Here is a 230686-nt window from a genome sequence, read left to right as displayed (position 1 = left end):
AACACCGCCTCGATGTAATGTCAATGGTTACAATAAAAAATCTGCGGCGCACGATTTCATCATTGTCATAGATTGCTGGGGGATTTGGGTTGACATTTTATAGGTGATGTAATATTGTATGGTACAACGACTACATAACGGAGGTTTTTGCATGCAGTTTTCGTTTCGTCTGCCGGTAGCGACACATATATTGCTTTGTATCGAGCGGTTCAAGGATGAGTACAAGATCACTTCCACCTTTTTGGCCAGCAGTGTCAATGTGAACCCGGTCATTATTCGGAAAACATTGGGGCAGCTCAAAGCCGCCGGCCTGGTGGATGTGGCAGCAGGTGTCGGTGGGGCCAAACTCACAAAAAGCCCGCAAGACATCACGTTGTGGGATGTCTTCCAGGCTGTGGAAGAGGACGAGGATCTATTTCATTTTCAGGAGAACCCCAATCCGAAGTGCCCGGTGGGCAGGAATATCCATGGGGTGCTAGGGGACAGGCTCGAAGAGGTCAGGCAGCATATGCAGGCTGATTTCAAGAAAGTTACCATTGCCGATTTATTGGCGTCTATCGAGGCGAAAGAAGCGGCAGAGTGAGAAATTATGCATGACATCTGGAATCCATGGCATGGCTGCAGGAAAATCAGTCCTGGCTGTGCCAATTGCTATATGTATACGCTGGATAAGCAAAGAGGGAAGGACGGTTCCGTCATTTATCGCACGGACAATTTTGCCTACCCTTTGCAGAAAGACCGCTATGGCAGCTATAAGGTAAAGAGCGGCGAGCTTATCCGGGTTTGCATGACTTCGGATTTTTTTCTGGAAGAGGCGGACAAATGGCGGGACGAGGCATGGGAAATCATGCGGCAGCGGCCGGATGTCATTTTCTATCTGCTGACCAAACGGCCGGAGCGGGTGGCGGACTGTCTGCCTCAAGACTTTGGCAGCGGCTGGGAGAATATCTGGTTCAATGTCACCTGCGAGAATCAAAAAATGGCTGACATCAGACTGCCGCTGCTTAAGGATTTGCCCTTCATGCACAAAGGTGTGATGTGTGCGCCCTTGATTGGTTCCGTAAGCCTGAAGCCCTATCTGGATGATGGTTTCATCGAGCAGGTTATCTGCGGCGGCGAGAATTATGAAGGGGCACGGCCCTGCAATTATGATTGGGTACTGGCTTTGCATAAGGAGTGCCAGGAAGCCAGTGTATCCTTTTCCTTCATTGAAATCGGCTCAGATTTCATTAAAGACGGCAAGCATTATCGTTTGCAAAGCAAGCAGAAACAGGCGGAGCAGGCATTTAAGGCAGGTTTGAATTTCAAGGGCAAGCCCATGCATATTGACCTGCGGTATGCTATTGGCATTCCGGTATCGTCAGAGGATTGCTATAGCGCAGCTTATGATGGCCCGCATTGCCATGCCTGCGGCAGCAGGTTGATATGCAATGGATGCAGCTATTGCGGCAAGTGCGGGAATTAACTGTACAAGTAGAAGAAGCAGAATAGGAGCAAAATAAATGATTACCATATCGGAATTAAAGACAGGCGTTATCTTTGGTGACAATAACACCTGCGAATATGTCTATATGCCCGCCAGCGAAATCGGCGTGGAAGAACCCCTATGTGTTTACGAAAACAACGGACAGCGGTCTGATGTAGAGCTGTCGGAAGCCCTGCGGCTCATCCGGGTGCGGGCCCTGCGGCAGGTAAAGCATCCGGTTTTGGGAAGCAGTTCCTGCTGATGCGCTGCGAAACCCCAAGAGCGACAAAGTTGACCATCGCAAGGTGACCTTTGTGAACCGTTATGGCATTACGCTGGCGGCGTGCCGGATGTTTTGCCCGATGATGCTCCCTGGTTTGTGAAGGATTACTACACCTATTACAAGACGGAGCGCGGCTACCATCCCCGTTCCCTGAACTCCAATGGCGGCTGGAACCAGACTACAGCACTTTCGTTCATGAATATGCCGATTCTTTCCTATGCGGATGAAATCAAGAGTGCCGTAAGGGTGCTGCATGGCGAAAAGGCCCATTCCCGTTACTTTGGCGAAGATGCCTTCAAAAAGCTGCAAGGGGACAACAAGGAGTTGGTAATCGTTCCCGGCGCGTCCCATATCGACCTTTACGATAATAAAGCCAAAATCCCCTTTGACAAGTTAGCAGCTTTCTTTCAAGCTAACTTAAAATAATCCCCAATTTCCCAATACGCCCCCTGCAAGGTTTTCGGACTGGCAGGGGGCGTATTTTGGCATCAGTTGTTAAATTTTTCCTGCAGGGCAGAAAGGAAAGCTTGGGATGCTTTGGAAAAAATCTGGTTTTTCTTCCAGGCGATTGAGGGCTCGGCAAAAATGGCAGGCTCCAGAGGGCGTGTGCAGAGATTGGTGCCCGTGGTGTTGATGAGTTCATCAAAGGAGATGGCGCAGCCCATGCCCTCTTTGACCATCAGGGTGGCATTGTAAAGCAGGGTGTAGGAACCGGCGATGTTTAGCTCGGAAAGAGGCTTTTGCAGCCAATCCAGCAGTTCATCGCCATGGGTGCTGGCCGAAAGAGTCTGCCGGGAGAAAAGCAAAGGGCGGTGCCATAAATCCTCTGAACGGATGGTATCTTGTTGCGCCAGTTCATCATCTGCGCGTAAGAGCAGTACCCAGCGGTCGCGGACAGGCAGGGGCAGTTCCTGATATTTAGCCGGGTCCAGTTTGCCGTAGACAAAGGCAAAGTCAATCAGGCCGCGGTCTAGGCGTGTCATGGTGGTGCTGCCGTCGCCGCTGACAATATGAAAGCGCAAGCCCGGATATTTCTGGCGCAGTTTTTGCGCAACGTTCATCAGCAGGCCGAAGTGGATGGACTCCCCGGCCCCGATGCGGATATCGCCGCTGATTTCTTCATTGCGCAATAGTTCTCCGGTGGTCTTGTCTACCAGCGACAGGATTTCCTCTGCCCGGCGGCGCAGCAGCTGCCCGTCTTCCGTAAGCAGGATGCGCCGTGGCTCACGGATCAGCAGCTGCTTGCCAAACTCGTCTTCCAAATCTTTTAGCTGACGGGATAACGTAGGCTGGGACAGATGCAGCTTTTCCGCTGCCCGGGAAAAGCTTTCTTCCTGCGCCACGGTAAGAAAGTATTTGAGAACCCGCAATTCCATGATATTCAACTCCTTGGTCTGAATTTGACTCTATAATACTATAAAAAATCTATTACTGTAAAGCATAGGTAATGATTATGTATAAGTATTGGTATTGCATATGTGGAGAATTTATAATGGGAATGAAAGGACGTGAACTTATGGAGAAGGAAAAAGGGATAAACAAACAGCTGCTTCTGCTTATCATGGCCACTGGTGTTTTTAGTATCCTGAATACGGAAATGGGCTTTATCGGCATTCTACCTTATATTGCCGAAAACTATCAGGTGACGGTGGTGCAGGCTGGCTGGCTCATCAGTCTCTTTGCGCTGGGCGTGGCCGTGGCGGGGCCAACGATGCCGCTACTTATGTCCCGCTTTAATCGCAAGTGGGTTATGGTCTTTATTTTGGGACTGTTTACCGTTTGCAGTACGATTGCTGTCTTTGCTGAAAATTTCTATGTGCTTTTGGCCGTACGGGTGCTGCCGGCTTTCTTCCATCCGGTCTACTGCGCTATGGCCTTTACGGTGGCGGCAGGGCTGGCAAAGACCGGTGAAGAGCCAAAGATGATCGCAAAAATCAATATGGGTGTAGCGGCTGGTATGGTGGCCGGTGTGCCCATCAGCAACTTTTTGGCGGAGCAGTTCAGTCTGGCATTCTCGATGGCGTTTTTTGCGCTGGCCACCTGGCTGGTCATGTTGGCCACGTTATATTTTATGCCTTCGATGCCGGTCAAGGAAATGCTGGGCTATGGAGAGCAGCTTGCCGTGCTGAAAAAGCCCATGGTCTGGGCATCGATTGCAGCGGTGATTTTCCTTAACGGTTCGATTTTCGGTGTATTCAATTATCTGGCGGAGTATCTGGGCGTGGTTTCCGGTATTGCACCTTCCTTAATCAGTATATTGCTGTTAGTCTATGGTCTCTGCAATGTTGGCGGCAGTATGCTGGCGGGAAATCTGCTGACTATGCGGCCGTTGATGGTGGTCAAAATCTTTCCGCTGGCAGTTGCGGTAATCTATATTGCCCTGCTGGGCGGTGGCAGCATTTGGCCGGTAATGGGACTTATCGTGGTACTCTGGGGATTACTTGGGGGCATCAATGCCAATATCAATCAGTATTGGATTGCCAGTGCCGCCCCGGAAGCCCCGGACTTTGCCAATGGCCTCTTTTTGACGGCGGCCAATATGGGCTGCGTGCTGGGGACAACGGTCAGCGGTCAGTTCATTGATGCTTTGGGGACGCAATATGTGGTGCTGGGTGGGCTGCTGTTCTGCCTGCTGGCGGGCTTGACGGTTTGGGTGCAGTGTTATCGTCAGCGCAGCAATCCGCAGCTGTTGGCTCAGACTGAGCATTGACGGATGAGGTTTTGTATGCTTGATAAGCATAATGCTGTATTTTTTATAAGTATTGGTAATTTAAAAACATAGTCGCTATAATGAACTCAAGTTAAAGAGTAAAAGATGCAAGTGATGTAAAGGAGAGATGCGAAATGATGAAGAAAATTGGCAAAAACAAAAAGATGGTTTTGGCAGCCCTGGTGGCAGGTGTGATGTCTTTTGGTCTTATGGGGAGTGATGTGACAATGGCCGCAACTCCGGCTAAAGCATTGGCAGCGGCTTCGCAGATGCAGCGTTCATCTATCAGCGAACTGAACAATGACACCCGCGTATTCAAGATTGACAAGTCAATCGAAGCCAAGAATGTGAAGTTTGAAAACCGCTTTGGTTTTGAAGTGGCTGGTCATCTGTATCTGCCGAAAGACTTTGATGCCAGCAAGCAGTACAAGGCCGTAGTGATTACCGGGCCTTTTGGTGCCGTGAAGGAGCAGTCCTCCGGTCTGTATGCACAGGAATTTGCCAAGCATGGTTATGTGGCCGTAGCCTTTGATTCCTCCACGACAGGAGAGAGCAGTGGCAGCCGTCGCAATATGGGTTCGCCGGAAATCTTTACGGAAGACTATCATGCCGCTGTGGATTTCGTTTCCAACTTGAAATTCGTGAACCCGGATCAGGTCGGTGCCATGGGCATCTGCGGTCTGTCCGGTATGGCCATCACGGCTGCCGGCAGTGACAGCCGTATCAAGGCCGTGGCAACCTCAGCTATGTATGATATGAGTGAAAGCATCAGCGACCATTATAATGGTGCTTACTACACGCCGGAGCAGCGGGAACTCGTGAAACAGCATCTGGCCAAGATGCGTGATGAAGAAGCTAAGACCGGCAAAGCCATCCGCGGAGCCCATGAGCTGGGGGTGGATGCCAGTGGTAATGTGGAGACCTTCGATACTATGTTCCCGGATAAACTGCCTGCGGATGCCAGTCCTGTCATCAAGGATTTCTTCGGCTACTATGTAGGCCGCGCCTTCCATCCGCGCGCCATCAACTCCAATAAGCTGGCCTGGGATTCGGTAACCCCGTATGGCTTCTTTGACTTCAAGCTTATGAGCAATATTGATGAGTTGGGCAAGACGCCGGTCCTGCTGATTACCGGGGATAAGGCGCATTCCAAGTATTTCTCCGACAATGTTTATGCCGCCATCAAAGGGGAGAAGGAAGAAATCGTCGTTCCTGGTGCTACCCATGTAGACCTTTATGACCAGATGGACAAGATTCCGTTTGACAAGCTGTTTGCCTTCTTTGATAAGAATCTGAAGTAAAAAGCAAGAAATGCCGCCCGGAAAATCGTGCAAGAATTTGCTGGGCGGCATTTGTATTATATGGCTTGCCTTTGAGTATACTCCAAGTGATAGAGTAAAAGAGGATAATGTGTATGGAGGAGAGAATATGAGCAAGAAAGTAGTGATCATTTCCACGAGCCTGAGAAAGAACAGCAATTCTGAGGCATTGGCCAAGGCTTTTGCTGAAGGTGCCAGGGAGGCAGGACACGAGGTGGAGCAGATTTCCCTGCGGGATAAGACCATAAACTTCTGCAAAGGATGCCTTGCCTGCCAGAAGACCATGCAGTGCGTGATCAAGGACGATGCCAATGAAATCACGGCCCAAATCGGTCAGGCAGATGTGGTGGCCTTGGCGACGCCGGTCTATTACTATGGCATGTGTGGCCAGTTAAAGACGCTCTTGGACCGGGCAAATCCCTTGTTCCCAGCGGATTATCGCTTCCGCGAAGTTTACCTGCTGGCCACGGCGGCAGAAGATGATGAAGACACGGTGGCCGGAACCCGCATCGGCGTGCAGGGCTGGGTGGACTGCTTTGACAAGGCAGAACTAAAAGAGACGCTTTTCTGTGGCGGTGTGACGGACGCAGGCGATATTGCCGGCAATGCCGCACTGGAAAAAGCCCGACAGGCTGGCAAGAATATTTGAAGTTTGTAAAATAATGCCTTGCAGCTGTATGGGCATAAGGAGGGATGGCAATGCCAAACCGGAAAATCATAAGTGTGGCCATGCTGTCGGTGCTGCTGCTGCTATCCGGCTGTACAGGTGCGCAGAAGACTGCTGCGGATACTGGCAGTAAGGTGCAGGAGGCTGTCCAACGGGAAAATAAATCTTTGGCAGAACCAAAGAAGGAGCAGGCGATGAAACTCATCATTGAAGATAAAGTTGTTCCCGTTACCTGGGAACAGAATGCTTCCACGGCGGCGTTGCAGAAACTTTTGCCGTTGACCATCAAAATGTCACCTTATGGCGGCTTTGAGCAGGTGGGCGCTATCGGTCAAAGTATTACCAGCGCAGATAAGCAGCTGACGACCCAATACGGTGATATTGTCCTCTATGCGGGGAATAAGCTGGTTATTTTCTATGGTTCCAATTCGTGGGCTTATACGCGGCTGGGACATATTGACATGCCAAAACAGGAATTGACTGCTTTATTAAACCGCGATGGCGTAACGGTGCAGCTCGCGGCCCAGTGAAAAAGGATAGGATTTTTAACAGGAAGGTAAGGAAAATGGAGGAATATAGAGAACGAACATATGATGAAGAACGGGCACTGTATGGCAAGACCGGGGTGAAGCTCATTGATTGCCGTTTTGACGGCCCTGCAGACGGGGAAAGTGCGCTCAAGGAAAGCCGCGATATTGAGGTGCAGGATTGCTTTTTCAATCTGCGCTATCCCTTTTGGCATGATGAGTCTGTGCAGATAAAAGATTCTGAGCTTACGGAACTTTGCCGTGCGGCCTTGTGGTATTCAACGGATATTCACATTGCCGATACGAAACTGCATGGCATCAAGGCCCTGCGGGAATGCGCCGATGTGACCATAGAAAACTGTGATGTGATTTCGCCGGAATTTGGCTGGTCGGTCAAAAATATCCGCATGAAAAATACCAGCGTGCAAAGCGAATACTTTATGCTGCGCAGTGAACAGCTGCATTTTGACCATGTCACGTTGCAGGGGAAATATTCGTTTCAGTATATTGAGGACGCAGAATTTACCAACTGTGAGCTGAACACCAAAGACGCTTTTTGGCATGCCAAAAATGTGACGGTCCGCAACAGCGTGATTCGCGGCGAGTATCTGGCCTGGTATTCGGAAAATCTGACGTTGGAGAACTGTACCATCATTGGCACACAGCCCTTCTGTTATTGCAAGGGGCTGAAACTCATCAATTGCCGTATGGTGGATACGGATTTGGCCTTTGAAAAATCGGAGGTTGAAGCAGAGGTTACGACCGTAGTGGACAGCATTAAAAATCCGAAATCCGGCACAATCAAGGTGGCAGGCGTTAAGGAAATCATTATGGATGATTCATCTGCCCAGGGGCGCATTATTGTGGTCGAAGAAAGTAACTGTGCTTGATAATTGATGACGAAGATTGACAAGGTTGTTTTTTGTTCTATGCTATTAAACAGAATATAGGTTGACACCTGTTGCCGCCGGGTAATGGGAAAAGCGTCATTTTCTTATCGTTAGGTCTTGGCAGATAAGAAGATGGCGCTGTTTTTGTAGGAGGGAAATTATGTTTCGGAAGATGCGAAGATTTAAGCAGCAACTGCCGGAGGCAGAATGCAGGGAAGTGTTAAAAAATACGAAACGGGGCGTGCTGTCCATGCTGGGTGACGACGGTTATCCCTATGGTATTCCCATGAATCATTGGTACTCAGAGGAGGACGGTATCCTTTATTTCCATAGTGCCAAGGAAGGACACCGGATGGACGCTATCCGGGCCTATGACAAGGTAAGCTATTGCGCGCATGATGAAGGCTGGCAAAAAAACGGTGAATGGGCGCTCAATATCCGGAGTGTGGTCGTCTTTGGACGTATGCAGCTGGTGACGGATGAGAAAAAAATTCGCCAAATCTGCAGCTCGCTGGTGCGAAAATTTACCGCTGATGAAGCGTACTTGGAACAGGAATTGAAACACGCCATGCCCCGCGTGCAATGTCTGGCGCTGATTCCGGAGCATATGACCGGAAAACTGGTCAATGAATCATGACTTTTAGTTTCCCGTATTAAGTTTTTAGTATCATTTTTTAAGAGCGTCGGCAAATTTACGCCGGACGAAGTCGATAAGACAGCGTTCGTCCGCGTAGATTTGCCGGCCTTTTTTGGTGACGATAAAACCTTTTTGGGCAAGTCCTTCAATGGGAATGGCAATCAGATCGCTATCCGGCAAAATGCCATTGCCGGTCAGAATCGACAGGGCGATGCCTTGCTGGACGATATTCCAGACGCTCGAAAGGTTGGGGGAATAATGGAGAATCTGTGGCTGGAGCTTTTGCCGGTCAAATTCAGCCAGTACACGTTTTGTCAGGATAAATTTACGACTGAGCAGCACCAATGGATATGCTGCTGCTTCGGCCAAGGTGACGCTGGGCTTATCTGCCAGCGGGTGGCTATTGGGGACACAGAGGCAGATGGGCCAGGACGATAATTTGCGCAGGGTGAGATTGGGCCGTCCTTCGGCATCGTGGACAAAGGCCAGGTCGACTTCTTCCCGCTCTACCATATCCAGCGCGGCGCCACCGGCTGGCTCTGTGATTTCCAGCTGAATTTCCGGGTGCTGCTGGAAAAATTCGCCCAAAAGCAGCGGCAGGATAATGGTGGCAATCTGCGAAGGCACGGCCAGCTGCAGGCGGTTATGGCGTTTGGCAATCTCTTTGACACTGGCTTCAAAGCGTTTGAACTGCTTCAGCATCTTTTCTACTTCATGAAACAAAGCCTGCCCGTCAGCGGTGAGCTGGATATTGCGCCCTACATGGCGGAACAGGTTCAGGCCGGTTTCCGCTTCGAGGTTCTTCATGGACTGGCTCAGCGTGGATTGGGACATATGCAGATAGGCGGCCGCTTTGGTAACATTTTCTTGACGGCAAACCTCGGCGAAGTATTGCAATTGCTGGATATTCATGGCAGTACCTCCTTTGACTAGCTTCATCATAACGGAATCAATCGGTTTTTTCAATAGATAAATCGATTATAAGTGTTTTTTATGTTGGGCGGAATACGCTATGATGAAGACAGAAAAGGTCAATGTGAAGCGGGAGGTAATGATGATGGAAAAGGCAATGAAGATCTGGGCCGAAAAAATGATGGCAAGGACGCATAAGGCAGTGAAAATTTATCAGCTGGAATCGCAAAAAAAGCAGGACATGACTCCGGCGCAGTGGAATATGCTCTATGGGAAATATCTGCTGGATATGGACGAAGTGATTTGACGGAAGGAGAACTTTATGGAAAAGAAAGCGATTCTGCTGGACGAAAAGGACAATGTGGCCACCTGCACCAGCGAAGCACAGCCGGAGGACATGGTTATCTGTCATGGCGGCGGCAGGGCCAAGGTTAGGGCTATCGAACTGATTCCCATTTGGCACAAGATTGCCTTGAAGCCGATTGCCAAGGGCGAGATGGTCTATAAGTACGGGGAAATCATCGGGGAAACTTTGCGGGATATCCCGCAGGGCGGCTGGGTATCGCATGAGAATATCCGCAGCATTCCCCGGGATTATGCCAGTGAGTATGTAATGGGCAAGGAGGGCAAATGATATGGAATTTTACGGTTACAGACGCAAAGAAGGCCGCCCCGGTATCCGCAATCATATTCTGATCCTGCCCACTTGTGCCTGCGGCAGTGAATCCTGCCGGATTGTGGCGAGCCAGGTGCGGGGCGCTGTGAATATTGTCTTTAACACCGGATGTAGTGATGTGGCGGCTAATACGGCAATGAGCCAGAAGGTGCTCACGGGTTTTGCGCTGAATCCCAACGTCTACGGCGTGGTCATCATCGGCCTGGGCTGTGAAACTGTACCCCATGCCCAGTTGCGGGAAAAGATACAGGCAAAGTGTTCCAAGCCGGTAGTTTCCTTTGGCATACAAGAAGAAGGCGGCACATTGAAGACCATTGAAAAAGCTGTGCGGGCAGCCAGGGAAATGGCAGCTGAAGCCGGGCTGCAGCAAAAAGAAAAATTCCCCATCAGCGAGCTGCTGTTGGGGATAGAATGTGGCGGCAGCGATGCTACCTCCGGCATTGCCTCCAATCCTGCGGTGGGCAATCTTAGCGACAGGCTCGTGGATTTGGGCGCGTCTGCCATGATGAGCGAGTCCATTGAGTGGATTGGCGGCGAACACGTGCTGGCCCGCCGGGGCGCCACGCCGGAAATCCATGATCAGATTATCCGGGTGTGCGAGGACTATGAAAAACATTTGCTGGCCGCAGGGCAGGATTGCCGGGCGGGCCAGCCGACACCGGGCAACAAAGCGGGCGGTTTGTCCACGATTGACGAAAAGAGCCTTGGCTGCATCCGCAAAGGCGGCACCCGTCCCATCGTGGAGGTGCTGGAACAGGCGCAGCCGCCCACGAAGCGCGGGGCTATCGTCATGGATACGGCAGGATACGATATTTCTTCTGTAACATCCATGGCGGCTGCCGGCTGTCAGGTCATCATCTTTACCACGGGCAGGGGAACGCCTACGGGCAATGCCATTGTCCCAGTGCTTAAAGTGACTGCCAATGAGCATACTTATAGTTGGATGGAAGATAATATGGACGTGGATCTATCGGGCATTATCCGTGGCGAGCAGACCATTGAGGAAAGCGGCGGGATGCTGCTGGAAAAGCTCCATGAGGTAGCAAACGGCAAACTCACCAAAGCGGAAGCCTATGGCTTTTCGGATATTGCGGTTGACCATGTGTGCAGATTCGTGTAATTGGCATAAGGGCGATGTGAATAGAAAAAATATGCTGTCAGACCTTGAAATCTGGCTGATCACGGTAGAAATGCTGCAAAAGCTCAATAAAGGCGTGCAGGGATTGGCGCTTGTCGTTTTTATGCGTGTAAACGCCACAGGGAATGACGACATCGCTGTCAAAGTCGAGCCAGGCAAATTCGCCGTTATGGTCATTTAAGAAGCCCGGTGCCAGACATACTCCTTTGTGGGCAGCAACGTTGGTCAGGGTATTGTCATGGTCGGGACTGTTGAAATAATCCACATGAATTTCGCTGATTATGCGTTGCTGCAGGGCACGCAGCATGGGCGGGGAGCCGCCGCCTACCATAAGTGTACGACCTTTTAAGTCGCTGGGCGTAACCAGCGGCTTTTTTGTCAGGGCATCATTTTTCTCGGTAATCAGGTAGATGTGACTGTCAAACAGGTGATGACAGGTCACATCCGGGACACGCTTCATCGTGTATTCCATGGCAAAGGTCACGTCCTGTTCGCCTTGCAGGAAGGATTCCTGTCCGTGCTGCCAGTCAAAACTGGGAATGACATTGACCGTAGGAAAACTGCGGCTGAATTGCGCAATGACCTGTGGCAGAAAGTAGATGGAGGAACGAATCGGCAGCTTTTAGAAGCAAAAGAAGCGATTCGCGAGGTTATTGATGGTTTTGCTAATTTGGAGTGCAATGTACCGGCGCAGATGATTTATTTCACTGAGGATGTTCATGTCATGGTCTATATGGGCGATAAGCTCACGATGGATATTCATGGCCGGGACACGTTGGAAAACCAGTTCAGCGCCTTTACCGGCGGCATCAAAGCATCGCATCATCAAAATGGTCAGCAGGTCATTGCGGTAGATGGCGATACGGCCACAGACGTGCATTACTGTCGTGCGGCCCTTGTGATGGAAGAAAACGGCCATACTGTGGTGTCGGATAACTACATCCGCTATACGGATAAGCTCGTGAAACAGGAGGGCAGCTGGCTCATTAAAGAACGTGAGCAGCATTTTGTCATTACGAAGAAACAAGCACTGTGATTTATCGTAAATAACTTATGGCCGCGAAAGGCTCGCTTAAAAAGCCGCGTGAGGCAATAAGCTATTATACAGACGGTACTGGTGCTTTGTCACGAGTACCGTTTTTTTATGGAGGAAAAATTTATGCCTATTAATGTATTTGAAGAAATGCGCAAGGGTGCAGCTTATGATATCCGGCAGGAAGATTATGTGGAGCAGGTGCATAGTGAACTCAACCGCTGTGCCAGTCTGTGTCAGGAAATCAATGCTACCGATGTAAACGACAAAGAAAGTATCTTGAAACAGGAAAAGGAGCTCCTGTCTAATACTGAATTTACGGATTCGTATTTTACGCCGCCTTTTCAGATTGATTGCGGCAACCGGGTATTTGTGGGCAAAAATGTCTTTGCCAATCATAATCTGACCATGATGTCTCTGGGCACCATTACGATTGAAGATGGGGTTATGCTAGGGCCGGAAGTGGGAATGTTTACCGTCAATCATGAACCGAAAAATATCCGTACGGTCATGACCAAGGAAATCCATATCAAGAAAAATGCCTGGATTGGTGCCAGAGTAAGCATTTTGCCCGGTGTAACCATTGGGGAAAATGCGATTGTCGGTACTGGGGCTGTGGTTACGAAAGATGTTCCCGATAATTGTATGGCTGTTGGCGTGCCGGCAAAGGTTGTTAAGAAATTAGATTAAGCTTATGAGAGGGGCAAATATATGCGTAAAGAGGTTATGATTGTCACTGGTGCCGGGCAGATTTCGATGGCTATTGCCCGTCGTATGGGCTATGGCAAGAAGATTATTCTTGGGGATAAAAACGAAAACAATGCACAGGCGGTTGCTGAAATCATGAATCAGGCAGGCTTTGATGTGGAGCCGTTTGTGATGGATATGTCTTCGCGGAATTCCATTCAGGCTATGGTGCAAAAAGCAACGGAATATGGTGAAGTGAAGTATTTGATTTGCGGAGCAGGTGTTTCGCCGTCACAGGCACCGATTGAAGTGATCTTGCAGGTTGACCTCTATGGGACGGCAGTATTGATGGAAGAAGTCGGCAAAGTTATCGCTGAGGGCGGCGCAGGTGTAATTATCTCCAGTCAGTCCGGTCATCGCCTGCCGGCGCTCACGCCGGAGCAGGACAGGGCGCTGGCGATGACGCCGACAGAGGAACTGTTGAAACTTGACTTTTTACAGCCGAAAAAGATAAAGGATACTTTGCATGCCTATCAGCTGGCCAAACGCTGTAATGAAAAGCGCACGATGTATGAAGCTGTCCGCTGGGGCGAACGTGGTGCAAGGATAAATGATATTGCGCCCGGAATTATCGTTACGCCTTTGGCCATAGATGAATTCAATGGCCCGCGTGGTGATTTTTACAAGAATATGTTTGCCCAATGCCCGGCAGGCCGTCCAGGCACTGCTGATGAAGTAGCTGATGTAGCAGAGCTTTTGATGAGCGAACGGGCGCAGTTTATCACGGGTTCAACATTTTTGGTAGATGGTGGTGCAACAGCCGCTTATTATTATGGGCCGTTGCAGCCAAAAAGAAAGTGAGTATGAAAAAGTCTCTATAATTTGATATCCTATCGAATCAAAAGGTCTTCTATGATAAACTATTAACAAGTCATAGAAGACCTTTTATTATGTCAAGCAAGAAGGAGGCGTCAATGAGAAAGTCTGATGTCTGGTATGAGCTGGCGGCCGGGAAAATGCCAAAACTGCTGGCAGATAAGCTGGAGCCTTTTGGCTTTCGCCGTGATGGAGATGCATATTTCTACGCAGAGGAGTTGCTGGCAGGCAGTTTTCATGGACCGTATGTAGAGGAGCTTTTGCAGTATGTGCAGACTGCTTATGGCGATGAACTCGAATATCTGTGGAAGGACATGGACGCGGCGGTTATCCGTTCGCATTTGTCGTAGAAATGGTATGCGCTCTTTATGAAGGTGCATCCCAGCAAAATCGGCATTGGCGGCAGCCAGCCTATCCGTATCATGGATTTGCATGGTACGGCAGAACAGGTGGCTGCCTTAGTAGATGGAGAGCGGTATTTCCCGGGCTGGCATATGAATCGGAAATACTGGTATACCATATGTCTGGATGGCAGTATACCGATGAGGGAGCTTCAGCAAAGAATTGACGAAAGCTTTGCATTGGCAAAGCCTAAGAAAGGGCGTTGATATGGAGGCCGAATAAGTTGTTTCTTGGGGGACTGGCAAATGTCTTAATCGTTGGGTTTGTTGCGCATGTTATAATGATAATAAGACATATCATTTACAAGCGAGGCGCTTTTTATGGCATCGACCACTCTGTTATGGAAGAAAAATCTTTTTATATGTTGTATTGCATCGTTTATCGTATCTGTTGGTATGAGCCAGATGGCACCAATCCTGCCGCTTTATATTGCTGAGCTTGGCGTCGACAATCCAGCGGATATTGCCCGTTGGTCGGGAATCGTTTTTGGTTGTAACTTCATCAGCTTGGCAATCTTCTCACCGATATGGGGCAGGCTTTCGGATCGTCTGGGACGAAAGCCAATGATTTTGCGTGCCTCCGGTTGGCTGGGCCTTATCATGATTGGCATGGGCTTTGCCCAATCGGTATGGCATCTGGTTCTTCTGCGCTTGCTACAAGGCTGCCTGAGTGGTTTTCAAGCTGCGGTCATTCCGTTGCTGGCGCAGGAAACACCGAAGAAACGCTCGGGATGGGCTATGGGGATGTTTTTTACCGCGCAGGTGTCGGGCGGACTCATGGGGCCGGTTTTCGGCGGCTGGCTCAGTGAAACGATTGGCTTCCGCAATGCGTTTTTCCTGATCGGTATATGCTGCCTGCTCGGATTTTTGGCGTTGACACAGATAAGCGAAACCAAACAGCCTGTGCGTGAAAAAGCCGCGGCGGTTGAGCTGCCAGCCTTCCGTGAGCTGCCACAGCATACCATTATCCTCGGTGTTTTCCTGACGACCATATTGCTGCATTTCTCCCTGTCCTGCGTGTCACCAATCCTTACGGTCTATGTGCAGGAGATCGCTGGTAACATCGACCATCTGGCTATCGTATCCGGTGCTATATTCTCTGCCGCAGGTTTTGCCAGTATGCTATTTGCGTCAAGGCTCGGCAGATTGGCTGACCGTATCGGCTCAGCGCGTATCTTGTTTGCCTGTCTGCTCCTTTCAGGTATCGTTACGATTCCGCAGGGGATGGTAAGTGCACCATGGCAGCTGGGAGTCCTGCGCTTCTTCCATGGCATAGCGATTGCGGGCCTTATGCCATCCACCAATAACCTTATCCGCCAATTGGCACTACCAGCTCTGATGGGGCGGATTTTTGGTATCAATCAGTCGGCGCAGTTCATCGGCATGTTTACGGGGGCGTTTTTCGGTGGCCAGTTGGCCGCCAGCATCGGCATCCGTAATCTTTTTTGGCTGGTAGCTGCATTGCTCTTGGGCAATGCTCTGTGGTGCCGGTTTTGCATTTATTCCCGCACAGAAAAATCGGCGCTGCAGTAAAGTTATGTGGTCACAGCGCCATGGAAGAGCGGTGTTATGGACAATAAGAAATTAGGGAGGTACATCTTTTGCGTAATTTACTGATCGGTTCGCTGCTACTGTCGCTGGCCGGCAGTATTTGGGGGGCCTGTTTGTTTGTAGCCGCCATCACCTGGGCGTTGATGTCCATACTCTTGAAACTGCTCAGCCGCTATTCGGTGTTTACGTTGACTTTTTATAGTGTATTCATCGCGTTTTTGGTGCTGAGCCCCTATGGAATATGGTGGCTGATTAACGAAGCAAATTATGAGGCTTTGGCCATGCCGCAGATATGGGGCTCGGTACTTTATGTGGGGATGATTTATCATGCAAATGGTGTCGTGCTAAAGAAGAAACGGCTTATTTCCTCTGGCGAATACTGGTCATGTTCCATCCACCATCTGACGGTTTCCGCAAAATCACAGATCATATGATTCAGAATATGCGTAATCTCTGCTTTGATATCCTTTTTCTCTGTTGAGAAATCATGTGTTTTTTCCTGGGTTAGCTCATCTGAAAAAACATGCTCAAAAATTTCCGTACATAAGGCCTTTAACAGTTCGTCCTTCGTTTCAAAAATGGAAAGTTTTGGTAAAATATCATTAAAAGTATTCAGAGATTGTTGGAAAAAGATGACGTCAGAATCAGTTTCTGTGATACACATACCAGCAGGAACCTGCAAGTTGACAACTGCTGGATATAGTAATAGAATACGAAGTGTCGAATGTTTTCTTCGACTAGATATTGTTTTTTTATTGTTGAGGAGCTTGCTGTTTGAGAAACAACACCTTGGAGATTGCAGGCTGACCGGGAGGTTGGCTTAATTGTAATCTCATACCAACCTCCCTGTATTGCAGTCATCAATCATCAGGAGGAAAAACAATGAGCAAAAATGACTATCTTATCCGTTTGGAAAAAATTGAGGAACATCGTGAAGTAGAAAACATGGTACGGGAATCCTTTTGGAATGTCTACCGTCCCGGTTGTTTGGAGCACTATGTTCTGCATTGTCTGCGAAATGACCCAGCCTTTGTACCAGCGCTAGATTTTGTCATGGAAAAGGATGGCCGATTGATCGGCCAGAACATCTTTATGCGTGCCGTTATCAAGGCTGATGATGGCAGGGAAATCCCGATTATGACGATGGGGCCTATCTGTATATGTCCGGAATGGAAAAGGCAGGGATATGGCAAGATTTTGCTGGACTTCAGCTTGCAGAAAGCTGCTGAACTGGGGTGTGGAGCCTTGTGTTTTGAAGGAAATATTGGTTTCTATGGCAAGAGCGGCTTTGACTATGCCAGTAATTTTGGCATTCGCTACCATGGCCTGCCGGAAGGGGCAGATGCATCCTTTTTCCTGTGCAGGGAACTTGTGCCGGGGTATCTGGCAGGCATTACCGGTGAATATACCACGCCGAAAGGGTATTTTGTAGATGAGGCAAAGGCTGAGGCTTTTGACAAAGATTTTCCTTTCAAAGAAAAATTGGTGCTGCCAGGGCAAATTTTTTAAACGTATGCTAGTAGAACTAGGCCCAGTGAATGAAACCGGCCCAGTGAATGAAACCGGTCCGTTGAATGAGACTGGCCCATTAACCGACCGCAGATGAACAGGGATTAGCTAGATAAAACAATGGGGCTGCTGCACAAAAGCCTTTTACCGCAATAACTAATATGCAAGAAAGATTTGCATACTGATTATTACAGGAAAAGGACTAAGTGCAGCAGCCCTATTTTGCATGAATTTCAAGATGGCGTAATCAAGATTTATTCTTGACTTGAAGTCAGCTCCAAGTGGTAAAATTGAAGCAAAAGAGAAATCATTGGCAGGAGAACATAATGAATAGAAGAACTTTTATCGTGGGAGGTTTGGGAACCTTGGGAGTATTAGCTGGCGGCGGTGCACTTTTTACCCAGCGGCCGGAATTTGGCAGGCTGCCGCAGGGGGAACGTCTGGCACGGATGGAAGCCTCACCGCATTATAGAAATGGCAAGTTCCAAAATCTTGTTCCCGTACAGGTCATGAATGAGGAGAACGGTGAAAATCGTTTTGTGGCGATGGCAAAATTCCTCTTTGGGGATAAGTCCCATTTATCGCCGAAGCAGGTAATGCTGTCAAAGAAGACGGATTTGCACAGCCTGAATCCGCATGATGATGTGGTGGTCTGGCTGGGGCACTCCAGTTTCTTTATGCAGCTGGGAGGCTATCGCATCTTAATTGACCCCGTGTTCAGTTCCTATGCGTCGCCCATCTTTTTCATCAACAAGGCATTTCCTGGCAGCAACGTCTATACCGTCGAGGATATGCCGGAGATTGATGTAATGGCGATTTCTCATGACCATTGGGATCATTTGGACTATCCGACGATTATGGCACTGAAGCCGAAGGTGAAGAACGTTGTCTGCCCGCTGGGGGTAGGGGAATATTTCGAGCAATGGGGATTTGACATGTCAATTATCCATGAGGAAGATTGGAATACGGAAATCAAACTGGCTGATGATTTCTCCGTCCATATCCTGCCCTCCCAGCATTTTTCGGGGCGTTTTCTGAGGCGCAATCCGACCCTGTGGTGCGGCATGGCTTTTGTGACACCCACGCGCAAGGTTTACTACACCGGCGATGGCGGCTATGGGGAACATTTCAAGGCCATTGGGCAAAAGTTTGGCGGTTTTGATCTGATGCTTGGCGAAAACGGCCAGTACAATATGGCCTGGCATGCGATTCATATGCTGCCAGAGGAAACGGCCCAGGCAGCATCGGATGTGGGAGCAAAATTGCTTCTGCCTGCCCACGGCGGCAAGTTTGCCCTTTCCCGTCATCCCTGGCAGGAACCTTATCGGGAACTGACTCGTTTTAGCCAGGGGCGGGGGTATAAAATGCTGACTCCGGAAATCGGGGAGGTGGCTTATCTTGACAGTGGCAGCACTCAGAACTTTGGGCCCTGGTGGGAGGACATGAAATAACAGCAAAAGAGCGTTATCGATGTTGATGACGCTCTTTTACTGCATTGAGTTTTTTATTCTTGTTTTTCAACCATCGTCTGGTCAATAGCAGAGAAAATGTTTGAGGAATGTTCCTGTTTACAGAAAGCTATTTTTCAGAGCTTCTAAAAACTTCTGAGAGGCTTTGGAAAATACCTGATTCTTTTTCCAGGCGATAAATGGCTGAGCAAAAATCTCCGGTTTCGGGGGGCGACAGCAGATGTCGCTCCCTTTTGTATTGATGATGTTTTCGAAGGCCAGAACACAGCCAAGTCCCTCCCGTACCATCAGGGAGGCGTTGTAGAGCAGGGTGTAGGAACCAGCGATATGCAGCTCTTCCGGAGGCTTGCCTAACCAGTTTAGCAGTTCATCTCCGTGGGTGCTGGGAGAGAGGGGTTGCCGTGAGATAAGCAAAGGCTGGTTATGCAAGTCAGTAGGGGAAATGGTTTCATTTTGGGCCAGTTCGTCCTGATTATTCATGAGCACTACCCACCGGTCTCGGGCTGGCAGGGAAAGTTGATGATATTTCGCCGGGTCAAGGTCACCATAGACATAACCAAAGTCGATAAGGCCCCTGTCCAGACGATGCAGGGTGGTTTCGCCATCGCCACTTATGATGTCCAGATTTAACCGAAAGCACGTGATGTTTTTTTGGGGACTGTTTACCTTGTGCAATGTGGTGGCGGTCTTTGCAATATCTTCGGCAGCGTGCTGGCGGGCAACCTCCTGACCATACGTCCGTTGCCAGTGATTAAGGCATTTCCCTTGGTTACGGCTATGCTGTATGGGGTTATGTTTGGCGGTGGCAGTGCCTGGCCGTTTATGGGGGCAGTGGTCATTCTGTGGGGGATTTTAGGCGGCATCAACGGCAATATAAACCAATATTGGATAACCAAAGCCGCTCCCGAGGCTCCAGATTTTGCCAATGGGCTCTTCCAGACAGCGGCAAATATTGGCTGCGTTCTGGGGACAACCGTTGGCGGCTGGTTTATAGAAAGCTGGGGAATAGAATTTGTAGTATTGGCTGGTCTGGGACTTTGCGGTGCAGCGGCCTTAGTTATCTGGGGGCAGTGCTTCATGATGAACAGTGCAGCCGGTATGCATATACAGGCCGAAGAGGTATAGATTGATTTGACTTGGCGTTTACGATGGAGGAGAGCGTATGAGCAAGAACGTATTAGTGATTTCTACGAGTCTGCGGAAAAACAGCAACTCAGAACAACTGGCAACAGCGTTTGCTGATGGAGCCAGAGAAGCGGGGCATAATGTAGTGGAGATTTCCCTGCGGGATAAAACCTTAGGTTTTTGCAGGGGATGTCTTGCCTGTCAGAAGACTTTGCAGTGTGTAATCAAGGATGATGCCAACGATATTGTGGAAAAGATGGGCAAGGCTGATATGTTGGTGTTTGCAACACCTATCTATTACTACGAAATGTGCGGTCAGTTAAAGACGCTTTTGGATAGAGCAAATCCGTTATTCCCAACAGATTATAACTTTCGGGAGGTCTATCTATTGGCAACCGCTGCTGATGAAGAAGCGAATGCTGTCGGTGGTGCCCGCAAAGGAATGGAAGGATGGGTGGCCTGTTTTCCAAAAGCTCAGCTTAAAGACGTATTGTTTTGTGGTGGTGTGACCGGGGCGAGAGAAATTGAGGGCAACGAAGCTTTGGTCCGAGCTAGACTGATGGGAAACAGCTAGGTATAACGATGTGTTTGCCGCTTGCTGGCAGCCAATCCAAGATAAACTGACGGAATTTCTTGCTTGCCGTTGTGGGCAGAGTGTATTTATCCGTGATAAGGTAAACACTCTGTCCTTTTTCTGTGCCTTCGCTCAGAGGGCGAAGAACGATATCCTCATGGGTATTTAGAACCGCTGCATAATCGTAGCCGATGTTGATGGCGTGATTCTGGGCCACCAGTTCCGTGATGATTGATTCATCTGCTGTTTCGCCAAGAATCTTCACTTTCAATCCTGGCAGGAGAATGTACCGGTCAATGTTATCCCGGAAACATTGATAAGCCCGGCCTTTGCTGATGATGGTTTCTCCATCCAAATCGGCATAGGATAGTTCTTGCTTGGCGGCCAGGGGATGGTTTTTATGGAGGCGGACACAGTATCGAGAAAAGAATAGCTCATCACCATGAAAACGGCTGTTGTCCAAAGGGCCTGTCACTATGGCAAAATTGCATTTCTTGGCGGCAAGGCCGTCAAGGGCAGCATCATCTGTGGTATCCACAACGCTGAGGATAATATCGGGGTGGGCCGCATGGAAGTCCAGCAGGAAATTGGCCCCCAGGTAGGCCAGGATATGGTCAAGGGCATAAATGGTAACAACGCTTTTTGACTGAGAGGCCAGGGTATTCATGCCCTCGATATAGCGATAATCATCCAAAAGACGCTGGGCATGGGGAAGCAGTGTGGTGGCATAATCCGTTGGTTCCAGACCGCGTGGTGTGCGGTTAAAAAGAACTTGACCAAGCTCTTTTTCCAACTGGCGGATGATTTTGCTGATGCCCTGACGGCTGACATATAGTTTATCAGCCGCAGCTTGAATATTGCGGCTGCGATAGGCCTCGATGAAGTATTCCAGTTGTTTTTGATTCATGGGAAACACCTCCTGGTTTTAGTTTACCGCAACAGAATGGTTGCGGCAAGTGCCGAAGCATTTGCTTGTTGACGGATTATTCGATTGTTAGAATAGCAGTAAGAGATAAGTCAGCAATCTATGTGTGAGAGGAGCTTTTAACATGAAATTGACACAGATACGTAATGCCACCAACCGTTTGGAATTTGCCGGCAAGACCTTTTTGATTGACCCATGGCTGTCACCCAAACATGTGCTGTCGTTTGTTGACATACCGGGGATGCCCTTCCATGTGCCAGATCCTGTAAAGGAGAACATGGCTATGCCCTTTTATGACCTGCCCGTGTCCGTGGAAGAAATATTGCAGGGGGTTGATTATTATGTGGTAACGCATATTCATCCGGACCACATTGATATGGCAATGGATGGCACAGTGGGGGCTCCTTTAGATAAAAATGTACCAGTCATCTGTCAAAATGAGGAAGATGCAGCTGTTTTCGAGAAATCTGGCTTTAGGAAGATTATCGTCCTTTTCTGTGAGGGGATGGATTTTGGTGCGGCAAGGCTGACGCAGGTGCCTGCTCGTCATGGAACTGTAGTTCCTTGTGGTGAAACCATGGGAATCATGTTTACCTCCCCTAAGGAGAAAACGTTCTATCTGGCTGGGGATACAGTTTGGTATCCTGAAGTGCAGGAAAATATTCGCAAGTTCAGCCCGGAGGTTATTGCCCTTAACTGTTCTGCTGCTGAATTGGTAGAAAATGGCCGTTTGATTATGAATGATGAGGATGTTTGGTCTGTGGCCATGGAAGCACCGCAGGCTAGACTTTATCTTACGCATTTGGATAATGTTGCTCATGCTACCATTACCCGTCATACGATGCGTTCCCTGCTCATGGCCCGTCATGTGGAAAATTATGATATGCCTGGCGATGGCGAAAGCCTTTGCTACTAAGCAATATTGGCTTAGGAAGGGACGTTCTGGCCCGCAAGGGTGTAGACCTGAAAAATCCTCGTATTATCTTTGCTATTGAGGCTAAGGACATTGGGGGAAACTATGCAATGCGAGACTGGATACTTGGCGGTATGCAGGTCGAGGACGCAGAGATGGTGGAACGGTTCAGGCTGATCATTCCCCAGATATTGGTGCCATATTTTTGATGAAGGTAAATGACAGCATAGAAAAGAAAGCCGGTCTTATTCTTTGTTCAATTTTTGCTCAGCAGATTGGCGTATTTTTCTATATGTGGCAAAGGGGTTCCAACGAGCATACGAACGGCCTGCTTAGAGAATATTTCCCAAAGGGCAAGGACATAACAGAAATCCCTGATGACTACATACAGAGAAAAGTTGCTATGATGAACTTGCGCCCAAGGAAATGTCTTAACTACAGAACACCATATGAGGTCCATTTTGAGAAAGTATTGCACTTAGCTTGACAATCCGCCTGACAATGAAAAATATTACTGTAGTCTTCAGCTAGTTCGTTTTGAGGGAACACCGCCATCAAAAAAATATTTATGCTTATAAGAATCCTGCAGGTGCATGTTGCGGCGTGGAATCCAAAGGAGCGTGCTTTTGGGGGTGTCAAACTTTACAGAAACCCTGCGAGTGTTGACGTATGATAGGTAAAGGTGTAAAATTCTTACTTAAAATATTGGGCTCAATTTAGGTCAGCTGGCAGAAGCGTTCGGTCATCCTCTCAACGGGGGAGGCTGCCATCAGCTGCTGTGGCATAATGCTGCCGCCTGTGGAAGCAGAGCCACCTGATTCAGTGCATACCATTCATGTAGAACCTATGGAAGATGAATATTATGTTGCGGTGAATCACAGTATGGATAAGAAACATTACATATCGTTTGTGGCAGCTGTCAAAGAGGATGGATATGAGCTAAAGAAACTCTACCCGGAAGGGGTAGCTGAGGCCAGGTTTAAGCGGAGCAATATTCGTAAGCTGTATTATTACTGCAATCAGCATGGCCTGTTTCAGGTGCCATTGACGGCAGGCAAAGGATTATGAATATTTTAGGGGAGGGCTTAGAATGAGCAGGATTGTGGTTTTGGTGGGCAGCAATCGAAAAGGCGGCAATACGGATTTACTGGCAAAGGCCTTTGCAGATGGTGCCGGTGACCGTCATGAGGTAGAGCTGATATCCGTAGCCGATTATAAGGTGGGGCCCTGTATTGGCTGTAACAGTTGTTTCCAAAAGGAAGGGAATCCCTGTTTTCAGCAGGATGATATGCAGCAGATTTATGACAAGCTCAAAGTGGCAGATATCTTGGTCATTGCTTCGCCCGTGTATTTCTATGGGGTTAGCGCTCAGTTGAAGGCGATTATCGACCGGCTGCACAATCCGCGGCGTGATGCGTTCAATATCAGGAAATTGGCGATGATTCTGGTTGGCGCCGCGACCTTGCCGGAACTATTTGATGCAATCCTCATGCAGTATAAGCTGGTCTTGAACTTCTTCAACTTAGAGGATGGCGGTACGGTGCTGGTGCGCGGTGCCAAGGAAAAAGGTGACGTTCGGCAGGGAGACAGCCTGCAGCAGGCTTTTAAGCTGGGACAGACCATTTCTTGAGATGTCAGTGGTACCATGAGGGGGATTATCCCCAGGGCAAGCCCAGGAAAAACGGTAGAAACATTATTATAGAGTGAAAGTTTGGAGGAAATATTTACGTCTAATGAACGTGAACTTATATCTAAATTTGAAACGATGATTAACACAGTCGGAACCACTCAAAGGACCAAAAGGTTATCGTTTCATCGTCCATATGATGCACGCGGCCTTCTCCGATATCCAGTGGCATCTCAATGACTGTGTAATCGAGTCAAACAAGATTGCTGTTTGCTGGAATTGTACCAGGACCCATGATGGAGAATTGACCATTGAAGCTAGCGGGGGAATGTTGATGCGCATGGTGGTGCAGGGCATGATGCCCCGCTATCAACTGGTGATGCTGCGGATGTTTAACAGGATCACTCCTATGATGATGAACAAGATGCCCAAGCCGGTGGTAAGGTCCATCTGTTCATGCCAGATAAATACCGCCACCAGCGCCGTAAGAGCTGTCCCGACGCCAGCCCATATCGCATAGGCAATGCCCAGGGGGAGCAACAGCAAGGATTTGGAAAAAATGTAGAAACAGGTTCCCATTCCCGCTATGAAAGCAACGCTGGGCATTAGTTTGGTAAAACCGCAGGAGGCTTTCAGCATAGAGGTGGAAACAATTTCCAGGGCGATAGCGATGGCGAGCAGAAGATAACCTTTTAGCATGTGTTTAAAATCCTTTCGAAAAAAATAAGGCCAGATAAGAATGCGATCTTATCTGGCCTGAATAACCCGTTCCGGTGTCTATGGACACCTTATCTGGCAAGCAGGCGATTGCTTGCCGTCCGATACGAGTATTGATTTTAGCAAATAGGCTGATGGATGTCAACCGAGATTTGATTTTTTGACATGTCAAATCAGCTGAGGCAGGAATCTTGCCTGGACCCTTGGCAGGATCTGCATAGCGATGTTAGGGAGTGGAATGAAGCGGGAAGAGAAAAGCAAAGATATTCGCGGGGGTGGCAGAAGTCCTGAGCTGGACAGCTTTGGGTGTATGCTTTATGATGTGTACATATTGATTTACCATTGGAGGCATTTGTCATGGCATATGAAGCAAAATACACGTTAAGGGTCCTGATTGATGATTGGGTGGAGGAAAAGCCTTGGGAACTGGAGGGGGAGCATGGCCTTTCCTTTTACGTCGAGACCCCGGAGAGCAAGTTCCTCTTTGACTGCGGGCATACCGGGGCGGCCTGGCGCAATGCGGAGAAGATGGGCGTAGACCTATCTGCCGTGGATTTTGTCGCCTTGAGCCACTCCCATTATGACCATGCGGGTGGGTTCCCTGCGCTGCTGGCGCACGTAAAGCCCAAGGTGCTTTATACCGGCCCGGATTTCTGGCAGGAGAAGTATTCCTATGACCGGGAGAAGGATGAATACCTGTATAAGGGCTGCGGCTTTACGGCGGACGATCTGGCTGCCTGGGGGATCGAGCAGCGCGAATGCCAGGATATGATAAGGCTGGACAATCATGCAACCCTCTTCACTGGTTTTGCGCGAACGACGGACTTTGAGCATATCCCTGAAAAATTCGTGCGTGGGGCAGCGAAGGAACCGGATTCCTTTACCGATGAGATCTGCCTGCTGCTGGAGGAGGGAAATGGCCTCTGCATGGTCGTAGGATGCTCCCATAGGGGAATTGTGAATATGGTGGCAGCTGTCAAGGAGCGGACGGGAAAGCAAGTCCTTCGTGTGGTTGGCGGCATTCATCTGGCAGGGGCCAGCGAGGCGTGTGTCAGTCAAACCGTTAAAGAGCTTAAAAGTCTTGGCGTAGCGTATTTCAATCTGTGCCATTGTTCCCTGGATGCGTGCCACAGCTCTGGTGTTTGGCCCATGTATCTTGATACTTTTGCTGCCGGCTCGGCAATCTGCAGCGGACAGGAGGAGGGGGTGCCATTGTTGGCGGCCATCCTCTATGATTCGCGCACGCATACCACGGAAAAGGCGGCCGCCTTTATCGCCGAAGGCGTGCAAAGGGCAGGCCTGCAGCCTGCTTGTTTTCATATCGATGAGGCGGATGCAGAATATATCGAAAAAGCAGACCTTATTATCCTCGGCTCGCCTACCTATATGGCTTCGGTCACCGCTAAAATGAAAACCTGGCTCGAGGAGAAAGGCTCCAAGCTGGATCTGGCCTATAAAGTGGGCGGAGCCTTTGCCACGGAGCAGTATATCCACGGTGGCGGGGAAAATGCGATCCGGGAAATGCTGACATTCATGATGGTGCAGGGCATGATGACTTATTCGGGGGGCAAGGCTTATGGCAAGCCAATCATCCATCTCGGCCCTGTGGGTATGAGCCAGGATATCGGATCCTTCAGGGATCTGTTCGTGGCCTATGGGGAGCGCATGGGGAAACTGGCAGCCTGGCTGGCCTGACGCGATATCTGCTCGTGGCAGTTCTCTGTAAGCCGGCAGGTTGACTAGTCAGATTGACTGGTCAACCTGCCGGTTGTTTTTGTGGGCTGGATTTACTTTATACCAGCAACGCGTTATAATCGAGGAACAAAGGAGGAGGAATCTATTGCGTAATCTGCTTATCGGTTCGGTACTGTTGTCACTGGCGGGCAGTATCTGGGGCGCCATGTTCATCGCCGTCCGGCTGACGACAGGGGTTATTACGCCTGTGGCCTTGGTCTGGATGCGGTATGGCGTGGCGCTTATTCCCTTGGTATTTCTCATGTACCAGCAAAAAATCTCGTGGAAGATCGAGCGCAAGGACTGGAAACTGCTCCTGCTTTCGGCCCTTACGGGAAACACTTTGTCGATTGTCACCCAGGAATCCGGCACTATGCTGACTTCTGCGCAAATGGGGTCTGTCATAACAGCAGCTACCCCGGCGTTCATGGTGGTCTTTGGCTGTCTGTTGCTCCATGAGCGGTTCAATCTCAGCCGCTTGTTGTCGGTGGTTCTGGCCACCGTTGGGGTACTGCTCATCGTGGTTGATCCCGATAATATGCGCAGCGGCAGTCTGCTGGGCGGGCTCTACCTCAGTATTGCCGCCGTTACCTGGGCTCTGATGTCCATATTGCTCAAGCTGCTGAGCCGCTATTCGGTGTTTGCCCTGACTTTTTACAGTGTGCTGATTGCCTTTTTGGCGCTGAGTCCTTATGGCCTCTGGTGGCTGGCTGCTGAAGCGGATCTTGCCGCACTGGCCCGGCCGGAGATAGGGGGCTCGGTGCTCTATGTGGGAGTGGTTTCCACGACTGCCGGCTTTGTCCTTTGGAGCAAGGGCCTTACCTATATGGATGCCTCTATCGGCGGCCTTTTCATGTTCTTCCAGCCGGTGGTGGGAACGCTGCTGGGGCATTTCCTGCTCGGCGAGGCAATCACCAGCTATTTTGCGCCAGGTTTTGCCCTTATTGCCAGCGGGGTGGTGCTGGCTATGCGGGGCGGCAACACCACCGCCGCAGAAAAGCTGGCCCTGGCAAATCCAAGACAAGGAGCTTCGCTATGAAAATATTTGTCGATGCAGATGCCTGCCCGGTGGTCAAGGAAACAGAAGAAGTGGCGGCAAAATATTCGGTGCCAGTGGTTTTGCTATGCGATACCAATCACATCCTGCAGTCTGCTTATAGCGAGGTAAAGATAATCGGCGCAGGAGCCGATGCGGTGGACTTTGCACTGGTCAATTGCTGCCGGTCTGGCGATTTGGTGGTTACGCAGGATTATGGAGTGGCAGCCATGGCTTTGGGCAAGAAGGCGTATGCTATTCACCAGAATGGCTGGCAGTATACCAATGAAAATATCGAGCGGCTGCTGATGGAACGCCATCTGGGGAAGAAGGCACGTCGTGCCTCGAGTAAAAGCCATTGGAAAGGGCCACGGAAGCGCTCCGTGGAAGATAATATACAGTATCAGGCAAAACTGGAAGGATTGCTGAAAAAGATTATGGAGGAAACCGATGGATAAACAATATGGGCGGCCGATCCCGCAGGCAGGTGAGATATGGCAGCATTTCAAACACAACGATTACAAGATTATCGCCTGCCCGGTAATCCATACCGAAACGGAGGAGCTGTACTGCGTGTATCAGGCGCTTTATGGGGACTATGGCATATTCTGCCGGCCGCTAGCCATGTTCATGAGCGAGGTGGATCATGCGAAATATCCCCAGGCAGAGCAGAAATACCGGTTTGAATGCAAATGATGCCAAGAGGTGGTGCCGATGAAGGTTTTAGCAGTAGACGATGAACAGAGCATACGGGAGCTGCTGGCGTTCCAGCTGCAAAAGCATGGCTATGAAGCATTGATGGCGGAGGATGGCCAGGAGGCGTTGGCAAAGGCGGAGGGCATGGATCTCATCCTGCTGGATCTGATGCTGCCGGGGCTTGACGGGCTGGAAGTGTGCAGGCGGCTGAAGGCTGATAAAAGGACGGCCAGGATTCCCATCATCATGCTGACGGCAAAGGCCGAGGAAATCGACAAGGTCTTGGGGCTGGAATTAGGGGCGGATGACTATGTGGTCAAGCCCTTTTCCGTCCGCGAGCTGATGGCGCGCGTGAAAGCGGTCTTGCGCCGCTCCAGTCAGGAGGGGCCGCAGGAGGAGACCTTGCAGATCGACTGCCTGCGGCTGGATTTTTCCTCCTATCAGGCCTGGCTGGCGGGGGAAGAACTCGTCTTGACGCCCAAGGAGTTTGAATTGCTGAAACTTCTGGTGACGAGCCCCGGCAGGGCCTTTTCCCGGGATGAGCTGCTGGAGCGGATCTGGGGCTATGAATACTATGGTGACACCCGCACCGTCGATGTCCATATCCGCCATCTGCGGGCGAAGCTGGGGGAAAGGCCGGGCCTTTCCGAGCGGATCGAGACAGTCCGTGGCGTAGGCTACCGCTTCGCGCGGTGTTGATGACTCTTAACAAGAATATAACAAAAGCGCAACATTTCACGGTTGCGCTTTTGTTATGCTTGGGGTAACCGAAAAAACAGAGGAGGCCCCAAGATGAAAATGAGGACAAGCAATCTGAATCTCTATTATGGCGAGCAGCAGGCTCTGTATGATGTGTCCCTGGAGATTCCCCAAAACTGTGTCGTGGCCTTGATCGGCCCATCGGGATGCGGCAAGTCGACCTTCCTGCGGACGCTGAACCGCATGAATGATCTGATCGGCGGCGTTCGTATCGATGGCAGGATCGAGCTTGATGCCGTCAATATCTATGCGGAGGATACGGATCTCGTCACCCTGCGCAAACGCGTGGGCATGGTGTTCCAGCGGCCCAATCCGTTCCCGCTGTCCATTTACGAGAATGTCATCTATGGCTGCCGTGTCCATGGGCTGAAGGATAAGAAGCGGCTGGATGAGATCGTGGAGCGCAGCCTGCGGCGGGCAGCCCTCTGGGATGAGGTGAAGGACCGCCTGCAGGCGCCGGCTATGGGGATGTCCGGCGGCCAGCAGCAGCGTCTCTGCATTGCACGCGTACTGGCCGTCGAACCGGAGGTGCTGCTGATGGATGAGCCCTGCTCGGCGCTCGATCCCATCTCGACCATGAAGATCGAAGAACTGGTCCAGGAACTCAAGCAGTCCTATACCATCGTGATGGTCACCCACAATATGCAGCAGGCGGCACGCGTTTCGGACTATACGGCATTTTTCCTGAACGGGAAGCTCATCGAGCATGATGTGACGGATACGATCTTTACCAATCCGCAGGACAGGAAGACGGAAGATTATATCACCGGGAGGTTTGGCTGATATGGAACAGACGCGGAAGGAATACATCCATGAGCTGGATATCATACAGGAAAAAGTGGCGGTGATGGGCGATAAGGCCTGCACAGAGGTGCAGCTGGCCATGGAAGCCCTGCTGGCGGGAGATGCGGAGCTGGCCTGTGAAGTGATGCAGGCAGACGATGTCCTGGATGATATGATCGTCGATATCGAGGACAGCTGCATCCTGCTGATTGCCAAGCAGCAGCCCATTGCCCACGATCTGCGTGTCATTGTGGCGGGCTTCAAGATAGCGACAGATATCGAGCGCATCGGCGACCATGCCTACGATATCGCCAAGACCGTCCAGAACGTCACGGTGCCGCTGGACAGTGAGCGGATGAAATGGGTGCAGCTGCTGGGAGCCTGCGCGGTGGAAATGGTGGCCAAGGCGATGCGGGCCTACCGGGAGCATGATGTCTGTCTGGCTGATGAGGTCCGCAGGCTGGACAAGAAGATGGACGAGGTCTTCGCGCGTGCGTTTTATGCGTTGTCCGAGTTCGTGACGACGGAGGCGGCGCGGCAGAAGCGCATCACGCAGCTGCTGTTCATCGCCCGGTTCCTCGAGCGGATCGGCGACCATGCCGTGAACATCGCCGAATGGGTCATCTACCGGGAAACGGCAGCGCGCATCCAGCAAAAGAAACCGGCTTGCCCGGCAAGCCGGGGCCAGGTCAAGCCTGGGGATTGAACGGCGGGAAATGCAGGGTGAAGGTCGTGCCCTGGCCCAAGGTGCTTTCGGCTTGGATGGAGCCATGGAAGAGCTCCGTCAGGTAATGGACCAGCGAAAGGCCGATGCCGTTGCCGCCGGTGCTGCGGGCCCGGGCCTTGTCGATACGGTAGAAGCGGTCAAAGATCCGCGGCAGATGCTCGGGGGCAATGCCGATGCCATTATCGGTGATGCGGATGGTCAGCCCTTGGGGTGTGGCCTCAAGGCCGATGCTGATCCTGCCGCCGGCCGGTGTATATTTGTTGGCGTTTTCAAGCAGATTGCGGAGAATCTGGCGGAATAACTCAGGGATGGCAGCAACCTGCAGCTCCTTCAAGGAGTCATCTTCAGCAGACGGGAACAGGACCGTCTGCTTTTTTTCTTGGAAGGAGGGGGCCAGCTGGGAGAGGACGGCGCAGATGGCCTCCTGTACGGGAACAGGCGTCAGGCAGAGATCCTGGCGCTGGCTGAGGGTTTCGAGCCGGGCCAGCTGCAGGAGGTCCTGGATCAGGCGGTTCATGCGCTGGGCCTGGTCATAGATGACCTGGGCAAAATGCTGCGTCAGCTCCGGCTGGCGGCAGTCATCCTCCAAAAGGGTTTCGGCAAAGCCGGAAATCGATGTCAGCGGTGTACTGAGCTCATGGGCGGCATTGCTGATGAACTCCGCCTGGCGTTCGTTGATTTCCTGCAGCAGGGAGATATCGTGGAAGACCGCCAGGATCTCGGAGGCATCCCTGCCGGGGAAGGGCGTCAGGAAAATCGTGAAGGTATGGCTGGCGTTTGCCGCCTGCTGGCCAGATCTGTGCACATAGGTGATGGTCTCGGGCTGCTGCCTGCGGCTTACACGCTGGGCGGTCTCGGAAAGTCCGGCACTGCCCAGCAGGTGGATGCTATGGCACTTCAGCGGCTGGCTTCCAAGGCCGAACAGTTCCTGTGCTTTGCGGTTGGTGTCGGTGATATGGCCCTGCTGGTCGATGAGCATGACCGCATTGTCCATCTGCTCCAGCACCAAGCTGAGTTTCTCGGCTTCAGCCCGTGCCCCGGCAATCCTGCGGCCGAGGTTTTCGGTCAGCAGGTTGATGGTCTGGATCAGCTGCCCGAATTCGTCCTCCGAATGCCAAGTGATGCGATGGCCGTAGTTGCCATGGGCAATGATGGCGGCATCGTGGCTTAGGCGCCTGAGCGGAGCAACCTGCCGTTTGGCCAGCCAGATGGCCAGGAGGAGGGCGATGGCAATAGACAGGAAGATGGCGGCGATCAAGGCCTGCTCCAGTGTCCGATAGGAGGCTTCGGCAGCCGCCAGGGAGTTCGAGGTGCGGATGATTCCCATGAGCCTGCCCTCGGCATATACGGGGATGGCTACATACATGCGGTTCTCGCCCAGCGTAGCACTATAACGGATAGCGGTGCCGTATTCGTGGGCGAAAGCCTGCTGGACCTCTGGGCGCTGGAAATGGTTGTCGAGGGTTGCGGCTGGTTCCGAGGTATCCGCGAGCACCGTGCCGTCCACGCGCAGGATTGTGATGCGCAGGCCTGTGTTGTTGCTGAGCTGCTGCAAGAGCGGGGGGAACTTATGGGAGTCCTGGAAATCCTGTGCCGCAAGCATCTGCTCGATGATCTGGGCATTGAGCACGAGGGCGTCCTGTTCTTTTTTCATGGTATAGGCGTGGAAATAATGGAGCAGATATAGGCCTGTGATCGTCAGCGCCGTAAGGGCCGCTAAGAGGAGTGATGCCAGGCATCTGCGGGTGATGCGGGAGTGGAACATCAGAAGTCAGCCTCCTTTTTCTGAGTTATGTCCATTCTAGCATAAAGGCTGGGGCCATATCATGTTTTTACAAAGAATTAACAAAGACACAACAATCAGAGAGGGAGAGCCTGCTAGGATAAAGGAGAACGAAGGATATGCCTTCGGGAATCGTATCAGTTGGAGGGAGAAAAAATGTTCAGCAGAATGAAACAGATGATTTCGCTAGGAATGGTGGCTATGAGCATGGCAGTCCTGCTTGCAGGCTGTGGCGGCACCCAGTCTGAGGGGGACAAGGCGGGAACAACGGCAGAGCTTGCCGGCAAGGTCACCGTTTCGGGGTCGACGGCGCTGCTGCCGCTCCTCAAGCCCGCACAGGAAGCCTTTCAGGAGAAGCACAAGCAGGTGACGGTCAATGTCGCTGGCGGCGGCTCGTTCACAGGAATGAATCAGGCCGCCGAGGGAGCGGTACAGATTGGCACCTCCGATGTGGATCTGCCTGCTGCCTATAAGGACAAGGGGCTGGTGGATCATAAGGTCGTAGTGGAACCCTTTGTCTTTATCACCGATAAAGAGAATAAGGTAGACAATCTCACCAGGCAGCAGGCCATCGGTATCTTGACGGGCCAGATCACCAATTGGAAGGAGGTCGGCGGCGAGGACCGGCCCATCACGCTGATCCATCGGGCCAAATCCTCTGGCTCCCGGGCGGCCATCAGCGAAGTGGTACTGGCGGGGCAGTCCTTTACGGATAACGCGATCATCCAGGACTCCAATGGGGCGGTACGGACAGCTGTCAGCAATACGCCGGGGGCTGTCGGCTATGTGGATGCGCCTTATGCCGATGATAGCGTGAAGGTCTTGCAGTTTGACGGCGTGGAATACTCGCCGCAGAATATCATCGAGGGGAGATATCCCATCTATGGCTATGGCCATATGTATACGAAGGGCGAGCCCGAGGGTCCGGTCAAGGCGTTCATCGACTATATCCTCAGCGATGACTTCCAGAACACGCAGGTGGAAAAACTGGGATTCATCCCTATCAATAAATTAAAAGCGCGAGGGGCGGGAGGAATTTATGGAACAGGCAGCAGCCAGTCAGATGGCGGCAAAGAAAAACGATAAGGGGCATCGGCGCAGACTGTTTTACGATACGTGCGGGCGCTGGTTCTTTGGCGCAGCTGCCTGCGTGATGTCCATCGTGATCTTTGCGATCATCTTTTTGGTGGGCAAGCAGGGACTGCAGACGTTTGCCGAGGTCAGCCCGCTGGAATTCTTCTTCTCCGGGCAGTGGGACCCGCTGTCCGGGAAGTACGGAGCACTGTTTTTCATCCTCGGCTCCTTCTTGTCGACGGCGTTGGCCATCCTTATCGGAGCGCCGCTGGGGCTCATGGGGGCGATCTTCCTGGCCAAGGTGGCACCGACGTGGCTCCAGCATATCATGCGGCCGGCGATAGATCTCTATACAGCCATCCCTTCGGTGGTCTATGGCTATGCTGGTCTGGTGGTGCTGGTGCCATGGCTGCGCGAAACCTTTGGGCAGGCGACGGGCTTTGGTTTGCTCGCAGCTTCGTTGGTATTGGCTGTCATGATCCTGCCGACGATATTATCCATCAGCACCGATGCGCTGCAGGCGGTGGATCCATCGCTGGAGGAAGCGAGTCTGGCCCTCGGGGCGACTTGGTGGCAGACTGTGCAGCATATTGTCCTGCCCGCCGCGGCACCAGGCATCCTGACCGCCGTGGTGCTGGCTATGGCCAGGGCCATCGGCGAAACCATGGCGGTGCAGATGCTGATCGGCAACACACCCCAGCTGGCGGTGTCGCTGTTTTCACCGACGGCGACCCTTACCAGCAACATCGTGGTAGAGATGGGCAATACGCTCTTCGGTTCGGTCTGGGGCAATGCGCTGTTCTTGATGGCGTTTGTCCTGCTGCTGCTTTCGCTGGCGATGATTCTTCTGGTACGGCGGTTTGGACAAAGGAGATTTGCCTGATGGATACAAGAATGCAGAATCAAGCGGCCGTGGTGGTCTTATGGCTTGCGGGCCTGTCCATCCTTGGCTTGTTGGCCGTGTTCCTTGGCTATATCCTCTATCGGGGCCTGCCGGTCTTATCGCTGGACTTTGTGCTCGGCAAATCCAGCGACATCCTGGCTGGCGGTGGCGTGGGGGCGCAGCTTTTCAACTCGTTCTACATGCTGGCACTTTCCCTGGGGCTTTCAATCCCTGTGGCGTTAGGGGCTGGCATCTATCTGGCTGAGTATGCCAAAGAAACGAAGCTGACGAAGTGCATCCGCCTGTCCGTAGAAAGCCTGGCTACGGTGCCCTCGATTGTCCTGGGCTTGTTTGGCATGATACTGTTTGTCAACGTGCTGGGGCTGGGGTTCAGCATCCTGGGCGGCGTCTTGACGCTGGTCTTGCTGAACCTGCCGCTGCTGGTCCGGGTCACGGAGGAGGCCATCCGTACGGTACCCAAATCCTACCGGGAGGCGAGTCTGGCGCTCGGAGCGACAAAGCTCCAGACCATCACGCGGGTGATCCTGCCGAAGGCGCTGCCGGGCATCCTCACGGGCATCACCCTCACGGCCGGCCGGGCTTTGGGCGAGACGGCCATCCTGATTTTCACCGCTGGCACCACGGTATCGCGCCATAGGTTTGATTTCGATGTCATGGCGGGGGGAGAAACACTGGCGGTGCATCTATGGTATCTCATGAGCACAGGCCTGGTCCCCGATCGGGATATCATTGCCGACGGAATCGGTGCCCTGCTGCTATTGATCATACTGGCGTTCAATATGGTGCTGCTGCTGTCCGTCAGATTTTGGCAGCGGCGGGCAGGCTGATGGCTGGCCGCTTTCGCGCCGGACTTATACTTCGCCATCTTCCATGATGCCCAGCTTCCGCTTCCAGTAGCGCGAATAAATGGCGCCGAGGGGATTGTGGGCCAGCAGCCGGTCTTTTACGACCAGCGTGGTGACGGGCCCCGGACAGCTGCTGTTGAAAATCGTATCGTGTCCCACGCAGAGGCCGCAGGAGATGAAAAGTTCCGTGCCTTTTTCGGCTAGGATACTGGCCTGGAACTTTGGATTGCACATGGCTTCGTGCGCCAGTTCGGGCTTGACCTGTTTGAGGTCAAGCTCTTTTTTATTGAAGCTGCAATTCTTGCAGCAGACGCTGAAGAATTCAAAGCCCTGCTGCTGGTAGTAGCGGGCGATATAGCGGGCTTCGGCATTGAGCCCGATGCAAAAGGCCATGCCTAGTTTCTTATAGCCCATGGCCTTGGCGAATTCGGCGGTTTCCTGCAGGCGCGTGATGTTGCTGTAAAAGGTGCCTTCGACATACGCCGCAGCTTTCATAATGCGGCGTTCTTCCTCGCTGTAGGCGGCAAGGATTGTTTCACGGTCAATGCCCGTGCAGTTGACCCCCTTGGTGTAGCAGGCATGTGATGGACAGTTGGCACAATCGGCTTTCATAATAAAATCCCTCCTGAAGTTAGTAAAAAGGTGTCCGGCCAATTGCCGGGCACCTTCATTATACTATATGGATGCTTTTATTTGGTACGTTTTACGTTGTCGCCATAGATGGTTTTGAATTCCTCATGCATCGAGATGGTATGCCAGCCATTCTTGACCGCGGTGGCCTTGAGCTTGCTGGCTTTTTCCAGATTGCCGAGTTCGCGTTCTGTATCGTCGCAAAGAACGAAGAAGGCCATGCTGGGGTAGCGGTTGTTCTGGAGCGTGTACTCGAGCATGCCGACATCGCCCGAAGAATTGCCAAAGGAAAGCACAGGCTGCTGGCCAATTTCGACGATATTGCTGAAGGCCTTGCTGGTCTTGCCATTCTCGCCGAGGAACTTATCGGTGCGGACAATCTTGTCTTTCGCCTTGTCGAAGGTATGCTTGTCCGGCGTCTCGCCAGGTTTCATCGCAGTAGTGGTGTAGGCGACATTGGAACCGATCATATGCCAATAGGGGATGTGCAGGACATCTTCGGCCAGGCAGCGCAGGATTTCCCGCTCGCAGGCGGAATTCAGGAAGACCGTGAAGCCGTTGGATTCCAGATAGGAAACGACCTCTACCATCGGCAGGTAGTAAGCCTCGCCGCGCTTGAGGTTCGAAAGGCCGACTTCGTTGGTGTCCATGAATTTCTTGACGTAAGCCTTGTACTCGTCCGGGGTCATGCCCATATAGGCCTTATGGGTGTATTTGGAGATCTGGGCATTGAGCTCAGCGGGAATCGGCTTCTTGTTCATGATATAGGGCTTTGCCTTTTCCGCTACGGCCTTCATTTCCGGGGAAGCCTGATAGTCCTTGTCTTCCAGGGCACGGTGCAGGAACATCATCTCCTGGAAATAATAGGGGGCTGTCTCGCAGTACAGCGTGCCATCGAGATCGAAGGTAGCGATGCGGGCTTCGGGCGGAATGTAGTTCTTGCTGGCCGGATTCACAGCATTCTCCACGAACTGTGTCAGTGCGGCGATGGTGGGAGAATTGTCATTCCAATACTTGAAGTCGGCGGCCTTCTGCACATGGATCGCTGCTACCTCGGCACGGCTGGCGGCATCCACGGCGGGAGCCGTGCTCCAGGCAGGAGCAGTCATAAGGGAAAGCGCCAGCAGCACTCTGCCGGCCAGTTTCTTGGCGTTGATCTTTTTCATAATTACATTCCATCCCTTCGTGATACGTTTACAAGGATATTCTAACGGACAGAACCAGATGAAACAATCCTGAATCCTGCAAAAATGTAGAGAAAAATGAACCAAGGGAGATTCTGTGATAAAATAGAACGCAAGGGAAACGATGATGCGGATGCGGCCGTTATCCGCTCCCATCTGAGCAGGAAGTATTGGTACACCCTATGCCTGGATGGCAGCATACCGATGGCGGAGCTGACCCGGCGGATCGATGCGAGTTTCGTCCTGTCCCAGCCGAAGAAGCGGCGCTGAGCTGGGACAAGATGTGGAGGAAGAAAGAGGAAGCGGAGGTATCGCCGGGCAGGAAGATAGAAGCAGATGCGCTTGCTTTCGAAACATTGTTTCGTAGGATTTGAAAGATGGTGGATTTCTTTGCAACAACGGCCCGAAACGCCCAAAGCCCTTGCGCAAGCCCCGGAGAAACGCATACAATAGGGACAGAAACGTTTGAGGGGGATGTTTATGGGGATGACAGAATCGGTACGATGGGAAGGGCAGAAGGAATCCTTCATGAGCCGGCGGATCGCCGCAATCATCGGCGCGCATGTGGCCATGGGCTTTTCGGTGGTGCTCATGCGGTTCAGCCTGTGCGGGAATGATCCGTTTTCCTGTATGAACCTGGGCTATGCCAGTGTATCTGGTCTCAGCTATGGGGCCTGTGTGATTATCTTCAATCTGCTGCTCATCCTGCCAGTGCTCTGGCTCGACCGCAGCTATATCCGCGTGGGGACCCTGGTCAATATGTTCCTGCTGGGGATCATCGCAGACTTCTGGTATGCGCTGCTGGCACCGTTGGCCGTGTTCAGCGAACCATCGCTGCTGCTGCGGGGACTGCTGCTGATGAGCGGCGTGCTGCTGACTTGCCTGGCCTGTTCCTTCTACATGAGCTCGCGGCTGGGTATGGGGCCTTATGATGCCATCGGCTGGATCCTGGCAGCGCGCACCAACGGCAGGATGTCCTTCCGCACGGTCCGTGTGCTCATCGATATCTGCGCCGTTACCATCGGCTTTGCCTGCGGCAGCATCGTCGGCCTCGGCACGCTGGTGCTCGCCTGCGGGACAGGTCCGCTTATCGAGTTCTTCAATAAGAAAATCAGCCAGCCATTACTCTATGGAAGGAAAATATAGGGCAATCGAGCTTGCAGGTTGCGGCGTACACATCTGCGTCTAGCGCATGCGCTTACGGCCCAGTCCTGTTGCGCAGGACCGTCGCGCCAGACAGAAAGAAGCACGACCCCGTTCGCCCCTGCGAGGCATAGAAGCAACTTGGCATGAATCGCTGCTTCTGCAACAAGTATATCGATGTATGCGAAAGCCTTCCCCTTGGGGAAGGCTTTGATTTTGATTCACATATGTTGACAAGTCAAGTTCGCTTTATTTTGACAAGTCAAATTTCTGCTTGCAATTGAGAAATGTTTTCGTTATAATGATTACATAAATGAGAATACATATCATTTACAAGAGGTGATGATGGTTGGCAAAAGACGATTTTGAACAGGTTCTTGGCATGCATGCAGCGCCGGTGCTGCTGGGAATCAAGACGGCGAATCTCTTGTCGTTCCGCAAAAGCTGCTTTGAGGATTTTGATGCCTTGCTGGCATCGTATACCACCTGCTTCCGTTGCAAGGGCATATCGGTGTTCCGGGTGTCGGAGGGCGAGGAGTATGTCTTGCTGCTCTTTTACCGGCCGGGCGTATTGTCACAGGAGCTGCGCCAGCCGGAAGCGATGAAGCTGCTGGAAGCATACGGCTACCGGCGTGAGGATACGCTGGCCGAATTGCTGGAGCACCTGCGGCTGCGCATGCGGCTGCGCAAGACTTTTCCGCATGAGATCGGCTTGTTCCTGGGCTATCCGCCGGAGGATGTAGCTGGTTTCATCGAGCATAAGGGACGTGATTACGCCTTCAGCGGCTATTGGAAAGTATATGCCAATGAGGAGCGTACGCGTGCTTTGTTCGACCGCTATACGGACTGCTCGCAGCACTTCTGCAGCGAGCTGGAGCGGGGCCGCCGCTTTGAGGAACTGGTGCGTGCGGTCTGAGGCCGCAGGCAAATGGACAAGAAAGAGGGAATTGTTACATGGCAAAGATGGCAATCATTTATTGGACGGGTACGGGAAACACGCAGGCAATGGCGGAGGCTATTGCCGAAGGGGCTGCACAGGCAGGCAGCGAGGCGAAGCTGTTCGAAGTGGAGCAGTTCGATATCAACGAGGTCGGCAGCTACGATGGTCTGCTGCTGGGCTGCCCGGCAATGGGGGATGAGGTGCTGGAGGAAGGCTGCTTCGAGCCCTTCTTCACGGAGCTGGAGCCCTTGCTGAAGGACAAGCCGGTGGCGCTGTTTGGCTCGTACGGCTGGGGCGGCGGTGCCTGGATGCAGGATTGGGCCGAGCGGACGCGCAAGGATGGTGCCAAGCTGTTCGATGATGGCCTGGCCATCGAGAATGCACCGGATGCCGACGGCATCGCAGCCTGCCAGCAGCTCGGCAAGGATTTCTCGGCGCAGTTCTGAGGGAAGAAGCTAAGGGAATCTTGTGAATAAGGAATGTGGGAAGCAGCCCGTAACGGTTTGGTTACGGGCTGCTTATTTTTGTTGACAGAGACCGCCGGGATGTCTATGCTAATAGAGGTTAGAAGATGTTTCTGCCGATTGACTCTAGGGAAAGGGATTGCTTATCATGTTGAATCGATTGTCATCCTTCAAGATAATCAGCTTGAGCTTCCTGCTGCTGATTGTTTTGGGGACGGGCTTGCTGATGCTGCCGGCTGCTACCAATGACGGCCAGGGGGCACCGCTGCTGACAGCCCTGTTCACCACCGTATCGGCTTCGTGCGTTACGGGGCTCACCGTGGAGAACACGGCCCTCTATTGGTCGCATTGGGGACAGGCGGTTATCCTGGTGCTGATCCAGATCGGCGGCCTGGGCGTCGTGACGATGGCTGTGGCCCTCACCATGGCTTCGGGGCGGCGGATAGATCTGCGTCAGCGCAGTACGATACAGGAGGCGTGGGGCTGCTCCCAGCTCGGCGGCATCGTCCGTATCCTGCGGTTTGTCCTGCGGCTGACCGTGGGTCTGGAGCTGGCAGGCGCCGCGGTGCTGGCGCCGGTTTTCTGCCGCGATTATGGGCTCGGGGAGGGGCTCTGGATGGCCTTCTTCCATTCAATCTCGGCTTTCTGCAACGCCGGCTTCGACCTCATGGGCGAGCGCGGCGGCGGCTCCTTGATGGCCTATGCGGGCGATCCCGTCGTCAATCTGGTCATCATCGGCCTCATCATCTCTGGCGGGCTGGGCTTCATCACCTGGGCGGACCTTTTTGACAAGGGCTGGCGCTGGAAGCATTATCATGTGCAGACGAAAATCATACTCTGCATGACGGTGCTGCTCATCCTGCTGCCTGCGGCCCTGCTTTTTTTTCGCGATCTGGCGGCAGAGCCTCTGTCCCAGCGGGTCCTGATGGCGCTGTTCCAGGCCGTGACCCCGCGGACGGCCGGCTTCAATACGATGGATATCGAGTCGCTGACGGAGGCCGGGCGCATCGTCCTGGTGGGCTTGATGCTCACAGGCGGTGCGCCGGGGTCGACGGCTGGCGGCGTCAAGGTCACGACGGCCTTTGTCCTCATGGCTTCGGCTGTGGCATCGCTGCGCATGAAGACGGATATCGCCTGCTTCAAGCGGCGCATCGCCCCCCAGAGCCTGCAGCAGGCAGTGACGATTTTCCTGCTGTATTTGGGCTTGTTTGCGGGCAGCACCTTTCTGATCAGTGAGATCGATGCGATCCCGGTCATCGACTGCATGGTCGAGACTTCCTCGGCACTGGGGACCGTGGGGCTTTCCATCGGGCTCACGGAGCATTTGAGCGTCGCGTCGCAGCTCATATTGATCGGGCTGATGTATTTTGGCCGTGTGGGGGCGCTGACGATGATCTATGCGCTGAACAACCAATACCGTCCGAACCGGGGACGGCTGCCAGAAGAGAAGATTACGGTAGGCTAGGAGAGTAGAGAATATGAAGAAAACGGTACTATTGATCGGACTGGGCCGCTATGGCCGCCATGTGGCCGAGAAGCTGCATGAACTGCATCACGAGATCATGGCAGTGGACAAGAGCGAGGCACGGGTGAACATGGTGCTGCCCTATGTGACGAATGCCCTGGTGGCAGACAGTACGGATGAGGAGTTCCTGCGGTCTCTGGGCATCCGCAACTTCGACTTGTGCATCGTGGCCATCGGCGATGATTTCCAGAGCTCGCTGGAGACGACTTCGCTGCTGAAAGACATGGGGGCGAAATATGTGGTGGCGCGCGCCTCGCGCGGCATCCACGAGAAGTTCCTGCTGCGCAACGGCGCCGACGAGGCGGTTTATCCGGAAAAGCAATTGGCGAGCTGGACGGCCATCCGCTATGGCTATGACCATCTGCTCGACTACTTTGAGCTCAGCGACCGCTATGCGGTCTACGAGCTGCCGATGCCGGCGGACTGGTGCAACCATACGATCGGGGAGCTCAAGATCCGTCAGAATTACCATGTGAACGTGCTGGGCATCAAGCAGCAGGGGGCGCTCAACGTCGAGATAACCCCCCAGACCCGGCTGGTGGCGGAGGATACCATCCTGGTGATCGGCCGTCATGAGGACATGCACAAGTATTTCCAGATTTAAGCATCCCTTGCCTTGGCAGCAGCATTTGCCGTATAATAGGGAGCTGTATGCAGTTATTTCGAGACAAAGGATGATGGAATCTATGGAACAGATTACAGGGCAGCCTAAAGCGCGGGCGATTGCGCTGCTGCCGATATTGGTGTTTCTGGCGCTTTATCTCGGCGCGGGGATCTGGTATGAGTATATCGAGCCGGTGGAAGGGCAGATGGGCTTCTACGTGATGTCGGTCGTCGTGGCCTTTGGCCTGGCCCTTATCGTGGCGTTTGTCCAGAACAGGCGGCGGCTCTTTATCGAGAACATCCAGCTTTGTGCCAAGAGTATCGGCGATACGAATATCACGATCATGCTGTTCATCTTCTTGATGGCCGGCGCCTTCAGCGGGATCGCCAAGGCTGCTGGCGGTGTGGAGAGCACGGCGCACCTGCTGCTGAACTTCGTACCGGGGAACTTTGCCGTGCCGGGCTTGTTCCTCATTGCCTGCCTGATCTCGATGTCGATGGGCACCAGCGTCGGCACGATTACGGTGCTGGTGCCGATTGCCGCTTCGGTGGCGCAGAATGCCGGGCTGAGCCTGCCGCTGACGGTCGGCTCGGTGGTCGGCGGCGCGATGTTTGGCGATAATCTCTCGTTCATTTCGGACACGACGATCGCGGCGACGCGGACCCAGGGCACGCGCATGCAGGACAAGTTCTATGCGAATCTCAAGCTGGCCCTGCCGGCGGCGGTGGTTACGCTCATGGTGCTCTTTGTGCTGGCCTTGTCGGGGGCACCTGCGGACCTGGGGCAGTTTGATTATTCGCTGCTGCTGGCCTTGCCGTATTTCCTCGTTCTCCTCATGGCGCTTACGGGCCGCAATGTTTTCTTGGTGTTGGGCACAGGGATCACCTTGTTCTTCGTCCTGGGCATCGCCACGGGGACGACGTCGCTGTCGAAGGCCTTCTCGGCTATGGGCACCGGTACCAATGGCATGTTCGAGACGATGATCGTCACGATACTGGCGGCCTCTATCAGCGCGATCATGCGGGATGGCGGCGGCTTCGAGGCACTCTTGGCCTTCATCCGCAAGCACTTCAAGGGGCAGCGCGGCGGGCGGCTGGGCATCGGCCTGCTCACCGTCCTGATGGATGTGGCTACGGCGAATAACACGGTGGCGATTGTCGTCGCCGGCCCGATTGCCAAGAACATCAGCGAGGAGTATGGCATCGAGGCGCGGGACAGTGCTTCCTTGCTCGATACCTGCTCCTGCATCGCCCAGGGCATCATTCCCTATGGGGCGCAGCTGCTGATTGCGTCAGCCATTGCCGGCATCACCAGCCTCAGCATCATACCGTATCTGTTGTATCCCTTCTTCCTGGCGGTCGCCGTTCTGGCGTGGATTGCCATGGGCACCAAGCGCGCATGAAGAAAGGAGCTGTGAAGAACGTGGCGAATCGATCCGCCGCTTCTTCACAGCTCCTTTTTCGTTTTTCTGTCTGCCTCTGCCGTGCCTGTCAGAAGCGATGCTGGAAGCCCAGGGAGAAACCTACGGCATTGTAGCCTGGATTGTGACTGCTGAAGCCGTTTGACATATGGGCAAACAGATAGCCCAGGCTGATGGCCATGTCATCGGTGCAGCGGTAGGTCAGGCGGGGGCCGATGCGCCAGAGGAAGTCGAAGGCGCGGCCGCCGGCAGGATGGGCCTTGCCATAGATCCGCAGGGAGCCTGATGCGTCAAGGTCGGCATAGAGCTTGCCCGAGAGGTGTTTTTCCCAGCGAAGCAGGACGGAAGGGCCGATGCCGAAGGCGTCGCTGTTTCTATGCACGTCTGGCTGGCTGTCGTCAATCATATAGCCGCTGGCGCCAGTGATGGTCACGCCGCCATAAATGGAGAGGGCATGGATGCTCTTCCATTTCTTATAGATATGCAGGTTGTAGTTGTCGATATAGCGCCGATTGAAATAGCGGTGCTGCAGATAATCAAACTGCACTTCAATCTCGTTCTTGGGCTGGCTGGCTGCCTTTGGGGGGCGGGAATCCGGAGCTGGCGCTTCTGCTGTGCTGGCTGCTGCCGGGGACGCCTTGGGCGTGTCCTGGGGGCGCGCCGTGTTTTCCGGCAGCTGCGCGGCCGGTATGGCAGGGCTGGCCTTGTCCGTGAGCTGGTATTCTCTGCTGGCTGCAGGTGCTGATGCTGCTGGTACTGCTGCTGCGTCAACGGCTGCTGCCTGTGCGGCACCGGTTCCCCAAGAGGCCGCCAGGAGCGCGCCGGCGAGAATAATCCCTGTTCGCATGTTCTGTCACATTCCTTTCGTCAAGCGTTATAGCATTCCTTCTGGACGAGCTCGCGGTAGCCCTGGAGCAGGCTCTGGGTGATCTTGCCCGGGGTGCCATTGCCGATGGTGTGTCCGTCGATGTTGACGACTGGTGTGACTTCGAGGCTGGTGCTGGTGACGAAGGCTTCCTCCGCACTTAGGGCAAATTCCGGCGTGAAGGCTTTTTCGACGACGGTATAGCCGAGCTGCGGGATGACTTCCTCCAGCAGGATGGAACGCGTGATGCCCTTGAGGATGAGATTGTCAGCGGGATGCGTCCAGATCAAGCCGTCCTTGACGATGAAGAAGTTGCTGCTTGAGCCCTCCGTGACCAGATCCGTATCCTTGCGGAACTGGATGGCGCCCTGCAGGCCCTTGTCATGTGCCGCCTGTTTGGCTAATACATTGCCCAAAAGGTTCAGGCTCTTGATATCACAGCGCAGCCAGCGCAGGTCCTCAAAAAATGTGCACGCGATGCCCTTTTCCTGCCACTGGCGGTTGGGGGCGGCCTTGCGGATGGTCATCGAGAGATTCGGGACGACCTGGTCGGGGAAGTAGTGGGTGCGCTTGGCCGTGGCGCGGGTAATCTGGAAGTAGATGACGCCGTCCTGGATGCCGCTTTTCTTGATGAGGTCATAGTGGATAGCGGTGAGCTCCTCATCCATGTAGGTGATGGGGATGCGCAGCTCGCGCAGGGAACGGCGGCAGCGGGCCAGATGGCGGTCCAGGGCAAAGCATTTGCCGTTGTAGACCAGCGTGGCCTCGTAGATGCCGTCACCGAATTGGTAGCCGCGGTCCTCCAGCTGTACTTTTGCCGTGTCAAGGGCGACGAACTCGCCGTTAAAGAAACCATATTCCATAAGAGATGCCTCCTGTTTGATATTTATAGCTCTATTATATCGGATTTGGGGACATATGACATGATTTTTTCGAAAGAATTTTCGCGGAATACTTGGTTTTTCAGTCTTCTATTGGTATAATGGGGGAAAATGATTTGTGTTGACACATTGTTCTATGGTTTACACAATGAGTCGTAGTCTTTGGAATGAAAAGGAGAAATGTGTAAATGAAACTTGTAGTGACAGTCGTTGGTAAAGACCGTGTCGGTATCATTGCGATGGTCAGCCAGATTCTTGCCGAGAACAATGTCAATATCCTGTCGATCAACCAGAATATCATGGATGGGTTCTTCAATATGATCCTGATTGCCGAGATCAGCGGCAGCAAGATCAAGCTCACGGACCTGCAGAAGACGCTCAAGGAGCGCGGGCAGGAAATCAATGTGGACATCAAGGCCCAGCATGAGGATATCTTCAACATCATGCACAATATTTGACAAGTCAGATTTGGCCGGTCAAAATGACATGTCAAGCTGACTTGTCAACGGATGGAATCGATTAGGAGGATTTTAGACACGTGATAACGATAGATGATATTTTAGAAACAAATGCCATGATTACGGAGAACAAGCTCGACGTGCGTACGATTACGATGGGCATCTCGCTCCGTGACTGCGCGCATCCGAATATCAACCAGTTCTGTGAGAACGTCTATGACAAGATTACGAAATCGGCAGAGTTCCTCGTGAAGACTGGTGAGGATATCGAGGCGGAGTATGGCATTCCTATCATTCATAAGCGCATTTCGGTAACGCCGATTTCCATTGCTGCTGATGCCTGCAAAACGGACTCGTATGTGCCGGTGGCTGAGGCTATGGACCGGGCGGCCAAGGCTGTCGGCGTCAACTTCATCGGCGGTTTCTCGGCACTGGTCGAGAAGGGCTTTACCCATGGCGACCGCGTGCTCATCAATTCGATTCCGCAGGCGCTGGCCTCGACGGATCTCGTCTGCTCGTCGGTCAACCTCGGCTCGACGAAGACGGGCATCAATATGGACTGCGTGCGCGAGATGGGTGAGGTCATCAAGCGTACGGCTGAGCTTACCCGTGATACACAGGCCTTGGGCTGTGCTAAGCTCGTTGTGTTCTGCAACGCGCCGGGAGACAATCCCTTCATGGCGGGTGCCTTCCACGGCGTCAGCGAGGCGGACAAGGTCGTGAGCGTCGGCGTCAGCGGCCCGGGCGTTGTCAAGCATGCGCTGGAAAACCTCAAGGGTGCTGACTTCACGGAAGTGGCTGAGACCATCAAGAAGACGGCGTTCAAGATCACGCGTGTCGGCCAGCTCGTTGCCCGTGAGGCATCGAAACGCCTCGGTGTGCCCTTTGGCATCATCGACCTGTCGCTGGCACCGACGCCGGCAGTCGGCGACAGCGTGGCGCGCATCATCGAGGAGATGGGCATCGAGAGTTGCGGCGCACCGGGCACGACGGCAGCACTGGCACTCCTCAATGACGCAGTCAAGAAGGGCGGCCTCATGGCCTCCTCGCATGTCGGCGGTCTCTCGGGTGCCTTCATCCCGGTCAGCGAAGACGAGGGCATGATTGCAGCCATCAAGTCGGGTAGCCTCTCCATTGAGAAGCTTGAGGCTATGACCTGTGTCTGCTCGGTTGGCCTCGATATGATTGCCATCGAGGGCGACTGCTCGGCAGCTACGATCTCGGGCATTATCGCCGATGAGGCAGCTATCGGCATGATCAACAACAAGACGACGGCTGTTCGCGTTATCCCAGTTCCGGGGGCGAAGGTCGGCGATATGGTCGAGTATGGTGGCTTGCTTGGCTACTGCCCCATCGTGCCGGTCCGCAACCAGTACAGCTCGGAGGCGTTCATCGCGCGTGGCGGCCGCATCCCGGCGCCAATCCGCAGCTTGACGAACTAAGCGGGCAATCTAAGGTAGTATCATATAAGCCTTCCTCTACTGGGGAAGGCTTATCCGTATTTTGAAGGGGAAAGCGATGCGAGTAACCAAGAAAATCAAAGAAGAGCAGCTGGCTATTCTCGAGCAGATGTATCGAGGGGCCAAGCCAGAGCTTATCTTCGGCAATGCCTTTGAGCTCTTGATTGCCGTCATCCTGTCGGCGCAGTGTACGGATAAGCGTGTCAATGTGACGACAGCGCGGCTGTTCAAGAAAGCAGCGACGCCAGAGGCAATCTTAGGACTCGGACTTGCCCAGCTTGAGGAGGAGATTCGCGACTGCGGACTTTTCCGCAACAAGGCCAAGAACATCATGGCGGCCTGCCAGATGCTCTGTGAGCAGTATGGGGGCGAGGTGCCGGCAGACTTTGCAGCGCTCCAGTCACTGCCTGGCGTCGGGCGCAAGACAGCTAATGTCGTCATGAGTGTGGCCTTCCATCAGCCGGCGATTGCAGTGGATACCCATGTGTTCCGCATTGCTAATCGCTTGAAGCTGGCGACGGGCAAGACGCCACTGGAGGTTGAAAACGGCCTCAAGAAGGCCGTCCCGATGGAGAAATGGTCCGATGCCCATCACTGGCTGATCTGGCATGGGCGCAAGATCTGCAAGGCGCGCAAGCCGCTCTGCGCCGAATGCCCGCTGGCTCCTGTCTGTCCGAGTGCTGAGGTGGCACAATGAATAAAGAACTGAATGGAAATGGGATGGTTGAGTGAAATATCGTAAGGCGACATTTAAGGATATCGAGGCAATCTATCAGCTGGTGGCTGATTATGCAGAAGAGGGCGTGATGCTGGCCCGGTCGCGCAATACGCTTTATGAGACGTTGCGTGATATGATCGTAGCCGAAGATGATGATGGCGCCATTGCCGGTGTGGGCGGCCTGCATATCATCTGGGATCGGTTGGCTGAAGTGCGTACGCTGGCCGTAGCACCGCAGAAGACGCGGCAGGGAATTGGCGCAGAAATCGTCAAGCGCCTGATTGCCGAAGGTGAACAGCTCGGTGTCGAGAAGGTGTTTACGCTTACCTACAAGCCGGGCTTTTTCCAGACGCTGGGCTTTGAGACCATCACAAAGGAAGAGCTGCCGCATAAGGTTTGGAAGGAATGCATCGATTGTCCGAAGTTCCCGAACTGCGACGAGATTGCGATGGTCAAGGTTTGATGGAATAAACGTGTAATACCAGTGGATTATGTATAGCAACATTTACAAAATGTGTTGACATTATTGCGGCAAGCTGTTATAGTATTAACCAACAAGTGAAATGCACAGACGGAGAGAAGTACATTTAGTGGATTCTGTAGAGAGCGGTGGGCTGGTGAAACACCGTGAAGACCTGAATGGAAATACACTCCTGAGCAGCAGGCTGAACTAACAGTAGGCCGCGCCGGAATGCCACCGTTATCATAGGCTAGGATATGTCAGTATCCGAAATGAGAGGCTTGCATCAGCAAGCAGGGTGGTACCACGGGTATATATGCTCGTCCCTGTAGAGGGGCGGGCTTTTTTAGTGGCAATACTTCATTTCGGAATGATTTTTCAGACAGGAATCACTAAAGATTTTGGAGGGAAACACCATGATTATTGTAATGAGCCCCAGCGCAACCAAAGAAAATATTGACAAGGTCATCAAGAAAATAGAAGCGGCCGGTCTCAAGACCCATGTGTCGACTGGTGAAGAAGTCACGATTGTCGGTGTCATCGGCGATAAGAAGAAGATTGCTAATCTTGAGATGAACATGATGGAGGGCGTCGAAAAGACCGTCCGCATCACGGAGAAGTACAAGCTCGTCAGCCGCACCTGGCATCCGGAGGACTCGGTGGTCGATGTGGCAGGCGTCAAGGTCGGCGGTGAGAATCTCGTCGTCATGGCCGGCCCCTGCTCGGTCGAGAGCATCGAGCAGCTGCGCGAGGCAGCCAAGGCCGTCAAGGCCGGCGGGGCCCAGTTCCTGCGCGGCGGCGCATTCAAGCCGCGCACGAGCCCGTATGACTTCCAGGGTCTGGCCGAGGATGGCCTCAAGATGCTGCGGGAAGTTGCTGATGAAGAAGGCCTTAAGGTCGTCACGGAAATCGTCGATAAGGATGATATTGAGCTCGTCGGCAAATATGCCGATGTTTACCAGGTCGGTGCGCGCAATATGCAGAACTTCCAGCTCCTGAAGGCACTGGGCAAGGTCAACAAGCCGGTCATGCTCAAGCGCGGTCTGTCGGCAACCATCAGCGAATGGCTCAATGCCGCCGAATACATCCTTGCTGGCGGCAATGAGAACGTCATTTTCTGCGAGCGCGGCATCCGTACCTATGAGACCTTCACGCGCAACACCCTCGACCTCAGCGCCGTGGCAGCTATCAAGGAGCTCTCCCACCTGCCCATCATCGTTGACCCGAGCCATGGCACGGGCCGCTGGCAGATGGTGCAGCCGATGGCCCGCGCCGCTGTTGCCGCTGGCTGTGACGGCCTGATCATCGAAGTGCATCCGCATCCGGAGGTCGCCCTTTCCGATGGTGACCAGAGCCTGACGCCGAAGAACTTCAACCGCTTGATGGCGGACTTGGGCAAGATCGCCGCTGTCATGGGCCGGAAATTATGAGCCGGGCGAAGATAAACCTTGCCATCATAGGCGTCGGTTTGATCGGTGGCTCACTGGGACTGTGCCTCAAGGATAAGATGGGCGAGGATATCTACATCACAGGCCTTTGCCGCACGCAAGCCTCGATGGATAATGCGATGAAGCTCGGTGCTGTCGATTATGCGACCGCAGATATCGAGGCCGTGGTCAAAGACGCCGATATTGTCTTTCTGAGCCCGCCGGTCCTGCAGATCGTGCCCATGGTGGAAAAGATCCTGCCCTATCTGAAGAAGGGGGCCATCCTCACCGATGCGGGCAGCACCAAGCAGTATATCTGGCGTCATCTGCGGGATATCCTGCCCCAGGACGTCTACTATATCGCCGGTCATCCGATGACTGGCCGCGAAAAGAGCGGCGTCACGGCGGCCAAGAAGGACCTGTTCGTCGGCAAGGCCTATGTGATCGTCGAGGACACGGGGGCGCCACAGGAGGCCCACGATAAGCTCATGAGCGTCCTGCGCCATACGGGGGCCAATTTCACGACGCTGGACATCGCGCGCCACGACCGCTGCGCGTCGGTCATCAGCCATGTGCCGCATGTGACGGCGGCGGCCCTCGTCACGCTGCTCAATCGCACAGGCGGCGACCTGGACTCGTGCATCAAGCTCATCGGCGGCGGCTTTACCGATACGACGCGCATTGCCTCCTCGAATGCCGACATGTGGGCCGATATCTGCATGACCAATGGGGAGGCCATCGTGGCCAATCTCAAAGAGCTGCAGAACATCCTCGGCGAAGTTATCACGGCCTGTGAGAATCACGACCGCCAGGCTGTACACGACTATTTTGCGGCTTCGAAACAGCGCCGCGACAGCTTGCTTGAAAATGCTACGAAGAAATTCGATCCGAACTGATAAACGAGCCTTCCTGGGGGAAGGCTTGTTTTTTATGGGCAATTATGCGTATAATTAAGGAGGAAAATAACGGAGGAAATACTATGAAAATCAAATTGGAAGAATTAGCGGCCGCCATGGCGCAGTCGGATGTGCGGCAGAGTTATGTCGACATTGCGAAGGGAAAAGTCATCGTCGTGGCTGATGATATGGACGAGGAACAGGCCTTGGAGCATGTATTCACGATTGAGGAGGATTGGGAACATTACATTCCTGTTCCTAACGTCATCGATGAGGATTTGCGTGATTTCATGCAGGGATTTGCTGACTCGCGGGAACGTGAGGATGTCAAGGCGCGCTTGCGCGAGGCACTGCAGGGCAGCGGCGCGATGACACGGTTCAACCATCAGGTGCGCCATCTGCTACTTAAGCCGGCCTGGGAAAAGTATCTGCAGGCACAGCTTATCGAGGTGGCCCGCGACTGGTGTGAGGAAAACGCCCTCGAATACGAGGCATAAAGTGAGGTGTTTCCTATGAGCGTTTTGGCGATACTTGTGGTATTGGGACTTCTTGGCGCATCACTTGTCAGTGGTGTGGTCATGACTATGCTGACTGGCATTGCCGGTGTCGTGCTTGTCGCGGCGCTGGTCTGCCTGATTATTGGTCTGGCCGTGAATGTGGCCGTGGTGCTCGTAAAGATTGCGCTGACGTATCTATTGGCCTGCGCACTGCGCTGGCTCGTGCGCAAGGGGCTCGATGTGATTGATGTGAACACCGATTGGCTGCAGAGCACAAGCACCGATCAACTGGAGAAGATAGCGACCGTGGCTGGCGGCATCATCGCCGTTTGGTACATGTTCATTCATTGAATTCATGGCAGGCAGGAATCCTTTGGGGGTTCCTGCCTGTTTTTATATGTAAAGGGAATGGATTCTAGGCAGAGTGCCTGCGCATAATTGGCATAAGTGTGCAACCTGCACATTGTGAGGGCGCAAATAGCTGCCTATAATATAACCATAACCACATAAGAGATTTGCAAAGACGCAAAGCGATTGAACGCTTGGCGTCTTTGCTTTTTTAGGAGGTGCATAGGATGGGCGTATCCATTCAGTATTTGCATAAGGCTTTTGATCTTGTCGATGGCAAGCCGAAGTACGTTTTGGAAGATGTCAATCTGGAAGTAGAAAACGGTGAGTTTATCTGTATCCTGGGGAAAAGCGGCTGCGGTAAATCGACATTCTTGAATCTGCTGGCGGGCTATCTGAAACCGGATAAGGGCAGGATTGCGGTCAATGGCGTCGATATCGATGGTCCGTCAGAGACCCGTGGCGTAGTTTTTCAGCAGCATGCACTGTTTCCTTGGTATACGGTCCGGCAGAATATCGAGTTCGGATTGAGGCTCAGGAAACAGAAAGATGCCGCAGAAGTTGCCAGCAAGTATATCCAGATGATTGGCCTTGAAATCTATGAGGGGGCCTATCCAGCAGAGCTTTCCGGCGGTATGGCGCAGCGGGTAGGTATCGCGCGTGCCCTAGCCCCGGATTCGGATGTATTGCTTATGGATGAGCCGCTAGGGGCGCTGGATGCCTTGACCCGTGAGTTGATGCGGCAGGAAATCACACGTATCTGGCAGCTCAGCAAGAAGACGATATTCTTCATCACTCATAGTGTGCCGGAGGCCGTGTACTTAGCAGATCGCGTGGTACTATTCAAGGATGGGCATATTGATGCCGATGTTCCCATTGATTTGTCGCGGCCGCGGGATATGAAAACGGCAGCATTCCAAGAATATGTGGAACAATTTGCTGAACGGTTAGCAGAATGTGAATCAGAACAGAGGGCGGTGCAGGCAGAATGAAGAGCAAGGAATATATCCCTTCCGGCGAAATGGAAATGCTTTCCTTTTTTGATGAATTGGTTATGTCCCAGTATACGCAGGAGCAGACCTATGAGGAAAACATTGTTCCGCGTAAATATACAGAGGCCAGGAAGGCTAGGGCAGACAAGTTCTATAAGGCCTTGGCATTGTTCTATTTCTTCTGCCTGTGGGAGCTGGTAAGCTATCTCAATGCCCAGAGCGGCTGGTTCAATCCGGTATTCCTGCCGTCGCCGGTCACGGTGATCGAGACAGGCTATGCGTACCTCATGAGCGGCGCGCTGGCCATGCATATCGGGATGAGCTTCTACCGGATGCTGGCGGGCTTTGTGCTGGGGGGGCCGCCTCGCTGGTGGTTGGCATCCTGATTGCCATGAGCAGGAGCTGGGACAATATCCTGTCGCCCATCATCAATATGGTGGGGCCGATCCCGGTGTTTGCCTTCTTGCCGATGTTCCTGATCTGGTTCGGCATCGGCGAGGCGTCGAAGATTGCCTTGATTGCCTATGCGACCTTTGTGCCGAGGCTGATCTACATCATCGGCGGCATCCGCGAGACCGATTCGCTTTTGATCCGTTCGGCCAAGAGCCTCGGGGCGTCGGAGTATCAGATTTTTACGAAGGTTATCTTGAATTCTGCATTGCCGAAGATCTTTGAGGGTATGAAGATGAGCCTGGCCCTTACCTTTTCAGCACTGGTGGTGGCGGAGATGATGGGCGCATCGACAGGGCTTGGCTACATCATTGTCAATGCGAAGAATTGGTTCAAGATGGCGGATATGTTTTTGGCTGCTACCCTTATCGGGTTGGAATATACGATCTTCTATGGATTCTTGTCCTTGGTGGAGAAGAGATTGTTCCGGTGGAAGAATGCTGGCAGCAGCAATGCCGTAGAGAAATAAGAAAGAGCGAGGGGATTTCATGAACAAGGTATTTTTTTTACTATAACACAATATGTTGCCGATGAGAAGAAAAGTTGGTTTACAAAGTAACACTTTTTATTTGACAGATAGAGGTATTTCTTGTATTATATAAAAATAGCATATGAAGTATAAAATATAATATATATAAGCACAACGGAGTGCATCATGCTGAGCAGGAAATGTTTCCTGGGCGTGGTGTGCTCTTTTTGCGTTTGAAAGGAAGGTTAGAATATGAGGAAAAAGATTGGTTTGCCGTTGGGATTATTGGTATTATTGGTGATTTTGCTGCTGCCGACGCCACCGGATCTGTCGACGGCCGGGCATCGCATGTTGGCTGTCCTGGTGTTTTCGGTCGTGATTTGGATGTTTGAGACGGTTTCGTATCCTGTCTCGGCGGCAATCATCATCTCCCTGATGGCCTTTTTGCTCGGCACAGCACCGAACATGATGAATCCTGACAAGGTGCTCGGCACTTCTGGGGCTCTCAAGATGGCCATGTCCGGATTCTCGAGCCCGGCGCTGGCATTAGTCGGTGCGGCGCTGTTTATCTCCGCGGCCATGATGAAGACGGGGCTTGACAAGCGTCTCGCCTTATTCATCCTGTCGAAGATCGGCGCCAAGACCAAGAATGTCTTGGCTGGCGTAATCCTGGTTGGCTTTATCCTGAGTTTTTTCGTACCGAGCACTACGGCGCGTGTCTCGTGCATGGTGCCGATAGTCATGGGCATCATTGCGGCCTTTGGTGTACCGCTCAAGAGCCGGTTCTCGGCGGTGATGATGATTGCGATTGCCCAGGCTGACAGCATCTGGAATGTGGGCATCAAGACGGCTGCGGCCCAGAACATGATTGCGTTGGAGTTTATCGAAAAGCAGCTGGGGACGACAGTCAGCTGGCTTGACTGGTTCGTGACGGCGGCGCCCTTTGCGGCCATCATGAGTGTGGTGCTCTATTTCCTGCTGCTAAAACTCGTGCCGCCTGAAATGGATGAAATCGAGGGCGGTCAGGAGACGGTCGCCCGTGAGCTCAAGGAATTAGGCCCGATGACGCTTAGCGAAAAGAAACTGATGGGCATTTCGCTGGTGCTGCTGTTTTTGTGGTCGACCGAAAAGATCCTGCATAACTTCGATACCTCGTCGACGACGATGGCAGCCATCACCCTGATGATGCTGCCGGGCATTGGCATCATGACCTGGAAAGAGGCACAGGCCAAGATCGGCTGGGGCACGCTGGTGCTCTTCGGCGTTGGCATCAGCCTGGGGTCGGCGGTGCTGTCGACCAAGGCGGCTGCGTGGATTGCCCATGTGATTGTCAATCTCTTTGGTCTTTATCATACTTCGGCCTTTATGATTATTGCGATCCTGGCGCTGTTCCTGATTGTCATCCATCTGGGCTTTGCCAGTGCTACGGCGTTGGCAGCGGCCATGATCCCCATTGTCATCTCGGTGCTGCAGGGGGCGGCAGAGCATTCGCAGCTCAATGTGGTTGGCATGACGCTTATCCTGCAGTATGTCATCTGCTTTGGTTTCATCCTGCCGGTCAATGCGCCCCAGAACATGGTGGCTTTTGGCACGGAGACCTTTGAGGCGAAGACTTTTATCAAGACAGGCATCCCTCTTACCGTGATTGCCTACAGTCTGATCATGCTGATGGCAGCAACCTACTGGAAGTGGCTCGGCATCATCCTGTGACAGGTATTTTTTTGCCATAGACAGCGCAGAATGGTATAATTATTCCTGTATATTTTTTATGATGCGGCTGAGCTGCAAACAGGAGGTGTCTTTTTTGACACAATTTGACAAACGAAACATTACCATGATGATGGATTTTTATGAAATGACCATGGCTAATGGCTATTTCCAGGATCATGATAAAGACGTACAGGTGGCCTTCGATGTTTTCTACCGTGCGAATCCCGATAAGGGCGGCTTTGCGATTTTTGCCGGTCTGGAGCAGATCATCGAGTACGTGGAGAATATGGAGTTTTCGAAGGAGGATGTCGAGTATTTCCGCCAGCAGAGAATCTTCTCGGAGGAGTTCCTGCAGTATCTGGAGAATTTCCATTTCTCGGGGGACATTTACGCACTGCCTGAGGGAACCATCATGTATCCGAATGAACCGTGCATCACGGTAGTGGCACCTCTGATTGACGCACAGCTTGTCGAGACAGCAATCCTCGCCCAGATCAACCATCAGTCCTTGATTGCGACGAAGGCGCGCCGCATCGTCAAGGCAGCCAATGGCCGTGCGGTGTCGGATTTCGGCGCCCGCCGTGCGCACAACATGGATGCAGCGACCTATGGCGCGCGGGCTGCTTATATCGGCGGCGTTGTTGGTACAGCAACGGTCTCGGCTGGCCAGATGTTCAACATCCCGATTTCGGGTACGATGGCCCATAGCTGGGTCATGTTCTATAAGGATGAGTATACGGCCTTCAAGAAATATGCCGAAACGTATCCGGATGCGACGGTGCTGCTGGTCGATACTTATGATGTCATCCATTCGGGCATCCCCAATGCCATCCGCGTGGCCCATGAGGTCTTGGAGCCGATGGGCAAGCGCCTCGTCGGTATCCGCATTGACTCGGGTGATTTGGCGTACCTTTCCAAGCGCGTGCGCAAGATGCTCGACAAAGCTGGCCTTGAGGACTGCAAGATTGTCGTCTCGAATAGCCTCGATGAGTTTACAGTTACGTCGCTCTTGAATCAGGGTGCTTGCATCGACAGCTTTGGCATTGGCGAGCGCTTGATTACGGCTAAATCCGAGCCGGTATTCGGCGCGGTCTACAAGCTGGCGGCTGTTGGCGAGAATGGTGAATTCGCACCGCGCATCAAGGTGTCGGAGAACGTCGAGAAAATCACGAATCCGGGCCTTAAAGACCTTTACCGTGTCTATGATGCCGACGGTCATGCTGTGGCTGATATGCTGGCTGTCTGCGGTGAGCCGATTGACCTTTCGCAGCCCTTCCGCTATGTGGATCCGGTCAAGCCATGGAAAAACCGTACCTTTGAGGGCTGCACGATGAAGAATCTGCGAAAGATCTATGTGCGCCAGGGCAAACGCACGGAGAAACTGCCGACTCTTGATGAGATTCGCAACTATGTCAAACAGCAGCTCGAAAATGAGATTTGGGAAGAGGAACAGCGTTTTGAGAATCCGCACCGTCATTATCTTGACATGACGCCGGCTTACTATGAGCTCAAGATGGAGCTGCTCTCAAAGACACGTGAGGAACATGCCTGAGTGATTGTTTAGGCGGAGGAGGTCATTGGATGCTTACGGGAAAGACGAAGAATCTCGGTGTGTTGGGCTGGCCGATTGCACATTCCTTGTCGCCGGTCTTGCAGAATGCAGCCATCGGCAAGGCGGGTGTTGACTATGTCTACACGGCATTGCCGGTACGGCCTGAAGACTTGCCCGCGGCTGTGGCAGGTCTCAAGGCGCTGCAGTTTCGCGGCTGGAATGTCACAATCCCGCACAAGACGGCCATCATGCCGCTGCTGGATGCTATCGATGAAGATGCGCGCATCATCGGGGCGGTCAATACCGTCGTCAATGATGATGGTCATCTGACGGGCTATAACACCGATGTGACGGGCTTTATCCAGGCACTTGTCGATGCTGGCTTTGTGCCGCAGGGCAAGACGGTGGTGCTCTTAGGCGCAGGCGGCGCTGCCCGTGCCGTGGTCTGGGGGCTTATCAAGGCAGGGGTGCAGGCCATCTATATCGGCGTGCGCAGCCCTGAGAAGGTGCAGCCGCTGGTGGATGAGTTCAGCGCCTATGGAACGCTTACGGTCAGCCATTGGGAAAGTGAGGATTTTGCCGCTAAGCTGTCAGCCGCTGACTTGCTGGTCAATACTACGCCGCTGGGTATGACGCCTCATGTTGACGCCATGCCGCCCGTTGACTGGTCAAAAGTCAAAGCTGATGCCTTTGTCTACGATATCATCTATACACCAGCTGAGACGCGTCTGCTGCGTGAGGCACGCGAGTACGGCCATCGTGTGCTCAATGGCGAGGGAATGCTCGCCGGCCAGGGAGCGGCCGCCTTTGTCGAATGGACAGGCGTGGCGCCAGATGTGGAGCTGATGAAAGCCAAACTGCGGGCAGCACTTGCTCCGTGACAAATAAAACTATGAACACCTCGAAATCCTATGAAAGGGTTTCGAGGTGTTTTTGCATTGTGAGGGCAGGTATTTATGCTGGTGGCATCGAATTTTCAAGGGTGAGAGGGGGATGTGAAATGGCTGTGCAAAAATATTTGCGCGCATCAAGGGGAGATCCTACAAGGATGATTGAACGTTGCCACTGGATCGATAAGGATTCCCTGCCATATAAGTTGTTTACGGAACATGGATTTACTTGGGGCGGAGATTGGTCAGACCTCAAGGACTATCAGCTCTTTGAATTGCCGACAGCATTGACAGGAATCCTCTATCCTGACAATAAGTGAAATCGCTTAAGGGAAAGAACAAATAATACGATATATAAATAAGGGATAATGAAAATAACAAAACAATATTACGATAAACAGGTGATAACTGATGAAAAGATCTGATTCGATTTGTTTGGTGCTTGCTTTGGGATTACTAGCAGGAGGCCAGGCGACTGTTGCTGCGGAGTCAGCAGGTGGCATGGATGCTGGTGCGCAGATGGAGCGTGACCGCAGGGATATGGAACGGGAACGAGTGATGGAACAGATTGCCGAGGACGAGGCCGCAAAGAAGAACAAGGTGGAAAAAGAAGAAACGGCGCCTGCGGATGATAACGGCACAGACGTCAGCTTTGAGTTGAAGAAGGTTAAGTGGAGTCCCTCGGAAATCTTGACATCAGAGGAAATCCAGGCTGTTGTGGATGCTTACATCGGGCGACAGATTACGGTAAAGGATCTGCGGGCCATGGCCGAGCAGATCACAGGACTTTACAAGGATAAGGGGTATATGACCTGCGGAGCAGTCCTGCCACCGCAGCGGATTCATGAAGGCGTCGTGGAGATCCGTCTTATCGAAGGCAAGACGGGAGAAGTCAAGATCACGGGCAACCGTCATACGAAAACCGGCTATATCACGGATAGGCTGGGTCTGAAGGCGGGGGAGATTGCCAACGTCGATAAGCTGAACCGCGACCTGCGTTGGTTCCACGGCACCAATGACATGCAGCTCCGAGTGGTGCTGAAGCCTGGCAACAAGGAAAATACAACCGACTATGAGATCATAGCCTTTGAGCCGCAGAACCAGAACGTGACCCTCTATGTGGATAACGATGGTTACGAAAGCAGCGGGCGCTGGCGTGAGGGGCTGTTCTACAATATACGCAGTCTTAGTGGTCAGCGGGATGCCCTGCGGGCAAGTTTCATTCGTAGTCAAGGTACTAAAGCCTGGTCGTTGGGGTATAGTTTTCCGATTTCTCGCCAAGGAATGCGACTCGATTTGAACTATTCGGGCAATACGACAAAGGTGGTCAGCGGGGAGATGAAACCTTTGGGAGTTGAGGGTAAGTCGAACGCCTTTTCCCTGACTTGGCGTGTGCCCTTTCAGATAACGGAGCATTCCCGCCATGAGGCAGGTTTGCAGTATGTCCATCAGACGGCGAAAACGGATCTTGGTCATGGAGCTGTGCCCTGGGTGGATGACAAGATACAGCGGGTGATACCGTATGTTTCATTCACTCATTATGGAGATACTTCCGTATTTTATCACAAACACTCCTTTGTCCTGGCTAGGCGAACTGATATTGATGGCGTCTCAGAGACGGCCAAGATTTACCGTCTGAATTCCTTTTGGCAGAAACGTTACAAGAATGGTCAATTCTGGCAGGGAAGGATCGATGGACAGTGGGCAGCCGATGATTATCTGGCCGCATCCGACCGCTTTTTCATCGGTGGTGTCAATAGCGTCAGGGGCTACGAGGAAGGTTTTATCGGCGGTGACCGCGGCTTGACGGCAAGCATTGAGTATCACATTCCCTTAGACAAGGAAAAGCGTTTCACTGTGTTCCCTTTCGTTGACTGGGGGACGGTAGCTGGGGATACAGCGCCGGAACATCGGACTTTGATGAGTGCAGGGGTGGGGCTTGAGGCACGGTACAAGAACTTGTATAGTACCTTGACATTGGGATTCCCACTCAAAAAGGACTTTTATGATGATCATCTGGACAGCATGCGAGTGGATTTCAGCTTGTCGGCTACCTTCTGAGTTGAGCATGGAGCCTGAGCTGCCCTGATGATGCAAGGATAGTAAAAAGATGGACAGCTGGAAAGTGGGTGCTTACTATGGCATACGGATATAAGATCAGAAAAGAAGATAATATGGAATGGACGCCTAGACGTGGGCGCAGAAAGTCGCGGGCCAAGGTGCGTCAGCAGGATCGTCAGCGGATACTTGTCTCCCTGACTATGGCAACGGGATTTTTTGCTTATCCGTATGGTATCAGTGAGGCTGCAATTGTCACAAAAGACGGCAATACCATTGATGCTGTCAATAACGTCTATAATATCGACCGGCAAGGCAAAAATGGTGACCTTTCTTACAATCGTTTCCGTGAGTTCGATCTGGCTCAGGGGCATATTGCCAACTTAAAGTTTGATACGGCTATTCTGGCCAATCTGGTGCAGAATAAGATAACCATCAATGGCATCGTCAATGCGGTAAAGAATAATCAGATTGACGGTCATCTTATGTTCCTGAGTCCTAACGGAATTGCTGTAGGGGCAACAGGTGTCATCAATGCGGGGCAGTTCACGGGAATCGTACCCGCAAAAACGGATTTTGAAAAATTGTATAATGCCACCAATACGGCTGACATTACGTTGGCGGCAGTGACGAAACTTCAGCAGGGAAGCTATGAGGCAGGGGGAACCATCGATATCAGCGGCCAGATCAATACCCACAGTGGTATCATGCTGGGGGCAGGTGTCATCAATATCAAGGATGGTGCCGAGCTCAAAAGCACGAAGAATATCGACTTCTCGTCGCTGGTGAATACCGGCAGTGTCAGTGCAGGACTAGGCAATCTGACAGCTGTTGCTGGTACTGGCGGCGATATCATCCTGACGGCTAGGCAGGAGTCTGCCGTCAAGGACACCAAGCCTGTCTTGAAGGAGGATGGCACGCCGGAAAAAGATGAAAACGGCAACGACAAGACCGAGGCCAATACCATCCATTGGCGCGACCGTTCCACGGATATTTCCGCTGCCGTCAATATCGGTACGGATGCCACTGACCAGGGTGTTTCCATCACCAGCAGTGATGGCGCAGTGAAACTTACGGCGGAGAGCAAGAGCACCTATGAAGACAGCACACCTATGACCCTGACAGACACCCTGAAGGGCATTGTGCTGGGCGAAGACACCATTGCCGAGGGACTTATCAACAAACTGGCTGGAGCAGAGTCTTCGGCCAACAAGTACCTCTATGTCAATTATGCCAGCAAGACGAACAAGTCTGCTATCAACGTCGGCAAAAATAGTACCGTGAAGGGAAATAGCATCGACATTGGGGCCAAGTCCACGGTGGAACTCAAACAGTCCATTGCTGTACCTAAGGCGGAGAAGAAGGACAGCGATGGCAAGGAGCAAAAATCGGATTCTGTGTTGCCCATCGCGACGGTGGCCGTTTCCCGCGTCTACAATAACGCCGATATTGTCATTGATGGTAAGTTGCAGGCCACGGGAAAAGATGGCGATGGCAATGCCATCACCATTGCCGCCGATGCCACTACTACGGCCAGCGTCAAATCAACCGCCAGCGGTGGGGCTAATACCTCAGCGGTAGTAGGCGTGGCTGTCCTTGCTGGCGACACCAAGGCCAATGTGGCTGTAAATGCGCCGCAGGGGACAGATGAATCATTTAAGGCAGAAACTGGCAAGGCTGCTATCAAGGCTGTCACGAACAGCAATATTGCGGTAGAAGCAGGGGCTACTGGCGCAGGCAAGAGCTATGTGGTATCCACCGTGGGCGTAGCTAACTACGACAACACTGCAGCGGTGTCGGTTGACCGTTCTATCAAGGCTGGGGCAGTGGATATCGCGGCCGAAAATAAAGTCAGCGGCTTTAAGATGACCGTGGACAATACCCTGAAAGCTGCTGCGGCAAATGAGGGCGGCAAGGATACTGCCCAGACCAGTGATGAGGATAAGGCAAAGGATAATGCCGATGCAGCGGCAGAGCAAAATGCCTCCCAGTCTGGGGATGACAACAAGAAAAAGTCCGCCAATCCTGAGAAGACCATCCAGGATGCTTCGGCAGATACCACGAAAAAACAGGCTGGCGATGCCCAGGAAGGTGTTCAGAAGGTCAAGGACAAGGTGGAAGGCACCAATAAGAGCGGCAGCAATGAGGCAAAGACTTCGGCCTTTGGCCTTGGGGCCAGTGTCGGTGTTGTGGCCAATAAAAACGATGCCAATATCACCCTGGGGAAGAATGCTGTCATTACGGCTACGGCAGTAGAAAATGGGGCAGACGGTGGGGTTAATGCGAGTGCCAAATCCCTGATGACTGCTTCTGCCGACAAGGAAGACAGTCTGCAATTTACGGTGACGAATGCCCAGGCCAACTCGGCCAAAGTGGAGATTGGTGCTGCTGTACTGGTCAGCAACGTGAAGAATAATGCCAATATCCTGCTGGATAATGAGGGGGATAAGTCTGCCCAAATCAAGGGTGAGGCCGTATCGCTGGGGGCTGTGGCAGGAATGGGCGAGTATGAAAAAGATTCCGAGAAGAAGACCAGCAGCCTGTCTTATGCGGTGAGTAACGAAGAGAAAGCGAATAAGGATAAACCGGCTACGGTGGTGTTGGACGGTTCGGTGGGGATTAACAACCTGCAGAATAACGCCGTGGTTCTTTTGGGACAGAAGAGCCAGCTGGAAGGTTCTGCCCTGACCTTGTCTACGGATGCCACCACCAAGGCGGCGGGAAAATACGGTGGCGAAGAAGATAACAGCAAAGTAGGTATCGGTGCTACGGTGGGCATCCAGAATATCAGCGGCAACAGCTTGATTATGGCGGGAAAGGAAACAGTACTTACCGGAGCCCAGGTGAGCGCTACGGCTAACAATTCCATCGACGCCAAGAACGAAGTCAAAAATGCTGGCAAAGGGGATTCCTTTGGCATTTCGGGCATGGTGGCGCTCTCCTATGGCGATAGCAATAGCATCGTGTCTTTGGATGATGAGGCCACAGTCAATGCTCCGGTCATGGCTATGCTTATGGCCGTCAATTCCACCACGGTGGATAACTCTGTCCGCAGTGAGTTCACGGGAAAGGAAAGTTCCAAAGCTTTTGGTATCGGCGTGGGCATTGTCAATTATGATGTAAACAGCCTGGCTATGGTAAGCGATAATGGCAGTGGGATCAGTGCACCCGCAGGAGATAAAACGGATGCGGAAAAGGCCGCTCAGAAAATCTATCAGAATGCGATGCTGGCTCGCAGTGTTGCTGGCGATACCTTTTCGGGGAAAATGGGGGACGCTACTGCCAGCGGCAACAAGGGAACCATCACCACGGGGAATCTCTCTGCGTCGGCCATAACCCTGGGCATGATACAGAACGATGCCAAGGCCAAGACCGTCTCCACTAGCGCCGAAGACAAGGCAGAAAATGCCAACGAACGGAAGGATTCGGAAAAATGGACGAATTGGTCCCAAAAGGGGAAAGAAGGGGCGAATGACGCCAAGAAGAATACGGAAGATTTGGAACAGGACAAGGTAGAGGCTCAGAATGAGTCTGCTGCTCCCACCATTGGGGAAACGTCCCAGAAGAATAATGCTTCGGGAGCAGGGAAGGAAGCAAGTTCTGCTGCCAATCCCGATGAAACGCCGAAGGATGATGGGGCTGCTCCTGCTGCCAATAAGAGTGCCGGGGCGTCCATCGGCATCGAGGGCAGTGCGGCCTTGACTTTCCTGGATGGCCGGACGGATGCTGTCCTCGACAATGTGACGGTGAAAAATGCTGACGAGGCTGCAGTGGAGTCTGTATCACTGTCGGCTACGGATTTCCTCGGTGCCATTACCACGGGGGGAACGGATATCAAGAACTCCCTAAAATCCGGCAGCTCTGCCACCAAGGTGGGTATTGGCGGCACCTTTGCCATGAACAGCTCCAATCGGGATGTGGATGCTTTCCTGCGCAATGTCAATTTGCCACAGGTGAAGTCTGTCCAAAATTCCGCCTCCAAGACGGGCCTTGAAGTAGTGGCAGGCATGGGAGTCAGCGCCTCTAAGGGCAATGGCACCAATGTGGCCGGTGCCGGAGCGGTGTATTACAACCGGGCCGAGCAGGATATCCATGCCCTGCTGCTGGATAATATCATCATCTCTGACGGTACGGGAACCATCACCAGCAAGGCTGTCAGCACCGATTATCAGATAGCAGGGGGCCTGGCGGCCAATTCTGCCAGCGGCGAAAACACCAATGTGGGCGTAGGCGGCGTGGTGGCCATCAGCAATTTGGAAAACAACCTGTCTAGCGCCATCATCGGCGGCAGCTATCAGAATCTAAAGTCCGTGGATATTGAGTCCCAGAAGGGCACCACCCAGATTGATGGCGCCCTGGCCGCTACTTATGCCGGGGGCAATAGCGGATACGGGTTTGAGGGGGCCTTTGCTTACGGCAGCGTGAAGAATACTACCAGTGCCTATATTTCTGGCGCCACCATTGTGGGAGCTCAGGACAGCATAGTAAATGTCAAGGCCGGGGAAATCCCTGTCCAAAAGACGGAAGAACAGCGCAGCACGGAAAAAGGGCAGATTGAAAACAACACCAATCTCACGGACATTATCAAATCGTTGCTGAAAGCTTCGGTGGATGCGGATAAAACGAATAAGGAAAATCTGGAAGATAAAGGAATAGACACCACCGGGAAGAGCTATCTCGATACGAGCAGTGCATCATCTTCCCTGGATGATGACGCCAAGACTACCGACGAGGGCAAGATTGTTGACGATGCCGCTGGTGATGAAGATGCGGCCAAAGACGAATTGGGCAAGAATCACAGTCTGACCATTACGGCGGCAATGGCTGGAGGCTGGAACGGAAATGCCGGTGCCGGTGCGGGCATTGCCTATAACTATGTGAAGAATGACCTGGCAGCGGATATCAAAGGTTCCACCATTACGGCTGATACAGTAGCGGGGGAGGCCGCCAGCGATTCTAAGATTATTTCCGTGGGCGCAGGCGTTGCCATTGGCGGCAAATCCTTTAACGGAGCCGGTTCCGGCAGCTGGAACGATCTCAAGAATGATACGAAGGTAACCTTTGAAAACAACACCATCACCGGGAAAAACATCAGCGAGCAGGCACAAAATACCAGCTCCATCATCAATATCGCCGGGGAAGTGGCCGGCGGAAAGGGCATGGCTATGGGATTGTCCCTGGCCTATAATTCCCTGAACAATACCACGGGAACTTATCTGAAAGGCAATGTTATCACCCTGTCAGAGGATGCGGATAACTCGGTCAAACTGGCAGCTGCTAACCAGGGCAAGGCTTTGGCGGTGGCTGGCGGTGTCGATGTTAATATCAGCCAATCCACTTTTGGTGCCGTGGGAACCGTGGCTATCAACCGGGGTGTCAACAACACGGAAAGTATCGTTGACGGCAAGGAAAACGGCGAAAAGACGAAACTCGACAAGGTGAAGGAGCTTTCCGTCACTGCTGAAGAACTAACCAAGAAGACCACCGTTGCTGGCAGCGTGTCAGTAGGCGGCAAGAAAGTGGGTATCGGCGGTGCTGTGGCCTATACTTCGGTCGGGACTGATGGCACGAGGGAGAAACTGCGGGCCGAAATCAATAATGCGGATATCACCACCACGGATGCTGGTACGATTGAAGTTTCTACCAAGGACAGCAAGACGGAGGGAACGAATACGGACAAGTCCCGCATCATTACTGTGGGGGCTGGCTTTGGTGTATCCTGGGGCAGCAATCTCTTTAATCTCCAGGGAGGCGCTGCTGTCTCGGATATCTATAAGGACAGCCTAGCTGCGCTAAACAACACCAACATCAACGCAAACAATGCGGATAGTCATCCCATCATCAATATTACCGCCGATACCAAGAGTAAGATCAATACCGTCGGTGTCGGCGGCACGGTTGATATCAATACGGAGGTAAAGGGAACGGCGGGCGTTGCCATTAACCGCCTGTATCAGGATACCAAAGCGGAAATGGCTACGGACAGCGGTACCACCACGGTCAACGCAGGACTTACCCAGGTGCGCGCTGCTGGCGATGGTGATATCCATTCCGTAGGTGTCGGGGGAACTGTGGGCGTTGGCGGACAAGTTGCCTTTGCTGGTTCCGGCAGCTACAACTACATTGATAACAACGTGAATGCTATCATCAAGAATCAGAATCTTGCCACGGATAGCAGTGTGGGCATCGTGGCCCAAAGTGACGACCGTCTCTACAACTTCGCCGGCGGTTTTGCCATTGGCGCTAACACCAAGGCGGGGATTGGGGCGGCAGTTTCCATCAACAAAATTAGCGGGAATACCAATGCGCTGGTACAGGGAGGCTCTTTGCAAGCCGCCGATACTGGTTCTATTAAGGTTACCCGTCCCCAGGACGAAAATCTCTTTACCACGGAAAAATTGGATCTTACCACGGACAGACAGCGCCTTAGCGAAAATCGCAAGGAAGAAACGAAGTCTGGTATCGTGGTGGATAGCTCGGCTGCCCATACCATCATTTCCCAGCTGGCTTCCGGCGGCGTAGCGGCCTCGGGCAGCGTGGGCGTCGATCTCGCGGGCACGGTGAACCTCAATACCGTCCAAGGGAATACTACGGCCAAAATCCAGGATGCGGTGCTTAATTCCGAAGATAATTATTCGGACGTGAATGTCAACGCCGTAGATTATACCAATTTCGGCTCCTTTACTGGCACGCCAACCGTAGGCGCGGCGGCAACGGCAGGAGTCTCCGTTGGTGTGTCTGCTAACTGGGAGACCTTTGACCGGACGACGGCAGCAGAGATTTCCAGCAATTCGGCCAAGAAGAACCTCTATGCCAAGAATCTCACCGTGGATGCCACGGCCAAGCACGGTTCCTCCGGACTGTCCTTTGCAGGGGCTGTGGGAGCCGCAGCAACGGCGGGAGTGGCTTCTGGTGACAGCATCATGCGTCATAGCAATACCAGCACTACCAGTGCGTTGCTGAGTAATATGAACGCGGTCTTTGACGGCACGGCAGAAATCAAAGCGGAGCATCTTGGTAACAGCCGCGCCATGAACATCGGTGCAAGTTTGGCTGGCGGCTATGCGGCCGTTGCCGCGGGAGCCGGTGTGGCTGTTATGGACGATGCCTCCACCGTTAAGGCCGAGGTGGATAGCAGCGACTTGAAGGCCAAGAGCAGCACCAATGGCAAGAACATTTCGGTGCTGGCGAAGAATGAAAACAATTGGAAGAATACGCTGGTTACCGCCAGTGCAGCGGTTGGCCTTGGCGCCGGCCTGGCTGCTAACGTGGGCATTAACAACACCACTGGTGAGACTGCGGCGCTGGTGACCAACAGTCAGCTTGAAGCGGAAAATGTCACGGTGAAAGCTGCGGATAAGCTGGTGGCAGATGCTACGGGCGGTGTTGGCGCTGCCGGTGTGGGCGGCGTAGGTGTTTCAGTGGCACTGAACAATATCAACAGCAGTGTCAGTGCCCATGTGTCCGGCGGTTCCGTCAAAGCGGCGAAGGATATTGCGGTAAAAGCGGAAGAAGAGCGCCATTTTGAGAGCAGTGTGACCGGCGCAGCCGTTGGCGGTATTGGTGTAGGGGTCAACGTAGCGGTTACTTCTGTGGGCAAGGGCATCACCCAGGCCCAGCTTAGCAATGCAAAAGATGAAAATGGGAATACCACGAGCGTCAATAATACTACCCAGAATGAAATCAACATTCATCTGAATGGTTCCCAGGGCGTGAATAACGCGAAGGGGGCTCTAGGCGTCGATGGCGCGAAGTTCTTCGGCCTGAGCGACAAGGACAGCGACCTCAATGCGGCTAAGAATGCACAGGTAAGCCTTGACGTGCCCAAAGCCAAGTCCGATAAACAGGGTGTTCATACGGGAGTTAATCGTGCCCTTTTGACGGCGGCGGAAAATGTCAATGTTACGGCCCAGGAGACCAACGACATTACCGCGAAAAATGTAACGGTCAATGTGGGCGGAACGGCTGTAGGGGTTACGGATGCCATCATCCACACGAACTACGATACGGATGTAACCGTAAGCGGTGCCACCATCACGGGCAAGGAAATTAACATTAATGCGTTGCAGGGGCAGAAAAATAACGGTTCGGAAATCACGGTGACGGCGGTCAGCGTGGGGGCTGGCCTTGGTGTGGGCGTCGGTTATGCTGGTATTGTCAATAAGGGTGCTACGGATGTCAATATCACGGGCAGCACCATTGAAGGCACGGAGAATGTCATGGTCAAAGCCCAGGATGACAGCAAGAGCAAGACGCAGATCACCAATGTGGGGGTTGCGGCGCTTAATGTCACTACAACCTTTGCCAGTGTAGAAAATAAGAACAATGTGGGCGTAACACTGGCTGGAACGAACAACATTTCCGCTGCCAAGAATATTACGATTGACGCTAAGAGAGCTAATATGCTGGAAGCCCATACACAGGGCGTCGGCGTCGGTGGCGTCAATGTGGCAGTAAACCACGCCACCATTGAGGACGGCGAAAAGGATGATAAAGGAAAGATAATCGCGGGGAATGCTACGGCCAAAATCACGGGCACGACCAACATCAAGGGGCTGGATGATAATACCAGTGCCGCGAAGTTCCATTTTGGTGCAGCCAACGATACGACGGCGAAACTCAGCGCAGGCAATACTGCTGTCTCCATTCTCGGCGTAAGCCGGATGCGGGGCAAAGGCGTCATGAATATGGGGGCTGAGGTAAGTGTGGCTGGTGGTTCGTTCAACGCCAAGACGGTGGAGTTTACTTCCCAGCTAGGAACTGCCAATGGCCGTACTCTGGAAGGTAACGTGAAGGGGCATAATGTCTCTGCGGTGGCAGTGGCCCCGGATGCGGTGGTATTGAATACGGATGCTAAATCTACGATTAATGTGGCCAACAGCACCTTTGATAAGGAAACCAATCTCATTTTGGATAACAAGTCTTATGTGGACCGCAAGGCCTATATCTATGGCGTTACGGCAGGTGCTGTGGCAGTAGGCAATACTAGTGCAGATATCGTTGGCAATGAGACGATGTCAACCATCCTGACGGGGAAGAACGAAACCACGAAGCTGAATAGCTTGCAGGTAATGTCTAATGGCCAGAACATTGGCAAGGCTTTTGCAGATGCAGGTGGCGGTGGAATCGTGGGCTATGTGGGTGCCCATGTGGACAACAAATCTACCAATAAAGTCACCAGCAGCCTTAGTGGCAAGTGGGAGGTAGCAGATGAAGTTTCCCTTAGCGCATCGCAGAATGATGAGGTGCGCCTGACGGCCTCGGAAGGCCATGGCGGCATTGCTGGCGTGGGCGGCACCAGCGTGGATAACACGATTGATACCACCACCAACGCCAATGTGGCAGATGGTACGGTAATCAATGCTGACCGCGTTCGTATCGGCACGTCGAATGCCGTTACCACTGGGGCCTATGACGATACAGACTCCAAGGGCAACAAGGATGAGCAGACCTATACGTTGAAAGACCATTTCGGCGGTGTCATTTCTGGCAACCGTCTGCGCAGCCTGCTGGACGTTACGGAAAACGGCACAGTCAACATCGGTAAAGACGCGAAAATCACCACTAACAATCTGCAGGAATATGTTGCCTCCTCGCAGAATAACCTGACGAATCTGGTGCAGGCTAAGGGCGGCGGTGCCATCGCGGTCACAGACGCAGTCAGTGACATCGATATTGATGTCACTAATAAAGTCAATGTGGCCGGTGGGGCGACCCTCAGCAATGAAAAGGCGGCATCTGCAGAGGATATTATCCTGGCCGCTTATGACAATCAGACGATTAAATCTCATGTGGATGGAACGGTATATGCCGGAGTTGTCAGCCCCATCGTGGCCAAGAACAACATCGACATGAACCGCAAGAGCGATGTGACGGTGGCAGGAAATATTGCGAGCAGTGCTAATGTGGGCCTTTATGCGGGGGCTAACAAGTCTGGGGCCCTCTCCAATCTGAATGCAGATTTCAAGTCTGGCGCCTACAACTATTCGGTTATTTCCATCACTGTGCCCAGGGTGAAGTATGACATCACTGCCGACAAGGGAATGGTAAATGTCAGCGGTATTGTGCGTTCCACCAAGGACATCAATGTGATTGCCAGTGGTGGCAAGGAAGAGATCGTCAAGGACGAAAGCCTCTGGAACTGGGCCAAAGGCGGTTCCAGCACCGACAAGAAGTTCCTGACCTCCGATGCAGTTTCTGCAGAAGAGTCCTTGCCGAAACTGAGTACAGTCAATGTCACGGGCTCCCTTATTGCGGGCACGGCTGATCCAATCAACTTGACCATCAGTGGCTCTGTTGCTGGCGGCCTTCACTATACGGCGGATAACAATATCACGAATCAGCGGCTTGTGCAGGGCATCACCAAGGGCACCTTTGATTATGCCAACACCTTAGGTGAGAGGCTTAGAGAACTGAACAAATTGATTGCTGCCTATAACGGTGATAGTACGAAAATGGCGGCTTATATCGCCGAGCGTGATAGAATTCAGAGCGAAATGGTGCGCTTGGGGCTCACGGAGAAGGATGAAAAAGGCAATACAGTGTACCTTAGCTCTGGCCGTTCGGTTTACTACGTGGAAATCCCGGATATTGCTACCAGTGGCGGCAATATCAACGTTCAAGCCAATGATCTGACGGGGACAGGGAATCTTCATGCCAACTCTGCTCCACCTGTAACCATCACGAACGCATCGGATGCTTATCTGAAACTGAATAACATCCTTATGGGCGAGCAGGGCGGCAGCATTATCTATAATAAGGATAATGTCATTCCGCCGGGGGCAACGCTGGGCAATGAGAAGATCAACTCGGTCAATGTTCATAAAACAGGAGCAGCTTTCAAGGAGATTTACGGCAGAACTGATAGCACAGCTGCGGGCCTGACGGTGCAAAACACCAAGACCTTCAGTGGTGATAAGACCAGCACTATTTCCTTGACGCCGGAGTTGGAGCAGGAGATCAACAATAATACCGAGATGACGTCAGAAGAAAAGACGAAATATAAAAAAGCAATCGAAAATGGGGAGATGAAGTATACCGCCATCACCGATGTGGAAGTGAATGGCAAGATCAGCAATTTCTATGGCAATGTAACTATCAGCAACGCCAGCGGAGATATCCGCATCAGCGGTGGCACCAAGGAACGTCCGACAGGCATAGAGGGAAATACGGTGAAACTTATCGCCGCTAATGGTACTATTGCCCAGGACTACAAGGAGGGTATTGTCAATATCAACGGCGACCCAGAGAAATATTTGGCGGATAAAGCCACTGCCATGAAAAATACTCTTGGTCTGAGTGATACGAATAATGATAAAAAGAATAAAGAGGAAGATTATACGCGTTCCGATAGCTCAAATGTGGCTACAGGCTATATCGCTGGCCGGGATGTCTATGTATCTGCAGCCAATATCAACGTGAATGGGCTTATTCAGAGTGGCTACAAGACTTATGCTGCTACGGTGACGGAGGATCAACTTACTACGGCTAAGACGAGACCGGCCAGCCGGGCGGCTGTTGTCCAGAACCGCACCATGTACGAGGTCAATGATGGCGGTGCAAAGTGGAACAGCACGGATAAGGTCTTTGACTATGTACCACAGGTCTATTGGGATCCCTCTACAAACAAACTGGTGGTGGAGGATATCGACACCCAAGGCGGCAAAGTCTATCTGACGGGTAAGATTGCCAGCACTGGTGATGGCAGGATCCTGGCGGCGGATGGCGCAGCGGAAATCTCTGTAATCAATCAGACCAATCTGGATATGAACGTGGGCAATGTCTTCAATAATCAGCGGGAAGGCGTTATTACCATTGCTGATACGGCTAAGGATACCTGGACCGAATACAAGCGGGGGCAGACTCGCACCATCGATAACTATGCCACTTACTTGAAGAATCACGCTGGCGACACGGATGTCTATGCTGGTGCTGTGAAAACAAGTAATAACCTTGCCGTTGGCAATAACAATACTTTGCAATATGCAGTACAAGGAAATCAGGCCTATACATGGGTTAATGGCAACAGTGTTGAGACCACTAGAACATATCAGCATTATGAGCGGCGTGGTATGTGGGGCCTGGTACAGACGGCAGATGAAAGCACGCTGAACGGCTGGACCCAAAATTCGACTCCTATTGACAAAAAAGAAGGGGCGAGATTAGGTTTGCCGGAAGGTGCTGTGATTACGCAGAGCAATGGTGTTCCGGCAAGCGGTAAACTGCACCTTGATGGAAATACCAGTGTCCTGAGTGAAAGAAGTTTTGACCACGATCATTGGGTTACTCGTTCCGGGTTCCTGGGCTGGTTCAAGCACATTTACGATCGGTGGAAAGTCGGTACCTCCACGATTCAGCTCTATAATTATTCTCTCAATGCCTCGCAGCCTATCACGATTGGCTTGATTGGTGCGGAAACGGGCAAGATCGACATCAAGAGCACCAATGCTACTGGTGGTAACATCAATTTGATGGGCAATGTGGCCAATTCGCATAACCAGGCAGCGCTGACGGTGAGCTCGCAAGCTGGTGGCATCTTCCAGAATGATGGCACTACCTTGAAGAGTGAAATCGTGAATCTGACGGCGAAGAATGATATCAAGAATATCCATATCACTTCCATCGGAGTGAAGGATGCAAATGGTCATGTGACGGACAATATCAAACTCGATGCCGTTTCCACTGGTGCGGGGGATATCGATATCACCGCTGTGGGCGGATTGCTGAACAATCAGTCCCTGCCGGGGAATGTGGAAATCGTGGCGCTCAAGAGCCAGGATGGAAATGCCGCTTTCAAGAAAGATGCGGCTCTTGGTGATGTAGCCCTGAATGCCGCTGGGAATATTACCCAGTCGGGCAGTGGTACCAGCGTAGAAGGCCGGGGAATCTATTTGACCAGCGCTAATGGTGGCATCGGTACGGAAACGCAAGCTATCAACCTTGCCGCTTCGGATTTGGTATATTCTACGGATCGTTACGGTGCACAGGTCAATGCTGATGCCAAAGGCAGTATCTATTTGACCGAAACGGCTGATGGCGGCGACATGCGTGTGGGCAGGATTGAATCCCAGGAAGGGGATGTGAAACTGACCGTTGCTGATGGCGGCTTTGTTGACGCGCTGCCAGGTGATGATAGATCCCGCTTTACGGAAAGTGTTGACAATATGGTGCATCGCTGGATTGATGCCGGGCTGATTGATGGCGAAAAGGATGCACAGGGAAACTATACCTACAAGGGGGCGTATATCGAGGGCCTGGAGAAGAACCGCGATGACTATAAGGCGAATGTGGAACTTGCTTATACGAACAAGACCAAGGCACAATGGCAAGTGGAATACGACAATCAGCAGGCGGCGGTAAAGGGAATCTATGATTCCGCCGAATATCGTAACTATCTTAGCAATAAGGCGAAGTATGACCAATTGACCCCGGATGAGCGCAGGGAACTGGCCGACAATAAGGACAGTGCTTTCCTTGCCTATGCAGAAAGTGCAGAGAAGTATAACCAGTACAGTAGCTATGAAACGGCAGAGGCATATCTGAAAGATACTGCTGCATACAAGTATTCACAGTATGATAATGCCGACGCTTATCTGGCAGCAGATGCCACTTATCAAGACTTGGTGAATAAGGCAGCGCATCCAACTTTTGAATGGAGGAAGGATATGATGCTCTATGCCGTCAGCGACAAGATCGTGAATCCGGATGGTGGCGGCAGCCTCCAGACAGATCGGGCGGCTAATATTCTTGGCAAGAATGTCACCTTGTCTGCTACCAAGGGCGCAGTGGGTACTTTTGCTAATCAGTCCAAGACGATTACCGTGGATGAACTGACAGGTAACGATAACATTGCCAAGATGAAAGAGCTCATGAATGTAGATGCGTCTGACGTCACTGCCCATCGGGATGCCGACGGTAATCTGTTGTCCTTTGAAATCAAGGGCAACATGCCATTGGGCGTAAAGGCTAGCGGAACTTTAGACGTGACGGCAGGGGGCAATATCTCTGTGGCGGGCCGTAAGGATGCAGCCGGGGAGCATTCTGCTATCAACGTTGGCACCATTGATGCTACCCAGAATAGCGCAACAGGCGATGTGCGCCTGCATTCTGAGGAGGGAATCTATAATGCCAAGACTGCAGACTTTACCAATATTACAGGCAACAACCTGATCCTTACTGGCGGCAAGGAGAGTATCGGTACCGCAGATAAGCCTTTGAATGTTTCCCTGATTGGGGATTTGACTGAGGCACGTGCCCAGAAGAATGTGTTCATCAAGAACATGAACAATAATGATTACCTCCGTTTGGGAACTATGTTTGCAGAAGATACTATTTCCTTAAACAGTGACAAGGGATTCTTGATGAGCAATGCCAATGCGGATATTGCTGCGTCGTACATCAATGCCGGAAAGACGCTGGCGTTCAATACGAATGTCAATACCGGTATCGTAGGTGATGCAGACAATGCTATCCGTGTGCTGAACGATCGCGCTGCTGTGAACATCGCGGCTGAGTCCGCCCATATAAAGGGCCTGGGCAGCCTGGCTCAGGGCATACAGAATGGCACCTTGGTCTTGGGCGACATCAAGACGGTCGGTGAGTTCACTGCTGTCAGTGAAGGCTCCTTGACTGTGGGCCGTGAAGAGGAGAAGGACAATGCTGGAACTGTCAAGAAGGAGGCGGTAGCTGGTGCTATCACTGCCGGTGGCCATGTAAACCTTGAGGCTGCAGACAGTCTGACCCTTGACGGCAACGTGAAGGCAGAGGGGAAGAACTTGACGCTGAAAGCGGTTAATGGCGATATTGCCCAGACGGATAAAGGGGCCATCATCGCTGATAAGGTCAAGACCTTCAATGGCAAGTCACTGCTCCTGGAAAATGAAGAGAATGCCTTCAACAGCATTGAAGTGGACGGCATTGAAACCACGGCGGCAGAAAAGCCGGATATTGCTGGCAATGTGCGCATCGTAGATAACGCTGACGCTTTGACTACGGCTGTCAAGCGGAAGGTGGCAGGGGATATCTCCATCATCAACCTCCGTGACAGCGGCACGCTGACTAATGCTGGCAACTTTATCGCCACGGGGGATATTGCCCTTAATGCGAAAGGTGATTTGTCACAGGCAGCAGATACTACCATTGCAGCTGGAAAGGATGTAGCGCTGACTTCGGTAGGTGATGCTATCCGGCAGGCTGCTGATGCAGGCATCCAGGCTGTCAATATCACTGCTACCAGCGCCAAAACTGTTGATTTGCAGGGCACAGGCAACCAGTTCGAGGCAATTACCGTACAAAGTTCCGTGGTGGATGCAGGCATCAATGGCAGCGTTCTAGTCAAGGATAGTGCAGATAAGCTGGCGCTTTCGGTGCAGCCCGTTGTCAATGGCAATATTGCGGTAGAAAACTTGAAAGCGCAAGGCACGCTGCAAGTCTTGTCGGATCTTCAGGCCGCAGGCGACGAAGCAGCTGCTAAGGGGGATATCACGCTGAAATCCGACGGCAGCATGCAGACGGACAAGAAGATTACAGCAGCCAATAATGTGGCGTTCACCTCCACCACAGGTAATGTGTCTATCAATGGTGACATTACCACTGGAGGAAATATGCCTGATATGAATGAAGAAACACTTGCGTTGGAAGGTCCACATAATTCTCTTGTCATTCATGCAGGTGGCGCTGTGGATGAAGCAGCAGGCGTGAACATAACAGCGCCGGTGGTAGAGACTTACAGCGGAAATGGCGTATCCCTGGAAAGCGTGAAGAATGGATTTGTAGTATTCCTGGCGGATGCTCTGGAAGGAAACACGGCGATTAATGGCAGTGTCAAAGCTGTGACTAACTGTGATGATACCTTTACGGTAGGGGTAGGGGCAAGTATTCGTGGCGATGCGGAATTTACGAATCTCCATCAAAATGGTGAATTGGGAATTCTGATCAAGGAGCCTGATGATGACGATAAGGAAATTAAGATCCTTGGCGGCAATGGCGCCAAAGGCAATCTGGTCCTGACGGCCAGTCAGGATGTGATGTTGCTAGGAAATGTCAATGCGAAACATGATATTGTGATTGACAGTAACAAAGGCGGCTCTTTCTATGGGCTTGGCAGAGGTATGGTGGCAGGAAACGATGTCAATGTGTCAGTGGGCAATGCGATTCAATTTATTGGAACCATTGAGGCAGGGCATGATATTGACATGCAGGTTCAAAAGCCTATTTTCGAGGAGAGCGGCATCCGGATTGCTAACTTGTCTAGTGGAACCTCTTTACTTACAGCAGGCAATGAGGCTCGCTTCAATGTGAACGGCGACGGAGACATTGAGATGTGGGGCAAAGTTGAAGCGACGAAAGATGTTGATATTAATATTTCCGGTAAAGGCAATATCGATATTGACAATTCGATCCAATCCAAGGATGAGAGTGTCTCAGTGCAGACAGGAGAAGGTGATATAAGCATTGGTACCGATAATGTGACAGATGATGAGACAATAAAGGCGAAACAGAACGTTACTGTTGGGACCAATCTTGGCACTGTCTATATTTTGGGACAGACCATCACGCAAGATGGCGACATCACGATGAAAGCAGGAAAGGAGACCTATGAAGAAGGTACGGCTCATAGCAATTTCATCATCAGAGATGATGGCAAGCTAGTCTCTGGTGGAGGCATTGGCCTTTACGGACGTAATGGCGATATCGAGATCACGGATGTCATCCAAGCAAATAAAGGTATTATCGTCAATATCGCCGAGCAAGGTGATGCTACTTTTGGTAGAGATGTAACTGTCACGCAGAACGTGGATATTTCCACAGATAAAGGGGATATCACTGTAGGGCATACCGTAAATGCTGATGATGGTACGATTCGTTTAGCGTCCGAGAACGGCACTATCCTGGTAGGAAAGGATATCACCGCAGGGAAAGACATCACTGTTTCCACCCATCAGGGGAATATCGTTGTAGGCGACACGGCTACGGGTGACGATGGCGATATCCTTTCTAAGGCAGGGAATGTGTCTATCCAGACGGATAAAGGAAATGTTGGTATTGTGAAGACTGTGACAGCTCAGGCGGGCAGCCTCGGCATTGCCTCCGGGCAGGGCGATATCCTCATCGGTAACAATGGGCCGGATGTGAAGACCGTCACGGCGAAGCAGAACATTGACCTTGCTGCCAAGGATGGGAAAGTAGTGGTCTATGGCAAGACTTCCACGGAAGTGGGGGATATTTCCATAGCGGCTCACAAGCAGGTCTATACTTCCGGTGAAGATAATAGCTCCTTCATTATCGACCAGAACGGCAAGCTGGAAGCCGGCGGCGCCATCCATTTGGATGTGGGCAACGGCGACCTGCACGTTTCCGACCGCATCCAGGCCAAGTCTGACCTGGTGGCGGAGCTGGAGGAAAAGGGCAGTCTCTACTTCGATACGGATGTGAATGTGGAAGGAGAGGTAAAAGTAAAGACCGTCGAGGGCAATATCCATGTGGGTCATGATGTTCAGGGCACAAAAGATATTGCTATGACGGCAGGAGTAGGAAATATCTATGTAGGCGCAACGGTAAACTCTGTTGGTGGAGATGTGAATCTTGCCACTAAGCAAGGGAATATCGACATCGGCAAAGAAGTGCGGGCGGATGCAGGCAGCATTGGTGTCCAGATAGGAAACGGTTCTGTCACTATCGGTAACAACGGGCCAGATGTAGAAACCGTCACTGCTCAGAAGGATATCGATATGAGTGTGGATGTGGGTCAGATCAAGATTTACGGCAAGACATCTACCAAGCTGGGTGATATCTCCATGGCAGCTGGGGCAAACCAGTATACGCCGGGAGCACAGAATTTCATCATCGAACAAAATGGCTTATTGGAATCCGGACGAGACATCAGCCTGACGGGGCGCAATGGCGATTTGCATGTGACGGATGCCATCCAGGCTAAACGTGATCTGCATGCCAAGGTCCTTGAGGAAGGCGGTGTATTCTTTGATAAGACGGCAATGTTGAAAGGTGATGTTACCGTACATACGGAGGAAGGTCAGATAAGTATTGGCGGACATATTGATGCCAATCTGGTGGATCTAGCTACTGGAACGGGGAGCATATCTGTCGGTGGCGATATTGATTCGGCTTCGTTTGTCAGCATACAAACGAATACCGGCGATATAAATCTGCAGGATGTTATCGCCAAAGACGATATCAAGGTGGCTGTGCAGAATGGCAACATCCATGCCCACAACATTATTTCCGGGGAGACCACCCATGTGGCGCTGGAGAGCGGAGATCTTTTCCTGAATCTGGCCGAGGGCAAGGCTGTAGTGATTCGCATGGAGAACAATACGGAAGCCTCTAAAGTCAATCGGGTTTTGGCAGAAGCTCGTGGCGGCAGTAATCCCGATGTTACGCTGACAGGCAATTTCATCCAGATCGGCTCTATGGCGGCGAAGGGCGGAGACGCTGTATTCGAACTTTCGGCCATGGGAGCAGGGAATCAGAAACTCATCGGTGGCAACTTCTACGTCGGAAGCCTGCGTTCCGGCAATGGCACACATATGCCGAATCTTTGGTCCAACCGTGGCTATGTCCATGTGGATGAAGGCGATATGGCTGTGACGGATATGCTGGCAGTGGATAAGATTCATCTGGAAAATGAGAAAACAGACTTGGCTGTTTATGGGCGCACGCCCACCAGAGATGGGGAACAGCTGGCCTACTGGAACAATCTGGATATGGCATACAGCAAAGCACGGGGATTCCAGCTTTATGCGAACGGAAGACTCCGGACGAGCCGGGCCGTCCTGATCGATGCTGGCAAGAATCTGACAAAACTCTACGGCGATAACCTTAGTGTGGTAGATATGATGCGTGAGCGTGTAACTAATACACATGGTAAATTCACATTTGAAAGTGCATGGCTAACGGAGCCAGGCAGTGTTTTGCAGAAACAGGCATACTACTTTGACATGGAACCTGTTGAAGTTGCCATGCGGCAACAGAATGCAGATTATGGGGGAATCGTGGTAGAGGAAAAAGACGTTTAGGAGGAGCAAGAGAAGATGAACCAGAAAGCAGAGGCATTCAAGGAATATCTGAAGGAAAAGGACATCGAAGTCTTTGAGATTGAAGAGTTGCGTGGGGACGAACAGAAAACAGTGGTATTTCGTTCCTACCTTACGGTGGAGGGGCAGCAGCTGCCGGTTATCGTGATTCTGGATGATAGTTTTTTCGCCTTAGTACGGGTGCAGATATCTCCTAAGGCGATGACAGAAGAGAATCATTTTGAACTATTGAAGAAGGTCAACGAGGAATCTTCTGCCTACAAACCCTTCAAGCTCTATTTGAACCAAGCAGGTGATTTGATGCTGGATGTGTGTATGGTAATTGAGGGGGAACTGAAAGGCGATACAATCTATGCCATGTTTGCCCTCATCATCGACTATCTGAACAATAATTACCGTGCCTTTATGAAATGCATCTGGTAAGGAAAAGGAAGAACTAGCTGGTAAAGGCTCTCAGGGAATGATTCCCTGGGAGCCTTTTTCGTGTATGTTTTTGTATTTTTCTATCATATATGTTATGATATAGACTTGATGGCAGTGTATCTTTTACTGCCTTGAAATCGCAAGAAAATTGGAGGTTTTTGTTTGACAGCGATTACCTATGAATTGATTCGCAAAGATGAAAAGACGGGGGCGCGTGCGGGTATCATCCACACGCCGCATGGCAGTTTCCCTACACCGATATTCATGCCGGTGGGTACGCAGGCTTCAGTCAAGGGCGTAAGCCCCGACGAGCTCAAGGATCTGGGAGCCGGCATTATCCTGTCGAATACGTATCACTTGTTCCTGCGTCCGGGCATGGAGCTTGTCAAAGAGGCCGGCGGCCTGCACAAGTTCATGCATTGGGATCGCGCGATCCTGACCGATAGCGGCGGGTTCCAGGTGTTCTCGCTTGGCGATTTGCGCAAGATTACCGAGGAGGGCGTGACGTTCCGCTCACATATTGACGGGTCAAAGAAATTCCTGTCGCCGGAGGTATCGATGCAGGTACAGATGTGCCTGGGCTCGGATATCGTCATGGCTTTTGACGAGTGCGTGCCGTATCCGGCTGACCACACCTATGCGTTAAAATCCAGTGAGCGCACGCTGCGCTGGGCAGAGCGCTGTAAGAAGACGATGACGGCACCGAACCAGGGCCTCTTCGGCATCGTGCAGGGCGGTATGTATAAGGATCTGCGCAAATGGCATGCCCAGGCGCTCGTCGACATGGATTTCCCCGGCTATGCAGTCGGCGGTCTTTCCGTCGGCGAGCCGCCGGAGCTCATGTATGAGATGCTGGACTACTCGACGTCGCTCCTGCCGGAGAACAAGCCGCGTTACCTCATGGGCGTCGGCACGCCGGACCATCTCGTCGAGGGTGTCATGCGCGGCATCGATATGTTCGACTGCGTCTACCCGACGCGCGTCGCCCGCAATGGTATGGCGATGACCTGGACGGGACGCCTCGTCATGAAGAATGCCCAGTTCACCCATGACCACAATGTCATGGAGGAGGGCTGCGGCTGCTATGCGTGCCGCAATGGCTACACGCGTGCGTATATCCGCCATCTGGTGCGCGCTGGCGAGATTTTCGGCCTGCGCCTCCTGTCGCTGCATAACCTCTACTTCCTGGAAGAGTTTGTGCGCCGCATGCGCCAGTCGATTATTGATGGGAAATTCACGGAGTTCCGCACGGACTTCTTGAATAACTATAACAAGAAATAAAGAGGAGTTGATTTTATGAGTCCAGAAATGGCAGCTGCCCTCGGCACTTGGGGGCCAATCATCATCATGGTAGCAATCTTCTACTTCCTGCTGTATCGTCCGCAGAAGAATGCGCAGAAACGCCGCATGAGCATGCTGGACAGTCTCAAGACGGGCAACCGCGTCATGACGATCGGTGGTATCTACGGCACGATTGTCGCCATCGACGATACGAAGGTCGAGCTGAAGATCGCCGAGCATACGGTCATCGAGGTCGCCCGCTCGTCCATCAATGCCAACCTCACGCAGGATAAGCAGGCCTGAGATGACGGCTGCGATAAAGGCGGCCAAGAAAGCCCTGCGGGCGCAGATGACCGCGCGGCGCAAGGCCTTGACGCCGGAGTGCCGTGCGGCGGCAAGCCAGCAGATGCTCCAGAAGCTCTATGCGCTGCCGGTTTACCAGCGGGCGGAAACGGTGTTCCTTTATGCCTCGATGCCCGATGAGGTGCAGCTCTATGGCCTCATGGAGCAGGCGCTGGCCGATGGCAAGACCGTCTGCCTGCCGCTCATCACGGGCAAGGGAACGATGGAGGCCGTGCGGCTGCCGTCGCTTTCTGACCTCGTGACCGGTCAATTCGGTATTTTGACCGTTGACAAGTCAAAACAAGAGTTAGTACCGGCGGCAAAGATTGACCTTATCATCGTGCCCGGTGCCGCTTTTGATCGGTCAGGGCACCGTCTGGGCCTGGGAGCTGGTTTTTACGACCGGTTCATGACCGCGAAGGCGCCGCAGGCGTACCGCTGCGCGCTGGCCTTTGACTGCCAGCTGGCAGCAGAGGTGCCGGTGGAGCCGCATGATGCGCTCGTGCAGCACATCATCACGGAAAAGGAGAGCTTTACCATTACGCAAAGGTAAGTGATTGTTATGGAAATCAAGATTGGCCTGGCGAAGACAGCCAAGTACGCCATGGAGGTCTGCGGCGATTCCTGTGATATCGCCGAGCGTCCCCATGGCGGCATATCGGCCATCATCGCCGATGGGCAGGGCAATGGGCTGGCCGCACATCACACGAGCGGCTGGGTCGTCAACAAGGCGGTGCAGCTGATTACCGATGGCGCCCGGGACGGCGCTGTGGCCCGTGCCGTACATGACTATCTCTATGCGATGAAGGACAAGAAGGTGTCGTGCACGCTGACAGTCGTCAGCGCTGACCTCGACACGGAGACGGCGGTCATCAGCCGCAACTCGAACTGTCCGGTCATCGTGAAGACAGAGGCCTACGAATCGGTTTACGACGAACCCGTCGAGCCGATTGGTGTCAATCGTCACATGAAGCCGCTGATGTATGAGATCCCGCTGGAGGCGGGCATGATCATCGTCTCGTATACCGATGGCATCGCACATGCGGGCCGGAAGCGCACGGGCCGTGCGGCTGACTTTGACAAAATAATGGAAATCGTCCGCAAGAACAAGGCAGAGGATGCGGCGTTCATCGCCAAGAGCATCATGGACTACGCATTGACGCTGGATGCGGACAAGGCTTCGGATGATATGACCGTTCTCGTTCTCGGGGTAACTGAGGGCTCGTCCAATCCGCCCCGCATCGAGCAGATAGAGGTCACGTATCCCTATTGATAAGGAGGGGATTCCCATGAAGATCGCAATCGTTGGTGTCTGCGCCTCGGGCAAGACCACGCTGGTAGCGGGTCTCAGAGCCGCAGGCTATGATGCCTACAACGTCGCGCAGGAGCATTCCTGCATCCACAATTTCTGGGCCAAGCGCCAGCCGGATCTCGTCGTCATGATCGATGCGACGATGCCGGCTATCCGCAAGCGACGTCAGGTCTTCTGGGATGAGTCACGGCTGGTCACACAGCATAAGCGCCTGGCAGATGCCAGAGCCCACGCTGACCTCTACATCCAGACCGATCCGCTTACTGCCAAGCAGGTATGCGACAAGGTCATTGCCTTTATCGAGGCCAAGGAAGCAGGTAAGTCTGCGTGATTTACCGTGCCTGCTTTTTAGATAAAAGTAAATCTGGGAGCGATGCTCCCGCAAGAAAGGGTTGAATCCGTTGAGAAAAGACAATCTCATCAAACTGATTGTCTGCGTCGTTGCTATCATCGGCATTTTCGTCGCCTTCGTCAAACCTCTGGCATTCTCTATCCGCCAGGGCCTTGACCTGCAGGGCGGCACGCATGTCGTACTCGAGGCAGAGGACACAGATATCGCAAAGGTCAATGATGACGCCATGAACCGCGTCGTCACCATCATGGAAAAACGCGTCAACGCGCTGGGCCTCACTGAGCCGATTATCCAGCGCGAGGGAAGCCGCCGCGTCATCATCGAGCTGCCGGGTGTCAAGGACCCGGATGCCGCCATCAAGACCATTGGCAAGACGGCAATGCTCGAATTCAAAGACGAGGAGGGCAATACCGTCCTGACGGGTACTGACCTTAAAGATGCGCAGGCAGCTACGAACCAGAACAGCGGCCAGCATGTCGTAAACCTCGAGTTCTCCGATGAGGGCGCGAAGAAATTTGCGGATCTCACGACGAAAAATGTCGGCCGCACCATTGCCATCCTGCTTGATGGTGAAGTGCTGACGGCACCGAATGTCCGCGAGCCGATTCTCGGCGGCAAGGCTGAAATCTCCGGCCAGAAGACGCTCGAGGAGGCACAGCAGCTCGCTGTTGTCCTCAGAAGCGGTGCGTTGCCGGTCAAGGTCAACATCATCGAGACGCGCACGGTCGGCCCGTCCCTTGGTCAGGATTCCAAGGACAAGTCCACCTTTGCGTTTGCCGTTGGCATTGGCGCAGTCCTCGTATTCATGATCCTGTTCTACCGTCTGTCGGGCTTCATTGCTGACGTAGCTTTGATGGCTTATACCATCATGCTGCTGGGCCTCCTGTATCTCCTCGATGCGACGCTGACACTTCCGGGTGTCGCCGGTATCATTTTGTCGATCGGTATGGCCGTCGATGCGAACGTGCTGATTTTCGAGCACTTCAAGGAGGAGTACCAGATCCAGGGCAAGACGCTGCGCCTGTCGATGGATGCAGGCTTCAAGCGTGCGTTCACGACGATCTTCGACTCGAACATCACGACCATCATCGCCGCTGGTGTCCTGTTCTTCCTGGGCACCGGTACGATCCGCGGCTTTGCCATCACCCTGGGCCTTGGTACGATCCTGTCCATGTTCACGGCAATCACCTTGTCCCAGTACATGCTCAAGCTCATGATCAATTCGAAAATCGCAGAGTCTCCGAGCGCCTATGGCGCCAATGGCTATATGCTTTGGAAAAAGGAGGATCTGAAACATGAATAAGCTCAATCTGGCTGGACATAGAAATCTTTTCTTCCTCCTTTCGGCCATCATCATCGCCGCCGGTATTGCCTGCATGTGCATCCGCGGCTTCAACTTTGGCATCGATTTCACGGGCGGTACCATCATCGACCTCAAATTCGAAAAGCCGGTAACGATTGCCGAGGTTCGCTCGAGCCTGGCTAAATACAACCTCGAGGGCTCGACGATCCAGCTTTCGGGAGAAAACGGCGCAGCGACCGATGCAACGATGGGCGAGAATGTCATGATCCGCACGGTTGACCTCGAGGAGAACCAGCGCAAGGATGTCATGTCGACGCTCAAGTCCGATGTCGCTGACTATCAGGTACTGCGTGAGGAAAAAGTCGGTGCTACGATCGGTGGCGAGCTCATCACCAATGCAGTGCTGGCCCTCGTCGTTTCCTGGGCACTCATCATCCTCTACGTCGCTTACCGCTTCGAATGGCGTTTCGGCGTAGCGGCAGTCCTGGCACTCGTGCATGATATCCTCATCGTGCTGGCGGTATTCTCGTTTACGCAGCGTCAGATCGATTCGTCCTTCATCGCAGCGCTCTTGACGGTCGTCGGTTACTCGATCAACGATACCATCGTCATCTTCGACCGCATCCGCGAGAATCTCAAGCTGCACTTCCGCCGTGGCGGCAACATCGATACGCTTGTCAACACGTCGATTTTCCAGACGCTGACGCGTTCGCTCTACACGGTCTTCACGGTCATGTTTACGACATTTGCGCTCTACTTCTTCGGCGGCGACACGACGAAGGACTTCGCCTTTGCCCTGCTCGTCGGCTTCGGCTGTGGCTGCTATTCGTCCATCTTCATCGCCAGCCCGCTCTGGATTGTCTTCCGCAACTGGGGCGAGAAAAAACATAAGGCAAAAGTGGTAACGGAATAAATACAAGAAAAGGCGCCTAGAACTCACACGGGTTCTAGGCGTCTTTTTGTCTGCTGCGGAACCAGTATGCCTTAGCGTGTCGTATCTGCTGCGCTGGGATGACAGCGGGTTGACAGGTCAGAAGTTGACTTGTCAATGGGGTACGGCAGGTTGACAAGTCAGGTTGACAAGTCAATCTGCCGTATTTTTGTATTATTTTTGTGCACATGTGGGCTAAAGTGTTCTATTTTCTAGAAAAATATGGATAAAAGCGCTAAAATAGGCTAATATATAGTCTGGGAGTTGTAAACTATGTTGAAACAATGGAAACTTTATGACACGGTGCCGGAGTCGGCGGAGTTTGCGCAGAAATTGGGCATTACGGAAATGGCTGCCGGGATTTTGTGGCATCGTGGTCTTACTGATATTGAAGCGGCGGAGCGCTTCCTGCATCCGGAGAAGCAGCCCTTTCATGATCCGTTTTTGATGAAGGATATGGATAAGGCCGTGGCGCGCATCAAGCAGGCGATCGAGGGCGAGGAGCGCATCATGGTCTATGGCGACTACGATGTGGACGGCATGTCGGCGACGTCGCTGCTCGTGCATAATCTGAAGGCGCTCGGGGCGAAAGTGTCGATCCACATCCCTGACCGCGTGAAGGAAGGGTATGGGTTCAACCTGCCAGCGCTGCAGCAGATTGCCGCCAAGGGCGTGACGCTGCTGGTCTCTGTGGACTGCGGCATCGCGTCGGTGGACGATGTGGCGGCGATGAAGGGAAAACTCGATATCATCGTGACCGACCATCATCTGCCGGGGGACACGCTGCCCGATGCGCTGGCTGTCGTCAATCCGCATCGTGCTGACTGTGCGTATCCTGACAAGGAGCTCTGCGGCGCTGGTGTAGCCTTCAAGCTTTGCCAGGCACTGTGGCGCGAGCTTGAGGACGAGGATTATGCCCAGGATTTGGAGCTGGTGGCCCTGGGTACGGTGGCGGATATCGTGCCGCTGACGGGGGAGAACCGCCGCATCGTCAAGGAAGGGCTGGCGGCCATGCAGGATTCCTCTTTTGCTGGCGTGCGGGCCTTGGTCCGCGTCGCGGGCATCCAGGACAAGGCGCTGAATGCCGGCCATGTCGGGTTCCAGCTGGCACCGCGGCTCAATGCGGCGGGCAGAATCGGCTCGGGAGAAAAAGGGGTTCGGCTGCTGCTTGCCGAAAATAAAGAGGAAGCGGAGAATCTGGCCATGGAGCTGGATATGCTCAACAGCCAGCGGCAGGCCATCGAGCAGGAGATCCTGAAGCTGGCGGAAGACCAGCTGGCGGGCAAAGATCCTGCGAACCTGCCAGCCATCGTCGTGGCCGGGGAGAACTGGAATCCCGGCGTCATCGGCATCGTGGCTTCGCGTTTGGTGGACCGCTACTATAAACCGGCCATCGTGCTGAGCATCCAGGAAGATGGTGTCTGCAAGGGCTCCTGCCGCAGCATCGAGGGGCTGCATATGTATGAGGCGCTGAAAAAGTGTAGCGATCATATCATCCAGTTCGGCGGCCATGCACAGGCGGCGGGCCTTTCCGTGGCGCATGCGGAGCTTGACGCTTTCCGCGCGGCATTCTGCCAGGTGGCCGCAGAGACGCTTTCCGCTGAGGACTATATCCCGAAGGTCAAAGTCGAGTTTGAGCTGGCACCGGAGGATATCACCTTCGAGCTGGTCGAGGAGCTGGCGCTTTTTGAGCCTTATGGCATGGGCAATCCCAAGCCGCTGTTCGGCTGCCGCGGCATCCGTGCCATGGGGGCGGCGGCTATCGGCAGCCAGAAGCAGCATCTGCGGTTCCAGGTGGGAAAAACGGCGGCCCCAATCAACGCTTTGTATTGGAACAAGAGCGAGTATGCAGGGATTGTCAATGCGGAGGCCATCGATATGGTTTACAGCCCGGCCATCAATGAGTGGCAGGGACGCCGCAGTCTGCAGTGCATGGTGGATACGCTTGGCCCCGCCGATGGGGAGAAGGTATTTCCTGAGCGCGAGCAGCTGGTGGAGATATACCGTTTCTTATATGGCATCCAGCAGCAGGAGGAGAGCATCCCCTATACGGCGGCGGAGCTCACGCTGAGCTTCTGCCAGCGCGGGCAGCATATCTCGCTGTATACCATGAGCACAGGGCTGCGCATTTTCCAGGAGCTGGGGCTTCTGCGGCTTGATTTAAAGGAAAACTGCTACTATCTGCCCAAAGCAACGGGGCGGATGGAGCTTGAGCATTCACCGACGTATCGCCGGCATCGCTGAGGAGGGGAAAGAAATGAACGATAAAGACAAAGCACCCGTGTCCATTGCATCCATTATCGCAGCGGTGCAGGCGTATGAGCCGAATGCTGATACGGCACTTATAAAGCGTGCCTATGATTTGGCAGCGGCAGCCCATGAGGGGCAGACGCGCGTTTCGGGCGAGGCCTACATCATCCATCCGCTGCATGTCGCGCAAATCCTGACGGAGTTGCACATCGACGATGTGACCATCAGTGCGGCACTTCTGCATGATGTGGTCGAGGATACCATCTATACCAAGGAGCAGATCGCGGAGATGTTTGGCGAGGAAGTCGCCATGATCGTCGATGGCGTTACGAAGCTCGGCCGCATCCAGTACAAATCCAAGGAAGAAGTGCAGCTTGAGAACTATCGCAAGATGTTCCTGGCGATGGCCAATGACATCCGCGTCATCATGGTCAAGCTGGCGGACCGCCTGCACAATATGCGCACGCTGAAATTCATGCGGGCGGACAAGCAGAAGCGCATAGCCAAGGAGACCATCGAAATCTATGCGCCGCTGGCGAACCGTCTCGGTATCTCGAATATCAAGTGGGAGCTGGAGGATCTTTGCCTGCGCTACCTTGAGCCGGAGATTTATTACGACCTGGTCGAAAACGTCAAGCAGAAGCGCAAGGAGCGGCAGACGTTCATCGATACTGCGATCGGGCAGATTGCCGGGAAACTCGATGAGGCGCATATCAAGGCCGATATCAATGGCCGGGCCAAGCACTTCTACAGCATCTACAAGAAGATGAAGCGCGACCACAAGGACATCAGCGAGATCTATGACCTCTCGGCTGTCCGCGTCCTCGTCGATACGGTCAAGGACTGCTATGGCGTGCTCGGCGTCATCCATGCGATGTGGAAACCAATCCCGGGCCGCTTCAAGGACTATATCGCCATGCCGAAATCCAACGGCTACCAGTCGCTGCATACGACGGTCATGACCCGCGGCTATCCGCTCGAAATCCAGATCCGCACCTTCCAGATGCATCAGGTATCGGAGTATGGTGTCGCGGCACACTGGAAGTATAAGGAGTCGGGCAAGGGCGCTACGGCTGGCAACGCCATGGATCAGAAGATGAACTGGCTGCGGCAGATGGTGAATCTCCAGCAGGAGCTTTCCGACCCGAAGGAGTATTTCGAGGCACTCAAGGTCGATATCTTCTCGGATGAGGTCTTTGTGTTCACGCCGAAGGGCGATGTCGTCGACCTGCCGAAGGGATCGATCCCGATTGACTTTGCTTACCGCATCCACACCGAGGTCGGCCATCACTGCGTCGGCGCCAAGGTCAATGGCAAGCTCGTGCCGCTGGAGCATAAGCTCAAGAACGGCGATATCGTCTCGGTCATCACGAACAAGGCCAACAACGGCCCGAGCCGCGACTGGCTGAACATCGTGGCTTCCTCGGAGACGCGCAGCAAGATCCGCTCGTGGTTCAAGAAGGAAAAGCGCGAGGAGAATATCGAGCGCGGCTTGGAGCTCATAAAGGACGAGGCCAAGCATCTCGGCTATCCGCCCAAGGTGCTCATGAAAGAGGGGCGCCTGCTGGAGGTGGCCAAGAAGTTCAACATCCTCAGCGAGGATGACTTGCTGGCAACGCTGGGCTTCGGCGGTGTACCGCTGCACGGCATCATGACCAAGCTCATCGAGCTGCATAAGAAAGAGGTCAAGGAGAACACGCCGCCGGACATCTCGCAGATGATTGCCAAGCTCAAACAGCCGCAGCAGAACGGCAAGACGGCCAAATCCAGTCATGGCGTGCTCGTTGAGGGCGAAAGCGGGGTCATGGTCCGCCTGGCCCGCTGCTGCAATCCGATTCCGGGCGATCCGATCGTCGGTTTTGTCACGCGCGGCCGTGGCGTATCGGTGCATCGCACGGATTGTCCCAATCTGCTGCAGGATACGGACTTTTCGCGGCTCATTGACGTCAGCTGGGATATCGGTCTCGATAAGCAGTATACGGTGGAGCTCGAGATTGTCTGCAACGATCGCCGCGGTATCCTGACGAATGTGCTGGCTGTGCCGACGGAGATGAAAATCAACATCCACAGCATCAATGCCAATCCGAACCGCAGCAACAAGACATCGACCATCGTACTGGGGCTTGACGTGCGCAATTCGACGCAGGTCAGCCAGCTCGTGACGAAACTGCGCCGGCTCAAGGATGTCTATAGCGTTACGCGTTCGATGGGGCGCAGCCAGAGCGGCAATTGATATTTTCTGTGAAATTGGGCAGTTTGCTGGTAATTCGTTTGATATTTGATGCCTGGTAAGGTATAATGTTAGTATTTGAATGAATTACGACATAGTCTGATCATAAATGAGAGCAATGTAAGGAGTTGAGATTATGGCACAAACTTTTACGATGGAAGACCTCAAGGCGCGTTTGCAGGCACGGCAGCATAAGATGACGCCGCAGCGCCAGACGGTCCTGCAGATTTTCCTCGATCATCCGGGCGAGCATCTGTCGGCCGAGGATGTCCATGGCATCCTGCGGGACAGGAAGTCTGAGATTGGCCTCGCAACGGTCTACCGGAGCCTGGAGCTGCTGTCGGATTTGGGTATCCTGCAGAAGATGGAGTTCGGCGATGGCTGCAGCCGCTACGAGGTGAATGCTACGAATCCGTCGGAGCATCATCATCACCATCTGATCTGCACGAAATGCGGCAAGGTCACGGAGTTTGAGGATGACCTGCTCGAAGACCTTGAATATGATATCGAGCAGAAGATGGGATTCCATGTCGAGAACCATCAGGTGAAGTTCTACGGCATCTGCAAGGAGTGTCAGTAAGCTCTTGAAGGTCAGATCGTTTACGCTCAACTCAAAGAAGGAAATCATTTCCAAGATAACGCGCGAAGTCCTGAGCCTGTTCAAGGTTGAGGTGATAGGGCGGCGCGGCGCCTATGATTACGAGCAGCTATCGGTGGTCAACAAGCGCCTGCCGTGGGCAGCGGAGGCCGTAGAGGGCGAGCGTGTGCATATGCAGACGACACTGCTGCTGTTCCGGGCGGATGGCAGCTGTCTTGCCTATAGCCGTACGGCTGTAGGCAAGCGCGATGAATTGGAACGGGCCGCTGTCAATCGCACGATAAAGCTCAATCTCTACCAGATCTTTGTGGAAGAGCTCGGAATGCCCCAGGCACCCTGGGGCATTCTGCATGGAGTCCGGCCGACGAAGATCGTCCATCGCTGGATCTCCTACGGCATGGAGGAGGAGGCTATCGTCAAGCGGCTGATGACGGACTTTGCCTGCAGTGAGCAGAAGGCCCGCGTCATCACGCCGATGGCTTTCCGCCAGCTGCCGTTTTTGAAGACCTCGGATGAGAAGACCATCAGCATCTATGTCGGCATCCCGTTCTGCCTGACGCGCTGCCTGTACTGCTCGTTCCCGGCCAATATCCTGTCGGGCGAAAAGCAGCTCGATGCCTTCATGGCAGTGCTGCGCAAAGACCTCGAGGCGGCGCGCGACGCGGTGACGCAGTATGGCTTTACCGTCCAGAACATCTACATCGGCGGCGGTACGCCGACGGCACTGCCGGACCGCTATTTTGCGGATATGCTGCAGATGGTATATAATGCTTTCTATGGGCCGCAGGTCGCTGAGTTCACCGTCGAGGCGGGGCGGCCCGACAGCATCACGCCGGCCAAGATCCAGGCGATGGCGGGCCATCATGTCACGCGCGTCAGCGTCAATCCGCAGACGATGCAGCAGCGCACGCTGAAGCTCATCGGCCGTCAGCACACGCCGGAGGCTGTTGTCGATATGTATAAGGCCTTGCGGGCGGCAGGGATTCCTGAAATCAATATGGATTTGATTTTGGGCCTGCCGGGCGAGACGGCGGACGACGTCCGCGATACGATGGAAAAGGTCACGGCGCTGGCTCCGGATGACATCACCCTGCACGCGCTGGCGCTGAAGCGCGGCTCGCGCTTGAAGCTCATCATGGAGGAACGTCATGTCGACCTTCCCGGCGATGCGGAGACGCGCAGGATGTCGGAAGTCGCGATGTCATTTATCGAAAAACATGGCTATGTGCCATATTATCTATACCGTCAGGGCTATATGGCCGGCGACCTTGAGAATGTAGGTTGCTGCCGTCCTGGCGCCGAAGGTATGTATAACATCCAGATCATGGAGGAGCACCAGACAATCCTTGGAATCGGCGGTTCGGCGACTACCAAGGTGGTCGATTTTGCGCGCAAGCGCATGAAGTCATCGTTCAATGCCAAGGATTTGGTGACGTATCTGCGTGATGTGGATATCTATATCGAAAAACGCAGGCAGCTTCTCGAAGAGGCCTACGGAAAACAGGGGGAAACCAACGAATGTTAACCAATGCCCCGCGGGGAACCAAGGATATTCTGCCCGATACAGTCGGCGAATGGAATTATGTTGAACAGAAGATTCGTGAGCTCTGCAGCCGCTATGGATTCGAGGAAATCCGTACGCCGGTATTTGAGCATACCGAGCTTTTCCATCGCGGCATCGGCGAGGGCACCGATGTCGTCGATAAGGAAATGTATACGTTCAAGGATCGCGGCGACCGCAGCATTACGTTGCGTCCGGAGAACACGGCCTCGGCTGTCCGCGCGTATCTGCAGAACAAGCTCTATGGCGATTCTTCGCTCGTGAAGCTCTTTTACATCGGCTCGATGTTCCGCTACGACCGTCCGCAGGCCGGCCGCATGCGTGAGTTCCATCAGTTCGGCGTCGAGGCGCTCGGCGAAGAGAACCCGATGGTCGATGCCGAAGTCATCATGGTGGCCATCGATTTTCTGCGCTCGCTGGGCCTCAAAGACCTCAAGCTGAGCCTGAACTCGGTCGGCTGTCCGCACTGCCGTCCAAAGTATCGCGAGGTCCTGCAGGACTATTTCCGCGATAAGCTCGACGATCTCTGCGATGACTGCAAGGACCGCTTCGAGCGCAGCCCGCTCAGAATCCTCGACTGCAAAGCCGATGCGGATAAGCCGTATATGGCCGATGCGCCGAAAATCACGGATTGCCTCTGCGACGAGTGCCAGGAACATTTCCACAAGGTACAGCAGTATCTGACGGATGCTGGCATCGAGTTCGAGCTCGATCCGCGCTTGGTTCGTGGTCTCGACTATTACACGAAGACGGCGTTTGAAATCAAGTATGCACCGCTCGGCGCACAGAGTGCGGTCGCTGGCGGTGGCCGCTACGATGGCCTCATCGAGGAAATCGGCGGCAAGCCGACGCCGGCCGTTGGCTTTGCCACGGGTCTTGAGCGCGTCCTTTTGGCCCTCGAGAAGCAGAACCTGCTGCCGGAGATGGACAAGAAGACTGACGCCTATGTGGTGGCGCTCGGTGATGCGGCCCAGGGGCCGGCATTCAAGTTGCTGACGCAGCTGCGCCAGGCTGGCCTCAAGGCTGGTATGGATTATGCGGGCCGCAGTATGAAGGCCCAGATGAAACAGGCAAACAAGGCGAATGCCCGCTTTGCGCTGATCATCGGTGAAGATGAAGTCAAAGAATCCTGCGTGATGCTCAAAGATATGGAAAAGAGCGAGCAACAGAAGGTTTCTTTTGATACAATAATAGAAAAGCTATGTGCTGAGGTGAAAGGTTAATGGAAACATTACAAGGCATGAAGCGCACGCATCACTGCGGGGCGCTTCGCAAAACCGACGTTGACCAGGAAGTCGTCCTGTGCGGCTGGGTCTCCCGTCGTCGTGACCATGGCGGTCTGATTTTCGTTGACATGCGTGACCGTTCTGGTTTCGTGCAGGTCGTATTCGATGAGGCTTCCATGAATGAGGGCACGTTCCACAAGGCTGAGTCCCTGCGTAACGAGTTCTGCATCGCTGTCCGCGGTAAGATCCGCGCCCGCAGCGAAGAGACCATCAATCCGAATATGGAGACTGGTGAAGTTGAGGTCGTTTGCGCTGAACTGCGTATCCTCAATGAGGCGAAAACGCCGCCGTTCTATATCCAGGATGGTGTCGATGTCGATGAGAAGATTCGCCTCAAGTATCGTTATCTTGATCTTCGCCGTCCGGAGATGCAGAAGAACATCATGCTGCGTCACCGCGTCACGAAAATCATGCGCGACTTCTTTGACCGCAACGGCTTCCTCGAGATCGAGACGCCGATGCTCTGCAAGAGCACGCCGGAAGGCGCTCGCGACTTCCTCGTTCCGAGTCGCGTAAATCCTGGTGAGTTCTACGCTCTGCCGCAGTCCCCGCAGATCTTCAAGCAGATCCTGCAGGTCGCTGGCTTCGAGAAGTATTTCCAGATTGTCCGCTGCTTCCGCGATGAGGACCTCCGTGCTGACCGTCAGCCGGAGTTCACGCAGCTCGATATCGAGATGTCCTTCATGGATCAGGATCAGATCCTGGGCCTGATGGAAGAGCTCGCCAAAGAGATGTTCGAGAAGGCTATCGGTGCGAAAATCGAGACGCCGTTTGAGCGCATGGATTGGGATACGGCTATGGACAAATACGGTTCCGATAAGCCGGATCTCCGCTTCGACATGCCGCTCATGGATATCTCCGAGTTCGTCAAGGGTTCGGACTTCAAGGTATTCAACGCCGTTATCGAAAACGGCGGCATGGTCAAGTGCATCAAGGTTGACGGCTATGCTGACATTCCGCGCCGCCGCCTCGACGACCTCGTCAAGTTCGTCCAGATCTATGGCGCGAAGGGCCTTGCCTGGATCCAGTACAGCGAAGAGGGCATCAAGAGCCCGTTCAAGAAATTCTACAGCGATGAGACGTTTGCGAAAATCGCTGAGGCTACGGGCGCTAAGACCGGCGACCTGCTGCTGGTCGTTGCTGACAAGCGCCTCGTCGTTGACACGGCTCTTGGCCAGCTCCGTCTCGAGATGGGTAAAGAGCGCAACCTCATTGACCCGGATGCCCTGCGCTTCCTCTGGGTTGTCGACTTCCCGATGTACGAGTGGAGCGACGAGGAGAAACGCTGGAAGGCTATGCATCATCCGTTCACGGCACCGCGTGACGAGGATATCCAGTATCTGCAGTCCGACCCGGGCCGCGTAAAAGCTAAGGCCTATGATATGGTTCTTAATGGTGTCGAAGTTGGTGGCGGTTCGCTGCGTATCTACAATGCAGAGCTGCAGGAGAAAGTCTTCGAGTCTCTGGGCCTCACCTATGAGCAGGCGCATGAGAAGTTCGGCTTCATGATGGATGCGTTCCAGTATGGTACGCCGCCACATGGTGGTCTGGCATTTGGCCTCGACCGTCTCGTCATGCTCATGGCAAAACGCGATTCCATCCGCGATGTCATCGCGTTCCCGAAAAATCAGAGTGCTCGCGACGTCATGTCGGCTGCACCGTCGCCGGTTGAGGAGAAACAGCTCCGCGAGCTCTCCATCCGCACGGCTGTCAAGAAAAAAGAGAATAAGCAGGAGCAGTAAGCTCTGCATTTGACCCCTTTGGGTGGTAAAGCACCACTCTATGTTCACGCAACATAGAGTGGTGCTTTTTATTATGCGTGAATTAGATTCTCACGTTATTTTCAGATTTATCTTAATGAATACTAATTCTCATTTATTATAGTGCTATATGGACAGTTTATCGTTAAGACTATGTGAGGAAGAGATTATGATAGAAGAACCCTGGTTTCAGATCCTGCCCGATGAAGAGCTGGTGAGTCCCATCCGGCCAGCAGGGATATCTGCGCGGGAATATCCGCAGGCGATGTTACGCGCTGACTTTGTCAGGCTGCAGGACCGTGTCGGCAATTATAAAGTCAAGCGCGGGATGGAGATCTGTGATTTCCTGTTTGCGCCGACCTTTATGGTGGGCCGCAGCATGATTTCCCTGTTTCGCTCCCTGGCGCCAGATGTGGAGACGAAGACGCTGTCATTGCTGCCTGCGGGAGGGCAGGGGCGTAGCATGACCTATTGGCTGCCGTATCTACCAGCCGTGGATTGCCTGGTAAGACATGGCTGGGAGTATCATGTGCGCCCAGACTGCCTGCGTGGCAGGCAGATTGCCAGATATGAGGGAAAACGTACCGTCTGCTGGCTGTTCTCGCTGGCGGCTGCCGAGCAGATCCTTGCGCGCGGCCCGATGGGGATTCGTTTCGTAAGGTTGCCACAGGTGAAAGAGGGGGAAGATTCGTGAACATAGCATATGATTCGTTACGGGTAAAAGGGATTCCCTGCCGCAGAATCCTTGATTTGGAGCTTTACCATGCGCCGAATATGATAGGAACGGTCAAACTGATGGGAGAGACAAGCCAGCAGGAAATCGAGCATTTTATCCCTCGCGCGGGCAAGGACTTGGTAAGACTTATTGTCAGCGGTGCGGCAGGTGAGGAGCAGACCATTTTCTGCGGGTACCTGGATTTTTTGGACTATGAGCTTTGCAGTCAATATGCTACCGTCACCTGTACGTTGAAAGATACGGCCTGCCTGTTGGATTTGCGGCGGGAGGATCAGACCTATCAGGATTTGGCGAAAACCTATCAGGACGTCTTGCGACGTTCCTATGCGCTGGCAGGCGTGGAGACAAATCTCACGTTTGGCGTGCCGGACAAGCCTATCGGCAGATTCCTGGCGCAGATGCAGGAGACAGCGTGGGAGTACTCCGTGCGTCTGGCCTCGCATTTCCATACGGCTGTATTCACGCGGCTGAGGGAAGAGAAGCCTTCCCTGTCTGTGGGATTGCCGGCTGGTACTGGCCAGAAAATCATGCTGGACTCAGCTACGGCAGCCTATCGGCAGGACAATCGCGCTTATCTGCGCTATCGGCTCAATCAAGGGCAGGTGGGCGAAAAAACGGCAGTGCAGGATTTTGGCCATATCATCTGTGCGTCAGATGAATATGCCTGTCTGGGCGATACTGCTGCGTTTGGCGGTAAAGACTATGTCATCACGCGTGTGCAGGGCATGTTGCAAGATGGCTTGCTGCGCATGAGCTATGAACTGTCAGACCCGCAGGGACTGCGATGGCCATTGCGTCAGCATCCATCCTGTGGTGGACGGATCAGCAAGGGGAAGGTACAAGCGGTGGAACGCGACCGTATCCAGGTATGGTTCGATGGAATGGATGCTATGTATGATTCGGGCAGCAGCACATGGTTTCCTTATTCGACAGGTTATTCGTCAGCAGATGGCAGCGGCTGGTATGTCATGCCAGAGCCGCAGGATGAGGTCCGCATCCTGTTTCCTTCGCATAATGAGGCGGCAGCCTTTGGGGCCAGCGCTGTCAATCAGGCTCCCGCACCAGCGGAGCGCAATAAGTATTTCCGGGCGCCAGGCGGTAACAATGTGCTGATGGATGAAGATGGCATCACGCTGGACTGTACTTCGGCGGACAGCTTTATCCGGATTTCGCAGAGCAAGGGGGTACAAGTCTACTCGACCCGCCCCATCGTTGTTTCCTCGCAAAATGACATCGAGATAGAAGGCAAGGAAGGTGTCGTGGTGCAGGCTGATGACAGCATCACCATGCAGGTGGGAAATTCGAACATCCATATGGATGCGCAGGAAATCGGCATGGGAGCAAATGTCATCAAGATAGGCCAGGAACCGCAGCCTGAGTTATGGAGTGCAAAATGAAAATCATACATCAATGTCTGAACGTCAAAGGCATCGAGCTGAAACGACTGCAGGAAATGATCATCCATCATCGTCCCAATTGTCATGCCTTTGTCAAATTGACTGCTGAGGTGGATAAAGAGACGATTAGGCAGTTCATGCCACAGTCAGCAGAGACGATGCTGACGATTACAGCTGCTGAAGGGAACGGCAAGGCAAAGACACTATTCTGTGGATATATTCTCTGTATGCATGTAGAGGAAAAAGCAGAGTACTGCCTGGCAAAGATGCTGCTGGCCGATACGTCGTATCTGTTGGCCCTGCAGCGTGAGCGCAAGGCTTTCCAAAATCTTGCCAAGACTTATGGGGAAATCCTGCAGGAAAGCTGTCAGCAAAACGGGATGGGAGCTAAGGCAGAGATTGTCATGAATGTGCCGGAGCAGGCGATTGGTGAATTCATATTGCAGCTGGATGAAACCGATTGGCGTTTTGCCCGCAGGATGGCCTCGCGCTTTGGTGTGCCGGTGCTTACGGATTGCAGCGCGGAGATGCCGCGCCTATTGATTGGCCTGCCGCAGGCCTCCGGTAAGGAAAAAGTTTTGGCAGCGGTTCACTATACGTCATGCTATCAAGACAGCAGGCGGATGGTCTGGCAGGAAAATTCGCTGGTAGCAGGGCGGCAGAGCATAGCCGAAGATTTTACATCCCTTCTGGTTGAGACGGATGAATATTTGACACTTGGTGCGCCGGTATCGTTTCAGGGAAAATCCTATCGCATTGCGGCAGTGACAGGAAAGCTCGTAGATGGCATGCTGCATATGCGCTATCGGCTGGCCAGGGAAAAGAGTTTCCTGGCCCCGCTGCAAAAGAACCCGACCTGTGCTGGTATGGTTTTGACCGGTCAAGTAAAAGGAGTGCAGCAGGATAAAGTCAAGGTGCATTTCCTTGAAATTGACGCGGCCTATGATGAAGGCACGACAAAATGGTTCCCATATTCGACGACCTATTCATCCAGTGATGGCAGCGGCTGGTATGTGATGCCCAGCGAAGGCGACTATGTCCGAGTGTTCTTCCCTACGCAGGAAGAGAAGGATGCCTTCTGTATCAGCACCATAAACGCCGCACCGCCAGCAAATACCCGCAACAAAACCCTGCGCGCCCCAGGCGGTAAGGAACTGCTGCTGACCGATAACAGCGTGCATCTGATTACGAAACATCAGGATACATTTATTGACATGTCAGGGAGTGGGGTTCGGATTGTTACATCGAACAAGATCAAAGCTACTGCGGATAAATGTGTGATATTGGAAGGAAGAAAAATTGAAGTATTGGCTAAGGATAAAATTAGCCTTACAGTGGGGGCGACACATCTTGACGTGTTGCCCAAAGAAATAGGCTTTATAGCTGAGAATGTCATAATGGGAGGCGAATGATAGTGTCGTCAAATGCTAATTATATGTCAATGGCCACGCAATATACGTATTGTACATGTGGCACAGCAAAACAAAAAGTGTTTTTAGAAGAATCGCATGGAGTCATCAATCAGCGAGATGGCCAACCGGTATTGAATGCCAATGACCACAAATATCCAGACAATATCAAAGGATATGGTCGATGCAAAGCAGATGCCGCGGATGTACAAGAGCTATTGGAGAAGTATGGTGATGTCCGGATAGATACGGACAAGTATGCAGGCAGAACGTGTTATCCAATACTGAATGAAGCCTGGAAAGATGGCGATACACATTTCACGATTCAGGGGGCACCGGTATTGCTGGATACGAGTAAACTGGTTTGTGCCCGTGGAGGAATAATAAAATTCGTAAAACCAGGTTCAGACGCAGATTCTTTGCCGGATTCGATAGATGCCTCATATAGTTCATTTGATGAAATAAATAGCAATATAGCAAAAATTGAAGCCGCAGTAGCAAAATATCTGCCCAACAAGGGCCATTTCACGTTAGGCGATAAAAAGAATGGACCCTATGCTGAGGCTTTTGTAGATCCCTTCGATGCAGAGCATCGGCAAACAGAAGGAAAAATGGGCACAAGTGGAATAGAAATGGAACATGGAAATTCTACGCAGGGAAAGATGGGCGTTGAAGTTGGTTACAGCAAAGATGATTTCAATATTGCAGCAGGTACAGAGGTAGAAATAGGAAAAATAAAATCAGATTCGGAAAAATTACAGGTTGAACCATCAGATGTGAAAGCTTATGCAAAAATAGAGGCGAAAAAAAAGAATTTGAAGATTTCACGAGGAATTATTACAGGAGATATAGAAGCTGAAATTGAATCTGGTGAATACAAGGCGAAGTATGGGAGTGAAAGGAAAAAAAGAAAACGAACAATATCTGCTGTGCATAGTGAAAAACAAGACGATGAAGAGGAGAAATAATTATATGAAAGCAAAAATTATTATGTTAATAGTAATGATTACTGCTTCAATCATATCGATAGGATGCGGTAATAATGCTGAACATTATTATACAGAAAGTGATAACTCGAAGACAGCTGATATGGATAGCAATAAGATGATTGGATTGTTGCAGGAAGATGGAAAAAAATTATACTTGTATCTACCTTTTGATTTAGAAATTCATGAAAAATTTGCTTCGGATGATTTAATTAATAATCCAGAAAGTTATAGCCATACTGGAGACAAAATGTTTGTAAGTATATATCATGGTAGCATGGTAAATCCTGATATGAAAGTTAATTTTAATATGGATACATTTATGGAGGCTTTTGAAAATCCAGAAAAACTCAGTCCGATATTAATAAAAAAAGAAAAGCGCAATATAAACGGTAAGAATGTAACATATGCGGATATAAGGGCTGATTTTTATAATGAGCCATTTAGGGCGGAATGTATAGGGATATATTCAGGTAATGAGTTTTGGACAATATTGTATTTTTATAATGAAAACGATAAAAAAAGCCGGAAGGTGGTGGAGAAATCTATTGAATCAATAACAATTCGTTAAAGGAGAAGAGTATGGAAAAAGTATCTATTAGAAATCTCCATATTGAAGGATTCCTATCGGCAAGTGTAATTGATTATTTTATGCAGACACATGTAGGTAAACATGGACGAGTTAATATTCGCTTAGAAATAGCAGAGTCTGTACAGATGAAATCGCTGTTGGCTTATCAGAATCAAGAAGTGAAGATATATGCTGACCATAGGCTGTTCTTTGTTGGTGTAGTGACGGAAATAAATCTCTATGAATGCAGTGGGAGAAGAGAAATTTCTTTGGCGTTGTGTTCAGTTTCGCAAAAGATGGATATCAAAAAGAAGAGCAGAACCTTCCAATCGGTAGACAAAACGCTTGGTGATGTTGCGCGCAAGGTGGCAGCTGAATATAATGCGGAAGTTAAACTGGAAGAAGATATGAAAATACCACGCATGCTGTATCAGCATAATGAGACGGACTGGGAGTTTTTACGTAGATTATGTGAGTCACTCGGAAAGAGTATCTGTTGTGACAGCAGTGCAGCAACGATCCGAATCAGTATAGGTTTTGTTCCCTTTGCTGAATATCAACATGATTCATCTGAGCGGCTGCATGGTTCGTGTGTGTCGTATTTGGATGTAATGCGTCGAAAAGAAAATACTAGACCGCAATCACGTGTCGATGAATTTGAAGACGTAAAACTTACAACTTATGACTTGCTGCCAAGTGCTGGATATGGTGTGATGCTGCGGGATTATGAGCAGGGAGTGTTGGCAAGTAAGATAATCGCAAGAGGAGATGTCTTAGAAAATGAATTGATAATCCGCCATAAGGAAGGATTATTTCCAAAAGTGATGAATCAGCGGAAAAAGTGGAATACACCTTGTTATATTGCAGGAAAAGTAATTGATGTAAAAGAGCAGCTGGTAAAGGTCAAGTTTGATTGTGATGAATGCCAAGATGCGCGGGAGGCTCGTTGGATTCCGCATGAAAATACTGTAAATAATTATATGTATTCCATGCCGGATATCGGAGATAAGATATATGTTTATTTTGAAGAATGTGGTGAGCTGCTGGCATTAGGTAGTCATAGGAGAGATTTGGGTGGTAATGAGGATTATCATACACCAGAAAATAGAAATCTCACATCAGAAAATCAGATGATACAGTTTCAACCCGATAGCACAGTTTGTGTTGCTGGACGTACAGGTGATAACTCTTCGCGTATTATCGGTGATGTGCAAAGTGGCATGGATATCACATCTACGGAGAATATTGTTATCCATAGTGAAAAGTCGATTTGTCTCGATGCACAGGCGGGCAACGTGACAGATGAGGCATATAAACTGATGGATGGGTTCAACAAAGGCTATCTGAAATATCTGCATGACGGTGGAACACCGTTAAAACACACCTATGTGGCAGCATCATGTGGGATGATTGGCAAAGATATGACGTGTTTATGTGAGGCAAGCCCACTGTTTGAAGAACCAGTTAAATCCGCAAGTGTGAATTCGTTCCAGCAGAAGAAATAACGGTGGTGAGAGAATGTCAAATGTAGTGATCAAATCAGATAAATTCGTGAAGTTTGCAATACAAGATACACAGATGTTAATAAGTGCTGAGTCAAAAGCAATCGTATTGCAAGCGGGAATAATAAATCAGGAAGGATATGATCATCCACTATATGCAAATAGTGCGAAAACATCAGAAGAATTACAGGCGGAACAAACAAAAGCTGATTTTAGAGCGTTGGCAAAAGCTGTTTTCTTTGTGGGAGCGTTTGTTCCTTTCCCTCCTGTAAAAATTATATGTTCCGTAGGCATGGTAGGGATGGACCTTTATGAGGCAAAAGAGGCTGCTGAAAGAGGCAATGAGAGTGAAAGAAATTGGAATTATTTAATGGCTGCAGCAGATATCATTCCGATGATGGGGATAGGAGCGAAACTAATGCGAACAACTCGTCTGGCGGGGGCAATAGGAAAGGTGGATACTGCATCAAAGATGGTCGCACATAAAAGTGCTGCGATTACACGATTGATTAATTTCAAGACTGGTGGAAAAATCTTAAAAGTCCCACAAGGAGCGAGGGCATTCGGAACGCAAGGTGTAAAATATGGGAAAAATTTACTGGCAGGGTTGGACAAGACACATCCGATGTTGATGAAAGGCGTGCGAACGGGAAGGAAATATGCAGTTGGGGCAGGTAAAGGATCCTTGAAAATCTGGAACAGTAGACCGGCAGCAGCAGCTAGAGTAGGGGCAACCGGCGTTTTGGACTATAAGTATAATGACCGGCGCTATCGGCAGCGGCAAAGAGAAGAAGCGAAAAAGGCTTTAGAGAATAGCAGTAAAATCGATCCTGAGAAAAACAAATGAAATATTGTACAATTAAAGATTTTTATAAGAATATATATTTGCCATTAGAAGAAAAATTGCTCATAGATATAAATGATTATTGTATAGAAAATCAACAGGCTATGCAAGAGGAATATATAGGATGGTTATATAAGGTCGTTCATGCTAGCAATATTGCAAAATACGTTCCTCTTGAACGGTTGCATTGTACGATGCTTTATACGGATATTTTTAGCGGTAATGCAAGTATGAGCTGTTATGTATATGATGCGCAAGGAAGTATTATGACTGTTGCAAGTTTAAGCTGCTTGTGGATAATGAATCTTTGGCAGGATTTTGAAAAACAGATCTGCGATGAGCGAGAATATATTCGTTCGGTTATTCATCCAGTAATGTTTCGTTGCTATTATCCATCGACTATCAGAAAAGTTTTAGCAGTATTAGGCGAATATCTGAAAGTTTGGCTAGCGCTTAATCTGGATAAGATTATGACAGGGATTCTTTTGACTAGTGAATTTTATGTAACATATGGTGAGTATCAAGGTGAACAGGAAGTAATAGGACGATTGCGCTCTAAAGTGAATCTGTTGAAATATATTGGTCAGGACAATCTTCCTGATGATGAGTTGAGATATCGATTTTTTTCCGATGAACGGTATCGGGTAAGAAAGCTTGGCGAACTTGACTTACAGAATAGTAAATTCAAAGACTGCCTGTTTGAACCATGGAAGTTTGAAAATACGGATTTGCAAAATGTAGTGTTTGATAACTGTAGGTTTCATTTGACAGAATTTAGAAAAGTAGACTTGGACGGAGCAATATTTATCAATTGTTCCTTTGATATGTGTTGTTTCCAATCGGTGCAGGCTGATGGCAGACTGGGCAGGTATCCTGCGTTATTCGTGAATTGCAGCTTTTCTGATTTGAATTTTGTTGATTGCGATTGGATAGGGGTTGATTATATCGATTGTGAATTTACCCATGCAAAAATGATAAACAGCAAACTTGATGGTGGAGTTTTAAACAAAATAGGAATAGAGGGATGTAGCAATGTCTGATTTAGCTATAAATGCTGATGGATATGATGTTTCTTTTCGTGGGCATAAGTATCATTTTAGCGAAAGAAAATTCTATGATGAAAATTTTTCGGTACAATTACCTGACTCTTTTACGGTTATGCCTGAGAGGGTACGGGAAATCTATCTGCCGGGAAGTAAGCCTGGGCAATTGCTGTTAGCAGATGAGGCAGGGCAGTTCTCTTTTAGTATGCTGAAAGCGGAAGATCCATTGGATGCGGCTATCTTAGAAAAGCAAGTAGACCTTTGCAAATTCGTTTTGCCGAAAATGGCAGCAGGAGTCCATATATATGAAGCAGGTGTGGTTGAAGGTTTCTACCAGCCACTTGCATATTTTGAGTACATCAGCGATGGATTGTTAGAACGTATGTATAGTTGCATGTTTTTGACAGGACTGGAAGGTCATATGGTATGGGGAACGATTTCGTTCTCCTATAGCGACAGGAAGTTAAATAAACTGGCAAAAGAAATCGCGTGTTCATGTCAGGATTTAACTATGAATTATGCAAATTTAAATGATGGATGATGAAAATGTTAGAAGAAAGGGAGCAATAACAATTATGAAGTTTTTCTTGTATTTGATAGGTTTTGTTATCATGATTTTGGCGGTGGCTTTTCAAGGTGGTAATGTTACTTTCTGGGTACATCATGAGTTGAGGGAGGATTTTTCGACTTTGTGGTATCCCGTCAAGCAGGAACAGATAGATGGAAAGATTTTCTCTGTGGAGTTGCCAGTGGAGCCAAAGGCTAAACATACGAAGTATGAAGATGGTTCTTTTGCATGTGTAGATACTTATGCCGGAGATCGGGAGGGGGTCAATGCTATTGTTATCCATACGAAATTGCGGGATAAGGACGCTAAGCTTGCTTTTCATGTGGAGGACTTCAAACGCTTGCTTTCGGCAGAGGGGGATATGCAAGTAAAGGGGGAAGGCAGCAGGACGGTACAGGATAAAACATTGCATAATCTGGAGTGCACCTACAGGGTCACGGGCACCGAAACGGAGGTCCAAATGCTAGGATTCCAGGAGGGGCAGGATGCATGGTGGCTGGTCTATCAGTACCGTGGTAAGGATGAGGCTGCCAAGGCTAAGGTGGAAAACTCGATTGAGACGATTATGGTGCAGTGATTTTGCTAAGGGAGATGTATGTAGTATGATGGCAGTTTATTTTTTCCTCCATTCGGTATTGATGTTCTTCGGCTCGATTGGCGATCATTTTTCGGTGGAGGGAATCAGTTTGTTTGGTGAGACGGAGAAGGTTGCAGTATCAACGCGGCAGGAACTGCAGATAGAGATGCCGGAACAGTTCAAGGGCTTGCCGTATGATGATGGGAAATGGCAGGTATCACAGGCAAAATGCGGCAATATGTTTATCGACCTGCATAGCATGGGGGTTGATGCGTCGCAACAGGCGGAGACGGATATCGACCAACGGGTCGGCAAGACTTTGGACAGGTATCAGGTCAGGAATGCTGAGCTGCAGGCGCAGGAGGAAATCACTGTCCACGATATCCCGCTGGAGAAGTATCATTATACGGGCGAAAAGGCAGGCAGGGATTTTGAGATTGATGCCGTAGCGGTCAGGGCACCACAGAAGGTGCTAGTCTTTACGTATTTCTATCACGCTGGCGATAAAGATGCTAAGGATGATGTGAAGGATAGCATCGAGAGTATGAAGTACGTGGATAAGGAATAAGGATGGATATAAGGGGGAAGGATTTTGACGATTCAACAGGAATTTCCTTTGTTTGAGAATTTACATATCCTGCGGGCGTCGATGCTCTGCAGTGTGCGGGATCGGGCGTTTAGCAGTTTGCCGCTATTGCTGGCGGATTATAGCGATGGGATCGTCAGTGGCTGCCATTTGACGACTACCAAGTCATCCATTACGGTGCAGCCGGGGATTATCAAGCATGGCGGTCAGCTGCTATTTGTTGACCAGCCGCTGACTGTTCCCTATGAACCGACTGAAGAGTATTGTGCGCTGCGGGCGCATTTCAGCGATGCCAGGAAAAACGATAAGGTCGGTGTCATTTCGCGGGAAATATCACTGGTCCTTACGGATGATATGATGTGTCCGGCTGATGAGATGGAATTTTGCCGGTTCAAGCTCAAGGCGGGCTCCCTTTTGCGTGTCGACTATGTGGATTTCTTCGATCGCACTACGGAGTTTGATACAGTCAATACCATTTATGCTCCGTATGCGGCAAGGGGGCAGAGCACGTTGTCACCGGATATCGTGCAGGCCTTTGCGCGGGAGGCTGGCAAGTTCACGCTGACGGAGCTTGACCGTCAATTCTGTCTGTCAGCTTTGACCGGTCAAGTGCTTGCGGCGGAGGCTGTTGGATTTTATATCAGTCAACGGCTGGCCCAGGAGGAACAGGAATGGGACAATGTCAGCCTTTTTGCGGGGCTCTCGCGGGTACTGGACGAGATCCGTCCGGCAGGGCTCAGGGAGTGCCGCCGGGAACGTCGCCGCCGCCGGGAAGTATTGGTAGATTAGGGAGAGCAGGATGGGTATTTTTACTGATGAATTTGATTTGGCTGGCTACGTGGAGCAGCAGGCTATGAAGATCGATGGATTGCAGAATCGTGAATTGTTCCGGGATATCATCGGGGATATGTTCACGCAGCTGTATCAGCATATGTATGAGGAGTATCATGGGCTGGAGCAGCGGATGCTCGCGGAGCTGCCAAAGCCTGCGGAGATGCCGGATCTCATGACAGGGCTTTGCCCACGCACAAAATATGATTTGACGGATAAGGAGCTTTATCCGATGGATTCGGATGATTTGCGGAAAAAGGAGATTCCGGCCGCGGATATCTTATGGCATCTGCAGAAGGGGGAAAGCTATGCGCTGTTTCCTGTGTTCTTTGCGGGGGAGACCGAGACGCTGCAGCGGCTGGTGCGAGAGCGGCATACGTTTTCGGGTACGGTGAAGACCGCCTTCGGGGAGGTGGCTGCGACGTTTGAGCTCCGGCCTTGCCGCCGCTATCTGGAGCAGATCGCGGCGCTCTATCCAGTCGTGCAGCAGAATGCTCTTCCCTGGCGCAGTGTGCTGTCCCCGTATCTATATAAGTTCGCTGAGGTCTGGATTACTTCGCTGGAGGGAGGGCAGGAGGATATGTCCGTCCAGCGGGTGATTATCGATTATGCGGAGTTTCGCGATGTCATCCATGAGGATATGGTGCCGCTGTGGAATATCCAGCCATGGGAAGTGAATGCGAGCTGCTATCCGGAACCATGCATGGATAAGACTGCGTATGAGCATCGTCTGTATGCCAATCAGCTCCCTGCAGGCAGCCAGTATTTGGTGGCGCGGTCAGATGCCGCGATACGGAATCTGCGCTGGCAGGATGGCGAGTTCATCATTAGCTGTGACCAGCGTGTGTCGGGGGCTTGGCCCATGCTGCGGATCTATCCGGTGGCCAGCCGGGAAAAATACGGGTATCGCGTCTATGGTAATAACCATAACCAGAGCTTTGCCCGCAATCTGATTGAATCTTATGGGCAGCGCATCAAGACGCGGGGCGAAATCGAGCGGTTCCTGCGTTCCTTTGCCTGCATGGAGGATTTTGAGCTGCAGGACGTACAGCTGCGGAAGAAGGCAGACAAGATCGCAACGTATTCGACGGAGGCTTTCATTGACTATGAGTTTCGCACGGGCAGTCGGGAGTATACCTTGGAACTTGTTTTCCAGGCAAAGCAGCAGGATTATCGGAACGTGGATGTGCTCAGCTTTCTCGTGACGAGCTTGCAGCATTATTTCCCGGAGTATACGTGTGCAGGAAGGCTGGTATGAGATGAATTTTATTTGGGATGCAGCCCTGAGGGCAAGAAAGCAGGGAATGCGCAAGGAGGATGTGGCCTATGTTCCAGCGGAGGACGGCAGTCCGTATTATGAGCTGTCCTTTGACTATCTCAATCGCAGCGAGGTGGGACCCGAGCCGGTACCTGTCAATGCGCTATACCGGTTCAGTGCCATTTTTCAATACCTGCTCCATCCAGATGTGCGTTATCTGCTGGAAAAAGATAAGGAAGAGTTTATCCAAAAGGCTTTTGACAGTCTGCTGCATATCCTCTGTGAAGTCGATCTGCATCATGGTATCACGCGGCAGGAATGCTACGTGCGCAAACTGCGGCAGGAGCTGCTGGGCGGTGTGTTCGGTCAAGGTGCTGCTGCCTTGACCGGGAGTCTCACGCAGAAGGAGCAGCTGGTGGTGGCCGAAGAGCTCCTGCATACCATTCGCTGCGGTTCCAGCCTTCAGGGATTTGGCCAGGCCTTTCATCGCCTGTTCCCGAAGGGGCTCCTTTATCAGAGCCGGTTTACGCCTAATGAGCTCTATGCGTATCTGGACGAGCCAGAGGACCAGGCACGGGAACGCGCTTGGCAGAGCTTTTGTCAGCTATTCCTGCCCCTTGACTTTTCGGTGCGGGTATTCTGGCAGCCACATTTTGGCATACTTGGTCTCGATGGAACGATGAAGGATGATATCGCGCTCTTTTGAACTGTTGACGCTCCTTTCCTTTTGTAGTACACTAATGCAATGAGTATTTCTGATTTATTGGAGGGAAGAGTGTGTCCGACAAGATCGATATATTGGGCGTGAATGTGGATTCTGTCACGATGGCGCAGGCCGTGTCGCAGGTGCAGGATTACATGGACGAAAAGAAGAATGTCCTCATCGCGACGGCCAATGCCGAGATGATTATGCGGGCGACGCATGATCAGGAGCTGCGAGACATTTTGAATGATGCGGCGTTGGTCGTTCCAGATGGTGCTGGTACAGTCTGGGCAGCGCATCATCTGGGCTATGAGATGCCAGAGCGTGTGGCAGGTTTCGATCTGGCGCAGGAGCTCATGCGCATCGCGCCGAGCAAGAAACAGCGTATTTTCTTTTTCGGCTCAGCACCGGGGGTAGCAGAGAAGGCCAAAGCCAAGGCGGAGGAGCTTTATCCGGGGATTGAGATCGTCGGTGTGCGCAATGGTTATTTTTCGGCCCAGGACGAGCCGGAAATCATCGCGGAGATCAAGGCAGCAAAGCCTGACTTGCTGCTGGCTGCACTGGGTGTGCCCAAGCAGGAAAAATGGCTCTACCAGCACAAGGAGGAGCTCGGCGTTCCTGTATCGATTGGTGTCGGTGGTACCCTTGACGTCATGGCAGGCGTCATGAAACGTGCGCCGCTCTGGATGCAGAAGGCCAAGCTCGAGTGGCTGTTCCGCGGTGCCTTGCAGCCTAAGCGCGCCGGCCGCCTGATGGCGCTGCCGAAGTTTGTGCTCAAGGTGCATGCTTCAAAAAATAAGAAACGTGTTTGAGGAGGTGGGAGCTTGACTCCTATTATATCAGAAGGGTATCCGTTCATATTTGGCTGCGGAGCACTCGCTATCTTGCTCGGTTTTTCGGTGCATCCGTATGTGGCTGTGATTCCCTTCGTATTGATGCTTTATTTCTGTTATTTTTTCCGTAACCCGAAACGTCATATCGAGCTGGATGAGTCGGCAATCCTGTCGCCTGCGGATGGTACGGTGACGGATATCGTTGAGCTGGAGACGGATGAGTTTGTCAAGGAACCCTGCACGAAGGTCGTTATCTTCATGTCGGTGTTCAACGTGCATGTGAACCGCAGCCCCATCAATGGGCAGATCAAGCTGCAGAAGTATTTCTGCGGCCGTTTCCGTCCTGCCTATAAGGATACGGTGGGCTTCGAGAATGAGCACCACGTCATTGGCATCGAGAACGAGCGCATCCGCATCAGCGTCAAGCAGATTGCCGGCATCTTGGCACGCCGCATCGTGTCGTATGTGACGCTCGATGATGACCTCAAGCAGGGCGAGCTGTACGGAATGATCAAGTTCGGTTCCTGCCTGGAGGTTGTCATGCCGAAAAAGGTAGAAATCAATGTCAAGGTCGGCCAGAAGGTGGCCGGCGGACAGACTGTTCTCGGGAGGATTAAAGACTGATGGATTATCGACGGTTTATACCGAATCTCTGCACGTCTATGAACCTTGTGTTTGGCATGTGCTCGATTCTTTCTACGTATAGTGGTGATTTTGTCTGGGGCTCGATCTTCATCCTGCTCGCGTTGGTAGCCGATGGCCTGGATGGCCGCACGGCACGTTTCTTCGGCGTGTCGAGTGAGATGGGCAAGGAGATGGATTCCCTCTGCGATTTGGGCTCTTTTGGCATTGCGCCGGGCTTTTTGGCCTGGGCCTTTGTCCTGCATAACTACGGTCTGCTCGGCATGGCGGTGGTCATCCTGTTTGCCGTTTGCGGCATGTGGCGTCTGGCCCGTTTCAACGTCAATGCCGATGTGGTCCACGGCTACTTCATGGGCCTGGCAATCCCGGCTGGCGGCAACATCGTCGCGATGACGACGCTGCTGTTTGTCCTGCTCGGTGTCGATCCGCTGGGCTTCGGGGTGGCGTACCCGATTCTCATGGCGGTTGTTGGCTATCTGATGGTCAGTCATGTTCACTATCCGAACTTCAAGGGGGATGGCGGCGAGCCAATCTTCTTGGGGACGAAGGTCTTTGCTGCAGTCATGTTTGCGGCAATCCTCTGGTTCGGAAAGGCGGCTCTCTTGCCGGCGCTGGCTGTGGCTGTGTTCTGCACTTACGCAGCAGCTGGCATCTTAAATACGCTGATTGCATTATTTGCAAAGGAAGGCTGATGATTTTTGTTTAATTTCCCATTTGATATCATCATGGTTCCCATGCAGATCATGATTTTCCTGTTCACGCTCTACTTCTTTGTCATTGGTTTCTGTGGCATGTGGCGGCGTGGCGAGACGAAGATCAAGACCCCGAAGAAGACGTTCGCGCTGATTGTGGCGGCACATAACGAGCATGCCGTCATCGGGCAGCTGGTCGAGAATCTGCAGGGCCTCAACTATCCGAAGGATATGTATGATATCCATGTCATTGCTGATAACTGCACCGATAACACGGCTGAGATTGCCGCCAATGCCGGTGCCATCGTCCATGAGCGCACCCATCCGACGAAGAAGTCGAAGGGCTATGCGCTCGAGTGGATGTTTGACCGTCTGTTCAAGATGGAAAAGCAGTACGACGCGGTCTGCGTATTCGATGCGGATAACCTCGTGCATCCGCAGTTCCTCATGGAGATGAATAACCGCCTCTGCAAGGGCGATAAGGTCATCCAGGGCTATATGGATGCCAAGAATCCGTACGATACCTGGGTCGCAGGTACGTTTGCAATCGCCTTCTGGGTCATTTGTTACATCTCGCATCTGGCGAAATCCAACATCGGCCTGTCGGCCTGCCTTGGCGGCACGGGCATGTGCTTCTCCTCCGATATCCTCAAGGAGCATGGCTGGAATGCAACCTGCCTGACGGAGGATATGGAGTTCACGATGAAGTGCATGGCCCAGGGCATCAAGACGAGCTGGGCGCATGACGCCATCATCTATGACGAGAAGCCGCTGACGTTCAAGCAGTCCTGGAATCAGCGCAAGCGCTGGGCACAGGGCCAGTTCGATGTAGGCAACCGCTTCATCCCGAAGATGCTCAAGGCTGGCTGGAAGCACAAAGACATCCGCATGTGGGATGAGTGCATCTACCTCATGCAGCCGCACTTCCTGATGATCTCGACGTTCTTCGTCATCATCAGCTATGTGCAGCTGGGCTTCGAGCCGTTCTATACGAACATCTATAACTTCATGCCGTCGCAGATCATGACGGCTATCATGCTGGGCCAGTACATCCTGCCGATGATCATCCTCATCAAGATTCGGGCCAAGTGGAAGTCCTGGCTTTACATGCTGCTTTATCCGGTCTTCATCTATTCGTGGATTCCCATCATCTTCCTGGGATTCCTCAACCGCAACAACCATGAGTGGAGCCACACGCAGCATACGCGGGCGATGAGCATGAGCGACATCGTCGGCAACGTGAAGAATACGAAATCGATTGACCAGTAAAATAGGCTAGGAGACAGCAAATTGACGTGTCAGCTTTGACCGGTCAATTTGCTGTTTTTGTTTGATTTGTCAAAAGTGCCCGGCAGGAAGGAGCCTGTCAGGCAGAGAATATAAAAGGAGGAAGAGCGATTATTACGAGCAGGGAGAAAAAGAATATGTATTACGATGAAGAGACGAAAGTCTATCAAGACGATAAAGGCATCTTCATTCATCGCAAGCGGCTCGATGATACGGGAAAATACGTTTATGCAGGCGATGATCCGGTTTGCCGTTTTGCCCTCGATGATCAGTGGTCAATCTTTGTGCGTTGTGAGATCCATGAAAACTGTTTTTCAATCCAGCTGCTTAATGGCAAGATGATTCATCATTCGGCGCGAGCGGAAACGCTGGATACGTTAAACGACTTCCTGATTCCTTGGTGTGTCCATGCCTACTATAATCAGAAATTGTTAGAGTCACGCCAGCAGTATCATGGCTTCTTTGTCGGCATCGAAGAGGCCAATGATGGGATGGTATTCTTTACGGCATGCCTGATCATCATCATCATCGGCAACTATTTTGGTGGTATTGTGGGTGTGCTGATTGGCATTGCTCTGGCAATCGCTATCATGAATGTCGTCGGCTCGCGGGTCATCAAATACTCGGAGGCGGCAGGTTACTATCGGGCCAAGGCTGAGGATGTAGCGCGACGTTATGACCTCAATGGCCCGAAAGACGATAGCCAGCAGGCGACGATGGATGGGCATCCTAGGAGTGAAGAGGATGCCGCGGCAGCGGCAGAAGGCGACTGAGCTGCTGTTGTTTGCCGCGTTGAAAACTATTAGCGCAGATGGTATAATAGACCATTGTTTGAATTGATATACGAGGAGTGATTCGTTTTTATATGTATACGTTAAAGGTAGAAGGCGCTTTTGAGGCGGCCCATATGGTCAATGGCTACCCAGGAAAATGTGCGCGTTTGCACGGCCACAACTGGGTGGTCGAGGCCGTCGTAAAGGGACGTGAGCTCGATGAACTCGGCATGCTCGTTGACTTCAAGATCATCAAGAAGGCGCTGAATGAGGCTCTCGAGCGCTTCGATCATCGTTATCTCAACGAACTCGAGCCTTTTAATGATGGTGTGAATCCGACGGCTGAGAACCTTGCTCGCATCATCTTCGAGGAACTGGCAGGCCATGAGTGCTTCACGCGCGACAGCGAACTTGCCGCTATCACGGTCTTCGAGTCGCCGAAGTCCAGTGTTACCTATACGAAGGATTGAGCCATGAAAGAGAATTTGATTGAAATCTTCTCGTCCATTCAGGGCGAGGGAAAATATGTGGGCTGCCGTCAGGTATTTGTACGGTTTGAAGGCTGCAACCTCGATTGCCGCTACTGCGATACGGAAAATACGCCAGGCAGCCATGCCGTGTGCGAGGTCGAGACCTACGCAGGCAGTCGTGAGTTTGCAAAACTGCCGAATCCGCGCTCAGTGGAGCAGGTGGCAATGGAGATTAATCGCCTCTGCCAGGAAGTCCCGCATCAAGCCGTGAGTTTCACAGGTGGGGAACCGCTGCTGCATGCCGCCTTTATCCGCGAATTGGCAAAAAAAATAACGGTGCCGGTGTTCCTCGAAACGAACGGTACTTTGTACGAACAGCTTGCAGACATCCTCGATGTGGTTGACATCATCAGCATGGACATCAAGCTGCCGAGCATCATCAGCAAACCGCAGTGGGAGGCGCATAAGCGCTTCATCAACGTCGCTAAAGTGAAAGATCTCTATATAAAATTGGTCGTGGCTGAAGAAACGACCGAAAAAGAATTCCGTCAAGCCATAGATCTCGTGGCTGACATCGCACCAGAAACGCTGTTCATTATCCAGCCAGTGACACCATACGGCGGCTGTAAAGCCGCCAGCCCCGAAAAGATTCTGATTTGCCAGAATTACGCGCTGTCTAAGCTGAAGGATGTCCGCGTAATCCCGCAGACGCATAAGATGATTGGGCAAATTTGATTTTTGCCCTGCTGGGCCACGGGCTTTTAGGAGCGTTTTTTGTGGAGTTCCTTGTCCGGCGTCAGGATCCCCGATAAGTCTTCTTCGAGCCATTGGCTGATTTTTGAGGGAAAACAAAGGTATCTCTTGTTGTGAGACTTTTAAAGTTTCACAACATGCAAGGTATCTAGGGCTTTTAACCTTGTTTCATGACAATAGGTTGAAGGCTCTTTTCCTTTATAAGCAACCTCTGGGACTGACTTGTCAGCATTAGCTGGAAATGGTAGAATAAGAATACAAATATTATCTTCGATACAAAAACGCGCCATGCTGCAAGAGCAATGGCGCGTTTTTGCGTCTTCCTTCTGGTTGGTGAATCCAGATTTCAGACAGGATTAACGTTTGCCGCTATCACGGTACAAGTCGTAGAGCCATTCAGCAACAAAACTGAATTCCAGGATGGATTTCGCGAGGTTATTGGTGCATCAGAAGGTATGAAAGAGGACAAGGAAAGTGGGAAGGATTTTTTAGTGTCCTTGCGGAATCGCGGCTTACAGGGAGTCCGCTTGATCGTTGGAGACAAGTGCCAGTCAATGTGTGATTCTGTAACAGAAGTCTTTCCTGAAGCGAAGTATCAACGTTGCAGCGTACATTTTTCTGTCGTGCGTTGCTGGACGGCATTTCTGAAACATTAACGTACATGGACTTCCCTGAAGAACATTGGAAGAAGATTCGTACTAATAATGCCATTTAACGACTTAACCGAGAAATACGCCGACGAACTCGCGTCATTGGAACAAGCAGGCTGCATAAGAGTGCAGCCTGCTTGTTAATTACTATGTTTTTGCGTTCGTTCGGTTATTTCTTTATCGTGGTTATGTGCGTATTGTTTCACGGCATGCATAGTATCATCCATAAGTGTATCAGGAATTAGTTCAAATGGTGGTTTTTGCTGTTCGTTCCGGAAAAGGATGGAACCACTCTTTGCATAGCCGAATATTTTTAATCGTTGGATCGTATTGTAATGAGTATTGTATAGGTATTTGCTTGTCGTAGTCTTTATAGGCGGATGATTCGTAGAGCGGTTCTTTTTTTGTGCATACGCATCATCCAGAACGGCGCGGAGCCAGACATAGATTTTATCTTTGTCGATTTGTCCGTTGGTCATGCCATAACGGACGGTTTCTTTGTCGAAAAAGAAGCCGACATCGGCATTTGATTTTGTCCATTGCCAATCGGCCGCCAGACAGGTGCCGGAAAGTGTAAGCATTAGAATAGTCAGCAGGGAAATCAGTTTTGTTTTCATCATTTTTCCTCCAATCGAATATTCATAGCTGTATTATATTTCCCTTGCCTTTGACATGTCAACTCGGTAAACTGACCACAATTTGCTGTCCTGTCAGCCACCTCGGTTACAGCAACAGTCCCTTTATCTGACAGGCCTTCTCCTTTTAAGTTTTCCATAGGGCCGGTGATGCTTGAGATTACAGAAAGCACTTCCAGAGAAGTGTTGCTAAGAACTCTGGGCTGTGTCAAGGAAGTGTTCCTGCATGCTAATCCGTGAGATTTAAGCTAGACCCGCATCAACCATCCCTGTTCTTGTTTTGCGGCCGACGAAAAGACCGTATAAAGGGGTTGCATTGGGATAAAACAAAACCGCATCGATGCTCTTACGCTTGAGAAAGAAAATATCAACTATGAAATTGGCTGTCCAACTGGGTCATCCGCTCGGCAGAGGACTGGCTCATGCCACTAGCAGACCGGATGCATGAACTGCTGCTCAGGCATCCGGTCATCCATGCCGATGAAACACCGGTGCAAGTCCTGAATGAGAAGGGCCGCAAGAATAAGACAAAGTCTTACATGTGGGCATACACCAATGGTGAATACGAGCCGGCTAGAGAAAGACAAGCTGGAGGCTTTTTTCGCATGGCTGGAAGAAATCAAACCAAAGACTTTGCCGAAGTCAGCCCTGGGCAAGGCGGTGAACTATGCCCTCAATTACAAGGAAGGATTGAGCGTATACCTGCAGATTGGCCGGAAAAACTGGCTATTCTCCGCATCTCAAAAGGGGGCTGCGGAGGTTAGCTGTGCCGTCGGAAGAAAAGGAACCTGAGAAGTTTCCAGGTAAAGCCGAGTATTGTGAATATACCGACAAGAAGAATAAAACATAGAATCAAGAACATTACCATAAAGAGCTCCTATTTGGCATAATCATAGCCTTCGATTACGACGTCTAGTTTTCCCGTTCGTGGATGGAAAATCAGTCCATGGACTGGCACGTCGGTGGGAATCAGTGGATTTAGCCGGATGGCTTCGACGGTATCGATGACGTTTTGTTCGGGATGCTGGAATTCGTCGGCCCACTCTTTGAGCTCTTTGGCAATCATGTGGATGGCTTCTTTGGGAACGCCGCGTGACAGCATGGCCTTGGTGAGGCTTTGGGAGGTGGTCTTGGACATGCCGCATTCGTGGTGGCCGATGACGAGGATTTCTTTGACGCCTAGTTCATAGATGCATACCATAAGGCTGCGGATGGTGCCGTCAAAAACGCCGGTCACGGAGTTGCCGGCGTTCTTGATTACTTTAGCATCGCCGCGGGCTAGTCCTAAGGCGGGCTCAAGAAAATTGACCAGACGGGTATCCATGCAGGTAATGATTGCTACCTGTTTTTGGGGCAGCTTGCTTTGCTGATAATCCTCCTGGGTATAGTCCATTGGCGGTTGGGCACAGAATGATGCGTTAACTGCTAGGATGTCTTGAAGTACTGACATAGTGTTATCCTCCTTATGTTTGACCGTTTATTCCGTATGTATTTCTGTTGCAAGCGGCAATATTCCTGCTTGGATCGTGAATTTGACAAGTCAACCTGGTTATAGCCAGAGGATAGGTTTATAATATAGATAATGGAACAAGAGGGAGGGAATGTTCATGGGGACGCTGCTACTGATTGCTGTGGGGATATTCATTGGCTGGCTGTTGTTCCGGCCGAAACAGGACACGGGAAAACGCGAGGGGCGGCCGGATCTGTCTGCTAAAGACGATCACAGGCAGACGGACGTAACTATGAGACATGTATCTGCAGCTCAATCGCAAACTGTATTGCGCAATGGGAAAGACCATACTTTACGCAATGTTGCTGGTGGCGTGGTGGCAGGTGCGGTACTCGGTCATATGCTCAGTGGGGATAAAAAGCATGTGCATCAGGAGACTACCAATAATTACAACACATATCAAGACTTTCATGCGTATGGGGAATATGATGACGAGGATGATTTCCGCTTTGCAGAAGATGAAGGGGAAAGCGATGACGCAGACGATACGGAGTATGCTGCAGCTTACGACCTTGATTATGATGATTCGGATGACAGCGGCGATGACGATTCGGGTTGGAATGATTCCTATGACGATGATGATTACTGAGTGCCAGCTGAGAAGGATAATGTTATGTACGCAATAATAAACAAGGGAAATGGTGAATACTATACATCGACTGTATATGCACGGTATCAAGAGCTGGATGACGAAGGCGAAGCAACCTGATGCTTGTTTCTGGCGGTTTTCATGATGCGTATGTAGAACGCCTGGAAGAGAAAGCGGATTTATCTATCTGGTAGATGCCGAGAATGTGACGGCAGAAGACATCAATTCCAAGTATTGCTGGTTCAAGGCAAGGAAAGTGACTTATCATGTTATCCCCGATTGAGTGTTGCTGTTCTGCTTTTATTTTATCTTGTGACCATGGGCATAAGTTCTAGCTTATGTTTGTTGCTATTGTGGAGGTGGTCGATTTTAGCTTTGGTTTCTTTGTCTTCGCAGCTGCCGGTTTTGATGTATTTATCCAGGACGGCGTAGGTAAAGCCGAGGTTGTCTTCGTCGGTTTTGCCGCAGAGTCCGTCGGACGGGGCTTTGCGGAGCAGGTGGGACGGCAGGTTAAGTGTCTGGCCGATGGATAGGACTTCGTCCACGGTATAGGCGGCTAAGGGGGCAACGTCGCCGGCGCTGTCGCCGTATTTGGTGCTGTAGCCGACATAGTCTTCGGAGCGGTTGCAGGTGTTGATGACGCGTCCGCCGTCGGGGACGCCTTGTGCGACGGCGTAGAGGGTGGCCATGCGGAGGCGCGGAGCCAGGTTCTGCAGCAGTGCGTCAGTGACGGAGAAATAGAAGTTGTTGTTGTTTACAACTTCGGTGTACTGCAAAGCCTTCAGCATTTCCTTGAATGGTGTCCCGATATTGACAATCCGGTACTGGATGCCCAGATGCTCGACAAGACAACGGGCATCGTCGATATCTGCCTGGACGCCGTTGGGCATCAGGACGCCTACGACGCGGTCTTTTCCGAGCGCTTCCACGCACAGGGCCGCCGCCACGGAGGAATCCTTGCCGCCTGAAATGCCGACTACGGCTTTAGCCTTAGGGCCGTTGCTGGCAAACCAGTTCTGGAGAAACACGATAATCTTCTGTTTGTCGTCTTCGGCATTGAATGTTGGATAAGATATAAGCTGTTTCATGATGAGTACCTCGTATCAGTCGTTGTGTTTAAGCCGCCAGTCAATCGTCCGCTGCAGATAGTCGACGTATTCCTGGTTCTTGCACATGCCTTTGCCTGGGGTGTCGGAAATCTTAGCCACGTCCTGGCCGTTGCATTTTGTCACTTTCATGACGATGTTCAATGGCTCGGCGTAGGTGTCGTTGGAAATATAGGTGCCGATGCCAAAGGCAATCTTGGCCTTGCCCTGGAAATAGCGGGCAATCTTATCGGCTTTGGCAAAGTCCAGCGAATCGGAGAACAGCAAGGTCTTGGTGGCGGGATCGATGCCGAGCCGCGTGTAGTGGTCAATGAGCTTGTCGCCCCAGGTAAAGGGGTCGCCGGAGTCGTGGCGGACGCCGCTGAACAAGGTGGCCAAGGTCTTATCGAAGTCGCGCAGGAAACAGTCCGTCGTGATGGTGTCCGTTAGCGCAATGCCGTTGTCGACACCGTATTCCTTTACCCAGGCCGTAAGGGCGACTTTGTTGGAGTAGGCGGGGTTATAGAGGTGGTTGCCCTGGCCCATGCACATGATCCATTCATGAGCCATCGTGCCGACAGGTTTGACACCGAACTTTTTCGCCAGATATACGTTGGAGGTGCCGACAAAGTAGGAGCGCAGCACATCATTGCAATCCAGGTTGGCGAATTGTTCAATCGCATACTCCTGTGCCTCCGCACAGAGCCGGCGGCGCAGGCCAAACTCGGAGAAGACGGGCAGCCAGTAGTTTCCGGCCCGCAGCATATCGGCTTTCTTGCGGGTGCGCTCCTTGGCATCGGCGACGAGGGCCTCGTAGTCGGGGCGGAAACGGTAGTAGACTTCATTCACGATGGCAAGCGTGGGAATCTCGTACATGGAGGTATCGAGAAGCGTGCCAGTGGTTTCAATCGTGAGTCCCTTGTCGCCAGCTGCTTTGATGTCAAAGGCGGCAAAGTCGGGGTGCCAGAGACGCAAGTGATTGATGTAGGATTTCTGCAGCCATTTGATGTTGGCAAGGTAGGCAAGCTCGTCTTCGGTAAAGCGCAGCTTACAGTAGGCTTGTATTTGCGCTTTGATTTCCTCGACCATTTCTGGCGTGAACGTCACGTCTTCATTGCGGCATTTGAAGGTCCAGGTGGTTTCGTATTCGCTGGCTTGATGGAAGATGGCTTGCCCCATGCTGAACTTGTAGAGGTCTGTTTCCAGTAGGGAATGGATAATCTGGTTGAACTTCATGGCTATTTCCTCCTCAATCATATAGGGATTATTTTCGGTTTATTTCCGCCAAGGCTCCTGTCCCTGGTGAAGGACGTTCACCTGGATGGTTTTCATGGCTGCAAGGGCTGTATCGTGGGACTCTGGCGTGACACCTGCGCAGCAGGCTGCATCGACAACGATGGGGACGTCCGGCAGTGCCGCTTTGGCGATGACGGCGTTGGAGAGCACGCAGATATCGGTGCAGAGACCGATGAACTCGATGGACTCGACGGTGGAAGAATATTTCTGCTGCAGCAGGTTGCCAAGGGCAAGCGAGCCAAACGTCGGTTTATCGATGATGGTATCGCCCTCGGCTATGGGCAAGCGCTTGTCAATCTGCCAGCCAGCTGAGTCCTTGAGGCAGTGGGGAACAGGCAGGTGCTTGCCCTCCTCGGTGTCCAGGTAGTCTTCGTGATGCGTATCACGCGTGAAGATGAGAATGTCGCCATTCTGTCTGGCCGTTTCAATCTTTTGACATATAGGGGAAACAATGGTGGCAGCTTCCTTGGAGCCAAGGGCGCCATCGATGAAATCAACCTGCATATCTACGACAATCAGAATCTTTTTCGTGCTCATTTTCTTTCCGTCCTTTCAAATATCACGATTGCTGGGTAAATACTTGTACAGCGTCGTCTTGCGTTTGCCTTCCTGGGCGTATTGGCCAAGTTCCTTGACGCGGTGTTTGCCAAGGTAGTCGCGCATGAACATGCGGCGGAAGTTCGGCTTGTCGAGCTTCTGGAACAGGATGGCCTCATGGATGCGCAACAGCTCTAAGATATCGAAGCGGTCTTTGTCCTGCAGCAGAGAGAAGGCATCGTCGGTATAGTTCAGCCGCCCGCGCAGGCGCTTTAGCGCCGTCACGATCAGGTCTTCATGATCGAAGGCGATGTTCTTCATCGTGAGCGAGCATTTATCGCCGACGAAATAGATGGAAAGGTCGCCGTTTTCGTCATAGCCCTTGCGTATCTTGAATAGTTTTGCTTCTTTGGCGTCATCGCCGGCCTTGGGCTGGAGCAGCCCCTTGGGAACCAGCGCGGTGTAGACCACGCTGACCACATGGGTACGCGGGTCGCGGTCGGGGGTGCCGACCGTGATGAGCTGCCGCAGGTCGATGCCATCGTCGGCCTTTATGCCGGTTTCCTCGTAGAGTTCGCGGGCTGCGGCTTCGTCAATCGATTCCCTGCCGGTTTCCAGAAAACCTCCGGGGATGGCCCAATAATCCTTGTAGGGATGATTGCCGCGTTTGATCAAAAGGATATTGAGCTCGTTGTCGTCATCCATCGTGAAGATGATGACATCGGCTGTGACGGAAGGCCGCTCGTATTTTGACACGTCATATTGGTCGAGGAAGGCTTTCTCCGCTGCTGTTTGTTCCTGATCCATGAAAACACCTCATTTCCTGACAGACTGGGTTCGTACCTTTTGTTGTAGTCTGCGTGACTTTTTAATTTATTGTCTGTTTGACTATGTATAGTATAGTCTTATTGACTATATAGGTCAATGCTTTTTCGATTATGTTTCGATTAAATCTTTCAAGATGGTGAGGTAGGTTTGTGTCAGCCGCGAGGGCCGCGTGCTTTTTGGCAGGATGTAGCCGATTTCCATGTAGTCATCGACAGCGAGCGGGCGGGCGATGATGTTCGAGCCGTTGAGTTCTTCGCTGATGACACCGCTGCAGATGGTATAGCCGTTGAGGCCAATCACCATGTTGAAGAGGGTGGCGCGGTCGCAGACGACGATTTCCTTGTCGACGGTTTCGGTGCTTAGAATCTCTTCGGAGAAATAAAACGAGTTGTGGCTGCCCTGCTCATAGGAAAGGCGCGGATAGGGGGCAAGGTCGGCAAGCGTGAGCTGCGCTTTGTGGGCGAGCGGACTGTTCTTGCTGATAAAGACATGGGGCTTGGCGGTAAAGAGCGGGGTGAAGGCCAGATTGTTTTCCTTTAGCGTCTTGAGGAGGATGGAACGGTTGAAGGTATTGAGGTAGAGAAGGCCTGTCTCACTGCGGCGATGGGCGACGTCATCGATGATGTCGTAGGTCTGCGTCTCGCGCATGTGGAATTCGTATTTGCTGCCATCATAGCGGCGTATGAGCTCGACGAAGGCTTCGACCGCAAACGAATAATGCTGCGACGAGACGCAGAAATGCTGCTTGAGCGGCGACTTTCCGAGATAGCGTTCGTGCATGAGGTCGGCTTGCTCAAGGACCTGACGGGCGTAGCCTAGGAGCTCATCGCCGGCCGGCGTGACCTCGATGCCCTTGTTGGAGCGGGAGAAGATCGTAATGCCATACTCCTGCTCAAGAGATTGGATTGCAGCAGTCAGGCTGGGCTGGGCAATGAAGAGCTTCTTGGCCGCCTCGGTGATGTTGCCGGTCTCGGCAATGGTCACGGCATAGAGAAGTTGTTTCAGTGTCATAGGGTACCTCCTGGATCTTTGGTTGGCTTATTATACCACTTGCCATAGATTTTTTCTATGGCAAGTGGTATGTTTTATGTATTTTACAGAAAAACGCGGAGCCAGTATCATAGACGCAGATACAAAGTTCAAGAAATTACGCGAAAGGATGCGATAGTATGCAGACGATTTATACTCCGTGCCGTTATGATTTTGTAGGAAGTTTCCTGCGCCCCGCGAAGCTCAAGGAAGCGCGCCAGCTTTTCAAGCAGGGAAAGCTCAGCCAGGAGGAGCTTGATGCGGTGACCGACGAGGCCGTGCGCGACGTCGTCGCCAAGCAGAAAGCCGCCGGGTTCCATGTGATCAGCGACGGCGAGTTCCGCCGCGCCTACTGGCATCTGGATTTCATGTGGGGCTTTGAGGGGGTCGCCCATAAGGCAGGTGGCGGCGTCCAGTTTAATGGTGAGGTCGCTGAGCTTGATGAGACGTGGCTGGTCGGTAAGATCAAGGCCAAGGCTCATCCTTTTGTCGGCTACTTCCGGTTCCTCAAGCAGTTCGAGGATGAACAGACGGTGGCCAAGTATACGATTCCGGCGCCGGCACAGATGTACCAGCAGTTCATCATTCCGCAGAATATCGAGACGACGCGCAAGGTCTATGGGACTGATGAGGAGCTCATCGCCGATATCGCTGCCGCCTATCGCGAGGTCATCGGGCAGTTCTATGCGGCTGGCTGCCGCAATCTCCAGTTTGATGACTGCACTTGGGGCGCAGTGGTCGGTGACGCGGCTAAGCAGCGCTATGAGGCTCTTGGCCTTGATTTTGAGGTGGTCAAAGGCAAGCTGCTGACGGTAAACAATCTGGCCCTTGAGGGAAAACCTGCGGACATGGTTATCAACTCGCATATCTGCCGCGGCAACTACCACTCGACCTACTTTACCAGCGGCGCTTATGATCCTGTGGCTGACTACGTCTTTGCCCAGGAACACGTGGATGCGCTGTACTTAGAGTACGATGACGAGCGCTCGGGTGGGTTTGAGCCGCTGGCCAAGGTATCGCGGGACAAGAAGGTAGTGCTCGGTCTCATCACGACGAAGACGCCGCAGCTCGAGGACAAGGAGGCTGTCATTGCCCGCATCCATGAGGCGGCTAAATACGTGCCGCTGGAGCGCCTGTACCTTAGCCCGCAGTGCGGCTTTGCCTCCTGCGAGATCGGCAACAAGCTGACCGAGGAAGAGCAGTGGGCGAAGCTGGCGCTGGTAAAAGAAATCGCCGAGCAGGTCTGGGGACACTGACGGCGATAGAAGGTTATTTCTGTTTGATGTTGTTGCCCATGTAGCGGTAGTAGGTCTCGCGCATCTCCCGGCGGCTCTGGGCGGCTGGCCAAAGCTGGCCAAGGGCACCCTGCCGCATAGCGGCAGCGAGGTGGTCATAGCAGTCAGGGATTGACTGGTCAAGATTGGCGATGAGCTCCTTGACAGTCTGGCGCGTGGTCTTGCCATCGTGGGGGCAGGGATTCTTGACGGGATCAAAGCCGTGGAACGCCTGGGCGTCGATGATTTCCTGCTCGCGGAAGTAGATGAGTGGGCGGATGACGGTGACGTCGGTGCGGTCAAGATAGGTGACTGGCGTGAAGGTGTGGAGCTGGCCCGAGTAGAGCAGGCCCATGAAGAAGGTCTCGACGGCATCATCGTTATGATGGGCATAGGCAATCTTCTTGATGCCGTGCTCGCTAGCGTAGCGGTTCATGGCACCGCGGCGGAAAAACGCACAGGTAAAGCAGGGACTCTTGTAGTTGGTTTCGGCAATGGCGCCTTCGATATCGACATCGATGACATCATAGGGGATGCCGAGCTCTTGCAAGAAGGCGCGGGCGCGGTTGATGTCGAAGAAAGCGGGCTGGCCGTCTTTGTCCTTGAACAGCGGATTGATGGTCAGTGCCGAAAGCGCGAATTTCTTATGCAGGCGCTGCTGCAGGATTTTCATGGCATAGGCGAGGAAGATGCTGTCCTTGCCGCCGGAGATGCCCAGGAGGATGTGGTCGCCATCCTGGATCATATCGAACTCGACGACGGCGCGCAGCAGCTTGCTGAAATAGGCCTGGGGGAGTTTTGCGTTCATGGGGATACCTCGTTTTCTTTTTGAAATGCAATAGGTCTATTATAACGGAAAAAGGGGATAAATACAAAAAAGCCGCTGGCATGTTGCTGCCAGCGGCTTTGTGTAGTTTTCCTGCATTTGCCCATCATCGAATCCTTGATGCTTGTGTTAAGCGGTGATATTGATAAAAGAGCCAGCTAAAACGCTGTCCATATTGTTCTGATAGTGGCGGATTTCGCGCTGCTCTCCTGGCGAGTAGTTCGTAGTGAGCGTCAAGTTCTTGCCGGTGCGCGAATAGGTATGCGAAGTTACCACATTATCGCCATGAAGTGTCAAAACAACCATAGCTCCATCAGACATACGCTTGGTAATCGTGGCACTATCCACAGTTTCACGTTCCGCAGGTACGTCGTGTTTGGTTGGAGCCTCCTGTGATGAATCCGTTATTGCTGCTGCTGCCCGGATAGCTGAGATTCCCGACGCAGCCAGGCTCCAGATACTGGATGACCCGTTGATTGCACCGATGCCGCTCATATTGATCCCTCCTTTGCACGGTGCAGATGCAGGAAAGGCTACTACATATAATTATACCATTAATTGAAAGTTCAGACAATATAATGAGCATAAGATTTGTAAAAATATTTGGGCGCTGAGAGGGAATCTTGGTATAATTGATAGTAAGAGCTATGCTTGTGTGTATATATGAGGGAGGCAGTGAGCATGAGACAGGTAACGCTAGGGACAACGGGCATCACAGTGCCGCAGAATGGCTTTGGTGCTTTGCCGATTCAGCGTGTGACGAAGGCGGAGGCCGTAGAGCTTTTGCGGGCAGCATACGAGGGCGGCATGCGCTATTTTGATACGGCGCGCGCTTATAGTGACAGTGAGGAAAAACTTGGTGAGGCATTTCATGGCATGTGGGACAAGGTATATCTGGCAACGAAGACCCATGCCAAGACCCCGGAGGGCTTCTGGCAGGATCTTGAGACGTCGCTGCGGCTGCTGCAGACGGACTGCATCGATGTCTACCAGTTCCACTGCGCTGACCAGTGCTGGCGCCCCGGCGATGGCTCGGGCATGTACGAGGCGATGCTGGCGGCCAAGCAGCAGGGCAAGATCCGTCATATCGGCGTGACCGCGCATAAGATCAAAGTGGCATTTGAATGCGTGGAGTCGGGCCTGTACGAGACGATGCAGTTCCCGTTCAGCTATCTGGCCTCCGAGCAGGAAATAAAGCTCGTCAAGCTCTGCAAGGAAAAGAACGTCGGCTTCATCGCGATGAAGGGTCTTGCCGGCGGCCTTATCAACCGTTCCGAGGCGGCCATGGCCTATATCGCGCAGTATGACAATGTCCTGCCCATCTGGGGCATCCAGCGGGAGCAGGAGCTCGGCGAGTGGCTTTCCTATATGCAAGAAACGCCGGCCATGGATGCGGAGCTTGCTGCCTATATCGAAAATGAGCAGAAAGAGCTCAGCGGGGAGTTCTGCCGTGGCTGCGGCTACTGCATGCCGTGTCCGGCGGGCATCATGATCAACCAGTGTGCCCGCATGTCGCTGATGCTGCGCCGCGCGCCGTCGAAGGCCTGGCTGACCCCCGCGATGCAGGCGGAGATGAAGAAGATCGAAGGCTGTTTGAACTGCCGTAAGTGTACGACGAAATGTCCCTATGAGCTCAATACGCCGGAGCTTTTGCGCAAGAACTATGAGGATTACAAAAAGGTTTTGGCAGGCGAGGTAACGGTTTGAGCTTGGTGACGATTTATCCGGACTTTTATAAGGACTTTCAGTGCAAGGCGGACAAGTGCCAGCATACTTGCTGTGCCGGCTGGGAGATCGATATTGATGAAAAGACTGCGGGAAAGTACCAAACACTTCCAGGGGCTCTTGGCGATACCATCCGCGAAAATATCATCGCGGTCGCTGATACCTGGCAGTTCCGGCTGCGCGGGGAAAATCGCTGTCCGTTCTTGCGCGGTGATGGCCTTTGCGAGCTTATCCGCAGGGCAGATGAGTCCATCCTTTGCGATATCTGCGCCAATCATCCGCGGTTCTTCGTGACCGTCAGCGATTATGAGTTGGCAGGTGTGGGGCTTAGCTGCGAGAAAAGTTGTGAGCTGCTACTTGCGGATACAGCGCCACTGGCCCTTTTGACCGAAAAGGGGGAGCAGCTGACGCTCAAAGGACTGCTGCAGCAGTTGGTGCTGCCAGTAAGTGATGAGGACCTATGCTACCAGACAGGCCTTACCACTGAGGATGCGGCCTTTGTGCTTGACTGCATGCAAAAGACAGAGCCGATTGATGCGGCCTGGACGTCACAGCTTGCGCAGCTGTGGGATGTGCAGATTGCCGCGGATGGCGAAGTGCCGCAGGTTTTTGACCGCATCTATCAGTACATCCTTTATCGTGCCCTTGAGCATGTGCCTGCCCATGGCTTGGGTGCGGTGCTTTCCTATGCACAGCTCAATACGGACTATATCTATCTGAGCGAGCAATTGACCGGTCAACTTGACGAGTCAATCCGCCGCTGGTCGGAGCAGATTGAGTACAGCACCGAAAATGTCAAACTACTACTGGAATCATTGGCCTGATGGGAGATTTGCATTCGTATGGATAGCCGTAAGATATTAGCCGTCATCATGTTGGCATCGTTTTTGACGCCCTTTTCCGGCAGTGCGCTGATCTTGTCGCTGCCAGCGATTGGGCAGGAATATCAAGTGGGCGCCGATACGCTGAGCTGGGTGATTGAGTCGTATCTTATTACGTCGTTCTTGTTCCTGCTCCCCATGGGTCGGGCTGCTGACCGCTGGGGCAAGGTGCGCGTCTTTGAGATGGGGAATCTTCTGTTCATGTTGTTTTCCCTGCTGCCTGCCGTGTTTGATTCCTTTGCGCTGCTGCTTAGCGCTCGGGCCTTGCAGGGCATCGGCTCGTCGATGATCTTTGCGACGAGCACATCGATCCTTGCTGATGCCTATCCGGGGAAGAATCGCGGCAAGGCCATGGGCTGGATGGTTTCAGTGGTCTACGCGGGGCTGTCTTTCGGCCCCGTTATTGGTGGGTTTATGAACGATGGTCTTGGCTGGCGCAGCCTGTTCTGGTTTATGGCGCTTTATGCAGGACTCGTCCTGGTGGTGGCCCTGAAAGTGCTCAAGCATATGGCCGGCGCAGCTGCACCGGCTCGGGAAATGCCAAAACTATCAGTCAGCCTGTTTACCGAAAACCGCGAATTTACGCTTTCGTGTCTTACGGCCATGCTCAACTACAGTGCGACCTTTGCCATAAGCTTCCTGCTGTCGCTCTACTTGCAGAGTATCCTCTCGATCAGCGCCAAGACGACAGGTTTTATCCTGCTGGCCCAGCCGGTGCTGATGATGTTGCTCTCGCCACTGGCAGGCTCGTTGTCGGACCGCAAGCCCGCAGCTGTGCTCTGCTCCCTCGGCATGGCCATCATCACGGTGGGGCTCATTGCTCTGACGCTGATCACCCATGCGCAGGTGCTCTGGCCGGTCATCCCGAGCATCCTCGTGATCGGCATCGGCTTTGCCTTCTTCGCGGCGCCGAACAACAACGCCATCATGAGCTCCCTGCCGCGCAAGTATTACAACATGGCCTCATCGCTTTTGAGCACCATGCGCCTGGGCGGGCAGGTGCTGAGCATGGCCCTCGTCACCGTGATCATGGCCATCGCCTGGCCGGAGCTGGCGCCAAGGGATGCGCTCACCCGCAACATCACCGCTGCCTTCCTGCTCTTTTCCGTGCTGTGCTTCCTGGGGGTCATCCCGTCTCTGCTGCGCGGCAAGGCCGCAGGCAGCGGGGAAGGCAAATGACCGGGCCGCGTTGACTTGTCATTTTTGACTTGTCAGCTTGCTGGGACTTTGCGATCATGAAACGGAATAATAGGGCAGAGGAGATGCAAAACGGCGATCCGTGTTTCAGGCACGGATCGCCGTTCTTTCTTTTGGGGGGATGCAGTGCTGCGTGGAAGCCTCAGCGTATCCAGTGGATACGGCCTTCCTCGAAGCGGTCTGGCTGGGTTCTCTTCTCGGCGGGGTAGCCGAAGGGGATGATGGTAAAGGCGGCAAGCTCGGCGGGAGAACCGATGATTTTTTCCACGGCCTCCATGCGCTCGGGGACGGGCGCCACACCCAGCATGACGCCGCCGAGCCCCTGGGCCTCGATTTCGAGCAGGATATTTTCGGCTGCGATCGCACAGTCGATCTGCGCCATGGGCGGGAAGATGATGCCTTCTTTTTTGTAGCAGATCACGATGGCAGCCGGTGCTTTTGCCGCAGGGGTTGCATAAGGGCTGATGGTGCTCAGCTGCAGCAGGGTATCGGGGTTCGTGATGACATAGAATTCCCACGGCTGCTGGTTGGCGGCGCTGGGGGCAGCAAAGGCTGCCTGCAGGATGCGCGTGATCTTTTCTGGCTCTACGGGCTGGCTATCAAAGCGGCGGATACTGGTTCGGGTAAAAATCGGATTCATGATGTGTAAGACCTCCATATTGTGCGAGATTAAGCCTGGCTGTTCAGGCAAGCTACCAGACGTGTTTCTAATTTCTTCATCGATGTGGTGGGCTCAAACCGATTGACCACGTTTCCTTGACGGTCGACAAGGAATTTGGTGAAGTTCCATTTGATGTCTGGCTTTTCGTTATAATGCCAATCCATCTTGCGCAGCAGGACACTCATTGCCATCGCTTTGGGACCGGTGCCGAACCCCTTGAAACGTTGTTTGGCCTTCAGATAGGTGTATAGGGGGAGTTCGTGCTCGCCGTTCACATCTGCTTTCTTCATGCGCAGGAACGATGTGTTGTAGTTGAGCGTGCAGAAAGTCTCGATGTCAGCATCATCTTCCGGTGCTTGCTCGAGGAATTGATTGCAGGGGATATCGATGATCTCGAGCCCTTGTGCGTTGTATTGACGATAAAGCCGTTCAAGCTCCTTATACTGTGGCGTGAAACCGCAGTGCGTAGCTGTGTTGACAAGAAGAAGTACCTTGCCCCGAAATTCACTCAGGGAGATTTGACGGCCGTGATTATCTTCCAGTTCAAAATCGTAAAAAGTCATAAGTTCTACCTCCTCTGCTATCCATTATAACGCCAAACTATATTTTGTCAAACTTGATTTATATAAATATGATTTGACCGATACGCGGAAACTTGGTAAAATGGATGTACTGAAAACGAAATGACGGAGAGATGGAAATGAAAAAAAATGAAATGGATCCGCTGCTGCTGGAGAATCAGCTGTGTTTTCCGCTGTATGCCAGCGCGAGGAAAATCGTGGCGGCTTATACGCCATATCTGAAACCAATCGGCTTGACCTATGCACAGTATGTGACGATGATGGTGCTTTGGGAAGAAGAAGAGATCACCATGCACGACTTGGGACAGCGCCTGTTCCTCGACTCGGGAACATTGACGCCGCTGCTCAAGCGTCTGGAAAAAGATGGCTACCTTGAGCGCCAGCGCCGCAAAGAGGATGAACGCCTTGTCTGGATCATCCTGACGGAAAAGGGCAAGGCCCTGCGGCAGCAGGCTGAGTCTGTCCCAGGGGCCATGGCCTGTATGGTCAACAGGGAGGGCCAGTTGTTCAGTCCCGCTGAGGCTTTGAAATTGAAAGAGCAGCTCTATCGCATCATAGAAGTACTGGAAAAATGATGACCGCCCAAAATCGCATAGCGTAGCGGGAAACTGACCAATAAAATTGGAGGTCCCAGACAAAGTTGTCAAACTCTGTCTGGGACCCGTTTGTTTTTATGGAGGTGAGCAGGATGATTCCTGAATATGAGATACTTTTCCGGCTGGCACTAGCTGCCGTCCTCGGCGGATTCGTCGGTTATGAAAGACAATCCCGCCGCAAGTCTGCTGGCTTGCGCACGAATTTGATCGTGGCCATGGGGGCCTGCCTGATGATGATCTTGTCGCTGGCCATGTATTGGAGCATGGAGGACAAGAGCAATGGCGATCCTGCGCGAATCGCGGCACAGGTTGTCAGCGGCATGGGCTTTTTAGGTGCAGGCGCCATCATGAAGGAAGGTCTGACCGTTACGGGCCTTACGACGGCTGCCTGCTTGTGGATCGTGGCTGGCATCGGCCTGGCCGTCGGCGCAGGTCTCTATATCGAGGCGCTGTTCACAACGGTATTTGTCTTTGTGGCCTTGAATTTCCTGACACATATCGATGACTTCTTTGATCATAAGAAAAAGATGTCACTGGAAATCTGTCTGGTCAATCAGCCCAGTGAACTCAAACGCATCCATCGGCAAATGGAACAACACAATCTGAAAATCGGCCGTTTCAGCGTCCAGGAAAGCGGCGATGGCAGCGATTCGTCGAGCTATTATCTGGTGCTCAAGATGGATCTGCTGTTTGACAGTGAAAACGCTGTGGCAAGCATCATCGACTATCTGAATGCCTTGGATACTGTGCTATGGGTGGAGAAACGGAGCTAGTCTTGATTTAGATGTGAAAAAAGTTCATGCAGCGCATCGTCAGCGCTTTGGCGTCGCCGTCTTTATGGGTGACGAGGTATTTGAGCGTGCAGGCGTAGAAGAATGCGGTGATGGGGACGAAGCGATGGCCTTTGTGGAAGTTGCCCCAGGTCAGGAGTTTCTGGTAGATGCTGCGGATGTCCGCTTCGGTTACCTGGTGTTTCTTCATGATGCGGCGCAGCTTGTAGTCCTGCTGGCAGTAATCGTAGATTTCGGTGATGAGCTTTGGATTTTCCAGGTCGTCGCGGTAGGCCTGGATCAGGCGGTAGGATTCAGCGGAGCGCCGCAGCGAGTGGCGCATTTCGGCTGCGAATAGCAGGCTGATGATGATAAGCAGGATAAGAATAACTGTGGACATAGATAGCACCTCGGTTTGTTGATAGTTTATAAAAAGAATAGGCGGAAAGCTCAAGGAGTGCTGCTTAGCTCTTGACAGATCTGCTGATATTCAGCGGTATAGATGCTGTCTTTTTCCCAGATGAAGGTGAAGTCATGTTCCATGGAAAAGTTCTTGAGCGGGATTTCACGCAGGCGGCCACTGGCTAATTCTGCCTGCACGGCGCGGCGGTAGAGAAAGGAAATGCCGCAGTCATGGGTCAATAGGCCAATGATGGTGTGCATGTTTTCGACTTCCATGTTGTGGATGAAGTCTGTGGTCTTGAGGCCATGCAGGGCCAGATTGCGCTCGAGGATTTCCCGTGTGCCGGAGCCCTTCTCCCGCAGCAGCAGGCGCTCCCCGAGCAGATCATGGAAGGTGGCAGGCTGGCCGGTCTTGAACTGGTGATTGCTTGCACAGACGCCGATATAGGGCTCGGTGCTGTAAGGGCGGCAGAAGTAGTCCCGGGGCGGAAAGTAACCTTCGACCAGGGCCATCTGGATGCGGCCGGCCGTCAGCTGGGCCAGAAGCTCCTGGGTGTTGCCGAAGCGCAGCCGGATGTTGATGCCAGGATGCGCCAGCTGATAGGCGGCCAGCGGCGATATGATGGCATATTCGCCAACGGTCATCGTGACGCCGAGCGACAGCGTGCGGATGCCGGACTGGCTGCTGAGGAGCTCAGCGGAGAGCGCGACCTCGTCGTTCTCCATGGTCTTGCAGCGCTCGAAGAGAATCCTGCCGGCGGCCGTGAGCTCGAGTTTTTTGTTCGCATAGCGGAAGGCCTTGATCTGATAATAGTCTTCCAAAAAGCGGATGTGCTGGGAGACGGCCGGCTGGGTGATGTTTAAGAGCTTGGCGGCCTGCGTGTAGTTCATGGTCTGGCAGACGCAAAGAAATGTCTTGATGCGGAAATCGAGCAATGGCCTCCTCCTTTCTGTGGGGATGTGCAGGTATCGATAAGATTATGTTATAGGTACATCATAACATATAATTTTACATTTTTGAGAAATCTTTTTATAATACAGGACATCAGCTGAAATCAAAGGCCTGTTTTGAGGTGTATCATGACATTCTTGCAAAATAATTCACTCGGTATCATAATCTGTTTTCTCATTGCACTGCCAGCCTGGCTGCTGGGACAGCATTTCCCCGTGGTGGGCGGTGCTGTCCTTGCCATTCTGGCCGGCATGCTTATTGCTGCGGTCTGGAAGGACCATGGCCGCGCCCAAGGGGGCATCAGCTGGACGTCCAAGGTGGTGCTGCAGTCGGCTGTCGTGCTGCTGGGCTTTGGGATGAACCTTGGTGTCATCATCCAGACGGGGATGTTTTCGCTGCCGATTATCGTAAGCACCATCACGGCTTCGTTGGTGGTGGCCTGGGTGCTCATGCGCCTGCTGCGGATTTCGCGCAATACGGCTGCGCTGATCGGTGTCGGCTCCTCCATTTGCGGCGGCTCGGCAATCGCTGCGGCGGCGCCTGTCGTCAAGGCGGACAGCAATGAGGTAGCGCAGTCGGTCGCCGTCATCTTTTTGTTCAATGCGCTGGCCGCGCTGCTGTTTCCAATCCTTGGCCATCTGCTGGGCTTTGACACGACGGCTGGCGAAGCCTTTGGCATCTTTGCGGGGACGGCCATCAACGATACTTCGTCCGTAACGGCTGCGGCGGCCACTTGGGACAGCATGTGGGGCCTGGGCACCCAGACTCTCGACGAGGCCGTGACCGTCAAGCTGACGCGGGCCCTGGCCATCATCCCGGTGACCATGCTGCTGGCATTCGTCGTGGCGCGCAAAGAGGCGGCAAAGGCGCAGGGCGGCTCGCTGGCCACGTTCAGCTTCTGGCGGGTGCTTCCCAAGTTTATCCTGTATTTTTTGTTGGCGGCAGTATTTACGACAGTCTGCCTGCAGCTTGGGGTAAGCGGCGAAGTCTTTGCACCGCTCAAGGAGCTGGCGAAATTCCTCATCGTCATGGCGATGGCGGCCATCGGCCTCAATAGCGATATCATAAAACTTGCCCGCTCGGGCGGCAAGCCCATCTTGCTCGGCGCCTGCTGCTGGGCAGCCATCACGCTCGTGAGCCTTATCATGCAGCATTTCCTGGGCATCTGGTAAATCGCAAAACAAAGAAAAATTGACTGGTCAAATGACCGGTCAATTTTTTTTGTCGCCGAGAGTGGCAATGCAGGCGGATAAGACAGGATTTTTGCCAGCAGCCACGAATACTATAGGAAAACAAGGGGAAACCGGCATAGCAAAGAGAGGCTTATCATGAATTGGCTCGAGGATTGCAAAGAGGCGCTGACCGCAATGGCAGAGCTATATGTGTTCGTACAGATTATCGATTTCAAAGCGGATAAGATTTATTCCATAAAGGCGAATCGCGAGGTGGATGCCGTCCTGCAGGCGGACATGCCGCTGCAGGATAGGCTGGCGCGTTTGATGGCTAAGGCGACCGTGCGCGGGCAGCATCAGCCGGTGGAAAGTTTCATCGATTTGCAGACATTGCCGCAGCGCATGTGCGGCAACAAGCGGCTGTCACTGTCTTGCTATTGCGCGGAACACGGCTGGGGACGCGGGGATTTTATCCGCATGGGCGATGCAGATCCCCTCACGCGGGTGATTTTCGCGCTGGAGGACATCAACAGCCAAAAGGAGCATGAAGGGCTGATGCAGCAGACCGTGGATCTTTTGGCGGAAAGCTACAGTGCCATCTACTATGCCAACCTTTTGGATCAGTCGGTGCAGCCTGTCCGCATGAACGAGGTCGCGCAGTGGGTGGTGAGCCGTCAGAAGGAGAAGCTGTCGCCGCGCTCCTTGATGAAGACGTATATCGATTCTTTTATCCATCCCGACGATGCCGCCGATATGATGCGGCTTATCGATCTTGACTATCTGCAGGAACGGCTCAAAACCGAACCGTGCATCTTTCACGTATATCGCACGCATACGCAGGGGGTCGATACGTATTACCGCATGAAAATCATGAAGCTGGCCGAGCGGCAGATCCTTGTCTGCGCGTTTGAGAATATCGACCAGGAAGTCAAGGGGAAAATCAAGCTGGCGCAGGAACAGGAACGCTACAATATGCTGATCAACGGCCTGTCGCGTGAGTACAGCTCGGTATGGTATATCGATGCGGCGCTCGATACCGTGTCGCTGGTGCGCAGCAATGCCAACTCCCAGACCACGAAGGCGGTCCTCGCAAGCGTCAAGGATGTCAGCTATGAAAAGGTCATCCGCGCATATATCGATACGTTTGTCGTGCCTGAAGACCGCGAGCGGTTGTACCAGCAGACCAGCATCGCGGAGCTTTTGCGGCAGATTCCTGACGATGATGTCTACCGCATCGATTATGCGCGGCAGAACCTTGATGGGCAGCAGTGCCACTTCCAGGCCTGCTATGCGCGCGATATAAATGCCACGGGAAGCCAGTGCTTCATCGCGGGCTTCCGTGATGTGCAGTCGATGTTCATGGCCGAGCAGCGCAAGCAGAAGGAACTGGCCGAGGCGCGCCGCGTCGCTGAGGCCGCCAATGCTTCGAAGACGAACTTCCTGTTCAATATGAGCCATGATATCCGCACGCCGATGAATGCCATCATGGGCTTTCGCGACCTGCTCGAGAAATATCAGGACGATCCTGCGCGCCGCAAGCGCTATCTGGATAAGATCAAGGAGGCCAGCAAGGTACTGCTATCCATCATCAACAATGTGCTGGAGATGGCGCGCATCGAAAAGGGCAAGCTGGCCTTGGAGGAGGCGGCCTATAATGTCCATGAATTCGCGGCGAGCCTCTATGTGGTCCTTGAGGATATGATGCAGGCCCGGAAGATCACGGTCACGTATGAGCTTAAAGTCGAACATCCTTGTTTGTATGGCGATACGACGAAGTTGCGGGAGATATATCTAAATATCCTCTCCAATGCCTGCAAATATACGGAGCCGGGCGGCAGTGTTACGGTGGTCTGTGAAGAACTGCCGGCGGCAAAGCCCGGCTGGGGCCTATTCCGCTCGACGATTACCGATACGGGCATCGGTATGGCGGCGGATTTCCTGCCGCATGTATTCGACGAGTTTTCGCGTGAGAACAACACGACGAGCACCAAGATCGAGGGCACAGGCCTTGGCATGTCTATCGTAAAGCGGCTCGTGGCCTTGATGGATGGCACCATCGAAATGCAGAGCGAGAAGGGCGTGGGCACGACCTGCATCGTCAGCATCCCGCATCGCTTTGCTGCGGCCGCCGAAATATCCGGTGAGCAGATACCGGCCGCGGCGGTCAGCTCACTTAAAGGCGTGCGCATCCTGCTGGCCGAGGATAATGAAATCAATGCGGAAATCACGATGACCATTCTGCAGGAAGCGGGAATCCTCATCGAGCATGCTGTGGATGGCAGGATTTGCGTGGATATGCTGCGGGAGGCGCCGGACGCTTATTATGACTTGATACTCATGGATGTCCAGATGCCAAATCTCAATGGCTATGAGGCGGCGCGGCAAATCCGCGCGCTGCCCGATGCGGCCAAGGCCGGCATTCCCATCCTGGCCATGACGGCCAATGCCTTTGAGGAGGACAGGCAGGAGGCGCTAAAAGCCGGCATGAATGGCCATTTGGCCAAGCCCATCGAGACGAAATTCCTGCTGCAGACGCTGGCGGATCTCTTTCACGCGGAGTCTTCAATCGGCGGGGACTGAGCTGCCGTCCGATTTGACAGACGGCAAGGCTTGTGATAGCCTAAAAAAGATGGACGGTATTCCGCATAGGAAACTGTACTGCAAGCCTTGGATTTGCGCCTGGGAACGGCGCAGTGCATCACCGAAAGAGGTGATGAGTATGAAGATTGGTTTTATCGGAGCCGGCAAGGTCGGCTTTTCGTTAGGGAAGTATTTCCACGAGCAGGGATTTGCGCTCGCAGGCTATTACAGCCGGACGTTTCAGTCTGCCGCGGAGGCAGCAGTATTTACGGCATCAGACGCTTACGGGAATCGAAGCGAGCTGGTCAAAGCTAGTGATGTGCTGTTCCTGACTGTTCCCGATGGGGCCATTGCCGCAGCCTATGCGGCAGTGTGCCAGCAGCCAATCCAAGGAAAGATCATTTGTCATTGCAGCGGGGCGCTGACGGCTGCGTCAGCCTTTCCCGATATCGAGCAGCGCGGAGCCGCAGGTTTCGCCGTTCATCCGCTGGTTGCGGTCAGCAGTCGCAAGACTTCTTACCGTGAGCTGGCGGATGTTTTTTTTACGCTTGAGGGGACGGCGGCCAGATTTGCAGAGATGCAGGCATGGCTTACGCGTGCCGGCCTGCATGTGCAGCCAATCGCTGCGGCGGCCAAGGCTAAGTACCACTGTGCGGCCGCGATTGCGAGCAATCAGGTGGCAGCGCTCTTTGCGCAAAGCCAGCAGCTGCTCGAAGACTGCGGCTTTACGCCTGAGAATGCGCGGGCGGCACTTGGCCCGCTGTTTCTCGGTAATGCGCGCCATGTGGCTGAAGCTGGCCCGGTGGCGGCACTTACCGGCCCCGTGGAGCGCGCTGACCTGGGCACGGTGGAAAAGCATTTAAAAACGCTGCCTGCTGATGATGACAGATTGCTGTACCTGCTGCTGTCGGCGCGCTTGCTGCGCATCGCCAGACAGAAGCATCCTGCGCGTGCTTACCAGTCCATCCAGACGTTTATCGATGCGGAGACCGCAAGGCTCCGACAGAAAGGATGATTTCCATGAAGAACACCGTAGCAACTTTTGCCAAGATGAAGGCGCAGGGCGAGAAAATCTCGATGCTGACCTGTTACGATTATTCGACGGCCAAGCTCGAGGAGGCGGCGGGCATCAATGCCGTGCTGGTCGGCGATTCGCTCGGCAATGTCATGCTCGGGCTTCCCGATACGCTCTCAGTCACGATGGAGGATATGATTACCTTTGGCCGTGCCGTAGCACGCGGCTGCCATGATACGATGGTCGTCATCGACATGCCGTTCATGTCGTATCAGGTCTCGATCGAGCAGGCCGTGATGAATGCAGGCCGCCTGATGAAAGAGGGCCGCGGCAATGCCGTAAAGCTTGAGGGCGGCGCCACAGTCTGCCCGCAGATCAAGGCTATCACGTCGGCGGGCATCCCGGTCATGGCCCATCTGGGCATGACGCCGCAGTCGGTCAATGCGTTTGGCGGCAACCGCGTGCAGGGCAAGAGCGAGGAGGCTGCCCGGCAGATGATTGAAGATGCATTGGCCGTACAGGCAGCTGGTGCCTTTGCCGTGGTGCTCGAATGCGTGCCGGCAAAGCTTGCGGCATTGATTACCGCAAAACTTGATATTCCGACGATCGGCATTGGCGCTGGCGAGGGCTGCGACGGGCAGATTCTCGTCTATCAGGATATGCTGGGCCTGTTCAGCGACTACACGCCGAAGTTCGTCAAGCATTTTGCCGAGCTTGGCGAGAAGATGCAGGCCGCGTTCAAGGCCTATGATGATGAGGTCAAGGCGGGGACATTCCCCGATGCGGCCCACTCGTTCAAGATTGACGATGATGTCATGGAGCGCTTGTATTGACAGCAAGGCGCATGGCGTGAAGGTACCGCCCGCCAGGGGTTGCCCCTGGCGGGCTTTTGTTGTCCTATTGACTATTCGGCGGGGGCAGTGTTTAATATAGCAGGGGGGATTTATTTGGAAAAGAATCTTACGACCGGCAGTGTCCTGCGGAATATTTTCCTTTTTGCACTGCCGTTTTTCTTTTCATACTTCCTGCAGACGCTCTATGGCATGGCAGATCTGTTCATCATCGGCCAGTTCGAGGGAGCGGCCAGCATCACGGCCGTGGCCATCGGCAGCCAGGTCATGCATATGCTCACGGTCATGATCGTGGGGCTGGCGATGGGCACGACGGTCTGCATTGCGCAGGCTGTCGGTGCGCGCGACGGGGCGCGCCGTGCGGCAGTCATCGGCAATACGGCCGTCTTGTTCTTGTGCGTGTCGGTGCTGCTGGCGGCAGGCTGCCTGCTGCTGACCGGTCAGATCGCGGCGTGGATGAAGACGCCTGCGGCGGCCGTAGCCGATACGGAAGCATACCTGGGGGTGTGCTTCCTGGGCATACCGCTGATCACGGCCTACAATATCATCAGCGCGGTTTTTCGCGGGCTTGGGGATTCGCGCCGCCCGCTGTATTTCGTGGCCATAGCCTGCGGTGCCAATATCGTGCTCGACTATCTGTTCATGGGGCCGCTGCATCTGGGGCCTGTGGGCGCGGCCCTGGGCACGACGCTTTCCCAGGCCGTCAGCGTGGTGGTGGCCCTTATCTATATGCGCCGCACCCGGGCCGTGGAAATTGACCGGTCCGCCTGGCGGCCTGAATGGCAGGTCCTTGGCAGCATCCTGCGCATCGGCGTGCCCGTAGCCTTGCAGGATGGCTTTATCCAGATTTCGTTCCTCGTTATCACGGTTATCGCCAATATGCGCGGGCTCACCGATGCGGCGGCAGTCGGCATCGTCGAGAAGTTCATCAGCTTCGTGTTCCTCGTGCCCTCGGCGATGCTGGCGACGGTATCGGCTCTGGGCGCACAGAATATTGGGGCGGGGAAGAGCGCGCGGGCGCGGCAGACCCTCTGGTATGCCCTCGTCATCTGTGCGGTCTTTGGTGTGGCAGTATCTGCGGTCACACAGTTCACGGCCGCGGCGGTCGTCGGCTGGTTCACGCTGGATGCGGCGGTCATCACCGCTGGTGCGGCTTACCTGCAGGGCTATATCTTCGATTGCATTTTTGCCGGCCTGCATTTTGCGTTCAGCGGGTACTTCTGCGCTTGCGGCCGCTCGGAATTTTCGTTCCTGCATAATGTCATCGCCATTGTCACAGCGCGGATACCGCTGGCGTATCTCGCCTCGGTCTGGTATCCGGACACCCTGCTGCCGATGGGCCTGGCAACCTGCCTGGGCTCGGTGGTATCGGTGGTCATCTGCGTGGCCGTCTACCGCTGGCTGCAGGCCCGGAGCTTGCGCCTGCATACGGGGCTTTCATAGAAGGAAGGTATATATGGTAAAAGAAATCATACACGATGAATTTTTCTTGCAGCAGAAATCGGCCAAGGCCGTCAAAGAGGATATCGCGGTGGCGCAGGATTTGCTCGACACCCTGGCGGCGCATCGCGAACACTGCGTGGGGCTGGCGGCCAATATGATCGGCGTAGCCAAGTGCATCATCGCCGTGAATACGGGGGCAGGGAATCTTGCGCTGCTCAATCCCGAGATCGTCAAGCATTCGGCCAAAACCTATAAGACGACCGAAGGCTGCCTGTCCCTTTCGGGCGAGCGCGAGACGGAGCGCTATGAGACCATCGAGGTCAAATACCGCGATATGGCCTTTGCCAAACAGCGGCAGAAGTTCTCGGGCTTTACAGCGCAGATCATCCAGCATGAAATCGATCACTGTCAGGGCATCCTGATTTAAGCAGCACTAGACAAAAGAGAGAAGGATATATTATGAAGGCAATGGTACTAAGCAGCGGCGGCGTGGATTCGACGACGGCATTGGGGCTGGCCATCAAGAAGCATGGCCGCGAAAATGTCATCGCCCTGTCGCTGTCCTATGGGCAGAAACACGAAAAGGAAATCGAGGCGGCCAAGAAGGTGGCCGCGCACTATGGCATCGAGCAGCTGTTTTTGGACCTCAGCAAGATTTTCCAGTACAGCAACTGCTCGCTCTTGAAGCAGTCGGACGAGGAAATCCCCGAGGAAAGCTATGCCGAGCAAATCAAGGAGACGAATGGCAAGACGCCGGTCAGCACCTATGTGCCATTCCGCAATGGCCTGTTCCTGTCGACGGCAGCCAGCATCGCGCTGAGCAAGGGCTGCGGCATCATCTACTACGGCGCCCATGCTGACGATGCTGCCGGCTTTGCCTATCCCGACTGCTCGCCGGTATTCAACGAGGCGATGAACAAGGCCATCTGGGAAGGCTCGGGCCATCAGCTGAAAATCGAAGCACCGTTCGTGAACATCAACAAGGCCGAAGTCGTGAAGATCGGTCTGGAACTTGGCGTACCCTATGAGCTGACCTGGTCATGCTACAAAGGCGGCGACAAGCCCTGCGGCAAATGCGGCACCTGCATCGACCGCGCGGCCGCCTTCCGCAAAAACGGCGTTGCCGATCCGGCTATCGGCTAAAGAGATTTATGTTTAGCTAGGGAAATAATCCTGTGTCCACCGCATTGGAAAAAATCTGATGGGGTGGACATTTTTTTTATAAGTTGGCATGGTTTTTGCACTCTATTAGCTTGAAAACCAAAAAAGGAGTTGATAGAAGTGTATGAAGTTTTGACGATGGGAGAACCGATGGGGTTATTGGCTGCTGAAGAGGAAAAACAGCTCAAGGATGTGTCGCGATTTACGCGATATATTTGCGGAGCTGAGGTGAATTTTTGCATTGGCCTGGCTCGCCTTGGCCATATCCCTGCTTACGTATCGCGCATTGGCAAGGATCCTTTTGGCCAGCACATTCGCGAGTATCTGGGGGATAGTGGCATTGCCGAAGATTATCTTTGGACCGATGACACGTATCTGACGGGAATGCAGTTGAAGGCGAAGAATGCCAAAGGTGATCCCGAGGTTATCAACTATCGGCATGATACCGCATTTGCGCATTTCAAGCCGGAAGATTTAGCGAAAATCAATTGGGACGGGGTACGTCATGTGCATCTGACAGGAATTCCTGCAGCGTTGTCGATGAATTGCCTTACGGCAACGGAGCTGTTGATGGGGATGGCCCATGCAAGGAATGTGCGGATTTCGTTCGATCCGAATCTGCGGCCGGCATTATGGCCGGATAAAGCTGAGATGGTGACCATCATCAATTCGTTGGCACAAAATGCCGATATGGTCCTGCCAGGGATAAACGAAGGCGATATCCTTACGGGGTCGCGTCAGCCAGAAAAGATTGCCGATTTCTATCTTGAACGAGGCGTCAAGACTGTCGTAGTGAAACTAGGGGCAGAAGGCGCTTATGTGAAGACAGCCCATGAGAAAGGTTTTGTCGTACCTGGTTATCCTGTCAAGAAGGTCGTTGATACGGTCGGAGCAGGCGATGGCTTTGCCGTTGGCGTCGTGAGCGCACTGCTGGAGGATGAGCCGCTTTTTGATGCGGTGCAGCGTGGGGCCGCAATTGGAGCACTGGCGGTTATGTCAGCTGGAGATAACGAAGGCCTTCCTGATCGGGAAACCTTGACAGAGTATATGCGAAAATTACATTGAGAAAAGAGGCTGGATCATGGATAGATATGATAAAATTGAAACGATGCAGAAAATTAGCAATCAGGGGATAATAGCAGTTGTGCGCGGACAAACGCTCGAAGAAGGGCTTAAGATAGCTGATGCCTGTATTGCTGGAGGTGTAAAGGTGATTGAAATGACGTTTACGACTCCCTTGGCGCACGAGGCAATAGCTAAGCTTCAAAAAAAATATCAAAAAGATGAAGAGGTCATCATTGGTGCGGGAACCGTTCTTGAGGCAACCACGGCACGGCTGGCTATATTAGCAGGTGCAAGATTCATTGTGTCACCTGCGTTTGATGAAGAAACGATCCGTTTGTGCAATCTTTACCGGGTGGTATCTTGTCCGGGCGTAATGACACCTGGAGAGGCTGCGAAGGCATTAGCGGCAGGCGCTGATATTATAAAGATTTTTCCTGGCGATATCGTCGGGCCCAAAATCATCAAGGATATTCATGGACCCTTGCCACAGGCAATGCTTATGCCTTCGGGTGGTGTAGCCGTCGATAATGTTGCCGATTGGTTGAGAGCTGGCTGTGTAGCTGTATCTGCTGGTGGAAGTCTTACTAAAACTGCCAAAAGCGGCGATTATGCTGGTGTTACAGCCATGGCCCAGAAATTTATCGAGGCTGTTCGCAGGGCGAAAAATGAGCTGCACAAACAATTTCATATTCGAACAGCATGAAATACAAACATGAAATATAAATGTCAAAGCTAAAGAAATAATATAAAAAACGAGACAATACACTGTAAAATCACGGGAAAATAAAAGAATTTAAAGTTGGCATGCTATATGCATTTAGTAATGGATGTAAGACGAAAAAAGTCGAGATGTCAATGGCAGAGGAGGGGTTGGATATTGCAGGAAATTATCGATACACATAATCATCTTTGGCAATACGAAGACAACGATTTTTTTTCCTGGATTCAGGAAGGCATGGATGTTTTACGGCAGGATTTCTCAATCAATCAGTTAGAACAAACCTTGCAGGCAAATGGCGTGGCTGGGTCATTACTGGTGCATGCTGTAGCAAGGCTTGATGAGTCAAAGGTTTTGCTGGCTTTGGCTGAGAAACATAACATGGTTCGCGGTGTGGTAGGCTGGTGTGATATCGTTGCAGGTGCGGAAACGGTAAAGGCACAGATACAGGAACTCCGTGCTTGTGGCAACAAGCTCAAGGGAATCCGCTATCTTTCGCAAGGTCTTCCCCCAGAGCACTTGCTAAGCGATTCGTTTGTGGAAGGCGTGCGTGAGGTCGGACGGGCAGGGCTGGTTTATGAACTGCTTGTTACAACAGAGCAGCTTGACGCAGCGGCAGAGCTCGTAAAGCAAGCGGAAGAGACAAATTTCATCTTGGAGCATATTGCAAAACCTCCCATCAAAGCACGGGAAATACATCCTTGGGCCGAGAAAATAAACGGCTTAGCAGCTTCACCACGTGTGGCTTGCAAGATTTCCGGAATGGTTACCGAGGCCGATTGGCAGCAATGGAAACCTGCAGATTTTGTGCCATATCTGGATACCGTTTATGAAGCGTTTGGGCAGGAACGACTGATCTTTGGCTCGGATTGGCCGATGCTACTAGTGGCAACTGATTATGGTGGGGTCAAGGGAATTATCACAGCTTGGGTAGCAACACATAAAGAAATTGATTCAGATAAGATATTTGCTGACAATGCCCGCCGGATTTATCATCTGGATTGACTGAATGAAATAGGAGGAATGTGTATTATGATTACGATGAACAAAATCAAGCGCGTAGATCTGAAGGTGCCTTCATTGATTTTGGGGTGCTCAGGTATGGCGAATATGTATCATCGGATGACGAATGCCGAGGCAATTGGGATTGCGGAAGGTGCCATTGAACTTGGCTATCGCGGCTTTGATGTTGCTCCTCATTACGGCGCAAGTTTGGCGGAAATCCGCCTGGGACTGGCATTGCGCAGCTTAGAGCGCGATGACTTCGTCCTTTCGACGAAGGTAGGACGGCTGCTATACCCACGGCAAGAAGAAGGCTTACAGAATGGCAATGAATTTTATGATGAGAATCCGATGAATCGAGTCTTCGATTATTCTTATGATGGTATCATGCGTTCGTATGAAGATTCGATTCGACGCTTGGGGACACGTCGCATTGATATTCTCTATGTTCACGATATTGGTACCTATGCACATGGCAAGACTCCGGAGGAGCGTCAGCATTTCAAGACGCTTTGTGATTCGGGATTCAAAGCACTCGAAGAGCTGCGGAAAAACGGGCAGATCAAGGCATTTGGCATTGGCGCAAATGAAGTGGATATCATGGTCGAGGCCATGGATTATGCGGATATGGATATCATGCTGGTCGCTCAGCGCTATAATCTTTTGGAGACACATCATGAAGAATTCTTCCAGAAATGTGAGCAGCGTAATGTATCGGTAGCGGTAGCGGCACCGTATGCATCGGGGGTCCTGGTGAAGAAAAGCATTACCGAGGGTCATTACGAATATGGCAGTGTGCCGAAGGAAATCTTCGATCGTGTCATGGAAATCCGCAAGGTTTGTGATGAATATGATGTTCCCATTGGCGCGGCTGCTTTGCAGTATCCGCTGCGCAATAAAAATGTAGTAGCGGTTGTCTGCGGAGCTACTTCGCAAAAACAAGCAGCGAGCAATTGGGAATGGGCGCAGACAGATATTCCTGAAGGGTTATGGAAAGCGCTTTCCGATATCGGTATCAACTGACAATGAGCTTTCATGCTTTGCTAGGATGACGAAAAGGAGAGATATGATATGTCAAAAAAATGGAATCAGCTTCCCAATGGTTATTTGACGAGTACTCCGTTCTTGCAGTTTGTCCTCATGACGATGCTTTTCCCTCTGTGGAGTGTCGCAAATGCTTTGAATGATGTTTTGATTACACAGTTTAAGTCTATTTTTGAATTGAGCAATTTTGCCAGTGCCTTTGTCCAAAGTGCATTCTTTGGTGGCTATTTTGTCATGGCTATTCCCGCCGCGCTCGTCATGAAGAAGAAATCCTATGTATCGGCTATCCTTTGTGGTTTGGCCTTCTACATTGTCGGTTGTCTGTTGTTCTTCCCGGCATCGCATATGGCAACCTATACGATGTTCCTCGTAGCAATCTTTGCTATTGCCCTTGGCTTGAGTTTTCTGGAAACTTCGGCTAACACTTATGCGACGATGATTGGACCGGAGAAGACATCGACTTTTCGTATCAATTTAAGTCAGACTTTTACACCGATTGGCAATATTTGCGGCATCCTTCTCGGTAAGTTCTTGATTTTCCAGGAAGGTGAAAGCCTTTCTAGCAAGATGGCTGCTATGTCGCCAGATCAGATTGCTGCCTTCCGTCTCGAAATGCTGCAGCATACGTTAGTTCCCTATAAATATATTGTCCTGATTCTTGTCGCATTGTTCCTCGCCTTTGTATTTATCAAATTCCCGTCCTGTAAACCGCAGGTCAAGGAAACGGCAGAAGCAGTCAAGAATAAAGTCAACCTGCTCTCGATGAAAACGGCAAAATTCATGATGGGGGTACAGCGTTTCCGTCGCAGCTTGCTCGCAATGTTCCTCTATAATGGTATGCAGGCAGCTGTTTGGTCGTTTACGATTCGTCTGGCACTTTCCTTAGATGGTTCAATGAATGAGCGCGTGGCAGCAAATTACATGATTGCCAGCTTTATCGTGTTCTTCCTGGGCCGTGTCGTGGCAAGTACGCTGCTGACGAAGATGTCGGCCAATAAACTTCTGTTCATCTATTCGGTATTGGGCTGCCTCTGTCTGGCTTATGTCGCTGGTGTCAACGACTTCTCGGTCATGTATCCAGTAATTCTGGTCAGTGCTTTCATGGGTCCGGTTTATCCGACAATTTACGATACGGGACTTAAGACTGTACCGGCAGAGTATCGTGAATCAGCAGCTGCTGCGATGGTCATGTCAATTGTCGGTGGTGCTATGATGCCGCCAATCCTTGGGCTGGTAGCCGATGCTACAGGTATCCTTCATGTGGGTTATGTCATTCCATTCCTTTGCTTTGTCGTGATTTCCTGGTTCTTCTACACAGAACTGCATATTGAAAATGAGAAACATGAAACGGAGCTGAAGGAAGTACATCAGCTGTAAGCAGAGAAGGAATAGGTGATTGGCTATGTTACTTGGTATGGAAGGTAAAAAATAGCAGGTGTTTATAATTCTGTGATTTTCTGGCAAAAGGCAGCACACTGATGAGGTGTCTGCCTTTTTGCTGTGTTTATGATGTGTTAGAATAAGAAATGGATCAATTTTTCCGATAGTATAAAGCAAAGGAGTTCTGGTACCATGTCTCTGATTTTGTTCGTTGCACCAACCTTAGCCATCGATAAGAAGGCAAAAAGTATTATCAAACAGCGGAATTTGGATATAGATGTCATTTATTCACAGGATGCCAAGGTAATCATGGATGTAGCGCCTTTTACAGAGACACAGATTATCATTGCCCGTGGTGGTATGGCCAAAACATTGGAGGCACAGGGCAAACATACTATTGTGCATATTGGGGCAGCGTTCCATGATGTCATGCAAGCCATTGAGGAACTGGTGCAAAAAGGCTGCCGTCGGATTGCGGTAGTTATGCGCAGCAATATCATTCACGATGTACGGAGGCATTTCCGGTTAGGAGATATTTATGTGGAAGTTATTCCCTGTGACAGCCGCGAGGAAATCAATGCAACGATTGAACGGCTGGCTGCTGAACAAAGTGTAGACGGAATTGCAGGCTGCAATATTGCAGCGGCCTATGCATCAGAATGTGGCTTTCGTCATACACTGATTGATTCAAGCCGTGAGGCAATAAGCAGTGCGATTGATGAGGCGCAGCTTATCCTGAAGAACAAAGAACAGCAGACGCTGCGCTTGCAACAAGTCGATGCAGTCATCCAGAATATAACCGAAGGTGTTGTTGTCCTGAGTGAGGAGGGCGAACCGGTTTTTTCCAATCGGTTGAGCCATAAAGTCTTTGGCGAGAATTTTGCGGCATGGAAAGATGAAGTACTGCCAAGACTCCAGGGAACGAATGGCGAACAGATTCTCGAAGTCGGCAAGACGAAAATCCTTTGTCATAGGATTCCCTTGCTGGTCAATCAAAGGACGCAGCGTCAAATCGTGATTTTCCAGGAAGTAGAACACATTGAAAAAAATGCGCGCACGGTACGGTCATCGCTATATCAAAAAGGCCTTTATGCGAAAATGCATTTTTCCGATATCATGACGTATGCGGATACGATGCAGCGGACTATTCAGCTGGCAGAGCGATTTGCGCGTACCGATGCGAATGTCTTGATACTGGGGGAGACAGGTACCGGTAAAGAGGGAATGGCGCAAAGTATCCATAATGCGAGCCGCCGGGCAGATAAGCCGTTTGTCTCTGTGAACTGTGCCTCGATTCCGCCGAACCTGATGGAAAGCGAGTTCTTTGGCTATGTGGATGGTGCTTTTACAGGCGCTCGTAAATCGGGGAAAAAGGGCTTGTTTGAATTGGCTCACCAAGGTACGATTTTTCTGGATGAGATTGGTGAATTGCCGCTTGATATCCAGGGCAGATTATTGCGTGTCCTGCAGGAGCATGAAATACGCCGTATCGGTGATGAACGGATATTGCCGCTCGATATTCGCATTATCTGTGCAACAAACCGCGATTTGGTGAAGATGGTGCAGGAAGGGACGTTCCGCGAGGATCTCTACTACCGCATCAATGTATTGCGTTTGACACTGCCACCGTTAAGAGAGCGTCATGGCGACGCAATACCGTTGCTTGACTACTATTATCGTGCCTTTACCGATGGCCGTTCCTGGGAGAAAGCAGTAACGCCAAAAGCCAGAGAGTTACTGAAACGCTATGATTGGCCAGGCAATATCCGTGAGTTACGGAATGTGGCTGAGGTTTTGTCCTGCTATGACGATATGCTCGTAGATGAATCACAGATGCAAGCTTTTTTGTCTGGTGCGTTAAGGCAGGAGGATACGGATAAGCCGGATCAAGAATCGATTATCTTGCCATTGAAGACGACTTTGCCCGAGGCGGAGCGTGAGATCATCCGGCAGTTGTTGTTGCGTTACTCACCAGAGGAGGTATGCGCACAGCTAGGAATCAGCCGTGTGACTTTGTGGCGGAAAGCCAAGCCAAAGGAATAAGACAAAAACTTAATCGTATGCATTTCAAAAATGAAACAAATCTGTTCAGAACAAGCGTAAAAGGAAGAAACTCTTCTGTTTTACGCTTGTTTTTTCTTGGCACGAAAAATGCATATCTTTAGGGTAGTGATATTTAGAAAGGATGATCAGTGATGAAAGCAATTCGTATCAATGAGCCTGGTAACGTTGAATTATTTGATATGCCGATGCCTGTGCGCAAGCCAGGTGAAGCCCTGCTGAAAATCTTGTATGGTGGCATCTGCGGCAGCGATCTTGGCACCTATCGGGGGACCTTTGCCTATGCTGGCTACCCGCGTATTCCCGGTCATGAGTTTTCCGCACAGATTGTAGAAATCGATGCGAATGACCGTGGCTTGGAAAAAGGCATGATCGTTACCTGCAATCCCTATTTCAATTGTGGAACATGTTATTCTTGTGAGCGGGGGTTAGTGAATTGCTGTGAACATAATGAAACCATGGGAGCACAGCGTGATGGGGCCTTTCGGGAATACATTACGATGCCTGTAGAACGCATTTATGATGGTCAAGGATTATCTCCGCGGCAACTAGCACTGATTGAGCCTTTCTGCATCAGCTATCATGGTGTAAGCCGGGCAAATATCCAGCCGGGAGAAAAGGTACTGATTGTCGGTGCAGGTACGATTGGCGTGCTGGCAGCGGCAGCAGCACGAGCTGCTGGAGCAGAGGTATATATTTCTGATATCGCTGATAAGAAACTCGACTATGCAGTAGAGAGGTTTGGACTGGCGGGAAAAATCCTCAACGATTCGCCTGAGCATTTTCATGAGGCTGTAGCGAAAATCACTAACGGTAATGGTTTTGATGTAACGATTGAGGCTGTGGGGTTGCCGGCAACATTTTTGCTCTGTATTGATGCAGCGGCTTTTGGCGCTCGTGTTGTCCAGATTGGTGTGGGCAAGAAGAATGCAGATTTTGATTTCACGTTGTTGCAGAAGAAAGAACTTAATGTGTATGGCTCACGCAATGCGTTGCAGAAGGATTTTCTCGCATTGATTGATTTGGTCAAAGCAGGTAAGGCCGATATAGAACGCGTTGTGACGAATGAATATGAATTTGCTGATGCCCCTAAAGCCTTTCAGGAGTTTTCGGAGCAGGCAGCATCAATGCTCAAAGTCGTTATTCATTTTGCTGACCCTGAATAAGAAGGAGGGGCTTTGGATGAAAAAGATACAGGAAGTCTATCAAAGACAGGAGTATCCTGTTCGTGTTCTGCAGATTGGTGAAGGAAATTTTTTGCGGGCATTTGTCGACTATGGCATTGATTTGGCTAACGAGAAACGTGGATTTAATGGCAGTGTTGCCGTTGTCATGCCGCGGGCAAAGACCAATACACGGTTTGCTGCCCAGGACAATATTTACTCGGTTTGTGTCCGAGGGAAAAAAGCAGGGAAGACCTATAAGGAAAATCGCGTAATTTCTTGTCTGGATCGTGTAGTCAGTGCTTATTCGGATTATAAGGAATTCCTGCAGCTGGCGGAGCTGCCTTCCTTAGAGTTTGTTATCTCGAACACGACAGAAGCTGGCATTGTATATAATGATGATGATGCGTATGAAGATAAGCCGCCCAAAAGTTATCCGGCAAAATTGACAAAATTCTTATTTACGAGGTTTGAGCATTTTTCGGGGGCAAAAGAAAAAGGCTTGGTCATGCTGCCGGTAGAACTTATTGACCACAATGGGCAGATGCTAAAGAAGTGTGTAAAAGCGTATGCGAAGAAATGGATGCTTGGGGACGCTTTTGCAGCATGGCTTGATGAATCCTGCTTATTTGTCGATACGCTGGTTGACCGTATCGTTACTGGCTATCCGCGAAACGATGCTGCCAAGTATGAACAGGAGCTTGGTTATGAGGATGCCTTACTGGATCAATGTGAGCCGTTTGCCTTTTGGGCCATTGGTGAACCTTCATTGGAAAAACGGTTCCCAATTGCGACAGAGGATTTTCCTATCGTATTTACCAAGGACGTGGATGCCTATAAACGCCGTAAGGTACGTATCTTAAATGGCGCACACACTTCGATGGCGCTGGGGGCCTATCTGGCAGGCCTTGATTATGTAGGCGAATGTATGAAAGATGCCGATATACGCCGGCAGCTTGAGCAGCTGGTTTATCAGGAAATCGTACCAGCCTTTCACAAAGAAGATGATTCGTTGCGTGATTTTGCTGCATCTGTGTTTGAGCGGTTTGAAAATCCATTTGTGAATCATTCCTTGCTCGCGATTTCCTTGAATTCCATTGCCAAATGGCGGGCTCGTGTACTGCCAAGCCTGATGGATTATGAGCAAAACATCAAGGTACTGCCGAAATGGTTGACCTTTTCCCTGGCGGCCTTGCTGGCCTTTTATCATACGGTGGAGAAAGGCGATGGTTGTCTGATTGGTTATCGGAACGGCAAGCCGTATGAGATACACGATGATGCCGAAAAACTTGATCGTGTGGCCAGTTGGGCAGCACTGCCCGATGAAGTATATGTCAGGAAATTTTTGCAGGCAGATGATTTTTGGGGCATAGACCTGCGGACAATTCCTGGTTTTTATGATGCGGTATTGCATCATTATGAGTTATTGCAGCTGATGGGCATAAAGTCGTATATCAAGAAATTGGGAGAGTATATGGCATGAAAAAGTATTTGCAGATTCATCCGCAGGATAATGTCGCTGTGGCCATCGAATCACTTCAACCGGGCGAAGCGATTGCAGCAGGTGCTAAAAGAATCACGGTCAAAGAAAGTATCCCCGCTGGGCATAAAGTAGCGATTGCGCCAATAAGCAGGGGAAGTGATGTGGTAAAATACGGTTTTCCGATTGGCGCTGCGAAAGTAAATATTGAACCAGGTGAGTGGGTTCATACCGAACGACTGCAAAGTAAGTTGGCGGGACTTGTCGATTATCGTTATGAACCCAATAAAAACAGTGCATGGCAGCCGGATGGTTTTGCGCCTAAGGAGAAAAGTTTTTGGGGTTATGAGCGTCCGGACGGCCAAGTAGGGATACGTAATGAAGTCTGGATCATACCGACAGTTGGATGCGTCAATGCCATTGCCAGGGAAATAGAATCGCGGGCTCAAGCAATGCTGACGGGCAAAGAGCATGTTGATGGCATCTTTGCCTTTAATCATCCGTGTGGCTGTTCGCAAATCGATGAGGATTTGGAGAAAACGCAGCAGTTTTTGGCAAGTCTCGTCCATCATCCCAATGCTGGTGCGGTATTGGTACTATCCTTAGGTTGTGAGAACAACACGCTTGCCAGTATGCAAAAAGCCATTGGCAGTTTTGCTGCGGGCAGGGTAAAGTTTTTGGTATGTCAGGATTGTGAAGATGAAATCGAGGCAGGGGTAGCGGCAATTCGTGAGTTGATTGACTATGCCGATAAATGCCAGCGTACTTTGCAGCCGGCAAGCAAGCTGGTCATTGGCCTTAAATGTGGCGGGTCGGATGGCTTTTCAGGCATTACGGCCAATGCCTTGGCAGGGCAGGTGTCCAACATCGTTGCTGCAGCTGGCGGAACAGCAATCTTGACCGAGGTGCCCGAAATGTTTGGGGCAGAAACCTTGCTGATGAATCGGGCCGTTAATGAAGAAATCTTTCGGAAGATTGTGCAACTTATCAATGGCTTCAAGGAATACTATATGCGCTATGGAAAACAAATCAATGAAAATCCATCGCCGGGCAATAAAGCTGGTGGCATAACCACGCTGGAAGAAAAATCCTTGGGTTGTGTGCAAAAAGGAGGCGTGGCGCTGGTTACGGATGTATTGGCTTATGGACAGAGAATAAAAAACAAGACGCAAGGATTGCTGCTGCTTGAGAGTCCTGGCAACGATCTGGTGGCAGCAAATGCTTTGGCTGCAGCGGGTGCGCAGTTGATCTTGTTCACGACAGGGCGTGGTACTCCGTTTGCAGCGCCTGTGCCAACGGTGAAGATTGCCAGCAACTCGAAGTTGGCAACACGGAAAAAGAACTGGCTTGATTTCAATGCAGGGATGCTGCTGGAAGGTGCATCATTAGAAGAACTGGGAGAACGATTTTGGAATTATATGCTGGCAGTTGCTTCTGGACAGGAAAAAACAGTATCGGAGCATCTGGATAAGCATGAATTGGCAATCTTCAAAGACGGAGTTTGTTTATAGAAGAATTTTGACATGTCAAGTGAGTCTCTGGTTGATGGGCGAGCAATCTCTGCTTTTTTATAAGAGAGAAATTTTTTTTGCAAAAGTCTATAACACTTTGGCTGCCTCAGGGATATAAAGAACAAATAGCAAAACAAACCAAACCGCACAGCGGGAAATGCAAGGAGGAATTTATCATGAAAACGCGTATTATGACTTTGCTGGCAGTTCTGATGATGGGGCTTTCGAGTATCTGCATGGCACATGTTTCGGGAGGAAGCATCGATGGCATGATCAATACCTCAGTAGGGCCGAAGGTTGCGATCTATACCTGTGAAGGGTATTCGGTCGGCACCATCGTGGAGTACCCGGGCGATTATCCGCTCGAAGACCATGATGTCATCGAGGCACTCAATGGCGGCTATCTGACGCAGGTCGGCTATGTAAGCGTCAAGGATCTGCGCACGGGTTCGAGCGGCAATGTATTCCGCATCGATGCAGTAGGCCTGAGCGAATATACGGCGAAGGCATGGCTGGCCAATGGCGGGTCCTTCTAAGCGCGAGATGGGCAGCAGCTGCAAAAGACTTGACAAGTCAAACGTCAATGGTTAAACTAAGCTTACAAGTCGATAATGCCGTGCAGGACTGACGGATTAGTGGAATCGACCACATGTACTGCAAGGTTTAACAAGCCGACCGTCTGGGCAGAGAGTTTTTGTCCAGACGGTTTTTTGTTTGGATGAAAGCTCTTTTTCTCGTTGCTGCGCAGGCAGCAGAAAGGATGGTTTTCATGCGAAATCGTTGGCTCATTGCGTTGGCTGCGGTGGGAATCCATATTTCCATCGGCAGCGTCTATGCCTGGAGTGTCCTGACGCGCCCGATTATGGCACAAATGGGGACTACGCTTGCGCAGACGACAGGGGCGTTTTCTCTGGCAATCCTGTTTCTTGGCATGTCGGCAGGTTTCTTGGGCCGGTTTGTGGAAAAACATGGGCCGAAGAAGAGCGGGCTGCTGGCCATGCTGTTCTTTGGCACGGGCATGTTCGGCACAGCGCTGGCGCTCCATTTGCACAGCTTGCTGCTCTTGTATCTTTTCTATGGTGTCATCGGCGGCATCGGCCTTGGTGTCGGCTATATCACGCCGGTATCGACGCTCGTCAAGTATTTCCCGCAGCACCGCGGCTTTGCGACGGGGCTTGCCATCATGGGCTTCGGCTTTGCCGCGCTGGTGGCAGGGCCTGTCATGCAGTTCTTGACGGCACGGGTTGGTCTGGTGGACAATTTCCTGATCCTGGGGGCGGTCTACATGGTCTTGATGGGGGCGTCAGCCCTTTACCTGAAGCCGCCTGTGCAGCAGAAGGGCAGGGCACAGGTCACGCGCATCCAGCATGGCGCTACGGCGGCTGAGGCCATCAAGACCTGGCAGTTCGGGGCGCTCTGGTGGGTGTTCTTTGTCAATATCACCTGCGGCATCGGCCTGCTGGCTGTGGCCTCGCCGATGGCCCAGCAGGTTGCCGGCATGGATGCGGCCCAGGCGGCGTCCATGGTTGGCATCATCGGGCTCTTGAATGGCGGCGGGCGCATTGTCTGGTCGACGCTCTCGGATTATTTGGGGCGCGGGCTCACCTACATGGTGTTTTTCGCGCTGGAGATCGGTGCCTTTTACTTGCTGGCGGGCACAAGCGATGCGCTGATGTTCCAGTTGCTCGTGTTTCTGATCATCAGCTGCTATGGTGGCGGCTTTTCGTGCATGCCGGCTTATCTTGCCGATATCTTCGGCACGCGTGAGTTAAGCGCGATCCACGGCCGTGTGCTGACGGCCTGGGGCATTGCTGGCGTGGCCGGTCCGACCATCGTTTCGTGGTTCTGGGAGCATACGCATAGCTATTCGGCGACGCTGCTGTTCTTTGCCGGCTGCTTCGTGCTGAACTTCCTGCTGGCTGCGGTGTTGAAACTGCATGGCAGCCGCGCAGCTGCCGCCGTCAAGACGGCAAATACCTAAGAAAATATCGCTGGGCCTCCCTTGGCAGGACTTTTCCTTGTCGGACGCGAATACAAGCGTAGACAAAGAAAATTTTGCATAGCAAGGGAGGTTTTTTTATGGGAATCCTGGAATCTATGGGCAGGCGCCGCTCGTATTATCAAATCAATAAGGAGCTGCCGGTCACGGCCGAGAAGATCCGCGAGGTGGTGGAGCAGGCAACAGAGCTGACGCCTGATGCGTTCAATATGAGGTCGGCGCGTGTCGTGGTGGCGCTCGGCAGGAAGCAGGATGTGCTTTGGGACGTGATTTACGATGCCTTTGACGGCAAGGTAGCACGTGAGAAGATTGACGGCTTCAAGGCTGGCGCGGGTACGGTGCTCTATTTCTACGATGAAGATGTTGTAAGGAACTTGCAGGGGCAGTTTCCCATGTATGCGGAAAACTTCCCGCTATGGGCGCAGCAGGCTAACGGCATGTTGCAGTTTGCTGCCTGGACAGCCTTGCGCGATTTGGAGGTCGGGGCTAGTATCCAGCACTACAATCCGGTCATTGACGAGGCCGTGCATACCTTGTTTGCCCTGCCGGCTTCCTGGAAACTCATCGCCCAGATGCCGTTTGGCGGCATCGCTGCCGGGCCGGAGCCTAAGGAGAAGGAAGACATCGCGCAGCGGGTCAAAGTGCAGACGTGATTTTCAACCAGCGGCATTCGTACATAAATAGGGCGGAATCATGACCGGGGGAATGTAAGAATAGGCATTGTTAATAGGGCGTAACACTTGTTGCAGGACTTTATGGGTATGATGATTTGTGATATAATTCAGGCAAGAGAGAGGAGTCGCTATCAATGACACAAAGCCAAACGTCAGCAGAAGAACTGCTTGGTTTTAATAATCCTCAGTATGATCTTGCTGCCAAGAATATCTTGTCGGAAAGGTCTGTAGCTGCGTACCTGTTGAAGGGAACCGTGCCGGAGTTTAAGAACGCAAGTATCAAAGACATCGCTGAGAAGTGTATCGAGGGCGATATTCAGGTCAGCGATGTGCCGGTAAATCCTGGCAAAACGAACGTGGTGAAAAAACCGAAGAAGATAAAGGGACTGCGCAATGAAGCAGGCGATGTCACAGAGGGCTGGATTACCTTTGACATAATTTTCCATGCCATTATTCCGGATAGTGGCGAACGCATACGTCTCATCATCAATATAGAGGCTCAGAAGACATTTTCGGAATCTACGTTAAAATATATCCTAACGAAAAGAGCCGTATTCTATGCCAGCAGGTTGATATCATCGCAGAAGGAAACGGAATTCAGTGGCTCTGATTACAGTGAGGTCAAGAAGGTATACACCATTTGGATATGTATGGAATCACCTGCGGACAGGAGTGTCATCAACCACTATCGTATGGCGGAGCGTCATCTGGTTGGCAAGTACAAGGAACCGCAGGAAAATTATGACCTGATTAACATCGTGATGGTCTATCTGGCATCGGGGCCGGTACGGAACAAGATGCTGTCCATGCTGCAGGTGATATTCCAGGAGACAGATAAGACCGCTGAAGAAAAGAGTGAAATTCTAAGGAAGAAGTTTGATATTGAAGTTACTGCTGAAATGGAAGAGGAGTTGAGAACGATGTGCAATTTGAGCGAAGGCATTTATGAGCGTGGGTTAACACAGGGAATAGCACAGGGAGCTGAAGCGAAAACGATAGAGGTAATAATGAACCTATGGAATGCTGGAAAAGATTTGTCCATCATTAAAATTGCCAGCGGCTGGACGGAAGAAAAGATTATGCGGGTAGTCAAGAAGGATAATAATTGACTATAGATGGCGCATGGTGCTATGCCATGCGTCTTTTTATGGGAAACATTGATATTATTGGGAGGGTATATGTCGAATAAAAGATTGGAGCTTACCTGGTATAATAAGGATATGGCTTTGATACCGACTGAAGCAGGGAGATATGGGTATAAATGGGTGAATCCTTCAGATCCGAGGTATTGTGAAACGCACACGCTTATCTATGATGAGTATATTCGAGGAGAGCAGTCACCCAAAAGCGATAAATATCAATACTCACCTCAGGCAGATTATGAGCCTCAAACGAAGAATTTGATGATTCTGGGAGAATCAGGCGATGTATTGGAGACCATAACTCGGGTGCCAGAACTAGCCAAGGAGTATCTTGGACAGGTCAAACTGGTGTATATAGATCCGCCCTTTAACACATCAAAGGCTTTTGCGTCTTATGAGGACAATCTGGAGCATTCTGTCTGGCTGACTATGATGCGGGATCGGCTTTTGCATATCAAGAGGCTTTTGTCAAAGGATGGTTCTGTTTGGGTGCATTTAGACACATCTGAGAACCATAGGATGAGGCTGCTGTTGGATGAGATTTTTGGGGAGCAGAATTTCGTCACCGAGGTGATTTGGGGCAAGGCTGATACCAGCCGCAACGATGCCAAGCAGTTTTCGCTTGATCAGGACTATATTTATGTCTATTCCCGTAATCCGGAATGGAGGCTGAACAGGCTACCACGTACGGCTAAGCAGGATTCCATTTATGATTCACCAGATGGAGACCCCAAACCTTGGCTGGCTAAGCCTGGACATGGACCAGGGGCTGCTACTCATCAAGGTATGGTTTATGCAGTTCAATCACCATTTACGGGGGAATTATTGTATCCACCAATTGGTGGTTGTTGGCGTTTAGGTCAGCAGCAGATGTATGCTGAGTTGTCAAAATATACGGCATATGAAAAAAGAGAAATAGATGATGCGGACAGAAGAGCAGAAGTGTGTGGTATTGACAAAAATAGTATACAAATGGGAGTTAGTGCTTTGTTGCTGAAAGAACCATTTGAAACTGCATGTAAGGAAGCGCAGGAGGTAGCCAAGGGAGTGCTGCCTATGGTGTATTTTATCAATGAGGGCAGAACTGTGCAGATCAAGGGCTATTTGCCGGATAAGGGTATTGTGCCACGCACTATCTGGAACTTCAAAGAGACTGGCAGTAACCGTAACAGCAAGGCGGAAAGCAAAAAGCTGTTTCCAAATGAACCGCCGTTTGCAACACCAAAGCCAGAAAAACTCTTGCAACGTATTATTCATATCGCGACCAATCCTGGCGATATTGTGCTGGACTGTTTTGCAGGCTCAGGTACGACGGCTGCTGTGGCGCAGAAGATGGGGCGCAGATGGGTGACTTGTGAACTGTTGGAGGACAATTTCAACCGATATACTAAGCCACGTTTAGTAAAGGTCGTTAATGACCAAGATGAAGGCGGCATCACACGTACTAAAGGGAAGCGCATAGCCGCATCAGGGGTGGAGCTCCCCGAGGGGGTCTTGCCGGAGGATGCGGCAAAATTCACTTCTGTGTTAAATAAACTGATAGCTGATGACGAGGAGCTGAAAAAGCATGCTGTCATCAAAAAGTTGAAAGCATTGGCCAAAACGCAGAACGAGAAGGAGGTTATCAACTGGCGTGGTGGCGGAGGCTTTCAAGTTGCGCATTTGTCACCAGCCTGTTTTGATTACAGCCCAGCTCTGGGAAGCGTATTTTTGACAGAAGAAGCTAAAGGCGAAACTTTGGTGAAGTCTGTAGTGGCAAATCTGGAATTTAGCTACATCAAGAACACACCGGGCACGGTCTTTGATGGACGGCGTGGGAAGAATTTGCTGAAGGTCATAGATGGTGTGGCAACCAAAGAAATCATTGATTGGCTGGTTTCGCAGCTGGAATCAGATGAAACGGTAATTGTGGCAGCGACTAGTGTAATGGATGGAGTAAGGGAGTATTTACGCAAGAATTGTAAAGGTGGGAAGGTATTAGTCATTCCTGATAACCTTTTCAATTACTCAGGAGGTGTCGATTGATGGCTAACAAATTAAATATAGAGTATGATTCCAGCCTGGTTGATTCCATAAGTGCTGAATTTGACCTGCGTGAACCGAATAAAAATGCGCTCAAACGTCTTTTGTTTGCTCTTAATGGGAATTATAATCCAAAAGTCATGCAGGTGCTGAACCTGGCCACAGGTGTGGGCAAGACCTATCTGATGGCTGCCCTGATGGAATATCTGCGGCGTCAGGGAATCGGAAATGTTGTCATCGTCACGCCGGGTAAAGTAGTGCAGTCTAAAACGATAAAGAACTTCACTCCCGGCAGTGGAAAATACATCACCGGTGCAGCCGTACCGCCGGCTGTAGTTACGCCACAAGACTATTCTGCTTGGATTGCCCGCATCAATGGTGCGCCTAACTTAATCTATGGACGAGAGGTGCCAATGCTGGCGTTTATCTTCAATATCCAACAGTTGATTGCGCCGAAGGATATGGAAGGTGATACAACAGGAGATACGCAGGATGCAGTACGTCGCAAGCCACGTCGGTTTGATGAACATGCTGGTGTATTGTTTGACTATTTGAAAGGCTTGGATGATCTTGTTCTTATAGCAGATGAGTCGCATCTATACTCGTCCAGTGCAGAGGCTTTCAATGCTGCGTTGCAGGAACTTAATCCGGCAGCGTCTATTGGACTTACGGCATCAGTGCTGCCTGAGGATTATGTAATTTATAAATATCCTCTGTATCAGGCTATTCAAGATCACTATGTCAAGGGGCCAGTACTGGCTTTTCGTAAAAAAGGCTATGGCGAAGACCAAGCTGCTGAGGAACAGCAGTTGCGGGATGCCTTGCAGTTGCGTTCCCTAAAGCAGAAATATTATGATCACTATACTGCGGAGCACGAATTGTCACATTTGAATGCAATTGCTTTTGTTGTTTGTGCGGATGTCGAGCATGCTACACAAGTCGCTGGAATTCTGCGCTCGCCGGAATATCTGGGAAATGATGCAGCCGTGCTGCAGGTTGATTCACAGCATGACGATGCTGCCACGCAAGCACTTCTGGAGAATCTAGACAAGCCGGATTCTCCTGTATTGGCCGTAGTGAGCGTCAATAAGCTCAAAGAGGGCTGGGATGTCAAGAATATCGCAGTGATGGTGACACTTAGGGCTATGGCCTCTGAGGTGCTTACCCAGCAGACCATGGGGCGCGGTTTGCGTTTGCCTTTTGGCAAGTATACTGGTATCCAGCAAATTGATCAGCTGGATATCATAGCCCATCAATCATTCGTGGAGTTGCTTAAGGCAGAAAATGTTTTGCAGCAGTTCGGGTTGGAAGAGGCTATGGATCCATCCAGACAAGCTGATTTCAATAAGACTGTGCGTAATGTAGCCGAAAGCGGCATGAATGATGCAGAAGCAGATAGGACATCAGGTCCTTCTCAAAATGCATCTTCGGCAGTGAAGAGTCAACATGGGATGAATATGGTCGAGCAGGCTGGTGAGCACAGCGGTGATTATGGAAATGAAAATACTGAATCTATTGCCACCACAGGTACTTTCCATGAGCAGGGAGCCATATATGACTCCTCCCATAGGGCGACAACGGTTGGAATCAGGTCTATTCCTGATGAGCTGGAAGAACGAGAGGCGGAATATAATTGGTTACCAGTTGTTATAAGCAGAAATCCTAAATTTGCAAACGTAACATATAAATTCCCAGTTACAGTGGTAGAACTGAATCAACCGCCAATTGATCTTTCTGAAATCGATGATAAAGAGATTGAGTCAGCTGCCAAGAAAGTTACATCCACAGGTGATATCATGTACCGTAAAGAAATCGTGGCTGCTTTGGGCAAGAAAGAGCTACGAACTGTTGATGTCGAGAGTGCAGAGGTGGATTCTATTCGTGTAGGTGATGAAGATGCAGCTGCCGCACTTGTCAAGTTAGTGATGAAGATGCAGCTTATTCCTACTAACCAAAAGACTGCACTTTATGTCAAAAAGTTCCTTGTTCCCAAATTTATGAAATCTGTGCAGCTATCTGGTTGGACAATAAAATCATTGACGTCGGCAGAAATACAGCTTCGAGGTGTGTTGCAGGGCTATATCAAAAAAGTGCGACAGGGCATCAAAGAGATGGCTAAAATACAGCCCAAGGAAATCAACCTTAAGAATGATGTTACACTGCCATTTGGAGAATATGTACATGATCCCATTGATTCCAGAGCTGATTTCGTGCCTAAACGATATTATTCAGGATGGTTCAAATCCTTATTTGAAAATGAATCATTTGATTCATATAGTGGTGAGTACGAATTGGCTAAGATTTTGAATACCTCACCGCATATCAAGTGGTGGCACAGGCTGCATCCTTCGTATGGTACATATATTTATTATACGGCAAGAGACAGGTATTTCCCCGATTTTGTGGCATGCGATGATACTGACACATATTGGATTATTGAGGGAAAAGACAAGCGCGGCCGTGATGATGAAACAGTTCAGGCGAAGAGAAAGGCTGCTGAATCCCTAGTAAGAAAGTTAGTGGTTGAAAAAGAATACGAAGGACAGAAATGGGGTTATCTGATTGCCTATGAAGATGATATTGCACAGTCAGATTCTTGGGATGATTTGAAGGTTCTTGCACAGCCAGTGACCAATATTGTGTAAAAGTTTTCAGTGCTGTCTGCAATCAATTAAGAGGAGCTGGAAACATTTAGTGACTTTTCGACTGCCGTATGTTATGATAGTGACAGCAAATCATATAAGCAAATGATAGTAGGGCGAGAAATCGCTACGGTAAGGACATCCATAATCCGGCAGTTTCGGGTTATGGATGTTTTTTTTATTTGAGGGAGGAATGTTTTTCGATGACCGATGAATTGTTTGCGCGGACGCCGATACCGAAGGCGTATATGACGCTGGCCCTGCCCGTTGTCATGAGCATGGTCGTGCAGCTCGTCTACAGCATGGCCGATACGTTCTTTATCGCCTTGACGGGTGATACGGCCTTGATTGCGGGTGTATCCATCTGCACGCCGCTCTTTACGCTGATGCTGGCCTTTGGCGATTTGTTTGGGCTTGGCGGCAGCTCGGTGATTGCGCGGCTGTTTGGCGCCGGCTGCAAGGATGATGGCAAACGGCTCAGCATTTTTTGCTTTTATGGGGCCCTCGCTTTTGGCATTGTGGCAGCAGCAGTCCTTTTGGCCTTTGAGCCTGAGATGCTGGCATTGCTGGGGGCAGAAGGTGAGGTAACGGCGCATGCAGCGGCCTATTATTCCTGGTTTATCGCTGGCGCACCGTTCGTGATTTTCTCGCTGGTGCCGACGAACCTCTTGCGTACGGCCGGCTGCCCGAAGATCTCGATGAATGCTTCCATCCTCGGTGCTGCTGTCAATATCGCGCTGGACCCTGTGCTGATTTTCGGGCTTGAACTTGGCGCAGCTGGTGCGGCACTGGCAACGGCCATCGGCTATATCTGCTCGGATCTCTATGCCGTGCGCTATATCCGGCGTCACTGTGCGGAGCTGTCGCTGGACCTGCCGGGACTGCGGATTGACCGCACGGAGATCCGGGCAATCTTCACGATCGGCCTGGCGGCAGCCGTGACGAATTTCACCCAGACCTTCGGCATCGCGATGACGAACCGCAGCCTGCTGCCCTATGGCAGTGATGCGATTGCCGTCATGGGCATCGTCATGAAGATCATCATGATCGTGGCCCTGGTGGTCGTGGGGCTGGCCTTTGGCGGGCAGCCGCTTATCGGCTATACCTATGGGGCCAGGGATAAAGCGCGCCTGAAAAAAGTCATTGCCTTTGCCCTGCAGGCCGTGGTGGGGACAAGCGTGGTGCTGGCTTTGGGGCTTGCCCTCTTTGCCCGGCAGGTCGTCCATGTCTTCCTCGAGGAGCCTGCGCTCATCGAGCAGGGCGTCACGATACTCTATTGGCAGCTGCCAGCCATCGTCTTCATGGGCATCGGTCTGGTGCTCATCTGCACCTTCCAGGCCACGGGCAAGGGGCTGCCGTCGCTCATCCTGTCGCTTTGCCGCCAGGGCATCGTCTATGCCTTGGCGCTTGCCATCCTGCCCTTGTGGTTTGGCTATACGGGCGTCATTGCCGCTCAGCTGGCGGCCGATATCGTGACGGTTGTCATTGCGGCCGTTTTATATCGTATAAGTCTGGCAAAATGACAGGCAGCAACAGGAAAAGTGGTTGAAGTCATATTACGTGAAAGTAAAATTGACGATATCAACCGAAGATGTTAAACTTTATAAGTAGCAACATTAGTGATAATTGTTAGATATTTCGCAATCAAAGGGAAGAAGGTACATGGATCGAATCAATCAGCATACAGCTCCGGTTTATGAGGCACTGCTCGAACTGCGCAAGCGGCGGGTGGTTCCTTTTGATGTGCCCGGGCATAAGCGTGGGCGCGGCAATCCGGAGCTGCTCGATTTTTTGGGTGAGAAATGCGTAGGGGTCGATGTCAACTCGATGAAGATGCTCGACAATTTAAGCCACCCGATATCTGTCATCCGCGAGGCCGAGGAGCTTACCGCGGATGCTTTTGGTGCGCAGCATGCGTTCTTTATGGTCAATGGCACGACCTCGGCCGTGCAGGCGATGGTGCTGGCGACAGTGCGCGCTGGCGACGAGATACTGCTGCCGCGCAACGTGCACAAGAGCGTCATCAATGCGCTGGTACTCTGCGGCGGCATCCCGGTCTATGTGCCCGTGCGCGTCAATCATCAGATCGGCATCGCGACGGGCATGGCCCTCAGTGACGTGGAAAAGGCCATCCGCGAGCATCCGCGGGCCAAGGCCATCTTTGTCAACAATCCGACCTATTACGGCATTGCCTCGGACCTCAAGGGCATCGTGCGTGCCGCCCATGCGGCAGGCATGAAGGTGCTGGTCGACGAGGCCCATGGCACCCATCTCTACTTCGGTAAGAATCTGCCGATTTCGGGCATGGCAGCTGGCGGCGACCTGGCTGCTGTGTCGATGCACAAGTCAGGCGGCAGCCTGACCCAGAGCTCCATCCTGCTCTGCGGTGAGGGCGTCGATGCCGAGTATGTGCAGCAGATCATCAACCTCACCCAGACGACGAGTGCTTCGTATCTTTTGATTTCCAGCCTTGATCTCTCCCGCCGCAACCTTGCCCTGCATGGCTGCGAGGCTTTTGAGAAGGTCAGCTCGATGGCCGAGTATGCGCGGTCGGAGATTAACGACATCGGCGGCTTCTATGCCTATGGCCGTGAGCTTATCGATGGGGACAGCGTCTATGACTTCGATGTGACGAAGCTGTCGGTATTCACGCAGGGCATCGGCATGACGGGCATCGAGGTCTACGACATGCTGCGGGATGAGTACGATATCCAGATCGAGTTCGGCGATATCGGCAACATCCTGGCCTACATCTCGATTGGCGACCGCATCCGCGACATCGAGCGGTTGGTTGGGGCACTCGAGGATATCGCGGGCCGCTTTGCCAAGGACAAGCGGGAGCTCTACTGCGGCGAGTTTATCGCCCCCGAGCTCGTCATGAGCCCCAAGGAGGCCTTCTACGCCAAGGGTGAACGCCTGCCGTTGAAGGATACGGTGGGCCGCATCTCGGGGGAGATGCTCATGTGCTATCCGCCGGGCATCCCTATCCTGACGCCGGGCGAGCGCATCACCGAAGAGATACTTACCTATATCGAATACGCGCGGGAAAAAGGCTGTTCCCTGCAGGGAACGCAGGACCCGGAGTGCCGGGAATTGCGCATTTTGACGGAAACTTGACAAGTCAGCCTGACATGTCAAGTTGACCGGTCACTTTGACTTGTCAACAGGGGAGGAACCGAAGCAATGGAAATATGGTTTTCACAGATGGATACGGAAAACGTCAAGACTTCCGTGCGCGTGGATAGACAGCTGTTCTCCAAGCAGAGCGAGTATCAGCGGATTGATGTCTTTGAGTCCAACGAATTCGGCCGCATGATTGTGCTGGACGGCGAAATCATCTTCTCGGAGGCCGACGAATTCATCTATAACGAAATGGTGGTGCACGTGCCCATGGCCGTTCATCCCGAGGTCAGGAATGTACTGATTATCGGCGGTGGCGATGGCGGTGTGGCCAAGGTGCTCACCCAGTATCCCGAGATCGAGTCCATCGATGTGGTCGAGCCCGATGAGATGTTCATCGAGGTGTCCCGGGAGTTTTTCCCCGAGACGGCCAAGGGCTTTGACGATGCACGCGTCAAGATCACGAATATGGACGGCCTGCGCTTCCTGCGCCGCTGCCGTGACAAATACGACCTCATCATCAACGATTCGACGGACCCTTTCGGCCATACCGAGGGGCTGTTTACGCGGGAGTTCTATGGCAACTGTTACCGGGCACTGCATGACGATGGCATCATGGTCTATCAGCACGGCAGCCCATTCTACGATGAGGATGAGGCGGCGTTCCGCGCAATGCACCGCAAGGCCTATCAGAGCTTCCCGGTGAGCCGCGTCTATCAGGCCAGCATCCCGACCTGCCCGGCAGGTATCTGGATGTTCGGCTTTGCATCGAAGAAATACCATCCGCTCAAGGATTTCGATGCCAAGCGCTGGAACAAGCGCGAATTGAAGACTTGGTATTATACCACCCATTTGCATAAGGGCGCCTTCATGCTGCCCAAGTACGTAGAGGATATCCTGTCAGAGGAGGAGACGAGAAAATGAGCAAATTGATGATTATCGGCTGTGGCGGTGTGGCAAGTGTTGCCATCCATAAGGTGTGCCAGAACGATGGCGTTTTCGATGAACTGTTGATTGCCAGCCGCACGGTGTCCAAGTGCGATGCCCTGAAGGAGAAACTGCAGGGCCAGACGAAGACGAAGATCACGACGGCGCAGATCGATGCCGATGATGCCGAAGCCTTGACGAAACTCATCAAGGAGTACCAGCCCGATGCCGTCCTGAATGTGGCGCTGCCGTATCAGGACCTCACGATCATGGATGCCTGCCTGGCAGCTGGTGTCGATTATATCGATACGGCGAACTTCGAGCCCGAGGACACCGAAGACCCCGAGTGGCGCAAGATTTACGACAAGCGCTGCAAGGAGCTTGGCTTCTCGGCTTACTTTGACTATTCCTGGCAGTGGGCCTATGAGGACAAGTTCAAACAGGCCGGCCTTACGGCCCTTTTGGGCACGGGCTTTGACCCGGGCGTCACGTCGGTCTTTGCGGCCTATGCCAAGAAACATTACTTCGATACCATCGACACCATCGATATCCTCGACTGCAATGGCGGCGATCACGGCTATGCCTTTGCCACGAACTTCAATCCCGAGATCAACCTGCGCGAGGTCTCGGCACCGGGCTCCTATATGGAAAATGGCAAGTGGGTGGAGATACCGGCCATGAGCATCAAGCGGGAATACGACTTCGAGGGCGTGGGCAAGAAGGATATGTACCTGCTGCATCATGAGGAAATCGAAGCCCTGGGCCGCAATATGCCTGAAGTCAAGCGCATCCGCTTCTTCATGACCTTTGGCCAGAGCTATCTGGACCATATGCGCTGCCTCGAAAACGTCGGCATGCTTTCGACGACGCCGATAAACTACAACGGGCAGGAAATCGTGCCGATCCAGTTCCTCAAGGCACTGTTGCCGGATCCGGCGTCCCTGGGCCCGCGCACGAAGGGCAAGACGAATATCGGCTGCATCTTCACGGGCAAGAAGGATGGCAAGGAGCGCTCCATCTACATCTATAACGTCTGCGATCATCAGGAGTGCTTTAAGGAAGTTGGCTCCCAGGCCATCTCCTACACGACGGGCGTGCCGGCGATGATCGGTGCGATGCTCGTCGTGACCGGCCAGTGGAAGAAGCCGGGCGTATTTACCACCGATGAGTTCGATCCCGACCCGTATATGGAAGCCCTCAACAAATGGGGTCTGCCCTGGAAGGTCGTAGAGAATCCGGTGCTGGTTGACTGATAGGGAACGAAAGCATGTCCATAACAATCAAGCAGGTGCCGACGCCGGCCTATGTGGTCGACGAAGGGGCACTGGAAAAGAACTTACAGATATTGAAGGACGTCAAGGAGCAGGCTGGTTGTAAGATCCTTCTGGCCCAGAAATGCTTTTCGATGTTTGCCGAGTATCCGCTGATCGGCCGCTATCTCGATGGCGCCACGGCCAGCGGGCTCTACGAGGCAAGGCTCGGCCATGAGGAGATGGCAGGCGAGAACCATGTGTTTTCGCCTGCTTACCGGCCCGAGGAGATCGAGAAGATCGCGGCCATCTGCGACCATGTCATCTTCAACTCCTTCAACCAGCTGCGCCGCTTCGGGCCGCTGGTCAAGCGCATCCAGGAGATGCGCGGGGTGGAGCATGGCATCGGCCTGCGCATCAACCCCGAATGCTCGACCCAGGATCATGCCATCTATGATCCCTGTGCGCCGGGCTCGCGCCTCGGCGTCACGGCGGAGGCCTTTGCGGAGGCTGTGTCGGCCTCTCCCGAGCTTTTTGATTTACTCGGCGGCCTGCACTTCCATACCCTCTGCGAGCAGGACAGTCCGGCGCTGGCGAAGACGCTGGCTGCAGTGCGTGAAAAGTTCGGCAGCTGGCTGAAGCGCGGGAATATCTGCTGGCTCAATATGGGCGGCGGCCATCATATCACCCGTGAGGATTACGACCGCGGGCTGCTCATCGAGCTGGTCCGGAAGGCCAGGGAGGAATATGACGTCGATGTCTATCTGGAGCCGGGCGAGGCCGTAGCACTCAATGCCGGCTATCTGGTGACCGAGGTGCTCGATATTGTCAGAAACCACGGCACGCAGATCCTCATACTCGATGCGTCAGCGGCCTGCCATATGCCCGACGTGCTGGAGATGCCGTACCGGCCGCCGCTCAAAGACGCCGGCGAGGCGGGAGAGAAAGCCCATACCTACCGGCTATCCTCGTGCACGTGCCTGGCGGGGGACATCATCGGCGATTACTCCTTTGACCGGTCCATCGTCAGTGGCGACCGGCTCTATTTTGAAGATATGGCCATCTACTCGATGGTCAAGAACAATACCTTCAACGGCATGGCGCTGCCTGCAATCTGGCGCATGGATAAAGATGGCGCCTGCACGCTGGTGAAGAAGTTCGGCTATGAGGATTTCAAGGGAAGGCTGTCGTGATATGTTGATAAGAAATACTACGCCCACCGCGGATGGCTTTCATATGCCCGCGGAGTTTGCCCCGCACGCGGGCACGTTCCTGATCTGGCCGGTGCGCCCTGGCTCCTGGACCCATGGCGGCCGGGACGTACAGCCGGTGTTCGTGCGGCTCATCGAGGAAATCTCGGCCGTGGAGGAGCTCTATCTGCTCGTCGATGACGCGCATCGCGTCCAGGCGGAGGCGATGCTTTCCCATCTGCCTCAGCAGCATATCCATTATCTGCCGATACCCACGGATGATGCCTGGGCGCGGGATATGGGGCCGACCTATGTGGTGGACGGCCGGAAGCGCCGCGGCATCAATTGGCGTTTCAATGCCTGGGGCGGCGACGTTGACGGCCTGTATCCCGACTACGCCCGGGATGATGCGGCGGCACCGCTGATGGCAGCGGCGCTGGGGGATACCTGTTACGATGCCGGGGACTTCGTGCTCGAGGGTGGTTCCATCCATGTGGATGGCGAAGGCACAGCGGTGGTGACCGAGGCCTGCCTGTTGAGTGCGGGACGCAATCCCCAGCTTACCAAAGAACAGATTGAGCAGAAGTTGAAGGACTATCTGGGCGTAACCAAAATCATTTGGTTGCCCCGGGGCATCTACAATGACGAGACTAATGAGCATGTCGATAATGTCTTTGCCTTTGTCCGGCCTGGCGAAGCCGTGCTGGCCTGGACCGATGACGAAAAGGACCCGCAGTATGCACTTAGCCAGGCTGACCTTGCCGTTCTCGAAGGGGAAACGGATGCCAAGGGACGCCGGCTGGTGGTACACAAGGTGCCCATTCCTGAGCAGCCTGTCTGCATCACGGCCGAAGAGGCAAACAGCTTTGCCTTTGCTGATGGCGAAGATAGGCGCGAGCCTGGCGAGCGCCTTGCGGCCAGCTATGTCAATTTCTATATCTGCAACGGCAAGGTCATCGTGCCGCAGTTCGGCGATCGGATGGATGCGGAGGCTTTGCGCATCCTGGGCGATTGTTTCCCCGAGCGCAAGGTCGTGGGGGTGCCTGCCCGGGCTGTTATTGTCGGCGGGGGTAATTTCCATTGCCTGACCCAGCAGATACCAGCAGTATGATTTGATCAACGAGGTGATTCGATGCGAAATGTGACCGTAGCTGCCGTGCAGATGCAGATGACGGCTGACGTACAGGAAAATATCCAGAAGGCCGATGCACTGGTGCGGCAAGCGGCGAAGCAGGGGGCCAATGTCATCCTGCTGCCCGAGCTTTTCGAGCGGCCCTATTTCTGCCAGCAGCGGCAGTATGAATTCTATGACTTTGCCACAACGGCCGAGGAAAATCCGGCGGTGCAGCATTTTAAGCAGGTTGCCCGCGAGCTTGAGGTCGTACTGCCCATCAGTTTCTATGAAAAGGATGGCACGCGGCTCTTCAACAGCATTGCGATGCTGGACGCCGATGGCAAGGTCCTCGGCATCTACCGCAAGACCCATATTCCTGACGACCATTACTACCAGGAAAAGTTCTACTTCACGCCGGGCAATACAGGCTTCAAGGTCTGGACGACCCGCTATGGCAAGATCGGTGTCGGCATCTGCTGGGATCAGTGGTTCCCCGAGGCGGCCAGGGCCATGGCCCTCTTAGGCGCCGAGCTGCTGCTCTATCCGACGGCCATCGGCTCCGAGCCCATCCTGGGGGCGGACAGCATGCCCCATTGGCGCCGCTGCATGCAGGGCCATGCGGGCTGCAATCTCGTGCCAGTCGTTGCGGCCAACCGCGTGGGCGTCGAGGAGGTCAAGCCCTGCGAGGAAAACGGCGGCCAGTCGTCAGCCCTTAGCTTTTACGGCTCGTCCTTTATTGCTGACAATACCGGCGCGCTCGTCGCTGAGGCCAACCGCAGCGACGAAACGATACTTACCGCGACCTTTGACCTCGACCAATGCCGGCAAGACCGCCAAAGCTGGGGCGTTTTCCGCGACCGCCGTCCAGAACTTTACGGCGAGCTGGTCAAATAAACGAAATATCGCAAGAATGCCAAGCGGGCGATTTGACAAGTCAAACTGCCCGTTTTCTATTTCGGGGAGTTGTCATGAGGATATTTCTGCAAAACCAATCTTCGGAATACGAACTATGCAGCTGCATAGGAAAGGCGCAGATAAAAACACCCTTGGCGATGGAAAATTTTCAATCCATTGCTAAGGGTGTTTTTGTGTCTGTCAGCGATGAGAGCGCATTGCTGTGTCGTAGAAGCAGAAATAGTCGGGCTGATGGCGGGATTGGGTGTATTCGACCTGGCGGCCGTCGGCGTCGAAGGTCTGGCTGGTCACGACGGCGAGGCAGTTGTAGTCGCCAAGCTCGATATACGTTTCATCAAAGGTCGTGGCCTTCTCGACAGTCATGCGGCGTTTGCTCAGGGCGATGGAACCGTGCAGATTGTTTTCGATATGGTCGTAAATCGAGTGGCTGGCAATCTCCGGGGTGAGGTCGGGGACGAAGGACTGCAGGAAATAGTTTTCGTCAAGGATCAACGGTTTTTCGTCGAGATAGCGCAGGCGGATGATTTTCCAAACTTCGCTGCCTGGGGCAAAGCCAGTCTTTGCTGAGAGCTTTTCGTCGATGACCAAGGTATCGAATTGGAGGATCTGTGTGCGGACGTTCAGCTTGTTGCGCGCAGCCGACTCGCGGAAGGATTCGATGCCGCCGATGGAAAACTCGGCTGGATCGTGATGCTGGTAGATGATGCGCACGCCTTTACCATGCATGGGCTGCAGATACCCCTTATCGGTTAAGAGTGACAGGGCCCGGCGAATCGTGTTGCGTGAGCACTGATAGGTTTCAGTCAAACTGTTCTCCGATGGCAGCATGTCCTGATAGGCGTAGACGCCTGTTTCGATTTTGTGCTTGAGATCTTTGTAGATGTCCGTGAAAATTGCTCTTGGCATGATGCAAGATTTCCTTTCTTTGTTCTTAGGCTATTATATAGCGGAAAATTTGACTGGTCAAAAGAAAAGACGAAATAATCATTGACTTGTTTAAACAAGTATGGTATAAAGTAGATAGAAACTTGTATAAACAAGTGAAAAAGAATTATTGATCTGGATTAACAAGGGGGTTGTATCATGGGGAAGTATACGGAAGATGCCAGACAACTGCTGGCATTAGTGGGCGGCAGGGAAAATATCTCAGCCGTTGCGCACTGCATGACGCGGATGCGGTTTGTGCTGATTGACCCGTCAAAAGCGGATCTTGCGCAGATCGAGGCTATGAAATGCGTGAAGGGGACATTCACGCAAGCGGGCCAGTTCCAAGTCATCATCGGCAACACGGTGGCGGAGTTCTACAATGATTTCACGGAGGTATCGGGAGTAAGCGGCGTATCGAAGGACGCCGTCAAGAGTGTCGCTCAGCAGAATCAAAATGTCTTGCAGCGCGCCGTGGCTATCATTGCTGAAATCTTTGCGCCAATCATCCCAGCCATCATCGTCGGTGGTCTTATCCTCGGTTTCCGCAATTGTATCGATGCGCTCTACTTGTTTGAGGATGGAACAAAGACGCTCGTCGATATCAGCACGTTCTGGAAGGGCATTGATAGTTTCCTCTGGCTCATCGGCGAGGCGGTCTTCCATATGCTGCCTGTGGGTATCTGCTGGTCGGTCACGAAGAAGATGGGCACGACTCAGATGCTCGGCATCGTGCTGGGCTTAACGTTGGTGTCAGGACAGCTGCTCAATGCCTATGCTGTTGCTGGTACACCGGCAGATAAGGTGCCGTTCTGGGATTTCGGTTTCTTTACGGTCAATATGATCGGCTATCAGGCCCAGGTGATTCCGGCCATCCTGGCAGCCTTTACCCTCGTCTATCTGGAGAAATTCTTCCAGCGCATCACGCCTGCAGTCATCTCGATGATTGTCGTGCCGTTCTGCAGCCTGACACTGGCCGTCATCGCGGCTCATTTTGTGCTGGGCCCCATTGGCTGGAAGCTCGGCTCGCTGGTATCTAGCGTCGTGTTCTCGGGCATTACGGGTTCGTTCCAGGCAATCTTTGCAGCGGTATTCGGTTTCATCTATGCGCCGCTGGTCATCACAGGACTGCATCATATGACCAATGCCATCGATCTGCAGCTCATTGCTGACTATCATGGCACGATGCTCTGGCCGATGATTGCTCTTTCGAATATCGCCCAGGGCGCAGCCGTTCTCGGTATGATTTTTCTGCAGCGCCGCAATCAGGAGGCCCAGGAAGTCAACGTACCGGCTTTCATCTCCTGCTGGCTCGGCGTCACGGAGCCGGCTATGTTCGGTGTCAACCTCAAGTATCTGTTCCCGTTCGTCTGCGGCATGACAGGCTCGGCCTGTGCAGCTGTGCTCTGTGTCATGACGGGGACCACGGCCAATGCCATTGGTGTCGGTGGCGTGCCGGGCATCCTATCGATACAGCCGCAGTTCATGCCGACCTTTGTCCTCAGCATGCTCATTGCCATTGCAGTGCCCTTTGCCTTGACGGTTGCAGTCGGCAAGCATAAGAAAATCGACAAGGCCGCTGCCGCGGCAGAAGACAGTGGCGTTTTGACTGCTTTTGCCGATGGTGAGGTCATCACCTTGTCGGCCGTCAATGATGGCGTATTCTCGACAGGCATGGTCGGCGAGGGCCTGGCCATCCGTCCACAGGGCGATGTGCTTTATGCACCAGCAGCGGCAGAAGTCACGATGCTCATGGACGAATCCCGTCATGCTGTTGGGCTCAAGCTTGCTAACGGCATGGAGCTGTTACTTCATGTTGGCCTTGATACAGTCGACATGCAGGGCGATGGGTTCAAGTATCTGGTCATGAAGGGCGATTTTGTTGAGGCAGGTACGCCGCTCTTGCAGTTTGACCGCCAAAAGATTCATGCTGCCGGTCATGATGACGTAATCTTGGGCATCGTGACCAACAAGGGCTTGGCCCATTCGGTGGAACTGCATACAGGCATGCAGGCCCAGCATGGCAGCGCTGTCATTGCTGATTTTGCCTGAGCTGGGGAATGGGAGAGGAGATTTTTGACGTGGACTTCAAAGATAAAGTTGTATATCAAATCTATCCGAAATCGTTTCAGGATTCGGATGGCGATGGGCGCGGTGACCTGCAGGGCATCATTTCGCGGCTCGATTATCTATCATGGCTGGGCGTAGATTATCTCTGGCTTACGCCATTCTTCCCATCGCCGCAACGCGATAATGGCTATGATGTAGCTAACTACTGCGCCATCGACCCGCAGTATGGCACGATGGCAGACTTTGAGACCTTGGTGGCTGAGGCGCGCAAGCGCGGCATCGGCTTGATGCTCGACATGGTGTTTAATCATACCTCGACTGAGCACATCTGGTTCAAGCGGGCACTAAATGGTGATGAACAGTATCAGTCGTATTACTTTTTCCAGTCGGGAACGGCAGATAAGATTCCCTGCAATTGGGAGTCGAAATTTGGCGGCCCGGCATGGAAATATGTGCCTGCGCTTGGCAAGTGGTATCTGCATCTTTTTGATGAGGGGCAAGCTGACCTCAATTGGGAGAATCCAGCCGTGCGCGAAGAGCTCAAGCAAGTCATCCGCTTTTGGAAGGCCAAGGGCGTAGCCGGGTTCCGCTTTGATGTCGTGAACCTCATTTCAAAGCCTAAAAAGTTCGAGGATGATGGGCAGGGCGATGGCCGCAGGTTCTACACGGATGGCCCCCATGTGCATGAATTCCTGCAGGAGCTGGTCCGCGATACGGGCATCGGCAATATGGTGACGGTGGGTGAGCTTTCCTCGACGACGCTGGCCAATGGGCAGCGCTATGCGGGGGCAGGCACGGGGGAGCTGTCGATGTGCTTCAGCTTCCATCACTTGAAGGTCGACTATAAAGATGGCGACAAGTGGCAGCTGATGGTACCAGATATTGGCAATCTGCGTGAGCTGCTGCAGGAATGGCAGGAGGGGATGCAGGCATCCGACAGCTGGAATGCCGTGTTCTGGTGCAACCACGACCAGCCGCGCGTCGTGTCCCGCTTCGGGGATACGGGCCGCTACTGGAAGGAATCGGCCAAGATGCTCGCCGGTTGCATCCATCTGCTGCGCGGCACGCCCTATATCTATCAGGGCGAGGAGCTGGGGATGCCCAATGCCGGGTTCCGTGATATCGGCCAGTACCGTGATGTGGAGACGCTGAACTATCATAAGATCCTGCGGGAACGCGGCCTGTCGGAGGAAGAGGCCATGAAGGTCATACAGGCGCGCTCCCGTGATAACAGCCGCACGCCGATGCAGTGGCAGGCGGGCAGGAATGCTGGCTTTACGGCCGGCACGCCTTGGATTGGCCTGCCCGAGGCGGCAGCGTCCATTCACGTCGAGGCAGAGCAGAATGACAGCGATTCCATCCTGCAGTTCTACCGCAAGCTTATCCGCCTGCGCAAGGAACAAAAGCTTATCGCCGAGGGTAGCATCGCCTTTATCGAGACTGAGAATCCCGATATCATCGCTTATCGCCGCAAGCTTGGACAGCAGGAACTCGTCGTCTACTGCAATTTCCGTTCGCATAGTGTCCATACTGCCAAGGATTTGCGGCAGTATCCGGCAACAGGATGGCGGCTGCTGCTTAGCAACTATGCAGAGGAAAATAGCCTTGCGGAGCTGCGGCCGTATGAATTGATGGTTTGGTTAAAAGACTGAAGTCAGAATTGCACAAAAATCCGCTGATTCGTAAATGAGTCAGCGGATTTTTATTTGCCGTTTGGCTGCTAGTGCGAGCTTGAAATAAATTTGTTACAGCTTAGCGTGGGTGGGGGCAGGTGCACTTTTTCTCCGCTCCCGCTAAATGACCCGCGCTGATAGTTTGTACGTATCTAGATACATGTGCCGGGCAGGCCGGCGGCACGCCAATACATATTGACGTTCTAGCTGTTGCCTGCCGCGGGCCATCCCTCACTGCGTTCGGGCAATCGCTCCCGCTGCGAAGAAAGTGTACCTGCCCCCGCCCCTGTCCGGCGGCGTGGCTATGCTCGAATATGAAAACGGTAATTAGCCATTTTCTAAAGAAAGAACTAGACGAGCCAAGGGGTCTAGCGGTATAATAAAAAGCGGACTACGTAAAAATCGTGGCGCAGGTCACGCTTAGATATTTTGAGGAGGTTTTTCCAAACCATGAAGAATACGAAACCTATTTACACGATTGGTCATCGCAATCCGGATACGGACTCCATCTGCTCGGCTATCGGCTATGCTCACTTGAAACAGGCTCTGGGACAGAATGTTGTTCCAGCTCGCGCTGGCAAGGTCAATGCTGAGACGAAATATGCGCTCGAGCATTTCAAGGTTGAGCAGCCGCTGCTCCTGACGGATCTTTACCCGCGTGTCAAGGATATCACGATGGACTGCCAGATTGTCGTCAAGCAGCATGATACGCTGCGCCATCTGGGCGAGGTCATGCGTGAGCATGAGCTCAAATCTGTGCCGGTAACGGACAGCAAGGGCCTGCTCGTCGGCATCGTTACGGTTTCGGATCTTGCAAAGCGTTATTTCCAGGAGCTTTCGATGCAGAATCTCTCGGAGATGCGCGTGCGTTATCGTGATCTCATCGCTGCTACGGACAGTGAAGTGCTCGTATCGGGTGACGAGGGCGAGTTCATTCAGGGCAGCGTCCGCATTGCTGCTGGCAGCATCGAGACCATCAAGAAGGTCATCGATAAGAAAGACATCGTGCTCGTTGGCGATCGCCATGATGAGACGATGCTCGATATCATTGCCCAGGGTGTTTCCTGCATGGTAATCACGGGGGGCGGCCGCCTGTCCGGCGAGGTCATCGAGGCTGCTGAGGCGAAGGGCATCTTTGTCCTCTCGACGCCGTATGATACCTATACGGTTGCCCGTCTGATCAACCAGTGCGTACCTATCCGCCGCATCATGCACGAGAATCCAGTCTGCTTCAAGCCTCTTGACATGCTCTCGGATATCAAAGGCACGATGGAGGAGACCAACTACCGCAACTATCCGGTCATCGAGAACGGCCGTCTCGTGGGCATCATTTCCCGTGACAATATGGTCATGCCGGAGCGCGAGCAGGTCATCCTTGTTGACCACAACGAGCGTGGTCAGGCTGTTGAGGGCATTGAGGAGGCCAAGGTCGTCGAGATTATCGACCATCATCGCCTGGGCGGCATCCAGACCAGCGAGCCGATTTACACCCATGCGGAACCAGTTGGCTGCACGGCAACAATCGTGGCCAACATGCACTGGCAGAACGACGTCGAGATTCCGGCATCGATTGCAGGCCTGTTGCTCTCGGCTATCCTTTCCGATACGGTGCTGTTCAAGTCCCCGACTTGCACGGAGTATGACAAGAAGACGGCTGAGCGCCTGGCTGAGATTGCTGGCGTCGACATCAACGAGTACGGCATGGCTATGCTCAAAGCTGGTTCGGGCATCGGCGATATGACACCGGCTGAGATTGCCAAGAACGACCTCAAGGAGTTCCAGATCGGCGACTACCGCATCATCGTCAGCCAGATTTCCGTCATGGACACGAAGGAAGTCATGGACCTTGAGCCACAGCTCATCGAGGCAATGACGGCTATCTGCGAGAAGGAAGGTTTTGACATGAGCCTTGTCATGGTCACGGATATCCTCGAGGAGGCCACGTACCTTCTCTATGCTGGTTCGCCGAAGACGCTGATCGGCGAGGCCTTCAAGAAGGATGCCAGCGGCACGCATGTCTACCTGCCGGGTGTCATGAGCCGCAAGAAACAGATTATCCCGCCACTTTCCGAGGCTGTAAAACGCATTGCGAAATAATCGGCAAAGAACCGAATAGAAATCAGAGGCTGTCGCATTTTTGCGGCAGCCTCGTTATTCCCAGATCAGAGATACACAGGAGGACACATTGGATATTTTTGAAGGTTTGAATCCCGCCCAGAAGAAAGCCGTGGAGCATACGGACGGCCCGCTGCTCATAATGGCAGGTGCCGGCTCGGGCAAGACGAAGGTGTTGACCTGCAAGATTGCCAATCTTTTGGCACAGGGGGTGGCACCGTGGAATATCCTCGCCATCACATTCACGAACAAAGCGGCTACGGAGATGCGTGAGCGCGTCGACCGCATGATTGGTGAGGGGGCCAAGGATGTCTGGCTCAGCACGTTCCATTCGTTCTGCGCGCGTTTCCTGCGCCGCGAGATTGAGGCTACAGACCTTTACAAGCGCAACTTTGTCATCTATGATTCGAGCGACAGCCAGGTCGTCATCAAGGACTGTCTCAAGGAGCTCAACCTTGACCCGAAACAGTATGCGCCCAACTCTATCCAGAATGCCATATCGAATGCCAAGAACCAGCTCATGGGGCCTAAGGCCATGGAGCGCGACGCTGATAACTTCTTCCAGAAGAAAGTCGCTGAGGTCTACAAGCTTCATGCCCAGAAACTGCGCACGAACAACGCCCTCGACTTTGATGACCTGTTGATGGTCTCGGTCATCCTGCTGGAGGAGAATGAGGAAATCCGCACGAAATACCAGCGCCGTTTCAAATACATCCTCGTCGACGAATATCAGGATACCAATGGCGCCCAGTACCAGCTGACGAAGATCCTGGCGGCCCAGCATCACAATCTCTGCGTCGTTGGTGATGCCGACCAGTCCATCTACGGCTGGCGCGGTGCCGATATCCGCAACATCATGGACTTTGAGCAGGATTATCCAGAGGCAAAGACCATCAAGCTGGAGCAGAATTACCGCTCCACGAAGAATATCCTCGCAGCGGCCAATGCGGTTATCGAGCATAACATCAACCGCAAGAAGAAAGACCTTTGGACCGAGAATGCGACAGGCGAGAAACTCACGAGCTATGAGGCCCGTGACGAGCGCGACGAGGCACAGTTCATCGCCACGACGATATCCAAGCAGAAGACAATCTTCAATGCCGCCTATGGCGATATGGCCATCCTCTACCGCACGAACGCTCAGTCCCGTGTCATCGAGGAAACATTCATGCGCTCGGGCATCCCGTACACGATGGTCGGTGGCCTCAAGTTCTACGACCGCAAGGAAATCAAAGACATCCTTGCCTATCTGCGCGTCATCTACAACCCGATGGATACCGTGAGTCTCCTGCGCATCATCAATGTGCCTAAGCGCGGCCTCGGTGCTACCTCGATGGCTAAGCTCACGGATTACGCAGATGAGAACGGCCTGTCATTGTTCGATGTCATCTCGAATCCTGATGTGCTTGACATGATTCCGGGCATCACAGCCCGCGTCAAGAAACCGCTCGAGCTTTTCGCCACGTTCATTTTCCAGTTCATGGGCTATCAGGCCAACATGCACCTCGATGACCTTATCGAGAAAGTGCTCGATGAGTCCGGGTATATGGCTGAGCTCAAGGCAGAGAACAAGCCTGAGAGCGAGTCGCGCATCGAGAATCTCAAGGAGTTCATCGGCGTGGCCAAGGACTTCGAGAAAACCGAGGAGAATGCCAACCTTGAAACGTTCCTCTCGCAGCTCTCGCTGGTTTCCGATATCGATAGCGCTGACATCGAGGATGACCGCGTGACGCTGATGACGCTGCACTCGGCCAAGGGCCTGGAGTTCCCGGTGGTCTTCATGATCGGTATGGAGGAAGGGCTGTTCCCGCACTCGCGCACGCTGATGGATGACAACGAGATCGAAGAGGAGCGCCGCACCTGCTATGTCGGCATCACGCGGGCCCAGCGCAAGCTCTATCTGACCAATGCACGGCAGCGCACGATCTATGGCAAGACCAATGCCTTCCCGCCGTCTCGTTTCCTGCAGGAAATCCCTGACGACTACGTCGAGCGTCTCGTGCCGCGGGCCAATGCCTATGGCTTTGCCAATGCGAACCACTACGGTGCGCAGCAACAGAGCGGTTTCATGAGTTTCCGCCCGAGCGCGAACCAGATGGGAAATGGCGTGCGCTTCAGCGGCAAGCCCCAATCTGCCCTTGAGGCGATGGCGGCACTGCAGAAGAAGAACGTCAACGTGCAGCCCAGCGGCGGCATCATCCGTCCGGACACGAGCATCCAGTGGAAGGTTGGCGACAAGGCGCGTCACGGCAAGTGGGGCGTCGGCACAGTCGTGTCGGTCAAAGGCAGCGGCGAAGAAGTCGAGCTCAAGATTGCTTTCCCTGGCCAGGGCGTCAAAGGCCTTATGCAGAAATACGCACCAATCACGAAAGCATAATAGCATATTCCCAGCACTCGCAGACGGTCTTGACTGTCTGCGGGTGTTTTTATTTTGACATGTCAAGTTGATTGGTCAAGTTTGTGTGGTATAGACAGGTTCGCCTCATGTATACAAGATTGACTAGTCAAATTATATTGCGAAAATTTTAAAAATAACGTATAATAGGACTAGGGAACTAGGGAAGACAGCAACCGATTCAGGTGGAACTGGAATCGATAGGGATTCTTCACACGGGGTGTCACATTGAAAGTGAGGGGTATGTTGTGGATAAATTTTATCGATGGCTGTTGTCGACTTCCTGGACTGACCGCCTGCGGGCATATGCGTTTATCGAGAAAGATCTGCGGGCGCAGGCAAAATGGGTGCTTGATGACGACAAGTGGGAAGAGTTGAAACTCTTGACTGGTCAGATCATCTCGATTCATTTCAAGCGTTATCCGGCGAAAAATATCATCGAGTTTACCGAAAGGCTCAAGGATCTATATATCATGCTCTTAGATAAGCTGGGCAATGATAAGAGTCCGGGGCACTGCATGAGCATGAAACTCTTGATGGATATTTATGATGATGACGATATCGCTGCCCGTCAGGATATCCGCAACATCTTTGGCCGCCGTGCCTACGATGAGGAAAGGTCGGTACTTGAAAATCTCTTCCATTGCTATCAAGCAATGATGGATGCCGTCCAGAACCGTTATGTAAATATGATGGCCTAAAAGCAGGAATTTGCACAAAAAACGCGAATATCATGTATTATCAAGTAAACCTGGAGGGATAATCATGATAAAACGCATTTTTGCAGCATCTGCTTTGGCAGTATCCGTGGCTTTTGCCGGCGGTGCAGTAGGCACCGCCGGTAATTTTGATGGGATGGCTGTGGCCAGCGCCGCAACAGCCGACGAGCAGTTTACGGGCAACTGGTATGATGCGAACGGCAACTTCGTCGTCAGCATCCAACCTGGAGTCATCAACAGCTGCCGGATTGTCCGTACTTACGATGTCAAAGAGGGCACGCCGGGATCGGGGCATTTTGTCATTCTTGAGGCCAATGGCGAACATGACCTGTTCATCGAGTGGGAAGGTGGAGACTGGCAGAACAACAACTATGTTGAGCCGCATATCACGCTCAATCATGGCCAGAAACTGACGCGTAAATAAGGCTCAGGGCCAGCGTAGGGAAAGTTTTTTTGACCTGTCAAGAAAAATCCCTTTACACAAGCGTTGCTACATGGTATACTAAACAAAGTTAATTTAAGTTATCTTACGTTAAAGAGTGGGTGCAAACCCACTCTTTAATTCTTATGTAGGAAGCAAAATATGGGAGGTGGATGTATGGCAGCAAAGAATATCGAAGAGGCAGTCGAGGCAATTGTCGGCGAGCTGCTGGCAGGACAGGATATTATCGAACTCGTTGACGTCGAGTATGTCAAGGAGCACACGGATTGGTATTTGCGCGTCTACATCGATAAAGACGGTGGCATTGATATCGAGGATTGTCAGGAGCTCAGCGAGAAGCTCGAAGTACAGCTAGACGAGCGGAATGTGATTCCCGACAGCTATATCCTGGAGGTATCGTCACCGGGCATCGACCGCGTGCTGCGCAAGCCGCGTGACTACGAGCGTGAGCAGGGCAAGAAGGTAGATGTGACCCTTTATGCTCCTATGGATGGCAAGAAGGAATGGACTGGCGTACTCACGGGCTTTGACGGCAAGGCGGTTACCCTTGACGAGACGACGGTCATCGAGCTGTCCAAGGCGGCGCAGATTCGCCTGCATATCGACTTTTAAGGCGGTTGCCTTTATATAAAATTGGGAGGATAAGATTTTGGCAAGAAGAACTACGAAAGCGAAAGCTAGAGATAATGGGCAGGAGTTCCTGGATACCCTGCGCGAGCTGGGCAAGGAGAAGGGCATCGACGAAGAGGTGCTGTTTGAGGCCATCGAGGCTGCGCTGATTTCCGCTTACAAGCGCAACTTCAGCTCGGCCCAGAATGTCCGGGTGACGCTTTCACGTGAGACGGGACATTATCACGTATACGCTATCAAGACAGTTGTCGAGGACACCGAGGATGATATCACGGAGATCTCGCTGGCTCAGGCTCGCACAATCCGTCCGGAGTACGAAGTCGGCGATGTCATCGAGATTGAGGTCACGCCAGCAAACTTCGGCCGCATCGCTGCCCAGACGGCAAAACAGGTTGTCGTCCAGCGCATCCGCGAGGCTGAGCGCGGCATCATCTACGAGGAGTTCCAGAGCCGCGAGAGCGATATCCTGACGGGCCTTGTCCAGCGCGTCGAGAACCGCAACGTGTTCATCGACCTTGGCAAGACCGAGGCCGTGCTGACGCCGGCTGAGCAGATCCCGACGGAAAGCTACGAGCATGGCGATCGCATCAAGGCCTACATCGTCGAAGTCAAGAAGACCAACAAGGGCCCGCAGATTGTCGTTTCCCGTACCCATCCGGGCCTTTTGAAGCGCCTCTTCGAGCTTGAGGTGCCGGAGATCCAGGAAGGCATCGTCGAGATCAAGTCGGTGGCCCGTGAGCCGGGCAACCGCTCGAAGATTGCTGTCTGGTCGAAGGACGAGTCCGTCGATCCAGTGGGCTCTTGCGTCGGCCATCGCGGCATGCGCGTCCAGGCTATCGTTGATGAACTCGGCAGCGAGAAGATCGATATCGTCAAATGGAGCGAGGATCCGGCTAAGTTCATCGCCAACGCACTGAGCCCGGCCAAGGTCGTCTCGGTGGCCGTCAACGAGGAGGAGAAAGTCTCCCGCGTTGTCGTTCCGGACTACCAGCTGTCGCTGGCTATCGGCAAGGAAGGTCAGAATGCCCGTTTGGCAGCGAAGCTGACGAGCTGGAAGATTGACATCAAGAGCGAGTCGCAGGCCGCTGAAGAGCAGCTCGATGAGAATATGAACGAAGTCGAGGTCGAGAGCGACGAGTCTTTCACGGCAGAAGGTGAATGATTTGAAGACGAGGAAAATTCCCCAGCGGATGTGCCTGGGCTGCCAGGAAAGCCATCCGAAAAAGGAACTGATTCGTATCGTGCGCAGTCCGGAAGGCGAGTATTCTGTGGATACCACGGGCAAGAAAGCCGGCCGCGGCGCCTATATCTGTCCAAAACAGGAGTGCTTTGAGGCCGCTCGTAAGAGCCGGGGCCTCGAGCGTTCCTTCAAGAATGCTATCGATCCTGCCGTTTACGAAGCGCTGGCGCAGCAGCTGCAGGCGCTGGAGGTAACGGCGAAGACAGAGGAATGACCATGGCATTTACCAAAGAACAGCGCATCACGAATCTTCTGAGCATGGCTCAGCGGGCGCGCCGGATCGTTTCTGGTGCCTTTGCCGTCGAGCAGGCGATGAAGAAAAAACAGGCAGTATATCTGCTTGTCGCGACAGATGCCGCTGATGAATCGAAAAAGACCTATAAAGGTTTAGCTGAGAAATATAAGGTTCCCTATGCAGAGGGGCTGGACCGGGAGATGCTCGGCTCCTGCCTCGGCAAGGAATACCGCGCCGCAGCAGCGCTGACGGATGCGGGCTTTGCCAAGAAACTGCACCAGTTGATGGAGGAATCGCTATGATATAATCGGGGGTAGATCGATGTCCAAATACAGAGTTTTTGAATTGGCAAAAGAATTCCATACGGAGAGCAAGGTTGTCCTGGATATCCTGAAGAAGGGCAACTTCAAAGTGGCCAATCATCTGAGCAGCGTCGGTGACGAGGAACGCAACACCGTCAAGGCACATTTCGAGAAGAAAGCTGCGCCGGCAAAGAAAGAGCAGCCGAAGGCACAGGAAAATCGCGTGGAAAAACAGAACAATTCCCATAACGACCACAATCATCATGGCAGCAATGGCAGCCAGCACCATAACAACAATGGCGGCAGCCGTACGGAAGGCAGCCAGAACCGGTCGGCAAATCACAACAACAACGGTGGCAGCAGCCACAACGACCATAACAACAACAATCGTGGCGGACGCAACAACGACCGTAACGAGCGCGGCGGCCGCAATGATCGCAACGATCGCAACGGCCGTGGCAATGGTGGCCGCAACGATCGCAATAACCGCAACAACAATCGCAATGAGCGTAATGACCGCAACGATCGCAACAACCGCCGCAATGGCCGTAACAATCGCCGTGGAGGCAATCAGCAGCAGGCACCGAAGGTCGAGATTGCTCGTCCGAAGCACATCAAGCTGCCGGAAAGCATCGCGGTAAAAGACCTGGCATCGAAGATGAGCTACACGGCAGCTGAAGTCGTCAAGAAGCTCTTCATGATGGGCGTAATGGCTACCATCAACCAGGAAATCGACTTCGATACGGCAGCTCTTGTTGCTTCGGAGTTCGGCGTTACCTGTGAGGAACTGCCGCCAGATGTAGACCCGACGGAAATCCCAGAGATTGAGGACGATCCGAAATCCCTGAAACTTCGTCCGCCGGTAGTAACGGTCATGGGTCACGTTGACCACGGTAAGACGTCGCTCCTCGACTGCATCCGCAATACGCACGTGCAGACCCACGAGGCTGGCGGTATCACGCAGCACATCGGTGCTTATCAGGTCAACTGCTCGGGCAAGAAGATTGTCTTCCTCGATACGCCGGGTCATGAGGCCTTCACGGCTATGCGTGCCCGCGGTGCGCAGATTACGGATATCGCTATCCTCGTAGTCGCTGCAGACGACGGTGTCATGCCGCAGACCATCGAGGCGATCAACCATGCCAAATCCGCTGAGGTTCCTATCATCGTGGCCATCAACAAGATTGATAAACCGGGCGCTAATCCGGATCACGTCAAACAGGAACTCATGGAGCATGGCCTCGTACCGGAGGAATACGGCGGGGATACCATCATGGTTCCGGTTTCGGCTAAGAAACAGATGGGTATCGATGATCTGCTCGAAAACGTCCTGCTCGTCGCCGAAGTCGAAGAGCTCAAGGCAAATCCGAACCGTGAGGCTCGCGGCGTCATCATCGAGGCAAAACTCGATAAGGGCCGTGGTACGGTAGCAACGGTCCTGGTTCAGAGCGGTACGCTGCGCATCGGTGATTCCATCGTTTGCGGCACGACTTATGGTAAGGTTCGTGCCATGATTGATGACCGCGGCAACAACGTCAAGAAGGCTGGTCCGTCGGTACCAGTTGAGATCCTTGGTCTCAACGATGTTCCGGCTGCCGGGGATATCCTGGCAGTCCTCGAGGAGAAACAGGCCCGCAGCATCGCCGAGGCCCGTGTCGAGCGCGAGCGCAACCAGCTCATGAAGAGCAAGAAGGTATCCCTGGATGCTCTGTTCCAGCAGATCCAGGAAGGCGAGATCAAGGATCTCAACATCGTGGTCAAAGCTGACGTTCAGGGTTCTGTCGAGGCACTCTGCGGTTCGCTCTTGAAGCTCAACAAGAACGACGAGGTCCGCGTTTCCATCGTACACTCCGGTGTCGGTGCCGTTAACGAGTCCGATGTCATGCTGGCTTCGGCTGCCAATGCTATTATCATTGCCTTCAACGTCCGTCCGGATGCCAATGCCCGCAAGGTCGCTGACAACGAGGATGTGGACATTCGCACTTACCGCGTCATCTACGATGCCCTCAACGATGTGAAGGACGCTATGAGCGGCATGCTCAAACCGAAGTACAAAGAGGTCGTCCAGGGCCGCGTCGAAATCCGTCAGGTCATGAAGTTCTCGAAGGCTCTCGTTGCTGGTTCCTACGTCCTCGAAGGTAAGATCTGCAACAACTCCAAGATCCGCATCATTCGTGACAACATCGAAGTCTTCGATGGCGAAATCGATTCGCTGCGCCGCTTCAAGGATGAGGTCAAGGAAGTCCGCGAAGGCTATGAGTGCGGTATCTCGATTGTCGATTTCCGTGACTTCAAGGAAGGCGATATCATCGAGGCTTACACGATGGAGGAGATTGCTACGTCTATCGCTGAGGCCAACAAGGCTGCTGCCGAGAAACGCAAGGCCCAGGCTGAGGCCAAAGCTAAGGCTGAGCAAGAAGATTGATGATTTATCGTTTACATAAAGGAGGCGAATGCCGATGAGTCAGCTTCGGGTAGAAAAAGTCCAGGAGCTTATGAAGCAGGAAATCAGCCAGATCATCCTGCGTGAACTGAAGGATCCGCGCATCGGATTCGTTACGGTCACCTCGGTGGAATGCACGGGTGACCTCCGTGAGGCCAAGATTTACGTGAGCCTCATGGGCAGTGAGCAGCAGGTCAAGGATTGCTGGACAGGGCTTACGAACAGCCTCGGTTTCATCCGCCGCGAGATCGGCAAACGCATCCGCCTGCGCTTTACGCCGGAGCTTTCCTTTGAGCTGGATAAGTCGCTGGACTACAGCGCCCATATCCAGGAACTGCTGCTGAAGATCAAGGCAGAAGAGGAAGCTAACGGCAAGCATTCGGATGAGGAGCAATAAACACATATGAAAATTTCATTGAGGGAAACTGCGGCTGTCCTGTCCGCGGCACAAAAGGTGGTCATCACAGCCCACACGAATCCCGATGGCGATGCCATCGGCTCGTCCCTGGGTTTGATGCACTTCCTCAAGGGCTTAGGCAAGGACGCGCAGGTTCTCATCGATGATGATATCCCGGCAATATTTGATATGTTGCCGGGATATGAGCTTTTAGGGAAGCCGGAAGAAGGGCAGAGCATTGCAGCCGACGTACTCGTCGCGCTCGATGTGAGCCTTGACCGCATCGGTATGGTAAAGGATGTGGTCAAAGCCGAAGTCCTCAATATCGATCACCATATCACCAACGATGGTGCTGCCGATAAGCTCTATCTCGATGGAACCTGTGCGGCAACCGCAGAAATCATCTATCAGCTGATAAAGGAAATGAACGGAACTTTCAGCCGCGACTGCGCCATGTGCCTCTATACAGGCCTGGCAACTGACTCGGGCTGGTTCCGCTACTCCAATACGACACCGGCGACGCTGCGCGCTGGCGCTGAGCTCTTGGCAGCAGGCGCCGAGCCAAACCTCATCTCGGAGGGGCTCGAACGCCGTCCATATGAAAGCCTCAAAGGCCTGGCGGATGCCCTGCAGCATATGGAGCTATTCCATGATGGCCGCATGGTCGGCGTATTCCTTGACTTTGCCACGCTGGAGAATATCGGATCGGCCGAAGGGCTGGTCGATATGATCCGCAAGGTCGAGGGGACAGAGCTGGCGGTGGTGCTCAAGGAGAAAGAAAAGGACAGCTGCCGTGTGAGCATGCGCTCAAAGGGAATGGACGTCACAAAGATCGCCACGCAGTTTGGCGGTGGCGGCCATGTACGCGCGGCTGGCTGCTCGATTGCAAAACCCTTCGCTGAGGCCAAGGCAGCACTGCTGGCGGCCATTGCTGACGCCTTGGAGCCGCAGGCATGACGGAGATGAAGCCGGCAGCGCCGGTCATTCCCGACATCGGCGGTTTTCTCAACGTCCTGAAGCCCCCTGGCATGACTTCGCATGATGTCATCGGCTTTGTGCGGCGCGTGCTGCATGTCAAGCGCGTCGGTCATGCGGGGACGCTCGATCCGGCGGCTGCCGGTGTCCTGCCAGTGGCGGTGGGGGCATCTACCCGTCTGATTGAGTATCTGGAGCTGGCGGACAAGACGTACCGCGCTGAGGTCAAGTTCGGCATCGCCACGGATAGCGGTGACGACACGGGCGAGGTCATCGAATCCCTGGCGGATTTCACACTGCCAGCTGCTGACGAGATCGAATCGGCGCTGGCAAGATTCCGCGGCCATATCACCCAGGTGCCGCCAGCCCACTCGGCCATCAAGATTGGCGGCCGCCGGGCCTGTGACCTGCTGCGTGAGGGTAAGGCTGTTGACATGCCGTCCCGTGAAGTAATCATCCATCGGCTCGAGCTTTTGGCGCGTCGTGATGATACGCTACTTATCGACACGGACTGCTCCAAGGGCACCTATATCCGCAGTCTCTGCGTAGATATCGGTGCAGCCCTTGGCATTCCGGCGACGATGGCCTTTCTCGTGCGCCGCCGCGTCGGTGACTTTGCGCTTGAAGACGCCTTGACCCTCGAGGAACTCAAGGGACAAGGCGCCAGCGCTTTGCTTGCCCCGTCAGATTTCCTCAGCCATCTGGAGCGCTATGACTTGAATCCCCGGCGTGAAAAGGCCTTCTGCAACGGCCTATCCACCGGTGAGCGCCAGCGTATCCCGCAAAGTGATACGCTGAAAGTCTATGCTGAGGATAGATTTATCGGCATCGGCCGGTTTGACCGGTCAAATATGGAAGTGGTGCCCGTCAAGGTGCTCAAACCATAAATATTAGCCTCGTATCCCAAAGGATACGGGGCTTTTTTGTGTCCGCAAAAGGAATTTTGCCTTTTTTGTCTAATTTTTTCCTATAGAAAGCATGACAGGAATAGTTCTATGGCAATGGGATGGGCAGAATCATGAGTAAATTCAATGATAAGATCGAAAAAAACAGCGATATGTTCTTAAATATGCTTGCAAACGAAAATCCATTTGAGGTGCTCTATTCAGCACGCAATTCCGGCAAATGGAAGGTCTGTTATGACGCGCAGGGCCATGTCGTCAAGATGTCCTGGAGTGATTCCTTCAAAACGATGCTCGGCTATGAGGACGATGCCGAATTTGCCAAAATCATGTCACATTGGATGGATTATGTTTTGCCGGAAGACAGGGGGCGTCTTTTTAAGCATGTCGACGAAGTCGATAAATGCCAGGAGCACGGCGCTGTCTTTCATATAGAATTTCGTATGTGGCGCAAGGATAATGTGACTCGTTGGTTCCATATCGCCGTGCGCAAGCTCAAGGATAAGGACGGTCATCCCTGGCAGGCTGTAGGGATAATCACAGATGTTACAGAGCAGAAACGGCTGGAACTGCAGCGCCAGATGTATAAGGTGCTGGCCCAGGAATTCTTGACCACCTATATCATCGATGCGGTGAACCACAAGCTGCGCATTGTCCGCAACGATGGCAAGGCCGAAAATGCCAATGAGGAGCTGGCCGCCTTCGATAACGGATCCTATGAGGATTTTATCGAGAATCTCTGTGAGAAATATATCGTTCCCGAAGACCGCGCCCGGATCAAGCGTGATGTCGCCATCGATTCGCTGATGGAAAAGACACAGTCAGGGAACCTCTATCAGATCGATTTCATGTTGATGGATGAATGCGGGAAACGCTGCTACTACCAGGGAACCTATTCACGCATCATCGACGAGAACGGCAATGTGGCCTTTTTCTATGGCTGCCGTGATGTCAGCGAGATTGTCGCGAAGGAAAAGAAAAAGCAGGAGGAGATACAGGAGCGGCGCCGGCAGCTGGCCGAAGCCTATGAGACCCAGGAGGCACAGCTCGAAGAGATTCGTGTACTCAATGATGAGCTCGAGATCGCCAAAGATGCGGCGAATGCGGCCAACAAGGCTAAGACAGCCTTCCTGTTCAATATGTCTCACGACATCCGCACGCCCATGAATGCCATCATCGGGTTCACAAATCTCATCGAGAAGAACATTGACGATAAGGAACAGGTGCGGGACTATCTGAAAAAGATACAGGCCTCCAATGAGTTTCTACTGTCCCTCATCAACAATGTGCTCGAAATGGCCCGCATCGAAAGCGGTAAGGCGACGATTGATGAGTCCTATGGCAATGCCCGGGAAATCTACCAGGCAATCTGTGCCGTATTTGAAGCCCAGATGAAGGAAAAAAAGCTGACATTCACCCACACCATCGATGTGGAGCATGAAGACCTGCTCGTCGATTTCACTAAGTTCCGGGAAATCATGCTGAATCTCATCAGCAATGCCTATAAATATACGCCGGAAGGCGGCAGCGTGTCCATGGATATCCGGGAAATCCCGTCCCATGAGGAAGGCTATGCGCTCTATCAGGTCACGATAGCCGACACGGGCATCGGCATGCCGGAAGATTTCCTGCCGCATCTTTACGAAGCGTTCTCACGGGAGAAGACCACCACCCAGAGCGGCATCATGGGTACAGGCCTTGGCATGTTGATCGTCAAGGAGCTTGTGGATCTGCTCGGTGGTACCATCAAGGTCACAAGCAAGCTCGGCGTCGGGACGACCTTTGTGGTGACCTTCCCGTTCCGCATCACCGAAAAGATCATGATCCATGCCGGCCCAAAAGAAAACGCCGTGCGGGATTACACGAAATTCCAAGGGTTGCGCATCCTGTTAGCCGAGGATAACGAGCTCAATGCGGAAATCGCTACGGCCATCCTGACGGAAAAAGGCTTTACCGTGGAGCATGCCGAAGATGGGGTAGACGCAGTAGATAAGATGGAACATTCAAAACCTGGCGACTATGACCTGATACTCATGGATATCCAGATGCCACGGCTGAATGGCTATGAGGCAACGCGTACCATCCGCAAGCTCAAAGAGCCCTATCAGTCAGGGATACCCATCATTGCGATGACGGCCAACGCCTTTGATGAGGATAAGCATCGGGCCGTGCTGGCGGGCATGAATGACCATGTGGCTAAACCCTTTGACGTGGATAAGCTGTACGATACCATCGAAATGGTGCTGCTCGATACCAATCGCTATGTCCATAACGATGCCCTTGAGGCCTTTCGGGAAAAATACCAGCAGCTTGGCTGCCTCTGCGGATTCTTTGTCTACCGGGCGGGCTTTGATGAACAGATCATCTATGCAGATCCCGAAACAGCGGCGATCTTCGGCTGTGCCACGACGGTGGAATTCATGCAGTTTGTTGGCGGATCTTTCAAGACCATGGTGCATGTGGAGGATGTTTTTGCCGTACAGCAGGCCATCGAAGAACAGCAGAGCAAATCCCAGGAAAACCTTGACTACATCGACTACGATATCGTCCGCAAGGATGGGGCTATCCGTCATGTGGCTGATGTAGGTTATAAGGTGTTCAACGGCACGGAATATGTTTACTATGTCTATATTGCCGATGTGACGGAGATGAACATGAACTGACAGAACGAAATAAGTGTAGTATAATAAGTAGACGCAAATATTTAGTAATAGGTGATGTTCATGAGAGTTTTCTCGAAGCTGACAGCTTTGAGCAGAGAATACAAGAATATTGTTGTGGCCCTGGGCATGTTTGACGGCGTGCACATCGGGCACCAGAGCATTGTCCGGCGGGCCGTGGAACTTGCGCGGGAGATTGACGGCACGGCTGTTGTCTTCACGTTCAGCAACCATCCACTAGCCGTCGTTGCGCCCCAGGCACTGCCCAAACAGATTGGCAACAACCTGTTGCGCGAGCGGCGTCTTGCTGAACTCGGCGTTGACGTGCTTGTTTCGATTCCATTCACAAAAGAATTTGCCAGCAAGAGCCCCAAAGCATTTCTCGAGCTCCTGCAACAGCTCTTTGCGCCACGCTATGTGGTCACAGGGCCAAACTATACCTTTGGTGCCAAGGGCAGGGGGACGCAGCGCCAGCTGTTGCGTGAAGGCCCTGCATACGGCTTTCAGGCTGAGGTCTGCCAGGCCGTGCTGCGCGATGGCCGTGCCGTCAGCAGCACGCGCATCCGCGCATTGGTTGATAAGGGCGAGTTGCAGGCGGTCAATGACTTTTTAGGCTATCCGTTCACGGTAATCGGCCGGGTCATCCATGGCGACCGGCGCGGACGCACGCTGGGCTTCCCAACGGCCAATCTCGCCATTCCCGACGAGCGCGTGATGCTGCCCAATGGCGTCTATGCCTGTGATGTCATCCATGCAGGCAGGCATTATGCCGGCCTTGCCAATATCGGCGACAATCCGACCTTCGAAGGCTGCAACCGACGTCTGGAGGTCAATATCCAGGACTTCAGCCAGGACATCTACGATCAGGTCATCGAGGTGCGGTTCCTGGGCAAGCTGCGCGAGCAGCAGAAATTCGCGGGCAAGGAGGAGCTCATCGCGCAGATGCATCGCGACCGCGAGAATGCGCGCTGCTACTGGCGGGGATAATTGCATTTTCCCATTTACAAGCGGCTGCATTCTATGCTATACTATCAAAGGTAATTTTTACCGCTGACCTCAGCTCAGCCTGCGAAGTACTCCGACGCACGCTTAGCTGATGGCTGAAAATCTTATTTTACAGGAGGAGTTTTCACATGTTGACTCAGGAAGCAAAACAGGAAATCATGCAGAAGTATGCCGTTCACGAGGGTGACACGGGTTCGCCGGAAGTACAGATCGCTGTTCTGACGGCTCGCATCCAGTACCTCACGGAGCATCTGAAGGAGCACAAGAAGGATCATCATTCCCGTCGTGGCCTGCTCAAGATGGTTGGTCATCGCCGCCGTCTCCTCAGCTACCTCTACAAGACGGACATCGAGCGTTATCGTTCCATCATCGCTAAGCTCGGCATCCGCGCTACGATTGGCTAATCGTCAGACGATTCCTGACAAAAAAGCGGGTTTAATCCCGCTTTTTTTACTTTGAAAAAGGATATTTTTCCAATACGTCGAAATGGATACAGTATATTGGAATAAACGACATACGCTATACTAGGAGGAAATGATTCATGCAGAGTTTCGAGATGGAACTGGGGGGCCGCAAGCTCATCATTGAGAACGGCAAGATGGCCAAACAGGCAAATGGTGCGGCACTGGTTCGCTATGGCGATACGGTCGTGCTCGTCACGGCTACGGCATCTGCCGAGCCGCGCGAGGGCGTTGACTTTTTCCCGCTGACGGTAGACTATGAGGAAAAGATGTATGCAGCAGGCAAGATTCCCGGCGGCTTCATCAAACGCGAGGGCCGTCCGTCGAGCGACGCAATCCTCTGCGCACGCCTGATCGACCGTCCAATCCGTCCGCTGTTCCCGAAGGGCTTCCGCAACGACGTGCAGATTGTCGCGACGGTGCTGTCGGTGGAGCAGGACAATGCACCGGAGCTCGCAGCTATGATCGGTGCTTCGGCAGCCCTGACGGTTTCCGATATCCCCTTCATGGGCCCGATCGCCGGCGTCCGTGTCGGCCGTGTGGACGATGAATTCGTCATCAACCCGACGGAAGAGCAGCGCAAGGTTTCGACGCTGAACCTGACCGTTGCCGGCTCGAAGGATGCCGTCATGATGGTTGAGGCCGGTGCCAACGAGCTGCCCGAGGATGTCATCCTCGACGCTATCCTCTATGGACATAAGGAAATCCAGCGCATCGTCGCTTGGCAGGAAGAGATCCAGCAGGCTTGCGGCAAGGAGAAACGCGAAGTCAAGCTGTTCACGGTTCCCGAGGAACTGGAGAAGGCCATCAGCGACTATGCCAAAGACCGTCTCGACGAAGCAACGCGCAATCCCGATAAGCTCGACCGCGATGCCCATATCGCTGATATCAACGCCGATGTCATGGAGCATTTCCTCGTCGACTATCCGGAAATGGATAAAGAGATTGCCATGGCGCTGCATGACCTCGAGAAATCCATCGTCCGCCATATGATTACGCATGAGAAAATCCGTCCGGACGGCCGTGAGGTGGAAGAAGTCCGCCCGGTAAGCTGCGAAGTTGGCCTGCTGCCGCGCACGCATGGCTCCGGTCTCTTTACCCGTGGCCAGACGCAGGTGCTCACGGTCACGACGCTTGGGTCCCTCGGCGACGAGCAGATTATCGATGGCCTTGGACCTGAAACGAAGAAACACTACATCCATCACTATAACTTCCCTGGTTACTCGGTCGGCGAAGCCAAACCGATCCGCAGCCCAGGCCGCCGCGAAATCGGTCATGGTGCCCTCGCTGAGCGCGCCCTCGTGCCGGTTATTCCGTCCATCGAGGAGTTCCCGTACACGATTCGCCTCGTATCGGAAATCCTCGAGTCCAATGGCTCCAGCTCCATGGGCTCCGTCTGCGGCTCCACCCTGTCCCTGATGAACGCCGGTGTTCCCATCAAACGTCCGGTTTCTGGCGTTGCCATGGGCCTCGTCAAAGAAGGGGATGCCTACACGATTCTCACCGACATCCAGGGTATGGAAGATGCTCTTGGCGATATGGACTTCAAGGTGGCAGGTACGACGGAAGGTGTCACGGCTATCCAGATGGATATCAAGGTTGCTGGCATCGACCGCAACATCCTCTCGTCGGCTCTGCAGCAGGCAAAACGCGGCCGAGCCTTCATCCTCGGCAAGATGCTCGAGTGCATCGCGGAGCCGGCTGCTGACCTCTCGCCCTATGCACCGCGCGTGGAGACGATCAAGATCAAAGTCGACAAGATCCGTGACGTCATCGGTACCGGCGGCAAGGTCGTCAAGAAAATCATCGATGAGACGGGTGTCGAAATCGACATTCATGAAGATGGCAATATCTTCATCTCCTCTGTTGATGCTGAGGGCATGAAGAAGGCAAAACAGATGATTGAAGACATCGTCCGCGAAGTTGAAGTCGGCGAAGTCTACACGGGCAAAGTAACGCGCCTGATGAAATTCGGTGCCTTCGTCGAAGTCCTGCCGGGCAAGGAAGGACTCTGCCACATCTCGCAGCTTTCGAGCCGCCGCGTCGAAAAAGTCGAAGACGTGGTCCAGATTGGCGACCAGCTCCAGGTCAAAGTCATCGAAATCGACGACAAAGGCCGCGTAAACCTCAGCCATAAGGCTTGCCTCTAAACAAGAAGCAATAATAACAAAGCCCGCAGATTCTGATGGATCTGCGGGCTTTTCGCTTGTAACTTTCGTTATTTGTTATACATGCGGTTGAGCGGGTTTTCTTTGAAGATGTTGCCCTGTTCGATGTAGCGGTGGACCATCTTTTCGGATTTGTGGCGGGTCTGGCGCATGATGGAGAGGGCGTCGACGTCGTGCTGGGCGGCGCTGGTGGCGAAGCCACGGCGCAGGCTGTGGCCGGCGAATTGCTTTTCGTCAAGGCCGGCCATCTTGGCATATTTCTTGACGACGAGGGCCACCGATTTATCGGAAAGCTGCGTGTCACGCAGACTGTGGGCTTTGGTGAACGGACGGAAAATGGGCCCCGTATGGATTTGTGCGGCCTCGATCCAGGCTTTGAGTGCGCGCACAGCGCAAATCTCTTCATCAGGCGCATAGGGGATGGCAATGGTCGAGCCACGACCGTATTGGTCGCCTTTGGACTGGGGCACGAAGATCATCAGGCCCTGGGGGGTGAAGGTCAGTTCCTCGCACTGGATGCGCACAAGCTCTGAGCGGCGGAAGGCACCGGCAAAGCCGAGAAAGATCAGCGCCTTGTCCCGCAGGGACACGAGGTCAGTATCTTCAAAACAGTCTGCCAGCAGATAGAGGGTTTCCATGAGGATTGGCGATTTGCCACGCTGGAACGTGCCTTTCTCGCGGCGGATGGCGGCCATGGCCGCACGCACGATGCCATCCTTGGCTGGATTGTTCTTGCCGCCATAGCCAGCGGCAATGTGGTTTTCCGAGATAGCCGTGACACGGCGTGATACGGTATTGGCCTTGGCATCATCGGCCAGGTCGTTGATGTAGTTGACAATGGTCTCCGGCTGCGTCGGCAGGTCGCGTTCGCCATGATGCTGGCACCAGTCAGAGAAGTCACTCCAGTCTGACGAGTAGGCCTTCAGGGTATTGTCTGCTTTCGATTTTTCGAGCCGGCGTTTGGCCTTGGCTGAGAGCCGCTGATTGCTTTCGATGCGCTGGTTCTTGATCAGCATGAAGTTTTCTTTTGGTTTCATGGTTCATCCGTCTTTCTAAAGAATCTTGTCTCTATTATATACGATATTTGTTTCAGCGTCACGTCGGGAAGTGGTGCGAAAAGTTAGAAAAAGGTATATAATAAAAAGATAGGATTCAAGTATGAAAGTGAGGTGCGGCGATGAAATGGCTGCGCAGTATGATAAAACGAAAAGTTATATGGCTATCACTTACGATGGTGGTTGTCAGTTTGAGCTGCTTTCTGCTGCTGGTACAGCACGAGGCGCATTCGGGGCTGTTGTTGTCGCCGCCTGGTGAGCTCACGGCATCGACACAGGAAGAGCCGCTTTCGTATTCGCCGGTACTATCGTGGAGCAAGGATACTGAGGCGGTTTATTATGAGATTGAGTTTTTTACCGCTAAGCCACTGATGCTGTCTTCCACCAGTGATTCGGACGATGCGATTTTCCGCAGTTATGCGATTTTCCAGAACCACTACAATCCGCCTCTGGAAAAATTTGCGTCCATCTACTTGGGCAAGCAGCCACTTTATTGGCGCGTGCGGGCCATGGATTTCAATGGCAATCCCTGCACGCCTTTTAGTGAGCTTGCTGAGCTTTGGACCAGCGCTGAGGTCGAGCCGCAAAAGGCGCCAGTGCCGCTTACGAATTACAACAGCGGCCGCGGCTCCGTGCTGCTTTACCCCGTTTATCATTGGATTCCGCTGAGCAGTGTCACAGGCGGTTATGAGATCGAGCTTTATGCGGGCAATCCCGATACCCAGCGCGATGCTGTATTGCTCGATACCCTGCATAGTGATGTGGCTGAGTTTTACGATCCCAATCCACGCTACAATGACCGCGACCTTTACTGGCGCGTGCGCGGCCTTGACCAAGAGGGAAATGCCTCTACGCGCTGGTCGCTGCCGACTCGCATCCGCACAGCACCAGCCGACAACTGGCAGGTTGCAGTCCTTGGCGATAGCATCTCCCATGGCGGCGGCCATTACTCCTACGGCCCCGAGGACTTCGAGTTCAGCTGGCTGGCAAGTCTCGATTTTGATGTCATCAACTTGTCGGAATCCGGTGATACCGTGCAGATGACGCTGAATCGTTTTGACCGGGATGTGGTGCCGTTTCATCCCCAGTACCTGCTGATCATGACAGGCACGAACAGCCTGCGGGCTGGTGAGGAGCCTGAGGTCGTCATTGAAAGCCTGAAAGAAATGCAGCGTCGTTGCCGCCAGCATGGCATCCGACCAATCCTGCTGACCCTGCCAGCTGTCAATCCCGATAACATCCAGCATGTGTTCAAGGAAGAAACTGCTGATGACTGGTATGACCGGTTCAGCAAGGTAAATGCTTTCATCCGCACCCAGGTGCATATCGATGTGGCCGCAGCCTTTGACTGCCCCGAGCGCGTTTTGCCGACGGTCTATGCCCTCGATGGCCTGCACCCCGATGTGATGGGCAAGCGCCTGATGGGGCGGGCCGTAAATGCCGCCTGGCCCCAGGCCAAGGCACAGGCTGATAAGGAATGGGAGAATGATCATGGGCGCGAGAATCCGTAAGTATTGGCAGGCACACCCGAAATTTTGGCGTGGTGTGCTGCTGGCGATGGTGATAATTGTCATTGGCGCAGTAATACTCCTTGAGTTTCTGAGCCGCGGCGCAGCAGTGATTTTTAATCACGAAATGCAGGAGCAGGACATGCTGCGGGGCACGATCACGGCGGACAAGATTCTGGCCGATTTGACCGGTCATGTGATGTTTGAACATCTTGTCTGGAAGAATCCCGATGGCGTGACGATTCTCGAGGTGCCCTCAGGCAGTCTGCAAGTGCGCCCCTGGGATATCGTGACTAAGAATATCAAGTCCACGACCATCCAGGCCATCACGCTGAATGATGCGCAGGTCTCGTTGCGTCTCGCGGATGATATGCAGGTGGACTTTGTGCGGCAGTCGCGCGATATGAATAAGCTCGAGGACGACCCAGAGGACAAGGATTGGCGCAACAAGGTCAGCCTGACGGGTAAAAGCGAAGAGGAACGCAAGGCCATCGGCGAGTGGCGGCGCAAGCGGCAGGCGGCACGCCTGCAGAAACGCTGGGACAACTTCAACCGGCAGGGACGCAAGATACGGACAAAACTTACCCTTGCAAACTGCCGCATGGAGGTGTTCTTCAAGGATCGCCATTACCTCATGGACCATGTGGAGCTCCAAACGGATATCAACACCAACGACAAGATGAAGATAAAGCTTGAGACAGGCGGCTTTGGCGGCACGATGATTGGTAATGGCATCCGCCTGAATGGGGAAGTAGACTTTACAGCAGAAGATATTCCTGTCTGCGACCTGTGGCTGCGCTTTATCGACGTTGACCCCTCATCGCTGGATATGGGGGTCAATATCCATGATAAGATGACCCTTGACTCGCATATTTCGGGGCCGCTCACAACACTTTCTGGGGAAGGACATGTGCAGATGGATGAACTGCATATCCCGGGCCTTGATTTTTCCAATGTGATTGGCGACCTTTATTACGATGGTGAAGATCTGCTGTTCAAGGATGTCACTGCTGATGTCTTTGGCGGCAAACTGGTTGCCGAGGGAACTTATGACCTGGATACGCGCTATTATCAGCTGCAGGGCCATGGCTCGAACCTGCAGACAGCCAAGGCCCTGCCAGGCAGCAGCCTTTATTGCAGCGTGGATATGGACGTCAATATGTATTCCCGTGGTAGCTCACGCGAAACGACGGTCTGGGGTAGTTTCGCGTCGCAGCCGGGCTTTTACAAGCTGCTGCCCTTCAACAAGCTGGCAGGAAAATTCACCAATGAGTACCGTAATCTGACCTTTAACGATGTGGTAATGGAGCTGCCAGGCTTTACCGCAAAGACCGATTCCCTGAGCATCAAGCAGGGTAAGCTGGCCTTTGCGCCAATCCATTTATTCGATGAAAAAGGGCAGCCCCTTACGGTCATTGAAAACTATCGCTGAGATTGGAAAAAGGTCTTTGTTTATGCTATCATAGAGTATGTGAGACGTAGAGGAGGACTGTGATTTGCTGGTTTTGTCCAGAAAAGCTAAAGAAGAAATCATGATTGGTGACAAGATCCTATTGACGGTCATCAAAGTCGCAGCAGGAAAAATAAAAGTAGGAATTACAGCGCCTGAACACATCAAAGTACAGCGGCTTGACCACGAATTGGCGGCCAATCAGGAAAATGGAGAGGATTCTCATGAAATTTGATACACAGGCAGGCTATGCATTCATGCATCTCTATCTGAGCCTGCACCCGAAGAAATCGCCGGCTTACGATCCGACGGAAGAAGGCTATATCTCTGATGTGGAGGAATCGCGCCTGCATCACTTTGCCGAGTTCATCCGTTTCAACGAACGGGTGCGCACCCAGCATCAGTCATTGCGCGCTGAAGTAAAGCAGGCTGGCAGCGGCTGGCAGGACTTCACTCAGCACTTTGTCGAGAATGTCCATGGCGACATCGAGTTTGACGATAAGGAGCTGGCAACAGCCTTCGAGAAATTCAAGAACGATGTACATCGCATCTGCAGCCGCCCGCATACGCAGCTTGAGATTGAGATAGCTAAGTCTTTGGAGTAATGACCATTAAAAATACCCCTTCGCGCTGAAGGGGTATTTTTAATGGTTATTGTTACGCCGCTGTTCATGCAAGGCGGCACATTTCTCGACAATCAGGCGCACCACCCAGGAGGCTGGGCGCGTGGATTTCGTATGGAACCATTGCTCAACGGTGCGGCTCGGGGCACCGAGCAGGCGCTCACAGTCCCGTGGGGTAATCCCCCAGAGCTCACGCATGAGTTTCATGGGTTCGTCGGCGCAGGCGATGCGGTCGAGCTCGACTGCCTTTTTGAGTTCCTGAACGTCGACGTCAAAACCGGTCTGGCGCTGGAACCAGTTGGGAATGTCCTCACGGGTAACCTTGGGCATGAATGGCACTTCCTTTCTTGTTTTGCATTCCATATGTTTTATATTCGACGGCTTGGACGTGAATCCTCTTATTTTTCTTTTGCGTGCAGACAAAACGGCGTATTTATGGTAATATAGTGAAGATAAAATTTTGTAAGGAGATGCCCTCACACAATGAAAACCACGATTATCGGCATTGCCGGCGGCACGGGTTCCGGCAAATCGACGTTTACGAATCGCCTCAAGAAACATTTCGGTGATGATGTTACGGTAATCTATCACGACAATTATTACCGTCCGCATGATGACCTGTCCTTCCAGGAGCGTCAGCATATCAACTATGATCATCCGAAATCCTTGGAGACGGATCTGCTCATCGAGCAGCTGACGGAGCTGCGGCAGGGTCGCAGCGTCGAGTGTCCGGTCTATGATTTTGCCCAGCATACGCGCGCCAAAGAGACGACCATCATCAAGCCGAGCCGCGTCATCATCGTCGAGGGTATCCTGATCCTGCAGGATGAGCGCCTGCGCGATTTGTTCGATATCAAGATCTTTGTCGAGGCCGATGCCGACGAGCGCATCCTGCGCCGCGTGCTGCGCGACATCAACGAGCGCGGCCGTGACCTCGAGAACATCATCGAGCAGTACCTCGAAACCGTAAAGCCGATGCATTATCTCTATGTCGCACCGACGAAGAACGTAGCCGATATCGTCATCAACAGCGGCCTCAACAATGTCGCCTTTGATATCATCAAGACGAAGATCCAGGCGCTGCTGGCTGCCAGCGAAAACGAATAATTACAAGGATAAAAACAGCGACAGGCTGCAGTGGGAACCTGTCGCTGTTTTTTTACTGCCATTCCAGCCCCAACGAGGTTTCCTCGGCAGGGGCAGTGAATATCAACGTTATGGAGTTATCCTGCAAATCTAGAACTTTGAAATCAATATATCTTATGTATGTAGGTTCCAATTCGTCAATGACATGGCCTTCGCTGTAAACTATCTTTGTCCCATCAGGAGAGGCTGCCCAGCTGCCTAAATGACCGGAATCGTGGATGACAGCGATCAACTTTTTATAGGTTTCGCCATCAAAACCGCCATCGTTGTTCCGGCTGAAATCGGCAGTTACATCTGCTGCTGTTTTCAGCCCCCAAAAGCAACGTTTATACGCAGTTCTTTTGTATTCATGCTTGAACACGATGCCTTCATAATTGTCTACCTGGCGATAGTCTTGCGAAAAATCCAAATATGTATGGTATAGCACGACTTCTTTTATGAATAGCACGAGCAGGACTACAGCCGCCCCTTTTAAAACCAGTCGCCCAAAGCTCTTTTTCTTCATTTCCAGTCTCCTGTGTTGATAAAATCGCGTTTTATAATATAATGTCGTGCTATCATTATATTGACTAAAGGTTAAATCAAGTTTAAAACTGCGTCCATGTTAATTGTAGTAAGAATACAGAATACTTACTTCAAATCTATCAACTTCATAGCTGTAAAGATGTATACTAGTCATAGGTCAAGGGAAAGGAAGGATTCTGTATGAAAAAGTGTTTGGGTATTGTGTTGGGAGCCGCTGTCTGGGGAGCGCTGCTGTATGTGCAGGGGACGCCGGTCATCGATGAGCAGATTGCTGAAGATGTGGTACGTTCTGTGCATCCCGATACGGCATTTTGCGAGACGGAGCGCATAGGAACAGGAGATGAGGAAAGTCTCCGCGTTGCTTATGTCACTACGGATATGCAGCAGGGCGAGGTAACATTTGCCAAAGATGGTCATGTGCTGCTGGCAGAAGAATAAATGTGAACATGAAAAATATGAAAGGCCGCCATCAGGCGGTCTTTTTGTATGCGGTCAGATTTGACAAGTCAACTTGACCGGTCAATTTTGACTTGTCAAAATCTCCTATGGAAGGTGATATCGGCCTTGCTGTCGAATCATAGCAGTGAAAGAAGGTGAGTCTATGGAAAAACCTAAGTTTTGGCAGCGCAATGACTTATCGCTGCTGTTCTTGCTCTCGATTTTCATGAACGGCTTTGAGACGGGCGGCTATCAAGCGGCACTTCTCTATATTGGCCAGGAGTTTGATCTATCGATAGGTCAGCAGGGGATTCTGGCCTCGGTACAGCTCGTGGCAACGATGATTGCCCCCTTGCTTTTGGGGCCGCTCGCTGACCGCATCGGCAAGCAGATCATGCTCGTGGTGTTTACGGCCAGCCGCGTGCTGTCTGCAGCGGTTATCCTGCTGGCGACAGATTCCGTGGTATTTGCCATCGGCATCTTCACTCTTGGCTTTGCCTGCAGCATCGTGCAATATGTTGCCATTGCTGGCATGCAGGATGCTTATCCGCTAACGCGCAATCGACGCATGGGCTATATCACGGCCATGTTTGCGCTTGGCGCAGTGGTGGCACCGTTGATTGTAGGCATATCGGTGGGGATGCCCGGCGGCTGGCGCAGCTTTTTCCTTTTGAGTGGTCTCATCTTCCTGCTGCTGACTGTCTTTTTGGCTCGCACGGATTTCTCGCCGCGCGAAGAGCTCGCGGCTGAAGAGGTCCAAAGCAGCAGTGACCGTCTGTACCTCAAAGGGATGGCTTTGCTCTGTACCATCATGTTCATCTACGTCGGCGTAGAAAATGGCGTCTGTTTCTTCCTCAGCAATTTCATGTTGGCCACTATGGATTCAGCGCGCGGTTATCTGGCCTTGTCACTGTTTTGGCTCGCGATGATCCCTTCGCGCTTTCTCTGCGGCATCTTCGCTAAGTATCGCGACAAGCTCATCTATATCGCACCGCTGGGGGCAGCGCTTTTGCTTGCCATCCTGACGCTCCTCACTAGCGAGCTAGCTGCTTTTGCTGTCGTGTTTGCACTGGGATTTTTTTGCGGCGGTGTATATCCCAATGTCCTTACGTATGTTGCTGACTTTGCTGGCGGACGGACCGCAACGGTTACGGCAGCCATCACGGTGGCTACTGGTGTCGGTGCCGCCATTGTTTCGGCCAGCTTTGGATTCCTGCATGCAAGCTTTGGCTTTACCGGAGCATTCCTGATTCTTGCCATACTGCTCGGCATCGATGTGGTGGTAGCGCTGCTTGTGCCACGTCTGCGCCGTTAAAGGACAGGATTCACATTTTGTGCTAAAATATTCAAAGTACGAATATTTAGGGGATGATGATTTGAAGGTAATAAGACAATGACATTAGATGAATTACAGCCGGGAGAGGGTGCGTTTATCAAGCAGGTAAGTGGCAGCGGTGCTTTGCGCCATCATCTGCTTGACATGGGGCTCACGCCGCATACGGAAGTCACGCTGCAGAAAGTAGCGCCAATGGGCGATCCCATACAGCTCAAGGTCCGCGGCTACGATCTGACGCTGCGGCTCGATGAGGCGCGCAATATCGAAGTCGATGGGGTGCACCGCCAGGAGGACGAAGCCTATGTCGAGCGGCGCAGCCGCGACATTGCCCATCCCGGCGTCGGCGAGCTCGACTATGCGCCTAAGCATCATAAACACGATCCAGCGCCGATACCGAAGGGAGCGCCGCTGTCCTTTGCCTTGGTCGGCAATCAGAACTGCGGCAAGACGACCCTGTTCAATCAGCTGACAGGCACGCATCAGCATGTCGGCAATTTCCCTGGCGTGACGGTTGACCGCAAGGACGGTCAGATTCGCGGCCATCGTGAGGCACGGGTGACGGATTTGCCAGGTATCTATTCCCTGTCGCCGTATTCCAGTGAGGAAATCGTTACCCGGGACTTCCTGCTGGAGTCGCAGCCCGATGGCATCATCAACATCGTCGATGCCACGAATCTTGAGCGCAATCTGTATCTTACCATGCAACTTATGGAGCTGGGAATCCCGATGGTGCTTGCCCTCAACATGATGGATGAGGTGCGCGCTAACGGCGGCTCAATCCTATTAAATGAACTCGAGGCAGTCCTTGGCATTCCGGTCGTGCCGATTGCGGCCGCCAAGAATGAAGGCGTTGACGAACTCGTCGATCATGCGATGCATATGGCCCGCCATCATCGTAGGCCCATGCGCATCGACTTCTGCAAGGACAGTGACGTTCAGGGCGATCCTATTGCCTCGGTGCACCGGGCAATCCATGCAACGGCGCATATGATTGAGCCAGAGACACGCAAGATCAAGATGCCCCTGCGCTTTGCTGCTACCAAGCTCATCGAGAAGGATCGGCTGATGGCTGAGAAACTGTCACTGCCGCAGGAAAAGCAGGAAATGTTTGCCCATATCCTGACCATCATGCAGCAGGAAACTGGCTTGGATGCTGAGGCGGCAATGGCTCATATGCGGTTCACCTTCATCACGAACCTGTGCGTTCAGACTGTCGTCCGGCCCCATGAGAGCCGCGAACATCAGCGCAGCGTGATGATTGACCGCATCTTGACCGGACGCTATACAGCAATCCCGAGTTTTATGGCCATCATGGCCTTCATCTTCACGATGACCTTTGCCGGCATCGGCGCTATGCTGACTGACGGCATGGCCGTCGTGGTCGGCAGCGTGACTGCTGCCATCGATACCCTGCTGACAGCAACAGGGGTCAATCCCGTTGTCCATGACCTCCTCATCAATGGCGCCCTAAGCGGCATCGGCAGCGTCATCAGTTTCCTGCCGACCATCGTGACCTTGTTCTTCTTCCTGTCGATTCTCGAGGATACGGGCTATATGGCCCGCGTAGCCTTTGTCATGGACAGGCTGCTGCGTCGCATTGGCCTTTCGGGCCGCAGCATCGTGCCGATGCTCGTCGGCTTTGGCTGCTCAGTCCCAGCCGTCATGGCAACGCGCACGCTGGCCAGTGAGCGCGACCGCAAGATGACCGTGCTGATGATTCCGTTTATGAGCTGCAGTGCCAAGCTGCCGATTTATGCGCTCCTTATTGGCGCTTTCTTCCCGCAGCAGTGGCAGGCCATCATCATGATTGGTCTTTACTTCACAGGGATTATCGTTGGTATCTTGTTTGCCCTGCTGCTCCGGCGCACACGGTTCCGTGGGGAGCCTGTGCCCTTTGTCATGGAGTTGCCGAACTATCGCCTGCCATCGGCTAAAAGCGTGGCCCGGCTAATCTGGGATAAAGCCAAGGGATTCCTGATAAAGGCCTTTACGATCATCTTCCTGGCGTCCATCATCATCTGGTGCTTGCAGATGTTCGATGCGCGCCTCAACGTAGCGGCTGCACCGGAACAAAGCCTGTTGGCAGCTATCGGCAAGCTCGCAGCGCCAGTCTTTGCGCCACTGGGCTTTGGCGATTGGCGGGTAGCGACGGCGCTGATTACGGGCTTTATGGCAAAAGAAACCGTCGTATCGACGCTTACGGTTCTGCTTGGCGGTGACATCACATTGCTGCAGGGCCTGTTTACACCGCTTACGGCGCTTGTGCTATTGGTCTTTATCCTGCTCTACACGCCCTGTGTGGCCGCGATTTCGACCATGCGCCGGGAGATTGGCGGCGTCAATGCTTTCATGACTGTTATCGTGCAGTGCATGATTGCCTGGTCAGCAGCTTATATGGTACGCCGTCTGCTTTTGTTATTTGTCTGATAGGTTCGAGACGATGAATCTTTGCCGATTCATCGTCTTTTTGTATGCAGCAGCAAATATTTGCAGGAAGTCAGCCGGTCTTGAGCGAATAGATTATAGTGAGTATCAGTAAAGACTTCTGAGGTGAACAATATGATCATACAAGTACAAGTCATGGGGTATATCGTGACGAATGCTTATTTTTATATCGATGACGAAACAAAGCATGGTTTCCTGATCGATCCTGGAGCTGAGCCCGAGAAACTGCTGGGCATCATTGAGGAGAAGGGATTTACCATCGAAAAGATCCTGTTGACCCATGGCCACTTCGATCATATCGGGGCAGTGCCTAGGCTCCAACAGGAGCTAAAGGTACCAGTCATCATGCAGCAGAATGGCCGGCAGTATGCAGAAGATCCTGCCTGGAATCTCTCGTCGCAGCTGCCGGAGATGATTACCCTTAGGGATGTCACCTACATCAACGACAATAGCGACGTCTTGTTGCAGGCGAATCCCGCCTTTTTCCTGCATATGGTGCCGGTGCCAGGCCATACCTCCGATGGCTGTATCTACTACAGCGTGGCCGCTAAGGCAGCCTTTGTCGGCGACTCGATTTTCCAAGGAAGTTACGGGCGTACGGATTTGCCAGGCGGCGATGAACGTCAACTCATGCAGGGCATCGTTCAAAATATCCTGAGCCTGCCTGAAGATACCACGCTGCTGTCCGGTCACTCGGAGCCGACCACGGTAGCCGCGGAACGGCAGATGCCATGGTACCAAGGGATACTATAAAAGCTTTAACTTAGACAGATGAAGGAGAAACGGGATGGCTATGATTCGTGTTCTAGTGATGGAACCCTCAGCAATGGCACGGGACACGGTTTTAGCGGAGATTCGAAAACGATTCCAGGATGTCACGCTGGCTGGCGTGTCGGAAATCGACGAGGCAATCCTGAAGATCCGGCTGTTCCGGCCAGACGTTATCGTGTTGAACCTGTTCATGGGAATCCAACAGACTGATAACCAGATGTTCTTGTCGATTATCGTGCATATGACGCATGCACCTGTGGTAAGCTATGGTATGCTTGCCAAGACCAGAAGCTGCGCCGAATCAATGGGAGCGTTTTCCTACCTGGCTAAACCGAAAGCCGATGAGGATAAGACAGCATTTTTCGATGAGCTTGCCTTATCGATCGCGAAAGCTTACGAACAAAAGGTGGCCAGCAGGCCAGGCGGAGCCAGTCAGGTTGCTGAGCTGAAGAAAACCTTTCCGGCAGCGCCGCAGACACAAGCAAAACCAGCAGCTGTACCGGCAGTCAAACGCAAGAAGCCGGTAATCGTACCGGTGGAGCAGCCAGCGATACGACATACCAATGTACCGATCCGCATCATCGCCATCGGTTCTTCCACGGGTGGCACCAAGGCACTTTCGGATATCCTGCCACAGCTCAGGCCGCCGCTGCCGCCCATCGTCATCGCCCAGCATATCCCGCCGGTCTTTTCCGAGCGGCTGGCAGAAAGGCTCGATAATGAATGCCACCTCACGGTAAAAGAGGGGGCTGACGGCGATATCGTCAGGAGCAATACCGTTTATATTGCCCCAGGGCATAAACATATGACTGTCAAGCGTATCGATGGGGGCTTTCAGCTCGTCTGCCAGCCGGGCAGACCTGTGCACGGCGTCTGTCCATCGGCCGATGTGCTCTTCCATTCAGTAGCACAGACCGCTGGCGATACAGCGCTGGGCGTGATCCTTACAGGGATGGGCCGCGATGGTGCCGAGGGGCTTTTGGATATGTTGCGCTGCGGAGCGCGTACCATCGGACAGGATAAGCAAAGTTCTGTGGTTTACGGCATGCCCAAGGCAGCCTTTGATATTGGCGCAGTGGAACTTCAGATCCCGCTGGAGAAAATGGCAAGGACCATTCAGGACTATTGCCGTAATGATGGACGCTGAAATGGAATAAGGAGCATAGAAATGAACGAGATAACCAAGGAAAACGGAACGGAACAACTGCCATGGCAGAAATCTGTCGGCGCTGTTCTCGCTTTATCCGATGACTATACTTCCGTTTATTGTGTAAACTTAGCAGATGGCACGATGACGGCCTTTACGACCCAGGATGTGTTCCGGGCCGCAATGGATGAGCCGCCAGCAGGGCCGATTTCCTATACCGAAGGACTTTCCTGCTATGCCGAGCGGCAGGTCTATCCCCTTGACCGCCTGCGGGTACGGGCTGTGGCCTCACTGGCTTATGTCAGCAAGATGCTGAAGGAAAACCGCACGTATACGATTACCTTTAGCCTGCTTATCAACCAGGAAGTCCACTTTGCTGAAATGAAATTCGTGCGGCTGGAAGAGTCGGAGGGGAAGATAACCTCTGTGGTACTGGGCATTCACGAAAACGATGAGCAGATTGGCAGCACGATGGTCCATCAGCATATCATCAAGGAAGTAGAGGCAATATTCTTCTGCGACCTCAACCAGGACATCCTGCGCGTCTACAAGAAACCGCAGATGGTTCCGCTGCCTGATGACAAGATGACCATCTCCTACAGCCGTACCATGACATATCTGTTGCCACTGGCTGGCGCAGAGCAAAAAGAGATGCTGAAGAATCTTGCCAATCCACAATTTGTCAAAGAATTCATCGCCGACGAGGAGAGCCGCGAATTCGTCTACGAGCTGCCCGAATGTGATAATCCCTGGCGCCGAGCCTTGTTCCAGATTTACGACCGCGGCGAAGATGGCAAGGCTGCCCGCGTCATCGTATCATTTAGCCCCCTAGACTACAATCGGGCCAAAGAATTCGAGATGGCCCAGCGCCTGCAGCATCAGAGCAAGGAGCTGGCCAAACAGCATGAGCAGCTTGAGCTTGCCTTGCATCAGGCCAATGCGGCCAATCAGGCCAAGACCCATTTCCTGACAAATATGTCCCACGATATCCGCACTCCCATGAATGCCATCATGGGATATACCGCCCTGGCAGCTGCCCATCTAAACGATACGGCCTGTGTCCACGGGTATCTCGACAAGATATCGACGGCCAGCGACCACCTGCTGTCCATCATCAACGATGTGCTCGATATGAGCCGCATCGAGAGCGGCAAACTCATGCTTGATGTCTCGGAGAACAGCTTTGCCGATATCGTCGAGGAACTGACGAATATCCTGCAGCCCGATATGGATACCCAGCAGCTCTCGTTCCAGGTCGATACGCAAACAATCGTCAATGAAAGCATCTATTGCGATCGCCTAAGACTCAATCAGGTGCTGCTGAACTGCCTGTCCAATGCCGTAAAATTCACCAAGCCGGGTGGTACCGTCTCCCTGGAGATTTCGCAGGACCCGCAGGCACCAGCAGGCTATGGCAGTTTCACCTTTGTCATCCGCGATACGGGCATCGGCATGGCTCCCGAGTTTGTCGCCCATATCTTTGAGCCCTTTACCCGTGAGCGGACGAGCACCCAAAGCCGCATACAGGGGACGGGGCTAGGGATGGCCATCGTCAAGAATCTTGTCGATATGATGGGCGGTGACATTTCTGTCTGGAGTGAGCCAGGCACAGGGACGGAAATCACCATCAACCTGCTGCTAAAACTCATTGACAACGACAAAGCAACGAAAAGCGTTGGCAAGCCTGCAAACGCTGCCAGCGAAGAGGGGCGCAAGAGCAATAATTCCCTCGAAAGCCGCAGCAATGTCCTGCAGGAGCAGGATGATCTCCATGGTCATGTGCTGCTCGTCGAGGATAATGAGATCAATGCCGAGATTGTCTATGCTTTGCTCGAGAATACAGATATCAAGATCGACTTGGCCGAAAATGGCGCCATTGCCGTGGATATGGTGCAGCAGGCGCCAGAGAAAGGCTATGATCTCGTGCTGATGGATCTGCAGATGCCTGTCATGAATGGCCTTGATGCGTCAAGAGCCATCCGCAGCCTGCCGAGCCAGTGGACGCATGATGTGCCCATCCTTGCCATGACGGCCAATGCCTTTGACGAAGATCGCAAGGCGGCCATGGAAAGCGGCATGAACGATTATATCTTAAAACCTATCGACCTTCCGAATCTGTTCCAAAAGCTACATGAATATCTCGATTAAGTAAAAAGATGAAACGAAAAATCGCCCGGCAGAGCATAAACTCTGCCGGGCGATCTTTATTATTCGATTAAGCGTGAGCGAGATTGTCGTCTTCGTCGTAGACAGGCGTATGAGCCGTAGCCAGTTCGGAGAAATCGAACTGTGGCATGCTGCCTTCGGACAGGTTGCAGACTTTTGCCATGACATCCGCGTCGGCGGCAAAAGGACGGCACTCTTCAAGGCTGCGCTCCATCTGCTGCAGCTCCGGTACATAGAAACCGAGTCTGTCGGCTACGTATTTGAATTCATAGAAATTCTTCGTCAGTTCACACCATTCAAGATTTTTCATATCAACACTCCTTAATACATCTTTTCATCCCATTCTGTTACCAGGAACATCCCAATCGTTCCATCAAATGTAACATGTTTGATAGTATACGCATTAATTTTTGACGTGTCAATACGATTCTCTTAAATAATCTTAATCAATTGCATTTAATACGAAACTTACCACTTTCATTTCAGCAGTTTACTCTGGTTCATATTGATGATTTCGCCCATCAGCTGTTTGCCGAGAATATCGGGATGCAGGCCATCGACGGAGAACTTGTTGTCCATGAACCGATGAGTCGGATCATAGAAATAGGGCTCTAAATCGATAAAATACTGCTGCTGACGAATCCACCCGTTGATGGTGGCCAGTTTCTTCTGCCATTTCGGATCGGTCGGCGCCTGGAAGGCCACAAGGATATTAGGCGGGTTGACGGGCATCAGCGTCAGGAAAATCGGCCGGATGTCATTCTTGATACATTTCTCACGGATGGCCTCGAGGTCGTTGACCACGGATTCAGCACTGGTGGTCGACGAGCGCAGACTGTTGGTGCCTGTGAGGATCAGCAGATTGATAGGTTTGAACGGCAGCACATCGCTATCGAAACGGTCAAGGGTCATCTTTGACGTATCACCGCTGCGGCCAAGGTTCAGGCAGGGGAAATCAAAATACGTCGTATAGCTGTACTCGAGAGCTGCCGGTGAATTCGAGACAGCACCGCCGCCATGGGTGATGCTGTCGCCAAGAACAGCCACAGGCACGCGTTCGGGCAGATCGGGCATCGTGAAGTGCTCGGTGTCAGACCAGGTTCCCATGGTATAGCCCTGCTTGTCGACGGCGCGCACACGCCAGTAGTAGTCGCCGGCGTAGGGACGCGCGTACTCGTCGTAGCAGGCAGCGCCGTTTACCGTATTGCGCCAGACTGCATCCACATCGGCCACCGTGCCGTGTTCTTCCGTAGGCGGATGGATCAAAAGCTCCACTTCGTAGCGGGCGGCATCGTGAAGCGGTATCCACTGGTAAACTGGGTAGACCGGCATCTGGAAGTTCGGCATCTGGTCAAAGGTATTGAGTAGCGGACGGTTTGGCAGCGGCAGATCAGGATTGATATGGAGTTCCTCAGCCTTGGAGAATTCGCCCATCGGGTTGTGATGGATGTCGAGGGCGCGCACACGCCAGTAGATGAACTTGCGGTTGGCATATTTCTTGAGATCTGCTTGCCAGCCATTCGTAAAGATCTGATTCGTGCTCTCAAGATGGTTAGCCTTATCGTGAGCAGTGCCGCCTTCCTGAGCTGGTTTGCCTGAAAGCAGCTCCACCTCATAGCAGACAGCGTTGGGAATCGCATGCCAGACGAGGAAGGGCATAAGACTGGCCGGATTATCCTCGGTATAGTGATAAATCGTTACCGGCGACTCCGGCGATTTCGCATAGATTGGATTGTCGATGGGTTCAGAGGGCGGCGTCAGCTGGCCGAACATGCCATAGGCCGTTACGCGATACGTCGTCGGGATACCGCTGCGGGGCACCTCAAAAGTCGAGTTCATCGTATAGCCACTCGTAAAGAAATGATATTCTGGTTCACCGCTTACAAGTCCTGTCGTGCGCGAATATGTCTCAACTTTATAGAAACATGGATAAGGAAGCGGATCCCAGGAAAGGATCATATGACCGTCCGTTTCGTGAAACGAAGTCTCCAGCGTTATATTGCGCAGCCCGAGTATATCGGTTTTTTCAGCCATAAAGGCCGACAGCGCCGTAAAGGAAAAAATGATAACAACAAAAAGGAAAAATTTCTTCATATAAACACACCAGATTGCAGGATTTTTTTCGAAAATTAGCGTAAAATAATATAGGTACAAGATGTACGAAATTTATTATAGCATATTTCTGAGGTGATAGGTATGGAAAAGCATGGGTTAGTCATCGTTCATACGGGAAATGGCAAGGGAAAAACGACAGCAGCATTAGGACTTGCTGTCCGCGCCTGGGGAGATGGATTCCGCGTCCTTATACTGCAGTTCATCAAGGGCGGCTGGAAATACGGGGAGCTCAAGACACTCGAAACCCTTGCGGCCGCGGATGGACGCATCGAGATTCGCCAGTGCGGACTTGGGTTCACGAATACCGATGAGCATGAGCAGGCCGAGCATCTAAAAGCTGCTGCCGAGGCACTGGCTATGGCGAAGGAGGCCATCACGAGCGGAAAATACGACCTTGTCATTCTCGATGAGATAAACTATGCGGTCAAATTCAACCTGATTACCGAGGCGCAGGTCCTCGACCTCTTGGCCTGCCGCCCGCCAGAACTGCATCTCGTGTTGACGGGCCGCGATGCAGCGCCGGGGGTCATCGACAAGGCTGACCTGGTGACCGAGATGAAGGAAATCAAGCATCCATATACCCAGGGCATCAAAGCGCAGCTCGGCATCGAATTTTGACCCAACCTGTATACTTGGCATGTAACTTTGTAAATTATTTAACGTTAATCCCTTGAATAAATCGCATATATGCAGTAGAATTGTAACTATGTAGCGAGATATTGTCAGCAAATGTATTGATACGATAGACAAAATATATCTCAGATTAGGAGAGTTGAAAAATGAGAAGTGACATCGTCAAAAGAGGCGCTACGCGCTGTGCCCATCGTTCCCTGTTTCATGCCAATGGCTATGGTCCGGAGGATTTGCGTAAACCGCTGATTGGTATCTGCAATTCCTTCAACGAGATCATCCCTGGTCATATCCATCTGCGCGAAATCGCCGAGGCGGCCAAGCTCGGTGTCGCTGCGGCAGGCGGTACGCCTGTCGAGTTCCCGGCCATCGGCGTTTGCGACGGCATTGCCATGGGCCATACGGGCATGAAATACTCACTGGCCAGCCGTGAGCTCATCGCTGACTCCGTGGAATCCGTGGCTATGGCCTCCGGCTTTGATGGCCTCGTATTGATTCCAAACTGCGATAAGGTCGTACCGGGCATGCTGATGGCAGCAGCCCGTCTCAATATTCCCTGCGTCGTCGTATCGGGCGGCCCGATGCTGCCAGGCCGTTTCCATGGCCGCGATGTCAGCGTCAGCCAGGCCTTTGAAGCTGCAGGCAAGTTTGCGGCAGGCGAGATGGCTGCCGAGGAGATGGAGGAGCTCGAGGCTAAGTGCTGCCCGGGCTGCGGCTCCTGTGCCGGCCTGTTCACCGCCAATACGATGAACTCGCTTTCTGAGGTCCTCGGCATGGCTCTGCCTGGCAACGGCACGATTCCAGCAGCCTATACGGGCGCCCGTCGTCTGCTGGCGAAGCGCGCTGGTGCCGTCATCATGGATCTCATCGAAAAAGATATCAAGCCGCGGGACATCCTGACCCGCAAGGCCTTTGAAAATGCGATCACCGTCGATATGGGCATCGGCGGCTCGTCGAATACGGTACTGCATCTGACGGCCATCGCCCATGAGGCTGGCATCGAGATCCCGGCGCCGCTGTTCGACGAGATTTCGCGCCGCACGCCGTATATCACGAAGCTCAGCCCGGCAGGCACGCATCATATGGTCGACCTCGACGAGGCTGGCGGCATCTCGGCTGTCATGAATGAGCTTGCGAAGAAAGACCTCATCCATCTTGATGCCCTGACGGTCACGGGGTCGATGGGCGACCGCATCAAGGATGCCAAGGTGCTTGACCGCACGGTCATCCACAGCGTCGAGGACCCCTACCGCAAAGAAGGCGGCATCGCCATCCTCAAGGGCAATCTAGCCCCGGATTATGCAGTCGTCAAGGCCTCGGCTGTCAAAGAGGATATGCTGACTTACGAGGGCAAGGCCAAGTGCTACAACTCGGAGACTGAGGCCTGCGATGCCATCATGGCTGGCGAGATTGTCGATGGCGATGTCGTCGTCATCCGCTACGAGGGCCCGAAGGGCGGCCCGGGCATGCAGGAGATGCTAAACCCGACGGCTGTTATCACAGGCCGCGGACTAAAGGTCGGCCTCATAACCGATGGCCGCTTCAGCGGTGCCAGCCAGGGCGCCTGCGTCGGCCATGTCTCGCCTGAGGCGATGGAGGGCGGCCCGATTGCCCTGATCGAGGACGGCGATATCATCTGCATCGATATCCCGAACCGCAAGCTTGAGCTCAAGGTCAGCGACGAGGAGCTCGCTAGGCGCAAGGCTGACTGGAAACAGCCAGAGCCCAAGATCAAGCATGGCTATTTGTCAAGATATGCAAAACTCACGACCTCGGCCAGCACCGGTGCCGTACTCAAATAAGCCTTCGGGTTATGAATTGTCATGGTTTGTGTCCATGATATAAGTTCATTTTTTAGGAAAGACTTGGAAGATATAGTCCCCGGCAGAATTGACTTTTGCCGGGGCTTTTTTTGTCAGGAGGGAGATTCAAGCGATTCTATTGCTGGCCGGATAGACGCAACGAGTAACAGGTAACGCGTGGCTACCTAAGCCAGAGAGCCCCGTTTATTTGACATGTCAATTCTGATATTGGTACATCTTAAGGAACGAAGCTCAGCAATTTGCAGAAGTCCTCCGTTGACGGTATCGGGCGCTTGACGCTAGTTCCTTGGTAGAAGAACATTAAGGAGGGCTAGACCATGAAAGAAACGCTTTTGATTGAGTTTGCGGTGGAAAACGGCAAAAATACCGCCATTTCCATCCCCGACCCGCGCGAGGGCCTGACGGAAAATGAGGTTTATAAAGCCATGATGGAAATCTTGGAACGTCGCTGTCTCCTGGCAGAAAACGGAGCTACGGTCAATGGCTATAAGAAAGCCTATCTGCGCATTGTGGATGAACAGGCATTGCCTTAAGGAGGCGCTCTTATGGAATAAACCATCCTCACCGCCGTTTCTGCCGTGGGCTTTCCCATTGTGGTGACCTTTTATCTATTGACCAGCTTCCAGAAGTCCATGGATAAATTCACCGGCAAGTTAGGCGAGCTGATACAGGAGCTGAAACGGTTGGAAAAATGACATAAGGCGGGCGGCGTTGACAGTCAAATTGACCAGTCAACGCCGCCCCATTTGCGATTTATAAAATTCCTATACAATCAGGGATTCCTCTAAAATGAACTTGTTGCTCTAACATAGTTTTGAATGGAGGAATTGCTTATGAAAAAGAACAACAATGGTACTGTATACGGTTACATTCGTGTATCTACTGTTTCACAGAGAGATGACCGGCAGTGGATAGCACTGGCAGACTTCGGTATTCCGAAGAAATGTATCTTTGTGGACAAGCAAAGCGGCAAGGACTTTGACCGTCCTGCCTACACCAAAATGATGAAGCGCCTTACCCCTGGCGATACCTTGGTGGTAAAGAGCCTGGACAGGCTGGGGCGCAATTATGACGAGATGACCCGTCAGCTGGACATCATCACCAAGGAGAAGGAGGCCGCCATTGTGGTCATAGACCTGCCGCTCCTCGATACCCGCAATAAATACGGGGATGACCTCACGGCAAAACTCATCTCCAATCTGGTCATTCAAGTCTTTTCCTACGTTGCGGAAACGGAACGGAACATGAACCACCAGCGCACCATGGAAGGACTGGCAGCGGCCCGGGCAAGAGGCGTGACCCTGGGCAGAAAGCCAATGGAGAAACCCAAGGGATTTCCAGCAATCCACGCCCAATGGAAAGCCGGAAAAGTCTCCGCCCGCAAGGCCGCAGAGGCGCTAGGCGTTTCAACGCCTACCTTCTTGAAGTGGGCCAATGCGTCAACTGACGCGTGAACGTAAAAAAATCCATGGTTTTTTTTACGGTCCATGGATTCTTTGATTTGGCTTGAAGTTTGGTTGTTTTTGGTTCTTTTTCGGCATTTTACCGCTTTTTTCTTGTAAATGACGGATTTTTTTTAGTGTTAATTTTACCATGGTATTATTTACGCCCTATTATTGGGAAAGAGGTGTATTGGGATTGGATGCTATGAATATCAAAATAATGCGTGCAGAAATGGAGTCGCTATTTCAAGAATGGGAAGCGGCACATAAGCGAAAGGGCTATGAGCGATTCATCCGTGATGGCATTGTATCGCCGGAGGATTGGTATGGGCAATCTACACCAAAGATTTGCTACTTATTGAAAGAAGCCCGTCACGATGATGAAGGTTATAATTTAGTAGAGAATTTGCAAGCTAGTGGCCCATGGCAAATGTGGAAGAAGGTGGCTGTTTGGACGGAGGCAATCTTTCAGGCATTTGGTGACGGCAAGGAGTATGATCAAGAGAGAATACAGACCAATATCCGACAGAATATAAACCGCATAGCCGTTATTAATGTCAAAAAGAGTAATGGTCAATCGAAGTCCGATTACCAGGAATTGAAGAAATATGCTAAGGAGGATAGAGTTTTTTTACGCCGAGAACTGGATATTATCAATCCTGACATCATTGTATGCGGTTATACCAGCCATTGCCTAAGAGTTATACTGGGTGATGACTGGAAGAATAATAAAACGGATATGACTTTGTTTGGTGAATGGAATGGTAAATTGGTGATAGATTATTATCATCCGGCTTCAAAATATCCGCATAGGGTAAATTATTATGCGCTTATGTCTATTTGCCAAGTGGCTAGAGAAAAATACAAAATTTAAGTAAGGAATTACTTTAATTGTAAAAGATGGAAATATTGAGCTGGTAGTAGCTATATGATAAATTAAAGCGGTTATAATGGGAGGTGTTCATAATGGAAAAGATTATGAAGCTCGGCGGGATTGGAGTGGTAATACTCTTTGTTATTATAATGCTGAGCTCATTTTTTACTAATGTCGATATGTCTTGGCAAAATATTGAGGCAGGCTATTACAGACAAATCGTAATGCTTCCAAATGGGAAATTTATTGGTATATGCAAAGTTAAAGATAGTGAAGCAAATAATGCAGGGGTAACTTTAAAAGTAGAAAAAGAGGATGGAACATTAAAAAGAATAACTGCCGTTAATGATGGTAATTTAGATTATGGTTGCATTTTTGTATTAAAACCAATGACTGATTTCTTTTTTACATCATATGATTCTATTGTATTTCAAGAACTTGCTGTTAATGTGAATGGTAAAGATTTGGAATATGAGTGGAAACCGGACAAAAATGACAAAATTTCAAATAAATATACATTAGTCGATGGAGCCGTCGGACTACCCAAAACTGTATTAGTGAAATTAGGTAATTCATTATCTGAAAAGTATACCTTAACCTATAAAGATGATAAAATAACTAGCATTCAGCAATATGATTCAAATGATAAAAAGACCACTGAGTATATATGGGAATATAATAGTACATTATTACCATCATCAATTTCTCTTAAGAGAGATAATGGCGATATTGGCATGCGCCATGAATACAAATATGATTCCAACAATCGCATTATCGAAAATAGATATTATGAGGTTTTTTATTCAGAAGGCCTGCAACCGTTTCAACCGGATCGTGGTGGAATTATTATCAGCAAATTCAGTAGTCCTATAATTCCACGTAATAATAGATTTGATGCACTGTGCTGGGGCGCTATTGTACGTTATACATACACAGATAATAATCCTTATCCTATAACGATAGAAACATTAGATAAAGATGAAAAACCACTTGATACAATAAGAGAAAAATTTTATAAAGTTGCTCTAAAATATGATGATAAATGCAGGATTATACAAGTAAATGCCTATCATTCTGATGGAACACCTGCGCCAATACCTGAATCAGAAAAATACATAGGTGGTAAAGATGCAAAGTATTCTAATCCACCGACCTATGAAATTCGCATACAATACAATGGCAACACATTTAATCAGCAAAATATCGGAAAAGAAGTCAATACAAATAATGCAACGCCTACTAAGCAAAATGATAAACTTAGTTTGGGGGGAGTTGCGTTAACTAATGCTGTAACTGATTTATCGTCATTACTTGGGACACCAATTACAACAGAAAATAAAAATGGTATAACAGTTCAAAAATATAAAGATGTTGAAGTACATATCTCTGACAGTCAAATACAAATGATTGTTTCTAATTCGCCAAATGCAAAAACTGGTAGAGGTATTCATGAACAATCTAGTATCCATGATACTGTTAAGGCGTATGGCGGAGCTTATGAAACATCAGAGTATGGAAATTATGACTTGATAGAGTATAAAGTTAATGATGCTAAAATTGGAGAATGTATCATTCGCTTTGCAGTTGAAAAAAACAATAATAAGGTGAATTACATAAGCATAAGAAGGGCGGGATAAGTGATGTGTAACATTTATTCTAATTATAATAAATGTTATTAACTAAATGAGAAAATGAATTAACAATTTACTTGTTTTGCAAAAGGGAGTTTGCTATGGCACAAATGACTCGTGCTAAACTATTGACTGACATTGTAAACATAATCGTTAACCGACAAAGACTACTAATGGCAGGTGATTTATCAAGTAGTATAAATTACTGGAGAAAACAATTCGATATTGATACACCACTGATTAACGATATAATTCGTCAAACGGAAGAATATACGGCAAAATTTCTTGGTGGTAAAGGGTGCTTGATATTTTTTGGGATTTGCGTGACGATAATTTGTTGCTTTTTGTTTGGAGGATACGGATTGTTTATGGGGATTATGTGCCTGGGATATGCACTTACTCATACAACTCCTGTCCTTTTTGGCAAAGATATTAATGAAAAAGATGTTGCTTTGAATAAGATTATAGAAAGAAAAATAACTTTGGAAACAAATCTAAAAAAGCATATAGCTGCTGGCTCTACTATCCCCGAGGAATTTGCCAATAGTGTAGCACTCAATCAAGCTAAAAAAATTCTTGATGCTAATCCAACACTTACAGCAAAAGAACTTTTTTCCCTACTACGGGAAAAAAGAGACGCTTATAGCGGCACTTTGACACCTAAGCAAAAGCGTGTCTTAGCGCAGTTGCCTTATCAAATAAAAAGCTACTATATTTTCATGAATGGAAAAGTAGTACCGCAAAATCTCCATTAACCTTCCTGCCAATAAGCAAAAGCTGGAGCTTGACCAGTCCGATTGACTAGTCAAGTTCCAGCTTTTCGTGTCTATGGTTAAGGATGACAAACCTTGCAGGCCACATAGCCGTCATTAATTGCTGCTTCCCGAGAACTGTACGGAATGAAATTTTCCGGGTGCTTGATGGTGCGGCAGGTAATGTAAACTCCCCCTTTAAATATCCCAATTTCCTGCATTTTCTATGTATAGTATGTTCGCGGCTTGGGCGGAAAATCCTCTTTCGTGTCGGGGGCAAAATAAAAGAGCCTTGCAGGTTACCAGTCTGCAGGCTCTTTTACCGGTGTGAACTTGTGGTTGACACCTTATTTTTGTTGTAGATATTGCCAGCAGTCTAGTGGCTGCATGGCTCTATGACAAGTTCCGTAATGATATTGTACTATTTTCCTTAAATACTGGCAAGGGCTTTTGCGATGTCGTCACTATGGCGGGAAAAAACAAATGTATAATTCTTTGTTCACAGTGCGCGCACATTATGAATTTTTGTGCTATACTATTCATTGCCGCTACCTCTAACCATGGTAATCCCACGGCAGCGAGGGAGGTGAAGCCCGTGGTTGATAACCTACTCTTTTCGTTTGTCGTAGGTATCGCCAGTAGTCTAGTGGCTGCATGGCTCTACGACATGATACGCCATAGCGGCAAACACTAAACTTGTCGGAAGTCCGGCCCCACCAACCGGACGGATGACGCAAAAACGCGTCAGTGCATCACAGCATTGGCGCGTATCTTTTTGTAGGCAAAAATAAAAGAGTCTCACAGGTCACCATCCCGAAGACTCTCCTACCGGTGTAAACTCGTGGTCTACCCCTCTTTTTCGTTTGTAGGTTAATTATACCATTTCCGTTATATACTAGCAAGAAATTTTACGCAAAAATTCTAAGGATGACAAACCTTGCAGGCCACATACCCATCATTTACCGCCGCCTCACGGGAACTGTACGGAATGAAATTTTCCGGGTGCTTGATGGTGCGGCAGGTGCTGTAATGAAACTTCATGGAACGCGGATTGGCTAGATAATCCGTGGCCATGGCAGGTGTAGCCACCATCAGCGAAAAGGCAGCTAAGTTGCCGAGAAGCACCAACAACTGGTGGCCGGATGGTAACGCACAGGAGGTGTTTCCTCCTCTAAATCATTGCGACCAAGGGAGAGGATTTGTGTGTCCTCGTTATCGATAAAGCCGGTTTCCACCCGCACGGCGGCTATTGAGCACACTTGCTGACAAGTCAAATTGACTTGTCAAAGGTTTGACTTGTCAAATCAATCCATAAAATGAACATGCAGCTCCTTTTCGATGTTTCTTGTAATACTCTGCCTGTTATGCGTAGGTATATGTTAGCAGGAATTGATGGGAAATGTGTAGAAGATAGATTCAATTACAGGGAAGGAGTGTATGCACGATGAATAGGGGGAAAAACAAACAGCTGGTTATTGCTGTCATTTTGGCTTGCCTGGGGGTGCCATCCTGGGCAGGAGCCTATACTACGGACTATGTTTACCATGATGGGAAGAAATTTGCCGAATTAATGATTCTCAATCAAGGGGATACGTTCATTAAGGTAGGCAAGGATAGCGTTGCAGGCCCTGCGAAATATACATTAAGCCCGCTGATGAGAGGGGCGGTGAAATCCGGTACGGCTTACTGGGCAGGCATATTGGACCCTTATTTGAAAACCAGCCAGCCGGCTCAGATCGTGCTTACCACGGATGCTGACCCCAATGCATCGGCAATACCGGTTTCGCTGCTGCATAAGAAGGGAACAGACCCCAGTGTTGCTGTGGAAAATTATGTGGCGCAGGGGCTTCAGGGAAAGATAATCCGGGCAGATGCCAAAGAGTTCGACAAAAAGCTCTTTGATGCTGACGATGGTATGTATGCCTTCAGCAGGGTGACAGTTGGCCAGCATGCAGGAGCCAATCGCGATGGTGCCAGTGCCGGGTGGTGGGTGGATACGGATACGGTGCTGCCAGCCAATGAGCAGGCTGCGGATTTTGTGGGGACTATCCGCCATGAGTTGGGACATGCCTTGGGAATCATGGGCAAGTTTCAGAAATTCGATAGCAAGACAAAGACATGGAGCAGTGTTGTTAATAATCCCATGTACACAAGCAAACTTGAATTCATATCCCGCTTTGATGACCGTGCAAAAGACCGCGACGAATGGAATATGCACCTGATTGACCAGAATGGCAAAGCGGCCAAGCCCGGGATGGTGATTTCCACGACTGCCAGCATCAAGGAGACCCTGGCAGCCATTCCGGGATTGGCCGAAGAAGATTTGTTTATCGTTGACAACGGTGACAGTAATCCAAATCTAAGCGGCAAAAAAGGTTATGCTTTTTTTGTGGGCGACCATGTCACGGAAGCGCTGGATGGTGCCACCTTCCATGGTGTGTCCGGCCTGCCGGTGAATGCCTGGGAAAATCTTTTGTTCTATAACTTCGAGGGCTCCCATTTGCAGACCTCGGGTATGATGAGCCATCGCGTTTATAGCAACTACACGTCTTTTATGGAAGCTGAGTTGGCGGTCATGCAGGATTTGGGTTATGATTTGGACCGCAAAGCTTATTTCGGCTATTCTGTTTATGGCGATGGCGGTGTTATCGATAATACCCATGGCTATTCGGCGCGCAATGCAGCGGGAACGGCCTATACGGGCGGCTACAGCAATGTGCCTCTGGGCATTGGCCTGCATATCTATGGCTCGAGGAATACCGTCACGCAACGTGCCGATATTTTGACGCATGGTACTGGCGCCACAGGCATCCGTGTGGACGGCAGCGAAAATACCTTGGTCATTCCCAAGAGCACCGAGATTCATGCCGATGGCCAGCAGGGCAACGGTGTGCTCATTGCCTATGGCCGCGGGCAGACGGTGAAACAGAGCGGCACGGTTACAGCCAAGGGGCAGGATGGTACCGGCATCCGCTTTGACTTCGGCTCTAGCACCAACGGTGCCGCGGACGAGTATCGCGGCTCCTATATCCGCTATAAGCGTACGGTAGATGCGCCTACCGGCAAGATTTCCAGTGCAGAAAATCTGCCCCTCACCGAGATGAATAAATTCGAATATAATTCCGCGGCAGATGAACTGCAAGGGGCCATGGTGGATTGTTATGATCTGTCCGGTACTTTGGAGGGCGGGAAGAATGCCATCTATATCGGCAAAAATGCCCTGGTGAAAAATATCAATGTGCAGGCTGGAGCCAAAATCAAGGGCAATATCACTTCAGACTGGAAGCACTTCGATACAGACGGCAGCTATGATGCTGTGGCTGTTGTTGAAAAAGAAGCCAAAGGCGAAGCGCTCAATTTGCAATATAAGGGGATGAAATATGACTATAACGAATACATCCCCGACCTCGTTACCAATCTCAATTTCAGCGGGGAACATGACTATACTGGCAATATCAATGGCAAAGACAATATCAAACTGAATGTCACGGCAGGTACTTTGCGTTATGGCGGTAAGGCCAACGTGGTAAGCGTAACGGTGGACAAGGATGCCACGCTGCTGGATGGCAATTACACGGTAAACAAAATGACGGATATAGCTGCCGGGTTCCGTGATGATGACACGGGGAATGTAATCAACCACGGCACACTGGGGACTTCCTCTCCGGATGGCTGCGTGGAGATTGCTGGGGATCTGAAGGCGGATGGCACACTTAGGGGCATGGCAGGCGGCTCGGATGGACAGATCAGGGTTTCGGGCACAGCTGCTATTGACGGGGCTACCCTGCTGGCTGCCAATATCCTTCCCCATGAAAATTTCAGCGTTCTGGCAGTCAAAAACGGCAACATCCAGGGCAGTCCCCAAAATGCTACGGGTACGCCCTATAAGACCGGTCTTGCCAATATCACGGCCAGCGTGGCAGGCAAAGAAATAAAGGTCACTTCCGAGGCGTCCAATAACCTGGGGAAAGTCGATGCCGTGCAGCAGGAGACCTATGAGGCCATGGAGTCCATGCGGCAGGATCTGGCAGGGGATGAGCGCCTCAGCCAGCTCCGCCCTCTGTACAGTCTGGAACCTGATAAGGCCAAGGGCGCCTTATCAGCCATCGGCAGCAGCGGAGCGACGCAGCTTGCCGCACTGGCCCAACAAAGCACCGTTTCTGGCCGGGTGATTTCCGACAGGCTCAATACGGCTTTTTCCCTGCAGCCTGTAGCGCTTACTATTCCGGCCAGCAAGCTGCGGGACAGCGGGCAGGAAGAAGAGGCCGGACTCCGTTTGACCACGCAGCTGCCCGTTGCCCAGGATAACAACGCCTGGGTGAAGTTCACCAAGAACTGGGGCGATTTGCGCGGCGGTGCCAGCTATCATGGCAGCGCTGTTTCCGGCGGCTATGACCGGGCTTTCGGCAAAAATTACCGTGGCGGTGTCTTTGTCAGCTACAATGCCGTAAGTTTAGGCGCGGATAGCAGCGGGGGGAATGCCTACGATACCCGCGTGGGGCTCTATGGCGGTTATCATAAGGATGCGCGGGATGCGTATATCTATCTGGACTATGGCATTGTGCGCAACAAACTGCGCCGGGGGATTCCGGCTTTGGGCCTGAATGCCGCTGCAGATTACAACAGCCATATCATCGAGCTGGGCGGCGAGTATAAATACGATTTGCAGAGCGAGAGCGGCAGGGGTTGGCATGTAAGTCCTTATGCGGGCTTCCAGCTGTCGCATATGCGGCAGGGGGCTTATCGGGAAAAGGGGGCCGGGATTTTCAACCAGCAGGCAGCAGGTAACGGCAATACTTATTTCGCCGGAACCTGCGGCGTGGAGCTTAAGCGCTATCTGCACAAGGGTAATTATGGGATACGGCTGGGAGTAAGACACGCTTTTGCCGGGGCAAACCCCGAGCTTGACTTCCGTTACGAAGGCTATGATGGCGGGCGCTATACTCTGCGCAACAATCAGGATAAGACGCATTTTGAGCTCGCGTTAAGCGGCGAGGCAGAATTTGCGCCGGACTGGATATTGGCGGGGGATGCCGGTTTTTTGCGGGGCAGTCATGATAAGGACATTTCCTGTGCGCTGACCTTGCGGCGGGTATGGTAAAGCGCACCTTGTATTTATTGAAGGAATTCGCTATAATAGGGAACGTTGAAAACGATAGGTTGAGGTGTATAGATTGCATATAGTATTGATAGAGCCGGAAATCCCTGGCAATACGGGCAACATCGCCCGTCTCTGCGCAGCAACGGGCATTGAGCTGCATCTGGTCAAGCCGCTGGGATTCTCGACGGACGATAAATATCTGAAGCGTGCCGGTCTTGACTACTGGCATCTGGTCAAGGTGCATTATCATGAGAACTTCGATGAGGTACTCGCGATGTATCACGGGCATAATTTCTATTATCTGTCGACCAAGGCGCCGCGCGCGCATACGGAGGTTCACTACACGGAGGATGACATGCTGGTCTTCGGCAAGGAGTCGGCAGGTATCCCCGAGACAATCCTTGATGCGAACTGGGAGAGCTGCGTGCGCATTCCGATGATTGCCGAGGCGCGGTCGCTGAATCTTTCCAATGCCGTGGCCATCGTGGCCTATGAGGCCATGCGGCAGATGGATTTTGCCAATCTGGCCGAGAATGGCCCCGGCCTGCGCATGTGGAAATAACAGCCGCTTTATAATCAACTCTCGATAGAATAGATGGGAATGAATACTGTGATAGATAAGAATTTCGTTGCCGCCTGCCGCGAGTTCCTGCAGGCAGATCAGGTGCTGCTCGATGAGCCGATGCGCCTGCATACGACCTTTGAGATTGGCGGTCCGGCCGATTGCCTGATCTTTCCGGCTAATATGACGGAGACCCAGCGCGTCTTGAAACTGGTCAAGGAATACAACTTGCCGCTGACGCTCCTTGGCAACGGCTCAAACATGCTGGTGCGTGACAAGGGCATTCGCGGTGTCGTCGTGAAATTTGCAGCACCGATGTCCGAGATTCGTTGCGAGGGCACGCGCATCATCGCTGGCGCTGGCGCGCTGCTCAAGGATATCTCCGAGTGCGCAGCTGCGCACAGCCTGACGGGCCTTGAGTACGCCTGCGGCATCCCGGGCAGCATCGGCGGTGCCATCTTCATGAACGCCGGTGCCTATGATGGCGAGACGAAGAATGTGGCTGACCGGGTGCGGGCTGTCGACAAGGATGGCAACATCCACGAGTTTTCCAAGGACAAGCTCGAGCTTGGCTATCGCCACAGCGTCTTCCAGACGAATGGCGAAGCCATCTGTGAAGTCGAGCTGCAGCTGCAGCCGGGCAACGAACAGAAAATCCGCGCCAAGATTGCCGACTACACCCAGCGCCGTGAGAGCAAGCAGCCCCTTGAGATGCCCAGTGCGGGCAGCACCTTCAAGCGTCCCGAAGGCTACTTTGCGGGCACGCTGATTGACCAGACGGGACTTAAAGGCCTGACTGTTGGCGGGGCACAGGTATCGACCAAGCATGCCGGTTTTGTCGTCAATGCTGGCGGCGCAACGGCAGCGGATGTGGTAAACCTCATCCATGAGGTCCAGCGCCGCGTCAAGGAAAAGCATGGCGTCGAACTGCAGCCCGAGGTCCGCATGCTGGGTGAAGAATAACATACAGATTTTCAAAGCCTTTTTCGTGATGAGAAGGGCTTTTTTATTGGAAAAGATATGGCGGGAAGGAAGTTGCGTGCCAGATGGCGAATATTCCGATATAGGATATGAGAAGTAGGAAGGGAGGTGCAGCATGAACAGAGAAAGAAATGAATTGAACGCCATCTTGTCAGCCCTTTCCAGGTTATACATAGCCTTGCGCGTCATCGACATGCGTTCACTTAGCTGTGAGACCTTCAAAACCGATTTGCCCTTTATCGATGTCGGGGCAGGGGAAAGGTTCCAGAAAAAATTCTATGAGATCATCGGCCACGTGGCGTCTCCCGATTACTTGCAACAGATGCTCGACTTCGTGACGCTGTCGACGCTTCCCGAGCGGCTCCGGGAGGAACATCAGATCACGGCAGTATTCCGCGATAAACAGTTCCGCTGGCGCCGTGCCTGTTTCCTGCGCATCGATGAAGGCGCTCCCTTGCAGCGCGTGCTCTATGCAGTGGAGGACATCGAAAACGAAAAGGCCCGGGAGCATATCACCGCCGAAATCGCCAGCGTCCTTTCCGAAAGCTATTCCTCCATCGTCTATGTCGATGTCGATGACGGTCATGTCTATCCACTCTGGATCAGCAATGTCAGCAAGAAGTTCGCCCGCCAGCTGCGACAGCGCACCAACAGCCATGAAGTGTTCTGCACCTATATCGACAGCCTCGTGCATCCTGAAGACCAGGAGGAGATGCGGCGGTTCCTGTCGCGGGACTATGTTTTTGGCCGGCTGAAACGGGAAGGGCAGATCATCCATTCCTATCGCACACTGCGGGATGACGTTTATGTCTATTATCGTCTGAAGATTGCCTCTTTTGACGAAGGACACAAACTGATCTTTGCCTTCGAAAATATCGACCAGGACCTGCGCCGCCAGAAAAGGTTCGCCAGCGAACTCGAACAGCGCAATGTCTTGCTGCGTGCACTGTCGAAGGAATACAGCTCGGTCTGGCTTGTTGATGTGAATGCCGGCACGGTTTCTATGGTCCAGAACAACAGCAACTCGCTGACGACCAATGTCTTTATCAAAACCCTGCAAGGTGTTGATTACTACAAAGTCACGGACGAGTACATCGACCGCGTCATCGTGCCCGAAGAACGCGAGGAAATGCGCAAGAACTGGCATCTTGACAATCTGCGGGACAAGGTGCTCGTGGATAAGATCTATACGATAAACTACACGCGCCTGACCTATGATGGCAAGCGCCAGCATTACCAATGCTGCTATATCAAGGATTCCTCAAAAGACGGCGATGATTACTATATCTGCGGCTTCCGCGATATCGAGTCGACCATCCAGCAGGAGCAGGCAAAACAGCGCGAACTTGATGCCGCCCGCAAGGCAGCCGAGGCCGCCAATGAGGCAAAATCTCGGTTCCTGTTCAATATGAGTCACGACATCCGCACGCCCCTCAACGCCATTATCGGCTTTACCGAAATGGCCAATCGGATGCCGATGGATGCGGTTAAGCAGGCGGAATGCCGCACCAAGATATTGTCGGCCAGCAATCAGCTGCTGTCCATACTGAATGATGTGCTGGAAATGTCACGTATCGAGAACAACAAGCTCGTCATCGACGAAGAGCTGGTGGACTTGCAGGAATACCTGCAGCTATGCACCACCGTTTTCGATGGACAGGTCGAAGAAAAGAACCTGACATTCGTAAAGAAAGCGGCGTACAAGCATCGCTACCTCTATGTGGATAAGACCCATACATCAGAGATATTCATCAATATCCTCGGCAATGCGATAAAGTACACACCGCCAGGGGGCAGGATTACGGCTGACATGCGTGAACTGCCCGGCAGGACCATGGACGAATGCATCATCGAAATCACCATATCAGATACAGGTATCGGCATGACCAAAGAGTTCCTACAGCATGCCTTTGATCAGTTCGCCCGGGAACGGAGCGCATCGACACGCGGTATTCAGGGGACAGGCCTGGGGCTTGCCATCGTCAAACGGCTCGTGGACCTGCTGCAGGGGACAATCAAGATAGAAAGCACCCTTGGCGAAGGCACGATGGTCACAGTGCGGCTGCCGCATCGCATCGGTACGGCAGCTGAGGTACGCCAGCATAACCTCGAGACCGCGGCCGATGATAAACTGGCCGGCAACCATATCCTGCTGGCCGAAGACAATGAGCTCAATGCGGAAATCGTCATCGCCCTACTCACCGAGGTTGGCTGCGAAGTGGACTGGGCCCAGGACGGCGTCATCTGCGTGGAAAAACTCGAGCAGGCGAAGCCTGGCACCTACGACATCATCCTCATGGATATCCAGATGCCCAACATGGACGGCTACCAGACCACGCGGTATATCCGCAAACTGCCCGATAAGACGCGGGCCAATATCCCCATCCTGGCCATGACGGCCAATGCCTTCAAAGAAGACATCCAGAATGCCATAGAGGCAGGGATGAATGGCCATCTGGCAAAACCCATTGACATACCTAAATTGATGCAGACCTTGAAGAAATTATTGCACTAAATGCGAAAAGGAGAGGGTCTTTATGCGGTTGGAATTTTTAGGCGCAGCTCACACAGTAACTGGTTCCTGCTATCTGCTGGCGGTCAGGGAAAAGAATTACCTGATCGACTGTGGCATGTTTCAGGGCTCACGGCGGATCCGCGACCTCAACTATGAGGACTTCACCTTCAGCCCGGCCGATATCGATGCGGTATTATTGACCCATGCCCATATCGATCACTGCGGCCTCATCCCGAAACTCGTGCGCGATGGATTCAAGGGCTCCGTCTATGGCACCAAGGCCACCTGTGACTTGGCCCGCATCATGCTGCCAGACTCCGCCCATATCCAAGAGTCCGATGCAGAGCTTTCAAACCGCAAGAACCAGCGGCGCGGTGAAACACCTGTGCAGCCCATCTACACGATGCAGGATGCCGAGGCGGCCATCGAACACTTCGTGCCACTGCCGTACCAGGTAAGGTTCAAGCTCGACGACAACGTGGACGTGACCTTCTATGATGCAGGCCACATCTTAGGCTCAGCTATCATCGAAATCCTGGTCACCGAAGACAGCAAGGCGACGAAACTCGTCTTCTCCGGCGACCTTGGCCAACCAGATCAGCCCATCATCAAAGATCCAACGGTGCTCACAGGGGCAGATTTCCTAGTCGTCGAGTCGACTTATGGCGACCGCGTCCATCAGATCTACGACAAGGAAACGGCACTCTTAGAGATCGTCAATGATACGATGGACCGCGGCGGCAATCTGGTCATCCCGTCCTTTTCCGTTGGCCGCACCCAGACACTGCTCTATTATTTCTACAATCTCTGGAAGAGCGGACGCCTCGATGGCGATATCCCAATCGTGCTAGACAGTCCGCTGGCCATCAACGCTACGCGCATCTTCATGCAGAATTTCCAGGACTTTGACGAAGAGGCCATCAAGATGTTCGGGCAGAGCGGCAAGATGCTCGAATTCCCGCAGGTGCGCATCTGCGAAACACCCGAAGAGTCTCGCGCCCTCAACAGCTCGGAAAGCTCCCAGATCATCATCTCAGCCTCGGGTATGGCCGATGCCGGACGCATTCTGCATCATCTGAAGCACAACCTCTGGCGGCCCGAATCCACGATCCTGTTCGTGGGCTATCAGGCCGAAGGCAGTCTTGGCCGCCGGCTTGTCGATGGCATCAAGCGCGTGCGCGTACTCGGCGAGGAAGTGGCCGTCAAAGCCCAGATCCAGATGCTCGATGGCTTTTCGGCCCATGCCGATGCCAATCAGCTCATGGAGTGGATTGACAATTTCCAGAGCCCCAAACCCGCCAAGGTATTCATTGTCCACGGTGAGGCCCAGGGGCAGGAGGCGCTAAAGAGCCGCATCCAGAAGGAATGCGGCGAAGAGGTCTATATTCCGTTCCGCGGTGATGTCGTCAAAATCAGCGGCCGGGCCTCGGAGCTGCAGCCCTCGATTATCCCCGAGGTATCGGTGGAGATGGAGATGGAGGAGCAGCTGCGCATCTTCGATGCCGAGTACCGCAACCTGCGGCGCAAGGTCATGCAGCTTGTCATCCGCCAGCCCAAGACGATGGAGCCGCTTATCAAGACCATTACCAAGGGATTCAATTATATGAAGAAATTGTTTGCTCCGTTTAACATTTAATTCTATACAAAAAATAGGACAAAATGTGTAAAACCTCACATTGACCAATAGTTCCTATACTGTTATTATATAGTATGCAGTAAGTGTATTAATGTAAGGAATACAAAGTCATATACGGTTAGGAGGGATTATACAAAAATTGGAGCAAATCGAGCGCATTAAAAAGATAACAAATGCCTGGGAACCGGAGCTTTGCCGATGTCCGGTCAATAGAGAGGCTGAGGTAAATATGGACATCTACCATGAAGGAGCCAAAGAGCCCGAGCGGCATAAGACAAATATGGCTCATGCTGTTGACTATATCAGCAGCATGGCTGCCGTCATGGATATCAAGGCGATGTTGCAGGATCTCGATCACATCACGATCCGCAATGCCGAGGATGACCGCCTGATTTACCGTGTGACAGCCCGTTTTGGTTATGCCGAGGAAGAATTTGTTCCGTCGGTGGTTTGAAATTGAAGAGGCCACATAGAGGAGCTGTCCTTTGACAGCTCCTCTATTCTTTTGCCCGCTGGCCATAAAAACAAGGAATTTATCAAAACGTGGCGAAACTATACCGTAGTGAAACTGCTAAGGAAACATTGTGGAAAGGGAATGAGACGATTATGAAGTTATTTCCTTATAACTTACGGGCTACAGAGGAAATAGAAGACTGTCTGGACAAATTCCTGCAGGAGTGTCCCGAGGAGTATCGATCCATTCTGTGTCTGCTATTTTCGGCTGATGATAATACCAATCACATCAGTGCGGTGCGGCAGGCGATACAGGCCCGGGTTCCTGCGGCCAGGATTGCAGGCTGCACATCCTCCGGCGAAATCATGGACGGAGAGCTGCGCCTTGAGAGCATTCAAGTGACTTTTTTGGTATTTGACCGGTCAACTGTCGATGTCCACTTGTTCGATTGCGCCAAGCTCACGATGGATGAGGCAGCGGCGGAAATCTTGCCGGACCTGCTCGAAAGCGAACCGCTGGCTGGCATTGGTATCCTGACCACCCTCAAGACGCTAAACGACATCCATGCCTTTACTGATGTACTGGCCAGCCTGCCGCCCGAAGTGCCGATTTTTGGCGGCTCATCGGACTCATACAACAACAAGTCTTCCTATGTCAACGATGAATACACCTGTGTATTTGATGATGAATCCTTTACGAACCAGGGAATCCTTGCCATTTTGTTTCACGGCGAGGACCTCCATATCCGCGTCAGTTCCTACAATGGCTGGAAACCACTGGGAGCTGAGACAGTCATCACTGGCATGAAAGGCTGCAATGAGGTCACGCATCTCAATCAAAAGCCTGTGGTCTCTCTTTACGAAAAGTATCTTGGTATCGCTCCAGGCGAGCGTTTCTTCAGCGCCATCATTCCATTTCCCGTCATGATTGATCGCGATGAACATCCCGTCGCTCGCATGGCTATCTCCTATAGCGATGATGGTTCCATGCGCTTTGGCGGTGATTTCAATCTCGGCGAACACGTGCGGCTAGGCTATGGCGATCCCATCAGCATGTTACAGGATGGCCAGCAAAATGCCATCGGCCTCTATAATTTCCAGCCCGAAGGCATCCTGCTCTTTTCCTGTATTGTCCGGCGCATGTACCTGCGCGACGATGTGAGCAATGAACTCAAGACCTTCCGCGATATTGCGCCTTCCGCAGGCTTTTATACCTATGGGGAGCTGCAGCGCTTTGAAGGCCATTCCCAGGTCCACTTGCTCAACGGGTCGATGGTTACCACCTGTTTTCGGGAAGGCCGCCCGCAAACAAAAGCAGCAGAAAACGTCGAGACGCAAAAGCTGGCCTTCCATGACGAGCGCATCTCGCTGATTACCGGTCTGGCGCATTTCGTTTCGGTTACGACCATGGAGCTTGAGCAGGCCAATCGAGCCTTGACGCATCTGGCTGATACAGACCGGCTGACAGGGCTCCTGAATCGCGGTGCCGTCGAGCAGATCCTAAAGCGCGAGATTGAACGCAGCGACATGAGTTTCAATCTTACCTTAGGCGCTATCATGGTGGACTTAGACCATTTCAAGCGCATCAACGATACCTTTGGCCATGAAGTCGGCGATGAGGTATTACGCACAGTGGCCAAGGTAATGCAAGGGGCCTTACGCAGCTCCGACTATGTCGGCCGCTGGGGCGGTGAAGAATTCATGCTCGTATTGCCAGGCTGTAACCTGAAAGATGCTGTCATGGTAGCCGAGCGCATCCGTACCTGCATCAGTGAGCAGACCATCCTGCCTGATGGCAGTCATGCGACAGCAAGCCTTGGCGTCACAGTGACCAATAATGGCGATACCCTTGATGGTGTCTATGGCCGTCTTGATGATGAACTATATAAAGCAAAACGACTAGGGCGTAATCGCGTATCGGCGACACGCGGCAATCTTTGAGGAGGATATCTATGGATATTATCAATTGGTATAATCTGGTGACATGGTATTTTATCATCATCAACATCATCGCTATCATCGTCTATGGTGTTGACAAGCTCTGTGCCCTGCGACAGTGGTGGCGCGTGCCGGAGCTGACGCTGTTACTGCTGGCCTTTATGGGGGGCAGCATCGGTGCCCTCGTTGCCATACAGATTTTCCGTCACAAGACGCAACATATCAAATTCCGTTATGGTATCCCGCTGATCATCCTGCTGCAGCTGGCAGGACTTGTCTATATCTTCTGGGCTACCCAGACAGGAAAAGTATGATTTGTCCACTCCAGAGGAAATAATAGGTCATATGTCCTTGAATTTTTTGACTTAAGCCTTGCATTTATTGACTGGTCAAGTTATAATGGTAAACAAAGCAGACGAGAGCTGCTCAAGGACAAGAGAATACATTACCTTTTAAGATGCGTACCGCGATGCGCATAAAGGAAGCAATTTATAACGCTATAAGTCTATCGTAAAGCTGGAGCTTTCTTATGCATACGCATAAGAAAGCTCTTTTTGCTAGGCGAAGACAAAAAGGCAATGGATTTTCCTTGAAACTTTATACATAAGTAATGTATAATTATGACTGTCAACATGTTAAGGAGTGATTGACTTGGGAAAAAATACTGTATCCTTGCGAGGTAAGAATGTCCTGGGCCTGGAGGATTTCAGCCCGGAAGAGATTCGTCTCGTACTTGAGACCGCGAAGGAAATGAAGAACATCATCCACCGCGATATCAAGAAGGTACCGACGCTGCGCGGAAAATCCATTGTCACGCTGTTTTACGAGCCGAGCACGCGCACGCGCACGTCGTTTGAGCTCGCCGGTAAATACCTCGGCGCCGATGTGGTAAATATCACGGCGGGCACCAGCTCCATCGTCAAGGGCGAGAGCCTGCGCGATACCCTCTACACGGTGGAGGCCATGGGCGTCGATGCCATCGTCATGCGCCACAAGGCGGAAGGTGCTGCCGAGTACGCCGCCCGCGTCGTAAGCCCGGTAATCCTGAACGCCGGCGATGGTGCGCATGCACATCCGTCGCAGGGCCTTTTAAACCTCTTCACGATCCAGGAGCACAAGGGACATCTCGAGGGGCTCAAGGTCGCCATCATCGGCGATGTGCTGCACAGCCGCGTTGCGCGCTCGGATATCTACGGCATGCGCAAGATGGGCATGGAAGTCCATATCGCAGGGCCGAAGACACTGATTCCGCGTTTCCTCTATCAGGAGCCGGGCGTCATTGTCCATGAGCGCATCGAAGATGCCATCGCCAATGCCGATGTCATCGAGGTGCTGCGCATCCAGCTCGAGCGCATGAAGGGCGGCTTGTTCCCGACGACGCGTGAGTATGCGCGTATCTTCGGCCTCAACGACATGCGCCTCAAGCTCGCCAAGGACGATGTCCTTATCCTGCATCCAGGCCCGATGAACAAGGGCTGGGAAATCTCTCCGTTCACTGCCTATGGCGATAACTCAGCCATTCAGGAACAGGTCCAGAATGGTGTCGCAGTCCGCATGGCACTCTTTACCTTGGTATTGACGGGAGGAAAACAGGAATGAAACTTTTGCTTAAAGGCGGCCGCATCATCAATCCGGCCGAGAAATTCGATAAAATCGCCGATGTACTCGTCGAGGATGGCAAGATAAAGGCAATCGGCGAAAACCTGGAAGCTGCTGGGGCAGAGGTCTACGATGCCACGGGCAAAATCGTGACGCCGGGCCTCATCGACCTGCATGTGCATTTCCGTGAGCCGGGCCAGGAGGCCAAAGAGGACTTTGAATCGGGCGCCAATGCTGCGGCAGCTGGCGGTTTTACGACGGTCTGCACGATGCCGAACACGAAGCCGGCAGTCGACGATGCCGCCATGGTGCGCAGCCTCGAGAAACGCGCCGAGGATGTCGCCAAAGTCCATGTGAAAATCATCGGTGCCGTGACGAAGGGGCAGGAGGGCAAGGAACTGGCTGAGCTTGGCGATATGATCGAAGCAGGGGCGGTGGCCTTCTCCGATGACGGCCACTATGACCAGAAGGCCAAGGTTCTCTTGAATGCCTTTGACTACCTGCACACCTTCGACAAGGTCATCGTCAACCACGACGAAGAGACTTCTCTGGTGGAAGACGGCGTCATGAACGAAGGCCATCGCAGTGCCATGCTGGGCCTTAAAGGCCGCCCGACGGTCGCTGAGGACATCGCCGTAGCCCGCGACATCATGCTGGCCGAGTACGCTGATTCCCGCGTCCATGTGGCCCATATCAGCTCGGCCCGCGCGGTGGACATCGTGCGCCAGGCCAAGAAACGCGGCGTGCGCGTCACTTGTGAAGTCACGCCGCAGCATCTGACCATGACCGACGAATGCGTCAACCTGTTTGACACGTCAACGAAAATCAATCCGCCGCTGCGCGCGCAGAAAGACTGCGAGGCACTGCTCGAAGGACTCAAAGACGGCACGATTGACGCAATCGTAACCGATCATTCCCCGCATGCACAGGAGGACAAAGACCGCGAGTATATCTATGCACCGAGTGGTTTCCCTGGCCTGGAGACATCGCTGGGCATCATGCTGACGGATCTATATCATCAGCATAAGCTCGACCTTGCGACCATCGTTTCCAAGATGACCTGTGAGCCGGCTAAGGTATTCGGCATGGATGCTGGTACGCTGGCAGTTGGCAAGAGCGCCGACATCACGGTCATCGATCCCGAGCTTTGCTGGACGGTTGACGAAAAGAAATTCTACACGAAGGGCAGCCATAGTCCGTTCATCGGCCGCGAGCTCAAAGGCAAAGCGGTACTGACGGTCGTTGCTGGCAAGATTGTCATGCAGGATGGCGAAGTTCTTTAAATATATGAGGTGATTTCATGAAAGGTAAATTGATCCTGGAGGACGGTACCGTTTTCCACGGCAAACTTTTGAATAATATCAAGGCAACCGGCGAGGTTGTTTTCAATACAGGCATGACGGGCTATCAGGAAAGCCTGACCGACCCATCCTACTGCCGTCAGATCC

Annotated in this window: 211 protein-coding genes, 6 pseudogenes, 1 riboswitch and 1 other annotated feature (1 of these 219 cut by a window edge); of the genes and pseudogenes, 186 read left to right on the top strand and 31 right to left on the bottom strand. The window is 52.2% G+C overall.

What is annotated here, in order from left to right; genetic code table 11:
- Positions 1-151 precede the first annotated feature (151 nt).
- The 4 genes from BM322_RS02160 (at position 152) to BM322_RS13755 (ending at position 2174) form a co-directional block, all read left to right on the top strand.
- Positions 152-583, top strand: coding sequence for an Rrf2 family transcriptional regulator (locus tag BM322_RS02160; RefSeq protein ID WP_075428241.1), 432 nt, complete (start codon positions 152-154; stop codon positions 581-583).
- 6 nt (positions 584-589) lie between these two features.
- Positions 590-1465 (top strand): DUF5131 family protein, encoded by an 876-nt coding sequence (locus tag BM322_RS02155; protein WP_075428240.1) that lies wholly within the window; start codon positions 590-592, stop codon positions 1463-1465.
- A gap of 37 nt (positions 1466-1502) precedes the next feature.
- Positions 1503-1727: a hypothetical protein gene (locus tag BM322_RS02150; RefSeq protein WP_075428239.1), complete on the top strand. Its 225-nt coding sequence runs from the start codon at positions 1503-1505 to the stop codon at positions 1725-1727.
- A gap of 81 nt (positions 1728-1808) precedes the next feature.
- Positions 1809-2174, top strand: coding sequence for an alpha/beta hydrolase (locus tag BM322_RS13755; RefSeq protein WP_318254493.1), 366 nt, complete (start codon positions 1809-1811; stop codon positions 2172-2174).
- A gap of 62 nt (positions 2175-2236) precedes the next feature.
- Here BM322_RS13755 and BM322_RS02140 read toward each other — a convergent pair whose 3' ends face one another.
- Positions 2237-3124, bottom strand: coding sequence for a LysR family transcriptional regulator (locus BM322_RS02140; RefSeq protein ID WP_075428238.1), 888 nt, complete (start codon positions 3122-3124; stop codon positions 2237-2239).
- A gap of 116 nt (positions 3125-3240) precedes the next feature.
- Between BM322_RS02140 and BM322_RS02135 the strand changes: the two genes are divergently transcribed.
- From BM322_RS02135 to BM322_RS02110, 6 genes are all read left to right on the top strand, one after another.
- The gene (locus tag BM322_RS02135; RefSeq protein ID WP_082334303.1) at positions 3241-4458 is read left to right on the top strand and encodes an MFS transporter; all 1218 of its coding nucleotides are present in this window, start codon (positions 3241-3243) and stop codon (positions 4456-4458) included.
- A gap of 134 nt (positions 4459-4592) precedes the next feature.
- Positions 4593-5759: an alpha/beta hydrolase gene (locus BM322_RS02130; protein WP_177220799.1), complete on the top strand. Its 1167-nt coding sequence runs from the start codon at positions 4593-4595 to the stop codon at positions 5757-5759.
- Between the two features lie 127 nt (positions 5760-5886).
- Positions 5887-6426, top strand: a complete 540-nt coding sequence (locus tag BM322_RS02125) for a flavodoxin family protein (protein WP_075428237.1) — start codon at positions 5887-5889, stop codon at positions 6424-6426.
- A 50-nt stretch (positions 6427-6476) separates the two neighbouring features.
- Positions 6477-6974 carry a cyclophilin-like fold protein gene (locus BM322_RS02120; protein WP_082334301.1) on the top strand — a complete coding sequence of 166 codons (498 nt, stop codon included), beginning with the start codon at positions 6477-6479 and terminating at the stop codon, positions 6972-6974.
- 35 nt (positions 6975-7009) lie between these two features.
- Complete coding sequence (locus tag BM322_RS02115) at positions 7010-7861, top strand: DUF3737 family protein (RefSeq protein WP_075428236.1); 852 nt, start codon at positions 7010-7012, stop codon at positions 7859-7861.
- A gap of 160 nt (positions 7862-8021) precedes the next feature.
- Positions 8022-8498, top strand: a complete 477-nt coding sequence (locus BM322_RS02110) for a pyridoxamine 5'-phosphate oxidase family protein (protein ID WP_075428235.1) — start codon at positions 8022-8024, stop codon at positions 8496-8498.
- Positions 8499-8528: 30 nt separating this feature from the next.
- Here the strand turns inward: BM322_RS02110 and BM322_RS02105 are convergent, their stop codons facing one another.
- Positions 8529-9410 (bottom strand): LysR family transcriptional regulator, encoded by an 882-nt coding sequence (locus BM322_RS02105; RefSeq protein WP_075428234.1) that lies wholly within the window; start codon positions 9408-9410, stop codon positions 8529-8531.
- Between the two features lie 100 nt (positions 9411-9510).
- Between BM322_RS02105 and BM322_RS02100 the strand changes: the two genes are divergently transcribed.
- Genes BM322_RS02100 through BM322_RS02090 form a run of 3 tightly spaced genes read left to right on the top strand, consistent with a single transcriptional unit; the run spans position 9511 to position 11206 of the window.
- Positions 9511-9717 (top strand): hypothetical protein, encoded by a 207-nt coding sequence (locus tag BM322_RS02100; RefSeq protein ID WP_075428233.1) that lies wholly within the window; start codon positions 9511-9513, stop codon positions 9715-9717.
- 15 nt (positions 9718-9732) lie between these two features.
- Complete coding sequence (locus tag BM322_RS02095) at positions 9733-10044, top strand: UxaA family hydrolase (RefSeq protein WP_075428232.1); 312 nt, start codon at positions 9733-9735, stop codon at positions 10042-10044.
- Position 10045: 1 nt separating this feature from the next.
- Positions 10046-11206, top strand: a complete 1161-nt coding sequence (locus BM322_RS02090; protein WP_075428231.1) for a UxaA family hydrolase — start codon at positions 10046-10048, stop codon at positions 11204-11206.
- A 37-nt stretch (positions 11207-11243) separates the two neighbouring features.
- Here BM322_RS02090 and BM322_RS02085 read toward each other — a convergent pair whose 3' ends face one another.
- The gene (locus tag BM322_RS02085; RefSeq protein ID WP_318254511.1) at positions 11244-11765 is read right to left on the bottom strand and encodes a LysR substrate-binding domain-containing protein; all 522 of its coding nucleotides are present in this window, start codon (positions 11763-11765) and stop codon (positions 11244-11246) included.
- Between BM322_RS02085 and BM322_RS02080 the strand changes: the two genes are divergently transcribed.
- The 9 genes and pseudogenes from BM322_RS02080 (at position 11742) to BM322_RS02040 (ending at position 18732) form a co-directional block, all read left to right on the top strand.
- On the top strand, positions 11742-12260 hold the full coding sequence (locus BM322_RS02080; RefSeq protein WP_318254492.1) for a nuclear transport factor 2 family protein: 519 nt from the start codon (positions 11742-11744) through the stop codon (positions 12258-12260). The genes BM322_RS02085 and BM322_RS02080 overlap by 24 nt on opposite strands.
- A 123-nt stretch (positions 12261-12383) precedes the next feature.
- Complete coding sequence (locus BM322_RS02075) at positions 12384-12947, top strand: DapH/DapD/GlmU-related protein (protein WP_082334297.1); 564 nt, start codon at positions 12384-12386, stop codon at positions 12945-12947.
- A gap of 21 nt (positions 12948-12968) precedes the next feature.
- Positions 12969-13805, top strand: coding sequence for an SDR family oxidoreductase (locus BM322_RS02070; RefSeq protein WP_075428230.1), 837 nt, complete (start codon positions 12969-12971; stop codon positions 13803-13805).
- Positions 13806-13918: 113 nt separating this feature from the next.
- Positions 13919-14170, top strand: a complete 252-nt coding sequence (locus tag BM322_RS02065; protein WP_075428229.1) for a hypothetical protein — start codon at positions 13919-13921, stop codon at positions 14168-14170.
- 12 nt (positions 14171-14182) lie between these two features.
- Positions 14183-14428: pseudogene (locus BM322_RS02060) on the top strand (MmcQ/YjbR family DNA-binding protein); the annotation flags it as partial.
- A 114-nt stretch (positions 14429-14542) separates the two neighbouring features.
- On the top strand, positions 14543-15754 hold the full coding sequence (locus tag BM322_RS02055; protein ID WP_075428227.1) for an MFS transporter: 1212 nt from the start codon (positions 14543-14545) through the stop codon (positions 15752-15754).
- Between the two features lie 68 nt (positions 15755-15822).
- Complete coding sequence (locus BM322_RS13495) at positions 15823-16206, top strand: hypothetical protein (RefSeq protein ID WP_177220797.1); 384 nt, start codon at positions 15823-15825, stop codon at positions 16204-16206.
- Positions 16207-16654: 448 nt separating this feature from the next.
- Complete coding sequence (locus BM322_RS02045) at positions 16655-17281, top strand: GNAT family N-acetyltransferase (protein ID WP_075428225.1); 627 nt, start codon at positions 16655-16657, stop codon at positions 17279-17281.
- 326 nt (positions 17282-17607) lie between these two features.
- On the top strand, positions 17608-18732 hold the full coding sequence (locus tag BM322_RS02040; RefSeq protein ID WP_075428224.1) for an MBL fold metallo-hydrolase: 1125 nt from the start codon (positions 17608-17610) through the stop codon (positions 18730-18732).
- A 117-nt stretch (positions 18733-18849) separates the two neighbouring features.
- On the opposite strand, the gene BM322_RS02035 is transcribed toward BM322_RS02040, so the two are convergent.
- On the bottom strand, positions 18850-19425 hold the full coding sequence (locus BM322_RS02035) for a LysR substrate-binding domain-containing protein (RefSeq protein WP_075428223.1): 576 nt from the start codon (positions 19423-19425) through the stop codon (positions 18850-18852).
- Here BM322_RS02035 and BM322_RS13750 point away from each other — a divergent pair.
- Both BM322_RS13750 and BM322_RS02025 read left to right on the top strand, forming a co-directional pair.
- A complete protein-coding gene (locus BM322_RS13750) occupies positions 19402-19875 on the top strand; it encodes a hypothetical protein (RefSeq protein WP_318254514.1) in 474 nt (157 codons plus the stop codon). The two genes, BM322_RS02035 and BM322_RS13750, sit on opposite strands and share 24 nt — an antisense overlap.
- A 37-nt stretch (positions 19876-19912) precedes the next feature.
- A complete protein-coding gene (locus BM322_RS02025; protein ID WP_075428221.1) occupies positions 19913-20449 on the top strand; it encodes a flavodoxin family protein in 537 nt (178 codons plus the stop codon).
- On the opposite strand, the gene BM322_RS02020 is transcribed toward BM322_RS02025, so the two are convergent.
- The gene (locus BM322_RS02020) at positions 20427-21356 is read right to left on the bottom strand and encodes a LysR family transcriptional regulator (RefSeq protein ID WP_075428220.1); all 930 of its coding nucleotides are present in this window, start codon (positions 21354-21356) and stop codon (positions 20427-20429) included. The genes BM322_RS02025 and BM322_RS02020 overlap by 23 nt on opposite strands.
- 142 nt (positions 21357-21498) lie before the next feature.
- Here BM322_RS02020 and BM322_RS02015 point away from each other — a divergent pair, with 142 nt between their 5' ends.
- The 5 genes and pseudogenes from BM322_RS02015 to BM322_RS13845 all read left to right on the top strand — a co-directional run.
- A complete protein-coding gene (locus BM322_RS02015; RefSeq protein WP_075428219.1) occupies positions 21499-22290 on the top strand; it encodes an MBL fold metallo-hydrolase in 792 nt (263 codons plus the stop codon).
- A 292-nt stretch (positions 22291-22582) separates the two neighbouring features.
- A pseudogene (locus tag BM322_RS02005) lies at positions 22583-22774 on the top strand (transposase); the annotation flags it as partial.
- Between the two features lie 299 nt (positions 22775-23073).
- A complete protein-coding gene (locus tag BM322_RS02000; protein WP_082334293.1) occupies positions 23074-23355 on the top strand; it encodes a desulfoferrodoxin family protein in 282 nt (93 codons plus the stop codon).
- Positions 23356-23377: 22 nt separating this feature from the next.
- Positions 23378-23917 (top strand): flavodoxin family protein, encoded by a 540-nt coding sequence (locus BM322_RS01995; RefSeq protein ID WP_075428217.1) that lies wholly within the window; start codon positions 23378-23380, stop codon positions 23915-23917.
- A 160-nt stretch (positions 23918-24077) separates the two neighbouring features.
- Positions 24078-24209: pseudogene (locus BM322_RS13845) on the top strand (hypothetical protein); the annotation flags it as partial.
- Positions 24210-24283: 74 nt separating this feature from the next.
- Here BM322_RS13845 and BM322_RS01985 read toward each other — a convergent pair.
- A complete protein-coding gene (locus BM322_RS01985) occupies positions 24284-24613 on the bottom strand; it encodes a multidrug efflux SMR transporter (RefSeq protein WP_075428215.1) in 330 nt (109 codons plus the stop codon).
- 375 nt (positions 24614-24988) lie between these two features.
- Here BM322_RS01985 and BM322_RS13745 point away from each other — a divergent pair, with 375 nt between their 5' ends.
- The 7 genes from BM322_RS13745 (at position 24989) to phoU (ending at position 30345) form a co-directional block, all read left to right on the top strand.
- Complete coding sequence (locus BM322_RS13745; RefSeq protein ID WP_318254490.1) at positions 24989-26326, top strand: MBL fold metallo-hydrolase; 1338 nt, start codon at positions 24989-24991, stop codon at positions 26324-26326.
- 145 nt (positions 26327-26471) lie between these two features.
- Positions 26472-27404 (top strand): DMT family transporter, encoded by a 933-nt coding sequence (locus BM322_RS01970; protein ID WP_074514567.1) that lies wholly within the window; start codon positions 26472-26474, stop codon positions 27402-27404.
- A complete protein-coding gene (locus BM322_RS01965; RefSeq protein WP_075428214.1) occupies positions 27401-27859 on the top strand; it encodes a YaiI/YqxD family protein in 459 nt (152 codons plus the stop codon). The genes BM322_RS01970 and BM322_RS01965 overlap by 4 nt, the downstream gene beginning before the upstream one ends.
- Positions 27852-28097 (top strand): DUF1653 domain-containing protein, encoded by a 246-nt coding sequence (locus BM322_RS01960; protein ID WP_074514564.1) that lies wholly within the window; start codon positions 27852-27854, stop codon positions 28095-28097. The genes BM322_RS01965 and BM322_RS01960 overlap by 8 nt, the downstream gene beginning before the upstream one ends.
- A gap of 18 nt (positions 28098-28115) precedes the next feature.
- Positions 28116-28796: a winged helix-turn-helix domain-containing protein gene (locus BM322_RS01955; protein ID WP_075428213.1), complete on the top strand. Its 681-nt coding sequence runs from the start codon at positions 28116-28118 to the stop codon at positions 28794-28796.
- A 93-nt stretch (positions 28797-28889) separates the two neighbouring features.
- Positions 28890-29639 (top strand): phosphate ABC transporter ATP-binding protein PstB, encoded by a 750-nt coding sequence (gene pstB / locus BM322_RS01950; protein ID WP_075428212.1) that lies wholly within the window; start codon positions 28890-28892, stop codon positions 29637-29639.
- A 1-nt stretch (position 29640) separates the two neighbouring features.
- Positions 29641-30345 carry a phosphate signaling complex protein PhoU gene (gene phoU, locus BM322_RS01945; RefSeq protein ID WP_075428211.1) on the top strand — a complete coding sequence of 235 codons (705 nt, stop codon included), beginning with the start codon at positions 29641-29643 and terminating at the stop codon, positions 30343-30345.
- On the opposite strand, the gene BM322_RS01940 is transcribed toward phoU, so the two are convergent.
- Positions 30329-32131 (bottom strand): ATP-binding protein, encoded by a 1803-nt coding sequence (locus tag BM322_RS01940; RefSeq protein WP_075428210.1) that lies wholly within the window; start codon positions 32129-32131, stop codon positions 30329-30331. The two genes, phoU and BM322_RS01940, sit on opposite strands and share 17 nt — an antisense overlap.
- 174 nt (positions 32132-32305) lie before the next feature.
- Here BM322_RS01940 and BM322_RS01935 point away from each other — a divergent pair, with 174 nt between their 5' ends.
- Genes BM322_RS01935 through pstA form a run of 3 tightly spaced genes read left to right on the top strand, consistent with a single transcriptional unit; the run spans position 32306 to position 34954 of the window.
- Complete coding sequence (locus BM322_RS01935) at positions 32306-33235, top strand: phosphate ABC transporter substrate-binding protein (protein WP_082334291.1); 930 nt, start codon at positions 32306-32308, stop codon at positions 33233-33235.
- Positions 33189-34106, top strand: coding sequence for a phosphate ABC transporter permease subunit PstC (gene pstC / locus BM322_RS01930; protein WP_075428209.1), 918 nt, complete (start codon positions 33189-33191; stop codon positions 34104-34106). Before BM322_RS01935 ends, pstC begins: the two co-directional genes overlap by 47 nt.
- On the top strand, positions 34106-34954 hold the full coding sequence (pstA, locus tag BM322_RS01925) for a phosphate ABC transporter permease PstA (RefSeq protein WP_075428208.1): 849 nt from the start codon (positions 34106-34108) through the stop codon (positions 34952-34954). Before pstC ends, pstA begins: the two co-directional genes overlap by 1 nt.
- Positions 34955-34978: 24 nt before the next feature.
- On the opposite strand, the gene BM322_RS01920 is transcribed toward pstA, so the two are convergent.
- Together BM322_RS01920 and BM322_RS01915 are read right to left on the bottom strand one after the other, a co-directional pair.
- A complete protein-coding gene (locus BM322_RS01920; RefSeq protein WP_075428207.1) occupies positions 34979-35584 on the bottom strand; it encodes a DUF1847 domain-containing protein in 606 nt (201 codons plus the stop codon).
- 77 nt (positions 35585-35661) lie between these two features.
- Positions 35662-36768 carry an HAD family hydrolase gene (locus BM322_RS01915; protein ID WP_075428206.1) on the bottom strand — a complete coding sequence of 369 codons (1107 nt, stop codon included), beginning with the start codon at positions 36766-36768 and terminating at the stop codon, positions 35662-35664.
- Between the two features lie 96 nt (positions 36769-36864).
- On the opposite strand from BM322_RS01915, the gene BM322_RS13385 reads away from it, so the two are divergent.
- From BM322_RS13385 to BM322_RS01880, 7 genes are all read left to right on the top strand, one after another.
- The gene (locus BM322_RS13385) at positions 36865-37056 is read left to right on the top strand and encodes a hypothetical protein (protein WP_177220796.1); all 192 of its coding nucleotides are present in this window, start codon (positions 36865-36867) and stop codon (positions 37054-37056) included.
- Between the two features lie 210 nt (positions 37057-37266).
- Entirely contained in the window at positions 37267-37932 is a 666-nt protein-coding gene (locus tag BM322_RS01905) for a YitT family protein (protein WP_143102156.1), read from the top strand.
- Positions 37933-38311: 379 nt separating this feature from the next.
- On the top strand, positions 38312-38845 hold the full coding sequence (locus BM322_RS01900) for a DUF3793 family protein (RefSeq protein ID WP_075428454.1): 534 nt from the start codon (positions 38312-38314) through the stop codon (positions 38843-38845).
- A 38-nt stretch (positions 38846-38883) separates the two neighbouring features.
- Positions 38884-39315: a flavodoxin gene (locus BM322_RS01895; protein WP_075428203.1), complete on the top strand. Its 432-nt coding sequence runs from the start codon at positions 38884-38886 to the stop codon at positions 39313-39315.
- Positions 39316-39481: 166 nt separating this feature from the next.
- The gene (locus tag BM322_RS01890) at positions 39482-40798 is read left to right on the top strand and encodes a TrkH family potassium uptake protein (RefSeq protein WP_075428202.1); all 1317 of its coding nucleotides are present in this window, start codon (positions 39482-39484) and stop codon (positions 40796-40798) included.
- 13 nt (positions 40799-40811) lie between these two features.
- Entirely contained in the window at positions 40812-41462 is a 651-nt protein-coding gene (locus BM322_RS01885) for a TrkA family potassium uptake protein (protein ID WP_075428201.1), read from the top strand.
- 82 nt (positions 41463-41544) lie between these two features.
- Positions 41545-42864, top strand: coding sequence for a Na+/H+ antiporter NhaC family protein (locus tag BM322_RS01880; RefSeq protein ID WP_075428200.1), 1320 nt, complete (start codon positions 41545-41547; stop codon positions 42862-42864).
- An 88-nt stretch (positions 42865-42952) separates the two neighbouring features.
- Here BM322_RS01880 and BM322_RS01875 read toward each other — a convergent pair whose 3' ends face one another.
- Together BM322_RS01875 and dat are read right to left on the bottom strand one after the other, a co-directional pair.
- Positions 42953-43729, bottom strand: coding sequence for an acyloxyacyl hydrolase (locus BM322_RS01875; RefSeq protein ID WP_082334290.1), 777 nt, complete (start codon positions 43727-43729; stop codon positions 42953-42955).
- 20 nt (positions 43730-43749) lie between these two features.
- A complete protein-coding gene (gene dat / locus BM322_RS01870) occupies positions 43750-44610 on the bottom strand; it encodes a D-amino-acid transaminase (protein ID WP_075428199.1) in 861 nt (286 codons plus the stop codon).
- 206 nt (positions 44611-44816) lie between these two features.
- Between dat and BM322_RS01865 the strand changes: the two genes are divergently transcribed.
- The 53 genes and pseudogenes from BM322_RS01865 to BM322_RS13740 form a co-directional block, all read left to right on the top strand.
- Complete coding sequence (locus BM322_RS01865) at positions 44817-45086, top strand: ACT domain-containing protein (RefSeq protein ID WP_075428198.1); 270 nt, start codon at positions 44817-44819, stop codon at positions 45084-45086.
- An 80-nt stretch (positions 45087-45166) separates the two neighbouring features.
- Complete coding sequence (locus tag BM322_RS01860; RefSeq protein ID WP_075428197.1) at positions 45167-46528, top strand: PFL family protein; 1362 nt, start codon at positions 45167-45169, stop codon at positions 46526-46528.
- A gap of 76 nt (positions 46529-46604) precedes the next feature.
- Complete coding sequence (gene nth, locus BM322_RS01855; protein WP_075428196.1) at positions 46605-47243, top strand: endonuclease III; 639 nt, start codon at positions 46605-46607, stop codon at positions 47241-47243.
- Positions 47244-47274: 31 nt separating this feature from the next.
- Positions 47275-47727, top strand: coding sequence for an N-acetyltransferase (locus BM322_RS01850; protein ID WP_075428195.1), 453 nt, complete (start codon positions 47275-47277; stop codon positions 47725-47727).
- A gap of 96 nt (positions 47728-47823) precedes the next feature.
- Positions 47824-48055: a binding site (T-box leader), on the top strand.
- A gap of 85 nt (positions 48056-48140) precedes the next feature.
- A complete protein-coding gene (gene aroF / locus BM322_RS01845; RefSeq protein ID WP_075428194.1) occupies positions 48141-49154 on the top strand; it encodes a 3-deoxy-7-phosphoheptulonate synthase in 1014 nt (337 codons plus the stop codon).
- Positions 49151-50047 carry a prephenate dehydrogenase/arogenate dehydrogenase family protein gene (locus BM322_RS01840; RefSeq protein ID WP_075428193.1) on the top strand — a complete coding sequence of 299 codons (897 nt, stop codon included), beginning with the start codon at positions 49151-49153 and terminating at the stop codon, positions 50045-50047. The genes aroF and BM322_RS01840 overlap by 4 nt, the downstream gene beginning before the upstream one ends.
- 83 nt (positions 50048-50130) lie before the next feature.
- On the top strand, positions 50131-50544 hold the full coding sequence (locus BM322_RS01835; RefSeq protein WP_075428192.1) for a UPF0158 family protein: 414 nt from the start codon (positions 50131-50133) through the stop codon (positions 50542-50544).
- 15 nt (positions 50545-50559) lie between these two features.
- Complete coding sequence (locus BM322_RS01830) at positions 50560-50895, top strand: hypothetical protein (protein WP_075428191.1); 336 nt, start codon at positions 50560-50562, stop codon at positions 50893-50895.
- Positions 50896-51119: 224 nt separating this feature from the next.
- On the top strand, positions 51120-51884 hold the full coding sequence (locus BM322_RS01825) for an ABC transporter ATP-binding protein (RefSeq protein ID WP_075428190.1): 765 nt from the start codon (positions 51120-51122) through the stop codon (positions 51882-51884).
- Positions 51881-52270, top strand: a complete 390-nt coding sequence (locus BM322_RS01820) for a hypothetical protein (protein WP_075428189.1) — start codon at positions 51881-51883, stop codon at positions 52268-52270. The genes BM322_RS01825 and BM322_RS01820 overlap by 4 nt, the downstream gene beginning before the upstream one ends.
- A complete protein-coding gene (locus BM322_RS01815; protein WP_075428188.1) occupies positions 52255-52803 on the top strand; it encodes an ABC transporter permease in 549 nt (182 codons plus the stop codon). The genes BM322_RS01820 and BM322_RS01815 overlap by 16 nt, the downstream gene beginning before the upstream one ends.
- Positions 52804-53055: 252 nt before the next feature.
- Positions 53056-54513 carry a DASS family sodium-coupled anion symporter gene (locus tag BM322_RS01810; protein ID WP_075428187.1) on the top strand — a complete coding sequence of 486 codons (1458 nt, stop codon included), beginning with the start codon at positions 53056-53058 and terminating at the stop codon, positions 54511-54513.
- 94 nt (positions 54514-54607) lie between these two features.
- Entirely contained in the window at positions 54608-56065 is a 1458-nt protein-coding gene (locus tag BM322_RS01805; protein ID WP_075428186.1) for a nicotinate phosphoribosyltransferase, read from the top strand.
- Between the two features lie 29 nt (positions 56066-56094).
- Positions 56095-56946, top strand: a complete 852-nt coding sequence (locus tag BM322_RS01800) for a shikimate dehydrogenase (protein ID WP_075428185.1) — start codon at positions 56095-56097, stop codon at positions 56944-56946.
- A gap of 167 nt (positions 56947-57113) precedes the next feature.
- Entirely contained in the window at positions 57114-57275 is a 162-nt protein-coding gene (locus BM322_RS13640; RefSeq protein WP_218154590.1) for a M15 family metallopeptidase, read from the top strand.
- 91 nt (positions 57276-57366) lie between these two features.
- Positions 57367-59016 (top strand): ShlB/FhaC/HecB family hemolysin secretion/activation protein, encoded by a 1650-nt coding sequence (locus BM322_RS01790; protein WP_318254489.1) that lies wholly within the window; start codon positions 57367-57369, stop codon positions 59014-59016.
- Positions 59017-59093: 77 nt separating this feature from the next.
- Complete coding sequence (locus BM322_RS01785) at positions 59094-78047, top strand: hypothetical protein (protein WP_082334288.1); 18954 nt, start codon at positions 59094-59096, stop codon at positions 78045-78047.
- Positions 78048-78062: 15 nt separating this feature from the next.
- Entirely contained in the window at positions 78063-78488 is a 426-nt protein-coding gene (locus BM322_RS01780) for a hypothetical protein (RefSeq protein WP_075428182.1), read from the top strand.
- A gap of 162 nt (positions 78489-78650) precedes the next feature.
- Positions 78651-79769 (top strand): tRNA guanosine(34) transglycosylase Tgt, encoded by a 1119-nt coding sequence (gene tgt / locus BM322_RS01775; RefSeq protein ID WP_075428181.1) that lies wholly within the window; start codon positions 78651-78653, stop codon positions 79767-79769.
- A gap of 15 nt (positions 79770-79784) precedes the next feature.
- On the top strand, positions 79785-80072 hold the full coding sequence (yajC, locus tag BM322_RS01770) for a preprotein translocase subunit YajC (RefSeq protein ID WP_075428180.1): 288 nt from the start codon (positions 79785-79787) through the stop codon (positions 80070-80072).
- Between the two features lies 1 nt (position 80073).
- Positions 80074-80664, top strand: coding sequence for a 5-formyltetrahydrofolate cyclo-ligase (locus BM322_RS01765; RefSeq protein ID WP_075428179.1), 591 nt, complete (start codon positions 80074-80076; stop codon positions 80662-80664).
- A 9-nt stretch (positions 80665-80673) separates the two neighbouring features.
- Positions 80674-81384, top strand: a complete 711-nt coding sequence (locus BM322_RS01760) for a PP2C family protein-serine/threonine phosphatase (protein WP_075428178.1) — start codon at positions 80674-80676, stop codon at positions 81382-81384.
- Positions 81385-81400: 16 nt separating this feature from the next.
- A complete protein-coding gene (locus tag BM322_RS01755) occupies positions 81401-81754 on the top strand; it encodes a hypothetical protein (RefSeq protein ID WP_075428177.1) in 354 nt (117 codons plus the stop codon).
- A gap of 88 nt (positions 81755-81842) precedes the next feature.
- Positions 81843-83078: a protein translocase subunit SecD gene (secD, locus tag BM322_RS01750; RefSeq protein WP_177220807.1), complete on the top strand. Its 1236-nt coding sequence runs from the start codon at positions 81843-81845 to the stop codon at positions 83076-83078.
- A complete protein-coding gene (gene secF / locus BM322_RS01745) occupies positions 83071-83991 on the top strand; it encodes a protein translocase subunit SecF (protein WP_075428176.1) in 921 nt (306 codons plus the stop codon). The genes secD and secF overlap by 8 nt, the downstream gene beginning before the upstream one ends.
- A gap of 291 nt (positions 83992-84282) precedes the next feature.
- Positions 84283-86253 carry a single-stranded-DNA-specific exonuclease RecJ gene (gene recJ / locus BM322_RS01740; RefSeq protein ID WP_075428175.1) on the top strand — a complete coding sequence of 657 codons (1971 nt, stop codon included), beginning with the start codon at positions 84283-84285 and terminating at the stop codon, positions 86251-86253.
- A 13-nt stretch (positions 86254-86266) separates the two neighbouring features.
- Entirely contained in the window at positions 86267-88492 is a 2226-nt protein-coding gene (locus tag BM322_RS01735) for a bifunctional (p)ppGpp synthetase/guanosine-3',5'-bis(diphosphate) 3'-pyrophosphohydrolase (protein WP_075428174.1), read from the top strand.
- Positions 88493-88625: 133 nt separating this feature from the next.
- On the top strand, positions 88626-89069 hold the full coding sequence (locus tag BM322_RS01730) for a Fur family transcriptional regulator (protein WP_075428173.1): 444 nt from the start codon (positions 88626-88628) through the stop codon (positions 89067-89069).
- A 4-nt stretch (positions 89070-89073) separates the two neighbouring features.
- Positions 89074-90612, top strand: a complete 1539-nt coding sequence (gene hemZ / locus BM322_RS01725; protein WP_075428172.1) for a coproporphyrinogen dehydrogenase HemZ — start codon at positions 89074-89076, stop codon at positions 90610-90612.
- Positions 90606-91871 (top strand): histidine--tRNA ligase, encoded by a 1266-nt coding sequence (gene hisS, locus BM322_RS01720; RefSeq protein ID WP_075428171.1) that lies wholly within the window; start codon positions 90606-90608, stop codon positions 91869-91871. Before hemZ ends, hisS begins: the two co-directional genes overlap by 7 nt.
- Complete coding sequence (gene aspS / locus BM322_RS01715) at positions 91871-93676, top strand: aspartate--tRNA ligase (RefSeq protein WP_033169348.1); 1806 nt, start codon at positions 91871-91873, stop codon at positions 93674-93676. The genes hisS and aspS overlap by 1 nt, the downstream gene beginning before the upstream one ends.
- Positions 93677-93863: 187 nt before the next feature.
- Entirely contained in the window at positions 93864-94388 is a 525-nt protein-coding gene (locus tag BM322_RS01710; RefSeq protein WP_075428170.1) for a hypothetical protein, read from the top strand.
- Positions 94385-95827: a hypothetical protein gene (locus BM322_RS01705; protein WP_075428169.1), complete on the top strand. Its 1443-nt coding sequence runs from the start codon at positions 94385-94387 to the stop codon at positions 95825-95827. Before BM322_RS01710 ends, BM322_RS01705 begins: the two co-directional genes overlap by 4 nt.
- Positions 95824-97239: a contractile injection system protein, VgrG/Pvc8 family gene (locus tag BM322_RS01700; protein ID WP_075428168.1), complete on the top strand. Its 1416-nt coding sequence runs from the start codon at positions 95824-95826 to the stop codon at positions 97237-97239. Before BM322_RS01705 ends, BM322_RS01700 begins: the two co-directional genes overlap by 4 nt.
- A 2-nt stretch (positions 97240-97241) precedes the next feature.
- Complete coding sequence (locus BM322_RS01695; protein WP_177220795.1) at positions 97242-98204, top strand: DUF4280 domain-containing protein; 963 nt, start codon at positions 97242-97244, stop codon at positions 98202-98204.
- Positions 98205-98208: 4 nt separating this feature from the next.
- Positions 98209-98793 carry a hypothetical protein gene (locus BM322_RS01690; RefSeq protein WP_075428166.1) on the top strand — a complete coding sequence of 195 codons (585 nt, stop codon included), beginning with the start codon at positions 98209-98211 and terminating at the stop codon, positions 98791-98793.
- 11 nt (positions 98794-98804) lie between these two features.
- Positions 98805-100298, top strand: coding sequence for a contractile injection system protein, VgrG/Pvc8 family (locus BM322_RS01685; RefSeq protein ID WP_075428165.1), 1494 nt, complete (start codon positions 98805-98807; stop codon positions 100296-100298).
- A gap of 13 nt (positions 100299-100311) precedes the next feature.
- On the top strand, positions 100312-101142 hold the full coding sequence (locus BM322_RS01680) for a hypothetical protein (RefSeq protein ID WP_075428164.1): 831 nt from the start codon (positions 100312-100314) through the stop codon (positions 101140-101142).
- Entirely contained in the window at positions 101139-102179 is a 1041-nt protein-coding gene (locus BM322_RS01675) for a pentapeptide repeat-containing protein (RefSeq protein ID WP_075428163.1), read from the top strand. Before BM322_RS01680 ends, BM322_RS01675 begins: the two co-directional genes overlap by 4 nt.
- Positions 102172-102723, top strand: coding sequence for a hypothetical protein (locus BM322_RS01670; RefSeq protein WP_075428162.1), 552 nt, complete (start codon positions 102172-102174; stop codon positions 102721-102723). The genes BM322_RS01675 and BM322_RS01670 overlap by 8 nt, the downstream gene beginning before the upstream one ends.
- Entirely contained in the window at positions 102713-103327 is a 615-nt protein-coding gene (locus BM322_RS01665) for a hypothetical protein (RefSeq protein WP_143102153.1), read from the top strand. The genes BM322_RS01670 and BM322_RS01665 overlap by 11 nt, the downstream gene beginning before the upstream one ends.
- A 25-nt stretch (positions 103328-103352) precedes the next feature.
- A complete protein-coding gene (locus BM322_RS01660; protein ID WP_075428160.1) occupies positions 103353-103895 on the top strand; it encodes a hypothetical protein in 543 nt (180 codons plus the stop codon).
- 24 nt (positions 103896-103919) lie between these two features.
- Positions 103920-104702 (top strand): hypothetical protein, encoded by a 783-nt coding sequence (locus tag BM322_RS01655; RefSeq protein WP_082334278.1) that lies wholly within the window; start codon positions 103920-103922, stop codon positions 104700-104702.
- 10 nt (positions 104703-104712) lie between these two features.
- Positions 104713-106002 carry a hypothetical protein gene (locus BM322_RS01650; RefSeq protein WP_075428159.1) on the top strand — a complete coding sequence of 430 codons (1290 nt, stop codon included), beginning with the start codon at positions 104713-104715 and terminating at the stop codon, positions 106000-106002.
- A gap of 1 nt (position 106003) precedes the next feature.
- Positions 106004-106708: a hypothetical protein gene (locus tag BM322_RS01645; RefSeq protein ID WP_075428158.1), complete on the top strand. Its 705-nt coding sequence runs from the start codon at positions 106004-106006 to the stop codon at positions 106706-106708.
- A gap of 119 nt (positions 106709-106827) precedes the next feature.
- Positions 106828-107517 (top strand): WecB/TagA/CpsF family glycosyltransferase, encoded by a 690-nt coding sequence (locus tag BM322_RS01640; protein WP_075428450.1) that lies wholly within the window; start codon positions 106828-106830, stop codon positions 107515-107517.
- 12 nt (positions 107518-107529) lie between these two features.
- Positions 107530-108162, top strand: a complete 633-nt coding sequence (locus BM322_RS01635; protein ID WP_075428157.1) for a phosphatidylserine decarboxylase family protein — start codon at positions 107530-107532, stop codon at positions 108160-108162.
- Entirely contained in the window at positions 108162-108872 is a 711-nt protein-coding gene (gene pssA, locus BM322_RS01630; protein WP_075428156.1) for a CDP-diacylglycerol--serine O-phosphatidyltransferase, read from the top strand. The genes BM322_RS01635 and pssA overlap by 1 nt, the downstream gene beginning before the upstream one ends.
- A gap of 33 nt (positions 108873-108905) precedes the next feature.
- Positions 108906-110141, top strand: coding sequence for a glycosyltransferase family 2 protein (locus tag BM322_RS01625; RefSeq protein ID WP_075428449.1), 1236 nt, complete (start codon positions 108906-108908; stop codon positions 110139-110141).
- A gap of 155 nt (positions 110142-110296) precedes the next feature.
- Positions 110297-110932, top strand: coding sequence for a hypothetical protein (locus BM322_RS01620; RefSeq protein WP_075428155.1), 636 nt, complete (start codon positions 110297-110299; stop codon positions 110930-110932).
- A gap of 92 nt (positions 110933-111024) precedes the next feature.
- A complete protein-coding gene (gene queD, locus BM322_RS01615) occupies positions 111025-111402 on the top strand; it encodes a 6-carboxytetrahydropterin synthase QueD (RefSeq protein WP_075428154.1) in 378 nt (125 codons plus the stop codon).
- Between the two features lie 3 nt (positions 111403-111405).
- Entirely contained in the window at positions 111406-112137 is a 732-nt protein-coding gene (locus BM322_RS01610) for a 7-carboxy-7-deazaguanine synthase QueE (RefSeq protein WP_075428153.1), read from the top strand.
- Positions 112138-112571: 434 nt separating this feature from the next.
- Positions 112572-112948: pseudogene (locus BM322_RS13740) on the top strand (transposase); the annotation flags it as partial.
- On the opposite strand, the gene BM322_RS01600 reads toward BM322_RS13740, so the two are convergent.
- Positions 112946-113422 carry a hypothetical protein gene (locus BM322_RS01600; RefSeq protein WP_075428151.1) on the bottom strand — a complete coding sequence of 159 codons (477 nt, stop codon included), beginning with the start codon at positions 113420-113422 and terminating at the stop codon, positions 112946-112948. The pseudogene BM322_RS13740 and the gene BM322_RS01600 overlap by 3 nt on opposite strands.
- A gap of 254 nt (positions 113423-113676) precedes the next feature.
- Here BM322_RS01600 and tnpB point away from each other — a divergent pair, with 254 nt between their 5' ends.
- From tnpB to BM322_RS13480, 3 genes and pseudogenes are all read left to right on the top strand, one after another.
- Positions 113677-113796: an IS66 family insertion sequence element accessory protein TnpB gene (gene tnpB / locus BM322_RS13840; protein ID WP_082334277.1), complete on the top strand. Its 120-nt coding sequence runs from the start codon at positions 113677-113679 to the stop codon at positions 113794-113796.
- Between the two features lie 27 nt (positions 113797-113823).
- Positions 113824-113997 (top strand): annotated as a pseudogene (locus tag BM322_RS13485) (transposase); the annotation flags it as partial.
- A 13-nt stretch (positions 113998-114010) separates the two neighbouring features.
- Positions 114011-114196: pseudogene (locus tag BM322_RS13480) on the top strand (transposase); the annotation flags it as partial.
- Between the two features lie 121 nt (positions 114197-114317).
- On the opposite strand, the gene BM322_RS01580 reads toward BM322_RS13480, so the two are convergent.
- Positions 114318-114890: a carbonic anhydrase gene (locus BM322_RS01580; protein WP_075428149.1), complete on the bottom strand. Its 573-nt coding sequence runs from the start codon at positions 114888-114890 to the stop codon at positions 114318-114320.
- A gap of 157 nt (positions 114891-115047) precedes the next feature.
- Between BM322_RS01580 and BM322_RS01575 the strand changes: the two genes are divergently transcribed.
- Complete coding sequence (locus BM322_RS01575; protein ID WP_075428148.1) at positions 115048-115539, top strand: hypothetical protein; 492 nt, start codon at positions 115048-115050, stop codon at positions 115537-115539.
- A 305-nt stretch (positions 115540-115844) separates the two neighbouring features.
- On the opposite strand, the gene nadE is transcribed toward BM322_RS01575, so the two are convergent.
- The 5 genes from nadE to BM322_RS01550 form a co-directional block, all read right to left on the bottom strand.
- On the bottom strand, positions 115845-116627 hold the full coding sequence (gene nadE / locus BM322_RS01570; protein WP_075428147.1) for an NAD(+) synthase: 783 nt from the start codon (positions 116625-116627) through the stop codon (positions 115845-115847).
- Positions 116628-116642: 15 nt separating this feature from the next.
- Positions 116643-117860, bottom strand: coding sequence for a nicotinate phosphoribosyltransferase (gene pncB, locus BM322_RS01565; protein ID WP_082334274.1), 1218 nt, complete (start codon positions 117858-117860; stop codon positions 116643-116645).
- 39 nt (positions 117861-117899) lie between these two features.
- Positions 117900-118457, bottom strand: a complete 558-nt coding sequence (locus BM322_RS01560; protein ID WP_075428145.1) for a cysteine hydrolase family protein — start codon at positions 118455-118457, stop codon at positions 117900-117902.
- Positions 118458-118472: 15 nt separating this feature from the next.
- On the bottom strand, positions 118473-119264 hold the full coding sequence (locus BM322_RS01555; protein ID WP_075428144.1) for an NUDIX domain-containing protein: 792 nt from the start codon (positions 119262-119264) through the stop codon (positions 118473-118475).
- 129 nt (positions 119265-119393) lie between these two features.
- Entirely contained in the window at positions 119394-120296 is a 903-nt protein-coding gene (locus BM322_RS01550) for a LysR family transcriptional regulator (RefSeq protein ID WP_075428143.1), read from the bottom strand.
- A 158-nt stretch (positions 120297-120454) separates the two neighbouring features.
- Here BM322_RS01550 and BM322_RS01545 point away from each other — a divergent pair, with 158 nt between their 5' ends.
- Positions 120455-121570 (top strand): 5-methyltetrahydropteroyltriglutamate--homocysteine S-methyltransferase, encoded by a 1116-nt coding sequence (locus BM322_RS01545; protein ID WP_075428142.1) that lies wholly within the window; start codon positions 120455-120457, stop codon positions 121568-121570.
- Between the two features lie 13 nt (positions 121571-121583).
- Here the strand turns inward: BM322_RS01545 and BM322_RS01540 are convergent, their stop codons facing one another.
- Complete coding sequence (locus BM322_RS01540) at positions 121584-122396, bottom strand: tRNA 2-thiocytidine biosynthesis TtcA family protein (RefSeq protein ID WP_075428141.1); 813 nt, start codon at positions 122394-122396, stop codon at positions 121584-121586.
- A 147-nt stretch (positions 122397-122543) separates the two neighbouring features.
- Positions 122544-122909, bottom strand: coding sequence for a hypothetical protein (locus BM322_RS01535; RefSeq protein WP_075428140.1), 366 nt, complete (start codon positions 122907-122909; stop codon positions 122544-122546).
- A 186-nt stretch (positions 122910-123095) separates the two neighbouring features.
- On the opposite strand from BM322_RS01535, the gene BM322_RS01530 reads away from it, so the two are divergent.
- The 3 genes from BM322_RS01530 to BM322_RS01520 are packed head-to-tail and all read left to right on the top strand — an operon-like array spanning position 123096 to position 126199.
- On the top strand, positions 123096-124121 hold the full coding sequence (locus tag BM322_RS01530) for an aldo/keto reductase (RefSeq protein ID WP_075428139.1): 1026 nt from the start codon (positions 123096-123098) through the stop codon (positions 124119-124121).
- 5 nt (positions 124122-124126) lie between these two features.
- Positions 124127-124963 carry a flagellin lysine-N-methylase gene (fliB, locus tag BM322_RS01525; protein WP_082334348.1) on the top strand — a complete coding sequence of 279 codons (837 nt, stop codon included), beginning with the start codon at positions 124127-124129 and terminating at the stop codon, positions 124961-124963.
- 18 nt (positions 124964-124981) lie between these two features.
- Positions 124982-126199, top strand: coding sequence for an MFS transporter (locus tag BM322_RS01520; RefSeq protein ID WP_075428138.1), 1218 nt, complete (start codon positions 124982-124984; stop codon positions 126197-126199).
- 160 nt (positions 126200-126359) lie between these two features.
- Here BM322_RS01520 and BM322_RS01515 read toward each other — a convergent pair whose 3' ends face one another.
- The gene (locus BM322_RS01515) at positions 126360-126857 is read right to left on the bottom strand and encodes a nitroreductase family protein (RefSeq protein ID WP_075428137.1); all 498 of its coding nucleotides are present in this window, start codon (positions 126855-126857) and stop codon (positions 126360-126362) included.
- Positions 126858-126886: 29 nt separating this feature from the next.
- Positions 126887-127441, bottom strand: a complete 555-nt coding sequence (locus BM322_RS01510; protein WP_075428136.1) for a glutathione peroxidase — start codon at positions 127439-127441, stop codon at positions 126887-126889.
- Positions 127442-127578: 137 nt separating this feature from the next.
- On the opposite strand from BM322_RS01510, the gene BM322_RS01505 reads away from it, so the two are divergent.
- Together BM322_RS01505 and BM322_RS01500 are read left to right on the top strand one after the other, a co-directional pair.
- On the top strand, positions 127579-128034 hold the full coding sequence (locus BM322_RS01505; protein WP_075428135.1) for a MarR family winged helix-turn-helix transcriptional regulator: 456 nt from the start codon (positions 127579-127581) through the stop codon (positions 128032-128034).
- A 113-nt stretch (positions 128035-128147) separates the two neighbouring features.
- Positions 128148-128828 carry an MgtC/SapB family protein gene (locus BM322_RS01500; protein ID WP_143102151.1) on the top strand — a complete coding sequence of 227 codons (681 nt, stop codon included), beginning with the start codon at positions 128148-128150 and terminating at the stop codon, positions 128826-128828.
- Positions 128829-128835: 7 nt separating this feature from the next.
- On the opposite strand, the gene BM322_RS01495 is transcribed toward BM322_RS01500, so the two are convergent.
- Together BM322_RS01495 and BM322_RS01490 are read right to left on the bottom strand one after the other, a co-directional pair.
- Complete coding sequence (locus BM322_RS01495) at positions 128836-129225, bottom strand: hypothetical protein (RefSeq protein WP_075428134.1); 390 nt, start codon at positions 129223-129225, stop codon at positions 128836-128838.
- A gap of 50 nt (positions 129226-129275) precedes the next feature.
- A complete protein-coding gene (locus BM322_RS01490; protein WP_075428133.1) occupies positions 129276-130163 on the bottom strand; it encodes a LysR family transcriptional regulator in 888 nt (295 codons plus the stop codon).
- 144 nt (positions 130164-130307) lie between these two features.
- On the opposite strand from BM322_RS01490, the gene BM322_RS01485 reads away from it, so the two are divergent.
- From BM322_RS01485 to aguB, 29 genes are all read left to right on the top strand, one after another.
- Positions 130308-131351 (top strand): YeiH family protein, encoded by a 1044-nt coding sequence (locus tag BM322_RS01485; RefSeq protein WP_075428132.1) that lies wholly within the window; start codon positions 130308-130310, stop codon positions 131349-131351.
- 156 nt (positions 131352-131507) lie between these two features.
- Positions 131508-133931 (top strand): ATP-binding protein, encoded by a 2424-nt coding sequence (locus tag BM322_RS01480; RefSeq protein ID WP_318254488.1) that lies wholly within the window; start codon positions 131508-131510, stop codon positions 133929-133931.
- 139 nt (positions 133932-134070) lie between these two features.
- The gene (locus tag BM322_RS01475) at positions 134071-134946 is read left to right on the top strand and encodes a Rossmann-like and DUF2520 domain-containing protein (RefSeq protein ID WP_075428131.1); all 876 of its coding nucleotides are present in this window, start codon (positions 134071-134073) and stop codon (positions 134944-134946) included.
- 5 nt (positions 134947-134951) lie between these two features.
- Positions 134952-135779, top strand: a complete 828-nt coding sequence (gene panB, locus BM322_RS01470) for a 3-methyl-2-oxobutanoate hydroxymethyltransferase (protein WP_075428130.1) — start codon at positions 134952-134954, stop codon at positions 135777-135779.
- Positions 135780-135893: 114 nt separating this feature from the next.
- Positions 135894-137240, top strand: a complete 1347-nt coding sequence (locus BM322_RS01465; RefSeq protein WP_075428129.1) for an MATE family efflux transporter — start codon at positions 135894-135896, stop codon at positions 137238-137240.
- A 13-nt stretch (positions 137241-137253) separates the two neighbouring features.
- Positions 137254-137667: a peptide deformylase gene (locus BM322_RS01460; RefSeq protein ID WP_075428128.1), complete on the top strand. Its 414-nt coding sequence runs from the start codon at positions 137254-137256 to the stop codon at positions 137665-137667.
- Between the two features lie 32 nt (positions 137668-137699).
- Entirely contained in the window at positions 137700-138383 is a 684-nt protein-coding gene (gene queC / locus BM322_RS01455) for a 7-cyano-7-deazaguanine synthase QueC (protein ID WP_075428127.1), read from the top strand.
- A 138-nt stretch (positions 138384-138521) separates the two neighbouring features.
- On the top strand, positions 138522-139466 hold the full coding sequence (locus BM322_RS01450) for a sugar kinase (RefSeq protein ID WP_075428126.1): 945 nt from the start codon (positions 138522-138524) through the stop codon (positions 139464-139466).
- Positions 139467-139482: 16 nt separating this feature from the next.
- Entirely contained in the window at positions 139483-140169 is a 687-nt protein-coding gene (locus tag BM322_RS01445; RefSeq protein ID WP_075428125.1) for a bifunctional 2-keto-4-hydroxyglutarate aldolase/2-keto-3-deoxy-6-phosphogluconate aldolase, read from the top strand.
- 174 nt (positions 140170-140343) lie between these two features.
- Positions 140344-141189 carry an amidohydrolase gene (locus BM322_RS01440; RefSeq protein ID WP_173372106.1) on the top strand — a complete coding sequence of 282 codons (846 nt, stop codon included), beginning with the start codon at positions 140344-140346 and terminating at the stop codon, positions 141187-141189.
- Positions 141190-141216: 27 nt separating this feature from the next.
- Positions 141217-142209: an aldo/keto reductase gene (locus tag BM322_RS01435; RefSeq protein ID WP_075428124.1), complete on the top strand. Its 993-nt coding sequence runs from the start codon at positions 141217-141219 to the stop codon at positions 142207-142209.
- A 48-nt stretch (positions 142210-142257) separates the two neighbouring features.
- Positions 142258-143607, top strand: a complete 1350-nt coding sequence (gene fucP, locus BM322_RS01430; protein WP_075428123.1) for an L-fucose:H+ symporter permease — start codon at positions 142258-142260, stop codon at positions 143605-143607.
- A gap of 195 nt (positions 143608-143802) precedes the next feature.
- Entirely contained in the window at positions 143803-145653 is a 1851-nt protein-coding gene (locus BM322_RS01425) for a sigma 54-interacting transcriptional regulator (protein ID WP_075428122.1), read from the top strand.
- A 152-nt stretch (positions 145654-145805) separates the two neighbouring features.
- On the top strand, positions 145806-146837 hold the full coding sequence (locus BM322_RS01420) for a zinc-binding alcohol dehydrogenase family protein (protein WP_075428121.1): 1032 nt from the start codon (positions 145806-145808) through the stop codon (positions 146835-146837).
- A gap of 16 nt (positions 146838-146853) precedes the next feature.
- Positions 146854-148317, top strand: coding sequence for a tagaturonate reductase (locus BM322_RS01415; protein ID WP_075428120.1), 1464 nt, complete (start codon positions 146854-146856; stop codon positions 148315-148317).
- A complete protein-coding gene (locus BM322_RS01410; protein ID WP_075428119.1) occupies positions 148314-149825 on the top strand; it encodes a UxaA family hydrolase in 1512 nt (503 codons plus the stop codon). Before BM322_RS01415 ends, BM322_RS01410 begins: the two co-directional genes overlap by 4 nt.
- Before the next feature lie 176 nt (positions 149826-150001).
- Positions 150002-150361 (top strand): hypothetical protein, encoded by a 360-nt coding sequence (locus BM322_RS01405; RefSeq protein WP_075428118.1) that lies wholly within the window; start codon positions 150002-150004, stop codon positions 150359-150361.
- Between the two features lie 74 nt (positions 150362-150435).
- Positions 150436-150517: riboswitch (ZMP/ZTP riboswitch) on the top strand.
- A 77-nt stretch (positions 150518-150594) separates the two neighbouring features.
- Positions 150595-151806 (top strand): OFA family MFS transporter, encoded by a 1212-nt coding sequence (locus BM322_RS01400; protein WP_075428117.1) that lies wholly within the window; start codon positions 150595-150597, stop codon positions 151804-151806.
- A gap of 98 nt (positions 151807-151904) precedes the next feature.
- Entirely contained in the window at positions 151905-152477 is a 573-nt protein-coding gene (locus BM322_RS01395; protein ID WP_075428116.1) for a nitroreductase family protein, read from the top strand.
- A gap of 155 nt (positions 152478-152632) precedes the next feature.
- Complete coding sequence (locus BM322_RS01390) at positions 152633-153607, top strand: hypothetical protein (RefSeq protein ID WP_075428115.1); 975 nt, start codon at positions 152633-152635, stop codon at positions 153605-153607.
- Between the two features lie 69 nt (positions 153608-153676).
- On the top strand, positions 153677-155665 hold the full coding sequence (locus tag BM322_RS01385) for a site-specific DNA-methyltransferase (RefSeq protein WP_075428114.1): 1989 nt from the start codon (positions 153677-153679) through the stop codon (positions 155663-155665).
- Complete coding sequence (locus tag BM322_RS01380) at positions 155665-158307, top strand: DEAD/DEAH box helicase (protein ID WP_075428113.1); 2643 nt, start codon at positions 155665-155667, stop codon at positions 158305-158307. Before BM322_RS01385 ends, BM322_RS01380 begins: the two co-directional genes overlap by 1 nt.
- A gap of 200 nt (positions 158308-158507) precedes the next feature.
- Positions 158508-159827: an MATE family efflux transporter gene (locus BM322_RS01375; RefSeq protein WP_075428112.1), complete on the top strand. Its 1320-nt coding sequence runs from the start codon at positions 158508-158510 to the stop codon at positions 159825-159827.
- Positions 159828-159966: 139 nt separating this feature from the next.
- A complete protein-coding gene (locus tag BM322_RS01370) occupies positions 159967-161421 on the top strand; it encodes an aminotransferase class I/II-fold pyridoxal phosphate-dependent enzyme (protein WP_075428111.1) in 1455 nt (484 codons plus the stop codon).
- Between the two features lie 66 nt (positions 161422-161487).
- Positions 161488-162348: a polyamine aminopropyltransferase gene (speE, locus tag BM322_RS01365; RefSeq protein ID WP_075428110.1), complete on the top strand. Its 861-nt coding sequence runs from the start codon at positions 161488-161490 to the stop codon at positions 162346-162348.
- Positions 162345-163604 (top strand): saccharopine dehydrogenase family protein, encoded by a 1260-nt coding sequence (locus BM322_RS01360; protein ID WP_075428109.1) that lies wholly within the window; start codon positions 162345-162347, stop codon positions 163602-163604. Before speE ends, BM322_RS01360 begins: the two co-directional genes overlap by 4 nt.
- 14 nt (positions 163605-163618) lie before the next feature.
- Positions 163619-164794 carry a carboxynorspermidine decarboxylase gene (gene nspC / locus BM322_RS01355; RefSeq protein WP_218154589.1) on the top strand — a complete coding sequence of 392 codons (1176 nt, stop codon included), beginning with the start codon at positions 163619-163621 and terminating at the stop codon, positions 164792-164794.
- A gap of 1 nt (position 164795) precedes the next feature.
- Positions 164796-165902 (top strand): agmatine deiminase, encoded by a 1107-nt coding sequence (gene aguA / locus BM322_RS01350; RefSeq protein WP_075428108.1) that lies wholly within the window; start codon positions 164796-164798, stop codon positions 165900-165902.
- Between the two features lie 21 nt (positions 165903-165923).
- Positions 165924-166799, top strand: coding sequence for an N-carbamoylputrescine amidase (gene aguB / locus BM322_RS01345; RefSeq protein WP_075428107.1), 876 nt, complete (start codon positions 165924-165926; stop codon positions 166797-166799).
- Positions 166800-167000: 201 nt separating this feature from the next.
- Here the strand turns inward: aguB and treR are convergent, their stop codons facing one another.
- Positions 167001-167726 (bottom strand): trehalose operon repressor, encoded by a 726-nt coding sequence (gene treR / locus BM322_RS01340; RefSeq protein WP_075428106.1) that lies wholly within the window; start codon positions 167724-167726, stop codon positions 167001-167003.
- A 177-nt stretch (positions 167727-167903) separates the two neighbouring features.
- Between treR and treP the strand changes: the two genes are divergently transcribed.
- The 18 genes from treP (at position 167904) to BM322_RS01250 (ending at position 190558) form a co-directional block, all read left to right on the top strand.
- On the top strand, positions 167904-169796 hold the full coding sequence (treP, locus tag BM322_RS01335; protein WP_075428105.1) for a PTS system trehalose-specific EIIBC component: 1893 nt from the start codon (positions 167904-167906) through the stop codon (positions 169794-169796).
- A 29-nt stretch (positions 169797-169825) separates the two neighbouring features.
- Positions 169826-171466: an alpha,alpha-phosphotrehalase gene (gene treC / locus BM322_RS01330; RefSeq protein WP_218154588.1), complete on the top strand. Its 1641-nt coding sequence runs from the start codon at positions 169826-169828 to the stop codon at positions 171464-171466.
- Positions 171467-171937: 471 nt separating this feature from the next.
- Complete coding sequence (locus tag BM322_RS01325; RefSeq protein ID WP_075428103.1) at positions 171938-173584, top strand: putative manganese-dependent inorganic diphosphatase; 1647 nt, start codon at positions 171938-171940, stop codon at positions 173582-173584.
- Between the two features lie 88 nt (positions 173585-173672).
- Entirely contained in the window at positions 173673-175979 is a 2307-nt protein-coding gene (pcrA, locus tag BM322_RS01320) for a DNA helicase PcrA (RefSeq protein ID WP_075428102.1), read from the top strand.
- Positions 175980-176245: 266 nt separating this feature from the next.
- Positions 176246-176698, top strand: coding sequence for a hypothetical protein (locus BM322_RS01315; protein ID WP_143102150.1), 453 nt, complete (start codon positions 176246-176248; stop codon positions 176696-176698).
- A 64-nt stretch (positions 176699-176762) separates the two neighbouring features.
- The gene (locus BM322_RS01310) at positions 176763-177140 is read left to right on the top strand and encodes a hypothetical protein (RefSeq protein ID WP_075428100.1); all 378 of its coding nucleotides are present in this window, start codon (positions 176763-176765) and stop codon (positions 177138-177140) included.
- A gap of 174 nt (positions 177141-177314) precedes the next feature.
- A complete protein-coding gene (gene rimP / locus BM322_RS01305; RefSeq protein ID WP_075428099.1) occupies positions 177315-177770 on the top strand; it encodes a ribosome maturation factor RimP in 456 nt (151 codons plus the stop codon).
- Between the two features lie 37 nt (positions 177771-177807).
- Positions 177808-178950, top strand: a complete 1143-nt coding sequence (gene nusA / locus BM322_RS01300; RefSeq protein WP_075428098.1) for a transcription termination factor NusA — start codon at positions 177808-177810, stop codon at positions 178948-178950.
- Position 178951: 1 nt separating this feature from the next.
- Complete coding sequence (gene rnpM / locus BM322_RS01295; protein WP_075428097.1) at positions 178952-179242, top strand: RNase P modulator RnpM; 291 nt, start codon at positions 178952-178954, stop codon at positions 179240-179242.
- 2 nt (positions 179243-179244) lie between these two features.
- On the top strand, positions 179245-179565 hold the full coding sequence (locus BM322_RS01290) for a ribosomal L7Ae/L30e/S12e/Gadd45 family protein (RefSeq protein ID WP_075428443.1): 321 nt from the start codon (positions 179245-179247) through the stop codon (positions 179563-179565).
- Positions 179566-179584: 19 nt separating this feature from the next.
- A complete protein-coding gene (gene infB / locus BM322_RS01285; RefSeq protein WP_075428096.1) occupies positions 179585-181990 on the top strand; it encodes a translation initiation factor IF-2 in 2406 nt (801 codons plus the stop codon).
- Positions 181991-182024: 34 nt separating this feature from the next.
- A complete protein-coding gene (gene rbfA, locus BM322_RS01280) occupies positions 182025-182405 on the top strand; it encodes a 30S ribosome-binding factor RbfA (protein ID WP_075428095.1) in 381 nt (126 codons plus the stop codon).
- Positions 182406-182411: 6 nt separating this feature from the next.
- Complete coding sequence (locus BM322_RS01275; protein WP_075428094.1) at positions 182412-183362, top strand: bifunctional oligoribonuclease/PAP phosphatase NrnA; 951 nt, start codon at positions 182412-182414, stop codon at positions 183360-183362.
- Between the two features lie 35 nt (positions 183363-183397).
- Positions 183398-184267 (top strand): tRNA pseudouridine(55) synthase TruB, encoded by an 870-nt coding sequence (truB, locus tag BM322_RS01270; RefSeq protein WP_075428442.1) that lies wholly within the window; start codon positions 183398-183400, stop codon positions 184265-184267.
- Positions 184268-184398: 131 nt separating this feature from the next.
- Positions 184399-186945, top strand: coding sequence for a PAS domain-containing protein (locus BM322_RS01265; protein ID WP_075428093.1), 2547 nt, complete (start codon positions 184399-184401; stop codon positions 186943-186945).
- Between the two features lie 60 nt (positions 186946-187005).
- Positions 187006-187929: a riboflavin biosynthesis protein RibF gene (ribF, locus tag BM322_RS01260; RefSeq protein WP_075428092.1), complete on the top strand. Its 924-nt coding sequence runs from the start codon at positions 187006-187008 to the stop codon at positions 187927-187929.
- A gap of 146 nt (positions 187930-188075) precedes the next feature.
- Positions 188076-188351 carry a 30S ribosomal protein S15 gene (gene rpsO / locus BM322_RS01255; RefSeq protein ID WP_075428091.1) on the top strand — a complete coding sequence of 92 codons (276 nt, stop codon included), beginning with the start codon at positions 188076-188078 and terminating at the stop codon, positions 188349-188351.
- Positions 188352-188488: 137 nt separating this feature from the next.
- Positions 188489-190558 (top strand): polyribonucleotide nucleotidyltransferase, encoded by a 2070-nt coding sequence (locus BM322_RS01250; RefSeq protein ID WP_075428090.1) that lies wholly within the window; start codon positions 188489-188491, stop codon positions 190556-190558.
- Positions 190559-190626: 68 nt separating this feature from the next.
- On the opposite strand, the gene BM322_RS01245 is transcribed toward BM322_RS01250, so the two are convergent.
- A complete protein-coding gene (locus BM322_RS01245; RefSeq protein WP_075428089.1) occupies positions 190627-191613 on the bottom strand; it encodes a site-specific integrase in 987 nt (328 codons plus the stop codon).
- A 209-nt stretch (positions 191614-191822) separates the two neighbouring features.
- Between BM322_RS01245 and BM322_RS01240 the strand changes: the two genes are divergently transcribed.
- From BM322_RS01240 to BM322_RS01225, 4 genes are all read left to right on the top strand, one after another.
- A complete protein-coding gene (locus tag BM322_RS01240) occupies positions 191823-193142 on the top strand; it encodes a GDSL-type esterase/lipase family protein (protein ID WP_318254487.1) in 1320 nt (439 codons plus the stop codon).
- Positions 193123-194571, top strand: a complete 1449-nt coding sequence (locus BM322_RS01235) for a hypothetical protein (RefSeq protein WP_143102149.1) — start codon at positions 193123-193125, stop codon at positions 194569-194571. Before BM322_RS01240 ends, BM322_RS01235 begins: the two co-directional genes overlap by 20 nt.
- Positions 194572-194635: 64 nt before the next feature.
- Positions 194636-194824, top strand: a complete 189-nt coding sequence (locus BM322_RS01230; protein ID WP_075428087.1) for a carbon storage regulator — start codon at positions 194636-194638, stop codon at positions 194822-194824.
- Positions 194814-195194, top strand: a complete 381-nt coding sequence (locus BM322_RS01225; protein WP_075428086.1) for a hypothetical protein — start codon at positions 194814-194816, stop codon at positions 195192-195194. Before BM322_RS01230 ends, BM322_RS01225 begins: the two co-directional genes overlap by 11 nt.
- Positions 195195-195233: 39 nt before the next feature.
- On the opposite strand, the gene BM322_RS01220 is transcribed toward BM322_RS01225, so the two are convergent.
- A complete protein-coding gene (locus BM322_RS01220; RefSeq protein WP_075428085.1) occupies positions 195234-195542 on the bottom strand; it encodes a hypothetical protein in 309 nt (102 codons plus the stop codon).
- A gap of 153 nt (positions 195543-195695) precedes the next feature.
- Between BM322_RS01220 and udk the strand changes: the two genes are divergently transcribed.
- The gene (gene udk / locus BM322_RS01215; protein WP_075428084.1) at positions 195696-196319 is read left to right on the top strand and encodes a uridine kinase; all 624 of its coding nucleotides are present in this window, start codon (positions 195696-195698) and stop codon (positions 196317-196319) included.
- Between the two features lie 52 nt (positions 196320-196371).
- Here udk and BM322_RS01210 read toward each other — a convergent pair whose 3' ends face one another.
- Entirely contained in the window at positions 196372-196863 is a 492-nt protein-coding gene (locus tag BM322_RS01210; RefSeq protein WP_075428083.1) for a hypothetical protein, read from the bottom strand.
- A gap of 200 nt (positions 196864-197063) precedes the next feature.
- Between BM322_RS01210 and BM322_RS01205 the strand changes: the two genes are divergently transcribed.
- The 6 genes from BM322_RS01205 to BM322_RS01180 all read left to right on the top strand — a co-directional run bounded on the left by BM322_RS01205 (position 197064) and on the right by BM322_RS01180 (position 205168).
- Positions 197064-197321 (top strand): hypothetical protein, encoded by a 258-nt coding sequence (locus BM322_RS01205; protein WP_075428082.1) that lies wholly within the window; start codon positions 197064-197066, stop codon positions 197319-197321.
- A gap of 163 nt (positions 197322-197484) precedes the next feature.
- Positions 197485-198636: a sugar MFS transporter gene (locus BM322_RS01200; RefSeq protein ID WP_075428081.1), complete on the top strand. Its 1152-nt coding sequence runs from the start codon at positions 197485-197487 to the stop codon at positions 198634-198636.
- Between the two features lie 78 nt (positions 198637-198714).
- Positions 198715-201084: a ferrous iron transport protein B gene (gene feoB / locus BM322_RS01195; protein ID WP_075428080.1), complete on the top strand. Its 2370-nt coding sequence runs from the start codon at positions 198715-198717 to the stop codon at positions 201082-201084.
- Positions 201085-201216: 132 nt separating this feature from the next.
- Positions 201217-201855, top strand: a complete 639-nt coding sequence (locus tag BM322_RS01190; RefSeq protein ID WP_075428079.1) for an MBL fold metallo-hydrolase — start codon at positions 201217-201219, stop codon at positions 201853-201855.
- Between the two features lie 34 nt (positions 201856-201889).
- A complete protein-coding gene (locus BM322_RS01185) occupies positions 201890-203020 on the top strand; it encodes a chemotaxis protein CheB (RefSeq protein WP_082334269.1) in 1131 nt (376 codons plus the stop codon).
- Positions 203021-203041: 21 nt separating this feature from the next.
- Positions 203042-205168, top strand: coding sequence for a hybrid sensor histidine kinase/response regulator (locus tag BM322_RS01180; RefSeq protein WP_075428077.1), 2127 nt, complete (start codon positions 203042-203044; stop codon positions 205166-205168).
- 67 nt (positions 205169-205235) lie between these two features.
- On the opposite strand, the gene BM322_RS01175 is transcribed toward BM322_RS01180, so the two are convergent.
- Both BM322_RS01175 and BM322_RS01170 read right to left on the bottom strand, forming a co-directional pair.
- Positions 205236-205496, bottom strand: coding sequence for a hypothetical protein (locus tag BM322_RS01175; RefSeq protein WP_075428076.1), 261 nt, complete (start codon positions 205494-205496; stop codon positions 205236-205238).
- 167 nt (positions 205497-205663) lie between these two features.
- Positions 205664-207280 carry a GDSL-type esterase/lipase family protein gene (locus tag BM322_RS01170; protein ID WP_075428075.1) on the bottom strand — a complete coding sequence of 539 codons (1617 nt, stop codon included), beginning with the start codon at positions 207278-207280 and terminating at the stop codon, positions 205664-205666.
- A gap of 102 nt (positions 207281-207382) precedes the next feature.
- On the opposite strand from BM322_RS01170, the gene cobO reads away from it, so the two are divergent.
- The 8 genes from cobO (at position 207383) to BM322_RS01130 (ending at position 214456) form a co-directional block, all read left to right on the top strand.
- The gene (gene cobO / locus BM322_RS01165; protein WP_075428074.1) at positions 207383-207919 is read left to right on the top strand and encodes a cob(I)yrinic acid a,c-diamide adenosyltransferase; all 537 of its coding nucleotides are present in this window, start codon (positions 207383-207385) and stop codon (positions 207917-207919) included.
- Positions 207920-208080: 161 nt separating this feature from the next.
- Positions 208081-209733: a dihydroxy-acid dehydratase gene (ilvD, locus tag BM322_RS01160; RefSeq protein ID WP_075428073.1), complete on the top strand. Its 1653-nt coding sequence runs from the start codon at positions 208081-208083 to the stop codon at positions 209731-209733.
- Between the two features lie 338 nt (positions 209734-210071).
- Positions 210072-210287 carry a DUF2922 domain-containing protein gene (locus BM322_RS01155; RefSeq protein WP_075428072.1) on the top strand — a complete coding sequence of 72 codons (216 nt, stop codon included), beginning with the start codon at positions 210072-210074 and terminating at the stop codon, positions 210285-210287.
- A 45-nt stretch (positions 210288-210332) separates the two neighbouring features.
- A complete protein-coding gene (locus BM322_RS13380; protein WP_318254486.1) occupies positions 210333-210449 on the top strand; it encodes a hypothetical protein in 117 nt (38 codons plus the stop codon).
- 138 nt (positions 210450-210587) lie between these two features.
- Entirely contained in the window at positions 210588-211208 is a 621-nt protein-coding gene (locus BM322_RS01145; protein ID WP_075428071.1) for a recombinase family protein, read from the top strand.
- A gap of 184 nt (positions 211209-211392) precedes the next feature.
- Complete coding sequence (locus BM322_RS01140) at positions 211393-212070, top strand: hypothetical protein (protein ID WP_075428070.1); 678 nt, start codon at positions 211393-211395, stop codon at positions 212068-212070.
- Between the two features lie 92 nt (positions 212071-212162).
- Complete coding sequence (locus BM322_RS01135) at positions 212163-213707, top strand: hypothetical protein (RefSeq protein WP_075428069.1); 1545 nt, start codon at positions 212163-212165, stop codon at positions 213705-213707.
- A 95-nt stretch (positions 213708-213802) separates the two neighbouring features.
- Entirely contained in the window at positions 213803-214456 is a 654-nt protein-coding gene (locus tag BM322_RS01130) for a hypothetical protein (RefSeq protein WP_075428068.1), read from the top strand.
- Positions 214457-215374: 918 nt separating this feature from the next.
- Here the strand turns inward: BM322_RS01130 and BM322_RS01120 are convergent.
- Positions 215375-215578 (bottom strand): nuclease, encoded by a 204-nt coding sequence (locus BM322_RS01120; protein ID WP_318254509.1) that lies wholly within the window; start codon positions 215576-215578, stop codon positions 215375-215377.
- 319 nt (positions 215579-215897) lie between these two features.
- Here BM322_RS01120 and BM322_RS01115 point away from each other — a divergent pair, with 319 nt between their 5' ends.
- From BM322_RS01115 to carA, 11 genes are all read left to right on the top strand, one after another.
- Positions 215898-219554: an autotransporter domain-containing protein gene (locus tag BM322_RS01115; protein WP_075428067.1), complete on the top strand. Its 3657-nt coding sequence runs from the start codon at positions 215898-215900 to the stop codon at positions 219552-219554.
- 73 nt (positions 219555-219627) lie between these two features.
- Complete coding sequence (trmL, locus tag BM322_RS01110; RefSeq protein ID WP_075428066.1) at positions 219628-220116, top strand: tRNA (uridine(34)/cytosine(34)/5-carboxymethylaminomethyluridine(34)-2'-O)-methyltransferase TrmL; 489 nt, start codon at positions 219628-219630, stop codon at positions 220114-220116.
- Between the two features lie 39 nt (positions 220117-220155).
- Positions 220156-221079 carry a UDP-N-acetylmuramate dehydrogenase gene (gene murB, locus BM322_RS01105; RefSeq protein WP_075428065.1) on the top strand — a complete coding sequence of 308 codons (924 nt, stop codon included), beginning with the start codon at positions 220156-220158 and terminating at the stop codon, positions 221077-221079.
- Positions 221080-221212: 133 nt separating this feature from the next.
- Positions 221213-223612, top strand: coding sequence for a response regulator (locus BM322_RS01100; RefSeq protein WP_082334268.1), 2400 nt, complete (start codon positions 221213-221215; stop codon positions 223610-223612).
- A 22-nt stretch (positions 223613-223634) separates the two neighbouring features.
- Positions 223635-225248, top strand: coding sequence for an MBL fold metallo-hydrolase RNA specificity domain-containing protein (locus tag BM322_RS01095; RefSeq protein WP_075428064.1), 1614 nt, complete (start codon positions 223635-223637; stop codon positions 225246-225248).
- A 139-nt stretch (positions 225249-225387) separates the two neighbouring features.
- Positions 225388-225702, top strand: coding sequence for a hypothetical protein (locus tag BM322_RS01090; RefSeq protein WP_075428063.1), 315 nt, complete (start codon positions 225388-225390; stop codon positions 225700-225702).
- Between the two features lie 152 nt (positions 225703-225854).
- Positions 225855-227642: a diguanylate cyclase gene (locus tag BM322_RS01085; protein WP_075428062.1), complete on the top strand. Its 1788-nt coding sequence runs from the start codon at positions 225855-225857 to the stop codon at positions 227640-227642.
- A gap of 11 nt (positions 227643-227653) precedes the next feature.
- Positions 227654-227953 (top strand): DUF1294 domain-containing protein, encoded by a 300-nt coding sequence (locus tag BM322_RS01080; RefSeq protein ID WP_075428061.1) that lies wholly within the window; start codon positions 227654-227656, stop codon positions 227951-227953.
- A 337-nt stretch (positions 227954-228290) separates the two neighbouring features.
- A complete protein-coding gene (locus BM322_RS01075) occupies positions 228291-229238 on the top strand; it encodes an aspartate carbamoyltransferase catalytic subunit (RefSeq protein WP_075428060.1) in 948 nt (315 codons plus the stop codon).
- Positions 229235-230521: a dihydroorotase gene (locus tag BM322_RS01070; RefSeq protein ID WP_075428059.1), complete on the top strand. Its 1287-nt coding sequence runs from the start codon at positions 229235-229237 to the stop codon at positions 230519-230521. The genes BM322_RS01075 and BM322_RS01070 overlap by 4 nt, the downstream gene beginning before the upstream one ends.
- A 17-nt stretch (positions 230522-230538) precedes the next feature.
- Positions 230539-230686: the 5' portion of a glutamine-hydrolyzing carbamoyl-phosphate synthase small subunit gene (gene carA / locus BM322_RS01065; protein ID WP_075428058.1), read on the top strand. The gene runs 923 nt beyond the window's last position; only the first 148 of its 1071 coding nucleotides appear in the window; it begins with the start codon at positions 230539-230541; its stop codon lies off the right edge, out of view.

This window comes from Selenomonas sp. GACV-9 (assembly GCA_900116485.1).
Classification (GTDB): Bacteria; Bacillota; Negativicutes; order Selenomonadales; family Selenomonadaceae; genus Selenomonas_A; species Selenomonas_A ruminantium_G.
The sequence above is the reverse complement of the archived record's forward strand: the minus strand, read 5'-3'. Positions and strand labels throughout refer to the sequence as shown.

Bases quoted from the DNA above. Each gene is read 5' to 3' on its own strand.
- BM322_RS01380 (WP_075428113.1), top strand. From the start codon at position 155,665: ATGGCTAACAAATTAAATATAGAGTATGATTCCAGCCTGGTTGATTCC.
- BM322_RS01485 (WP_075428132.1), top strand. From the start codon at position 130,308: ATGACATTCTTGCAAAATAATTCACTCGGTATCATAATCTGTTTTCTC.
- nadE (WP_075428147.1), bottom strand. From the start codon at position 116,627: ATGAAACAGCTTATATCTTATCCAACATTCAATGCCGAAGACGACAAA.
- aspS (WP_033169348.1), top strand. From the start codon at position 91,871: ATGGAAACATTACAAGGCATGAAGCGCACGCATCACTGCGGGGCGCTT.
- nth (WP_075428196.1), top strand. From the start codon at position 46,605: ATGCGAGTAACCAAGAAAATCAAAGAAGAGCAGCTGGCTATTCTCGAG.
- BM322_RS01370 (WP_075428111.1), top strand. From the start codon at position 159,967: ATGGATCGAATCAATCAGCATACAGCTCCGGTTTATGAGGCACTGCTC.
- BM322_RS01445 (WP_075428125.1), top strand. From the start codon at position 139,483: ATGGATAGATATGATAAAATTGAAACGATGCAGAAAATTAGCAATCAG.
- infB (WP_075428096.1), top strand. From the start codon at position 179,585: ATGTCCAAATACAGAGTTTTTGAATTGGCAAAAGAATTCCATACGGAG.
- BM322_RS01580 (WP_075428149.1), bottom strand. From the start codon at position 114,890: ATGTCAGTACTTCAAGACATCCTAGCAGTTAACGCATCATTCTGTGCC.
- BM322_RS01825 (WP_075428190.1), top strand. From the start codon at position 51,120: ATGGGCGTATCCATTCAGTATTTGCATAAGGCTTTTGATCTTGTCGAT.
- pstA (WP_075428208.1), top strand. From the start codon at position 34,106: ATGGATACAAGAATGCAGAATCAAGCGGCCGTGGTGGTCTTATGGCTT.
- BM322_RS01400 (WP_075428117.1), top strand. From the start codon at position 150,595: ATGCGAAATCGTTGGCTCATTGCGTTGGCTGCGGTGGGAATCCATATT.
- BM322_RS01670 (WP_075428162.1), top strand. From the start codon at position 102,172: ATGTCTGATTTAGCTATAAATGCTGATGGATATGATGTTTCTTTTCGT.
- BM322_RS01250 (WP_075428090.1), top strand. From the start codon at position 188,489: ATGCAGAGTTTCGAGATGGAACTGGGGGGCCGCAAGCTCATCATTGAG.
- BM322_RS01735 (WP_075428174.1), top strand. From the start codon at position 86,267: ATGAACGATAAAGACAAAGCACCCGTGTCCATTGCATCCATTATCGCA.
- BM322_RS01730 (WP_075428173.1), top strand. From the start codon at position 88,626: ATGGCACAAACTTTTACGATGGAAGACCTCAAGGCGCGTTTGCAGGCA.
- BM322_RS01145 (WP_075428071.1), top strand. From the start codon at position 210,588: ATGAAAAAGAACAACAATGGTACTGTATACGGTTACATTCGTGTATCT.
- murB (WP_075428065.1), top strand. From the start codon at position 220,156: ATGAATACTGTGATAGATAAGAATTTCGTTGCCGCCTGCCGCGAGTTC.
- BM322_RS01780 (WP_075428182.1), top strand. From the start codon at position 78,063: ATGAACCAGAAAGCAGAGGCATTCAAGGAATATCTGAAGGAAAAGGAC.
- BM322_RS01995 (WP_075428217.1), top strand. From the start codon at position 23,378: ATGAGCAGGATTGTGGTTTTGGTGGGCAGCAATCGAAAAGGCGGCAAT.
- BM322_RS01645 (WP_075428158.1), top strand. From the start codon at position 106,004: ATGAATTTTATTTGGGATGCAGCCCTGAGGGCAAGAAAGCAGGGAATG.
- BM322_RS01480 (WP_318254488.1), top strand. From the start codon at position 131,508: ATGAATTGGCTCGAGGATTGCAAAGAGGCGCTGACCGCAATGGCAGAG.
- fucP (WP_075428123.1), top strand. From the start codon at position 142,258: ATGTCAAAAAAATGGAATCAGCTTCCCAATGGTTATTTGACGAGTACT.
- BM322_RS02000 (WP_082334293.1), top strand. From the start codon at position 23,074: ATGCTGCCGCCTGTGGAAGCAGAGCCACCTGATTCAGTGCATACCATT.
- BM322_RS01900 (WP_075428454.1), top strand. From the start codon at position 38,312: ATGCATGCAGCGCCGGTGCTGCTGGGAATCAAGACGGCGAATCTCTTG.
- BM322_RS01515 (WP_075428137.1), bottom strand. From the start codon at position 126,857: ATGAATCCGATTTTTACCCGAACCAGTATCCGCCGCTTTGATAGCCAG.
- BM322_RS01080 (WP_075428061.1), top strand. From the start codon at position 227,654: ATGGATATTATCAATTGGTATAATCTGGTGACATGGTATTTTATCATC.
- rimP (WP_075428099.1), top strand. From the start codon at position 177,315: ATGGCAGCAAAGAATATCGAAGAGGCAGTCGAGGCAATTGTCGGCGAG.
- aroF (WP_075428194.1), top strand. From the start codon at position 48,141: ATGATTATTGTAATGAGCCCCAGCGCAACCAAAGAAAATATTGACAAG.
- secF (WP_075428176.1), top strand. From the start codon at position 83,071: ATGAATAAGCTCAATCTGGCTGGACATAGAAATCTTTTCTTCCTCCTT.
- BM322_RS01710 (WP_075428170.1), top strand. From the start codon at position 93,864: ATGATAGAAGAACCCTGGTTTCAGATCCTGCCCGATGAAGAGCTGGTG.
- BM322_RS01555 (WP_075428144.1), bottom strand. From the start codon at position 119,264: ATGGATCAGGAACAAACAGCAGCGGAGAAAGCCTTCCTCGACCAATAT.
- BM322_RS01560 (WP_075428145.1), bottom strand. From the start codon at position 118,457: ATGAGCACGAAAAAGATTCTGATTGTCGTAGATATGCAGGTTGATTTC.
- BM322_RS01820 (WP_075428189.1), top strand. From the start codon at position 51,881: ATGAAGAGCAAGGAATATATCCCTTCCGGCGAAATGGAAATGCTTTCC.
- BM322_RS01210 (WP_075428083.1), bottom strand. From the start codon at position 196,863: ATGAAGAAAAAGAGCTTTGGGCGACTGGTTTTAAAAGGGGCGGCTGTA.
- BM322_RS01865 (WP_075428198.1), top strand. From the start codon at position 44,817: ATGAAACTTGTAGTGACAGTCGTTGGTAAAGACCGTGTCGGTATCATT.
- BM322_RS01755 (WP_075428177.1), top strand. From the start codon at position 81,401: ATGAAGATCGCAATCGTTGGTGTCTGCGCCTCGGGCAAGACCACGCTG.
- BM322_RS01520 (WP_075428138.1), top strand. From the start codon at position 124,982: ATGGATAGCCGTAAGATATTAGCCGTCATCATGTTGGCATCGTTTTTG.
- BM322_RS02115 (WP_075428236.1), top strand. From the start codon at position 7,010: ATGGAGGAATATAGAGAACGAACATATGATGAAGAACGGGCACTGTAT.
- dat (WP_075428199.1), bottom strand. From the start codon at position 44,610: ATGGAATATGGTTTCTTTAACGGCGAGTTCGTCGCCCTTGACACGGCA.
- BM322_RS01610 (WP_075428153.1), top strand. From the start codon at position 111,406: ATGAAAGAGAATTTGATTGAAATCTTCTCGTCCATTCAGGGCGAGGGA.
- speE (WP_075428110.1), top strand. From the start codon at position 161,488: ATGGAAATATGGTTTTCACAGATGGATACGGAAAACGTCAAGACTTCC.
- BM322_RS01665 (WP_143102153.1), top strand. From the start codon at position 102,713: ATGATGGATGATGAAAATGTTAGAAGAAAGGGAGCAATAACAATTATG.
- rpsO (WP_075428091.1), top strand. From the start codon at position 188,076: ATGTTGACTCAGGAAGCAAAACAGGAAATCATGCAGAAGTATGCCGTT.
- BM322_RS01095 (WP_075428064.1), top strand. From the start codon at position 223,635: ATGCGGTTGGAATTTTTAGGCGCAGCTCACACAGTAACTGGTTCCTGC.
- BM322_RS01880 (WP_075428200.1), top strand. From the start codon at position 41,545: ATGGAACAGATTACAGGGCAGCCTAAAGCGCGGGCGATTGCGCTGCTG.
- BM322_RS01225 (WP_075428086.1), top strand. From the start codon at position 194,814: ATGAAATTTGATACACAGGCAGGCTATGCATTCATGCATCTCTATCTG.
- BM322_RS02120 (WP_082334301.1), top strand. From the start codon at position 6,477: ATGCCAAACCGGAAAATCATAAGTGTGGCCATGCTGTCGGTGCTGCTG.
- BM322_RS01190 (WP_075428079.1), top strand. From the start codon at position 201,217: ATGATCATACAAGTACAAGTCATGGGGTATATCGTGACGAATGCTTAT.
- BM322_RS01200 (WP_075428081.1), top strand. From the start codon at position 197,485: ATGGAAAAACCTAAGTTTTGGCAGCGCAATGACTTATCGCTGCTGTTC.
- BM322_RS01235 (WP_143102149.1), top strand. From the start codon at position 193,123: ATGGGCGCGAGAATCCGTAAGTATTGGCAGGCACACCCGAAATTTTGG.
- BM322_RS01965 (WP_075428214.1), top strand. From the start codon at position 27,401: ATGAAAATATTTGTCGATGCAGATGCCTGCCCGGTGGTCAAGGAAACA.
- BM322_RS01220 (WP_075428085.1), bottom strand. From the start codon at position 195,542: ATGCCCAAGGTTACCCGTGAGGACATTCCCAACTGGTTCCAGCGCCAG.
- BM322_RS01985 (WP_075428215.1), bottom strand. From the start codon at position 24,613: ATGCTAAAAGGTTATCTTCTGCTCGCCATCGCTATCGCCCTGGAAATT.
- BM322_RS02045 (WP_075428225.1), top strand. From the start codon at position 16,655: ATGAGCAAAAATGACTATCTTATCCGTTTGGAAAAAATTGAGGAACAT.
- treP (WP_075428105.1), top strand. From the start codon at position 167,904: ATGGGGAAGTATACGGAAGATGCCAGACAACTGCTGGCATTAGTGGGC.
- yajC (WP_075428180.1), top strand. From the start codon at position 79,785: ATGAGTCCAGAAATGGCAGCTGCCCTCGGCACTTGGGGGCCAATCATC.
- BM322_RS02075 (WP_082334297.1), top strand. From the start codon at position 12,384: ATGCCTATTAATGTATTTGAAGAAATGCGCAAGGGTGCAGCTTATGAT.
- BM322_RS01310 (WP_075428100.1), top strand. From the start codon at position 176,763: ATGATAAAACGCATTTTTGCAGCATCTGCTTTGGCAGTATCCGTGGCT.
- BM322_RS02125 (WP_075428237.1), top strand. From the start codon at position 5,887: ATGAGCAAGAAAGTAGTGATCATTTCCACGAGCCTGAGAAAGAACAGC.
- feoB (WP_075428080.1), top strand. From the start codon at position 198,715: ATGACATTAGATGAATTACAGCCGGGAGAGGGTGCGTTTATCAAGCAG.
- BM322_RS01170 (WP_075428075.1), bottom strand. From the start codon at position 207,280: ATGAAGAAATTTTTCCTTTTTGTTGTTATCATTTTTTCCTTTACGGCG.
- BM322_RS01085 (WP_075428062.1), top strand. From the start codon at position 225,855: ATGAAGTTATTTCCTTATAACTTACGGGCTACAGAGGAAATAGAAGAC.
- BM322_RS01185 (WP_082334269.1), top strand. From the start codon at position 201,890: ATGGCTATGATTCGTGTTCTAGTGATGGAACCCTCAGCAATGGCACGG.
- BM322_RS02160 (WP_075428241.1), top strand. From the start codon at position 152: ATGCAGTTTTCGTTTCGTCTGCCGGTAGCGACACATATATTGCTTTGT.
- BM322_RS01405 (WP_075428118.1), top strand. From the start codon at position 150,002: ATGAAAACGCGTATTATGACTTTGCTGGCAGTTCTGATGATGGGGCTT.
- BM322_RS01130 (WP_075428068.1), top strand. From the start codon at position 213,803: ATGGCACAAATGACTCGTGCTAAACTATTGACTGACATTGTAAACATA.
- BM322_RS01375 (WP_075428112.1), top strand. From the start codon at position 158,508: ATGACCGATGAATTGTTTGCGCGGACGCCGATACCGAAGGCGTATATG.
- BM322_RS02095 (WP_075428232.1), top strand. From the start codon at position 9,733: ATGGAAAAGAAAGCGATTCTGCTGGACGAAAAGGACAATGTGGCCACC.
- BM322_RS01070 (WP_075428059.1), top strand. From the start codon at position 229,235: ATGAAACTTTTGCTTAAAGGCGGCCGCATCATCAATCCGGCCGAGAAA.
- aguA (WP_075428108.1), top strand. From the start codon at position 164,796: ATGTTGATAAGAAATACTACGCCCACCGCGGATGGCTTTCATATGCCC.
- BM322_RS01115 (WP_075428067.1), top strand. From the start codon at position 215,898: ATGAATAGGGGGAAAAACAAACAGCTGGTTATTGCTGTCATTTTGGCT.
- BM322_RS01685 (WP_075428165.1), top strand. From the start codon at position 98,805: ATGGAAAAAGTATCTATTAGAAATCTCCATATTGAAGGATTCCTATCG.
- BM322_RS02135 (WP_082334303.1), top strand. From the start codon at position 3,241: ATGGGAATGAAAGGACGTGAACTTATGGAGAAGGAAAAAGGGATAAAC.
- BM322_RS01625 (WP_075428449.1), top strand. From the start codon at position 108,906: ATGGTTCCCATGCAGATCATGATTTTCCTGTTCACGCTCTACTTCTTT.
- BM322_RS01420 (WP_075428121.1), top strand. From the start codon at position 145,806: ATGAAAGCAATTCGTATCAATGAGCCTGGTAACGTTGAATTATTTGAT.
- aguB (WP_075428107.1), top strand. From the start codon at position 165,924: ATGCGAAATGTGACCGTAGCTGCCGTGCAGATGCAGATGACGGCTGAC.
- nspC (WP_218154589.1), top strand. From the start codon at position 163,619: ATGTCCATAACAATCAAGCAGGTGCCGACGCCGGCCTATGTGGTCGAC.
- cobO (WP_075428074.1), top strand. From the start codon at position 207,383: ATGGAAAAGCATGGGTTAGTCATCGTTCATACGGGAAATGGCAAGGGA.
- BM322_RS01885 (WP_075428201.1), top strand. From the start codon at position 40,812: ATGAAGAAAACGGTACTATTGATCGGACTGGGCCGCTATGGCCGCCAT.
- BM322_RS01830 (WP_075428191.1), top strand. From the start codon at position 50,560: ATGAGCGTTTTGGCGATACTTGTGGTATTGGGACTTCTTGGCGCATCA.
- BM322_RS01530 (WP_075428139.1), top strand. From the start codon at position 123,096: ATGAGACAGGTAACGCTAGGGACAACGGGCATCACAGTGCCGCAGAAT.
- BM322_RS01700 (WP_075428168.1), top strand. From the start codon at position 95,824: ATGAAAATCATACATCAATGTCTGAACGTCAAAGGCATCGAGCTGAAA.
- BM322_RS01785 (WP_082334288.1), top strand. From the start codon at position 59,094: ATGGCATACGGATATAAGATCAGAAAAGAAGATAATATGGAATGGACG.
- BM322_RS01495 (WP_075428134.1), bottom strand. From the start codon at position 129,225: ATGTCCACAGTTATTCTTATCCTGCTTATCATCATCAGCCTGCTATTC.
- BM322_RS01180 (WP_075428077.1), top strand. From the start codon at position 203,042: ATGAACGAGATAACCAAGGAAAACGGAACGGAACAACTGCCATGGCAG.
- BM322_RS02100 (WP_075428233.1), top strand. From the start codon at position 9,511: ATGATGAAGACAGAAAAGGTCAATGTGAAGCGGGAGGTAATGATGATG.
- BM322_RS01600 (WP_075428151.1), bottom strand. From the start codon at position 113,422: ATGAAAACAAAACTGATTTCCCTGCTGACTATTCTAATGCTTACACTT.
- BM322_RS01765 (WP_075428179.1), top strand. From the start codon at position 80,074: ATGACGGCTGCGATAAAGGCGGCCAAGAAAGCCCTGCGGGCGCAGATG.
- BM322_RS01435 (WP_075428124.1), top strand. From the start codon at position 141,217: ATGATTACGATGAACAAAATCAAGCGCGTAGATCTGAAGGTGCCTTCA.
- BM322_RS01895 (WP_075428203.1), top strand. From the start codon at position 38,884: ATGGCAAAGATGGCAATCATTTATTGGACGGGTACGGGAAACACGCAG.
- treR (WP_075428106.1), bottom strand. From the start codon at position 167,726: ATGCCAAGAGCAATTTTCACGGACATCTACAAAGATCTCAAGCACAAA.
- BM322_RS02025 (WP_075428221.1), top strand. From the start codon at position 19,913: ATGAGCAAGAACGTATTAGTGATTTCTACGAGTCTGCGGAAAAACAGC.
- BM322_RS01545 (WP_075428142.1), top strand. From the start codon at position 120,455: ATGCAGACGATTTATACTCCGTGCCGTTATGATTTTGTAGGAAGTTTC.
- BM322_RS01675 (WP_075428163.1), top strand. From the start codon at position 101,139: ATGAAATATTGTACAATTAAAGATTTTTATAAGAATATATATTTGCCA.
- hisS (WP_075428171.1), top strand. From the start codon at position 90,606: ATGTTAACCAATGCCCCGCGGGGAACCAAGGATATTCTGCCCGATACA.
- BM322_RS01960 (WP_074514564.1), top strand. From the start codon at position 27,852: ATGGATAAACAATATGGGCGGCCGATCCCGCAGGCAGGTGAGATATGG.
- BM322_RS02140 (WP_075428238.1), bottom strand. From the start codon at position 3,124: ATGGAATTGCGGGTTCTCAAATACTTTCTTACCGTGGCGCAGGAAGAA.
- BM322_RS02055 (WP_075428227.1), top strand. From the start codon at position 14,543: ATGGCATCGACCACTCTGTTATGGAAGAAAAATCTTTTTATATGTTGT.
- BM322_RS01840 (WP_075428193.1), top strand. From the start codon at position 49,151: ATGAGCCGGGCGAAGATAAACCTTGCCATCATAGGCGTCGGTTTGATC.
- BM322_RS01155 (WP_075428072.1), top strand. From the start codon at position 210,072: ATGAAAGAAACGCTTTTGATTGAGTTTGCGGTGGAAAACGGCAAAAAT.
- pstB (WP_075428212.1), top strand. From the start codon at position 28,890: ATGAAAATGAGGACAAGCAATCTGAATCTCTATTATGGCGAGCAGCAG.
- BM322_RS01360 (WP_075428109.1), top strand. From the start codon at position 162,345: ATGAGCAAATTGATGATTATCGGCTGTGGCGGTGTGGCAAGTGTTGCC.
- udk (WP_075428084.1), top strand. From the start codon at position 195,696: ATGAAAACCACGATTATCGGCATTGCCGGCGGCACGGGTTCCGGCAAA.
- BM322_RS02070 (WP_075428230.1), top strand. From the start codon at position 12,969: ATGCGTAAAGAGGTTATGATTGTCACTGGTGCCGGGCAGATTTCGATG.
- BM322_RS02015 (WP_075428219.1), top strand. From the start codon at position 21,499: ATGAAATTGACACAGATACGTAATGCCACCAACCGTTTGGAATTTGCC.
- BM322_RS01575 (WP_075428148.1), top strand. From the start codon at position 115,048: ATGGGGACGCTGCTACTGATTGCTGTGGGGATATTCATTGGCTGGCTG.
- phoU (WP_075428211.1), top strand. From the start codon at position 29,641: ATGGAACAGACGCGGAAGGAATACATCCATGAGCTGGATATCATACAG.
- BM322_RS01290 (WP_075428443.1), top strand. From the start codon at position 179,245: ATGGCATTTACCAAAGAACAGCGCATCACGAATCTTCTGAGCATGGCT.
- BM322_RS01650 (WP_075428159.1), top strand. From the start codon at position 104,713: ATGGGTATTTTTACTGATGAATTTGATTTGGCTGGCTACGTGGAGCAG.
- BM322_RS01325 (WP_075428103.1), top strand. From the start codon at position 171,938: ATGAAGAATACGAAACCTATTTACACGATTGGTCATCGCAATCCGGAT.
- BM322_RS01175 (WP_075428076.1), bottom strand. From the start codon at position 205,496: ATGAAAAATCTTGAATGGTGTGAACTGACGAAGAATTTCTATGAATTC.
- BM322_RS01475 (WP_075428131.1), top strand. From the start codon at position 134,071: ATGAAGATTGGTTTTATCGGAGCCGGCAAGGTCGGCTTTTCGTTAGGG.
- BM322_RS01410 (WP_075428119.1), top strand. From the start codon at position 148,314: ATGAAAAAGTATTTGCAGATTCATCCGCAGGATAATGTCGCTGTGGCC.
- BM322_RS01660 (WP_075428160.1), top strand. From the start codon at position 103,353: ATGATGGCAGTTTATTTTTTCCTCCATTCGGTATTGATGTTCTTCGGC.
- BM322_RS01955 (WP_075428213.1), top strand. From the start codon at position 28,116: ATGAAGGTTTTAGCAGTAGACGATGAACAGAGCATACGGGAGCTGCTG.
- BM322_RS13385 (WP_177220796.1), top strand. From the start codon at position 36,865: ATGAACCAAGGGAGATTCTGTGATAAAATAGAACGCAAGGGAAACGAT.
- BM322_RS01265 (WP_075428093.1), top strand. From the start codon at position 184,399: ATGAGTAAATTCAATGATAAGATCGAAAAAAACAGCGATATGTTCTTA.
- BM322_RS02105 (WP_075428234.1), bottom strand. From the start codon at position 9,410: ATGAATATCCAGCAATTGCAATACTTCGCCGAGGTTTGCCGTCAAGAA.
- BM322_RS02130 (WP_177220799.1), top strand. From the start codon at position 4,593: ATGATGAAGAAAATTGGCAAAAACAAAAAGATGGTTTTGGCAGCCCTG.
- BM322_RS01760 (WP_075428178.1), top strand. From the start codon at position 80,674: ATGGAAATCAAGATTGGCCTGGCGAAGACAGCCAAGTACGCCATGGAG.
- BM322_RS02090 (WP_075428231.1), top strand. From the start codon at position 10,046: ATGGAATTTTACGGTTACAGACGCAAAGAAGGCCGCCCCGGTATCCGC.
- BM322_RS01935 (WP_082334291.1), top strand. From the start codon at position 32,306: ATGTTCAGCAGAATGAAACAGATGATTTCGCTAGGAATGGTGGCTATG.
- BM322_RS01510 (WP_075428136.1), bottom strand. From the start codon at position 127,441: ATGACTTTTTACGATTTTGAACTGGAAGATAATCACGGCCGTCAAATC.
- BM322_RS01135 (WP_075428069.1), top strand. From the start codon at position 212,163: ATGGAAAAGATTATGAAGCTCGGCGGGATTGGAGTGGTAATACTCTTT.
- BM322_RS01500 (WP_143102151.1), top strand. From the start codon at position 128,148: ATGATTCCTGAATATGAGATACTTTTCCGGCTGGCACTAGCTGCCGTC.
- BM322_RS01875 (WP_082334290.1), bottom strand. From the start codon at position 43,729: ATGCGAACAGGGATTATTCTCGCCGGCGCGCTCCTGGCGGCCTCTTGG.
- ilvD (WP_075428073.1), top strand. From the start codon at position 208,081: ATGAGAAGTGACATCGTCAAAAGAGGCGCTACGCGCTGTGCCCATCGT.
- BM322_RS01620 (WP_075428155.1), top strand. From the start codon at position 110,297: ATGTATTACGATGAAGAGACGAAAGTCTATCAAGACGATAAAGGCATC.
- BM322_RS02150 (WP_075428239.1), top strand. From the start codon at position 1,503: ATGATTACCATATCGGAATTAAAGACAGGCGTTATCTTTGGTGACAAT.
- rbfA (WP_075428095.1), top strand. From the start codon at position 182,025: ATGAGTCAGCTTCGGGTAGAAAAAGTCCAGGAGCTTATGAAGCAGGAA.
- BM322_RS01505 (WP_075428135.1), top strand. From the start codon at position 127,579: ATGAAAAAAAATGAAATGGATCCGCTGCTGCTGGAGAATCAGCTGTGT.
- BM322_RS01100 (WP_082334268.1), top strand. From the start codon at position 221,213: ATGAACAGAGAAAGAAATGAATTGAACGCCATCTTGTCAGCCCTTTCC.
- BM322_RS01390 (WP_075428115.1), top strand. From the start codon at position 152,633: ATGACACAAAGCCAAACGTCAGCAGAAGAACTGCTTGGTTTTAATAAT.
- BM322_RS01425 (WP_075428122.1), top strand. From the start codon at position 143,803: ATGTCTCTGATTTTGTTCGTTGCACCAACCTTAGCCATCGATAAGAAG.
- BM322_RS01205 (WP_075428082.1), top strand. From the start codon at position 197,064: ATGAAAAAGTGTTTGGGTATTGTGTTGGGAGCCGCTGTCTGGGGAGCG.
- BM322_RS01790 (WP_318254489.1), top strand. From the start codon at position 57,367: ATGAAAAGATCTGATTCGATTTGTTTGGTGCTTGCTTTGGGATTACTA.
- panB (WP_075428130.1), top strand. From the start codon at position 134,952: ATGAAGAACACCGTAGCAACTTTTGCCAAGATGAAGGCGCAGGGCGAG.
- BM322_RS01245 (WP_075428089.1), bottom strand. From the start codon at position 191,613: ATGAAACCAAAAGAAAACTTCATGCTGATCAAGAACCAGCGCATCGAA.
- BM322_RS01915 (WP_075428206.1), bottom strand. From the start codon at position 36,768: ATGAAAAAGATCAACGCCAAGAAACTGGCCGGCAGAGTGCTGCTGGCG.
- recJ (WP_075428175.1), top strand. From the start codon at position 84,283: ATGTTGAAACAATGGAAACTTTATGACACGGTGCCGGAGTCGGCGGAG.
- BM322_RS02155 (WP_075428240.1), top strand. From the start codon at position 590: ATGCATGACATCTGGAATCCATGGCATGGCTGCAGGAAAATCAGTCCT.
- ribF (WP_075428092.1), top strand. From the start codon at position 187,006: ATGAGAGTTTTCTCGAAGCTGACAGCTTTGAGCAGAGAATACAAGAAT.
- BM322_RS01800 (WP_075428185.1), top strand. From the start codon at position 56,095: ATGCTTACGGGAAAGACGAAGAATCTCGGTGTGTTGGGCTGGCCGATT.
- queC (WP_075428127.1), top strand. From the start codon at position 137,700: ATGAAGGCAATGGTACTAAGCAGCGGCGGCGTGGATTCGACGACGGCA.
- pncB (WP_082334274.1), bottom strand. From the start codon at position 117,860: ATGAAGTTCAACCAGATTATCCATTCCCTACTGGAAACAGACCTCTAC.
- BM322_RS01680 (WP_075428164.1), top strand. From the start codon at position 100,312: ATGTCAAATGTAGTGATCAAATCAGATAAATTCGTGAAGTTTGCAATA.
- BM322_RS02065 (WP_075428229.1), top strand. From the start codon at position 13,919: ATGAGAAAGTCTGATGTCTGGTATGAGCTGGCGGCCGGGAAAATGCCA.
- BM322_RS01905 (WP_143102156.1), top strand. From the start codon at position 37,267: ATGGGGATGACAGAATCGGTACGATGGGAAGGGCAGAAGGAATCCTTC.
- pssA (WP_075428156.1), top strand. From the start codon at position 108,162: ATGGATTATCGACGGTTTATACCGAATCTCTGCACGTCTATGAACCTT.
- BM322_RS02110 (WP_075428235.1), top strand. From the start codon at position 8,022: ATGTTTCGGAAGATGCGAAGATTTAAGCAGCAACTGCCGGAGGCAGAA.
- BM322_RS01460 (WP_075428128.1), top strand. From the start codon at position 137,254: ATGGTAAAAGAAATCATACACGATGAATTTTTCTTGCAGCAGAAATCG.
- BM322_RS01550 (WP_075428143.1), bottom strand. From the start codon at position 120,296: ATGACACTGAAACAACTTCTCTATGCCGTGACCATTGCCGAGACCGGC.
- pstC (WP_075428209.1), top strand. From the start codon at position 33,189: ATGGAACAGGCAGCAGCCAGTCAGATGGCGGCAAAGAAAAACGATAAG.
- BM322_RS01810 (WP_075428187.1), top strand. From the start codon at position 53,056: ATGAGGAAAAAGATTGGTTTGCCGTTGGGATTATTGGTATTATTGGTG.
- BM322_RS01940 (WP_075428210.1), bottom strand. From the start codon at position 32,131: ATGTTCCACTCCCGCATCACCCGCAGATGCCTGGCATCACTCCTCTTA.
- BM322_RS01640 (WP_075428450.1), top strand. From the start codon at position 106,828: ATGGCGCAGGCCGTGTCGCAGGTGCAGGATTACATGGACGAAAAGAAG.
- BM322_RS01540 (WP_075428141.1), bottom strand. From the start codon at position 122,396: ATGAACGCAAAACTCCCCCAGGCCTATTTCAGCAAGCTGCTGCGCGCC.
- BM322_RS01395 (WP_075428116.1), top strand. From the start codon at position 151,905: ATGGGAATCCTGGAATCTATGGGCAGGCGCCGCTCGTATTATCAAATC.
- BM322_RS02040 (WP_075428224.1), top strand. From the start codon at position 17,608: ATGAATAGAAGAACTTTTATCGTGGGAGGTTTGGGAACCTTGGGAGTA.
- BM322_RS01890 (WP_075428202.1), top strand. From the start codon at position 39,482: ATGTTGAATCGATTGTCATCCTTCAAGATAATCAGCTTGAGCTTCCTG.
- BM322_RS01690 (WP_075428166.1), top strand. From the start codon at position 98,209: ATGAAAGCAAAAATTATTATGTTAATAGTAATGATTACTGCTTCAATC.
- BM322_RS02020 (WP_075428220.1), bottom strand. From the start codon at position 21,356: ATGAATCAAAAACAACTGGAATACTTCATCGAGGCCTATCGCAGCCGC.
- BM322_RS01385 (WP_075428114.1), top strand. From the start codon at position 153,677: ATGTCGAATAAAAGATTGGAGCTTACCTGGTATAATAAGGATATGGCT.
- BM322_RS01535 (WP_075428140.1), bottom strand. From the start codon at position 122,909: ATGAGCGGCATCGGTGCAATCAACGGGTCATCCAGTATCTGGAGCCTG.
- BM322_RS13745 (WP_318254490.1), top strand. From the start codon at position 24,989: ATGGCATATGAAGCAAAATACACGTTAAGGGTCCTGATTGATGATTGG.
- BM322_RS01275 (WP_075428094.1), top strand. From the start codon at position 182,412: ATGAAAATTTCATTGAGGGAAACTGCGGCTGTCCTGTCCGCGGCACAA.
- BM322_RS01835 (WP_075428192.1), top strand. From the start codon at position 50,131: ATGAAAATCAAATTGGAAGAATTAGCGGCCGCCATGGCGCAGTCGGAT.
- BM322_RS01415 (WP_075428120.1), top strand. From the start codon at position 146,854: ATGAAAAAGATACAGGAAGTCTATCAAAGACAGGAGTATCCTGTTCGT.
- BM322_RS13640 (WP_218154590.1), top strand. From the start codon at position 57,114: ATGATTGAACGTTGCCACTGGATCGATAAGGATTCCCTGCCATATAAG.
- BM322_RS01920 (WP_075428207.1), bottom strand. From the start codon at position 35,584: ATGAAAGCCGATTGTGCCAACTGTCCATCACATGCCTGCTACACCAAG.
- queD (WP_075428154.1), top strand. From the start codon at position 111,025: ATGTATACGTTAAAGGTAGAAGGCGCTTTTGAGGCGGCCCATATGGTC.